The organism is Castellaniella defragrans 65Phen, assembly GCF_000612685.1.
GTDB classification, from domain to species: domain Bacteria; phylum Pseudomonadota; class Gammaproteobacteria; order Burkholderiales; family Burkholderiaceae_B; genus Castellaniella; species Castellaniella defragrans.
Genome location: NZ_HG916765.1, coordinates 1,242,784 through 1,466,674 on the forward strand (window position 1 = coordinate 1,242,784; position 223,891 = coordinate 1,466,674).

The following is a 223,891-nucleotide window of genomic DNA, read 5'->3' on the forward strand; positions in this document are numbered from 1 at the left end:
CGAATTCCACTACGACCTGTCGGACGACTTCTACGCCCTGTGGCTGGACCCGCGCCGGGTGTATTCCTGCGCCTACTACCGCGAGCCCGGCTTCACCGTCGCCCAGGCCCAGGAAGCCAAGCTCGACCACATCTGCCGCAAGCTCGCCCTCAAGCCGGGCGAGCGCTTCCTGGACGTGGGCGGCGGCTGGGGCGGCCTGATGCTGTGGGCGGCGGAAAACTACGACGTCGATGTCACCGGCATCACCCTGTCGAACAACCAGCATGCCTACGTCAACCGCCTGATCCAGGAAAAAGGCCTGGCCGGGCGCGTGCGCATGGAACTGCTGGACTACCGCAAGCTCGACGAATCCCGGCCCTACGACAAGATCGCCTCGGTGGGCATGTTCGAGCACGTGGGGCGGGCCCAGCTGACCGGCTATTTTTCCAAGCTGCGCCGGCTGGTGCGCTCCGGCGGCCTGATCCTGAACCACGGCATCACGGCGGGCGGGCTGGACAACACCGAACTGGGCGCGGGCATGGGGGGATTCATCGAGAAGTTCATCTTCCCCGGCGGCGAGCTGTCCCACATCCATTACGTGCAGCAGACCCTGGCCGAGGCCGGCCTGGAGGACCTCGACGTCGAGAACCTGCGGCCGCACTACGCGCGCACGCTGTGGGCCTGGAGCGACGCCCTGGAAGCCCGCCTGGACGAGGCCCGCGCCATCCTGAACACCCCCCAGGGCGAGCGTTCGCTGCGGGCCTACCGGATGTACCTGGCGGGCTGCGCCATGGGCTTCGAGCACGGCTGGATCGCCCTGCACCAGATCCTCGCCCAGCCCCAGCCGACGGGCCGCTCCGACGAGCTGGACTACCCGCCGGGGCAGGCCTATCCCTGGCGGCGCGACTACATCTACCGCGACCGCTGAATCCATCCGCTCCATCCCCCGGCCGGCGCCGGGGGGCACGCGCAGTGAACGAGGCCGGACACGGAACAGTCCCTGCGGACCGTTCCGTGCCCGGCGGATCCGGGCGGCATGCAGGCCGCGCGGTGAAGGAAACCCGCCCGCATTCCCGGCGTTTTCATCCCCCGTCCCGCGCCCGGTTCCGGCCGGTTTTCGCCAACCGGGTTTATTTTCCGTCATCCGGTGTGTAAAATAGCGCTTCTTCTGTAGTTCTTTTTTTCAATCCTGACAGCGTCCGTGTCCGCCCGACCCGGCCCTGTCTGTCCAAGGCGCTTGCGCGTCTGTAGTGCTGGTATGTATTGGCGGCCCGCGGCCGTCTTCCGCACACCCTCCCCTAAGCTATGGCGTCGGCCCCGCATCGCGTATCCGGCGTCTCCGTAACCCAAAGGAGGCATTCATGTCCATCTCCGCTTTTTCGTCGCCCCGTGCGATCCGTTCCCCCCGCCTGTCCCGTGCCGCGCTGGGCTTCGCCCTGTCGGCCGCGCTCGCGGGCCTGTCGCTGGCCCCGTCCGTGTCCCGGGCGGCCGACGCGCCGCAATGCGAGCTCGACCGCGCCGTGCGCTTCGGCGGCATGAACTGGGAATCCAACCTGGTCCTGGTGGAAGTCGAACGCTTCATCGCCAAGCACGGCTACGGCTGCGACTCCGAGGTCCTGCCGACGGAAACCCTGCCGGCCCTGGCGGCGCTCGAACGCGGCGACCTGGACATCAACAGCGAGATCTGGCTGAACAGCACCCTGGAGCCCTGGACCAAGGCCGAGGCCACCGGCCGCGTCAAGCGCATCGGCGACATCTACATGGGCGGCGAAGCCTGGTTCATCCCCAAGTACACGGCCGAGCGCCTGCCCGAGCTGAAAAAGGCCGCCGACCTGCCGAAGTTCAAGGACGCCTTCAAGGACCCCGAGGAACCTTCCAAGGGCCGCTTCTACGGCTGCCCGGCCGGCTGGGGCTGCGAGGTCGTCAGCACCAACCTGTTCAAGGCCCTGGGCCTGGGCGACACCTTCACGCTGTTTTCGCCGGGCACCGGCGCGACCCAGAAGGCGGCCCTGACGGCGGCCTACCAGCGCAAGGAAAACGTCGTCTTCTACTACTGGTTCCCGACCCCGCTGGTGGGCTCCATGGACCTGGTCAAGCTGGAGCTGCCGCCCTACGACGCCGCCAGGCAGAAATGCCTGACCGATCCGAACTGCGAGAATCCCCAGGCCTCGGACTATCCGGAAAACCCGGTGTTCACGGCGGTCACCGCCAAATTCACCCAGGACGCGCCCAAGCTGACCGGGTTCCTGTCCAAGGTCAAGGTGCCCCTGGACGTGATGAACCAGACCATGGCCTACATGGAAAAGAACGAGGCCGAGCCCCAGCCCACGGCGATGTGGTTCCTGAAGAACCAGCAGGCCGTCTGGTCCGCATGGCTGCCCGCCGACGTGACGGAGCGTGTCAAGGCCGCCCTGTAAGGAGGCCCGCATGTTTCCCGAACTGATTGCGGCGCGGGATCTGCAGCGGCCCATCGACGACTTCGTCAATGGGCTGGTGACGCAGTATTCCGACGTGCTGCGCGCCCTGACCCAGCCCCTGCTCGATCTGCTGGTCTGGTCCGACGGCCTGTTGCGGCATTCGCCGTGGTGGGCGGTCGTGGCCGTCATCATGGGCCTGGCCTGGCTGGGCAGCCGCGCCTGGCGCTTCAGCCTGGCCATGGGGGCGCTGCTGTGCCTGGTGGGGGCCATCGGCCTGTGGGAGGCCGCCATGCAGACGCTGTCGCTGATGATCGTGGCGGTGGCGTTCTCGGTGATCATCGGCATCCCCCTGGGGATCGCCATGGCCAGCTTCCGCTGGGTGCGCGCCGTGATGCTGCCGGTCCTGGACGTCATGCAGACCATGCCCAGCTTCGTCTACCTGATCCCGGTGGTCATGCTGTTCAACCTGGGCAAGCTGGCGGCGCTGTTCGCCACGGTGATCTACGCCGTGCCGCCCGTCATCCGCCTCACCGACCTGGGCATCCGCCTGGTGGACGCGGAGGTGCTGGAGGCCTCGCGCGCCTTCGGCGCCAGCCGCAGCCGCCAGCTCTTCGGCGTGCAGCTGCCGCTGGCGCTGCCCAACATCATGGCGGGCATCAACCAGACCACCATGATGGCGCTGGCCATGGTGGTGATCGCCTCCATGATCGGCGTGCGCGGCCTGGGCTACGAGGTCCTGCAGGGCATCAACCGCCTGCAGGTCGGGCGCGGCCTGCTGGCCGGACTGGGGATCGTGATCCTGGCCATCATCTTCGACCGCATCACCCAGCGGTTCGGCCGGCGCTGGCAGGTGCGGGGGAACTGACATGAGCAAGATCGAAGTCCGCAACATCTACAAGATCTTCGGCCCGCACCCGGAGCGCTGGCTGCCCGCCGCCCGCGAGGGCCTGTCCAAGGAGGCCCTGCTGGAGCGCAGCGGCCACACCCTGGGCCTGCGCGACATCAGCCTGTCCATCGAGGAAGGCCACATCCACGTCATCATGGGGCTGTCGGGCTCGGGCAAGTCCACGCTGATCCGGCACTTCAACCGCCTGATCGAGCCCAGTGCCGGGCAGATCCTGGTCGACGGGGTGGACGTGGTCAGCCTCAAGCCGCGCGAACTGGAACGCTTCCGCCAGAGCAAGATGAGCATGGTGTTCCAGCGCTTCGGCCTGCTGCCGCACCGCACGGTGCTGGACAACGCCGCCTACGGGTTGGCGGTGCAGGGCGTGCGCCGGGACGCGCGCAACGAGCGTGCGCGCCACTGGCTGGAGCAGGTCGGTCTGTCCGGCTTCGAGGCCCAGTATCCCCACCAGCTCTCCGGCGGCATGCAGCAGCGCGTGGGCCTGGCCCGGGCGCTGGCCACGGATGCCGAGATCCTGCTGATGGACGAGGCGTTCTCCGCCCTGGATCCGCTCATCCGCCATGAGATGCAGGACCAGCTGCTGGCCCTGCAGGCGAGGCTGAACAAGACCATCGTCTTCATCACCCACGACCTGGACGAGGCCCTGCGCCTGGGCAACCGGATCGCCATCCTGAAGGACGGCGAACTGATCCAGGAAGGCACGCCCGAGGACATCCTGCTGTCGCCGGCCAACGACTACATCGAGTCCTTCCTGCAGGACGTGAACCGGGGCAAGGTCCTGAACGCGTCCCACGCCTGCAACGAGCGCCCCCTGACGCTGACCATGCGCACGCACCCGGCGCATGCGCTGGAGCGCCTGGCCGCCCGGGACTACGACTACGCCGCCGTGCTGGACGGCAAGCGCCTGGCGGGCGTGCTGATGCGCGCCGATGCGCAGCGCGCCGCGCAGGCGGGCGCGCGCGACATTTCCCGGCATCTGAGCGACATGGCGTCCGTGCCGGCTTCGGCCGGGCTGGACGAAGTCCTGGCGCGGCTGCTGCGCACGCCCGAGCCGCTGGCGGTGACGGGCGAGCAGGGCGAGTTCATCGGCGTGCTGTCGCGCAGCAAGGTGGTGGAACTGGTGACCGCCGCCACCACCAACGGTTCGGGCGAAGCGGGGCCGGACCCGGAACCGGCCGAGCAGGCCGCCGGATCCGGGCAGGCCGCCTGATCGCCCGCGGAGCCGCGCGCTCCGGGGCCGCCGGCGCCCCCGGGCCGGCCCCGGCTCAGGCGCCGCGCGCCTGCCGGCGCAGCACGTGGCCGTACCAGGTGAACAGCAGCAGGGCCGACAGCAGCAGCCCGAGCATCGCCATGATCCACATGGTGGCGGCGCCCACGGGCGCGCCCGGCATCAGCCGGCTCGCCAGCGGGGCGAGGGCCCCCGCCGCCGGCCCGTAGCCCAGCCACCAGCCGCCCACCAGGCCCAGCCCGGTCAGCGCGGTGACCTGCAGGATCAGCGGCACCAGCGCGATCTTGTAGGCGCGCAGGATGTAGGCGCTGATGCAGTGCATGGCGTCCCAGAAATGGAACCACGGCGCGATCTGCAGCAGCGTCAGGGCGATCGCGGCCACCCGGACCTCGTCCGTGTAGGCGCGCACGATGGCGTCCTGGCCCACGATCAGGACCACGCCGGTGAGCAGGGCGCCCAGGGCCACCAGGCCGATCCCGCTCAGCCCCGTGCGCCGCGCCAGCGCCGGGTCGAGCGCGCCCACGGCCTGGGCCGTGAGCGAGGCGGTGGCCAGGCTGAGCGACATCGGCAGCATGTAGGCCAGGGCGATCAGGTTGGCCAGGATCTGCTGCGCGCCGCTGACGTACAGGCCGTCGCGGGCGATCAGCAGCGCCATGAAGCTGAAGGCGCAGACTTCGATCAGGTAGGACCCGCCCATGGGCAGCCCCAGGCGCAGCAGTTCCTTCTGGTCGGCCCAGCGCGGGCGTTCCAGCCGCGGGGCCAGGGCGCGGAAGGCGCGCCGGTGGCGGATCATCCACAGGCCGGCGGCCAGCATCATCCAGTTCACCGCCAGGGTGGCGATGCCCGCGCCGACGACGCCCAGCGCGGGCAGGCCCAGGCCGCCGAAGATGAACCAGACGTTGAACAGCAGCTTGAAGACGATGCTGCCGAGATTGATCGCCATGACCTCGCGGGTCTGGGAGATGGCCGTCGAGGTGGCGTAGATCGTGCGAAACAGCAGGGCCGGGGGCAGGGCCAGGGCGAGGGCGATCAGGTAGCCCGCCACCCGCCGGCGCACTTCGGGCTCGACGTCGCCGGACAGGCTGAGCCAGACGTCGGGAAACAGCATGCTGGCGCCGCCCAGGGCCGACAGGAGCAGGGCCAGCCAGACGCCCTGGCCCCAGGCCCGGCCGGCCTCGCGCAGCCGGCCGGCGCCGAAGTGCTGGGCGATGATCGGGATCAGGGCGTGCACCACCCCCATCAGCCCGACGAAGACCGTGATGTAGACCGAGGCGCCCAGCGACATCGCCTGGAGGTCGGCGGCGCTGGCGTGGCCCACCATGGCGGTGTCGAGGACGGCGAAGACGATCCCGGCCCAGGAGCTGACCAGGATCGGCCAGGCCTGCCGCAGGATGGTGCGCCAGGGGGCGGCGGGCCGGCCGGCGAGGGAGGCGTCGGTCATGGAAGGCACGGATTCATCGGACGGCAATTCATTGGATCGCAATGAAAGGAAGGGGGAAGGGGCGCGGAGCGCGGGCGCCCCGGGGATCCTAGGGTTTCAGGCGCAGCAGGCGGAACATCTCGTGGCGGTCGGGCTCGCGGCGGCCTTCCCAGAGCGCGGGATGGTCGGCCAGCCAGGCTTCGCCCGTCTCCAGGCTGCGGGGGCTGAGCTGCTGCAGCAGCAGCGGGCAGTCGTCGTCGAAGCTGAATTCGATGCCGTCGAAGACCAGGAACGACGCCCGCTGGCCGCTGCCCAGCCCCTGGGTGCGGACGCATTCGCCGGGCTGGCGGTGCTGCGCCAGGGCCGCGGCCAGCGAGGCCGAGACGGCGCGGTAGCTGCGCACGTAGTCGAGCGCCGGCATCCAGAGCGTGGCCAGCAGCAGCCAGGTGGTGATCAGGCCGCCGGCCGACAGCGCCGTGCCGCGCCACAGGCCGGCCGGGTGGCTGCGCAGGCGCCAGCGCACCAGGGCGATCCAGGCGAGGGTGCCCAGCGCGGCGAAGGCCGCGGCGGGCCAGGCGACGTGGGGCTCGAAGCCGCGCGTCTGGCGGGTGATGTTGGCGGCGATCTGGGCCGGCCAGCCGGCCTGCAGCGCCACCCAGCCCAGCCACACCGTGGCGGCCGTCAGCGAAAAGCACATCACCGCGAACCAGTCCAGGGTGTTGACCACGCCGCGCCGCAGGGTCGGCAGGGCGAAGGCGGCGAGGACGGCGCAGGGCACGGCGAGCGTGCTGTATTCGGGCTCGAAGGGGTCGGCGCTGGCCAGCAGCGTCAGCAGCGCCCCCGCGGCGAAGCCCAGCGGGATGCCGATGTGCGGCGCGCCGAACCAGCCGCGCCAGCGCCACAGCGCCAGCAGGGCCAGCGGCCAGGTCGGCCAGAGGAACCAGGGCAGGTCGCGCAGGATGCTGCCCCAGGATCGCGCGTCGGGCCAGTCGAAGGCGTTGCGCGTCCAGCGCAGCCAGCTGTCGGCCCAGTAGGGACCGAACGTCCGGGCGGGTATCCACCACAGCAGGATCAGCGCGGTGGCGATCAGGGCGCTGGCCGCCAGCCATTTGCGTTCGGCCGCCAGGGCGCCGCCCGGCAGGAAGGCGACGGGCACGGCCAGGATCAGCGGCAGGCAGCCCAGCCAGCCGCGCGCCAGGAAGGACAGGCCCACGGCGAGTCCCAGGGTGACGGCGCCCGACACCGGATGGTCCAGCATGCGGGCCACGGCGTAGAAGGCCAGCGCCTGGCAGGCGATCAGCGCCGGGATCTCGGCGGTCTCGTGCATGCGCCAGACGATGCCGACCGTGGCCACGATCAGCAGCAGGGCGGCGTCGGCCAGCATGCGGCCGTAGTCGCGCGGATTGGGCTCGCCGCCGAAGGGCAGGGCCAGCGGCTGGGCCTCCGGGCGCCGGCCCAGCAGGTAGGTGCCGTACCAGATCGAGCCCGTGAGCAGCGCGAACCACAGCAGATTGGGCACGCGCGAAGCGATGATGGCCGCGTCCAGGGGGCTGGCGAACAGTTCCAGCAGGGGGCGCAGCGCCCAGATGGAGAAGGCGCCCACCCAGGTGACGAGCGGCCCGTCCTGCGCCTGGGCTAGGTGGCCCACCTGGGGCAGCAGCCAGGCGTGGTCCCGGCCCGACAGGGCCGTGAGCATGGTCGCCAGGCCGGTGACGTCGTCGGTCTTCCAGGGGTCGCGGTAGAACAGGCCGGCCAGGATGTAGACCAGCCCGAAGCCCAGCAGGAACAGCCGGGGCAGTTTGGCGGCGGCCGTGGCCGTCAGCCGGGCGGGCGTCGATCGCAGGTCTTGGGACAGCACCGGGGAAGCACCAGGGAAAAGGGGGCGGATGGCGCCCATGTTAAATGAAAAAGGCAGCCTGACGGCTGCCTTTTGGAACCCTTGCTTGCTGCTGGAACTTGCGCAGCGTGGGGGCACTTACTTCTTGACGGTGCCGGCGGTGCGGGCGAAACGGGCGCGGAACTTTTCCACGCGGCCGGTCTCGACGATGCGGGTCTGGGCGCCGGTGTAGAAGGGATGCGATTCCGAGGTCACGTCGCACTTGAAGAGCGGGTAGGTCTTGCCGTCGATCTCGGTCGTTTCGCGCGTATTCAGCGAGGAGCGCGAGATGAACTTGTTGCCGGTCTGCAGGTCGAGGAACACGACCTCGCGGTATTCGGGATGAATGCCTTCTTTCATGATGAAATCCGTGGGTGGATGATGGGGGACCGCCAGCCGGATGGACGCGGGGACTCCCTGCAAAAGGGATGCGATCCGCATCAGAACCCTGGCAACGTATCCAAGATAAGCCCGCCATTCTACTACGTGGGCGAGGGAAGGTCCAGAGACGCGGGTCTGCCGGCGGCCCCGGCTGGCCGCGCATCACGAGACGGCCCCGCCGTGCAAGCGGCTTTTCGGTCAAGGCGTAGCGCGACGGAGAATCCGTTCACACCTGCCCCCGCTCCGCCAGCGACGTGACCTCGGTGGCGCCGACGATCAGGTGGTCCAGCAGCCGCACGTCCACCAGGGCCAGGGCCTGCTTCAGCTGGCGCGTCAGGGCGACGTCGGCCGGGCTGGGCTCGGCCAGGCCGGAAGGGTGGTTGTGGGCCAGGATCAGGGCGGCGGCGTGGTGCCCCAGGGCGGCCTTCACGACCTCGCGGGGGTAGATCGAGGCGTGCGACAGCGTGCCGCGCGCGACCTCCGCGCATTCGATGAGCTGCAGCTGGCTGTCCAGGAACAGGGCGATGCAGTGCTCCACCCGCAGGTGCGCCAGGCGCAGCGCGCAGAACCGCTTCACCTGCTCGGGCTGGCTCAGGGCACGGCCGTTGCGCAGCGGCTCCTCGACCGCGCGCCGGCTGAGTTCCTGGACCGCGAGCAGTTCGCAGGTCTTGGCCGCGCCCATGCCGGGAAAGGCCAGCAGCGCCGACGATTCCGCCGCCAGCAGGCGGCGCAGCCCGCCGAAATGCTCGATCATCCGGCGCCCCATGTCCACGGCGTCGCTGCCGCGCGTGCCGGTGCGCAGCAGCACCGCCAGCAGCTCGGCGGACGTCAGCGCCTGGGCGCCGTGGCGCAGCAGGCGCTCCCGGGGACGTTCGGAACAGGGAGATCGGGTGTCTTGTGGCATGATAGGCCCTAAAATGATCAGGTTTGCATTGAATCCCTTTACGGTGGCATTTTGACTTCAACCCAAGCCGCGCAGCACGTCCGACCGGACTCTTATGTCACGCTGCACTACCGCATCGAACTGCTGACGGGCCCCGGCGCCGGCACCGTCTTCGTCGATACCTTCCTGGATCGGCCCGCCACGCTGCAGATGGGCATCGGCCAGTGGGCGCCGGGCATCGAATCCCTGCTGCTCGACCGCCCGGAGGGCGAGCACTTCACCGCGGACGTGCCGGCCGCCCAGGCCTACGGCGAACGCAACCCCGAATTGCTGCGCTGGGTCGCGCGCGACGAAATGACGCGCAACGCCCCGCCGGACACCGAATTCGAGGCGGGCGACATGGTCGAGTTCGTGGCGCCCAACGGCGGCCGCTATTCCGGCGTGCTCAAGACCCTGCGGAACGACGCCGCCCTGTTCGACTTCAACCATCCCCTGGCCGGCATCGACCTGCAGGTCGAGATCAAGATCCTGGGGGTGCTGTGAGCGGCGCGGCCCCTCTGAGCACGGACGCGGTGGGCGCGGCCGCGGCCGGCGAGGCCGCCGCCCCGGGCGCCGAGATCGTCCTGGCCCAGCCGCGCGGCTTCTGTGCGGGGGTGGACCGGGCCATCGAGATCGTCGAGCGCGCCCTCGAAATCCACGGGGCGCCGATCTACGTGCGCCACGAGATCGTGCACAACCGCTACGTGGTCGAGGACCTGCGCGCCAAGGGCGCCGTCTTCATCGACGAACTCGAGGACGCGCCTTCGGACGCGATCGTCATCTTCTCGGCGCACGGCGTTTCGCGCGCCGTGCGCGACGAGGCCGCCCGGCGCGGCCAGCGCATCTTCGACGCCACCTGCCCGCTGGTGACCAAGGTCCACGTCGAAGTCGCCCGCATGCGCAAGGAAGGCCGCGAGGTCATCATGATCGGCCACCGCGGCCACCCCGAAGTCGAGGGCACCCTGGGCCAGGCCGACGATGGCATGTACCTGGTCGAATCGGTGGAAGACGTCCAGGCCCTCCAGGTGCGCCATCCGGACCGTCTCGCCTTCGTCACCCAGACCACGCTGTCCATCGACGACGCCGCCCAGGTGGCCGACGCCCTGCGCCGGCGCTTCCCCGGCATCGCCGAGCCCAAGAAAAGCGACATCTGCTACGCCACGCAGAACCGCCAGGACGCGGTGCGCGTCATGGCGCCGCAATGCGACCTGGTGCTGGTGGTGGGCAGCCCCAACAGCTCCAACTCCAACCGCCTGCGCGAAGTCGCCGAGCGCAAGGGCGTGACCGCCTACCTGCTGGACCATCCCGACATGATCGATCCCGAGTGGCTGCGCAATGCCCGGCGGGTCGGCGTGACCGCCGGGGCCTCCGCGCCCGAAGTCCTGGTGCAGCAGGTGATCGGCCGGCTGAAGGAACTGGGCGCGCGCTCCGTGCGCCCCCTGGACGGCGTGCGCGAGCAGGTCGCCTTCCCCCTGCCGCGCGAACTGTCCCGCAAGCGGCCCGAATGATTCCCGGCCGGACCCCTGAACGGATCCCCGGATCGGACCCTCAAACGGACCCTCAAACGGACCCTCGAACGGACCCTCGAACGGACTCTCGACAGACCCCAAAACGGACCCGACGGCCATGAAGATCGGATTCTGCGGACTGGGCCGCATGGGCGTGCCCATGGTGCATCGCCTGCTGCAGGCCGGGCACGAGGTCCACGTCTGGAACCGCTCCCCCGGCCCGCTGCGCGGCGTCCAGGCGGCCGGCGCCCGCGCCTGCGCGAGCCCGCGCGAGCTGGGCGAACGATGCGCCTGGGTCGCCCTGTGCCTGTTCGATGCGGACGCGGTGCGCGACGTGGTGTTCGGCGCGGACGGGCTGGCGCGGGCCGGCGCGCTGGAACTGCTGATCGACCATTCCTCCATTCCGCCGGCCGAGACGCGCGAATTCGCCGGACGGCTGGCGCAGGCCAACGGCGCCGTCTGGCTGGACGCGCCCGTGTCCGGCGGCACGGGCGGCGCGGCGGCCGGCACCCTGGCCATCATGGCGGGCGGCCCGGCCGACGCCTGCGCCCGCGCGACCCCGCTGCTGATGGCCTACGCCAGCCGGGTGACCCACATGGGCCCGGTGGGCAGCGGCCAGGTGGCCAAGCTCTGCAACCAGACCATCGTGACCGCCACGATCGCCGCCATCGCCGAATCCGTCGCCCTGGCGCGGGACGCCGGGGTGGATGCGGCGCGCCTGGACGAGGCCCTGGCGGGCGGCTGGGCCGATTCCACCCTGCTGCGCATTTTCGTGCCGCGCATGACCCAGGCGCCCGGGCCCGCCCAGGCCACCCTGGACACCATGCTGAAGGACCTGGACACCGTGGCGGCGCTGGCGCGCGCCCAGGGCACCGCCATGCCGGTGGCCGCGGCCGCCGGGCAAAGCTACCGCCTGGCCAGCCGCCAGGGCCTGGGGGCGCAGGACGCCTCGCAACTGATCCGGCTGTACGACCGCGCCCCCGGGCGCCCCGATGGAGAAGATCCCCGATGAGCCACCGCTCCCTGAAGACCGCCGCCGCCGTCGCGGCCGCCCTGGCCCTCGCCTACACGGGCGCCTCCTGGTATGCCGGCCGCCTGGCCCAGGAGCGCGTGGAGGCCTGGGTCGATCAGGCCAACCAGGAAATCGCCGCGCAGTGGGCGTCCGCCGATCCGCGCCCCGTCCTGACGATCCAGGCATACCGGCGCGGCGTGTTTTCCTCGGACGTGCGCTACGGCTTCCAGTTCCGCGACGACGAGGGCCGCGACCAGACCCTGGGCCTGCATGACGCCCTGGCGCACGGCCCCTGGCCCTGGGCGGCCGTGCGCCAGGGCGAATGGCGGCCCGCGGCGGCCCTGAGCCTGATCGAGCCTCTGCCGGGCGGCCTGTGGCAGCCCTGGTTCGACGCACAGCCGGCCGGCACGGCGCCCTGGACGCTGCGGTCCCGGATCGGATTCGACGGCCGGGTGGCCTCGCAATGGCGCCTGGAGCCCACCCGGCTGGCCGACAACCGGCTGGACTTCAGCGGCGGCCTGGTGCGCATCGACTACGATCCGGGCACGCGCGAGGCGGCCGTGTCCGGGCGCATCGACCGGCTGGCCGCGGTGGACGCGGATTCCGGCGTCCGGGTGCGGTTCGAGGGCCTGGATCTCGACGGCCGCACGACGCGCAGCGGCGAGGCCGACCTGCAGTCGCGGCAGCACGCCCGGTTCGGAGAGGTCCACGTCGACGTCCCCGATGCGCCTGCCCTGGCGTTCATCGGGCCGTCGCTGAGCTCGGACACCGTCCGCACCGGCGGCCTGCTGGACAGCCGCCTGGCCTACGACCTGGGCCAGCTGCAGCTCGATCGCCGGGACCTGGGCCGGATCACGCTGGCGCTGTCCGCCGAGCACCTGGACGTGGCCGGACTGCAGGCCCTGGCCGACGCGCTGGGGCAGCTCAATCGCCGCGAGGATCCGGATGCGGAACTGTCGGAGCAGGACCGCCAGCGCCTGCGCGCGCTGGCCGTGCCCGTACTCGCCGCCGGCCCGCGCCTGACGCTCGACGCGCTGCGCTGGGAAACCCCCCAGGGAACGAGCGAGCTCAAGGCCCAGGCCGAATTCCGGCCGGCGCCGGAGGACGCCCCGCCGGACCTGGGCGGGCTGATCGAAAGCGCCATCCGCCAGCTCTCCGCGCACCTGAGCCTGTCCAAGCCCATGCTGCTGCAGGTGGTGCGCCAGACGCAGCACGGCGAGGGCGCCGACATGGCCGTGGCGCTGACGAGCATGCTGTTCGACCAGTACGTCGGCCGGCTGGAGCGCCAGGGCCTGGTGCAGCGCCAGGGCGACGCCATCGAGGCCGACTACCGCTATGCCGACGGCCAGGTCACGGCCAACGGCCGCGCGATGTCGCCGGCCGAGTTCGCCGCGCAGTTCGGCGACCTGGCGGGCCTGGGCCAGTAAGCCCGCTTTGCTGCCCGGGCCGCGCCGGGACGGACGGGGCTCCTCCGGGCGGCTTGCGGGCCGTGCGGCGGATGGCGGACGGCCGCGGGCCACGCGGCGCGGAAGACATTTCACAAAATTGCGCGAATCGACACTCGGGTAATCCTTGATGCCCGAGTGCTGGAGTGTGCGTGGCGTTCTGTGCTATGTTTCAAAAAATTTACGGCAGGGACGCAATCCGACCCCTGCCGTCGAGTCTTTCCGCCACTCGTGGTCACACTCAAAGAGGTAACGATGAACAAGATCTTCAAGCGGACCCTGGGCCTGGCCCTCGTGTCCATGGCCATGGCGACCGCGCAGGCCGCCGACACGAGCTACGTCTACTGTTCCGAAGGCTCCCCCGAAGGCTTCAACGCCGCGTTCTTCACCTCGGGCACGACCAACGACGCGACCCATCCCATCTTCGACCGCCTGGTCGAATTCAAGGCCGGCACCACCGAGATCGTGCCGGGCCTGGCCGAATCCTGGGACGTCAGCGAAGACGGCAAGGTCTACACCTTCCACCTGCGCAAGGGCGTGAAGTTCCATTCCAGCAAGCTCTTCAAGCCCAGCCGCGATTTCAACGCCGACGACGTGCTGTTCTCGTTCCTGCGCCAGAAGGACGCCGACCATCCCTTCCACAAGGTCTCGAACGGCTCCTACCAGTACTTCGACGGCATGGGCATGGGCAAGCTCATCGACCGCATCGAAAAGGTGGACGACCACACCGTCCGCTTCGTCCTGAACCGTCCCGAAGCCCCGTTCATCGCCAACCTCGGCATGGACTTCGCCTCCATCCAGTCGGCCGAATACGCCGACGCCATGATGAAGGCCGGCACGCCCTCGAAGGTCGATACCGATCCCATCGGCACCGGCCCCTTTGAATTCGTCACCTACCAGAAGGACGCGCGCATCCTGTACAAGGCGTTCAAGTCCTACTGGGGCGACCAGCCCAAGATCGGTCGCCTGGTGTTCGCCATCACGCCCGACGCTTCCGTGCGCTACGCCAAGCTGCAGAAGAACGAATGCCAGTCCATGCCGTACCCCAACCCGGCCGACCTGGACGCGATGCGCAAGAACAAGGACATCCAGCTGCTGGAGCAGGCCGGCCTGAACGTCGGCTACCTGTCCTTCAACACCGAAAAGAAGCCCTACACCGACGTGCGCGTGCGCCAGGCCCTGTCCATGGCCATCGACAAGCCCGCCATCATCGCCGCCGTCTTCCAGGGCGCCGGCCTGCCGGCCAAGAACCTGCTGCCGCCGACGATGTGGGGCTACAACGACGCGGTCCAGGACTGGCCGCACGACGTGGCCAAGGCCAAGGCCCTGCTGGCCGAGGCGGGCTATCCGGACGGCTTCGAGACCGACCTGTGGGCCATGCCGGTGCAGCGCCCCTACAACCCCAATGCGCGCCGCATGGCCGAGATGATCCAGTCCGACTGGGCCAAGATCGGCGTCAAGGCCAAGATCGTCACCTACGAATGGGGCGAATACCTGAAACGCTCCAAGGCCGGCGAGCACCAGACCATGCTGATCGGCTGGACGGGCGACAACGGCGACCCGGACAACTTCCTGGCGACGCTGTTCAGCTGCGCGGCGGCCAAGGACGGCTCCAATTACTCCCGCTGGTGCTACCAGCCCTTCGAGGAGCTGATCCAGCCGGCCCGCACCACGTCCGACCACGCCAAGCGCGTCGAGCTCTACAAGCAGGCCCAGGTCATGATGCATGAGCAGGCCCCGGCCGTCATGATCGCGCACTCCACGGTGTTCGAGCCGCTGCGCAAGGACGTCCAGGGCTATACCGTGTCGCCGGTGGGCCGCCACATCTTCGACCACGTCAGCCTCGGCAAGTAAGCCTCTTCGCCGACCCGCGATCCGCGCCCCTGCGCCTGCCTGACAGGTCCCGCAGGGGCGCGGATCGCCATTCCTCAACCGGGTCCCTCCCGCGGGGACACTTGCGCGCCATGCTTTCCTTCATCCTCAAACGCGTCGGCCTGGCCATCCCGACGTTCATCGGCATCACGCTGCTGACCTTTGCGTTCATCCACCTGATCCCCGGCGACCCGGTGATGATCATGGCGGGCGAACGCGGCCTGTCTCCCGAACGCCACGCGGCCATGATGGCCCAGCTGGGCCTGGACCAGCCGCTGTGGGCGCAGTACGGCCATTACGTCTGGAACGTGCTGCACGGCGACCTGGGCACCTCGCTGACCACCCGCGAGCCGATCTGGTCCGAGTTCGTGCCGCGCTTCCAGGCGACGCTGGAACTGAGCGCCGTCGCCATGGCGATCGCGCTGCTGATCGGCATCCCGGTGGGGGTGCTGGCCGCCGTCAAGCGCGGCTCCTTCTTCGACCACGCCGCCATCACCGCCGCCCTGACCGGCTATTCCATGCCGGTGTTCTGGTGGGGCCTGATGCTGATCATGCTGGTGTCCGTGCAGCTGGATCTGATGCCGGTGTCCGGCCGCATCGGCGCCGCGGTGTTCCTGGACCCCGACCAGCCGCTGACCGGTTTCATGCTGATCGACACGCTGCTGTTCGGCGAAGAGGGCAATTTCCTCGACGCCCTGCACCACATCCTGCTGCCGGCCTTCGTGCTGGCGACGATCCCGCTGGCGGTGATCGTGCGCATGACGCGCTCCTCGATGCTGGAGGTGCTGAACGAGGACTACATCCGCACCGCGCGGGCCAAGGGCCTGTCGCGCCTGCGGGTGGTCGTGGTGCACGCCCTGCGCAACGCGCTGCTGCCGGTGCTGACGGTGATCGGGCTGCAGGTCGGCGTGCTGATGGTCGGGGCGATCCTGACCGAAACCATCTTTTCCTGGCCGGGCGTCGGGCGCTGGCTGATCCACGGCCTGGAGCAGCGCGACTATCCGATCGTCCAGGGCGGCGTGCTGATGGTCGCCACCCTCATCATCATCGTCAACATGTGCGTGGACATCCTGTACGGGCTGGCCGATCCGCGCATCCGCCACCGCCGGGGGAGGAACTGACATGTCCGCGACCGCAAGCTCCAACGCGACGCCGGCGCCAAATCCGGCGGCAACCTCGGCCGCAGATTCGGCCGCAACTCCGGCGGCGGCGCCGGCCGCCACGGCCGCAACTTCGGCCGCCGCCACGGCCGTCCCGGCGCCGCCGGGGCCGTTCAAGTCATTCTGGCAGGACTTCAGCCGCAACCGCGGAGCGCTGACCGGCCTGTACTACATCGTCGCCATGCTGCTCATCGCGGTCTTCGCGGGGCTGATCGCGCCGCACGACCCGTCCATGCAATACCGCGACGCCCTGCTGCAGCCGCCCGCCTGGCTCGACGGCGGCTCCTGGCGCTTCGTGCTGGGCACCGACGACGTGGGCCGCGACATCCTCTCGCGCCTGATGCACGGCGCGCGCCTGTCGCTGCTGGTCGGCTTCCTGGTGGTCAGCGTGTCGCTGGTGCTGGGGATCTTCTTCGGCGTCATCGCCGGCTACGCGGGCGGGATCGTGGACATCGCCATCATGCGCGTGGTGGACATCATGCTGGCCCTGCCCAGCCTGCTGATGGCGCTGGTGCTGGTGGCCATCTTCGGGCCGTCCATCGTCAACGCCTCGCTCGCGCTCAGCTTCGTGGCGCTGCCGCACTACGTGCGCCTGACGCGCGCGGCGGTGCTGCGCGAGATGACCTGCGACTACGTGACCGCCTCGCGCGTGGTGGGGGCGGGCCCCTGGCGGCAGATGTTCGTCAACATCCTGCCCAACTGCCTGGCGCCGCTCATCGTGCAGGCGTCGCTGGGCTTTTCCAACGCCATCCTGGACATGGCCGCGCTGGGCTTCCTGGGCATGGGCGCGCAGCCGCCCACCCCCGAATGGGGCACCATGCTGGCCAACGTGCTGCAGTTCGCGCAGAGCGCCTGGTGGGTCGTGACCTTCCCGGGCCTGGCCATCCTGCTGGCCGTGCTGGCCTTCAACCTGATGGGCGACGGCCTGCGCGACGCCCTCGACCCGCGCCTGAAAGTGTAGGAAGACGGACCATGCTCGAAATCCAGAACCTGTCCGTCCATTTCGGCGACGAAGCCGCGCCCTTCAAGGCCGTGGACCGCATCAGCTACCGCGTCGAGGCGGGCGAGGTGGTCGGCCTGGTGGGGGAATCCGGCTCGGGGAAATCCGTCAGCTCGCTGGCCCTGATGGGGCTGATCGACTTCCCCGGCCGGGTGCACGCCGACGCCCTGCGCTTCGACGGCCGCGACCTGCTGCGCATGCCGGAAAAGCAGCGCCGCTCGCTGATCGGCTCCGAGGTCTCGATGATCTTCCAGGATCCGATGACCAGCCTGAACCCCTGTTACACGGTCGAATACCAGATCGCCGAGGCCCTGCGCGCCCACGGCGGCGGTTCGCGGCGCGCGCTGCGGTCGCGGGTGATCGAGCTGCTGGAGCAGGTCGGCATCCCCGATCCCGCATCGCGCCTGCGGGCCTATCCGCACCAGCTCTCGGGCGGCATGAGCCAGCGCGTCATGATCGCCATGGCGATCGCCTGCAAGCCGCGCCTGCTGATCGCCGACGAGCCGACCACGGCCCTGGACGTGACCATCCAGGCCCAGATCATGGACCTGCTGCTGTCGCTGCAGCGCAGCGAGGGCCTGGGGCTGGTGCTGATCACCCACGACCTGGCCCTGGTGGCCGAGGCCGCCGACCGCATCCTGGTCATGTACGCCGGCCAGCTGGTGGAAGCCGGCCCGGCCTCGGACATCTTCCGCCATCCGCGCCATCCCTACACCCAGGCGCTGCTGCGGGCGCTGCCGGAATTCTCCCGCGGCGCCGAGCGCCTGGTGTCGCTGCCGGGCGTGGTCCCGGGGCGCTACGACCGGCCCCAGGGCTGCCTGCTCAGCCCGCGCTGCCCCTATGCCACCGACCTGTGCCGCACGCGCGAGCCGGAACTGTCCGGGCCGGAGGGCCGGCAGGTCAAATGCCACACCCCGCTGGACGACGCCGGCCTGCCAACACCTAATGGAGATCCCAGTGCTGCCTACTGACACCAGCGGAGCTTCCGTCCTCCAGGCCATCGACCTCAAGCGCCACTACGCCGTGGACGGCGGCTTCCTCAAACCGGGAAAATCCGTCAAGGCCCTGGACGGCGTGTCCTTCACGCTGCAGGCCGGCCGCACCCTGGCGGTGGTCGGCGAGTCGGGCTGCGGCAAGTCCACGCTCGCCCGGGTGCTGACCATGATCGAGCCGCCCACCGCCGGGCAGCTGCTGTACCGCGGCCAGGACGTGTCGCGCGCCGACCCGGCCCTGGCGAAACTGCGCCGCCGCAAGATCCAGATCATCTTCCAGAATCCCTACGCCTCGCTCAATCCGCGCAAGCGCATCGGCGACATCCTGGAAGAGCCCCTGCTCATCAACACCGACCTGGACGCGCGCGCGCGCCGGGCGCGCGGGCAGGCCATGATGGAGCGGGTCGGCCTGCGGCCCGAGCACTACAGCCGCTATCCGCACATGTTCTCCGGCGGCCAGCGCCAGCGCATCGCCATCGCCCGCGGCCTGATGCTGGACCCCGAGATCCTCGTCGCCGACGAGGCCGTCTCCGCGCTTGACGTGTCGGTGCGCGCCCAGGTGCTGAACCTGATGCAGGACCTGCAGCGCGACCTGGGCCTGTCCTACGTGTTCATCTCCCACGACCTGTCGGTGATCGAGCACCTGGCCGACGAAGTCATGGTCATGTACCTGGGCCGGGTGGTGGAGCAGGGCAGCAAGGAAGCGATCTTCGGCCAGCCGCTGCATCCCTACACCCAGGCGCTGCTGTCGGCCACGCCGCGCCTGAACGACGCGGCCCGGCGCGAACGCATCAAGCTGTCGGGCGAACTGCCCAGCCCGCTCGATCCGCCGCCGGGCTGTCCGTTCAGTTCGCGCTGCCACCGGGTCATGCCGGTGTGCCGCGAGCGCCTGCCGGTCCTGCGGCAGCAGGGCGGGCGGCAGGTGGCCTGCTTCGCCGTCGAACAGGACCTCGGCACCCCGCCCGCATAGGCCGGGGCGGGGCCGGATGTGCTACCGTGGCCGGACCCGACACCCGGCCCGGACACGGGCCTTTCCGGAGCGCGCATCCCCATGGAAACCGTCTTCACCCGCATCCTGGCCGGCGAGATCCCGGCCGCCATCGTCCATCGCGGCGCCCGCGTCTTCGCCTTCATGGACGCCGGTCAGCTGAACCCGGGCCACGTGCTGGTGGCTCCCTGCGAGCCCTACGCCACCCTGCTCGACATGGACGAGGACCTGGCGGCCGAGCTGATGCGCCTGGCCCATCGCGTGGCGCGCGCCGTGCAGGACGCCTTCCGGCCGGAAGGCCTGACGCTGCTGCAGGCCAACCGCCCGGCCGGCTGGCAGACCGTGCCGCACGCCCACATCCACGTGCTGCCGCGCTACGAGAACGACGGCGTGGGCCTGGTCTGGCCGCGCAAGGACCCGGGCATCGAGGTGCTGCGGGAATATGCCGCGCGCATCCGGCTGCCTTGAATCCGGCACGCTCGACGGCATGCCCGATCCGATATTTTCGGCTTGAATGAACGGGGCCTCCGGGCCCCGTTTTTCATTGTGCGCTGCAATATTAAGGGTAAGCCATAACTGCGGTTTTCCCTTAAGCAATAACCCTTATTTTATTGCATCGCATCATTCAACGTTAAAGCATATTTTCCCGTCGAATCAACGGGATGCGCATCCCTGCCCGCAAGGCCGGGCGGGGCCGGATTTTGCCCGCGTGAGGCCCGGGGTGCGCATCTCCCGCCTGCGTAAGTTCTGCGTAAGTTTCAAATTTTACTAATAGCATCACGCAGAAATCCGGCCCTCGGAAAATCCAGTCCGCGATTTCCTGCAAGGATAAAAACAAAGCTGTTCCGCCTAAAAAGAAATCGCGGGGTTTTGCTGGAATGACTGTGTTTCAGCCGGGCGCATCCGGTGCCCGGGGCCACTCGACAGGAGACAAACCAATGAAGGACAAAAAGACTTTGGGCCAAGCCATGCAGACGCAAGTCAAGCGCCGTTCCGTGCTGAAGGCCGGCGCGGCGGGCGTGGCCGGCGGCATGCTGCTGCCCGGCACCGCCCGGGTTGCGCTGGCCGACGACAAGAAGCCTCTGGGCGCATGGCCCGCCGGCGCCGAAGGCGACTCCGTGTTCGTCGGCCTGACCGTCGACCTGACCGGCCCCTATTCGGCCCAGGGCGCGGAGCAGAAGAACGGCTACGAGCTGGCCGCCGAGCAGATCAACGCCGGGGCGCCCCAGGTCCAGAAGATCTCTCCGCTCATCAAGAAGGGCGTGCTGGGCAAGAAGCTGGTGCTGGGATCGGCCGACGCCGAAACCAAGCCCAACACCGGCGTGCAGGCGGCCACCCGCTTCATCCACGACAACAAGGCCATGATGATCGCCGGCAGCACCAGCAGCGCGGTGGCCATCGCCCTGCAGAAGGTCTGCAACCGCGAGCACACGCCGTACTTCACGGCCATCTCCGGCTCCAACGAAACGACCGGCGTGGACTGCCAGCGCTACGGCTTCCGCCTGTGCTATTTCGCCTACATGGCCTGCAAGGCCATCGCGCCCGTGGTCGCCAAGGAACTCGGCAAGGACCGCAAGGCCGCCTACCTGACGCCGGACTACACCTACGGCCACACCACCACCCAGTCGATGAAGGAATTCACCGAGAAGGAGGGCTGGAAGACGGTCACCAACCAGGTCCACCCGCTGGGCGCCAAGGACTACAGCTCCTACCTCATCAACATCGCCAACACGGACGCCAACGTCCTGGTGGTGGTGGCCTACGGCGCGGACGCCGCCAACGCCATCAAGCAGGCCAAGCAGTTCGGCCTGCTCGACAAGATGAAGATCGTCATCCCCTACATGTCCGCCTACCTGGAAAAGGAAGTCGGCGCCGACGTCATGCAGGGCGTCTACGCCGCCCAGGGCTTCTGGTGGACCCTGGAGGACCACAACCCGGTCGCCAAGGACTTCGTCGAGGCCTACGAGAAGAAGTTCGGCAGCAAGCCGCGGGATTCGGCCATGTACGCCTATCTGGCCCTGGTCCTGTGGGCGGACGCCGTGGAACGCGCCAAGAGCCTCTATCCGATCGACGTGGTCAAGGCCCTGGAGGCCGGCGAACTGCGCGACAGTCCGGTGGGCAAGGTCACGTTCCGCCCCGAGGACCACCAGGGCATCGTCGACTTCCCGATCCTGCGCGGCAAGAAGCCTGCCGACATGAAGAATCCGGAGGACTTCTTCGAGGTCGTCCAGGTCGTCAGCGGCAAGGACGTCCTGCCTCCGCTGGGTCTGCTGGGCTGCAAGATGGGCGATTACGCCTAAGCGGGGGTTTCCGGCCGTTTCCCCGCTTCCGGGGAATGGCCGGAAACGCGTTCCGGGACTCTCACAGGAGGCAACTCGATGCCGAGCATGTCTTTGTTTCTCTCGCAGCTGTTCAACGGGCTGGCCACCGGCCTGTTGCTGGCGCTCATCAGTACCGGCCTGACCATCATCTACGGCACGCTCGGTGTCATCAATTTCGCCCACGGCGCCCTGTTCGTCGTGGGGGGCTACGCGGGGTACACGGTCTATGGCCTGACGGACTCCTTCGTGCTGGCGGTCGCCGGGGGCGCGGCCGTCGCGCTGGCCTGCGGGCTGATCATGGAACGCGGCCTGATGCGCAAGTACTACAGCCGGCCGCCCGAGGACCAGATCCTGGTCACCTTCGGCATCAGCATCATCCTGGTGGAAATCGTGCGCGGCCTCTACGGCGGCGTCAGCCTGTCGGTCACGCCGCCCGAATGGGGCCAGGGGATCGCCCACCTGGGCTCCCTGATCTATCCGCTGTACCGCCTGGAAACCCTGGGCATCGCGGCGGCCACGCTGCTGCTGCTGTATTTCGTGCTGTACCGCACCAGCCTGGGGCTGATCGTGCGCGCCGGCATCGAGGACGCGCAGATGGTCAACGCGCTGGGCATCAACGTCAAGCGCACCTTCCTGCTGGTGTTCGGCATCGGCGCCATGGCCGCCGGCTTCGCCGGGGTGATCAATTCGCCCATCGTCGCCCTGACGCCGGACATGGGATTCCGCTATCTGGTCGAATCCTTCGTGGTGGTGGTGATCGGCGGGGTGGGCTCGTTCCCCGGGGCGATCATCGGCGGCATCATCGCGGGTGAAATCCTCAGCCTGACCGCCATGATCAATCCGCAGTATTCCGACGTGATGCTGTTCATCGCCATGGCGCTGGTGCTGATCTTCCGCCCGCAGGGCCTCATGGGACAGGAGGGACGTGAATGAACTCGGCTCAATCGACAACGGCGACCGCCGACAACGCCGGGACCGCGACGCGGCGGCCGGTCGCGCACAACACGGGAGGCGCCATGCGCAGACAACTTCCGGAAATGCTGGTGGGGGCGGGCCTGCTGGTGGCTCCTTTCGTCCTGCCGGCCCTGGGCATGAGCCCGGACCTGCTCACCCGCATCCTGATCTGGGGCCTGTTCGGGCTGGGCTTCGACCTGCTGTTCGGCTACACCGGCCTGCTGTCCTTCGGCCAGGCGGCCTTCTACGGCACGGGCGGCTTCGTCACGGCGTATCTGCTGACCGACGGGGTGGTGCCCAACATGCTGCTGGCGCTGGTCATCGGCACGGTGGCGGCCGCCGTCATGGGCCTGATCATCGGCTATCTCACCCTGCGGCGCACCGGCATCTACTTCGCCATGAGCACGCTGGCCTTCGGCGAGATGTTCTACTTCATGGAGAACTCGGTCTTCAAGGACTACACCGGGGGCGAGAACGGCATCGCCGGCGTGCCGCCGCCGGAACTGTCCCTGGGCTTCATCAACATCCACATCTCCAGCGGCTGGTCCATGTACTGGTTCGTGGCGGTGATCTTCTTCCTGGGATACCTGATCGCCCGCCGCATCGTGCGCTCGCCGTTCGGCGCCGTGCTCAAGGCCATCCAGGGCAATCCCAAGCGCGCCACGGCGCTGGGGCACTCGATCCAGACCTACAAGCTGATCGTCTTCGTGGTCGCCGCCGCGTACGGCGGGCTGGCCGGCGGCCTGCTGGGCCTGTTCCAGTCCTACATGCCGCCCGACGCCTTCGCGCTGGACACCTCGGCCCAGCTGGTCATCCAGACCGTGATGGGCGGGGCCGGTACGCTGCTGGGTCCGCTGCTGGGCGCCACCATCTGGCTCTACCTGTATGAAGGCCTGCAGCAGGTCGGCAGCCTGGGGCCCTACTGGAAACTGATCCTGGGCATCGTCTTCGTCGTGCTGGTGACGGTGTTCCGCCACGGGGTGGCGGGCGCGCTGATCAGCCTGTTCCGCCGCCGCAGCAGCCTGCCGTCGGACATCGACGACGCGGCCGGCACGCGGGTGGCCGGCGCCCTGGACATCGTGCCGCCCCTGGCCACCACCCGCCCCGGCGCGCCGGTGCTGGAGGCGCGCGGCGTCAGCAAGCACTACGGCGGCCTGAAGGCCAACTCCGACATCGACTTCACCCTGCGCGAGGGCGAGCTGCACGGCGTGATCGGCCCCAACGGCGCCGGCAAGTCCACCTTCTTCGCCATGCTGGCGGGCGAGCTGCCGACGACCACGGGCAAGGTCTTCTTCCGCGGCCAGGAAATCACCGGCATCGGCGTGACCTCGGTCTGCCAGCTGGGCATGAGCAAGAGCTACCAGATCAACCAGCTCTTCGAGCACCTGACCGTGCGCCAGAACGTCATGATCCCGGTCCTGGCGCGGCTGCGCGGGCGCTTCCGCGGCGACCTGCTGAGCGGCCTGCATTCCGACCAGCTGGATTCCCAGGTCAATGCGGCCATCGCCCTGGTGGACCTCACCCACCATGCCGACACGCAGGTCTCCGAAATGTCCTACGGCGAGAAGCGCCGCCTGGAAATCGGCCTGGCGCTGGCCACGGGCGCCAACGTGCTGCTGTTCGACGAACCCCTGGCCGGCCTCGGACCCGAGGAGCGGGTGCTGGTGGTGTCGCTGCTCAAGTCGATCCGCCAGGGCCGCAGCATGGTGATCGTCGAGCACGACATGGACGCGATGTTCGAGCTGGCCGAACGCATCACGGTACTGTACGAAGGCCGCAAACTGACCGAGGGCACGCCGGACGAGATCCGCAGGGATCCTTCGGTCCAGGCGGCCTACCTTGGAGGGATGGACGATGAGTCTGCTTGAAGTCGACAAGATCAACAGCTATTACGGTGATTCGCACATCCTCTTCGACGTCTCGATGCGGATCGAGGAGCACGAGGTCGTGGCCCTGCTGGGGCGCAACGGGGCCGGCAAGAGCACCACGATGAAATCCCTGATGGGCATGGTGGACGTGAAGTCCGGGGCGATCCGCCACCGCGGCGTGGAGATCCAGCACCTGCCGCCCTACAGCCGCGCGGCGCTGGGCATTCAGCTGGTGCCCGAGGAACGCCGCGTGTTCGGCTCGATCTCGGTGCAGGAAAACCTGCAGCTCGCGGCCATGACGGCGCCCAAGCCGCGCACCCTGGACGAGATCTACGCGACCTTCCCGCGCCTGGCCGAACGCAAGCGCAACCGCGGCAAGCAGCTCTCCGGAGGCGAGCAGCAGATGCTGGCGATCGCGCGGGCCATGATCCGCAACGCCGACATCATCCTGCTGGACGAGCCCTTCGAGGGCCTCGCCCCGCTGATCGTGCGCGATCTGATCTCCGTGTGCCGCCAACTGGCGGACGCCGGCCAGACCATCGTGATCGTGGAACAGAACGTACGTGCCGCGCTGTCGCTCGCCGACCGCGCCTACATCGTCAACAACGGCCATGTGGTGTACGAGGGTACGCCCAAGGACCTGCACGAAAACGGTGAGATCATCGAACGCTATCTCGGCGTCAAGGCCTGACCGTATCATCCGTGCCCGGTCCAGCGGGCGATTGCCGGGTTCCGCGCTTTGCGCGGACCCGGATTTTTTTCTTTTTGGGGTGTGCCGGCCGGGCGGCTGGCCACCAGCGGGCCCGACCGCATCAGGACGGCAGGCGGATGGGGCGGATCCGGAACGCCCTGGGGGTCATCGCGGTGGCGTCCTTGAAGACCCGCGCGAAATGGCTCTGGTCGCTGAAACCGAGCGCGCCCGCGATGTCCGCGAGGCCGAGGTCGGTTTCGCGCAGCAGGAGCTTGGCGGAATCGACCTTGGCCCGCAGCGCGAAGGCATGGGGCGTGCAGCCGAACCGGTCGAGGAACGCTCGGCGCAGGCCCTGTTCCGCGAACGCATCGTCGTAGACGAACCTGCCGTTGACGTAGAGGTTGGGCAGATTGCGGGTGATGTCCCGCGCGATCTGTTCGGCCCGCCGGATGCAGTCCGATTCCTTGGCCTTCCGGCTTTCGACTTCGCGCAGCACCCGGTGCAGCAGGTAGCCGAGCGCGCTTTGCATGCCTGACCCCGGGTCGTGCGCGATGTCCGTCGCGACGGCGCAGGCGACGGGGTCGAAGAAAAGGGTGGATCGGGGGATCGAGTCCAGTGAAAACCGCCGGCCGCAGAATTCGAGGGTTTCGGTGTCAAAGGTCACGGTCATTGCATCGATCGTGTCGTTCCAGTGGGAAGCGGCCCGGGTGCCTTTGCGGATGAAGTGCACCAGCCCGAACTGGCCGGTGAGTTCAGTGGGTTGAGCGCCATCGAGGTGAATATGGGTGCTGGCCCGTGTTTTTCCGAGGATGAAAGACAAGGTCGGCGCGGTCACTTGCCGTTGCGCCATCCGGGATGCGGGGTATCTCCCTTTGGCAACGCGCAGCGGTCCGAGCCGCATGACCGATGTTTCAAAAACATAGGGGTCAAACATGTCGAGAGACTGCCTTGTTTCGATTTTCTCCATCGAGAAGGTCCCCGCTGAGTGTGTGATGGCCCTTGACTTGTTTCTCAATGTCAGATTGCCGGAAGAAAGTGAATCATGCCATTTTCATCATGATATTTCTTCACGAGCCTGATTCTGATCCAGGCCGCCGCCCGAAGGCGAATCGCGCCACGATCCAGGTTTGCGGCCTGGATCGTGGCGCGGGGTGAAGCGCGGAGCCCTAGCCCGGAAATTTCGTCAGGCGGGTAAAAAGGAATAGGCGATTCTTGCCCGAGGGCTTATGGTTATTGGTTCTCACGCCAAACAACCAAAAAGAATCGCCTATGCCGAATCGTACCACTGAAGAACTGAACTTTGGACGCCTTGGACGCCGCCATTTGCAGGCGAATTTCCAAGGCGGTGACCTCAGTTCCGACGGCGGGCTGATGCTGCTGCGAAGAATTGATGCGCGCACGGGCCTGTCGCGTATGGCGGCCAAGGCGCTGACGGATCGTCGAGCCGCGGGCCGGGTCCACCACCGCCTGCGCGATCTGCTGGCCCAGCGCCTGTACGGCCTGTGCTGCGGCTACGAAGATCTGAACGATCACGATACGCTGCGTGAGGACCTGCTGATGCAAACAGCCGTCGGACGGGATCGTCCCCTGGCCAGCTCACCCACGCTCAGCCGTCTGGAAACGGGTGCTACCCGCGCCGACGCCTGGGCGCTGCATGGGGTGCTCATCGAACACTTCATCGCCAGCTTCGCCACGCCGCCTGAGGAGCTGATTCTGGATGTGGATGCCTCGGATATCCCGTTGCACGGTGAGCAGGAGCTCAAGCAGTTCCATGCTTATTACGACCATCACTGCTACCTGCCGCTGTACGTGTTCTGCGGCCAGTCGATGCTGGCCTGCCTGCTGCGCCCCAGCCGCATTGACGGGGCCAGGCACGCGGCGGCGGTGCTGCGCTTGTTGGTGAACCGGCTGCGTCAGGCATGGCCCGAGGTCAGGATCATCATCCGTGGGGACTCGGGGTTCTGCCGCCAGCCGCTGATCCGCTGGTGTGAGCGCAGCGGCGTGCAGTACGTCATCGGCCTGGCACGCAATAAACGGCTTCAGGCGCGTGTCGGGCAGGCTGAGGAAATCCTCAAAGGCGATTACGCGCGCACTGGGAAAAAGCAACGTCTGGTCAGCGAGTTTACCTACGCGGCCGGGTCGTGGGATCGGCCCCGGCGCGTGCTGACCCGGCTCGAATACGGCGCCCAGGGCGTGAACCCGCGCTTCGTGGTCACCAACATCCGGGACGGCGATGCCATGCAACTGTACGATCAGCTGTACTGCGCTCGGGGCGAAGCCGAGAACCGCATCAAGGAGGCGCAGCTCGATCTGTTCGGCACACGTGCCAGTTGCCACCGGTTCGCCGCCAACCAGTTCCGGTTGTTGCTGGCGGCCCTGGCCTATACGCTCATGCAGCGCCTGCGCGAGACGGCCCTGCGAGGGACTGAACTGGAGCGTGCCAGCGCCGCCACGATCCGGGTACGCCTGCTGAAGATCGGTGCGGCCATCGTGCGCAATACCCGGCGGGTCCGCATCCTGCTGGCCTCACATCATCCGCTGCGCCATGTCTACGCGCACGCCGCGCGCGCCATGGCCCCGTAGCGCCGAGAAAGTGCTGCCCCGGCACGCTATAAAACAACGGGGGTAGGGGGAATTGCGCCTGCGGCACTGAAAAAACGCTTCCCATGCCGCCGATCCCCGCCGCCGCGTCGCCGGAGCAGCCTGACCACCCGAAAATCACTTCACCAGGCTTGCTGACGAAATGTCCAGGCTAGGGAGGAGGGGGAGAAAAGTATTGAATGGCCCGGGCGGATTTTTGAACACCGGGCCGCCGCACGGGAGTGTTACTCTATAGCCCGTTCCATTCCTTCCCCGATGTGTTCCCCATGTCCTCCCCTTCCGGTTCCGCGCCTGTCGCGGACGGCGGCATCCTCGAATATGTCGCTTCCAGCCAGCTGCCCACGCCTTGGGCCGTCTTCCGGATCCACGCCTTCGCCGAGCCCGCCACGGGCAAGGAGCACGTGGCCCTGACGCTGGGCGAGCCGTTCGGGGACGCGCCGGTGCTCGCGCGCATCCATTCCGAATGCCTGACGGGCGACGCCCTGTTCAGCCAGCGCTGCGATTGCGGCGCCCAGCTGGAAGCCGCCCTGCAGCGCATCGCGGAAGAGGGCCGCGGCATCCTCCTGTACCTGCGCCAGGAAGGCCGCGGCATCGGGCTGCTGAACAAGATCCGCGCCTACCAGCTGCAGGACGAGGGCGCCGACACGGTCGAGGCCAACGAGCGCCTGGGATTCCCGGCCGACATGCGCCGCTACGACCTGTGCCGGCCCATGCTGGACCATTTCGGCATCCGCAGCGTGCGCCTGATGACCAACAACCCGCGCAAGGAGCGCGTGCTGGGGGACCTGGGCATCGCGGTCGCCGAGCACATCCCGCTGCAGGTCAACCGCAATCCCTACAACGAGCAGTACCTGCGCACCAAGGCGCGCAAGCTGGGCCACCGGTTCAAGGAATACTTCGGCGAAGCCCCCTGAACGCCGGCGCCGCCTTCAGTTCAGGGATGCCCGGGCGAGCTCTGCCCGAACAATGATGTTGCCGTCAGGGGCATGGACCGGCCCGGGGACGGGCGTCATGGATAATACCGATGGTGGCCGGAATCGCCGCCATGTTAAAAACCGATAAGTTGCAGGTTCTTTTCAGCGGACTCCATCGTGACGACTGATCTACATCCACCCGCGCTCGTGTGATGTTTCCCCTGCTCAAGCCCCCAGTCCCTCTTTATGCACAGGCCCCCGGTCCTGACGTCGCCGCATTGTTTCCGCCCGAACACGCCGACCGTTCCCACATCCTGGCATTGATCCGGCTGGGGGACTATTCCCAGGATGCCTATCTGGCCACCGACACGCATGGCGCCATCGTCTACATGAACCGCAGCGCCGAGCGCCTGTTCGGCTACCGCAAGGGCGCGGCCATCGGGCTGCCCGTCGAAGACCTGCTGCCCGACGTGGGCGAAATCAATCTGCGGCTGCGCCAGCCCGGCATGCGCAACACCCTGCCGTGGCGCGGCCAGGGCCTGGACCGCCAGCGCCAGCCCCTGATGCTCACGGGCGCCGCCACGCACATCCCGTCGCCCACCGGCCACAGCCACCTGTACGTCATGCGTCCGCGCCGGGCGGGGCTGTCCGACGCCGACCGCCAGGCCGAGCTGGCCTCCCTGGTCTACCGCAGCACCAGCGAGGGCATGCTGGTGCTGGACCCCAAAGGCTTCATCCTGGACGTCAACCCCGCCTTCGTGAAACTGCGCGGGCGCCCCGAATCCGAAGTCATCGGCCGGCACGTCCGCTGCCTGAATTCCCCCTGCCACGACCGGGAGTTCTACCGGGCCATGTGGCGCGCGGTGATGGAGACCGGCAGCTGGCAGGGCGAACACTGGGGCCAGCACGCCAACGGCGAGCTCTACCCCGAATGGCTCAGCATCAACACGTCCTACGGGGCGGACGACGAAGTCCACCGCCGGGTGATGATCTTCTCCAACATCGCCGAGATCAAGCAGGCCGAGGCCATCATCTGGAAGCAGGCCAATTTCGACCGCCTGACCGACCTGCCCAACCGGCAGATGTTCCACGACCGCCTGGAGCAGAGCATCCGCAAGTCCCGGCGCACCGGCAGCCGCACCGGCCTGCTGTTCCTGGACCTGGACCGCTTCAAGGAAATCAACGACACCCTGGGCCACGCCATGGGCGACGAACTGCTGAAGGAAGCCGCCCGGCGGCTCAGCGGCTGCGTGCGCCAGAGCGATACCGTGGCCCGGCTGGGCGGCGACGAGTTCACCGTCCTGCTGGACGACATCCGCGAGCCGCGCGACGTCGAGCGCCTGACCCGCAACATCCTGCGCCGGCTGGCCGAGCCCTTCCGCCTGGGCGTCGAGACCGTCTTCATCTCCACCAGCATCGGCATCACCTTCTACCCGGACGACGCCGCCGACGCCGAATCGCTGCTGAACAACGCCGACCAGGCCATGTACGCCGCCAAGGCCGAAGGCCGCAACCGCAGCTGCTATTTCACGCTGTCGATGCAGGAGCAGGCCCAGACCCGCATGCGGCTGGTCAACGACCTGCACCTGGCGCTGGGCCAGAACCAGTTCTCGCTGGACTTCCAGCCCATCGTCGATCTCGCCAGCGGCCGCATCACCAAGGCCGAGACCCTGCTGCGCTGGCATCATCCGGTGCGCGGGCTGGTGTCGCCCAACGAATTCATCCCCCTGGCCGAGGAAACCGGCATCATCCGCTCCATCGGCGACTGGGTCTTCTGCGAGGCCACCCGCCAGGTCGCCGAATGGCGCCGCGTGTACGGGCTGGACATGCAGGTCAGCGTCAACATCTCCCCCGCGCAACTGCGCCACGAGGGGCTGGACCACGTGTTCTGGCGCAACCACCTCGACACCCTGGGCCTGTCGGCACGCCAGGTCATCATCGAAATCACCGAGGGCCTGCTGATCGATTCCGGCGACGAACGCATCCAGCGCCAGCTGGACGCCTTCCGCGACGCCGGCATGCAGGTCGCGCTCGACGACTTCGGCACCGGCTATTCCTCGCTGTCCTACCTGCGCAAGTTCAACATCGATTTCCTCAAGATCGACCAGTCCTTCGTGGCCAACCTCACCCCCGACGGCCCCGACCTCGCCCTGTGCGAGGCCGTCATCCTGCTGGCGCACAAGCTGGGCCTGCGGGTGGTGGCCGAAGGCATCGAATCGCGCGAGCAATACGAGCTGCTGGCCGCCGCCGGCTGCGACTACGGCCAGGGCTACCTGTTCGCGCGGCCGCTGGCGCCCATCGACTTCGAGCCGCTGCTGGCCAACGGCACCGACCTGCGGCCGGGCGTGCATTCCGCGTTCTGACGTTCTGACGTTCTGAATTCCGGCCGTCCGGCGTTCCTCGGCTCCGCTGCGTTCGGCGGCCGGGCGCGTCTGGCGGACCGTCGCTTTTGCCGGCCGGCTCCCGGCCTCAATCGCCCTGCATGCCGGCCGCCTGGTTGCGCGGTCCGCCGGCGGCCGGGCCGTTCCGCGCATTTTGCAGGCACTCGGGCGTGGCGGGCAGCACGGCCCAGTGCAGGTCGATCACCGGTCCCTTGGGGCCGGACCAGGGCACCTCGTCCACGCCTTTCCACGGCGCCGCGTCCACCAGCGCCCGCACGGCGGGGACCGGCACGGCGCGCCCGCGTTCGCTGTAGGCGACCAGCGCGCCGCAGCGCAGGGCCGTCCCCGGAGCGAACCAGGGGGATTGTTCGTCGCTGGCGTCGATCCAGACCCGGGTCTCGGGGCCGACGTGCACGGCGATGTTGCCGCCCAGCCAGGTGTTCGAGACCACCACGCGCAGCGGCCGCCCGGGCTGGTGCTCGCGCCAGTGCCGCAGCGCGTGCGCCGCCAGTTCCGGCCCGGGGTAGGTGGAGCGGGCGGCGTAGCCCGTCATCTGCGCGATCGGCCCCCGGGCGGCGGCGTAGCCGACGGCCATCAGCACGTGCAGCGCGGCCGCCAGGATGAGGATGCGGCGCAGCTGCACCGCCTCGGGCCCGCGCAGCCAGCCCAGCCCGTAGAAGCCGAACAGCACGAAGAAGGTGCTGGCCCAGGACGCCTCCAGCCGCGAGCCCAGCGCCACCGAGACCAGCACCGTGCTGAGAAAGGGCGCCAGGCCGACCCACAGCAGGAACTGCCGGTCCCCGGCGGCCAGCTCGCGCCAGTAGCGCGGGGCGGTGACCGCCGCCGCGAAACGTTCGTCGTTGGCCGCGTGGCCCGGCGCCCGGTCGCCGTGGCGCCTGCGCCAGAAGGTCCAGGCGATCAGGATCAGCGCCATGGGCGTCAGGCGCCCGGCCTGATCCAGGGTGAAGTCCAGCAGGTCCTTCAGGGCGGCCAGCCGCCCTCCCGCCCGCAGCGAGGCGTCGGCGTAGCGCAGCGGCTCGAAGTGGTGCTGTTCCAGCCACCACAGGTGCGGGCCGAGCACGGCGAGGAAGGCCAGCGCGGCGACGCCGATGCCGCCCCAGGTGGCCGGGCGGCGCAGCGCGCCGCTGCGCAGCGCGTAGAGGAAGAAGGCGGCGAACTGGATCAGGGCGCTGTACTTGGTCAGCATGGCCAGGCCGCCGACGGCGCCCAGCAGCGCCCAGTCGCGCAGCCGGCCGCCGCGCAGCGCCCGGTGGCACAGCCAGATCGAGGCGGTGATCGACCAGAGCTGCGCCGTGTTGTGGTTGTAGATCGTGCCGCGCAGCGAGAAGTAGGCGGTCGCCGAGACCAGCAGGGTGGCGATCAGCGCCCGATGGGGCGTGGTGATCTCGCGGCCCAGCAGCCACACGAACCACAGCCCCAGCGCCGAGAACACCTGCCCCATCAGGAAGGGCAGCCACACGGGCCGGCCCAGGAGTTCCGTGGCCAGGTGCATGAACCAGGAGGGCAGGGGCGGGTGCTTGGTGTAGCCCAGTTCCAGGCTGGCGGCCCAGACGAGTTCTTCCATGCCGTCCAGGTCGGGCGCCGAATGGCTGAGGGCGCACAGCACCGTCCACAGCGCCACCATGCAGAGCAGGCACAGCAGCACCAGCGCGGCGCCGGGCGGACGGGCGAGCAGGGGGATCTTCGGGGGGGCGGCCGGCAGCATGGCGGGGAGTATACCGGGCGGAACGGCGGGGCGAAACAGTCCGCAATGGCTCGAAATGGTCCGGAATAATGCATGCCGGTACGGAATAATGCGTATGGCCGCACCGCCGGGTCGGACAGCGCGGCGCGCGCGGGGCCGCATGGTACTATCCGCAGAGACGTCCGCCGGGGGTGACGGGCGTCCGATCCGATCCTTTCCCGCAGGTTTTCCATGACGACCGAAGTCCCCATCATCCGCGCCCGTTCGGGGTCCAAATTCATCAGCCCGCAAGGCACCAAGGCCGTCAAGGACGGCATGCGTCCCAGCGAGCTCACCGAGATTCCCGATTCCGCGCCCAAGCCCGCGTGGCTGCGGGTGCGCATTCCTTCGGGCCAGCGCTACCAGGAAGTCCGCGAGATCGTCGAGACGCACAAGCTGAACACGGTCTGCGCCGAATCCAAATGCCCCAACATCGCCGAATGCTGGGGACGGGGCACGGCCACCCTGATGCTGATGGGCTCGGTCTGTACGCGCGCCTGCAAGTTCTGCGCCGTCAGCACCGGCAATCCCCACGGCTGGCTGGATCACGGCGAGCCCGCCAGCGTGGCCGACGCGGTGGCGCTGATGCAGCTCAAGTACGTGGTGCTCACCTCCGTCGACCGGGACGATCTTCTGGATGGCGGGGCGGGCCACTATGCCGCCTGTATCCGCGCCATCCACGAGCGCTCGCCCAAGACCGCGGTCGAGGCCCTGACGCCCGACTTCCGCGGCGACCACGGCTGCGTGGAAAAGATCCTGGACGCCGGCCTCACCACCTTCGCCCAGAACGTGGAAACCGTCGAGCGCCTCACCCACGAGGTGCGCGACGCGCGCGCCGGCTACCGCCAGACGCTGGACGTGCTGGCCCACGCCAAGGCCTACGCCCCCCAGACCCTGACCAAGACCAGCATCATGCTGGGCCTGGGCGAGACCGACGAGGAAATCGAGCAGGCGATGGACGACATCCGCGCCGCCAACGTCGACATCCTGACCTTCGGCCAGTACATGCGCCCCACGGCCAACCACCTGCCGGTACGCCGCTTCGTCACGCCCGAGCAGTTCCGCGCCTACCGCGACCTGGGCCTGTCCAAGGGCTTCCGCGAAGTCGTGTCCGGCGCGCTGGTGCGCTCCAGCTACCGCGCCGAACAGGTCCTGGAAAGGGACAACGTCGGCCTCTGAGCGGCGCGCCGGGGGTCCTCCAGCCGATGGAGGGCCTTCGGTCCGGGACCTTCCGGCCGGGATTCCCGGTCCGGGGTCTTCATTTCCGAATCTTCATTCGGGGATCTTCATTCGGGGATCTTCATTCGGGGATTCCCGTTCCGGGGTCTTCATTCCGGGATCGCCGCGTCTCCGGCCTGTTCCCGGGTCAGGCGTTCCAGGATGTCGGCCAGCTCGCGGCAGGCGGGGCCGGGGAATTCCGGCCGTGCGAACACCCGGTACAGCGTGGCGTAGCGGTGGCGTCCCTCGGCCAGCGGCAGGGGCCGCAGCCGGCCGTCGGCCAGCTCGTCGCGGATGCGCAGTTCGGGATACCAGGCGAAGCCCAGGCCGGCGCAGGCGGCGCGGATGGAGCCGGACAGATGGCTGAAGGTCCAGCGCTGCTCGGCGTCCAGCCAGCCGGCGTCCTGGCGCCGCGTCCCCGAATCCCGCACCACCAGCTGCCGGTGCCGGCGCAGGTCGGCCCATGCCACCGGCCTGCCCAGGGCGTGCAGCGGATGATCGGGCGCGGCGGCCGCCACGAAGCGGACCCGCAGCAGCGGCTCGCCGCTGAAGCCCTGCGGGATGCGGGGCGTGACGGCCAGGTCGGCCTCGCGGCGCACCAGGGCTTCGTCGGTGCCGCTGAGGACGGTTTCCAGCACCTCGATCCGGGTCGAGCCGCAGTCCGCACTGAATGCGGCCAAGGCCCGCAGCAGCAGCCATTCGGGAAACAGCGCATCCACCGCCAGGCGCAGCAGCGATTCGCGGCCGGCGGCCAGCTCCCGCGCCGACGATTCCAGACTGCGGGCATGGTCCACCAGCAGGCGGGCGCGCTGCAGGAGGACCTGTCCGGCGGGGGTGGGCACGGCGCGCCGGCCTTCCGTGCGGAACACCCGCAGGCCCAGCTGGTCTTCGAGCCGCTGGATGGAATAGCTGACGGCGGACTGGCTCTTGCCGAGGAATTCGGCCGCCTGCGCATAGCCGCCCTGGTCCACCACGGCCAGCAGGGCCTGCCACCAGGCGAGCGGGATGATCTCGTTCATATCTAATTTATAGATAAAAACACGCTGGATTATACGGTTGTTGATCTAATTATACGATCCCATAATGACGGCATCCCTTCATTGGAGCCGATTCATGTCCCATCGAGCCATCACCCGGATTCTCCCCGCCCAGCCCACCCAGGACGGCGCCGGCGTGCGCCTGCTGCGCGCGCTGGGGCAGCAGCGGCAATGCCGCATGGACCCCTTCCTGATGCTGGACGCCTTTTCCTCCGACGACCCGGACGACTACATCGCCGGCTTTCCGCCCCATCCGCATCGCGGCTTCGAGACCGTGACCTACATCGTCGACGGCCACATGCGCCACCGCGATCACCTGGGCAACGAAGGCGACCTGAAAGCCGGCGGCGTGCAGTGGATGACCGCCGGGCGCGGCATCATCCACGAGGAAATGCCGCAGCAGGAAAACGGCCTGCTGCGCGGCTTCCAGATCTGGCTGAACCTGCCCGCGGCCGACAAGATGCGGCCCGCCCACTACCGCGACATCCCGGCCGGGTCCATCGCCACGGCGGGGCTGCCCGAAGGCGGCTTCATCAAGCTGATCGCCGGCACGATTCCCTGGGCCACCTGCCCCTTGCAGGGACCGGGCGAGGGGCATCCCGCGACCCAGCCGCTGATCGCCGACATCCGCGTCATGCCCGGGCAGTTCGTGGACATTCCCGTCCCGGCGACCCATCAGGCGCTGCTGTACGTGTTCGAGGGCCGGCTGGCGGCGGGCGACCGCGCGGTCGAAGCCGGCCATACCGTCTGGTACGACAACCGGGGCGAGACTCTGCACGTCGCGGCCGCGCCCGGCTCGGACGAGGGCGTGCGCGTGCTGCTGCTGGCCGGCAAGCCGCTGAACGAGCCCATCGCCCAGTACGGCCCCTTCGTCATGAACACCGCCGAGGAAATCGAGCAGGCCCTGCGCGACTATCGGGACGGCGTGCTGGCGCAGTAATCCGGGTCCGGGCGGCAGCCGGGGTCCGGCTCCGGGTTTGCGGGGCCGGCTCTGGGGTTCAGGCCCGGGGCTCAGGCTCGGGCTCGGACTCAGGCCCGGGGCTCAGGCGCGGACTCGGGCCCGGGACTCGGGCTCGCGGCTCGGGTCCGGAAGCCGGGGCTGGGATTCAGCCCCCGGATTCAGGGCTGCGGGATTCAGCTCCCGGATTCAGTCGTCCCAGCCGCGGCCGCGATGGCCGCGGTCGCGCTTCCAGCTTTCCTTGCGGTACTGGTACTGCTGCGCGTGGCGGTCGTAGTGGCCGCGGTCCACCCAGCCCTGGCGGTAGCCGGGGCCGGGCACGTACACGGGCTGGGGCACCACGACCACGCGCGGCCGGTGATGGTAGTAGCGCGGCGGCGGAGGCGGCGGATAGTAGGCCGGGCCGCCCCAGATGAAGCCGGGGATGCCAATGGAGATGCCGACGTCCACGTCGCCTGCATGGGCGGCCGGTCCCGCCATCAGCGCGCCGGCGAGCAGGGCCGCCGCAACGATGCCTTTCTTCATGTGATTGTCCTGCGGATCGAGTTGCCTCATTGTGGCGCGCCGGGGCCTCCGGAATGTGGAGGCCCGGCGCACAGTCGCTTCAAAAAGCTACCGGCGTCCGGCTTTTGCGGCCGCGCTGGAACAACTCCACACGTTTGTTGCGCGCCGGATGCCCGGCCCGCAGGCGGCGCATCGCGGCGCGGCCGCCGTGGCCCGGTTCACGCCGCGTACTGGGCGAAAAACGCCAGCGTCCGTTCCCAGGCCAGCGCCGCCGAGGCCGGATGGTGGGCCTTCGTGCCTTCGCGCCCGAAGGCATGGCCGGCTTCCGGATAGACGTGGATCGGCAGGCCGGGCTGCGCCGCCCGGATCGTCTCCACGTCCGAAGCTGGAATCGAGCCGTCCTTGCCGCCGAAGTGCATCTGCACCGGGATGCGGGGCGTGTCGTGGGCGTGGCGCGCGATGCCCCCGCCATACCAGCAGGAGGCGGCGGCGAAGGTGTCGCTCAGGCAGGCGGTGCGCCAGGACAGGTAGCCGCCCCAGCAATAGCCCGTCACCAGGCGCGCCGCCTGGCCGTTCAGCGCGGCGGCGGCCGCCTCGATGTCCAGCAGGGCGTCCTCGTCGCGGATCGTCCGGCGCAGGGCCATGCCGCGGTCCCGGCCGGCATCGTCGTAGTCCAGCTGCAGGCCGGTGCCGACGCCCGGCGCCCGGTCGAACAGGGACGGGCAGATCGCCCGGTAGCCCTGGGCCGCGAAACGGTCCGCCATCTGGCGGATGTGTCCATTGATGCCGAAGATTTCCGGCAGCACGACGACGCCCGTGCGGGCGTCTTCCGGGCCGCACAGGTAGGCGGCGAACGAGTGGCCGTCGGCGGCCGTGAGCGTGATGTCCATGTTCGGGTTCCTTTCGGTGGAGGTGGGTTCTGCCGTCCGGGCCCTGACGCCCCGGACCTGCCGTCCTTATCCGCCCGCCGGCCCGGCGTCCGGGCGGGCGCGGCTGGATCGGGCCGGGCCGCCTCGGCGTGCGGGCCGGTCGCCCGGATGGTGCCGGGCGGGTTGCCGGCGGCCGTGTCAGGGACGGACGGGGCGCGGCACGCCGGCGTCTTCCAGACGCCGCAGGGGATCCTGCCGATAATACCGCACCAGCAGCGCATACCAGTCCGGCCAGGCCGCCGCCATGGCCCAGGGCTCGATGAAGAAACTTTCCGAGCTGACCGCGAAGAATTCCGCCGGGTCCTGCGCCGCGTAAGGGTCCAGCGGCAGTTCCGCGTACCAGCCGGCGGCCTCGTCGGATTCCGGATCCACGTCGGGCGGGATGAGGGCTTCGATCTCGTCCACCCAGTCGTTGAAATCGTCGAAGGTGCGCTCCAGCACCTCGCGCCAGTGGCGCGGGTCCAGGTCCCGGTGCGCGCGCAGCCCCGGCATGCCGTCCGCGCCCCCGTCGCGCTGGTCGAGCTTGTGGGCGAATTCGTGGATCACCACGTTCGCCTGCGCCTGCGTCCCGGCGCGCGCGTCTTCCCAGGAGAGGATCACCGGGCCGCCCTCCCAGGATTCGCCGGAGGTTTCCTGCACGTACTCGTGGACCACGCCGGCCTCGTCGGTTTCCGCGCGCGACACCAGGAAGCCGCCCGGATAGACCACGATCTGCGTCCAGCCCCGGTACAGCGAGGTGTCCAGCCCGAGGATCGGCAGGGCGGCCTGGACCGCGATCGAACGGCGCATGTCCGGCGTCACCCGCAGGCCGTGGGCGCCGTGGAAGGCCTTGTTCGCCAGGAGCCAGGCCGTGTGGCGGCGCAGGGTCTCGGTTTCCTGCTCGTTCAGGCCGCGCAGGAAGCCATGCCGCGCCAGCAGCGGCGGCCAGACGCGCGCGTTCAGGGACGCCAGGGCCTGCTCCAGTTCGCGTTCGCGGGCGTCGCGCCCCATCAGCCAGCGCAGCATGGCGGGGTCCTGGATGATGGGGCCGGCAGGGCGGGGGCAGTGTGGCGGAACGTCCTCATGGCCCCCGATTGTAATTTCATTATCCGAAAAATGCCTGTACAATAAGGAGTCCTGGGGCCGATTTGGCTTCGACGTGGGTCGCAAAACAGGATAGTGCATACCGAGCACCAGTACGCTCGTAAATCCACTGGAAAACTACAAACGCCAACGACGAGCGTTTCGCTCTGGCCGCTTAAGCGGTGAGCCGCTGCACCGACTTGTCCCTGGGTCGGGTGGGGTCAAACCCACAGCAGCGTCATTCACAGGGAATCGGGCTCGACCAGGTCGCTGGGTCGGGTCTTAAATCAGTGCGAATCGCCGAGGAAGGGCCTGTCGTCCGGCATGATCCAAGGTTAAAACTCAAAATAGGCCGACTAAGTATGTAGAGCTACTTGCGGAGGGCTTGCGGACGGGGGTTCAATTCCCCCCGGCTCCACCAAGTTACTGAATCCCAACCGGAAACCGGTTGGGATTTTTTTTGGCTGAAACGCCAATGTTGGCGCGGTTTCCGGGCATGGCCTCGCGAGCGGTGGGTATGCTCACCGCCCCGTTTTCGCCCCTTCTCGCCTCTCTGCCCTCGGTTTTTCTCTACTGGGCTCGCGAGCGTTCGCGAGGTCACGTCCAGGGTTCATGCGGGATTGCGTGGGGTGGGTTGTGGTTGAGTACTGGTAAGCAGGGACAGGTCAAACCCACACTGCGGCTGGCCACTTTGCCGACATGGCCTGAAACGGCCAAAAGCAGGCGATCATCCTAAGCGCCGCAGGACGCATACATAAATTCAGGGGCGATGCTTGGCATTAAATAGATTCTCCGACTCAAGGAGCATGCGTTCACCGAACCTCACGTGTTCACGGAATCTTCCAAGCGCAGCGATGCTGCGTTCGTTGGCGGTTAGCATCTGGCCACTCAATTGGGGCCTGCACTTCGCCAATTGAGCTATGAAATTTCCCATCTCCCCGTATACTGGATGAAGCTCTCTGCGAAGCCTGACGAGCATTTGACTCAGTGATTTGGTTTGGACGGCAGGAAAAGCGATAGAGATGGCGGCGGCTCCCAGGACGCCTTCGACGAATATGGAAAACTCAGAAATGAAACTGGTTTCAAACCTTTCAGCCGCATCCGCATAGCGATTCATCGCATTTGCCATTTCGATGAGGGACAGCATTTGGAATTCTGCAGTTAGCTGTTCGTCGGACATGGCCCGAACCTTAGCCGCTCGTCGGCTGTTTTCGATGATGAATGCGCGATGGATTTTGGCGAATTGAAGGATGATGGCGGAAAGGACACCGCTCTGTTTCTTGGAGTTGTTGAGATAGCCGTTGAACCGATTCGCCAAGTCACTTTGCGCTGCTGGCGCTATTTCGGGACGTTGCCGGTAGCGCTTAGACCAGTTCTGAATATGGCGTGTAAGATGCACTCGAACCAGTTGGCCAAACTGGTCAGGGCTTACGAAATCCCAGTAGAGGACACCATCTTTCTTCGCGAGCCGGTCTCGAAACTGTTGGACGGCTTGCAGTTGTGCTGCGTTGTCGCCAGCGTCCGAGTCCACCTTTTTGAAGTAGAACATCAGCTGCGGGTTCCCGCTTGCCCGATATCGCGCTAGGGCGCGTTCGAATTCTTCGACGGTGCCTGATGCAGCCCTACCCGTGGGCGTCCCGAACCGCTTCCACATGATCCCAAGGAATAAATCATATTCCTCGCCAATCTGGGTGTTGATAACATCCTGCCCATCAGCGCCCACTGCGGGATAGGCATGCGTTTCCCATTTAACTAACCGCAGGTGGACTCCAAGGTCCTCACTCCACAGGTTGTTCCATTCATCTACGAATGCGTCAACGCGGCCGCGCTCATCGCTGACATCACCTGGGCTCGCCAGAAAAATGCTGAGAACTTGTTCGGTTTTAGGCATCTGACAGGTAGAAGATCGATATGTGTGTTGCCTAACAAAATCACCTCGCCCAGCAGGTTCTGGAGCAGTTGTTTGTTGAGCGGGCCGGCGATGAAACGCATTGCAGCAGATCCTTTTTTTTATTGCATCGTCATCTGGCATGACCGTTCGGTTTGCGAGAGAGCCGCTGAACGGATGCGCCATCTGCATCACCTATCTGGCGTTGCTCGATGGTTCGCCAACCCGGGACATGTGCACTCATCAGCGCCTTGAACATCCTCCCGTGGTTCGCGTAACGAAGGTGAAGCAGTTCATGAACGATGACGTAATCCTGGAAAGGCTCATCCTGGTCGAGCAAGTCCGTAGCCAAGGTGACGGTTCCCGCCGATGAACAGGAACCCCACTTCCTGCGCATCTCCTGCACCCGAACCACTCGAGGATTCACCTTCAGCTTGACCGCCCAGGCCAGTGCGCGGCGTCGCAAGTCTTGCGCCGGGTACTGGGACGACTTCATTCGCCGCCCTCCGTGAGCAGCAGCCGCACCACCAGATCAACGACCCGCGCCCGCTCGTCCTGCGCCAGCGCGAGGAGGGGCTTGTAGAGCGATGCACGTAGCCGTCGCTGCTCGTCGGCGTTGACCGAGGCATTCGGGAAGCGCCCGAGCAACTCTTCGGCGTCCTTGGCCAGCGTCATGGGGTCGATGCCCGCCGCTTTGACAGCCGCATCCTCACGCAGCACCCAGGCGACGGCAAACGCTCTGGCGGACAGGCCGCTGTCGCGCGCCGCCTTCATGGCCGCTTCCTTCTCGGCAGCCAGCGCCGCCAGCTGGTCCATCGCAGCCAGACCGGTCGTCTTGCGCTCTTCCAGATCCTTCAGGATGCGTTCGGCACGATCCTTCAGCGGTTGCAACACCGGGGCAGCGGCAGGGTCCTCGTCGATCTCGTGCTGCAGACCACGCACGAGGTTGAACACCTTACCCTCATCTGACCCATCCTCACCGCGCAGCGACTTCAGGGTTGCCACGTCAAAGGTCACGGTCTTGGTCAATCGCCCAAGACCATGTTGCTCGGCGCTTTCCTCGATCAGACGCCGCGTCTTGTAGGCCAGGTCAGCAACGAACCCGACTTTTTCGGCGTAGGCGTTGCGCACGGCCGCATACAGCTGACTGAGCTGCTTGTAGGTCGCGATGTGGTCACGCAGCGCCGGGTCGGGCGAGAGGATTTCCCACAGCGCCTCGATCTCCTTGTAGCTCTCGAAGAAGGTCTTGCGCGCCTCGGGCGTGAGGAAGCGGCCAAACACCAGGCGTTCGAGTCGCTCGTCGGGCGTACCGCTGGCGTCCGACTCAAGGTAGTCCTTCTTGGCCTGCTCGATGCGCTGCAGGAAGTCCTGCAACAGCACATCGAGATCCTCGATCACGCCGCTGACATCGCTGGAGTCGAACTGCAGCGCCTTCTTCAGCTCGCGCAGCACGCCGACGAAGTCGACCACCAGGCCGACACGCTTCTGCACACCGTTGGCGTCCACATAGGGCCGGTTCACCCGCGCAATCGACTGCAGCAGCACGTGGTCGCGCATCGGCTTGTCGAGGTACAGGCAGTACAGCGGCGGCGCGTCGTAGCCGGTGAGCAGCTTGTCAGTGACGATCAGGATCTTCGGGTTCTCGGCGGGCTTCTTGAACAGCAGGCGCACCTGCTCCTCAGCCTCGTCGGAAAGCTGCAGTTCGGCCACCAGCGGCCGATCCACGACGTCGGCGGAGTTCTCGGTGTAGACCGGTGCCGTCCACTCGGGTGGCAGCAGCTTGTCCAGCGCCTTCTTGTACTTGGCGCAGGCCTCCCGGTTCACAGCCACCACAAAGGCCTTGTAGCCCAGCGGCAGCACGTTCTCCATGAAGTGCTCCGCGATGAAGGCCGACACCTTCTCGATGCGGTCGTCCGCCGTCAGGAAGGTGCGCAGCCCTACCGCGCGGTCGAGCACCTTGTTCAGCTCCTCGACATCGGTCACACCTTCACTTTCAGCCAGCGCGAAAAACTCCTTGTCCAGCCGTTCGGCGGGCACCGTCATCTCGCTCGGCGCCATCACGTGCTTGATCGGCAGCGTGGTCTCGTCGGCGATGCTCTCGGCGATGGAGTACTTGTCCAGATAGCCCAACTCATCCTGCGTGCCGAAGATCTTGAACGTGCCTTCGCCCTGCGACGTGCGCGCTATCGGCGTGCCAGTGAAGCCGATGATCGTGGCCTTGGGCACTGCCGCCATCAGGTAGGTGCCGAGGTCCTTGGCCACCGACCGGTGCGCCTCGTCGATGAACACATAGACGTTGTCGCGCAGGCAGCTGTCTTTGCGGATGGCCTCGAACTTGTGGATCATCGAGATGATCAGGCCCCGGAAGTCAGCATCCAGCAGGGATTGCAGCTTGGCCTTGTTGTTGGCCCGTTCAACCGCGATGTCCTGCTGCTGCATCTCACCCAGCAGGCGCTCCACCCATCCCTTCAACTGGCCTTCCAGCTCCGTGCGGTCGACCACCAGGATCACCGTCGCGTTGGCAAAGCGCGCCTTGTCCTCCAGGATCTGGCGCGCCGCCGTCAGCAGCGTGAAGGTCTTGCCCGAACCCTGCGTGTGCCACACCAGCCCACGCGTCTTGCCTGGGTCGGCGCAGCGGTCAAGGATGGCGTCGATGGCGCGCCGCTGGTGCTGGCGCAGCACCGACTTGCGCGTCTCGCCGTCCTGCACATAGAACAAGATCCAGTGCTGCAGTGTGCGCAGGAAGTCGGTCGGCTCGAAAAAGGCCTGCACAGCGAAGCGGTAGGTTTCCTCCGGCGCCTGCTTCCAGCGCGCCATGTCGCGCCGGTTCGCGTTCCAGGTCACGCCGTACCAGTAATCGAGCAGGTGCGTTACGTTGAACAGTTGAGTCGTCGCCAACAGCTCCGGCGTTTCCAGCTCGTAGCGGCGCAGTTGCTTGATGGCACGCTCGATGGCGTCGCCATCCTTCGGGTTCTTGTGCTCGACGATCACCACCGGCACACCGTTGACGACGAACATCACGTCGGCCCGGTTGCCCTTGCGCGCGGGCGGCTTGATCTTCCACTCCCACGTCACATGGAAGGCGTTGTCTGCCACGTGCTCGAAGTCGATCACCGTCACTGGCCGGTGGCGCTTTTCGGCTTCGTCATACCACTGCCGTTCCCCACGCAGCCAGGCCAGTAATTCGCGGTTGCCCTCGATGGTGGCCGGCAGCGCGTCCAAGGTTTCCACCACCGAACGCACGGCGTCAGCGGACATCCATGGGTTGAACGCGGCGAGCTTGGCTTCCAGCACGTCGCGGAAGAAGGTGCCCGCCTCGCCGCCGCGCTTGGTGCGTGCGTCCTCCGGCGTAATCGACGCCCAGCCGATCTCCACCGCGTGCTTCACCATCGGGAACTGCACTGTGCCGGCTTCGCTGATCTTGAGTGTGCTCATGCCGTGGCCTCCTCATGTTGCGTCGAGGCCATGGACAGCGCCGACAGATCCAGATCCGACACAGCGATCTCGCCGGTCATCAGCTTGTGCATTAGCGCCTTGAACAATTCTTCCAGCACACCGCGCTTTTGCTGATGCAGACCAATCTTGCGGTCGAGAGCGTCCAGGACGGTGACGATCTCGCGCTGTTCATCAAGTGTCGGGGGCAGCGGGACCGGCAGGCCCTTTAAGAAAGCACACGTCAACGCTCCTTTCGTGCTACCACCGCCTGACGCCACCTGCCTAAGGTACTCGTACTGTGTTTCGAGATAGCCTCGAATGAAACCGGGCTCGGCTCGCTCAGTGTTTGTTTGCAAGTAGGCGATGTGCTGATTGATGCTCGCCTCAATCCTGAGAACTGCACAGTGCCCCAGTGTCTTGCCTTGTCCAGTGATTGCCATGAGTACTGCTCCAGGCTGGACACGAGGTAAGTGGCATTCGGCGAGTGCAACGTCGGTCACGAACTGGTCTGCAACCTCAATTTCCCGGTCATAAACCTTTGCGCTGGTAAGCCATGGAAACGTTCCGTCGTTCCAGTAGGCCGGCACAGTCTTCTTTGGCGTTGAGCCATTTCCAATCTTTCCGAGCGATCCCAGCGGCACGACCTCCCAACTCTCCGGAACCGGCCCGATCTCAGTCTCTTTCAGAGGTTCGCCACGCAGACCACGTCTGAACAGTTCGTGCATGCAAGCACGCTTGAGTTCCTCGGCTGTTTTCTCCGCTGCACGTTCCGTATTGATGCCAAGCCGACACTTGTCGAGAACATCTGCAATGCGGGACTGCTCATTGGATGGAGGAAGGACGACCTGAATCTGGTCAATCTTGGATTGGTTGAGCGTGTTGCCCTTGATCTGACGGTCTTGATGATCGGTGTAATCAACCTGCGAGAGGAAATAGCCCAAGTAACGCTGATCTACACCTTCCCGTGGAAAAATCGAGATGATGGCTTCGTTGTGACATGCCGGAATGCCGAGCGTCGCCACTCGCCCAATGGTTAGTTTGAAGCTCATGATGAGAGTGCCCGCAGGCACGATGCGTTCACGGAACACACTCTCAAACGCAAGTGCGGAGACAGATTCAGCTGTCTCGACGATGGTGCCGTATTGCTCCATGTCGGAAATTGCCACCCACGGCACCTGACGCTCCCCTTTTGCCCAATACGCAGGGTTTGCCCGCGCTGGCGTGCGGCCAGTCGTATAGCTGGCTATCTGACTGAATGGTTCCACAGTCCAGCCTTTCGGGAGTTCATTCATTTGCCCACCCCGGAAAGCAGTTGATAGAGCACCTTGTTCACTTCGGATGCTTTCGCATCTAGCTCAGCCAATTCGGCAATCAGATGCGACATGTCCCGATGCGAAGCATCGTCGCTTTGCCCTGCCCAGCGGCTCGGACTCAGGTTGTAATCCGCCTCCTGAGCTTGCTGTTTTGTGATGACAGCCACCTCACCCTCGACCGGCTCGCATTTGAGGTACATCGCGGCGAGCGGCCGGATGTCTTCCTCGGGCAGGTAGTTCTTCGGCTTGCCCTTTTGGAAGTGACGGCTGGCGTTGAGCAGGACGATCTTGCCTTTGCGCGCAGCAGGCTTTCGCTTGTTCAGCACCACGATGACGCCTGCCGCCGTGGTGTTGTAGAAGAGGTTTTCGGGCAGCAGGATCACGCCGTCGATCAGGTCCTGATCGACGAACCACTTGCGGATGTTGCGCTCCTTGTCCTCGTTCTTGGAGCCGGAGCCGCGCGTCACCGCGCCGGTGTCGAGTACCACGGCGGCGCGGCCATGGTCATCCAGGCAGGCCAGCGTGTGCTGCAGCCATGCCCAGTCACCTTTGCCGCTGGTGATGCCGCCCGCCGTGCGGAAGCGGTCGAACGGATCGTTGGCAAACAGGTCTGCCGAGAACGGCTGGTTCCACATCGGGTTGGCCACCACAATGTCGTGGCCACGGATCTTGCCGCTGGCCTCGCGGAACTTGGGGTTGATCATGGTGTCGCCCCGGGCCAGCTCCACCTCCATGTCGTGGATGATGGCGTTCATCTGCGCCACGGCGTAACTTTCTGCCTGCAACTCCTGGCCGGAGAGTTTGAGCGGCACGCGGCTGGTTGGGTCGAGTTCGCGGGCGACGAGCTGAAGCTTGATCAGCAGCCCCGCCGAACCGCAGGCGTAGTCGTGGCAGGTTTCACCGGGCTTGGGCCGCAGGATGTGCACCATCAGGAAGCCGACCTCGGTCGGGGTGAAGAACTCGCCCGCACTCTGGCCCGAGCCTTCGGCGAACTTGCGCAGCAGGTACTCGTAAGCGCGCCCAAGAAAATCGGGCTGCACGTCGGCAAGGCCGAGGCGGTAGCGCGGGTCGGAGAACGTCTCGACCACGCCGCGCAGCTTGGCCGGGTTAATGTCGCGCTCGCCATTGCGCTCGGCGGCGAAGTCCACCACGTCGATCACGCCGGAGAGCGTCGGGTTCTGCTTGACCACGGCGCGCACGGCTTTGGTCAGGTGCTCGCCGATGTCCCGGGGCGCGGTCGGGCGGCCACGGTCGTCCAGCGGCCAGTCGAAAGACTCACGCCCGCTGATCACCGCCCAACGCGCCTCCGGGGGCAGGTAGAAACGCAAGAGCGAGTGGTCGGACTCGGCAATTTCCAGGGCGGTGGCGCGGTCGCCATACTCCTCGGCCAGCCGCTCGATCTCGTCGTCGAAGACGTCGGACAGCCGCTTCAGGAAGAGCAGCGGCAGCAGGTAGTCCTTGAACTTGGCCGCATCCTTCTCGCCCCGGATCGAGCAGGCGGCATCCCACAGCATCCGCTCCATCGGCTTGGTGGTGGGCGTGGCAGCAGCCGCCCGTCCGGCGCGACGCCGCGTTACTTGCGCGGCGGCCTCGGCAGGCGGGGGACTATCTGCGCCCTCGACCCCGGCCTCTTGCGCCAGCGCGAGGATGGTCTCCTGCGCGGCACGCTGGGGCTTATTGCCGCCACCTTCCCATCGGTTGACCGTAGCAAATGAGACGCCCAGGCGCTCAGCAAGCTGCTCCTGGGTCAGGTTGAGGGCTGCGCGAGTGGCACGGAGTATCGCTGGAAAATCGTTTTGTTTTGTCATGTCTGCTATGTTTGTTATATTCTACTCGCTTGTCAAGCAGAATTTGGCGATGGAGTGCACCACCGCCTCCGGGAATAGGAGAGCAGGCATGAGCGGGAACCGATGGGACGCGGCTGGCGTGCCGCGCAAGGGGTGGACGTGTGTTGATGTCATCGACTTGAGGGCCGACGGCGAACCGGCAGACGAAACCGACTACGCCACCTGCCAGATGTGCGGCAACGAGAAGATCCGCTACGTCCACGTCATGGAGCACCCGGATCTGCACGAGCACCTCGAAGTTGGCTGCGTCTGCGCGGAGAAGATGACCGACGACTACGAGGGACCGAAACGGCGTGAGGCCAGGCTGCGCAATCGGGCAGCACGACGGACCCGCTGGCTGCAACGTACCTGGCGCAGGTCAGCCAAGGGCAACAGCTTCCTCAACCTCGAAGGCCACAACCTGGTGGTGTATCCGACGAAGACGGGGCGCTGGGGTTACAAGATCGGGGACCGATTCGGTCTGAGGACATACCCGACGGCCAATGAAGCCAAGCTGGCGCTGTTCGATGACTTCTGGATGGCGACTCACGACGACGAAAGGCTGTGGTCGTCTGACTGATAAGCGGACGCGGGTTCAATTCCGCAAATGGGAATCGAACCGGCGTCCCGTCTGATGCGCTTCGCTGATGACCTCGCCCAGGCGGAACTGGCAGGATTGACGGCAACAAGGGCTGGATTCCCCACCTTTCCGCAGGAGTTCGCAGCGGTTCTAAGGAGCTGAGTTACATAGGTTTGGCGCAGGGTTCCACCCCACCACCAGCTATTTCAAACCCGCCATCCGGTCAAGCCGGGTGGCGGGTTTTTTCATGCGCGGCCGTTTAAAGCCCCGGGGCGCTCCGCGCATCACGCCGGCGACACCGCCGTCCGCGCGCGCTGCGCCACGTTGTAGATGGTCGTGCGGGACACCTGGTAGCGCGCGGCGATCTGGGCCACCGGCATGCTGCGCGCCTTGATCATGGCGACGATTTCTTCCGTCTGGCGGCGGCTCAGCTTGGGGCGCCTGCCGCCGTGCCGCCCCCGGGCGCGGGCGGCGACGAGGCCGGCTTGCGTGCGCTCCCGGATCAGGTTGCGCTCGAATTCGGCGAGGGCCGCGAAGACGTGGAAGATCAGCCGGCCGGATGCGCTGCCGGTTTCGATCCGTTCGGTCAGGCTTTCAAAACAGACGCCCTTCGTCTCCAGGTCGCTCACGATGCGCACCAGGTCCGGCAGGCTGCGGCCCAGCCGGTCCAGCCGCCAGACCACCAGCGTGTCTCCCTGGCGCAGCGCCTGGAAGCAGGCGTCGAGCTGCGCGCGCTCCGCGTTCTTGCCGCTCGCCACGTCGGTGTAGATGTCGCTTTTCCGCACCTCTGTGCGAAGGAGCGCGTCGAGTTGCAGATCCAGGTGCTGTTCGTCCGTCGAGACCCGGGCGTATCCGAGACGCCGTCCGGTGGCTGCTTCTGTTTTCATCGTGGGGCGAAATGTACAACAAACGGTGGTTTTCCATACACCAGCCGAGGTCCCAGAAATCTAACATGGTGAATCAGTTGTTGCATAGGAAAACAATCCAATTCACATGGGCTGTGCGCTGCCGACACGGATCCTGGGGACGAATGCATCAAACCACCGTTTCCTGTACTGCGGCCGGGTTTCGCCGGAACGTTGAACCACCGAGCCGCTCGTAATGCCCGGAGAGGGTGGGAGGCGGGCTCGCCTAGGAGAAGCAGATGCGCAACATCAAGATAAGCACCCGGCTGGCGCTGGGTTTTGGCCTTTTCACGCTGTTGCTGCTGCTGATAGCGAGCTACGGCGCCTGGGGGCTGCATGCGAACCAGGAACGTTCGGCGGAGATGGAAACGCGCAGCAAGGTGGGTTTCCTGGTCGAGCAGTGGGCCAAGGCGGAGGTCGAGTCCGCCGGGATGCTGCGGGTCGCGGCGGCGCATGTCCGGTCCGGCGATGCCGGGGCGGTTGCCGCCGACCGACAGGCGTTCGATGAGGCGTCCCGGCGCACGGCGGAAATCCGGCAGCGGGTGGAGGCCGCCATCCGCAGGCCCGAGGTGCTCGCCCTGTACCGCCAGGCGCTCGCCGCGCGGGACGGCTATGCCAGTGGGTGGAGCCAGGCCTTCAAGGACCTGGACGCGGGGAACCCGGCCCGAGCCCAGGCGTATTTCGAGCAGGAATTTCCCGGCGCCGTGGCCCGGTATCACCAGGCCGTCGAGCAGGTTTCCCGATTCCAGCAGGACCACATCGACGAATTGAACGCGGAGAACCAGCAGGCCTCCCGCGAGAGCTTTTTCCTGCTGGCCGCCGGCGCGATCCTGGCCTTGATTCTCGGTCCCCTGTTCGCCTGGCGGGTGGCCCGGTCCATCACCCGGCCGCTGCGTGCGGCGGTCGAGCTCGGGGCGAGCGTCGCGCGGCGCGACCTGACGCGGGATATCGAGCCGCGAGGCAGGGACGAGGTCGCGCGCCTTGAGCAGGCCCTGCGCGAGATGGTCGAAGGGCTGCGGCATACGGTCGGCGAGGTCCAGACCGGGGCGGACACCATCGCCTCGGCGGCGGGGCAGATCGCCGCGGGCAACGTGGATCTTTCTTCGCGCACCGAAGAGCAGGCGAGCTCCCTCGCCGAGACCGCGGCCACCATGGAGGAAATCACCGCGGCGGTGCGCCAGAGCGCGGACAATGCCCAGCAGGCGGACACCCTGGCGAACAACGCCGCCCGGACCGCCACCGAAGGGGGCGCCATCGTCGGAGAACTCGTGGGCATCATGAGCGAAATCCACGACAAGTCCCGGCAGGTCGCCGAGATCATCGGCGTCATCGACTCGATCGCCTTCCAGACCAACATCCTGGCGCTCAACGCCGCCGTGGAAGCGGCGCGGGCGGGCGAGCAGGGCCGTGGCTTCGCCGTGGTGGCGAGCGAGGTGCGGGCGCTCGCGCAGCGCAGCGCCGCCTCGGCCAAGGAAATCAAGCTCCTCATCGACGGCTCCGCGCAGGCCACGGCCAAGGGCGACGAACAGGCATCCCTCGCGGGCGCTTCCATGCGGAAGATCGTCGAGGCCATCGGCCACGTCACCGGGGTCATCAGCGAAATCAGCGCGGCCAGCCGCGAGCAGACGACGGGCATCGAGGAGATCAACACGGCCGTCACCCAGATGGACGACGTCACCCGGCAGAACGCCAGCCTGGTCGAGGAATCGGCCGCCGCGGCGGCCAGCCTGCGGGAGCAGGCCGACGCGCTGGCGCAACTGGTCTCCACCTTCCGGCTGGACGCTTCCCGGGGTGAGCCGGACGGAGGCGCCGCCTGGCGCCCGGACGGGCGGGGCGCGGATGCCGCCGATGGCGCGGTCCGCCCCGCGCTGGCCGATGCGCGGCCGATCCGCTTACCCGCCATCGCCGGGCGCGGCGGGCAGCCGTCTCCGGTCCTGCGCCCGGAAGACGGGCGTGCGCGAGGCGCTGTCCGGCCGGCCGCAGCGGCGCTGCCCGCACCGCGGCCGGGACGGGCCGGCGCAGCGGCCGGCGAGTGGGCCGAGTTCTGAAGGCGCCGCCATCATGCAGGGAGCGGCGTTCCTTCACCGGGCTCATTCCGCGGCGTTCTACGATTCCTTGACGGGCTTGCCGCAGCGCCAGATGCTCATCGGGCACATGGAACAGGCCCTGGCGGATCTCGCCCGGAACCGGACCGGGCTGGGGGCCGTCCTGATGCTGGATATCGACGACTTCCGCAAGATCAACGAGACGTATGGCCTGGACGTGGGGGACCGCATCCTGCGCGAGATCGGACAGCGCCTGAATGCGGTTCTGCGGCCGCACGACAAGGTGTCGCGCGCCAATGGCGACGAGTTCATGGTCCTGCTGACCCTGCTGGGCGCCGACCCGGCCGTCGCGGCGCGGAACGCCCTGGACATGGCCGAGGCCCTGCGCGCCGTCCTGATCGGCAAGCCGTTCCAGGCGGGAGACGCCTCGATCTCGATCCAGGTGAGCATCGGACTGACGATGCTCGATGGGCGCAACGCGAAAATCAGCCAGGTGCTGCAGGAGGCGGGCATGGCCCTGCACCGGGCGGAGGAAAAGGGAGGCGATTGCGTCGTCCTGTTCGATGCCTGCATCCGGGCGCGCTTCAAGGAACGGCGGTCCCTGGAGCGGGATCTGGCCGCCGCGCTGGACGCCTCGGAATTGCGCATGCACCTGCAGCCGCAATTCGACGGGGACGACCGGGTCGTGGGCGCGGAACTCCTGGCGCGCTGGACGCATCCGGCGCGCGGCGGCATTTCTCCCGCCCTGTTCATTCCCGTCGCCACGGAGGCGGGCCTGATGCCGCAACTGCTGCGCTGGTCGCTCGAAGTCGCCTGCGACACCCTGGTGCTGCTGCAGGGGCACGGGCTGCACCACCCGGTCTCCGTCAACGTCAGCCCGCGCAGCCTGCTCAGGCCCGATTTCATCGCTTCGGTCAGGGAGGTCCTGGCGCGCAGCGGGGCCGCGGCCGACCGCCTGATATTCGAGATCACCGAGGAAGCCTGGCTGGGCGACCTGGAGATCGCGGCCCGGCGCATGAAGGAACTGAATGGGCTGGGGATCCGCTTTTCCATCGACGATTTCGGTTCCGGCTTCACCAACCTGACCTATCTCAGGCGGCTGCCCATCGACGAGCTGAAGATCGACAAGAGCCAGATCCAGGGCCTGCCCGAGGATGCCGACAGCCAGGCGATCATCCGGATGATCCTGGGCATGGCGCGGCAGCTCGGCCTGCGCGCCGTCGCCGAGGGCATCGAAAGGAAGGAGCAGGCCGATTTCCTGTTCGAGCATGGCTGCGACGCCGTGCAGGGCTTCTGGAAGGCCCGCCCCATGCCCATCGCGGCCTGGGTGGCGGCGCGGGGCGGCTTGCGCGGGCCTCGTTCGGACCTCGGGCGCGATGACGAAGCACCCAGGTAGGCCTCCGGAAATGTGTGGGCCATCGAAAATCCGCACGGGCCAGAAGATTCCCGTGCGGGCGGGCCGCTCCGCCCGATGGCACCCGCCGCCGCCCGGATGGCGCCCGTCTCCGCCGCTGTCGGGATCGCCGATGGGCTAGCGGACCGGCGCGCAGATTTCCACCAGATGGCCGTCGGGGTCGGCGACGTAAAGAATCGTGTATCCGAGGATCATGCTGCTGCTCCGAACCCTATATCCGCGGCCGTCGTGAACGTGTGAACGCGCGGCCATTGCGACCGCGCGGCCCCTGCGCGTATTGGAGAATCGCGGCACGGGTGCCCGCCCGGGCCGCGCGGCTTTGCCGCCGCGCGGCCCCGGCTTTCATTTTCCGGCGTCGAAGAACTTCCGTATGTCCGGACTCGATTTGGAAGGAATGAATTCCTCCACCTGGTAGGTGGCGAGCCCCTTCCGGGAGAACGGGTCTTCGGCCAGGAGGGCGGAGAGCGCCTCCCGGCTGGCCGCCGCGGCCAGGATGACGCCGCCCGTTCTGGGGACTTTTCTCCCCGAGGCGATGAAGACGCCGGCTGCGTAGTGGCGGTCCAGGAATGCGACGTGATCCGGCAAGGCGGCGTCGATTGCTTCCAGCGGGGCGGTGTAGGTGATCGAAACGATGAACATCGGGATGCTCGACGAGTGGGGTGGTTGGGGGTGTCGGCGGAGGGCTGGGTGAGCTGGGCGGGCCAGACGACTCAGGTAGACCAAACGATCCATGCGGACCAGACCCGGGTCGGAGAGGGGGCCGGCTTCGTTCCTCTGGGACCGGATTGTTCCCGTCCGCCACGCGCCGCAAATGTAGCAGGTTTGGCTGCTCCGGCAGGATCTGAATCAGCGGGTCCGGGATGCCGGCATGTCCCGATCGGACGCCCTCCGGTCCGTCACCTTCCGGATCCAGGCCGGCGTGCCGGATGCGCGCGACCCCGACTTGATGCGAGAATTGGAAACCTTTTCTCTCATCGCCCCATGGCGCCGCCCATCATGCCGATCTTCGATTTCAAGCAAGTGGATGTCTTTGCCAGCGAGCCCCTGAAGGGCAATCCCCTGGCGGTGGTGATCGGCGCCGACGGGCTGGACGAGGCCCGGATGGCGGCGTTCGCCCGCTGGACGAACCTGAGCGAGACGATCTTCCTGCTGCGGCCGACGGCGCCGCAGGCGGACTACCGCGTGCGGATCTTCACGCCGGGCGGCGAGTTGCCGTTCGCCGGGCATCCCACGCTGGGCGCCTGCGCGGTGTGGCTGGCCGGCGGGGGCCGGCCGCGTGGCGACACGATCGTCCAGGAATGCCCGGTGGGCCTGATCACGCTGCGCCGCGATGGGTCGCGGGTGGCGTTCGCGGCGCCGCCGCTGGCGCGTTCCGGTCCGGTCGAGGCCGAGCTCTGGCCGTGCATCGCCGCGGGGCTGGGCCTGGCCATCGGCGAGATCCGCGCGGCGCAGTGGGTGGACAACGGCCCGGGCTGGCTGGCGGTGCTGCTGGACACGCGCCGGCGGGTGCTGGAACTGCGCCCCGATGCGGCCATTCTGAGCGATCTCAAGGTGGGCGTGGTCGCGCCCTGGGATCCGGCCGTGGACGGTACGCAGGCGCAGTTCGAGGTGCGCGCGTTCGTGCCCGGGCTGGGGATTCCGGAAGACCCGGTCACGGGCAGCCTGAACGCCGGCGTGGCCCAGTGGCTGATGGGCTGCGGCCGCGCGCCGGAGTCCTACGTGGCGGCGCAGGGAACGGCGCTGGGCCGGGCGGGCCGCGTGCACGTCCGGAAATCGGGGGAAGACATCTGGGTGGGGGGCGAGGTCGTCACCTGCATCGAGGGCCGGGTGACGCTGTAGGCCGTAGCGGCCCCGCCGTCCTCAGTCCAGGACCAGGTTGACCCGGTCCACCGATTTCTCGAACAGGTGGTAGCCCGACGCGCCTTCGGCCAGCAGGTCGAGCAGCGGTCCGGCCTGGCGCGCCCGCGTGCCGCCCACCACCTGGATTCCGCGCGCCCGGTAGGGGTCGGGCAGCAGCGGCGCGGTGGGGCCGACGATGGCGATGCGCGTGCCGGGGCGGGCATGGCTCAGCAGCGCGTCCAGGGAGTCGTTGGTCAGCGTGGTGGCGGTGCTGATGAGCACGTCCGCCCAAGGGATGATCTGCGGCGCGGCGGAAGCGGGGGCGTAATGCGGCAGTTCGTCGGCCCGCAGCGTGGCCGGGTCCATTTCCAGTACGCGGTAGTGGCGCCCTTCCTTGCGGAAGGCGCGCATGTAGGGGGCGAACGCACCCACCAGCACGACGCGTTCGCCGGGGCGGAGCGCCAGCGCCTGGGCGGCATCCCCGCCGGAGACCTGGGCATCCCGGGGCGCGCCGTCCCGCTGCCAGAGGGTCTCGATGAGCGCGTTCAGCGTGGCGATCGCCATGGCGCGCCGCATGGGGCCCGTCCCGGGAGCCAGGTCTTCCAGCACGTCGGCGGCGGGGCGCCCCCGCAGTTTGCCCGGCGAGGGCAGCGCGCCCAGCGAGCTGGAGCAGCACACGGCGGCGGGAATTTCCTTGATGGGCGTGGCGGCGAGCCCGCAGCAGCCGTTGCTCAGTTCGACCCCGGTGAAGAAGATGCCGGCGACGGCGCGCTCCAGCGTCAGCGCATCCAGGCCGGCGCCCAGCCGGTGGCGGGTTTCCTGGAGGAGGTCTTCGAGCAGCGAGGTCGTCATGGCGATCGTCCTTCGGTGGTGGTTTTGCAGGGCGGGTCACGTTCGATCCGCACGCCGATGTCCGCCGGCGGACCGAAGTAGAGGCTGCTGGTGACCAGCGCATCCACCCCGGTGGCGGCGTAGGCGGCCGCGTTGTCGGCGCGGATGCCCCCGGCGGCGAGCAGGCCCAGGTGCGGCCATTCGGCACGCAGGCGCGGACACCATTGTGCCAGCCGTTCGGGCTCGACCTTGTCGAACTGCACGACGTCGGCGCCGCAGCGGGCGGCTTCGCGGGCGTCTTCGTAGGAATTCGCCTCGATCACGATCTTCTTTTCGACCAGATGCCTGCGGCGCCGGGCGAGGATCTGGCGCAGGTCCTTCCAGCCGCCCGGCAGCAGCGCGCGGTGCTGGGGGAAGACCAGCACGGTCTCGGACAGGCCCAGCCGGTGCGGGAACGCGCCCCCGGCCAGCGCCGCCTTCTGCGCCACGCGGCGCAGCCCGGGCGGGTGCTTGCGGGTGGTCAGGATGCATACGTCGGGGTTGACCCGGGCCGCGGCGTCCGCCATGGCGCGCGTGCGCGTCGCCACGCCGCAGGCGTATTCGAGCAGGTTCTGGCCGACCTTCCAGCAGTCCAGCAGGGCCTGGGCCGCGCCCTGCGCCGCCACGATTTCCGTGCCGGCTTCCACGCACCGGCCGCTGGGCAGGCAATCCGTCGCGCAGCCGCCCCGTAGGGCGACCATGCGCGCGACTTCCTCGGTACAGGCGAGGGTCATGGCCTGGCGCGCCACCCACGCGATCCGGGCCGGTTTCGTGCCGATCTCCAGCAGCGTGCTGGTCAGGTCGAAGAGGCCGATGTCTTCCGCCAGCCAGGCGTCCAGCATCGAGGTTTCAAAAAAGGGCCCCCACGCTGCGCAGCCTGCGGCCGCTTGCTGCCCCCCAAAGGGGGCCTTTTTGCCTTGGGACGGCCCGGCGGCAAAAAAGGGCCCCCACGCTGCGCAGCCTGCGGCCGCTTGCTGCCCCCCAAAGAGGGCCTTTTTGCCTTGGGACGGCCCGGCGGCAAAAAAGGGCCCCCACGCTGCGCAGCCTGCGGCCGCTTGCTGCCCCCCAAAGGGGGCCTTTTTGCCTTGGGACGGCCCGGCGGCAAAAAAGGGCCCCCACGCTGCGCAGCCTGCGGCCGCTTGCTGCCCCCCAAAGAGGGCCTTTTTGCCTTGGGACGGGCCGGCGGCAAAAAAGACGGGAGTCTCGTCCATGGTTTCGGTTCCGGTGGGTGGGCGATCGGGGCGCATCGCGGCGGCCGGGCATCCGTCTGGTGGCGTCCGACGGCGCTCGATGGCTATCGGAATATACATCACTTTATAACGTCATCGGCGGCTTCGCTTTCGACGAGCGGGAGGGGGCCGCGTCGGACGGAGGGCGGACGTGCGTGGAGAGGCGCCGTTCCGAGCGTGGAGGGACGGCCGCTTCAGCCGCGGAGAGGCATCGCTTCAGCCGTGGAGGGACGCCGCTTCAGCCGGCCCGCCGCGCCAGCCATTCCCGGTGCCCCTGCGCGCGCAGCAGGCAGGCGGGGCATTCGCCGCAGCCGTAGCCCCAGGCGTGCAGGGTGTCGCGGCGGTTGAGGTAGCAGGTGTGGGTGTCGGTGCGCACCAGTTCGGCCAGCGCGTCGCCGCCCAGCCGATGCGCCAGTTCCCAGGTGTCGGCCTTGTCCAGCCACATCAACGGGGTTTCCAGCGTCAGGGGGCGGTCGATGCCCAGGCTCAGCGCCACCTGCAGCGCCTTGAGCGTGTTGTCGCGGCAGTCGGGGTAGCCGGAATAGTCCGTCTGCGACATGCCGCCCACCAGCACGTCCAGCCCGCGCCGGTAGGCCAGCGCGGCGGCCAGGGTGAAGAACAGCAGGTTGCGGCCCGGCACGAAGGTGTTGGGCAGGCCGTCGGCCTGCAGGGCGATGGCGATGTCGTCGGTCATGGCCGAGGCGCCCAGCTGCCCCAGCACGTCCACGTTCAGCAGGTGGTCCTCGCCCAGGCGCGGCGCCCATTCGGGCCGCAGTTGCACCAGGCGGTGGCGCAGCGCGATGCGGCAGTCCAGTTCGGCGCGGTGGCGCTGGCCGTAGTCGAAGCCGAGAGTCTCGACGTGGCCGTGGCGCGCCAGCGCCCAGGCCAGGCAGGTGGTGGAGTCCTGGCCGCCGGAAAACAGCACCAGGGCGCGGCGGGACTTGCGGGCCGCATTCATGATGCCTCCCTGGCGCCGCGCGCCGTCCCCCCCGAGGGGGCATGCGTGCCAGGGGCGGTTCGGAGCGCTCATGCCGCGGCCGGCAGGGCGTCGCGCCGCTTCATGAGGCGCACGATCGCGTTCAGGGCGACGCCGTACATCGGCACGAACAGCAGCAGGCTGACGGCCAGCTTGATGGCGTAGTCCACGGCGGCGATCTCGCCCCAGTGCGCGGCCATGAAGGGATTGCTGCTGCGCCAGAAGGCGATGCCGAAGAAGGCCAGGGTGTCCAGCGCCTGCCCGAGCACGGCGGAGGCGGCCGGCGCCACCCACCATTGCACGTAGCCGCGCCGCATGCGGTCGAACACGCGCACGTCCAGCAGCTGGCCCAGGACGTAGGCCGCGAAGCTGGCGAAGGCGATGCGGAACACGAAGGTGTTGAATTCGGCCAGCGCGGCGAGGCCGTTGAAGCGGCCTTCGTGGAACAGCACCGACACGACGTAGGAGACGATCAGCGCCGGGATCATGGCGCGCAGGATCACCCGGCGCGCCTCGGCCTTGCCGATCAGGCGCACGGTCAGGTCGGTGGCCAGGAAGATGAAGGGAAAGCTGAAGGCGCCCCAGGTGCTGTGGAAGCCGAACAGCTCGATGGGCAGCTGCACCAGGTAGTTGCTGGCGATGATGACGAGGATGTGGAACGCGACCAGCAGGGCGAGATAGAACGAGGCCCGCGGCTGCGGAACGGAGGCGGAGATCATGTGAGCCTTTTTGGTGGATGGGGTGAGGGAACCCATGGGGACTGCGGGGGGCATTATACGACGGGCCGCGCCCGAAGGCGCGGCCCGCCATGACCAGGGCCGTCGCGCGCGGCGGGCGGAGGCCCGCCGGGCGTCCGGCGCGAAGCGGCCGGCCGGATCAGAAGTCCATGCCGCCCGCGGCGGCCGGGACTTTGTCCTTCCTGGGCAGTTCGCCCACGCAGGCCTCGGTGGTCAGGATGAGGCTGGCGATCGAGGCGGCGTTCTGCAGGGCGGTGCGGGTCACCTTGGTGGGATCCACGACGCCGAGCTCGACCAGGTCGCCGTACTGGCCGCTGGCCGCGTCGTAGCCGAAGTTTCCTTCCGCGGCCGCCACCTTGGCGATCACGACCGAGGGCTCGTCGCCCGCATTGGCCGCGATGGCGCGCAGGGGCTCTTCGATCGCCCGGGCCACGAGCTGGATGCCCGCGTCCTGGTCGCTGTTGGCCCCCTTGAGCCGGGCGAGCGCCTTGCCGGCGCGCAGCAGCGCCACGCCGCCGCCGGGCACGATGCCTTCCTCGACGGCCGCGCGGGTCGCGTGCAGCGCATCGTCGACGCGGTCCTTCTTTTCCTTCATCTCGACCTCGGTCGCGGCGCCGACCTTGATCACCGCCACGCCGCCCGACAGCTTGGCCACGCGCTCCTGCAGCTTCTCGCGGTCATAGTCGCTGGTGGCCTGCTCGATCTGCGCCTGGATGGCCTTGATGCGGCCGTCGATGCGGTCCTGCTTGCCGGCGCCGCCCACGATGATCGTGTTTTCCTTGTGCACCTCGATGCGCTTGGCGCCGCCCAGGTCGGCCAGCCCGGCTTTGTCGAGCTGCTTGCCGGTTTCCTCGGAAATCAGCGTCGCGCCGGTGAGGATGGCGATGTCCTCCAGCATGGCCTTGCGGCGGTCGCCGAAGCCCGGCGCCTTGACGGCGGCCACCTTCAGCACGCCGCGCATCGTGTTGACCACCAGGGTGGCGAGCGCGTCGCCCTCGACGTCCTCGGCCACGATCAGCAGCGGCTTGCCGGCCTTGGCGGCGGCTTCCAGCACCGGCAGCAGGTCGCGGATGCTGGAGATCTTCTTGTCGTGCAGCAGCACCAGCGGGTCTTCCAGGACCGCCACCTGCTTCTCGGGGTCGGTGATGAAATAGGGACTGAGGTAGCCGCGGTCGAACTGCATGCCCTCGACCACTTCGAGCTCGTTGTCCAGCGACTTGCCGTCCTCGACCGTGATCACGCCTTCCTTGCCGACCTTGTCCATGGCGTCGGCGATGATCTTGCCGACGGACGGGTCGGAATTGGCCGACAGGGCCGCCACCTGCGAGATCTCCTTGCTGGTGGAGATCGGCTTGGACAGGGACTTGAGCTCGCCGACCACGGTGCCCACGGCCTGGTCGATGCCGCGCTTCAGGTCCATCGGGTTGATGCCCGCCGCCACGTACTTCAGGCCGCCCTGCACGATGGCCTGGGCGAGGACCGTCGCGGTGGTGGTGCCGTCCCCCGCCACGTCGGCGGTCTTGGAGGCGACCTGCTTGACGACCTGCGCGCCGATGTTCTCGAACTTGTCCTCCAGTTCGATTTCCTTGGCGACCGACACGCCGTCCTTGGTGATGACCGGGGCGCCGAAGCTGCGTTCGAGCAGCACATTGCGTCCCTTGGGGCCCAGCGTCACGCGCACGGCGTTGGCCAGAATGTTCACGCCCTTGACCACGCGCTCGCGGGCGCTGTCATGGAAAAGCACTTCTTTCGCGCTCATCTCGATACTCCTGGAATCCGTGAAAAAAGTTCAGGCGGCTTTCTTGGCGGCCCGGGGCTCGGCCTCGACGACCGCCAGCACCTCGTCCTCGCGCAGGACCAGGTATTCCTGTCCATCGACCTTGACGGCCTGGCCGGCGTACTTGCCGAACAGGACGCGGTCGCCGACTTCGAGGTCCAGGGCGCGGAGGGTGCCGTCCTCCAGCCGCTTGCCGTTGCCCACGGCCATGACTTCGCCCTGCTCGGGCTTTTCCTTGGCGGAGTCGGGAATCACGATGCCGGATGCCGTCGTGCGTTCCTGTTCGATTCGCTTGACGACGATCCGGTCGTGAAGGGGACGAATCTTCATGATCAATCTCCTTGTTGCAGATCACCAGAAAGGAATCAGGAAGGGACGCGGGGCCTGCGCAGAGCGGTCCGCGGGCCGCGCCGTTCCAGGCAGCCGGAATGCTGCGTTGCTTCAGATAGTGGCCGGGCAAGGGGGATTCAAGAGCGATATTGCAACAAAGTGCGACAACGCCCCGGCGGGCCGGTCTAGGCGTGGAGCAGGCGGCCGCCCCGGCCCAGGCGGTAGACGTCGCGGCCGCTGCGATGGCGGTCGTAGGGCATGGGCGCGACCGGACAGGAATCCTCGCGCGAGCGGCCGTCGCGCAGGGTGGCGTCGTCCTCGTCCAGCTCGCCCCAGACGCCGCCCGCGCGCGGCCGGAAGAGCCAGCGCACGTATCCCTTCATGGCGGCGAGTTCGAGCAGGGTGTCCAGGTCGGGCGCGTCCACGATGGCGACGCGCCCGTCGGGCTCGCCCGGATAGGACCCGAAGGCGCGGTGGCAGGCCATGGTTTCGCTGACCGGGGCGTTCAGCCGCCACCAGGGGCGGTGGTTGCTGCGTTCCAGGTCCCAGGCGCCCAGGCGCCAGGCGGCCTCCAGCATGGCTTCGTCCAGCACCTCGACCCGGCCCCAGCGCACGTCGATCTGCATCGCCGAACCCGGCACCGGCCGCGACGGGATCTCGATCCCCGGCACCTGGACGGCTGTGCGGCGCCTGAATCCGTGCCAGTGCAGGATCAGGACCGGCGGCGCGTCCGGCTTGGCGACCGCGCTGAGGGTCACCGCGTAGAGCGGCAGGCCCATCGCATCCACCTGTGATTGAATCGTTTCCAGGATCCTCATGCTGAACCCCATGGCGACAACCCATTGAGATCCATTTTATGCGGGCGGACGGGGATTGCAAGACGGGCGCGGGGGTGCCATGAAGCGCGGATTGTGGCGTGTGCGGGGCATGCCGGATGCGTGGGGGGGCCACTCCTGGATCCGCCCGCTCAAAGCAGGGGATGGGCGGGCGTGCGCAGGCCTTGCTGCAGCAGTCCGACCCCCATGAGGAAGATGCACAGCCCACCCAGCAGGCCCAGGACCTCGAAAGCGGCGCGCATGCGGCGACTCGCGCCGCGGCCCCGGCCCAGCAGGCCCATCAGTCCGCCGCGCAGCGACACCGCGCCGATCGCCAGGGCGCCGACCGTGGCCGCGGTGCCGGCGGACATGGCCATGACGGCCGCGATGCCCGCCCAGCGCAGGTCGATGGAATAGGCCACCAGCAGCACGAGGATGGCGCCGGAGCAGGGCCTGATCCCGATGGCCGCGACGACCGGCAGGCTGGCGCGCCAGCCGCGCGTCCCGTCGAGGTGGGCGCCGGCCAGGTCGTGCAGCGCGCCGCAGTCCGCGCAATAGGCCCGCATCCCGGCGCCTTGCGTGAACACGCCCCGCGGCGGGGCGTCCGGACGCGGCCCGCGCCACCGCCGGTACAGGGCCGCCGCGCCCTGGAGGGCGAGCATCGCCCCCAGCAGGGCCACCAGCGCGAAACTGAGGTTTTCCAGATGCGTGCCCGCGCGCTGGGTGTGGCGCATCGAGTAGCCCAGCAGGTCCGCGACGACTTCCACCAGCAGCACGGCGACCGCGCCCTGCATCAGGGCGGCCGCCGTGGCCAGCAGCAGGCCGCGCGCCGGCCGCACGCGATGGGTGCCCAGGTAGGCCGTCATCACGGCCTTGCCGTGCCCCGGGCCCGCCGCATGGAAGACGCCGTACAGGAAGCTCAGGCCGATCAGCGGCAGGGCGGCGATCCAGCCTTCCTCGCCGACCAGGCGCATCGCCTGCGCCAGCCGCCGGTGCAGCCCGGCCTGCGTGTCCATGATCCAGGCCAGCGTCCGGCCCCACCAGGCCTGCTCGCCGAGCAGCGTCCAGAGGAGGAAGGCCAGCCCGAACGCCAGGCCCGCGGCCGCCAGGGCGCCGGGCAGCCGGGCGCCCTTCATTCGCATTGAATGTGGACCCGCTCGGCGAACAGGTCTCCCAGGTCTTCTTCGGCCTGTGCGCCGCGGTCCAGCGCATAGGCGCGGGCGACGTCTTCCGGCGACGGATCCGGCGGGACGACGCGCAGGCGGCACGCCCGCCCGGCTGCGCCTTCGATCGCGGGCGGCTGCTCGGGGCGGTGCATCATCCGGATGAAGTAGCTCGGGTCGTAGATGGCATAGGATACCGGCCGGGCCGCCGGATCCACGGGCTCGGCCAGCGGCGCCGTGAAGGAGAGCAGCAGCTTCCCGCCCTGCATCGCGCCGGTGAATTCGGTCGCCTGCCCGAGACGGACCGCGTGCCCGCCGGCCGAGATTTTCGTGAAATAGTCGTAGGGCCCGAGGTTCTCGATGGCCATGGCGGCGAAGTCCTGCGCCGAGGCCTTGCCCGAGGGGCTGTCGCCGGCCATGCCGTCCATGACGGCCGCGCTGTACAGCTCGTCGAAGAGCCATTGTTCCCGGATCGCGGTGAACGCGCCGCCGGGCGAGAGCACGACCGTGCTGCGCACGTCGATCCACGCATGCGGATGGGCCTGCGCCGGGGCGGGGCGCAGCGCGAGGCAGAGGCAGGCGGCGCCGAACAGGCCGGCGAGGGACGGCCGCCGGCGTCCGGCGAGGAATCGGGTCGGCATGGTCCTCCGGGGCTCATCCTTTCACACTCGGCAATGATACCCGGGCGGGGGGCCGATGCCGGCGGCTTGCCGGACCGGCTGCGCGCACAGGAGCAGCGGTGCGTGCAAGGCCGCGGCGTCCGGGAAAGGAGAGGCCGCGGCCTTGCGCATCGCCTGCGCGGCCGTGCCCATCGCCCGCTATCGGGAGGCGAGGACGGCGTCGCGGATCGTCCGGACGTTGTGGCGCATCATGTCGATGTACGTGGCCGCCGGACCGTCAGGCCCCGAGAGCGCGTCGGAATACAGCTTGCCGCCGACCTTGACGCCGGTTTCCTTCGAGATCTGCTCGACCAGGCGCGGATTGCTGATGTTTTCCAGGAACAGCGCCGCCGCCTTTTCCTCCCTGACCTGCCGGACCAGCGCGGCCACGCCGGAGGCGGACGCTTCCGAATCGGTGCTCATGCCCTGGGGCGCCTCGAACTTGAAGCCGTAGGCCTGGCCGAAATAGGCGAATGCGTCGTGCGGGGTGATGATCGTGCGCCGGTCGGCCGGGATCCCGGCGATGGCGGCCTCGAGTTCGGCCTGCAGGGCGGCGAGCTTCCCGTCGTACGCGCGGGCATTGGCCTCGTAGGCCGGGCATCCCTGCCGGTCGGCCGCGCAGAACGCCCTGGCGATGTTGCTCACGTAGATCCGGGCGTTGGGCACGGTTTGCCAGGTATGGGGATCGTACTTGCCGTGGTGATGGTGCCCGTGCTCGTGCGCCTGCTCGTGTTCGTGCTCGTGGGCCTGTTCATGCCCCTGTCCGCCGCCATGGACATCGCCATGGTCATGGTCCTCGTCCTGGCCCTCGTGGTCGTGATCGTGGTCTTCTTCTTCGTTGAGCCGCGGCGTGATCCCGTCGGTCAGCGCCGCCACGGGGGCCCGGGCGCCGCTGGCCTGCATCAGGCCGGGCAGGAATCCTTCGAGCTGCAGGCCGTTGGCCAGGATCACGTCGGCCGCGCCGAGGGCCTTCAGGTCGGCCGGCCTGGGCTCGTAGGTGTGCGCGTCGCCATTCGGGCCCACGAGCGTGGTCAGGGCGATCCTGTCGCCGCCGACGTTCTTCGCGAGATCGCTGAGGATCGAGAACGTCGAGACGACCCGGAGTTCCGCGGCGCCGGCCCGGGCGGGGCCGAGGCATGCAAGCATTGCGATGCCCGCCAGAGCGGCCAGCTTTTTCCGTGTGGACAGGGGTGTGGAGATGAGGGCGGACATGGGGTTTTCTCGCGGATTGATCGGAAGAGAGATGTTATAACATAACAATAGGGATGTTATAACATTCCGAATCCGGAAATTCACCGGCTTGCATGGCTGACCGCGCAGGCCCGCGCCCCCGGACTCAGGCCTTGTCCATTTCCCGCACCTTGTCGCCGCCCGCGACCGAGTACGTCATCGGCACCTTGCGCGTCGCCAGGAACTGCTCCAGCGATTCGCCGCGGAAGGCCGCGTAGACCTCGGGGTTGGAGACGCCCAGCACCGCGGCCATCTTCTCCAGCACGAAGAAGCTCACGCCCCGCCGCACCATCTCGATCCATTTCCGGTTGCGGATCAGGTCCTTTTCCTCGACGGTCAGGCCGTGTTCGTTCGCCAGGGCCTCGAAGTCGGTGACGAAGCGCGCGCGGTGCGCGGGCTTGACGAGGTCGTGCAGGAAGCTGTTGATGCGCAGGTTGGCCTGGCTGCGCGCGTGGGTGAAGGGGTAGGAGCCGGGGATCTCGCCGGCGCCTTCGAGCTCGTGGACGATGTGCGTGCGGTAGGCCTCGACGGCGGCCGGATCGGGCGCGCCGCCCAGGTCCTCCAGGATCAGCGTGGCGATGTTGGTGACCGACGGGGCGTAGGTCTGGCGGTGCACCAGCCGCACCTGGTCGGACAGCGCCCCGCGCATGATCAGCCACATGACGACCTCGGCGCCTTCCATGCCGCCCTTGGCCGCGAATTCCGCGATGCGCATCCGGACCAGATTTTCCGGCGTCTTTTCCAGCAGGTCGAGGAATTCGTTGTCCCAGGCCTCGTCGATGAAGCCGGCGCGCTCGCCGTGCACCTGGTGGGACAGGCCGCCGGTGGCCATGATGGCGACGTTGAGGTCCTCGGGATAGCTTTCGATGGCCTTGCGCAGGGTCTTGCCGAGCTTCCACATGCGCTTCGCGCTGGGGATGGGGAACTGCAGCACCCCCACCTGCAGCGGCACCACCTGGCCGGTCCAGGGGCCGCGCTCGTCGCCGAGCATGGACAGCGGCGACAGCACGCCATGGTCCACCGGCTTGCCCTGGAAGATCGACATGTCGAACTCGTCGGCCATCAGCGACAGGGCGATGTGCTGCGACAGGCCCAGGTGGCCGCGCGCGGGCGCCACTTCGCGGGGGCCGCCGCCTTCGTCCGCGGCGACGTAGAGGTCGTCGATGCCCAGGGCGAAGGCCGAGTAGTGGTCGAAGAAGAAGGAGGTGACGTGGTCGTTGTAGATCATGAACAGCACGTCGATCTCCTTGTCCTTGATCCAGCCGCGGATGCGGTCGAAGCCCTCGAAGATGGGCTTCCAGGCCGGGCTGTCCTGCTTGCCGGTGTCCTTGGCGTAGCCGATGGTGGGGGAATGCGAGGCGCCGATGCCGCCGACGATGCGAGCCATGTCTGTCTCCTGAGGAAAGGCCGTTGAAAGTGAATATGTTAGGAATGTGATGTTTTTTGAACAATCCCGTCTGACCGTACGATTCGTTCCGATTCATGGACGATAATGGGACTCATGAAATGGAATCTGGACGATCTGCCGGTGTTCGTGGCCATCGTCGGCCAGGACGGGATCTCGGCCGCCGCGCGCGAGCTCGGCATGCCGAAATCCACGGTGAGCGCCACCCTGACGCGGCTGGAGCGGGCGCTCGGCCTGCGCCTGATCGACCGCTCGTCGCGCAGCCTGCGCGTGACCGCCGAAGGCGCGGCCTTCCACCGCCAGGCGCTGCTGATCCTCGAACAGGCGCGGGAGGCCGACGACCTGATGGCGGGCCTGGCCTCGGCGCCCACGGGGCGGGTCTCGGTGGCGCTGCCGCCGGCGTTCAGCCTGGAGGTGCTGGCGCCGCGCCTGCCCGAGTTCCGCGCCCGCCATCCCGGCCTGGAGCTGGAGATCGTGGTCACCAGCCAGGGTTCGGCCCTGGTGCGCGAGCGCGTCGATCTGGCCGTGGTGGTGGGGCCGCTGGAGGACAGCGAGCTCGTTTCCCGCACGCTGATCGAGGGGGACCTGATCTGGGTGGCCAGCCCCGCATGGCTGGCCGGGCACCGGCCCGGCGAGACGCTGGACGCCGTGCGCGCGCAGATCCAGATCTGCGAGGCGCGCTATGCCGTGCGGCGCGTGCCGGTCGAGGTGCGTGGCGAGCCGGCGCACCTGGACCTGTCCAGGGGCATCACGCGGGTCAACGATCCCCTGGCGGTGCGGCGCGTGGTCATGGCCGGCGGCGGCCTGTCGATGCTGCCCCGTCAGTACTGCATCGAGCCGCTCGCCGAGGGCCGGCTCGTCGAGGTGCTGCCGCACGTCCGCCTGAGCCAGGCGAGCGCGCGGCTGACCGCCATCTATCCGGGCCGGCGCCTGCTGTCGCCCCGGGTGCGGGCGCTGCTGGATTTTCTCGTGGAAACGTGCGCCGCGCTGGCGCCGCAGGCCCGCCGCCGCTAGGCGTCCAGCAGGCCGTGCAGCAGGCGGCGCAGTTCGGCGACCTCCGCCGCCGTCAGGGACCGGGTCATCGCCTGCTCGACGAGGTCGGCGCGCGGCCGCAGCCGTTGCAATTCGTCCAGGCCGGCCGAGGTGAGCGCCAGCACGTAGCGGCGCCGGTCCGCCTTGTCCTGCGCGCGCGCGACCAGGCCGTGGCGCTCCAGCCGGGCGGCGAGGTCGGCGATCGTCGAGCGGTCCACTTCCAGCGCGTCGCCCAGTTCGCGCTGGCTGGCGCCCGGCCTGTCGGCCAGGATCGCCAGCGCCGCGTACTGCACGCTGGTGATCGTGGGCGACACGAGCCGCGCCCATTCGGCCGCGTGACGCTGCTGGGCGCGCCGGATCAGCGAGCCGGTGTGCGGCAGGACGGCGTCGAGGCCGGTCACTGGCCGGGTTCCAGCATGAAGCGGGCGAAGAAGGCGGCGAGCGCATCGTGGCCGTCCAGCGGCAGCACGTGGCTGACATACTGGTCCGGCCGCACGACGACGAGGGCGCCCCGGGTGCGGTCGATACCGCGCAGGTCGAAGATGTCCACGTCCCTGTCGAGATCGGGGCTGAACGCCTTCTCGTAGTCGATCAGGCCGAAGCGGCCCTTGCGCGGCAGCAGCACCGGCGGCAGCGCATCGACCTCGGCCGCGCGGTGCCCCTGCTGGTAGATCGCGCGCACGTCGATCACGCTGTCCGGATCGGCCTGGGCGGGCGTGAAGCGCCGGATGGGCGAGGCGGGCGATTCCGCCAGCCAGCCGAGCAGGGCGTGCAGGCGCTCGGCCGTGGTGTCGGCGAAAGCATAAAGCCGCCATGCGCCGTCGGCGCGGTGCACGTGGCCCAGGTGCAGCGGCCTGCCATCGGCGATCCGGACCACCGGCGCCGAATGGAAGCGCGTGCCGATCGTGAAGCCCCGGGCCAGGGCCTGGTGCTCCGCCGTGCCGATCAGCGGTCCGGCGGGGTAGTGCGTCGCCAGGCCCGCCGTGTAGCGGCCCGACCGGACGAAGTAGTCCTGCAGCTCGGCCGGGTCCACGCCGCCGCGCTCGGGGTGCAGCGGGTCCTTCGGCGGCGAGCCCATGATCGCCGACCATTCCTTGTCGAAGTCGATCAGTTCCTTGGCGACCGGCTGGCGCTCGGCCGAATAGGTGTGCAGCAGCGTGGGCGCGGACCGGCCCTCCAGCACCGCGGCCAGTTTCCAGCCCAGGTTGAAGGTGTCCTGCATGGAGACGTTCATGCCCTGGCCGGCCTTGGCGCTGTGCGTGTGGCAGGCGTCGCCGGCGATGAAGACGCGCGGCGTGCGGGCGGCGGCCTGGTCCTCGGGCACGTCGTCGAATTTGTCTGTCACGCGCTGGCCGACCTCGTATACCGAGGCCCAGGCGATGTCTTTGACGTCCAGCGTATACGGATGCAGCACCTTTTGCGCGACGGCGATGAGCTGCTCGGGCGGCGTGCGGCGGATCTCGTCGCGGCGGGCGGGATCGACCACGCCCAGGTCCACGTACAGGCGCACCAGGTAGCCGCCTTCGCGCGGGATCAGCAGGATGTTGCCTTCGCGGGCGGACTGGATCGCCGCCTTGATGCGGATGTCGGGAAAGTCCGTGACAGCGAGGATGTCCATCACGCCCCAGGCGTGGTTGGCGACGTCCCCGCGCAGTTCGCGGCCGATCGAGGCGCGCACGGCGCTGCGCGCGCCATCGGTGCCGACGACGTATTTCGCGTGGACCGTGCGCTCGGCGCCCCCGCCGGCGGGCCGCAGCGTCACGGCGACCGGATGGTCGCCCGAATCCGCCACCTGGACGCCGACGACTTCCAGGCCGTAGTCGGGCGTCAGCCGGGTCGGCGATTTTTCCATGTATCCCAGCAGATGCTGCTGCAGGCGCGCCTGGTTGACGATGACGTGCGGCATTTCCGACAGCTCGCCGGCGGCGTCGTCCACGCGGCCGGTGCGCGTGATGCGCGTGCGGTCCGTTTCGTCGGGGCGCCAGAAGACCGTCTCGTTGATCCAGCAGGCTTCGCGGGTCAGGCGCGAGGACAGCCCGAACGCCTCGAACATTTCCACCGTGCGGCAGGCGACGCCGTCCGCGTGGCCCAGTTCGAGCGGGCCGGCGCGCCGTTCGACGATGCGCGTGGTGAAGCCGGCATGGGTGGAGAGCTGCGCCGCCAGCACCAGGCCGGCCGGGCCGGTGCCGACGATCAGCACGTCCACGGTGTCGGGCAGGCCGGCGGGCGGGTGCTCGAAGCCGGGGGCGGGGGGCTGGGCTTCCGGATCGCCGAAGCGGTATCCGTTCAGGTAATACTGCATGGATCGGATCTCCATGAATGGGAATGAGGGGGAAGGGGAAGAATGACGGAAACGAGGAAGCACGGGAAAATACTCAGTACGCCAACTATTTTACTCAGTACCCCAACGAATCGGGATCGGGACTAACCCGTAGACCCGTAGACCCGTAGACCCGTGGACTCGTAGACCCGCGGGTCCGTGGGCCCTGAGGGCGGATGGCTGCCAGGGAGCGGGGCGGCCGGACGCGCGGGCCGGCGCGTCCCTGCCGCGGCCGCGCGGCGGCTACGGCCGGGCCCAGGCGCGTACGCGCTGAATCAGGAAGTCGATCAGGGTGCGGGCGGCCAGCGTCTGGTAGCGGCCGGGCATGCGCAGCAGGAACATGCGCGAGCCGAACACGCTCAGGCGCCATGCGTCGAAGGCGAGGACCGCCCGCCCGTCGGCCACGGCCTCGTTCACCAGATAGTCGGGCACCAGACCGATGCCCAGCCCGGAGAGGATGGCTTCCCGCAGGAACTGGAAATTTTCGGAGGCCAGCGTGGGCTTGAGCAGGATTTCCTGCCGTTCGCCGTCCCGGTAGGCCGCCAGGCGCAGCTCGCGCCCCTCGACGGTGGAGGTGATCAGGGGAACCCCGGGCAGGTCCTCCAGGCGCTCGGGCATGCCGTGTTCCTGGGCGTATCGGGCCGATGCGCAGAGGACATAGCGCACCTGGCAGAGTTCGTGCGCGACCATCTGCGGCGGCGGTTCGGACATGACCCGGACGGAGATGTCGATTTCCTCGCCCAGCAGGTCGCGGATGCTGTTGTCGAAGACGACGTCCAGGGCGATGTCCGGGTAGCTGCGCTTGAATTCGATCATCCAGTCCGATACGACCAGGTGCCCGAAGCCGGTGGGCAGGCTCAGGCGCACCGAGCCGTGCAGGCCCCGGCCCAGCGAATCGACCGATTCGCGCGCGGCCAGCAGTTCGTCGCGGATCACGCGCCCGTGGCGGTACAGGCTGAGGCCGACTTCCGTGGGCTCGATGCGGCGCGTCGTGCGCCGCAGCAGCTGCAGGCCCAGCGCCTGCTCGAACTGGTTGAGGTGGTAGCTGATGTTGGCGCGGCTCATCTTGAGCTTGCGCGCGGCCTTGCTCAGGTTGCCGGCGTCCACGATGTCCACCAGCAGGATCAGGGATTGCGCGTTGATGGATTCCATTGAACAAATATCCTTGACAGAATGTTCACATTATTTCCGATTGTCCAGTGACATGGAATACTTCACAATCGATCCACCCATCGGTCCAGCCGATGGGAGAGGCGTGGGGGCGCGGCGCCCGCCCGGGATCCGTGCGCGACCGGACCCGCGCGGACCTCGCCTCCTTCCACTGGCGGATTCCCGGGAGTTTCCTGATGGCTACGAACGAGCAGGCCCTGATCTGCGACGCCGTGCGCACCCCCTTCGGGCGCTATGGCGGCGCGCTGTCCACCGTGCGCACCGACGATCTCGCGGCGGTGCCGCTGCGCGCCCTGGTGGCGCGCAACCCGGGAGTGGACTGGGAGGCGCTGTCCGACGTGCTGCTCGGCTGCGCCAATCAGGCGGGCGAGGACAACCGCAACGTCGCGCGCATGGCCGCGCTGCTGGCGGACCTGCCGGTTTCCGTGCCCGGGGCCACCCTCAACCGCCTGTGCGGCTCCGGCATGGACGCGGTGGGCACCGCCGCCCGCGCCATCAAGGCCGGCGAGGCGGGGGTGATGATCGCCGGCGGCGTCGAGAGCATGAGCCGCGCGCCGTTCGTGATGCCCAAGGCCGCCGGCGCCTTCTCGCGCGACAACGCCGTCCACGACACGACGATCGGCTGGCGCTTCGTCAATCCGCTGATGCGGGCGCGGTACGGGGTCGATTCCATGCCCGAGACGGCGGAGAACGTGGCCGCCGAATACGGGATCGGACGCGAGGCCCAGGACCGCATGGCCCTGGCCAGCCAGGAACGGGCGCAGGCCGCCCAGGCGGCCGGGCATCTCGGCCGGGAAATCACGCCGGTCCTGGTGCCGCAGAAAAAGGGCGAGCCGCTCGCCGTGGACAGGGACGAGCATCCCCGCTCCACCAGCCTGGAGGCGCTCGCCCGGCTCAAGGGCGTGGTGCGCCCCGATGGCACCGTCACGGCCGGCAACGCCAGCGGCGTGAACGACGGCGCCTGCGCGCTGCTGCTGGCGAACGAGGCCTGCGCGGCGCGTTTCGGACTGCGGCCGCGGGCGCGCGTCGTGGGCATGGCGGTGGCCGGGGTGGCGCCGCGGGTGATGGGGATCGGCCCGGCGCCGGCCACCCGGAAGGTGCTCGCCCAGACGGGCCTGAGCCTGGACCGGCTCGACGTGATCGAACTCAACGAAGCCTTCGCCGCGCAGGGCCTGGCGGTGCTGCGGCTGCTGGGCCTGGCCGACGACGATGCGCGCGTGAACGCCTGGGGCGGCGCCATCGCCCTGGGTCATCCCCTGGGCGCGAGCGGCGCGCGCCTGGTGGCGACGGCGGTCAATCGCCTGCATGCGACCGGCGGCCGCTACGCGCTCGCCACCATGTGCATCGGCGTGGGCCAGGGGATCGCCGTGGTGCTCGAACGGATCTGAATCCACGGGCCTGCGCCCCGGGGCCCGGGCCGGGGCCGGAAGAAGGCGTCGTCCCATAAGAATAATATATGGGAAGCCTAAATCAAAACGTATTGGCCCCTTGTTTGATTGCCATGATATAAAACCTGGACCGGCATGCGGGTTATTTAATCCGGTATTGCCAGGTCCTGTGAAAAATAAATATCGGGATCGTCTTGGGCGGATTTTCATTGATCCGTCACGATGCGATTCCACGATACATGAATCAGGCATTCAAAATCAGGCATTCGATGCCGGAGGAGGCTTTGATATGGAACGGAACTGGAGGCGTGCGCTATATGCGGGTGCCGGCGTGTTCGCATGGGCGTTTGCGATGATCTCGCCGTCCGTGAGCGTCGCCAAGGACCTCGCGCACATCACGGTATCGGTGGCGCAGGCGACCGACATCAACGGAATGCCCTGGAAGGTGGCGCAGACCAGGGGTTTTTTTGAACGCGAAGGGATCGTGCTCGACAAGGTGCTGCCGGCGGAAGGCGGCGGCGCCACGCTGCATAACGTGATTGCGGGGAACCTGCCTTTCGGGCAGGTGGCCACGTCCTCCCTGGTCAACGCGCACATGAAGGGCGCTCCGATCAAGATCATCGCCGGTGCCACGCAGGTGCCGTTCGAGATCGGCTGGGGCGTGCTGAAGGATTCCCCGATCAAGAGCGTCAAGGACCTCGAAGGCAAGACCTGGGGATTCACGAACGCGGGCTCCGTCACCGAGGCGATGAGCTTCCTGGTGCCGAAGTATGCCGGCCTCGACATGAAAACCACGAAGCGGGTCGCCACCGGCGGCGTGGGGGCGGGGATCGCGCTGCTGCAAAGCGGGGACGTCGATATCACGTTCTTTCCGCCACTCACGGAAAAGGAGCACGCGAAGGACCTGCGGGTCGTCGTCCGCGCCAACGAGTTCGTGCCGTATTATGAATTGACGATGATCGTCAGCAGCCGCAATTATGCGGAAAAGAATCCCGAAGTGGCCCGGGGCCTGCTGCGCGCGCTTCAGTCCGCAATAGACTGGATCAAGGCCAATCCGGCGGAGGCGGGCGAGATGTATGCGGCCAGCGTCAATGTGGACCCGGAAATCGGCAAGGAACTGATTCAGAAATTCATCGATCTCGACGTGCTTTCGCTGGCGTTCAATCCGAAGTCGCTGGCCGTGGTCGAGGAGGGCCTGCGCTATACGGACAACATCGAACGGGTGAACTGGAAAGACCTGCTGACGGACGCCTATCTGCCGGAGGGGCACAAGGGCCGGATGCCCGACTGAATGCATTCAGGTTCGATTGCATATTCACTTCATATCAAGGCGGGCCATATATGGGTGTCCTGGTTGAATTGCAAGAGGTCGGGCAGGTTTATGGGGAGGTGGTGGCGCTGGATGGGACCTCCACCCGATTCATGCCCGGCAGTTTCACCACGCTGGTGGGGCCCAGCGGCTGCGGCAAATCCACTCTGCTGGATATCGTGGCGGGCCTGAACAGGGCGCACGACGGCAAGGTGCTGGTCGAACGGCAGCTTCTGACCGCGCCGCGCAAGGATACGGGCATCATTTTCCAGGAGGCCGCCCTGCTGCCATGGCGCACGGTGCTCGAAAATGCCGCTTTCGCCCTCGAAGTCCGGAAGGTGCCGAAGGCCGAACGGCTGGCGGTCGCCGCCGACGTCCTGCGACGTGTCGGCCTTGCGGAATTCGGCGGGCACTATCCCCATCAGTTGTCCGGCGGCATGCGCCAGCGTACCGCCATCGCCCGTGTCCTGAGCACCGCTCCCGACCTCGTCCTGGCGGACGAGCCCTTCGGGGCGCTGGACGAGCAGACCCGCGTGGTGCTGGGGCTCGAACTCTTGAAAATGGTGCGCCAGGTCGGGGCCACCGTCATTTTCGTGACGCACAGCATCCAGGAGGCGGTCCTGCTGTCCGACCGCATTCTGGTCATGAGCGCGCGGCCCGGCCGCATCATCCTCGATGCGGCGGTCGATCTGCCGCAGGAAAGGAATCCATCGGTCCTGGGCATGAAAGAGGCTGCCCGCCTGATCGAGGAGGTCTGGAGCCTGTTGCGTTCGGAGGCCGAGGAGGCCCTGTCCAGGCAGGGGGCCGTGCTGTGATGCGCGCGTCCGTCTTGCAGCGGCATCCAGAACGGCGCCTGGGGCTTGCTCCGGGAGGGTGGACGTGTGCCGGCGTGGCGATCATCCTGGTGTTTCTCGAAGCCGGACCGCGGTCCGGCCTGGTCGATTCGTTCACCCTGCCGCCGCTGAGCGCGATCCTGGCGCGGGCCTCGCAGCTGCTCGTGGAGCCGACGTTCTGGTATCGCTATCTGGGGCCCAGTCTCCTGGCCATCCTGCTCGCATTCGCGCTCGCAGCCGTGGGGGGAATCATCATCGGCCTGATCCTGTGGCGCTTCGCGCCCATACGCCGGATATTCGATCCCTGGCTGTCGATCTATTACGCCATACCGACCTTCGCCCTGTATCCGCTGCTCGTGGTGGTCGCCGGCATAGGCCTGGTCCCGGTGATTCTGCTGGGCGCGTTGCTGGGCATCGTGTCGGTCATCACGTCGACGCTCGACGGGCTCGATTCCATCCCGCGGATCACGATCAAGCTGGCCCGGTCCCTCCAGCTCTCGACCCTGGATCACGTGCTGAAGATACTCATGCCGTCGATCGTCAACCAGGTCGTCGTGGGGCTCAGGCTGGCGCTGTCGTTCAGCATCATCGGGGTCATGGCGAGCGAATTCATCCTGTCCACGTACGGCCTGGGCTATTTCATTTCCTATGCCTACGACCATTTCTCGGTGAATGACATGTACGCGGGAATCGTCATCGTGCTGTTCTTCGCCCTGGGCGTGAATTTCCTGTTCGGTCTGCTCTTGCGCAGACGCGGCAAGAGGGTCTGACCGTGAAGAAAATGCCTTTTGCGGGGGTTGGAAAGGAGCCGGGGACGGTGGCATGTGCCGGCAGCGCCGCATGCGCTCCCCTGGCGCGGGTGGTCGACGAGACGATCGTGGTGCTTGCATTGCCGGCCGTCGTGCTCCTGATCTGGGCCGTCATTGCCGCGCTCGTCGACAACGTGGTGTTTCCCGGTCCGCTGGAGGCGATTCGCGGCCTGATACTGGACCTGGGGCGCGAGGCCTACCGCGAAAGCATCCTCACGACGGTCAGGCTGCTGCTGTTGAGCTGGATCATCTCGGTGGTGGCGGGCGCGCTGATCGGTTTTGGCCTGGGCCTGTCCGCCTTCTGGTCGCGCGTCTTCGCCGCGCCGATGTTCGCCTGCTATTGCGTGCCGCTCGTGACGCTGTATCCGGTCTTCATCCTCTTCCTGGGAATCGGCGAACAGGTCCGTGTGGTTTTTGCCATTGCCCATGCCTTGCCGCCGATGGCGCTGCTGGTCATGGGCGCGACTGCCGGCATCGACAGGAATCTGCTCAGGCTCGCGGATGCGCTGACCTTGCCGTGGCATACGAAGCTGACGAAGATCATCATCCCGGCCCTGATCCCGACGCTGGCCAGCGGTGCGCGCATCGCACTGGGCTTGACGATGATCGGCCTGATCCTGGCGGGCATGGTGTCGGCGGCGAGCGGGCTGGGCCATGAACTGGTGAGCAATATCGCCAATGCGCGTGTCGCCCGGATCACCGGGCAGATCATGTTCATCGTGATTCTCGCCGTCGTTCCCGGCCTGTTTCTGAGATGGCTGGAACGGCGGGTGTCGCGCTATCGCTGATGCCGGGCCGGCTGTGCGGGGCGGGAGAGTGCATTTTGAGGATGGAGCGTCTTTTCGGCTTCCGCTCTGTCGGACAAGGAGCAAGAAAATGAATGAAATGGTTCATGCTGACGAAAAGTTTTTTCGTGAGCGCGGCTTCGGGTTGAAAATCGGATTCGGCCAGCGGCCGGGCCTGGTCATCGTGGACATCATCCAGGCCTTCACCGACCCCGACATGCCGCTGGGGTCGAACATGGACGCCGAAATAGAGGCCGCGAACCGCCTGATCGATGCCTGCCGGGAGGCCGGCGTGCCGGTCTTCTTCACCACGACCGCATATGACGACGCGTCCTTGAGGGATGGAGGCATATGGGTGCTGAAGCAGAAGGGCGCCGCCACGCTGCGCAGCGGCACGGCGGCCGTCGAACTGGATCCGCGCCTGCATCACCAGCCGCAGGATTCGATCCTGGTGAAGAAGTACGCATCGTGCTTCTTTGGCACCGACCTGCTGTCCCGTCTGGTCTCCAATGGCTGCGATACCGTGCTGATCGCGGGCTGCACCACCAGCGGCTGCGTGCGTGGCACGGCGGTCGATGCGGTCCAGAACGGGTTCAGGCCGATCATCGTCGCCGAAGCGGTGGGAGACCGGTCGGAAGCCGCGCACAGGCAGAGTCTGTTCGACCTGCAGGCGAAATACTGCGACGTGGTGGCCTTGGAGGAAGCGCTGGATTATCTGAGGACCATTCGGCCCCGGGCCGCCTGACCGGCCAATCGGCCAATCAGCCAGTCAGCCCATGAGGCGGGACGGGATTTTCATCGATGCATGACAGGGTGGATTTTCAGCGATGGATGAGTTGAAGCAGGACCTGGCCATTGCCAACCACATTTTGTTCGATCGGCAGGTGCTGGACGCGTTCGGCCACGTCACGGTCCGATCGGCGGGGGGCGATTCGTTCCTGATGGCACGGAATATGGCGCCCGCGCTGGTGACGCCCGATGACCTCGTGGAGATCGGCCTGGACGGGGAGCCCTTGCGGCCGTCCGGCTATCGCCTGTACCTCGAACGGTTCATACACAGCGAAATCTACCGGGCCAGGCCGGAGGTGCAGGCCATCGTCCACAGCCATTCGCAGTCCGTCGTGCCTTTCAGCGTCGTGAAAGGCACGCCCTTCCGGGCGGTGTGCCATATGGCGGGTTTCATCGGCTGCGGAGTCCCCGTGTTCGACATCCGGGACAGGGGCGGGGACGGCACCGACATGCTGGTCACCACTCCCGCACTGGGCAGGCATCTGGCCGATATGCTCGCCGGCCATGCCATGGTGCTGATGCGCGGGCATGGCAGCACGGTGACCGGCGGGTCCCTGAAGCAGGCCGTCTTCCGCGCGGTGTATTCCGAGATCAATGCCAGGATCCAGCTTCAGGCCAGCGGGCTGGGGGCCGTGACTTTCCTGTCGGAGGCCGAGGCGCATGCGTCGGCGGTGTCGACCGAAGGCCAGGCGGACCGCGCATGGCAGCTGTGGGCCCGGTCCGCCGAGCAGGCGCACCGGTCGCTGCTCCAGGCATGACGGCATGCCGCCTGGCGCGGGCACTGCGAGGGGTCTATGAATCTGCATAATCTGACGCTGCGCAAGCTGCAATGCTTCGTGAAGACGGTCGAATTGGGCAGCATCACCCATGCGGCGGAATCCTTATGCATTGCCCAGCCCGCCCTGAGCCTCAACATCAAGCAGCTGGAGGACGCCCTGGGCGTGGCCCTGCTGATACGCCATGCGCGTGGCGTGGACGTCACCCCGGCCGGCGAGCTGCTCTATTCCAGGGTCAGCTCCCTGTTTGAACTGCTCGAGGTCACCGTCAAGGACGTCTCCAGCCTGGGCCGCAGCGCCGAAAGGTTCTTTTCGCTCGGCATGCCTTCCAGCCTGGTATTGCTCGTGGGCACCGATGCCGTCCTCTCGGCGAAGAAACTGCTTCCGCGCCTTGCGTTCTCCCTGAGGGAAGATCCCAGCTTTGCGCTGGTCGATGCCGTCGAGAACCGCGAACTCGATGTCGCCCTGGCCTACGACGCAAGCGAGCGGCCCGGCGTGTGGCTGACCTCGATGGTGCAGGAGGACGTCCTGTTCGTCACCCATCCCGACATGCATGACGGGCGGGATGCCATTTCCCTCGACGAGGTCCTGGGTTTCAATTTCGTATTCGGAGGGCGCCGGGACGTGGGCCGCTGCCTGATGGAGCGCGTGGCCCACGAACGGGGGCGCACCCTGAATATCGTCTACCAGATGAGGTCCATCGCCGGAATCCGCGAAATCGTCCTGCGCGGAATGGCGGCGACGGTCATGCCCTACGGCGCGGTTGCCAGCGAACTCGGGAGCGGCAGGCTGACCGCCCGCAGGATCGTGGACCCCCGCCTGATCCAGACCATGAGCGTCGTGCGTTCGACCAAGAGCATGGAGGTATTCGCGGAATTCGAGCCCGCCATCATGGATTACCTGTCGGCGCTGGCGGCCCTGATCGTCGAGCGGCAGAACGGGCTGGCCCGGCTCATCCCATAGCGCGGGCTCATCCCATAGCGTCTCCGCCAGGGGCAGGGCCGCCGGGGATCCATTCACGGGCAGCGGTCAATCCACTTCCTCGATCCGCCGGACCTCGGACTTGTTGATCTTGACCTCGCGGCCGCCCTTCTCGTAGGTGACGAAGCCGTCGTCCGTGTCGGTGTTCGGCGCGTCGGCGCTGTAGTCCGTCCGCCCGTCGCGCGTGGTGACGGTGGAGGGGGACGAGCAGGCGGCCAGGATGCTGCCGCTGGCGAGAATGGCGAGGAATGCGAGTAGGGTCTTGGACATGAGCGCCTCCTGTGAGAATGGACTCATGGGTACCTTATCAAGGCATTCCGGGGCCCGATGTAAGCGGGTTCGACAGCGAAATCCCGGACGTCGCGGGTGCGCCCGGCCCCGCGCGGCCGGCCTGCGCCCCCGGTATGCTTCCGATATGCCTGCGCTGTACACGCCGGCCGCCGGCCCGGCGGACGCGGCGCGGCGGTAGGTTCTGCTGACAAAATCGCACAGAAGCGCCCGCGCCTGTTTCCTGATGTCTCGCGGGGAGACTGGCCGTGCGCGCCGTTCGTGCGTACACTTCCGCCATGCTCCGCATCGACAATCTCGGCAAGCGCTACGGCGACCATCCCGTCTTCCAGGGCCTGACCCGGACCTTCCAGCCCGGCTGCGTGGCGCTCTGCGAGGAAGACAGCACCGGCAAGTCCAGCCTGCTGGGCATCATCGCGGGCGCGATCGCGCCGGACGCGGGGGATGTCTGGATCGACGGGCATTCGGTGACCCACGCGCCGCAGCGGGCCCTGGCCCGGCTGGCCTATGTGCCCGACGATTGCCTGGCGTTTCCCGCACAGACCGGGCGTGGGCTGCTCGAACAGGTCGCCGCGGAAAAGCACGCGGCCCTGGACGACGCCGTGCTCGACCTGGCGTGCCGCCTGGGGCTGGAGCCGCATCTGGACAAGCGCTTCGAGCAGATGTCCACGGGAACGCGCCGCAAGGTCTTCCTGACGGCCGCCGCCTTGGGCGATCCGGCCGTCGTCGTCGCCGACGGCCCCAGCAACGGGCTGGACGCGCAGGCGCGCGCCGTGCTGGCCGGGCAGTTCAAGGCCTGGTCACGGGACCGCGTCGTGCTGTTCGCCAGCCACGACGCCGAACTGATCCGGGCCTGCGGGGCCTGCCGGGTCGAGGTGGCCGCCCTGCGCTGAGGGGCGCCCCGCACCCGGCCTTGCGTCAGGCCGCGCCCCGCATCCACTGCAGGTAGGCCGAGCGGGTCGCGTCGGACGCCGCATCCAGCGCCTGCCGATGCGTGACCTGATGCCGCAGCGTCAGCCGCGCATCGGCCACGGCGCGCGACTTGCAATACCAGTGGCAGCTGTGCTGCAGCAGATACAGCTCCGCCGAGAGATGGTAGGCGCGGTCCTTCGGGCTCCAGCGGCCCCCGTTGTCCACCACGTGGCGCAGGCCGGCCGCATGGATGCGCAGCAGCGCGCGGAAGTCCCGCGTCGGCAGCGGCAGGATCCGTTCGGCATAGGGCAGGCAGACCGGCAGCATGCTCATGCAGGTGGCCTGCGCGCCTTCCTGCTGCATGGCCTCGGCCAGCGTCCGTACCTGTGCCGCCACGCTGCGCTCGGCCGCGGCGAAGGTTTCCAGCACCTGGATCTGGCGCGCCTCGGAGGCCTCGTGGATGGCGCGGGTGTAGCCCTGGGTCAGGGTTTCCATGTGGCGTTCGAGCTGCAGGCCGGCCAGGTGGCGCCCCAGCAGCGCGATGCGCGTGCGCTGGTAGTGCGCACGCAGTCCCAGCCATGCCACGGCGGCGATCAGCAGGGTCGATGCAAAGTCCATGGCCCGCGGTTCCTTCTCGTCCAGTCGAAATATCGGCATTATCATCCAGGGCGGGCCGGCCGGTTTGCCGGCCGCGGCGGATTCGGGACGAAAGGAGAAGCGCCATGAGAATTCTGATTGTGGGCGCGGGCGCGGTCGGCGGCTATTTCGGCGCCCGCCTGGCCGCGGCCGGCCGCGAAGTGACCTTCCTGCTGCGCGCGCGCCGGGCCGGGCAGCTGCAGCGCGACGGCTTGCGGCTCGTCAGCCCTCACGGGGACCTGACCGTCCGGCCGCGGTGGATCGAGGCGTCCCGGATCGCGCAACCCTACGACCTGATCCTGCTGGGCGTCAAGGCCTATGCGCTGGACGGCGCCATGGAGGACTTCGCCGCCGCGGTGGGGCCCGATACGATGATCCTGCCGCTGCTCAACGGCATGCGCCACATCGAGCGCCTGGTGGCGCGCTTCGGCGAAAAACCGGTGCTGGGCGGCGTCTGCCGCGTGGTGGCCGAACTGCGCGACGATGGCCGGATCGTGCAGATGGCCCCGATGCAGAGCCTCGCCTACGGCGAGCGCGGCGGCGGGATCAGCGATCGCATCCGGGCGGTGGACGCCGCCTTGCGGGGGGCGGGCTTTGCCACGGTGCTCTCGGACGACATCGAGCAGGCCATGTGGGACAAATGGGCTTTCCTGGCGTCGCTGGCCGGGATCTGCTGCCTGTTCGGCGGCTCGGTCGGCCAGGTCGTGTCGGTGCCCGACGGCGCGCGCGCCGCCCGGGCGCTGTGCGACGAGGCCCTGTCCGTCGCGGCGGCCCATGGCTTCCCCCTGGCGCCGGCCGTGGCCGAGCAGGCGATCGCCGGGCTGACGGACGCCGGCTCGACGATCACCGCCTCCATGTACCGGGACAGGCAGGCCGGCGGTCCGGTCGAGGTCGAGCAGATCCTGGGCGATCTGGTCGAGCGGGCGGACGCGCAACGGATCGACGTGCCCCTGCTGCGGGCCGCGGCGGTGTCGCTGCGCGTCTACGAGGTGCAGCGCATCCGCCAGGAAGGGCGGTAGGGGGGGGGCGTGGAGCGGTGGCGCGGCAGCCGCCCGTCCCAGCGGGCGTCCGCTCTGCCTAATAGGACTTGGAGTTCAGCCGCCTCTCCGCATCGCGCAGTTCCTGGCGCGCCTGGTACAGGCGGCGGTCCAGGCTCCTGAGTTCCTCGCGCAGTTCCCGGCGCTTGTCTTCCTTCTTTTCCTGGTCCAGGTTCCGCTGCGTCTGTTCCATCTGGCGATTCAGGGAATCGAGGCGCTGCTGGGCCTGGTAGGCCTGGTAGCCCAGCCGGTGATACGTGAGGAAGGTGCCTTCGAGCCGCGCCGGACACGCATTGCGGTAGCTCCTGCCCGCGCGCCCCTCGCGCGCCGCGTTCTCGGGGGTGCAATATTCCAGCACCCCTTGGTCGCGGCCCTTCCGATACTGTTCGGTATCGGGCACCACCCCGACGCCGGCACAGGCTTCGCGATGATCCTCCACCCGGGACGCCGGATGGCCGTTGCGGCCGTCGCGGTAGCCTTGTTCCTGCCAGTTCGCGCTCAGGCATTCCTTCTCGGACATGCTGGCGCAGCCGCCCATCGTCAGCGCGACGGCGCCCATGCACAAGAGCCGGGCCCAGGCCGCGCCGGGGCTTCTCGCGGCGGGACTCGCGGCGGGACTCATGGAGGGGTTTGTGAAGGGACTCGTGAAGGAACGTGTGGCGGGGCTTATGGCGGGCCCGCCCGTGGCGCCGGGATGCGGCAGGGAAATGTGCCTCGCGGCGCAGCGGCGTGCTTGAAGATTTCGTGCCATTTTTTCTCGGTCTTTTCGGGAAAAACGTTCTGGTTGTCCGATGGGAAATCTGCAAGGCGTCCCGTCCTGGCGGCATTGTAAGAGAAAAAGACAGAAAAGCCGGGTCCGCAATCCGGTTTTTCGGGTGCGGCTCGAAGCGGAGCCTGGTCGTGGCTGCCGCATTGCTGCGGCTGCCGGAAGCTCCTGCTGCGCTTGCGGACGACGAACATGCCCATCGGCAGGATGCGGGCGTTCGCAAAACGGCGTGGCGCTGGGGACACGACGGTGCCGGAGCATCGCCGGATGCCGGAAGAGCATTTGACGGAGTTTCTTTCGGAGATCGGGGCGATGCGCCGGTCCGTGAATGCGTTGCAGGCAAAGATCGAGTACTTGACCATGTTCACGATCACCCGGACATGATAATATCAATAATAATTCTCATTATCATTTGAAGGATGAGCCATCATGTGCTGGATGAAGAAAGAGCGGCGCAGCCCGGTCGTATCGGGATCGATGATGGGCCGCCTGCCGGTCGGGCGGCCCATCATCGCTCTGGCGGCGGCGGCGTGCGCGATCCTGGCCGTCCCGGCGGCTGCGCAGGAACTCGTCCTGTATGGACCGCAAGAAGTGGCCGGGTTTGCATCGGCGCCCAGCGACACGGGTACGCGTGGCCTGACCCTGCTCTCCCATGACCAGGGCCCGGTGCGCGTGATGCGGGCCTGGTTCCCGCCGGATGCGAAGCTGGAGCCGCACGGCAAGATGGATGCGGGCATGGCTGCCATCGTGACGGTGCTGGCGGGCGACATGAAGCTGGCCATGGGCGACAAGTACGACGAGAGCAAGCTCAGGGACTTGCCCGTGGGCAGCGCCTTCGTGCTGACACATGGCAATGCGGTGCATTTCGCCAGGACGGGGCCGGCCGGAGCGCAGTTGCTGCTGGTGGTCGGTCCGGAAAAGGATCTGAATGCGGATCTGATGACCCGGAAGTAACGGTCCGGATCACACTGTCTGGATCACATCGGCCGGATGCGGGCATCCATCCGGGTCGAAGGCCAGGGCGGGAGACACATCATGCAACTCATCGGTCAGGGCGATATCGTGGTCAGGATGCTGTTCGTCTTCCTGGTGATGATGCTGTTCGCGGCGTCATATCTGTTTCTGGTCAAGGCCGCCGGCCTGACGTGCCGGATTCTCGACGCCAGGAAGTTCCTCTCCGGCCTTGCCCTGGCCGGCTCGTTGCGGCAGATGCGGGAACTCGTCGATCGGCAGACGACGATCCGGTCGTTCTCGCGGCTGGCCCATCGGATCATGGCAGAGAAAAGGATGCTCGATGCGCAGGCCGCGGAATGCGGTGAAGCAGGCGGCACGCATGGTGCAATGGTGCAAGGCCTGATCGCGCAGGAAGCCGCCGAGCAGGCGGCGGATCTGCGCCGGGGGTTGAATGTATTGGCCGCCATGGTGTGGGTGGCGCCCCTCATGGGGCTGGCGGCGGCCGTCTGGCGCGCGGGCGGGATATGGCTTGAATCGTCCCGCGTGAGCTGGACGTCCGCCGGCCTGTGGGCGGACGGGCTCGCCATGATGCAACTGGGGCTGGCCCTCGCGGTCGTCTGCCTGATGGCCTACCTGTGCCTGCTCGTGGCAAATCGCATGTACCTGTCGCAATTCGCTCTGTTCAGGGAGATGGTGGTGCGGATTCTGGCACAGGAGGGCGATGGACGCGCGCAGAAGGTGGGGTTTCGGTCGGGCGGTTCGAGCGTGCCGCGAAGCGTGTTGGGTTTCAAGGCAGCCAGCACCGGATTTGACAGCCCCTGATTTCGTGCTTTATAGTTCTGCCTCTTGCTTGATTGCGTATCGGCAACAGCGCCCCCCCAGGGGACTGAAGCCGGCCTGAAAGATCTACGATTTGACAGGTTGAAAAATACACAATAAAATGCATGGCTTAGCTGGATGGCTAAGCAACGCGGGAATAGCTCAGTTGGTAGAGCGCAACCTTGCCAAGGTTGAGGTCGCGAGTTCGAGACTCGTTTCCCGCTCCAAGTTATGATCTACAGACTTCTACTGACGTCTGTAAGTCGTTGAAAAGAGGGGCTTCGGCCCCTTTTTTCATTCCAGCGAGCGCCACGGAAATCCACCCACAGCCAGCCTTTTTTAGGCGCCAATCTAGGCACAGGAATACGGGTGAGACGGCTTCCGGATAGTTGCTGGGGCTGAGCGGGAACCATGACGAGCATAGGGCCTAAGTCATCACTTAGGAGCCTCGAAATGGCACTCTCTGATCTGATCGTCCGGCAGGCCAAGACCGCCGGCAAACGCTACACCCTCTACGACAACGACTGCCTGAGCCTGATGGTCTCTGCCGCAGGCGGCAAGTCGTGGATCTTCCGTTATTGCTGGCTGGGCAAGCAAAAGCGCATGTCCCTGGGCAGCTATCCCGCCCTGAGCCTGCGCGAGGCCCGCGCGGAGCGGGACAAGGCCCAGGTCCTGCTCGCCAGGGGGATCGATCCTCAAATCGAACGCGATCAGCGCCGGCACGCAGCCAGGCTGGCGGGCGAATACACCTTCAAGAACGTCTTCGATGCCTGGGTCGAGCATCGCCGCAAGGAACTCAAGGAAGGTCGTCAGAGCACGCTTTCGCAGATCCTGCGCATCTTCAACAAGGACGTGCTGCCTACCCTGGGGAAGATGTCGATCTACGACATTCGTCGGCCCCAGCTCGTGGGCGTCGTGGCGGCGATCGAGAAACGCAAGGCGTTCACCACCGCCGAGAAGGTCCGCACCTGGTTCAACCAGATGTTCCGCTATGCCCTGGTCATCGCCGAGGGGCTGGAAGTCAACCCAGCCGCGGACCTGGACGTGGTGGCCGAGCCCAAGCCCCCGGTGGCCCACAACCCCTATCTGCACCTGCCCGAGCTGCCCGAGTTCCTTCAGAAGCTCCGGCGCTACAACCCCCGGGGCTGGCAGACCCAGCTTGGCGTCCGGCTGCTGTTCCTGACGGGGGTGCGCACGGGCGAGTTGCGCCTGGCTGAGCCTGAGCAATTCGACCTCGACCGCGGCTTGTGGATCATCCCGCCGCAGGTCGTCAAGCAACTCCAGGACGAAATGCGCAAGGCCGGCAAGCGGCCGCAGGACGTGCCGCCCTACATCGTGCCCCTGTCCCTGCAGGCCATCGAGATCGTGCGCTATCTACTGGGCGTGATGCGGCCGGCGCAGAAGTACCTGCTGTCGCATCGCAGCGAACTCAAGAAGCGCATCAGCGAGAACACCCTCAACAAGGCCGTGCAGCTCATGGGCTACGAGGGGCGCCTGACCGGCCACGGCATCCGCGGCACCATCTCGACCGCGCTCAACGAGATCGGCTACCCGAAGATTTGGGTGGACGCGCAGCTTTCGCACTCCGACCCGAACAAGGTCAGCTCGGCCTACAACCATGCCAAGTACGTGGAGCCTCGGCGCCGCATGATGCAGGACTGGGCCGACCGTCTCGACCTGCTCGAACAGGGCGAAGTCGAAGCCGCGAGCGCGCACCTGACCATCCGCATCGACGGGGTGCCGGCGATGGCGGAAGTGGAGGAAGTGGTGGGCGTGGCCCCCACGGCGGCCGAGCCCGCTGTCCCCGGCGTGCCGCCCGTGGTGGCCACGCCCATCGTCGTGACCCCCAACAGCGGCGGAATCACGTTCCAGCGGCTGTCGCAGGTGCCGCCGCCTCCGGTGCATGCCCCGGAGCCGGAAGTGTCCGCCATCCAGCGCGAGCGCGAGGAAATGCTGGCCATCTACGAGTCGCCGAACAATCTGCCGGTCCCGCTGTTCGGCAAGCTGGCCGGGAAGTCCAAGGACCAGATCAACCGCGAGCTGAAAGCCGGCAAGCTGCTGTCCATCAGCCTGGGCAACCGGGGGCAGCGGGTTCCCGACTGGCAACTGGTGCCGCTCAAGCACAAGCTGGCCCAGATGCTCATGAACCAGTGCCCGCACGCGGATTCGTGGGACCTGTACCGCATGCTGACCCAGCCTCATCCCGACCTGGGTGATCGTGCGGCTATCGATGCGGTCAAGCCGACCAACGTGCCCGCGATCATCCGGGTCATCATGGGCGACTACCAGCGTCATGAGGATGTGCCCGGAGCCATTGCCATGCGGCCCATCCCCGAGGATGTGCGGCTGAGCGTCCGGCGGCTGGTGGATAGCGCAGCGGTGTTAGAGGGGGCCTAACTTCGCGCTGGAACCTATGGTCGGGGTTGTTACCCCGGCCATAGGGGACGTCAACTATGCAGCCCCCGTCCTGGCAACTTGCAGCGCTCTACGCTCGAACCGGTCCACAACTGAACTGGTTTCTTCCTGGGGACGCTGCAAATACGTCACGATCTCGTAGGGGCCATCGATGAGCGGCCGCATCGTGATCCCCCATCTATGGGCATGCGCGATGCGCGATTGCGCGGACACTCCCACGCCATAGCCGGCCGCGACCCACGTGGCCAAAAGGCCAAATGAAGTCACGTACTGGATGTTCTGCCGACCGGTCGGCAGGAGGTTGGAAAGCTGCTCATCCAACTTGGAGCAGATTTCCGCCTGCCAGCGATACAGCGAGTAGTCCAACAGATCGGCGATCGTGAGTGTCGCCTGGTCAAGCAAAGGGAACCGTGGAGGCACGGCAACGGCCATGTCTTCGATCCACAACGGCTGGATTTTCAAGGCTGCGTCGTTCGATGCCTGAACCGATAGCCCTGCGTCGTAGCGGCTCTCATGGAGTCCCTCACGCAGATCTTCATCTGAAACCTCGAAGAATGCGAGGGTGACATCCGGCTCTTCCGCGCGTTGCAGCGCCAGCAGTGCCGAGAGCTTTGACGACGGTACGCCTGGCGCTATGGCAAGCCTGAGACGGGAGAACTGGCCGGTGGCGTTGAACATGATGGCGCCGCAAAGGCGGCTAAGCAGGTCGAGAACAAGCCGACATGATAGTTAAGAGAGAACTTTAACGTCTATAACTTTAACGTGGTTAATTTCGGAAGATTGTTCGACGCTTCTGCTAATGCAGAAGCCCACTATTCAGCCAGGCCGCCCCTCTGGCACATCGACATATGAATCCGAGCCAGCGTTAGCCTTTGGGCAGGCCGTGCGCGCTGCGCGCGTCGCTCAAAGCATCGCTCAAGACGAGTTTGCATCTAGAGCAGGCATCTCGCGCTCGCACATGGGCAAGATTGAGCGCGGGGAGCACGTGCCCACGCTTCCTCTCATATTGAAAATTGCCATGGCGCTCGGAATAAGCGCTGCTGAATTGATGGCTGCAACGGAGCGCTACCTTGGCACCGGCGGCAACACCAATTCTTGAGGGTGACCGTCGATGATGGCGCTGTCAGCTACCCAGACTGTCACGTAGGCGGACGAGATCGCGCAGACGAACGATGAATCGCTCCAGCGAAGCCGGTGCGTCGCCGCCGCCGAGCCGGAGCAGATAGGTTGTGATTACTGCGGAATCCACCGCCAGAGGGCGGGTAAGCACATCTGGTCGTGAACTGATGGCAACCCTGGTCGCTGTCGTGAAACCGACACCAAAACCCGCGCTGACCAGGGTAAGCATCATCTCCAGCGAGGAGACGTGTTCGACCACATTCGGTTCGCGTTCCAGAAGCCGTAGAAGCCGAGCCAGTTCACGACAGTAACCTTCGCATACCTGTGGATCGCACAGTACGAGTGGGTGGCCGCCGAGTTCATGGAGCGGGACTGCCTTGTGGACGAGCAGCTCATGCCTGACTGGTACGGCGATCACCAGCGGGTCTTGCCAGATCGGCTCGGCAACGATGTCGTCGCCGACTTCGGCCGTGTGCGCGAACCCGATGGTGAAGTCGCCGGCACGCAGGCCGCGCAACTGCTCGGCCAACGGCACCTCGGACAAGCGGATCTCGATGTCTGGCTCTTCAGCGCGGCAACTGGCGAGAAAATCCGATAGCCAAGGATCGATCGCGCCATCGGACACTGCGATGCGCAGGCTGCCTCGCGAACCCGCTGCGACGGCCTTGGCATTCTCTCGTGCTTGTTCCAGGACGGCGAATAGTCGGCGAGTGTCTTGCAGGAACGCGGTACCTGCTGCGGTCAGCCGGGTTCCTCTACGGTCCCGGTCGAAGAGCAAGACGCCCAGCTCATCCTCCAGTTCCTTGATGGCCCGGGATAAAGGTGGCTGCTCGATATGCAGGCGCTCGGCGGCTCGGGTGAAATGCAGTTCTTCGGCGAGGGCGACAAAGCAGCGAAGGTGACGTAGCTCCATGAAGTGCCCCCGATTTCCGTTTCACGGCCGTGGTTCTGTGACAGACAACGGTTTGCAATCGAGGGCGAGATGAAGGGCGTCCTGGTTGCACAGTTCCGGCAAGCGCAACAAGCCATGTATTTCGCTTTGTTTGAACGCCTCCATCAGTTGCGAGAGCGCGGAGTGCCAATGCGATTTCAATTCACGTATTGCATTGTTTCCACGCTCAGTCAGAACAATTTCGATAACTCTTCGGTCATGCGTGCGATCCACACGCTCCTGCGCCGCTCTCTGGATCATGCCCTTCTTCTCAAGGCGGTCTAACAGCCTCGTCACCGAGGCTGAATCGACTTCCAGACTACGAGCCAAAGTGCTAGGCGTAGATGCCGGAGTGGCCGACACATGGTGTAGTGCCATGACCTGCACAGCGGTCAAACCAAACGGAGCAGCTACGCGATTCAGCACTTGATTTCTGGCTGTGGAAAGCCGCGTGATGGCTGTAGAAAGCTCCATCACCCGAAGGGCATCGCTTGCTTTTCCCGTTTCGGTTGACCCATTCGGCATCATGATCGGGAACGTTTACTGGTCGCTTCCTCACCGCGGCCGTAGGCACGCATGAATGTCACCACGGCTGCGTTTGCCCACTGGTCGATCTGCGCCGAGGAAGGCGCGGCATCCGGATGAGTCAGGCACTGAAGCTGAGGCTCACCCCGAACTAGATTGATGAACAGATTGGCGGCCGTCTCGCGGCCGATCTCGCCAAGATCAACCTCGCCGGATGCTGCCGCCTTGGAGAGTTGCTCGGCAACCAACGTCGTCATGACCTGCGGGCCGGCCAAGTAGAACGTCCGTGCGAGCTTGGGAAAACGCGGTGCTTCGCCAATCACGACGCGGAAGACAGCCAGTCCACTAGGTGAGAGCACGATGTCCAGGTAGGCCTTGGCCAACAGGGTCAACGTCTCTCGCAGCTTTCCCGGGTGGAATTCGATGCCATGCACCGTTTTCGTGAATGCCGCACATTCGGCCTCGATCACCGCAGTGAAGAGGGCTTCTTTGTTCGCGTAGTGCGCATACACCGTGGATTTGGACACGCCAGCCTCGCGCTGGATCATGTCGGTGGTTGCCGCGCTGAACCCATGGGTCAGGAAGATGTTGCGCGCTGCACGCAGGACGGTGAGCGCCTTGGCGTTCAGCTCGCCGTTGCTGGGCGGCGGGGCGGTCATGACTTGGTTGGTGCGTGGCATCTGCTTGGTCTGCTTGGTTTGGAAGTTTTGACACGGTGGCTTGATTTCGGTATAGTACCAAACCGCTCGGTACGAATCAACTTAGCCAACCATCTCACGGGTAGCTGCACTTAAGTAGTTGCTGAAATCCCCTATGAGCTGGTGGCCTAATTTTTGTCTCTATAGTAAACCGAGCGGTTCGGTACTAATCGCATATTGGATGAGCCTTCATGACGTCACAACCGCTGCTCTCACAACTGCTGCGACAAGCAGGCTCGGCGCTCTTCACGATCTCACTGGTCGGCTGCGCGGTTGGTCCTGACTTCGTGAAACCCGACGACAGGCTCGCAGCCGTCCAACTGTCGCCCAGGGCGGACTACACGCAGACTCAGGAAACATCCGCCGCGAACTTCCCATCTTCATGGTGGACGTTGTTCAACGATGGCGTGCTGACGGATCTGCAAGCCCGTGCGCAGGCGGGCAACCTGAACCTGCAGATAGCTTCCGAGCGCATCGAGCAAAGCCGGGCGCAGTTGGGGATTGCCTCCTCGCTGCTGCTGCCCAGCGTGGGCGCTTCGGCGGGCTATTCCCGCGAGGCCATCAGTGAGCACGGCAAGTTTGCCGCGTTGGGCGCACCGACGAGCGCGAGCGACTTCTGGCAGTTGGGATTCGACGCCAGTTGGGAACTTGACCTATGGGGCCGTGCGCGGCGATCGCGCGAAGGCGCCGCAGCCGCTTTCGAGGCCACGGTATATGAACGCGAAGCGGCACGGGTGGCCTTGTCCGCCGAGGTGGCCCGCACCTATCTCCAGTTACGCGGTACGCAAGCGCAACTGGATATCACCCGGCAGAACTTGGAGGTCGCCGATCGCACCCTCCGCCTTGCCGAGAGCCGTGAGCGCAATGGTGTCGCCACACGTTTTGAAACCGCTTCGGCGCGCGCGCAACTGGCAACGGTCGAGGCGCTGGTGCCCGAACTGGTCCAGCGCCGCAACACGCTGATGAACGCCTTGGCACTGCTGCTGGGGGAGCAGCCGCGCGCCCTCGATACGCAGTTGCTTGAAGCGATGCCCTTGCCGTCGCTTCCTTCCAATGTGCCGGTGGGCCTGCCCTCCGAATTGGCGCACAGGCGGCCGGACATACAGCGCGCCGAAGCTCAACTCCATGCTGCGACGGCAGCCATCGGCGTTGCCAAAGCCGATTTCTACCCGCGAATCGGCCTGAAAGGCAGGGTCGGCGTCGAAGCCTTCGAGTTCAACGACCTCGACAGTTGGGATTCCCGGTTCTTCTCCGTCGGCCCGACGGTCTATCTTCCCATCTTTCAGGGCGGGCGTCTGAAGCAGCGCCTGGCGCTGAACGAGGCACGGCAAAGAGCTGCCGCCATTGCCTACCGGCAGACGGTGCTGCAAGCCTGGCATGAAGTGGACAACGCTCTCGATGCCTGGGCAGCTCAGCAGAACCGCCATACCGAACTGCTGGTGTCGTATGAACAGAACAAGCAGGCGCTGCATGCTGCCGAGCGCGGCTATCAGGAAGGCGCTGCCGACTACCTGAATGTTCTGGCCGCGCAGCGTGGCGTTCTTGCCAGCCAGACCAGCCTCAATGCCAGCGCCACCAACGCTGCGCTCACCCTGGTCAATCTCTACAAGTCGCTGGGCGGCGGCTGGGACCCCGACGCACTCACATCCGAACGGCAGGCCGGCGGCGATGCGCCCCTGACGACCATCGCGTCGTCGGCTACCTCGCAACCCAAGGTTGAGCAATGAGTGCCGCAGCGTTGCAACCGACAGCGGCGCCGCCCGCACCCGCCGCTGCGGCAGCCCCTCCGAAGCGGGCGATTGCGGGGCTGGTCGGCATCCTCATCGCGGCCATGATGGCCGGCCTGAACAACCGCGTGGGCGCATTGGCCCTGGCGGACGTGCGCGGCGCGCTGGGCTTCGGCTTGGACGATGCCTCCTGGCTCACCACCGTCTATAGCGCGGGCGAAGTGATCGCCATGCCGTTTTCGGCATGGTTCGCCATCACCCTCTCGGTGCGCCGATTCGAGCTGTGGATGATCGGTGCATGCACTTTGTTGGCGGTGTGCATCCCCTTCATCCATGACCTCGATCTGCTGCTGGTCATGCGCTTCCTGCAAGGCATCGCCAGCGGCACGATGATCCCCGTGCTGATGATGGCGGCATTGAAGTTCCTGCCGCCCCACATCCGGCTGCACGGATTGGCGCTGTATGCACTGACGGCCACCTTCGCGCCCAACCTTTCGATCTGGCTGGCGGGGCAATGGACGGATGGCCTGTTCGATTGGCGCTGGGTGTACTGGCAGATTCTTCCGCTCGCGGCGATTGCCGCCTTGCTGATCGGATGGGGTCTGCCCAAAGACCCCATCCAGACAGACCGTTTCCCGCAGGCCAACTGGCCCGGTATGGCTTTCGGCGTGCCCGCATTCGCCCTGATTACCGTCGCCTTGGATCAGGGCGTGCGGCTGGACTGGTTCAATTCACCCCTCATCGTCGTCTCGCTGGTGGCTGGGCTGACGCTGCTGGGGGCCTATCTGCTGACGGAGTGGTATCACCCGACGCCGTTCATCAAGTTGCAGATGCTCAGCCGCCGCAACCTGGCGCTGGGCTTCACCTTGTTCATCTGCCTTCTAGTCGTGCTGACCTCCGGCGTGATGTTGCCGATGACCTTTCTCGGGCCGCTCCAGAGCTACCGACCGCTTCAGATGGCACCGATCGGTCTGATCGTCGCGCTGCCTCAACTGGTCCTGGGTTCCGTGGTGGCGCTGTTTCTGTACCGGAAATGGGTCGATGCTCGATTTGTGTTCGCGGGCGGCTTGCTGCTGATCGCCCTGGCGTGCTTCCTTGGCGCGCAACTGACTTCTGACTGGAACCGCGACCAGTTTGTGCTGACGCAGACGCTGCAAGCCTTTGGCCAGCCCATGGCTGTCGTCTCGCTGCTGTTCCTGTGTACCAGTGTCGTGCACCCAAGCGAAGGCCCGTATGTGTCGGGGAACATCAACACGCTGCGCGCCCTGGGGTCGCTGATCGGGGGCGCGGTAGTCGGGCAGCTCGTGACCGTGAGACAGCGGTTCCACGCGGAAATGCTGCTGGATCACGCCGCGTCCGTAGGCAACTCCGTTCCGCTTGTCCCGGAGCCCGCTCAACTGATGGGAATCATCGGCCAGCAGGCACTGGTGCTATCGGTCGCGGATGCCTATCGCGCGCTGGGCGTTCTGGCGTTGGTGATGGTCCCCTTCGTATTGCGGCTGACCTACATTCCCGCCCCCGATTTGCAGCCCGCTGCCCCTCAATCCATATCGTCGTCCCAAGGATAGTTCCACCATGGCCATGCCGAAGAAAGCCAAGATCACCAGTGCCCTGCTACTGCTCGCAGTGGCAGTGGGCTGTGTCATTTATCTGAATCGCCCCGAATCCAGCGCATCGACCCAATCCACGGACGACGCCTATGTACAGGCCGACTTCACCCTCGTCGCCCCCCAGGTGTCGGGAGTGATCGGCAAAGTGCTGGTCGAGGAAAACCAGCCAGTGAAGGCCGGCGATCTTCTCGCCGCGATCGACGATAGGGATTTCATCGTTGCGGTGGACGCGGCCAAGGCACAAGTCGCCGCTGCCGAGGCCAGCGTCGCGGGGCTTGCCGCGCGCGTGGCACAGCAGGAAACCGCGATACGTCAGGCGCAGGCGGCCGTCGCGGTGGACGATGCAGAACTCAAATTGGCCGAGGCCAACCAAAGACGTTATCGGAATCTGGCCTCCGACGGATCAGGCTCGATCCAAGCCCAGCAACAGGCCGAGGCGCAGTTGGCCATTCGGCTGGCCAGCCGGGACAAGAATCGCGCGGGCCTGCAAGCGGCGCGGCAGCAGACGGACATCCTGAAAGCCGATCTTGAAAAGGCCAAGGCTGCACTTTCCCAGGCGCAGGCGGCGCAGGCCGCAGCGGAGTTGAAGCTCTCCTATACCCAAATCACGGCGCCCATCGACGGCGTGATTGGCCAGAAATCGGTGCGCGTCGGCGCATTCGTGAATGCCGGCAAGCCGTTGGTGGCGGTGATTCCGCTCGACGCGGTCTACATCACGGCCAATTTCCGCGAAACGCAATTAGCGCGTGTGCAGCCAGGGCAATCTGTGGACATCAAGGTGGACGCCTTGCCCGGTGCCGTACTGAAGGGAACCGTGGAGAGCCTGGGGCCGGCCAGTGGCGTCAGCTACTCGGCCGTCGCGCCGCACAACGCCACGGGTAACTTCACCAAGATCGTCCAGCGCCTGCCCGTGCGCATTCGCATCGACCCCGACCAGCCTGATGCCGCGAATTTGCGCGTCGGTATGTCCGTGACGCCGAAGATCCGCATCGGTGAATAGCGCCATTCGTCCAGCATGAGGAGCCATATAAATGAGGCAATACCGTTATCGCGTAACTGTGGAGCAGTTGACTGATTCGCATGGCATCCCCAGCGATCGCAAGCCTCTGCAATTTGAGGCCGGAAATCATGACGACATCATTTCCGTCGTGACGTGGCTTCGCAGCCGAGGTGACTTCAGTAGCCAGGATGACGCGGCGGCATTTGCGGTCGGGTTGAAGCTGTTGGCCGGGGCAATCCTGGCAAACAAGGAAAACCCGCTTCTGTCTTCATTCCTGCCGCATCTTTATCAGTTCGTGAAGGACCTGAAGGCTGGTTCCAAGACCGACCAATGATTCGGCGGCCCACGCAACCAAGGAGAAGAAAGGACGCTTGTCCAGATGACGCCTTGTCCATACACGGCAGGAAAGTCGGCCACATTGAGGGCATGCAACGGTGAGGTGGATCCCGGCATAGCCGCCGGACGCGGTATGCGCATTCTCTTGGCCTTGGCTATAGGTGCTCTGCCGGCTGTTTCTGCGGCCCAGGGCCGCTTTGCCGACGCGAAGCTGTATGTCCAGGCCGGAGCCACATCTTTGCAAGGCGACGCAACGCACGCAATGAACGTGGGCGTGATGGTGCCTTCTGGCCTCTTCAAGGGCATCAGTCGTGATGCGGGTCCGCTGACCCTGCATTGGGATCTATGGGGTGGCCATTGGAGGTCGCACCATGCTGATGGCACAACAGGGGGCTATTCCCAGCTCGGAGCCCTGATGGCTTGGCGCTACCAGCCTGCAGGGCCGCAATCTCCTTGGTTCTTGGAGGCAGGCCTGGGAGGGAGCGTCTCGGACGGCCTCTACAACTCAGGGCAGCGTCGATTCAGCACGGCCTTCCAATTCACGGAAGTGCTGGCAGTGGGCTACCGCTTTGGGCCGGCAAAGGCCTATGAGGTTTCCTTGCGTGTACAGCATTTCTCGAATGCCGGCATCAAGAAGCCAAACCCAGGTGAGAACTTCATGTTCTTGCGTCTCTCTCTTCCATGGTGAACGCGATGGTTCCCATCCGTTCAGGCTGATGTCCCTGAATTTGCTCCAACGCCGAGTTGCTTGGGCCATCGTCGTTATTCCGGCGGCGGTTCTGTGTTCCCTGTCAGCGCGCCTCCAATGCGGCGCGCTACTTCGGCTTTATAGGCGTCGATGTCAGATATTGGCCTCGAACGAAGTGATCGACGGGCGGCTACGCCGAGGCGCTTCCCACGTCGGTTCCAAGCATCTGGTTGGCGAGTTGCGCCCAGGCTTCAGTTACGGGATGGGCCGATGGACGGTCACATATCTGATGGCATGGCGCGGTGCCGAGTTTTCCACGCCTGACATGCCGAACCCGCCGTCGGTCAACTACGCCAGCATCATGCTCGTCTATGAGTGAGTCAGCGTCCACGGGGGCCTGCGATGGCACACATTAAGCCAGTCACTAGCGTTGAAAAGACGGCGCTGGTCCTGTCCGGAGGCGGCGCGCGCGCTGCCTACCAAGTTGGCGTGTTGCAGGGCCTGGTGAAGTTGCGCCGCGAACGTCTGGGCGACGGGGCGCCCAACCCATTTGGTATTCTCTGCGGCACTTCGGCAGGTGCAATCAATGCCGCCGCTTTGGCCTGCCGAGCAGACTCCTTTGATGCGGGCGTGGAGACAATCGCCGCAGTTTGGCGAAACTTTCGCGCTGATCAGGTGTATCGCACCGATGCGCTTGGTATTGCCCGCAGCGGCGCACAGTGGCTGAGCGCGATTTCGGTAGGCTGGATGTTGGCGCGCTGGCGTAAAGAAGGGCCACGTTCGCTGCTGGACAATGAACCTTTGGCCGAGCTGCTGCGACATTGGGCGCCGCTGGAACTGCTACCGCGCATGCTGGCCGAGCGTCATCTGCACGCGCTTGCGCTAGGCGCGTCCAGCTACACCAGCGGCGAACACCTCACTTTCTTTGAGGCCACCGGCGACATGACGGGCTACGAGCGATCGCAGCGGCTGGCCGTACCCATGCGACTGGGGCTGGAACACCTGCTCGCTTCGGCGGCTATCCCCTTCGTATTTCCAGCACAGCGTATCGAGCATGCGGAGCACGCCGGCTGGTACGGCGACGGCTCGATGCGGCAAACCTCACCGATCTCGCCGGCCATCCATCTCGGTGCGCAGCGTATGCTCATCGTTGGTGTCGGTCGGCTGCATGAACCGCGTGGGCGAATCGTGCGTGATGGCGGTTATCCGACACTGGCTCAAGTTGGTGGGCACGTGCTGTCGAATGTCTTTCTCGATTCGCTCGCGGTGGACATCGAGCGTATGGAGCGCGTCAACCGTACCCTGGAAATGATGACGCTGGGGCAGCGCCTGGCCACCTCACTGCGGTCGGTGAAGGCGCTGGTGATAGCGCCAAGCGAGCGCATTGACGACATCGCGGCTCGGCACCAAAAGCACCTGCCGCGAACAGTGCGCGCGCTGTTGCGCGGCGTGGGTTCGTCCAGCGCGAGCAGTGACCTGAGCGGTTCCGCTCTGGCGAGCTACCTGTTGTTCGAGGCTCCTTTCACTCAGGAGGTAATGGCGCTGGGTGAGCGCGACACGTTGGCACAACGGCAGGCAGTCTGTGATTTCTTCGGGTGGCTTTGAGGCGTGCGCTTCACTCCTGGGCGAGATGCCTTCAGGAACAGCGCTGGCAGACCATTTTCAATGGTGGAGGGACAAGTAGGGATTGTTAGGAGGGACGTCATGTAGCAGCCGAGACGGCTCTTCGAGCAAATAGCCATGCAAGCGCCGCGTTTTCCTCGGGCCGGTGACTTCGCAGGTCCAAATGTTCAGCCCATTGGAGTGCTTTCGGTGCAAACCCAGCTTCTCGAAGCGCTTCTGAACCCACTGCCAATCCTGCTGGCTCTCCTGCCTGGCCAGCGTACCTACCTGCGGGTGCTCCTGCGCATACCGCTGGAACACGCCTGGGCTGACCAGGTAAGCGGTGTCGCTGACGGTATGTACAAGGGCCTTTGCGTCGTTGATGATCAGACGCCGCGAGGTTATGCCATTTTGCAGCCACGCCATGAAGTGCTCGCCAGACGGCTGCGCAGCCGTCGGCGCAGGCGCTGGTGACGGAGGCAAAGGCTTGGCCAGGGGCGGCGCAGGTGTTTCAGGATCTGTGGCAGGCACCTCGCCCGAGACGGCTTCTGCATCCAGTCGACCGACAGGCAAATCATCATCCATTCCCACCATCGCCAGCATGTCTTCCATGACATCGGGCGCGGCTCGGGCGTCGGGTGGGTGAGCCGGGGTAGCGCCGCCGGCGTCCTCCCAGGGAGGGGGCTGCTGATCTTCGGAGGGGGGCATCGCCGCGATCGCTGGCGTTGGCACCGAGGCATCGGCATCTTTGTCTGCCGGCGTCGTGTCGATCGCCACCGTTCCGGCGAACGACGTTGGCCGCTCGCCAGGCTCCCAAATGAGCGCCGGCGCAAGTCGCAACAGGGTGAACGAGTGGGACCAGCCGGTGGCACTGGTTACGGTGGCGCGCCAGATCGCCTTGCCATCGGGCGTCGGCTGCAACATGCCGTGGTCTTGGAGCGCGTTGAACACTGCGGTGTTGTTCGCAGGGATGCCATCGACGCCCTGGGACAGCAGGTGCGCGCGGAGCTTGTCGGAAACGGTCTTGCTCACCAGCCATAGCGCATCGTCCGTGAGCCAGCCATCGGAGGCTTCGGGCTGGTTCAGTTTCAGCTCTTCTTTGAGCAGGTAGCGCAGCCCGTTGACCAGCTTGCGTTGGAGCGAGTGCTTGGGTGCAGCCATGGCGCGCGCGGGATCGCCGCCCAATTCCTGAGCGACGGAGGCGCGGTCAGCTTGCACGACCAGTTCGCCCAGCACCCCGGCGTGCTTGTACTGTCCGGCCAAGACGTAGAGCAGCGGCGCCCACAGGGACGGATAGCCGCTGAGCCAGTCCAGCAGATCGCGGTCGAGCAGTTGCCGGTAGAGCAAGCCTGTCGCGGCGCTATGGAGCCGGTACTCGCGATCCTCGCGGTAGCGGAAGCGGTACGGCTGACACAGGGGGCCGTGCCACGGGTGCCAGGCGCTGCCGTCGGCCAGTTCGACATGCAGATCGACCGCCACCTTGCCGATGTCATGGAGCAAGGCGGCATAGGCGACGGCCGCAGTCCAGGCTTCGGCCTGCGCCGCCTGGTCTTCGGGGCTGGCCCCGATGGGCAGCAGATGGGACTGCCGCAGCTTCAGGCTGTAGGCGACGATTTCCAGGCCATGGTCGAGCATGCCGCCGAGGTATGCGTGGTGGTGCGCTTCGGAGGCCGGGAAAGCCTGGACCAGCTCGGCGTAGCGCTCCAGTGGCGTGCGGTACAGGGTGGCGAACTGCTGGCGCGAAAGCGAGGTGCGCTGCCAGATGTGCTCCATCAGCTTCTGCCGGCGCGGGGTGGCCAGCAGCGATGCGGCCGACTCCGGCCGCATCAGCCCTTTCGGGAGATCGACGGCGGGGGCTGGCGACGGCGCGGCAGCGACCGGGGGCCGTTTTCGCTGGAACAGGGAGAGCATGTCGATGTCCTGATGGTGGGCCGGGCGGGAGGCCTTTTGGCCTTTTCGAGGTAGGGCCTTTCCCCTTGCACCCCATTCCCTTGCCGTTTCGACCCTTTGGCCTTTAACCGTTTCGGTATAGCGGGGCCTGGGCTGCGGCTCCAGCGTCAATGTGGAACCCGCACGAATGGATTGGACGGCGACCTGGTGCTGGCCCCCGGCCTATGCTGCCGGGACGCTACACCACACAGGTAGGCTCCCACTCAGGCGACTAAGTTGACAAAAGCGACAAAGGCGACTATAGTGAACCCTGTCTCAAACCTACCTGGGAGCTGACCATGCCCACTGCGATCGAATTCATTGCCGACCGGCTGCCGCGCGTCACGGTGGAGGATGTGCGCCGCTTCGCCGATACCGTCGAAATCCGGGATGCCCCGGCTTTCGCGGCCGAGTTGCAGGCGTTCATCCACGAGCGCGTGGAGGCGGTGACGCTGCCCGCCAACCTGGAAGGTGAAACGGTAGCGCAGGCCTTGCAGCGCAAGGCGGCCACGTTGCGCGCCGACACGCGTTGGGCACCGACTGAAACCGACGTCCAGCGAGGCCGCGCCGTGCTGCTGGAAGCCTTCAACCAGCCGCACAACCTGCCGCCCGCCGAGTTCGCCAAGCTGGCGGACAAGTCGCGCCAGCAAATCTACAAGGACATCCTCGCCCGTCGTCTGCTGGCGCTGAACGTGGGGCCGCGCGGCCAGAAGCTGCCCGACTGGCAGCTCGACCCGGTGAAGCAGCAGTTGACCCAAACCGTGCTTCAGGAGGTCGAGGGCATCGACCACTGGACGATCTACCGCGCGCTGTCCGAACCGCTCGAAGGCCTGGGCGGTCGCTCGCCGGTGGATGCGGTGACGCATGGCACGATCGATGACGTGGCCGAGGCCGTGTTCAACGTGCTGGGCGTCCAGGTGCATTGAATCGAGACCGCCATGAGCCACGAGCTGCCTTCGTTCCTGATCGATGCCGGTGAACTGCTCCAGCATGTGAGCCGCGTCGTCTATCGGGGCAGCCCGCTGTACTATGGCCGCAGCAGCACGAATCGATACGATGACCCGGCGGGAACCTACGGCGTGCTCTACCTGGGGCGCGACCTGCCCACGGCGCTGATGGAGTCGGTCTTTCACAAGCACCAGTGGCTTGAAGACACGAAGCGCTCCATTGCCCTGAAGGAAGTCCAGGCCCGGATGGTGCGCGCAGTAGGCGTGCTGGACGACGTGCTGCTGGCCGACCTCACGGCGCCGGGCGTCATGGCGGGCCACTTCGGCCTGAACCTGGAGCAGTTGGCCAGCCGCGACTACACGCACACGCAGCAGGTGTCCGCACAGGTGCATGCGATGCTCGGAGACGACAGTGAGCCGCTGTTCGACGGGGTGCTCTACCCGTCGCGCAACAACTATCCCGCCAAGAGCATCGCCCTGTTCGAGCGTGCGGGAGCCAAGATCAGCGTTGTCGAGGACATCGACCTGGTTGACCATGTGGACTGGCCGCGGTTCGTTGCCACTTACCGCATCGGCGTGGAACCCGATCCGGGCCCGGTAGAGCCGGAGGACGAAGCGTCCTGAAGCGGCAAGAAAGCGCATTGAAGCCTCAAACCGAATGAATTGGAGCAAACTGGAATAGGCATTCCTCAGCAGCAGGAGACGACCATGAGCACGACGACCCGCACCAGCACCGCAGAACGCCTCGGCCGCGCCTTCGGCCGCGGATGGCGTGCCTATGCGCGCGGCGAACGGCGGGCGTCGAACTGGTTGGTGTCCAAGGGCATGCCGCGAGCTGGCGCTACCGCGCTCGTGTGGGTAGTCAAGCTGGCTGTACTGGGGGTGCTGCTCTACGTTGCGTTTTGGTTCGCACTCGTGCTGCTGGGCGTTGCGGCGGCGGGATGGGCCGCTGCTGCCAATACTTCGGATGAAGACGAGTGGCCTTTCACCGACCTCACCGAGCTGCGCAAGACGCCGGGCTACGATCCCAACCTGTACAACGACACGTCGCACGAGTTGTACACCGACGACTGACCGGCCTCGTGCTATTTCAGCTTTCCTCCGGTGAGCGCCCCGGCACCCTTGCCGCCAGCTTGGCCGGCGCTCTTACTGCCATCGGAAAGCCCCTGGATGACGTGCCCGGCCCGAATCCCAACCCAGGTAAGGCTCGCCAGCCAGAATCCCGGCAGAACCAGGAACATCGTGCCGGTGACGAACATCAGCAGCATGTCGCCGAAGGCGTTGTTCAGCCCCACCAGCGGGTCGAAGTTGCTGTGCGGCCGGTTCCAGCCGAAGCCCCAGCCATAAAGCGCGTCCAGAATCGTCGAGTCGATCCAGCGTGCGAGCTGGAACCAGAAGTCCGTGAAGAACAGCGCGAACTGCACGACGCTGACGGTGACGACCGTCTTCAGGTCGTAGGTGCCCACAACCAGCACGAGCGGGATGCAGATGACCAGCGCCATCTTCAGTAAGGCGAGGATCATGGGCAGGGATTGGCGCACGACATCCATGGCAGGAAACGCGGCAATCGCGCCGACTGCCATCCCGACGTCGCCCGTGGCGCGCGTCACGATGTTCGGCAGGGTCTTGTCGATCTGGCCGCCGTAGTCCGTATAGACGCTGCCCTGGTTCAGCTTCTGCTGCCGGGGTGACGCGATGGCGCGGATCACCGAATCGTCCACCTCGGCCCGGCTGAGGAACCCGGCCCAGCCCGCTAGGCGATTCAGCAGGCTCGGGTCCACCTGACCCAGCAGGCGTGCCCGCAGGCCGTTGCTGCCGTCTGACCACCACTGCCTGCAAGTCGGGTAGCCGCCACCATTGGCAACCTGCGCGAGGCCAGCATCGCGGGTGTCGTCGTAGGGCCATGCCTCGCGCGCCGTGCTGGAGCGGTAGCTGTCGTAGTAGCCACCCGTGTCCGTGAAAAAGCGCGAACCGATCCAGGTTACATCGTGCATCTGCTGCTCATCGAGATCCGGGCGCTGCATGAACAATTTGGCCCGCGCAGGCCCATAGCAATCCCGCGAGAAGTCCGCGACCTCCTGGGCCAGTACCGGGTCGTCAATGCGCGTCGCGTCGATCTCCATCCTCATCTGCCGCAGATCCGTACCGCACGGGATCGCCGCTACCGAGGCGCTCGTGACGGCGCGCGAGAGCGCGTGCATGAAGGCCCACCAGACCGGCACCTTCGCCGACTGGTTGTTGACGGTGCTGAAGGACTGCGACCACCCGGTTTCCGTGGGCTGCGGCACGCTGACTTGGCATTGTGCCGAGCGCGAACTGTCGTACTGGATGGTGCTGAGGTCCACGTCGATGAACGGAATGCCGGCGAACATCACCACCACGATGGCGACGAAGACCCGGTTCTCGATGCGCGCAGCCGAGAGCACCCCCTTGTTGCCTTCGTCGGCGCCTTCCGCACGGGCCTTCAGCCACTCCTGCACGACGATGGCGACGAAAGGCAGCGCGAACACCCCGCTGGACACCAGCACGGCCCAGATGCCGTTGTTGACGATCCAGGACACGAGGGTGAGGTAGTACTCCAGGTAGTCCGTCGTAAAAAGCGTCATGGCCCCGATCTCCCCTCAAGCGGCCTGCATCAACAGGCTGGCTTCCAGCGCGACGATGGCGACAACGCCGGCGACCTCGGTGCGGATCAGCCGGCGCCGCGCCTGCCCATCTGTCCCGCTTTGGTCTTCGCGGGCCAGCACCCGGCGGCGCATCCAGAACCATCCATAGGCCGTTGCCGCGTACACGCACAGCCGCCAGATGAAGAAATACCCTGCGGAGGCCGCCAGCCACCGTTCCCAGCCTGCAACGCTGCCGACCAGGTAGATGCCCGCGACGTTCGCCCCCACGGCGGCGGCAACGATCAGCACCAGCCACAGCAGCGTCTTCGCCGCGCGCCGGCTGAACAACCAGCGCAGCGGCCGCCAGGCCATGCGCGCCGGGCTCATGGCCGACTCCCCGGATTGCCCTTCTGGAGCTGGTCGAGACGGTCCGGCACAGGATCGCCCTCGTAGATGCCGCGCGAGCCGGCCGCGCGCGCGCCGTGGCGCTGGATGATCGCCATGGGCGAGTTGTTCGCCAGCTCGCGCCGCAGCTCCAGTTCGGTCTTGAGGTTGCGAATCTCACGGTCGAGCGTGTCGCTCTCGTGGTTCACCGCCTCAACGGCAAGCTCGTTGGCCGCGACGTTGGGCTCCTTCTTGCCCGTGAGCAGCGTGCGCTGCAGCAGCAGCGCTTTCTCCAGCACGGACGCCAGCGCGACCTCGGACGCCAGGCGCTGCGACAGCAGGTGCTGGTCGGGCTCGTCGCGCAGCGCCTCGATCACGCCGCGCGTGATGGGCAGCGACGCACTGCCGGCCTCGCGCAGGTTCTCGGGCGTCGTGTTCTTGGCCTTGGTCACCAGGTCCTGGAGCGCCTGCAGCTTGGCGTCGTACTCTTCCTGGATCAGCGGCGTGAGCCCGACGCCTGGCGTCGTCTCGGTCTTGGTGCAGGCATCGCACGTGCGCTGCTCCTTCTCGCCGAGCACGCGCGTAGCCCACTCGACGGCGGCCTGCGGCGAGGCCCAGGTCTGGCACGAGAGGCTGCCGCAACTGGCCGGCGCGATGGACGAGGTGTCGGTCACGCCGCGGCCGTTGACCAGGTTGTAGCCGGCGCGGGTGACATCGCCGACGACCTTGATCGCGGGCTGGCCGGAGCCGCCCGCGTTGCTGCCCCCGACCCACGGCACGCCGTCATTGCCGCGTCGCGTCTCGGCTTGCTCGATGGCCGAGACCGCATCCGTGCTCGACACGGCATCGCGCAGCGCCAGCCCTTCGGCCATCTGGCTCCAGCCGAGCTGGCCGCCCGCCGTTTCGGCCATCTTCTCGGCCATGGCACGGCACGTCAGCTTGCTGCGGTCGAAATCCAGCCGCGCCTGCAGCACGCCATTGGTGAGCAGGTTGTACAGACCGGGATCGGCCCGCTGGATGATCAGCGCGGGCAACGATGCCACCGCACTGGTGGCACTCTGGATCACCGACGACATGATTTGCTGGAAGCCGTTGGTGATGCCGTTAAGTTGGTTCTTCAACGTGGTCTGGATGCTCATGTCGCCGCAGATCAAGTTGCTGTTCCAACCCACGCCGACACCGAGAGAGCGCATGCCGGCCGCACGGCCCATCGACACGGCGTTGCCGCCACCGATCGAGTACATGACGTCATCGCCGATGACACTGCCGCTGGTCTGGTAGCCCAGTTGACCCCAGGCCACGCCGCTGCCCAGCGCGAGTGCGCCGGCCAGCGCCAGGACGATCTCCGTGCGACGTGCCCGGCGGGAGAACGGATTGAGTGCAGGACGGAACTTCATGGCACCACCTCAGAGGAAATCGACGCTGCCCAGGAACACCTGGCCCCGGCGTTCGCAGCAGGCATACGGCCGCCACAGCGCCCATGCGTAGTCGCCTTGCTGCGCCTGGGTCAGAAAGCCGCTGCGCGGGAAGACCGTGCAGGACGAGGACAGGACGGGTGTGAGTTCTTGCCACTTGCCGGTGGAGGCATCGCCCTCCATCAGCGCGCCGGCCGGCCAGTAGCCGTCGCGGGAGTTGGCAAGCAACGGCTGATAGACGTGGATCTGCCCCCGGCGAGTGACCACATCGCCCGCACGCTGGGCCACCACTGCGCCGGCCTTAAAGTCGTCGGTCTGGTGCAGGAAGCCGCCGCGGGGGTACACGTTGCCCCAAAGGTTCATCGTGGTGCGTGCGCCAACCTCGCGCCGGCCCGGAATCAGCGCTTCCGGGTAGGCCATCTCGGGCACGTTGTAGCGCCAGGCCAGCGTATCCAAGGTGCTGAGCAGATATGGCATGAATGCCGTGCCCGCGCCTTCGCAGATGTAGCCGGACGATGAGGCGAACTCGCTGAAGACCAGAGTACCGGGGTGGCCGATCACGTCGGCGTTCTTGAACTTGGCGAGATTGTTCTCGTGGTCCTCGTTGGTGGTCCCATCGCCGCCGGCTTCAGCGGATGCGTTGGGCGGGCTCATCGACTGCACCTCGACCCAGGGGGTCTCGCCGGTGTTGCTGTAGCTGGAAACCACCGCGTCGGGAACGTAGTGGCGCACTTTGGTGGATGTGCGCACGGTGCAGCCCGTCCATGTGCAATAGAGCCAGTAGCAGATGCCGACGACGCGGTATTCGAGGCAATCGGGCGATGCCACCGAGCCGACGATGGTTGCTGTATTGAGGGCGTAGCTGCCCGTGGTGCTGAGCAGCAGCAACGAAGCCACGCCAGCGCGCAGGCGGCGCATCAGGTCGAATGGTCGGGTCACGGCTGGTTCCTCCGGTGCTGCTCGATGCGCGCTACAGCGCGAGCCACGTCCGGCTCGCCATAGACCACATAGCGCCTGTCCACCACCACGGCCGGGAGGCTGGTGACGCCGAGGCTCCATGCGTCGGTGACGCCTTGGTATGCGGAAGCGATGCGTCGCTGTAGATCGGCACCACCGCCATTCAGCCGGCGCTTGACGATGGCCGTCGCCTGTTCGGGGTCGGTGGGCAGTTCCGCAGAAAGCTCCGCTTCAATGCGGTGGGATTCGTCCAGCTCGATCAGCCGCTCGCCACCCATGGTCTTGACCGGGTGGCGGCTGTCGGTGACGACCACCACGTCGGCGGCGAAGGTGGCCGGGCTGAAAGCGGCCAGGGCAGCCGGCAGTGCAACAGCCAGGCCGAGGGTTCGCCAGCCTGGCGCGAACCGGGGAAGAGATGCTGGCATGTCGCGTGTCCTGAAGTTGATCAGGGCTATAGTCAAACGCGAACCCGAGGCAGCCCCAACAAACAATGCGCATCACGGACTGCCCGCATACCTGCTTGTTTCGCGCCGACGAAAAAGCGGAGGCCGAAGCCTCCGCAGTGATTGATGGAGTGGTAGCGGTACGGCCTCTAGGGCCATGGACTACCGGGGTACATGCACGTCGTCGGCGGGCTTCTCGGTAGTGGACGCGGCGCTGGTGTCGTCAGCCGCCAGCATGTCCATGGCCGACAGCAAGGCATCGCCCTCGATCGGCCCCTGCAGCAGGATGGCCTGGCCCGTCTGGCGATCGAGCAGGCGCAGAGACGGCGTGGCGGTTACGCCGCTATTTGTGGCTTCCGCGGCCTGGGCGCGGATGGCCGCGTCGGGGCGCTCGCTCGCCATGCACTGTTCGATGGCTGAGTTTGTTTCGGGGTAACGCAAGCCATCGGGCAAGCCCTGGCCGTCGCTGCGCGTGTGGGCATAGACCCATTCGACCGCCTGCCAGAACGCTGCATGCCCGCCCGCTTCGGCGGCGCACTCGGCCAGACGTGCCTCGGCCGACGCGGCAGGTTCATGCGCGGCCAGCGGCTGGTGATGCCATATCAGTGCGACGTCGGTGTTGTTGCCGACCCACCGCTTGAGCTGCGGGAAGTACTCCCGGCAGAACGGGCATTCCAGGTCGGCATAGAGCGTCAGCGTGAAGCGGCCTTCCGGGTTGCCCATCTGCCAGGGTGGCCCAGCGACCTGCGCCGTGCTGGCCGGCGCGGGCGACGGCGCTGAGGATTCTCCGGGCGTCCGGGACACCAGCCAGATCAGCAGCAGCGCGACCAGCGCAGCAGCCAATACCCAGGGCCAGCGAGGCCGCCAGCGGCGACGGCGGAACGCCTGGACCTGCATCGGAATGGAAGGACGTTTCTGTTCCATGGCGTTCTCCGGTTTACGACAGTTCCAGGGCCGGCGACTCGATGCCGCGGGCCTGGTCGATCTTCTCGGCCACCTTGAAAGCCGCTTCCAGTTCGGTGCAGCCGTACTGTTGCATGAGCTGGTAGCGTTCGGCCTTCTCCTCGGGTTCTGTCTGCGCGAGGGCGAGGTACAGGCTCGGCGGCACGGCGCGGAACAGCACTTCCATGCTCTTGGAGAGGATGACGCCTTCGGTGAATTTCCCCGCCTCTTTGCGCGCCGAAAGCATCAGCGCCTTCTGCGCGGGCGAGAGTTCGCGGAACCGCGCGATCTTCTCGACTTCATCGGGTGGCATGCTGAGACAGATCCACCACTCGATCATGTTGAGCATGGGCTCCGCGGCGCGCGGCAAGTCGTCGATGTTCTGCGTCGCGAGCCAGAACCAGGCCCCCAATTTCCTCCACATCTTTGTAATTTTCACGACGTAGGGCGCGAGCAGCGGGTTCTTCGTGATGATGTGGCCTTCGTCGGTGACGTTGATGATCGGGCGGCCCAGGTACTGGTCGCGCTCGGCGATGTTGTTCACCGTGCTGATCAGGCTGATGTAGGCGATGGAGAGCTGGGCGTTGTAGCCCTCCCGTGCATAGGTCGCCAGATCGACCAGGGTGATGTCGGCTTCGGGCCACGGCGTGCCGTCGCGGTCGAACATCTCGCCGTCCGTGCCTTGGCAGAACATATCCATCGCGTCCGCCATCTCCAGCAGCCGCACGCGCCGCATTTCGGGCAGCGTCGGGTCCTGGCCGCGGGTGCGCAGCGCGTTGCGCACGTCGCGCGTGAGCACCGTGCGCTTCTCGGCCACGCAGTGCTCGGCGGCGTCGAGGATGCACTGGCGGATCAGCGAGCGGTCGGCCCGCGTCATCCGGGCTTCTTCCTTGTCCTCGCCGCCCGTGATCATCAGCCGCGCCGTGATCTCCAGTTCGCCGAGCACGTCGCGCTGCTCGTCCGCCTCCATGGCCGAGGCGTCCGGGGGCAGGTCCTCGTCCAGCGCATCAGCATCGAGGGTCTGCACGTCGCTCGGCGTTTCGATCAGCCGGCGCGCATCCGCGAACGGCGCGAGGCTGATGCCGGAGCCTGGGGCCAGCTTGACCCGGTTCACCGTTAGCCCGAGCCTGCGTGCGAAATCGCTGAACAGCCCGAAGCTGTTGCCGGCCTCCACGATGAACAGCCGCGGGCGGTATATCGCCGTGACCTGGTTCAAGAGGTTGTTGAGCGTCGCTGACTTGCCCGAGCCGGTGGGACCGAACAGGAAGAGATGGGCGTTCATCTGCCGGTCCAACCTGTTCAAGGGGTCAAACGTAATCGGGCCGCCACCACGGTTGAACATCGTGATGCCGGGGTGCCCCGTGCCTTGGGCGCGGCCCCACACCGGCGACACGTTCGCGATGTGCTGCGCGAACATCAGTTGGGTGTACCACCTGCGCCGATCCTGGCCGGGGTTGTAGCAGCACGGCAGCCAGCGCAAGTAGCTGTTGAGCGGTGCCACCTCGTCGTCCTCGCGCACCGGCTGCAAGCCGGCATTGAGCATCACGTTCGCCAGGTCCAGGCCGCGCCGGTCCAGTTCCGCTTCGTCGCGTCCGCGCAGGTAGAACGCCAACGTCCCCCGGTAGAGCTTGTGCGCGCTGCCGATGAGGGAGCGGGCTTCCTGCACGTCCTTCAACGTCTGCTCCGACGCCAGTGTCTCGCCCACCGCCTTCTTCGCCAGGTGGTTGAGATCCGCTTCCAGGACATCCTGCGGCGTGGCGACCATCGTGAGACAAAGCAAGGTGTCTTCCGGCATCTGGTCGAACAGCGTGTTGATGGCATCCCCTTTGCGGGTCTCGCCGGTCAGGTGTCCGGTGCCGGGCGGCATGCGCAGGCGGTCGGTGATCAGCACGCGGTGCGGCATGCCATCGAAGTACCAGGTGCCATGCTCCACGTCGGAGCGTGGCTGGCCGAAGAACAGCCGCTGGCTGAAATCCCGCCCGCTCGCCAGCTCGATTTCGCCGTCCTCGGCCTCGTCGGGGTAGCGCGCCATCGCGTAGAAGCGCTCCCGGTCCTCTGCACTCGGCCCAAGCATCGCGGGGCGCGGATTGAACCACCGCAGCAGCCAGTCGTGGACGTCGGCTGCGACCATGCGCCGTGCCTGGATGCCGGCGTTCGCCAAGCCGCCGCACAGGCGGTCGCAGACGATGTTCAGCATCTGCTCGGGCGTCTGGCCGCGGCGGCTTGCCTGCCCGGTGGCACGGCGATAGATCACCATGCGCACCCGCCGCGTCTGGCCGCGCCAGCGCAGCCGCGTGACCACCGTGTCCTCGAACAGGCCGCCCGGCTTGGCGACCGCGCGCAGGTGGTGGCCGAAGAAGCGCAGGTAGAACTCGGTGAATGCGGTATCGCGGGCGCGCGGCTGCACGTAGTCGCGCAGGGTCTGCATGTACTGGTCGAAGCTGGGCTCGTCCTGGGCGTAGAGCTGGAGCACCCAGGGGTTTTCGTCCAGCTCATCGAACGAGTCCTGGAGCGCGTTCTCCAAGGCATCGCGGGCATGCGCGAGCCAACCGGGTTCCCGGCCCTCGGTGCCCAGCGGCACCAGCTCGTAGAAGGCAGCGACCGACTGCCCATCCTCCAGCAGCATGGACTTCGACTGCGGCAGGAACTCCACCCAAGGCAGCAGTTCCGCGAACGACGGCGCGACGTCGTACAGCGCCTGCTCGTCGGCTACCGTCGCCGGCCTGCGGCCCTGTACCGCTGCACCAGGTTCGGGGATGCCGGCCTGGCGCAAGGCATCGACGTGGCGCTGCCAACCGTCCGGCTGCTCGTCGTCGCTGGTGCTGGATGCGGTCAGCTTCGGCCAGGGAAGTTTCCAGCGCATCAGTAGTCCTCCACGCGCTCGCCCGGCATGGCGTACTGCACGCGCTGGTACAGGGGGAAGACCGTCGTGTAGCCCGGCACAGGTACAGGGTCCGAGCCCGCCAGGTGCGGATACACATACATGACGAGATCGGGATTCGGCAGCCGGTGGAACTGGCGATAGACCTCGTTGCGCGCGGTGCGCGTGTAGCGCATCTGCTCGGCGGGCGCGGCCTGCACGTCGGCCTCGGTCAGCGGCCGGCGCAGGCTCTGGCGGGCATCGAGCAACTGCCGGCGTGCCGCCTGGCCGGCGCTCCCGCCGCCGTCGCCGGCGTTCTGCTGCCAGATGTCCATCATCGTGCTGTCGCCGTGGGGCAGCAGCTTTTCCTTGCTGGTGGCGCAGCCGCCGAGCACCGCGACGGCGAGGGCCAGCGCCAGGCCCCTATTCAAGTTCGAGAGCATGGCTTTCTCCTGCGCGGTGATCGACCTTGCGGCCTTCGGGATCGAAGTCGATGGCGAGCGGCTTTTCGAGGTGGACGGCGACCTTCGCGCCGGGCTGGACATAGACGGCCGCGAACGCCTGCCCGTACAGCTTGTTCACCCAGTCCGCCATGTCGCGCACGCCACCGGCCAGGATGCGGCCCACGGCCTCGTTGCCCGAGATGCCGACGCTGCCGATGGAACCGTCGGCGCCCACGTAGGACATCTGGCCGCTGTCGCTGTCGATCAGCGAGGCCACCCCGGCACCGGCCGCGGTGATCAGGGCCTGCGAGCCGAGGTACTGCTGGGCGTTGCTGCGCCGCTCGCCGCTGACGCAAGGGATGCCATACGGGTCGCTGATCCAGCCCAGGCCGTCGCGCTGCTGGTTGTTCTGCTGGTTGCCGTCGCGGTCTTCGGGAATGGTGCGGATCGTGCCGTCGTGGAACACGAAGGTGATGCTGCGCACCTGACCGCGCACGCACGAAAGCGTCCAGTCGCCCGACGCGGTTCCGCTGAACACAGCGCCGGCCACGTCGGGAATGTCGATGCCATTGGCGGTCAGGTTGTCCGGCCCGACCAGTACCTTGAAGGGGTACGGATCGTTCACCGTCCCGTCGATCGGCACACGACCGATCAGCGCCGTCATCGCGACCGACCCCATCAGCGTCGAGTTGGTTGGCACGGTATAGACCGGCTTGGCGCTCTTGACGCCTGCCGCACGTGCGCCGGCGTTCGCCACGGTTTCCGCTGTCGTTTCCAGCGTGCTTTGCGCCGGGCCGAAGCTCGTCGGGAAGCTCATGCCGCTGCCCGCGCCACGACTGCCGTTGCGTCCCTCGGTCTTCTTCGCGTCGTCCGGCTCGACCCAGCGCATGCCGCCTTCCATGCCGGCCTCGTCGCCATCGCGCAGCCCCAGGCCCACGGGCAGATCGGCATGGCCGCCGCCGCGCCCGCCGATGCTGTCCAGACGCCGCTGCAGGTCGGCGAGCAGCCCTTCGGTCTGCTGGCGCGCACTGGCCGCCTGTTCCTGGTCGCGGCGCAGGTTCGAGCGCTCGGATTCGAGGGCCGAATTGATGCGCTGATCGATGGAGTTCTCGCGCTGGCGCAGCCGCTGGTTTTCCTCGCGCTGCGACTTGTTGTCGGTCAGCGCGGTCTGAAGCTCGGTGCGCAACTGCTTCACTTGGGCGACGAGCGTTGCCACGGTATCGCGCGGGGTATCGCCTTCGATGCCCAACGCCTTCATTTCCTCGGGCGTGAGCTTGGAACCGGCATCCGCGGCGGGCGGTGCCGACGTGCTTCCGCCGGAGAACAGCCGGATGGCAACGAACAGCACCAGCAAGGCGACCGGGATCATCAGCCACTTGAGCAAGCCGTTACTGCGCATGGCGGGCCTCCTTGCCTTCGTCGGCTTCCGCTTCCGGCTGTGGCAGGTGCGCAGCCGGGTCGAAGCGGTGGATCGCCGGCAGCAGCGATTGCGCGAGGCTGTGCCCGCGCGTCACCAGGTACAGGACGGTCGTGTCCTCGGGCGTCCCGCGCGGGCCGAGCGCTTCGTGCTGGAAGGTGGCGGTGAGGAAATCGCCTTGCAGCACGCGCGGGTCGAGCGTGACCCAGCCGCGGCTGCTGTTGGTCAGACGCACGGCGGTGACCCACTGGTCTTCCAGACGCCACGACGCGAGAGCGACCGCGCGCACGGGCAGCGTCGGCATCAGCGTGCTGAGGTCGAGGCCACGGCGCAGGTTCACCCGCATGACGCCCGGCAGCGGCTCCACGGTGCGCAGCGGCGCGTAGAGGTTCTGCGCAGCAAAGCGCGTCAGGACGACCGGAACCGGCGTCTCGCGCCGCGCTGCCCGCGTACCTGCCTGATCCTGGGCGCGTGCCGGGGCCTCATCGGCACCGCCTGGCTGATCACCATAGCGCGCCGGGGTGCTGCTGCCCTCGACGATGCGCACCGGCTCCAGCTCGGCTTCGCCGTCCTTGGGCGGCTCGGCCGCGATGTCGAGCAGGATCAGCGCGCCCGTGTCGGCGTCCTGCAGTTGCAGCCGGGTGGGCTCGATCGGCTCGCTTGCGCGCAGGTACACCGCGCCACCCGCGCTCTGCACGCGCAGGCGTTCGCCCACGCCTGCGGGCACGCCCACGCGGACGTTCCGGTCGATGAACACGATGCGCTCCTGGCCCACCTTCAGCGGCACCGCGAGCGGCATGCGTTCCCAGCGCAGAATCTCCACAGCATGGGAGACGGGTGCCGCGGCCACGGCCAGCAGCCCCAGCAGCACGAGTACAGGATGCTTCATGGGGTGTTTCCTCCTTGGGGCGCTTGCGGAGACAGGCCGCCCGGCGCCGGGCGCGTCGGCTCCGGGGCGCTGATGCGCTGGGGCGCACCGTCGTAGCAATCCAGCGCCAGGCCGAACGGGTTGCGGGCGGGATCGACGTCCACCCGCGTGACTTTCACCGGGTAGCGCACGAGCGCGCGCTTGACCTGCTCGGCGCCGTAGTACTCGTCGGCGGTGATGTCGAGCGTCACCACCCAGTCGCGGTCGGAGACCACGCGCACGCGCGCCGTGGGGTCGTCACCGTACCCGCGGCCGGGGATTTCGTAGATGCCGCGCACGCGCTGGCGCAGCTCGCCCGTGCTGCGGCGGTAGTCGTAGTCCGCGCGCAGGAAGGCCTGGCAGGACGGGGTGAGGTACGGCGAGAGCGTGTGGAGGTTGCGCGCGTAGTCCTCTTCGCCGTTCGTCGGCCAGCGGTTCAGGGTCTGGAACACGTAGAACGTGAACGCATAGACCGATTCGGGCGGCACTTCCCACCACTTTCGGGTACTGCCGGAGCGCAGGTCGGGCGGGACGTGGATGGTCAGGTCGCGCGGCGCGCTCCACCAGCCGCCGCCCATAACCAGGGCGACGATCACCAGCGCGCCAGCCCCCAGGCGAAGCGTCTTGATGTGCGCCTGCAGGTGGGTGATCTCGTTCTTGAAGCGGCTCATCGTGCCCCCTTGCAACAGACCTTCGGGTGGACCAGAAGCCGGAGCGCGAGATCAGCACGTGCCCGCCTACCCAGCCCGCCATCAGCGGATGGCGCGTGGCGATGCGCCATTGCAGTTGCCGGTACAGCCAGGTATCGGGACGCCCGCGCTTGAGCCGGCGCAGGATGCCGCCGCCGATGAAGACGCCCAGGGCCACGCCCAGGACGACGAACGTCGGCGCGATGGCGATCGTGCGGAACACCCAGGACAGCGGCGAGCCGACCAGCAGGCCGGCGGCGCCGGACAGGCCGCAGCAGATCCACAGTTCGTCGGCGGTGAGGCCGCGCACGACAACGGGATGGCGGTTGAGCCGGTGCGGAAGGAACGTGACCGTCCCGTCCGCACGGACGTGCTGCTGCTCGGACATACCGGCCTCGCCTTACAGGATGCCGGTGGCTTCGGTGAGCAGCCAGATGCCGATCACCAGCAGCACGGCACCGATCGCGACGGTGAGGCCGAACTGGCCCCAGGTCTTGCGGCCGGTGTGGATTTCGGCGTAGGTGCCGTAGGCGTGGTAGCAGACGCCGATAAACATCGACGCCACGACCAGGAGGGCCACGAGCATGATGATGTCGTAGCCGTAGTTCCTGATCGTTTCCATGATGCCGTTGCCGGTGCCGCGGGTCGGGTTCTCCAACTGCGGCAAGCCTTGCGCGAACGACAGCGCGGGCAGCGCAGCGGCGCCCAGCGCCACGGCGGCGCGCTGGGCAAGACGGGAATGGAGGATGCGGTTTTGCATGGTCGTGCCTTTCAGGTCAGGAGAGGAGGAAGAAGCTCAGGACGAGGTACATCGCGACGAAGCGGATGCAGACGCCGAGGAACTGGCGCTGGTTGAGGCGGCTCTCGGACCACCCCACGTAGGCCGTTCGGATGGCCCAGACGCCCCACACGAGCAGGACCGCGAACACGACGCCGACCAGGACGGTCGCCATCGCCGAAGGCGCGATGCCGCTGTTGGCTTGAAATGCCGAGACCTGGGCGCCGTTCATTGCTTGGCTTCCGTAGCCGTCGGTGATGGCGAGGCGGGCCGCTCGGTGCGGTAGTCGCCGGCCAGTTCGGAGGGGTCGCGCGGCCGGGCACGCGACGGTGTGAGATGGGCCTGGATGCCGGCGCGCACGCGCGCCAGGTCAGCCAGCAGCCGCGGGTAATCGAAGTGGTAGCGCTCGCCCGGCTGGATGGGGGCACGCGCGGCGCTGTCGGCGACGGTGCGCTCCAGGGCGTCGAGCTGGCGCAGCGCCGCGACCAGCTCCTGGCGCTGTGCGGGGGACTCGGCCAACGCCATCGGGGACTGACCCAGCAGCAGGGCCGTCACGAGAAAAATGGGCACGCCGCGATGCGCGGCGCGCTGCCAGATCGGAGCCAACATCGCGCCATTCCTGTGTGATCAGCAATGGCTTGATCGTGGGCAGCGAGGGGCTTTTAGGCCGCAAACAATAGGAATCCGCGGATGACCGGATTGATGACCTAGAGGTACTTCTTGAAGCTGCCTGCGGTCAGGCTCACGGCCAGTCCCAGCAAGGCGGCGCTGGGCAGCAGGATCAGCAGTGGATGCACAGAGATCGGCAAGGCCAGGTACGTGACCCACGGCAGTACGGCCAGCGGCATCAGGCTCGCCTTCGCGCGGTGGTAGATGAAGCCGGATTCCCGGCCTGCGCCGAACCGGCGCACGTCCCGCCGCACAAGACCGTCGATCAGGCCGACGAATGCCGCGGTGAAGATCAGCGGCAGCGTGAGCACCAGGACCAGCAGGCGCACGAGGAACGTAAGCGTCGTGAACGCGGCGGCGATCAGGTAGCTTTCGGTCCAGACATAGACCCGGCTGACGTAGTAGCGGAAGTTGCGTGTCTGTCCGTGGCTGGGCGTGCGCGCACGTTCGGCGGTCTGGCTCATGCGCTCCAGCAGCCCGGAGCGCACGAACACCCATTCGTAGCCGGTATCCACCAGCTCGTGCGCCGTGCGCCCCGGCTCCTGCACGACGACGCTGCGCGTGAAGTGGCTGGACAGGTGCCCCAGCTCGTACTGCAACATCTGCTGGGAATGGCGCCAGCCCTGGTCCTGCCAGAACAGGTGCATGCCGACGCACTCTACGACGATCGAGAACAGCAGCGAGCCGACCAGTACCCCGAGCAGCCGGAAGGGCAAGGTGATGGTGCCGACGATCAGGCCCTGGCGCTGGTTCTGCTCCCGTTGCGCAGTCGAGGCGGCGTCTTTCATGGCGAAGCCTCGTCGGCGGCGCTGTCGCCCGTGGTGGTGGTCACCACGTCTGGCCCGGGCGCAGCGGCATCGTCTAGCAGGTCGTCGGGCAAGGCTGCGTCCTGCAAGACCGGGGAACTGGTGAACTCCCACCACTGCGTCGCTTCGCTGTAGCTCTGGCGCATGTACCCGGCCAGTTGCTGCAAGTCTGCCGGCATCACCTCGTCCGGGTCCGGCGCCGGCAGCGGCATGCGCACTTTCCAAAGCTGGCCGCCCTGCAGCAGTGCGAAGCACTGGCCCTTGGGCAGGCCGACGACATGCGACGGCTCGATCATCGGCACGCTGGACATGCTGATGCGATCCTGGGTGTTGCTGGTGAAGTCCGTCGCCCCGCGGATGTCCGAGCTGTCCGTCGCGCCGCTCACGATGGTGGTCGTATAGACCTCGACCTTCGGTAGTTGCCGGGTCAGCAGTTCAGCGGTCGCGGTCTCGCGCACGCGCAGCACGAAAAGGTTGTTGAAATTCCCGATCACCTGACCGGCCTTGGCGCGGTTGCCGATGCGGGCCTCGATGTCCGAGAGGGTCTGCGTGTACGCGGTGACTTGCAGGCCGGCACCGCCGCCTTTGTTGATGAGCGGGATGAACTCGTCGCCCATCAACTCGTTGAACTCGTCGGCGTGGACATTGATCGGCACGCGCGCACCGGCCGATGCGCCCGGCAGGCCATCGTCAATCCCGTGCTTGTAGATGTGCCCGGCGACCGACACGAGATCGCTGAACATCGAGTTGCCGACCGCAGCGGCGACCTCGGCGTCGGACAGTGCATCCAGGCCGACATAGACGATGGCCCTCTTACGGATGACCTGCATCCAGTCGAAGATCGGCCTGGGGTCGTTGAGGTTTGAATAGTTGGGAGCCAGGAGCTGCGAAATCTTGCCGCTGGTGAGCTTCTCCAGCAGCGGCAGGAGGCTGGCGACGATCTTGTCGAAGTACGTCTTGTCGTAGCGGACGGCGGAGCGCAGGCCATCCAGCACCGGGTCATAGTTGCGCGCCTGCGAGAGGTACTGCTCCAGCGCCACCACGCGCTTCTCGCGCCCGATCATGTTGCGCGGGATGTTCTTCTCGTTGAGCTTGGCCTCGATCTGGACGATCACCTCCCAGGCCTTGGGCTCCGTCTTGGCGAAGTAGTGCTGGGCGTACTCGATGAACAGCGCGTCGATGTTGATGACGTGCCGCTGGATCAGCATGTAGTCCGGGCGCTGTCCCAGCTCCACCAAGGCCCGGGCGATGATGTTGACGAAGCGCCAGGCGAACTCGCGGAACGCCGCGCTGTTGCCTTCGCCGGAAAGCTGCCCCGCGACGCGGGTGGCCACCTCGCTGATGCGGCCGAAGCGCCCCACGGCGTTGTAGCGCGCGGAAATGTCCGGCCAGCCCAAATGAAAGACGTAGAACTCGCCTTCGCGGCCCGCGCGCTTTGCCTCGACGTACATCCGCTTCAGGAGATCGGCATCGCCCTTGGGGTCAATGACGATCACCACCTCGTGCTCGCCCGCGGCGTTCACGCGTCGGATGTCCTGGGTCACGAACAGTTCGGCCAGCCGGGTCTTGCCGACGCGCGTGGTGCCCAGCACCAGCGAATGCCCGACGCGCTCGCCCAACGGCAGGCTGACATCCACCTCCTCGGGCTCGATGCCGTGCAGGCGCGGCAGACCGCCCACAGGCGGCAGCGGCCGCACCGGGTTGAAAGGCACGTCCCAGCCGGTGAGCGCTGGCAGCCGGGACAGCGGGAACGGCGCGAACTCCAGCCGTTCTTCCAGACGCCGCGCCAGCCGGTACGCGGGCGTCGGCTCGACGTAGCGGCGGAACTCCGGCCGGTACGTCTGCATCAGCCTATGGGTGTGCTTCTGCTCCCACAGGAAACCGCGCCCGACGAACAGCCGCTGCTGGCTGACCGGCACGTCCTTGCTGGTCATCACGTATCGAGGCAGGCGGCGGATGTTGCGCCGGTAGCGCAGGATGACGCGGGCATCGCGGTAGCGGATGGCACCGTAGGCGCCGAACGCCAGCGCGCTGCCGACGCCCATGGACGGGCTCAGCGCGAGCGACCATGGGGCCACCAGGGACAGAAACGCGGCGCCCGCGCATGCGGCAACGGTGTATAGCTCCACCGCTGGGCGTAGCAGTACCTCGACCGGCTGTTTCCCCGACATGGCTTCATTGCTCGATGCCGGTGGCCGTGATCAGCGCCGGGTAGTGCCGCAGGCCCAGACGCTCGGCCAGGTCGTCGCCGGACACAGGCGCGAGCGGCACACCGGGCACCAGGGCGCGCAGCAGCGCCAGGCCCTGCACGGTCTCGACGTTGACCACCAGGCCGACCGCGCCGCGCTCGCGCAGCGCTGCCGCCTGGCTGCGCAGCCAGGCCCGGGATGCCTCGTCGTCGCCGACGACCACGAAAGGCCGCAGGCCCGGTGCCTCGATGACCCGCCGCGCGACGGTGCCGGGCGTGAGCTTGGCGCTGCGCACGGGTAGCATCGCGGCCTCGTCCGCCGGCGTGGCGAGAACCTGGGGTGTCGGGATCGGCGGCCGGGCCGGCGCGTTGGCGCGCGGCTGGAGGTTCAGGGCTTCGTAGTACGGCAGCGCCGACGCGCCGCCACGGTCTTCGACCACGATCAGCGGCTCGCCGGCAAGCGAGGCCAGCGGCAGGCCCGCCAGCAGTACGAGCAGGCCCCGCAAGGCCAGATGGGATGTCGTCATGGGGATGTCTCCTGGCGTGCGGCGAGAACCGCGGCGGTTGGGCGTGCGCCCTGCACCCGGGCGAGGTGGCGCGACACGCTGCGCCGGTAGCGGGCGGCAGGCTCGCCGCCCGCAGGACGGTGGTAGCGGCCGATCGCCAGCAACCAGTCCTCGCCGGGGGTGTGCTGCTCGCGCAGGATCTCGGCAGCGATGGCGAGGTTGCGGTACGGGTCCAGCAGGTCGCACGCGCTGGCGTAGCGCTGCTGGTGGTAGCCGAGGTTGATCTGGCCCAGGCCGGCGTCGATGCGCGTGTGCGGCGTGGAGCGCATCACCTGCTGCAAGCCCGCGCAGGCATCGGCGCGGGTTGCATAGCGGCGCGACTGGCCGGCGACATTGAGCGACCACGGCCACGGTACGATGCGCCCGTTGCGCCGGATGCCGCTCTCCTGCAAGGCCACGGCGTAGAGCACCGTCGAGGGGATGCCTGCGCGCTGTGCGGCGAGCTGGTAGGCCGGTGGCGGAACCTCCTGGGCCTGGGCGACGCAGGCGCACAGGCCAGCGGCGAGCATCAGTGCGCGCAGGAGTGCGGCTATGGCTGGCGCTGCCATTGGCCGTTCACCTCGCGCACGACCGCGGGCAAGTCGCCGGGCAGGCCCAGCGACAGCCAGCGGCCGCCGTCGTGGTTGAGCGTGATGGTGCCGCTGCGCACGCGCGCCGGATCGACGTTCGCGCGTTTGGCCCAGTCGCGGATGCGCGCATCGTCCTGGCGGCTGCCGACCATGTACAGGTCGAACTCAGTCCCCGAGGATTGCAGGCGCTGTACGAGCTGCCCGCAGGCTTCGCAGCCGTCCTTGACGAACACCGCCGTGCGGCCGGAGCCGCGCGTGGCTCCGGCGATCGGCTTGTCGTCGGGCAAGTTCACCCGCTGCATGCCGGGGTTCAGACGCTGCCAGGCCTCGTCGTAAGCCCTCTGGTAGGCGAGCAGCTTCTCCACGCGGCGCGCTTCGACCTGCACCTGCAGCTCGGCGTAGCGGCGCCGTTCTTCATCGGTGCGCGCCTCGATGCCCAGGGCCGACAGCGGGTCCAGGTTGGGCGAGTAGATGCCCAGTGGCCCGTCCATCAGTTCGCGGTAGCGCGCCCACTCCTGCGGTTGCAGGCCCCAGTCGCTCGCCACCCGGTCATCCAGAACGCGAGCGACCAGCGGGCGCTCCTGGCTCTGTGCATTGCGGGCGGGTGCCGCAGGCGGCTGCTGCGCCCAGACGGGCCACTGGGCGGACGCCAGCAGGAGCGCGGAAAGGAAGATCGACGGCTTCATGCGATCTGCTCCGGTCAGGGAATCGCCACGCGGCGGGTCTGGTCGCCGGCCTGGAACACCGCGGTGTTGCCCTCGACGACCTGCAAGCGCCACGGGCCGACGGCATCGCCGGGTAGCAGCACCTGAAGCTGGTCGGGCGTGAAGTCGCCACTGCTCGGCGCGACGGACACGCTGCGCTCGCCGGCGCGCAGTTCGGCACCGACGATGCGGAACGGGAGCGGCGGGGGTTCAGGCTTGGCGGCTGACTTGCTCGGTGCGCGCGGCTGGGCGGGTACTGCGGCGCGTGCGGCGGTCTGGCGCGCCTTGACCTGCTCGACTTCGGCGCGCAGTACCTGAAGGTCGTCGGCAGCGGCATAGGCGCTCAGCGATTTCTCGACCTGGGCCGCGCGTGCTTCCAGGATTTGGCGGGTGTCTTTGAGGTCTGCCGCCGTGGCGACGGCCGGACGCTGCTGGATGGCCTCGACGATCTCGGCCAGGCCCGTTGCCTGCGCTTCGAGGCGTTGCAGGCGGGAATCGAGGCGATCCTGGTCGGCCTGGTCGTTCATGGCCTGGTAGCCCAGGGCCATCAGAACACTGAGGCCGATCAGCCAGAGCCACATCAGGCTCTGCACCACCACGGTGGCCGTTGAACGATGGGTGGGCTGCGGGCTGTTCATGGCTGGCCTCCCGATGCCGCGGGTGCCAGCGGGAACGTCTGCACCGCCTCGGTGGCGGGCGGCGCGGGTGCGTTGTCGGCGGTCATGCTGTCGCCGGGCCGCTCGAAGCAGATTTGCCGCGCGCGGTCATCCGCGTGCAGTTCCCAGGCCGGACCAGCCAGCGTGAGCAGCGCATCGCGCAGGGCCATGGGGCCGAGGTGCAGGTGCGCCGCCGGCAGCGGCAGTGCGTACAGCTCGATCACCGCGTGCGCCGTCTGGCATAAGCCGTAACCGCTGCGCTTGAGCACATGCCGTAGCCCGTCGCCGACCGTGGCGCGTGCATCCTCGGGCATGGCGACATCGATGGTCTGCAACAGCAGGTCCCGCTGCGCTGCTGTCGGTGCCAATTCCACGAGGGTGTAGCGGCCGTAGCGCACGACGGGGATGTAATCGGGCGCCTCGGGTACGGGCGCGGCCGAGATTTCCTCGATGGTGTCGGGCGCGACCGGCGCGCTCGTCGTGGCGCAGCCGCCAGCCAGCACCGACCAAAGCAGGCCGAGAAAACCCGCCAGCAGGCGGCGTTCGGGATGGTGAAACCAAGGTGGAGAGGGGCACATGGCGCGTCGTCCTGAAACATCGAGCCCTCACCATCGCCGCTCGGGCCACGAGCGGCAGCAAACAATGCGAACCAGGCAGCGCCCGATTTCCCGGCAGCCTCCCTCCAAAGAAAAAGGCCCCCGAAGGGGCCAGTGAAGATGCAGCCACGTCCACGGAGACCGTGGGCGTGGCTGCAAGGTGGGAACAATGGAAAGCCGGCGGCGCGAGGCCGGCGTTGGCGTGGGGATCAGGCGGCGACAAGTTGCCGGGCCAGTGCGACCTCGACGGAATCACCGTCTTGGTTGAGCACATCGAGGCCCGATTCGGGCACGTCGCCCGAGGTGGACTGCGAGACCATGATCTTCTTGGCCATCAGCTCCAGGCAGGTCATCTGCGAGGAACCGGCGTAGCCCAGGTAGATCACGCGCACCGGCTGTTTCTGTCCGATGCGCCAGGAGCGGCGTGCCGCCTGCTGGAGCGAGTACACGTTGTAGCCCGACTGCATGAAAACGATCGTCGGGAAGTCCAACAGGTCCAAGCCCGTCTTGACCAGCTCGGGGTTGGTGATGAGCACGTCGATGCCACGGTCCAGTTGCTCGGCGATCCAGTCCTCGCGGCGGCTGGCGTCCACGCTTGCGCGCAGCACCGCCACCCGAAAGCCTTCTTGCTCCAGCAATACCTTCAAGCGCGACGTGGTGTCGCGCGTGCCGGTATAGACCGTGTAGGCCAGAACCTTGCGGCCCTGCGCCTTCTCTTCCTTGCAGATGTCGATCAGCTCGCGCTCTTTCGGCGTCACCTCGAACTCGTTGAACTGAGCCGGGACGAACGCCAAGGTGTTGCGCGTGCGCGGATGCACTACGGTTTCCGACCGGAAGCAGCAGTCCGGCCAGGCCAGCAGCACGTTGAGCACCACACCCAGCAGCGTCGTATCGCGTCGCGCCAGAGCCTGTTTCAGCTCTGCGGTCAGCCGACCCGCCAGGTCGCGGTAGGCCGCGGCTTGCGCCGTGTCCATTGCGACTTCGCGGAACTCCTCGTCATACGGCGGCAGGACGTTGCCGCCGATGTCCTTGAGCTTGAGGAAGATCGTGAACGGCAGGATGCACCGCAAGACCCCCTTTGGCCCGAAGCCGGGAGCCTTGACCGTGCGCACCGATACCTTGGTGCCCCTGGCCGTCTTGTGCGCCGTGCCGGTGCTTTCGGAGTAGATGTCCTTGAGGACCCCGTGGTCCCTCATGAACGCCATGGCCGCCGAGGTCATGCTGCCGCTCGTGGTCGGGCGGTAGCCGTCTTCGATCATCCGCCCAGGCAGGGCTCGGAACAGCAGGTAGAACAGGTCGTCCCCGTAGCCGCCCATCAGCGTGCCTGTCAGCAGCAAGGTCTTGCGAGCCTTCGCCGCCAGCACGCCCATAGCCTGACCCTGGGCACTGCCACCGTTCTTGTACTCGTGCGCCTCGTCCGCGATGCACAAGTCGAACGTGCCTTGCGGCAGATAGCGCTTGATGAACTCGGACGGCTGGTAGCCGCCTTCGCCAAAGCCGAACTCCATGTTCGCCATCGCTCTTTCCATGCGATGCGCCTGGCGGTCAGAGAAGACCAGTTCGCCGTTGCCATCCATCAAGTTGATGAACTCGTGGATGTTGTCGCCCAGCATCGACGCCAAGAACCCGTCGCCGAACTTCTGCATCAGCTTCTGCGCAGTGACTTCCCCGATCGTCGGGATGCGCTTCAAGGCTTTCAGCACGGCCGAGGACTGGTCGCTGCCGGACAGGCTGCGCGGGCGGATCAGTGTCCACAGGGGGGCGGCGCAATGGCTGCACTTCCTGCGGTATTCCTCGGCTTGGAGCGCGACCGGGTTGACCGGCTCGCCGTCGAGGTCGGTGATGACCGTGCCGCAGTCCGGGCACGCCGCCACGTTGCCGTGACGGGTACGCCGCTGGGTGAAGACGGGCTTCCAGTGGAACCCCATCCGCATCCTGACCCGGCCCAAGACAAAGAACTCCTGGCCCGTGGGCTGGACATTCAACTGCTCGCGCAGCTTGATGAGCTTGACGAGCGTGTCCGGCCCGTTGAGCACCCACACCTTGGCGCCTGCCACCGTCTCCTGGATCTCGCGCCGCCACTTGTAAACAAGGTGCGGCGGCGAAAGAACCAGGGTGCGGCGGTAGCCTTCGGCGTTGAGCACAGCGGCCGTGGCGATGCCGACGGTCGTCTTGCCGCAGCCCATTTCGCCATTGACGATCGCGGCGCGTTCGCCACGGTCGATCAGCAGCTCGGCGGCGGCGTGGACGACTTCGGCCTGGGCCGGGAACAGCTTGCGCTTGAGGCTGGCGACGACGAGTTGCCGGTGCGCCTGCGGCTGGCCGTTATAGACCGGCGGGTTGGCGCTATTGAGGGCGTCGAGCAGTTCGTCGCCGAACTCGCCGACGAAATCCTGAAGGCTCAGGGTCAGAGGGGAAGATTCCGCATCGAGCAGTTCGCCCTGTACGGGCGCGGCTTCAACGGCAGTGGTTTCGAGATCGAGGGACATGGTGATGCTCCAATGAAAAATGGGGCATGCACCACCCCCAGCGGGGCAATGGCATGCCCCGCAGTGGGAAGGAAATCGGCGCTTGGCCGAGGTGGTCGAAGTTGCCGGCCGTGGCGGCCTGCTGGTGAATCGTGCTCAGTCTTCGGACGGCAGCACGATGACGGTGGCGCTGCGCTGCGCATCGGTGACGATGCGGATGGCCAGCCCCGGATGGATCACGTAGCGGGATTCCAGCGATGCACCGGATTGCAGTGCAGTGCTGTTGGCCTGCCATTGCTGGATGTTGACGTCGCCCCAGTCGCCACGGGTGTGGCGCCTGAAGTACGGGATCGGGTCGAGGCGACCCGTTCGGACCAGGCGATCGATGCCCCTGCTGAAGATGAGCGCACCGATTGGAAACGCCAGCCTGTGGCAGTAGGTTTCAATGCGATGTGATGCCATGGGCTCCTCCTTGATGAGTCATTGAGCCACGACACCCCTGGCGGAGTGAAGTGGCTCCGGCAGGTGGATGAAGACGACAATGGTGCTGTCAGATCATGTCCCGTTCTTCGGGAAGCTGGATCACCGTGGTCTGGTGGTCCTCGCTGGTTTTGACGATCAACACCAGTTCGGGCGTGATCCTGAAGTGGGAGATCATCGGATCGTCCCCACGGATTGCGACATCGTTGGCTTGACGGGTGGCCTCATCGGTCTCGCCCCAGTCACCGCGCACATGGCGCTGGACAAGAGCCAAGGGGTCGATCAGGCCTTTGCGGGCCAGCCAATGCACCTTTTCGCTCAACTGCAACGTACCTGGTGCGAACAACGGTTGCTTCTGCGGCGCGGGCCGCTTGAACAGGCTTGAGAACATGGGTGTTTCTCCTTCGAGGTGGTACAGCAGGACGGCAGCGCGTCCGGTGGACTAACGGATGGTCAGGACCTCGCCCCGTGTCGCGGAGCCAGGCGTCATGTCCCACGCGCGGATGACGGGTACGAACTTGTCGGTGAGGATGCGGGTCTCGGCGATCGAGCCGTCTTCGCGTTCGGTGAATTCCCGCTGGAGCGTCTTGTCCTTGTGGGTGTCACCTTTGACGACGAGCACGCGGCCGGTCTTGGAGCGCACAACCCCCGAGATCGCGCCCGCGGCCAGAGCCAGGGCGAGATGCCAGTGGGACAAGGCACGCGCCGGCGGACGCAGCGACTGCTGCGCGGCCCCCAGGTGCGTGTCCAACGACGGCCAGAGGCCTTGCAGCCGGCCGACTTCATCGGCGAACTGCTCCGGCTCCATCGTCACGCGGAAGAAATGCTCCGGCTCGGCCGGACTGGCGGGGACGATGTACGGCAGGAACGGCCATTCGATCGGCAGCTCCTCGGCTTCGACTTCGCCAAGCCCAACCTGCAGCAGCAGATTGCGCACGGCCTTGAGACCATCGGGTGCCAGTTCACGCTGACGCACCCTGCGGCCGAAGATCACCACCTGCTTGAACTGCGTCTCCACCGCTCGGTAGATCCGCAGGTCCGTGTAGTGGCGCGTCAGCCAGCCGACCAGCTCCGCGTCGAGCACGTAGCCGGGGACGATGAAGACCAGCACGCCGCCGTACTGCAACAGCGACAGGCTGCGCTGGTAGAACAGCTTTTCGAGGCGGGCACGGCCCTGGCCCTGATAGCCGATGTTGCCGTTGACGTCCTTGGACAAGTCGCCATACGGCGGGTTGAGCCAGAGCAGCCCGAACGACTGCTTGGAGATCATCGTGTCCATCAGGTCCGCGTGCAGGCAGTGATCGATCAGGCCGCGGGCATGGCGTGCCCGCTCCGCGTCGAACTCGACGGCGAACGCCTTGGCCTGCTCGCGCCCAAGGGCATGAGCGGCTTCGGCGATCGCCACGCCTTCGCCGGCGCAGGGATCGAGGACGCACATCGGGCCATCGCTGGGCATCAGTGCGGTGAGGGCTCTTTCGAGGGTGGGTTCATCCGTGGGGAAGTACCCGTTCTTCACGAAATTGCGGGCGAGCCGCGGGAACATGAGGGCCATGGAAGTCTCCTGGTTGGCGGGGATGAAGTGCGAAAGCACGCCTTGGCGTGCTCTCGCGGGTGGGTCAAGCCGCTACCGCTTCCGGCGTCCAAATCTTGGCCGGATACGGATAGGCGGTGAGCACGTCACTGCGGATCAGGGAGCCCAGCGCCAGGGTCAGCGCCGGCACGTCGATGGCGAGCCGATGGCCTTCCAGCGGCCCGAGGGCGAACGGAAGGCGGGCCAGCATCTCGCGGGTCTGTAACAGCTCCAGCACGGTTTCGCGCCAGTGGTCGAGCAGCGGCAGTGGGCAGGTGTCCCGTACCAGTATCCACAGGCGGTCAAGCCGGTGGGCGCTGCCCTTGGGCAGCAATGCCAGTGCGCTGGCGTTGGCCTTGTCGGGTTTGACGCAGCGGCGGTCGAACAGCCACACGTTGGACAGCGAACCGAACAGCGTTCGCCGGTAGGCGCGGGTCATGCGCTTTTCCAGGCGATCGACGTTGCCGACGAATACCGGGACGCTGCCGCCCTGGTCGGTGATGACGTGGAACTGGTCCAGGCCCTGCTCGTCGCGCCCGAGGGTCAGACGAGCGAGGAACTGCTGGATGGCGGTGTCGCGCGCCCAGATCGACAGGAAGATCAGATTGCCCTGGTCATCGCCGACGCAAGCGTCGGCCATCACGTCGGAGCATTCGTCGATCCGATACAGCGTGGTGGAAGAAGTGTTTGCGGGCATGGTGGTGTCCTCGGATGAACGGGAACAGCACCGCCCGCTGGGGCAAGTACTGCCCCAGGGGGTGGAAGAAAACCGCTCAGTCCGGCTCGAACTGCCGGGTGTGCGGGTTGAAGTGAAGCGCCTCATCTACCGAAGTGATTGGCGTGAAGCCCTCCAGGTAGATGTTGTTGAGGTACTGGTCGCGGTAGGCCAGTGCCTGCCGCCCCTGTTCGTCGGTGAGGCCGTTGCTGATGAAGTACTCCAGCATTTCCTCGTCGGAAGAAACTTCGTCGTTGGACAAACTCCCTTCAACGAGCTTCAGCAGCAAGGGCGGGAGCGCAGCCAGGATCGGGTCCATGTCGGTTCCTCCTGGCTCAGGCCATCAGCGCTGCGGTGGGTGCCGCAGGTGCCATGGGTGTGCGCCGCCGCGCGTGGTAGGCGCGAACGCCTGCACGCCAGTCGGCGGACTGTTCTGGTGCGAGGTCCAGATAGGACAGCGGGCACGAGTAGTAGTACGGGTGCATGGACTCGTCCAGCGGCTTGTAGCCCCACTGACCGCCGCTGCGTTCGAGAAGATCGCAGCGGATGTAGCGCAGGGATTGGCCCGGCGCCAGATGACGATGCACGCCTTCGACCTTGGCCGTCACTTCCGTGACGGACCAGAGGACGTTGCCGCGCAGCGCGTGGGCAATGACCTTGACGCTGGCGCGCTCGGTCTCTTGCGGTGCGATCAGTTCCGCGATCAGTTCAGATCGCGATTGGGGGGAAAAATACCAGCCCATGAGAGGCCTCCTGAAGAATGGAGCCGGAGGCCTCCCCGTGGGGGAGAACCCCCAGCGGGTGATGGAATGCCGCGCGTGCGGCGAAGGAACCTATGCTTTGCCCTTAGTCCCAGTCGTCATCGTCGCGATCACAACCGGCCGGGCAGTAGCCGAACTCGATCCCGTGAGAGCAATAGCCATGCTCCGCATTCCAGTCCTGGGTTTCCTGCCTTTCGGCAGGCGTTGCGTAGTCCCATTCCCGGGCTGCGATTTCCAGCGCTTGAGTGCGCTGGTCCTGCGGCAATCGACTGGCTTGCGCGTCGATTTCCGAACTGAAAAGCGTGACCCAATGATCCCAGGACAGGCCGCAACCACGCTGGGCGTGCTCGGCGGCCGTCTTGCAGACAGCGCGCCAGGCGGTTTCGTCCAGCGTGGAATGAGGTGCATCGCAAGCGATGGTGGACATGATGGAGACCTCCAGAAGAAAGCCGGAGCCTCCCCCGCATGGGGAAGGAACCCCGGCGGGTGGATGAAGAACACCGCAGGTGCGGCGTCTGCGATCACGCAGGTTGCAGTTCGGCCTGGCGGCTCCACTCCTGCGTCTTGAAGTCCAGCGTGTAGCCCAGTTTGCCCAGGCGGGCGATCTGCGCGCGCAAGGTGCGGCGGTCGATGGTCGAATCCAGTTTCACGGACTCACCCAGCGGCCAGAGCAGCCCGAACAGTGCGGCGTCGCCATCTTCGGTGCTGCCGGGGGCAGCAGCCGCAGCGGGCGTCGGCGCATCCACGCCGAAAGGCGTGGTATCGACCATCGGGTCCGCGGACGCCTGCACGGATGCGGGCTTGGCGGGTCTGGATGCCTTGGCGGGCTTGGCCGGCGTTGCCGCAGGCTGCGCCCCCAGTTCTTCATCGAGCGGATCGATGTCCTGGGTGGAAAAGCTGCGAATATCGTCGCGGCTCAGTTTGTCAACGCCGAAGAGCGTCATTCCATCCAAGTTGCAACGAATCTCGAACTTGATACCGCCCCGCATGGGGATCGGATTCGGAAAGATGTAGCGGATCACGAACTCCCCGTCGTACTTGCCTTCGGGGTATTGCTCCAGCTCCGCGTCCTTCACCGCGAAGTTTCCGATAGGAGTGACGAGGTAGCCGACGCAGAACGGACCATTGCGGCCGTGGATTGTGCGAATCGAAAGCTGACCCGATACGACGATGGGCGGGACTGACCTTGCGGATGCCGATGTGACTGCCATGATGGTTCTCCTTGGGGAATAGGAAAAAGGCAAGGCCCCGTGAGGGGCCATGCCGGATCAGAACGAAGCAGCCAATGCCGGCTCCTGCTCCTCGACTTCACCTGCGGGCTCGCGCTCGGCGGGCTCGACAGGCTGGTCGGCAGCGGTGTCGGCGGCAACCTCGGCTTCGGGCGCGGGTGCGTCCTCGGCTTGCGGCGCCTCGGCTTGCGCCTGGCTCGTCGGATAGACCTGGGTGCCGTCGATCTTGATGAGACCGATGTGGACCAGCGTCGATTCCAGGCTCGCTCCCGGTTCCCCGGCGCGCTCGCCCTTGGTGCGGATGTACGGATCGATCTTCATGTCGTTCAGACGGAAGGCGATCAGCACCTTGCGGTCCCCTTCGATGGCCTGCACGCACCGGCGAACCAGGTGCTCGGCTTCAGGGGTGGCGACGATGGTGTCGAAGTACCGATATTCCGGTTCACCGACAGGCCCGGCCAGTGCCGCGACGCAGCACGACAGGAACGGATCGCCATCCTTGGGGGAGACGTCCTTCGGACGGCTGAGGTAGCCGATGCCGCGGGTGATCAGCTCGTGCTGCTTGATCGAAGCCAGTTCGGCCCGGTCAAGCGGCTCGGCCTTCAGCAGTCGCGCCTTCAGAGACGCGGCGGCCTGGCCCTTGTGCTCACCCTTGTCGCGGATGTACGCATCGCCCCAGAGGTCGCCGAGGCGGAAGCGCACCAGCGGCCGCTGCTTGGGATCGTCAACGCCGATGTAGCGCTCGACCAGTTTCTTGGCCTCGGCACCCGAGACCTTGACGTCGAAGTAGCGGTAGCTGGGGTCCTTGGCGGAACCGACCAGTGCGGCGATGGTGCATGCCAGAAAGGGCTGCGCGCGGCGGCCGCCCCGGACGGGAACCTCGCGGGCTCGCTGGATGTAGCCGATGCCCGAGGTGTGGAGGTCGAAATACGATTTCTCGTTGGACGTGGTGCTCATGGTGAATCTCCATTGGGATGAAGCGGAGACACACCGGCCCCACGCATGCGGGGAAAGGTGCGTAACCCCGCGGTGGGTTGATAAGGCGAAAGCATCCGCCACCAGAGACTGGTGGCCGCTCGCGGACGGATGCGGTGCGAGCTGGCTCGGTCACGCAGTGGGAACTGCGTCGCAACCTCGAAGACCGATGGTTGCCTGGCATGTCGCTGACAACGTCAGCAGGCATGGGGGCAGCATGTCCGGGCCTCGCGCGCGCGGCAGCAATCAATCGGCATCCGGGCGTTTCCCTTTGTCCGCACCGCCCGGTGCTTGCCACAAGCACTTAGGGCCGCGCAGGTGGTCGGGGGTGTCAGCGCGAGGACGGCTGGGGCGACTCCAGGCACCGCCGCCGCGCGTTCCGAGCAAATGCCAGCCGGCGGCGCGCAGGCTGGCACCACCTTCATCGAGCAAGGTGTAGGTGATCAGCCGCGTGTAGCCCAAGGCCTTGGCCGCCTTCCAGGCCGCGCCGTAGAGCTTGCTGCAGGCGTTCGGTGCGCCATCGGTGCAGAGCCGGGTGACTTCGAGCGTCCAGCCGTCATCCAGGTGGCGGGCGACCGGGCGGCCGACGATGGCCACGCCGCAGATGCCATCGGTGGCGGACAGCGTGACCGCCAGGGCGAACTTCGCTCCCTGAACCGGACGGTGGTGGCGGTGGTGCTTCTGCACGAAGGCATTGGCACAGCGCAGGGATACCGGCAGCAGTCGCAGCGATGGCGAGGTCGATGGCCCGGCCATGGCCGTCAATCACCGCAGAAGCAGGCGATCGGTTCCTCGGCGTCGTCGAACAGGTCGCCCTGGTCGGCGGCGAAGCGTGCCAGGTCGGCGTAGCTCGGGCCATCGGCGCGAAACCGGGCGCCGCTGGGCTTGCTCGCCAGGTTCAGCGATTCCATGCGAATCCACCACACCGCGGCCTCGGGTCGAGCCTTGATGAGGGCCAGGCGCTGCCCGCGCGGCTTCAGGAAACACAGGTCGCAGTTGCCTTCGAGCGTGCGCCCGTTCACCGTCAGCAGGTCGAGGTCGAACGCTTGCGCCTGCCAGAACGCGCCCACGTCGCGCACGGTGACGCCTGCGTCCGCCAGGGGCATGCACATGGTCTCGTGGATCGATTCGGTGGAATGGCCGCGCGCGCGAATCTTGGCGACGCGACGCTGCTCGTCGGCGCGGATGCCGATCATCTGGTCCCAGTCCGTCCAGCCCAGATGCCGCAGGTAGCGGTGCATCGGTCGAATCTTCAGGCTGGTCGTGCAGCCGCGCGCGACGGGATTGGGCAGGTACTGACGCTTGCGGATCAGCGCCTCGAACGGCTCGCCCTGACGGCTGGCCCGATCGAAGTCCACCAGCGTGAAGCCTGGCTCCGTGGGCAGATATTCCAGCCAGCGTATCGGCACCTGCCAGTGCCCGGCGCAGTCGCGCACAAAGCGCAGGGTCGCTTCCACCTCCTTGCCGGTGTTGGCGAAGCAGACCACGGTGTCGGCAGGCAGGCCGCCATTGGCCTGCAATACGCGCCAGAGCATGTAGGCGCTGGTGCGCCCGCCCGAGAAGCTGATGCAGGTCGGTTGGGTGATCTTGAACGGGTCGTGCATGCGGTCGTCTCCGTGGGTAGGTCGGCGGGCGAGCCGACGCGGCGGGCCATGGCGGCCGGAGACGAGCACGCACGCGGCGAAGGCCGCAGTGCGGAAAAAAGGAAGCCCCCAAGAAGGGGGCCGTGAGGGGATGGTGGTAGTCGTTGCGCTACACCGATGGCACCACCTCCAGCGACAGGTGCGTCGTGGTGGCAGACAGCATCAGATCGTCCGTGCCGTGCAGGATGCGTGCGAAGACGTCTTCCTTCGGGTCGAAGAACTCGCCGAAGTCGTCGCCACCCAGCTCGGCGCGCGCCAGTTCCCACCAGTCGTCAAACGGGTCGGTATCCGGGTTGCAGCCGACGGCATAGGCCAGCAGCTTCACGCGGCCATCGGGACGGCGCTCTCCCTGCTCGGCGAGGAAGTACACGCCCTGGTCCTTGGCGAGGACGACGCGGCATTGGTTGGCAACGGCCTCGGCCAGCACGGGGCGCAGGTCGGAGCCTTTGAATCGCAGTGACATGGTTGATCTCCTGAAGAAAAAGGCCCTCCACCCGAATAGATGGAAGGCCCATGGCGGCAAGTCGCCGGTAGGCTGCGATCAGCCGTAGCGCCGCTTGGTTGCCTTGGCGTCGATGACGCTCACGTCGATCAGACGCCAGCGTCCGTCGTCGATAAGCCGCTCCAACACTTCACCGAGCATGTCGAAATACACCTCGTCGTGCCGATCGACCAGTTCACCGTCGCGGCGCATCTCCACCACGTAGGTGTCGCCGCCGCGGTCGTAGAGGATCGTCACCTGGCCCTCGAACTTCGCGGTCGAAACCGTGAAGCTGATTGCCGGGGGCGTCTCGATGATCTTGGACGGCTTCGGATCGACCCAGGTGAAGTCGCGGGCGCCCGCATCGACCAGCATGTGGGTGATGCGCCGGAACCCGTCGGGAGCCGGCATTTCCTCCAACTGCTGGATGAGCTGCCCCAGTTCCATGCACTGCGGCTCGGGGATGGGCAGCTTGGCAGGCGCGGAGCCGAGGATGTGCCTGGTGATGGTGTAGGGAACACCGTCCGCGGTCTTCTCGGTGATCACTTCCGGGGTGTCCGCGCGCAGGCCGTCGAAGCGGCGGCGGGCATACGGTTGGACATGCACCTTGGCGCCTTCGCTGGGAACGGTAGTCACCAGGTTGGGATCGAGCACCGCGAACTCGCTGGGCTTGAGCTTGACGACGATGGCGTCGTCGTTGGCCGCGACCACCTTGCCGTCGAAGGGCTTGGGATCGATGGCAAAGCCCAGCGTCGAGGATTGCGGCTGATCATCGAAAAAGCGGTACTTGATCGACCGCACGTTGCGGGGCACATGGCCTGCGACAAGCGAAGGCATCATGGTTTTGATGAGGGAACGGTCCATGGGAATCTCCTTGAGGAAGAACAAGGGATTCCCCGCCCGCAAGGGAGAGGTCCCTTGTGGGTAGATGGACGCGGTGCGTCCGTAGGAAGAAACGACCAGCACGGCTTCCCGTGCTTGCAGCCTCGAAGGTCTCGGCTGCCTGGGCATGTGTCGGCAACACCGACGAACATGGGGTAAGGATGGCCCTAGAGTGCTCGGCCGGCCTGCATGAAACGGCACCACACCGCACCCGGTTTCTTCCTATGGTCTATGCCATTTGCTTCCTCAGGATTTCATGATGCTGTCTTCTGGAACAGGCAGAAAACGAACTGCTGCACTGTCCCGAAGGGCGTGTGATGCGCCTGGCGCTCCTGCCGCAGCATCGTGAAGGCATCGCCGAACTGCGCATGCAGCTCGTCCGGGCTGTAGCGCGTCACCGGCAAGCCGCTGCACTGCTGCGGCCCGTCGTCCGCGAAGGTGGCGATGATGGCGAAGCCGCCCGGCCGCAGGGCATGCAGCATCGTCCGCACATAGGCTTGGCGCTCCTGCGGCGCCGTCAGGAAGTGGAATACCGCCCGGTCGTGCCACAGGTCGTAGGCCAGCGCGGGCAACTCGACCTTTGTAATGTCCCCGACCATCCAGGCCACCGCCTGGGCGCGCTCGCCCAACCGCGCCTGGGATGCCGCCAGCGCGGCACCCGACAGATCCAGCACGGTGAGGCTGGTATGGCCCTTGTCCAGCAGGTCGTCCACCAGCGTCGAGGCACCGCCGCCCACGTCGATGATCGGCACATCGAGCGGCACGCCGGTTTCCCGGATCAGCACCAGTGAGTGGCTGGCGTGCGGCTGGAACCAGCTCACGCCGGTCGGCTCCTTGGTCCGATAGACGTGATCCCAATGCTCTCTGGATGGCATTTCCTGTTCTCCCGCGCCGCAGGCGCTACGCGGCCGGTGGCGAAGTGTCGAAGTCCACCACCAGCGGCTCGCGCCCGCACGAGCGCACGAAGGCCACCAGTTCCTGCGGCGCCAGCCCGACGCTCTCGGTCTGCCGCAGCGGATGGAAGTTCAATTGCGCATCGCCCATCAGCGAGGCATCGATCACCACCGTCACCAAGCCTTCCTCGTCCTGCATCAGGCCCAGTGGCGTCAGCGCGCCCGGCTGCACGCCCAGCAGCGCCTGCATGCGCTCGCCGGCCACGAAACTCAGGTGCCCCTTGCCGCCCACCAGCGCGGAAACCGCCTTCAGATCCAGCGTCCGGTCCTCATGGATCGCCAGCAGGAAGTGCCGGCCCTTCTTGTCCTTGAGCAGCAGGTTCTTGGTGAATGTCCCGGCCATGGCGCCGCGCAGCGCCTTGCCTTCCTCGACGGTCGCGTGCTCGGGATAAGGCACCACCTTCGCGTCGATGCCCAAAGATGCGAAGCGCTCGAACAGGCAGCGGTAGGCGGTTTCATCGGTCGTTTCCCGGTTCATGCGCCCACCTTCGCGGCTTTCGACCGCTGACGCATCCCCAGCCACAGCAGCGACAGCGCCGCCAGCGCCAGCCACGGGATCAGTGCCAGGTTCATGGTCTGCCAGCCCAGGGCTTGCAGCAGCCCGCCCGCGCTGAAAGAGCAGGTCAGGCCGACAACGAAGATCGTCATGTCATTGATGGCCTGCGCACGCCCCTTCTCGGCAGCGTTGTAGGTGTCGGTCAACAGCGTCGTGCCGCCGATGTACATGAAGTTCCAGCCCACACCCAGCAGCACGAGCGCGCTGGCGAAGGAGCCAAAGCCCGTGCCGGTGAGCGTCGTCAGGATGTGCGCGATGAACAGCACCACGCCCGTGAGCATGATGCGCAGCACGCCGAAGCGCGCGATCAGCGAGCCGGTGAAGAACGACGGCAGGAACATGCCCAGCACGTGCAACTGGATCACCGTGGCCGCCGCACCCAGTTCGTGGTGATGTAGCCGCATGGCGATGGGCGTCGCCGTCATCGCCAGGATCATGATGCCGTAGCCCGTGGCGGCGCCGAACAGCGCCACGAGATAGGCGGGCTGCGCGACGATCTGCTGCCAGGGTCGGCCCTTGTCCACCGGGCCGGTAGACGCGGCAGGCGCAGGGATGTGCAGGTTCAGCAGCACGCCCGCCGCCACCATCGACACCACGGCCAGGATCAGGAAGGAACCCAGGTACTCGGGCGAGAGCAGCGGCCCGCCCAGCCTTGCCAGCAACGGCCCGGCCAGCGCTGCGACCACGCCGCCGGCCATCACCAGCGAGATCGCGCGTGGGCGGAAAGCCGCGTCCGCCACTTCGCTGGCCGCGAAACGGTAGAACTGCGCGAACGCCTGGTAGCAGCCCACCAGGAAGGTGCCGAAGGACAGCAGCGGCAGCGAAGCCTGATGGATGCCCCAGGCACCCACCAGGCCCCCCGCCACGCCCAGCGTCGTGCCGATCAGGAACCCGGCCCGGCGGCCGGCGCGGGCCATCCACATCGAGGCCGGAAACATCATCGTGGCCGTGCCGAGGAACATGGTGGCGATGGGCAGCGTGGCCCAGCGCGGCGATGCGGCGATCTGCCCGCCGGCCAGGCCGCCGACGGTCATCACCATCACCGACACGATCTGGAACAGGGCCTGCGCGCAGGCCAGGATCAGCACCTGGCGGTGCATGGGGTTCTTGAGCATGAGTTTCTTCGCGTTGTTGTTCGATTCATCGACTCGCGATGGCGCGCAGGCGCTCGGCCACGGCGTCGATCTCGGCTTGCGTGGTGCCGCGTCCCAGGCTGAAGCGCACTGCGCCCATGCCGACCGGCTCGGGCACGCCCATGGCGGCCAGCACGGGCGAGAGTTCCACACGGCCCGCATGGCAGGCCGAGCCGGTGGATGCGGCCACGCCGTCCAGATGAGCCAGTACCTCGGCGCCGATGCGGCCGGCGAAGTTCACGTTCAGCGTGTTGGGCAGCCGGTGCTCGGCGTGGCCGTTGAGCACCACGCGCTCACCGAAGATCGCTTGCAGCGCTTGCCAGAAGTGATCGCGCAAGGCGCGCAAGCGCTCCGGCTCACCAACATCGAGATTCGTTCTCGCCAGTTCGCAGGCCGCGCCCAGCGCCGCAGCCATCAGCACGCTCTCGGTGCCGGCGCGGCGGCCCGCCTCGTGGCCGGCGCCGTGGATCAGCGGCTCCAGCGCCGTGCCGCGCCGCACGTACAGCGCGCCTATACCCTTAGGCGCGTAGAGCTTGTGCCCGGCGATGCTCAGCAGGTCCACGCCGAGGTCGTCCACCTTCGTCGGCAGCTTGCCGACGGACTGCGCCGCATCGGTGTGGAAGCGGATGCCGTGTTCGCGAGCGATGGTGCCGATGACCTTGATGGGTTGCAGCGTGCCCGTCTCGTTGTTCGCGTGCATGACGCTGACGAGCACAGTGCGCGGTGTGATGGCGCGGCGCACCGCCTCGGGATCGACCCGGCCCGTGCCATCCACCGGCAGCCGCGTGACGCTCGCCCCCAGTCGCTCCAGAAAGGCCAGTGGCTGCAACACCGCCGGATGCTCCGTGGCCTCGGTGATGATGTGCTCGCCGCGCTCGCGCAGCGCGAAGAAGCTGCCCTTGAGCGCGAGGTTGTTGGCCTCGCTGCCGCCGCTGGTGAAGACGATCTCATCCGGCGACGCGCCCAGCAGCCCCGCCACCTGGGCGCGAGCATGTTCCAGGGCCGCCTTGGCTGGGGTGCTGGCCCAATGGCCGCTGGATGGGTTCCCGTAGGCCGTCTCCAGCAGCGGCAGCATGGCCGCCTGCACTTCCGGCGCGATGGGCGTGCTGGCGTTGTAGTCGAGGTAGATGCCGGCCATCAGAACACCAGCACCTTGTCGGCGGCCACGGTGGCGGCGGCCAGTTCATCCATCGTGCTGCGGCGTGCGCCGGGCATCACTTCCTCGTCCTTGATGCCGCGCGCATCCAGGCAGGTGCCGCACAGGAGCACCTCGCCCTGGGCATTGTTCGTCACGCGGCGCAGCATGCGTTCAACGTTGTAGTAGCCGTCGGGGGTCTTCTGACCGGCCTTGCAGCCGGAGACGGCATCGGCCATCAGGAACACGCTGACGTGGTTGGCCGCGTCCTTGAGCAGCGTGGAAGCCAAGCGCAAGGCGTTGTACATGCGCTCGGTGCCGTAGGGCGGGTCGTTGATGATGAGGAGGGTTTTCATGGAGGCCCCAGCGGAGAAAATGGCTTTTGTCCGGGATGGCTTGATGCTGGGCAGCAATCATGCCATCATTCAATCAATGTGTTGATTGTGTAATTGTGAAATCCATGTTGTCAACCTCATCCGAAAGCCCCAAGCACGTGGTGTTCGAGAACCTGGCCGCCGTGGCGCAAGCGCTGGGCCATGCGCATCGGCTCGAACTGCTCGAAGGCATGGCGCAGGGGCCGCGCAGCGTCGAAGACCTGGCCGGACTGGTCGGCCTGTCGATGGCCAACGCCTCACGCCACCTGCAACTGCTGCGGCGCGCGCGGCTGGTGGAGGCCGAACGCCAGGGCAAGCGGGTCTTCTATCGCCTGGCGGGCGATGTGGAGGTGGTGGCGCTGCTCAAGGCGCTGGGCCGCGTGGGCGAGCGCAACATCGCAGAGGTACGCGGCGTGATGCGCGACTTCTTCCATGACCGTGACGCGCTGGAAGCCGTTTCGCGCGAAGAACTGGCCGAGCGCCTGAATGCCGGCCAGGTGACGGTGCTGGACGTGCGCCCGGAAGCGGAATACGCGCTGGGCCACGTGGCGGGTGCCATCAACATCCCGGCCGACGAGCTGGAGCGTCGCCTGGCGGACTTGCCCAAGGGCCACGAAATCATTGCCTACTGCCGTGGGCCGTACTGCGTGATGTCCTTCGAGGCCGTGGCGGCGCTGCGCGCCAAGGGCTTCAAGGTGCGACGGCTCGAAGACGGCTTCCCGGAGTGGAAGGCGGCCGGGCTGGCCGTGGAGGCTTGAGCCTCGCCGTTGTGCAATCAAGGATCGACATGCAAGCCATCCAAGATCATTACCCGGCCGAATTCGCGCACTGCTACGGCTGCGGGCCAGCCAACCCCCAGGGGCTCCATCTCAAGAGCTTCATCGAGGGCGAGCGCACCCATGCGCGCTTCTCGCCGGCGACGATGTACAGCGGCGGCTATCCGGGCAACGTCTATGGCGGCATGCTGGCCTCGCTGCTGGACTGCCACGGCACCGCCAGCGCGGCGGCCTTCGCATACCGGGTGCAAGGTCGCGTCATGGGGGATGGTGGCCCGCCGATCCGCTTTGTCACCGGCTCGCTGAAAGTGGACTACCGGCGGCCCACGCCGCTGGGCGTCGAATTGCTCATCGAGGGCACGCTACGTTCGCTGGAGGGGCGCAAGGCCATCATCGATTTGACACTCAGCGCCGGCGGCGAGGTGTGCGTCACAGGCGAGATGGTGGCCGTGCAATTCGCGGCGAAAGCCTGAAAACAAGCAGCCCCTCGGATGAGGGGCTGGCAGGTCAGGCTTCGTACACGAAGTAGTGCTCGCGCTGACGAGGGAAGAAGACATGCTTCCATGTGTCGCCGCTGGTGTTGCCACCGTCGAAGACGACCATTTCGTAGTCATCAATGTCGGTGTCCATCAGGTCGGCGCTGACGATATGGCGCATGTGCAGCGCGCCGTGCGTGCGCTCGAATACCAGGATCTGGCCGATGGCGTCGTCCTGGCTCATGGCGTTGACGCAGGCTCCAAGCTGATGCTCGAAGTCGGCTGCGGGCGAGATGAGGTCGGGGAACATGAGGTTGCGCCTATGAAAATGGACCAGCCCGGCTCCTGGGGGAAACGGGCTGGCATGGGGGGACAATGAGGAAGGCCGGCGTGTCGCGCGGCTGCTAGGACTCGGCCAGCGGCAGGCCCAGCAGCGCGGGTGCGTCGGCGTCGAGGATCAGAATGCGCACATCGGCCTGGCCGGCCAGTTCAAGGATGTTTGCCAGGTCCTCCGGCATGCCCTTGTTCCGGTGCTCCTGCCGAAGCTGCTCGGCGGTGATGCCCTCGGCGTGCTCCAGGTTCTGGTCCGTCCAGGGCGTGGAGATCAGCTTGACGCCGATCGCCGGGCTGTACGGCACACGGAAGGCGATGAACAGCATGGCCTCCGGCGTGGCGATGTCCGCCAGGTCGGCGAGGTAGTGCCAGGTATCGACCGTGATGTGCTCGCGGCTGATCTCCCAGCACCGGCTGTAGTAGCCGGTCTCGAAAGTCAGGCGCTGCACCACTTCCCGCGCAGCCTCGGCCGAATAGGCATCGCCGACGTGGACTGGGCGACCGTCGAAGTCCTCGCCATGGATGGCATAGACCACGGCACCAATCACGCCTTCGCCGCTGACGCCTTCACCGGCGTCGCATTCGGCCAGCACGTCGTCGCTCAAGGGTTCAGGGCCATTGCTGACCACGGCGAAATCGTTGGTGACGATGCAGGACGATGAAACCAGTTCTTCGTCGGAAAGGAATTGCTGGCTCGCGTGGATGTTGCGCCAGACATGCGGGCTTCCATCGTCGTAGCTGATGCACAGCGTGCGGACGATTTTCAGATTCCAGTAGCCGCGAAGGAAGGGATTAGGATTCTGGGACATGGGATCTCTCCAGATTGAATAATGGAGCCAATCCCCGCCACCGGGAATTGGACCCGGTGGGTTGAAAAATGGAAAAAGCGTCAGGCAGCGCCGACCATGGCGTTGTCAGCACTGCGCTGGACTACGGGAAACAAAATGAGGGGCACGGCCTCGTGGGCGCGTGCCCCTCGTGGGGAGTGAACGAAGACGTGGTGGTGTGCCGGAGACCGGCTCACCAGCCGTTGTAGTTCACGAGCAGGTCGGCGAGGACCTTACGGCGTTGCAGGTCGAGACCGTCGAAGTCCGACAGTCCGTTGAAGTGGCAGCGCTTGAGCATGGCACCGCCCTCGCGCGCGTTGTAGAAGCTGACCATGGCGGACAGGAACATGCGTTCGCCGCTGCTCAGGACGCCGAGGGCATCGTTGAGCCGCAGCATGTTGGGACGCAGATCCCACTTGCTCTTGGCCTGGTTCAGACCTTCACGGGTGCCGTCACCGAACCATTCGGGGCCAGCGATCTCGACACCGCGCTTCCAGGCCTCGAAGAAGGCTTGGGGCGCGGCCGCGAAATGCTGTTCTTCCCGCATGATCTGATCGACGACTTCCCGTGGCAGTAGCTGGTTCATGACGTGATTCCTCCAGTTGGATCAGGGAATGGCGAGCTGGGACCAGCCGCCTCTTTCGAGGGCACGTTGAGCCGCGGCATGGCTGCGGAAGTACTCGCGGGATTCCCGCGAAACGGGCCCTTCGGTATCGCGCGTGCCGATGTAGTGACCGGCGGCGCTTTGCAGGACTTCGAGCGGCAGGAACTTGCCGCAGTAGGTCGAGGCCAATTGGCCGAAAGAGGCTTGCTGGGACATGGACGGGCTCCTTGGAAAAGCGGGGCCTCGTCCCTCACGGGATGGCAGCTCCCGCACGCGGTTGAAAAAATGCATCAGCGTCATGGGGACGCGCGTCCGCAGACTTGATGCGATGCGGACTGGTGGGCAACGCGGGAGAGACCCGCGGCAGCTTGAAACCCTGGCTGCTGGCATGTGCTGACGAATCAGCGAACATGCGGGCAGCTTCGTGCGCGGGCCGCGTCGCGTCAGTTGGAAAACGGCATCCGGCCCACCCCCGATTGATGCGCGCAGAGAAAAAGAAACCCCGCATCGAGTGCGGGGCTGCCAGGAGAGTGCGTCGGTGCTGGGTCAGTCGGGCTTGTCGCCCAGGACATGCTGCTTCCACAGGTCGAATGCCTGCTCGGGCGCAAGCTCGGCGAGGATGACGATGGGCTGGGCCTGCCGAGCGCGCAGCGAAGCGAAGTACGCCTTGCGGTCAGCAATGGCCTTGAGCTTGATGCCCTTGATGAACAGCAATTTGCCGTCCTTGATGAACAGCACCTTGTTGCCGATGTCGCGGTTGAACGCGGCTCGCACCTTGCGTTCCGCGTGCATGGCGTCGGCAAGTTCATCGACCAGGAAGTCGAGCGTCATGTCGATGTAGTGAGGGTCTTCGCCCTCCTGGCCGAGGTTGAGCGGCGCAGGCGGCAGGCCCTTGGCGAAGGCTTCGGCCTGAGCCAGCAACGCCGCCTTGCCGCTGAGCGCGTGCAGGAACGTCGAGCCGCCGTGGCCGTCGTTGCGGGCCTCGGCGATGGGAGTGCCGTCGAACACGACGGTGGCGCTGAAGCACATCGTTTCTTCGCTGGCGAAATCTGCCACCTTGAGGCTCTTCAGCGTGATGCGGTTTTGCTTGGTGATGTTGTCCATGGGAAGTCCTGAAATCGACCGGGTGGCGACATGCCCCTGACGGGACGTGGCGGCCATCCCGTGGGTTGGAGAAAGAGGCATCGGTGCCCCGGTGGGCAGCGTTCGCCGGTGAGATGCCGAGGCGAACTGGCGGGTGGCGCGGGTGGAACCCGCGGCAGCCTTGACACCCTGGCTGCGGGCTGCTGCCAATACATCGGCAATGCAGGAGGGAGAATGGCGCGGCCCGCAGGCTGCGTCGCCGATCAATCCGAAGCGGTCGAGCCCGTCTTGTGCAGGTACTGCACCAGGCGCTGGCCCAGCCATGCCATGCACGGTACAGCCATGGAGTTGCCGATCGCCTTGTAGCGTGGAGCGTCGGCGGCGGGCTTGCCGCGGTAGGTGATCAGCGTGTAGTCGTCGGGCATGCCTTGCAGCCGCTCGCACTCCACGGGCATCAGCCGCCGCACCCGCCAGTGCGACCAGTCGCCGGGGCCAGGGCCGTTCCAGTCGTAGCGGAAATGCGCCTCGAAGTCGGGAGCCAGCACATGGGGCTTGTCCGCGCCGCCGCCGCTGGTGCGAAGTGCGCCCGCTACGGTGCCGCCCAACTCGGCGGCAAGGCCGTTCTCGCGGCCACGCAGAGATACGCAGGCCACCATCGGCACGCCGTAGCCCGGCTTGCCGTTGGACAGCACGGTGCAAGCCACCTGTCCATGGCCGGATTCGTAGCGCACTTCACCGCGGTTGTTCTGCGCGAAAGCGATGGCGGGCACGACACCGGCGTTCGCATGGCTGTTGCGATGGCCGCCAGCGCGCAGCGTCGGCGTCAGGTCGAACGTGGCATCGGCGCCGCTGCCCTGGGCAGTGAAGGCGATGATCGGAACACCCTTGCCGGTGCCATCCTCGCTGCTGCCCCTGCCGTTGTTGGCGGTGTCGAGGGTGTGGGCGATGCTGCCGACGACCGACTGCACCATGAACGTCTCGGTGCGAATGTCGTGCTTGGGGCCAGCGGCCATCAGGCACGCCGCCACATCGACGGGGCCAATGCCGCCGCTGAATCCGAACGTCGTCGTGACCCTGCCGTAGGGCTGCTTCAGCCCTGCGAATCCTGCAAGTCCTGCGCATGCGCCTGCTGCTTCAGCACCCGGTCCAGCATCGTGGGCAGCTTCTTGCCACGGCGCGCGGCCCGCACAAGAATCCCCGAGCAGGCCTGCGCGCTCAAAAAGTACTTCTGCGGGATCGAGGTCATCTCCACCACTTGCCACAAGAAACACGCGCTTGCGGCGTTGGGCGACACCGAAATATTGAGCGTCGAGCACGCGCCACGCGATGCGGCGGCGGGGTCCAGACACACAACCAGCGTGCGCCCACCGATCCCCTGGCGGCTGGAGCGCACGGCTTTCCCCGACCAGTGCCCCCAGGAAATGCCCGAAGGCATTGCTGCGGTCGTTGAGGACGCCGGGGACGTTTTCCCAGACGAGCGTGGCCGCCGGGCGGCGGTCTTGTTGGCGGGTTTGGTCGATGGCATTGGCAAGCTCCACATAGGCAAGGGAAAGGGCTCCGCGCGGGTCATCCAGCCCGCGCCGGCTACCTGCAACGCTGAACGACTGGCACGGCGTGCCGCCGACCAGGATGTCGGGCGCCGGCACGGTGCCGGCGCGCACCTGGCGGGCGATCGCGGTCATGTCGCCCAGGTTGGGCACGTGGGGGTAACGGTGGGCGAGCACGGCGCTCGGGAACGGCTCGATTTCGGCGAACCACACGGCTTCGAGGCCGAGGGGTTGCCAGGCGAGGCTCGCGGCCTCGATGCCGCTGCACACGCTGCCGTACAGCAGTGGCGCGGCCTGGGGCGCACCGCGTGAGGTGCGAGGTTGCGGGTTCATGTCGGGTCTCCTGTTCGTGTGGCCCTGGACCGTGTGGCCGGGCCGGGACGTTGATCGGCAGGAGAAAGGCGCCGAAGGCCGTGTGGCCTTCGGCTCGGGAGGACGGAACCACCCGTGGGCTGTTGCAGGCCCGGTCGTCGCTAGAACCGTCTGCTGTCAGCAATCGCACCCGGCGCATGTCGTGGTTGGCGCCGGCATCTTCTGGCGCACATCCGCGCACAAAAGGAGCCCAGTTTTTCGCCGTTGGGCACGGCATCGAATACCGCTGACCACGAAGGGTCTCCGGGTGGCTCGCAGGCCGGCAAGCCACCGGGGGACCCTTCGCAGAGGCGGAAAATGCTGATCAGCAGAACGCGCCGGGAAACCCCGGACATGGTTCGTGGAGAAGCTACCTTCAGGTCCCGCGGCTGGGGGACGGCTGGGCGGGACGCGCACACGGACAAGAGAAGGCGTTGCGCGCTGGGCGTCCCGCAGGGCGTGCGGGACATGGGCCACGCCGCCGATGGCGGGCACGGCTCTCGGGGAGCGGGGTCGGTCAGGAGCCCTTGCGGCCGCTACTGCGCGGGCGCGACGCACCGCGCTTGGACGTGCCGGAATCGACCGGCAGCGTGCCTTTGCAGTCGGGGTAGCGACTGCACGACCAGAAGGGGCCGGTCTTGCCGGTGCGCTGGCGCGTCGGTGCGCCGCACTGCGGACAAGCAGGCCCCTGGGGAACCTTGATGGACAGCGAGGTGCTGCCGTACTGCACGATCAGTTGCGAAATCCATGCGGCCTGCTTGCCGATGAACACATCCAGTGTGAGTTGTCCGGCCTCGATCATGTCGAGCGCCTGCTCCCACACGGCGGTGGTTCCGGGGTCGGCAATCGCCGCGGGTACGGCATCGATCAAGGTGAACGCCGCATCCGATGCGCGAATGGAGCGCCCCTTCTTCACGATGTAGCCGCGGGTGATCAGCCCGCTGATGATGTTGGCCCGTGTCGCCTCGGTGCCGATGCCGACCGTATCCTTGAGCTTCTGCTTCAGGCGCGGGTCCGTCACCAGCTTGGCGACCCCCTTCATGGACTTGACCAGTTCGCCCTGCGTGTACGGCTTGGGCGGCATCGTCTTGAGCGCCTTGATCTCGGCCTCGGCCACCTGGCACGCCATGCCCTCGCGCAGCGGGGGGAGTACCTGGCTGCGCGCCGTGGCTTCACCGTCCTCATCCGCTTGCGGTTCGGCCAGCACCAGGCGCCAACCCTGGGCGACCATCTGCTTTCCGGTGGCCGCCAACTTCTGTTGGCCGCAGGACAGCTCGGCGACAGTGCGGTCGAACTCGTGGTGAGGGAGGAACTGCGCCAGGTAGTGCGCCCGGATGAGCCGGTACACGGCCAGCTCCTTCTCGCTCATCGCAGAGAGGTTCGCGGGTTCGAGCGTCGGGATGATGCCGTGGTGGGCTGTCACTTTGCCGTCGTTCCAGGCGCGCGAGCGCTGGTAGCGGTCGAGTTGGCCCATGATCGGGCGCAGCGAGGGATCGGTCTTGAGCAGGCTGTCAAGGACAGTCGGCACTTCCGCGAACATGCTTTCGGGCAGGTAGCCGGAATCCGAACGCGGGTACGTTGTGGCCTTGTGTGTCTCGTACAAGGCCTGCGCGATTTCGAGGGTCTCTTGAACATCCAGCCCAAGCTGCTTGGAACAAACCTCCTGAAGCGTTCCCAGGTCGAACAGCAGCGGCGGACCTTCGCGCACGCGCTCGGTCTCGACTAATAGGACCTGGGCGCTGCCCGCAGCGCGGATCTGCTGCGCGGCCTGCTGGGCGATCGGCTGCTGCAGGCAGCGACCGGCGTCGTCGGTGCAGCCATCGGGCGGAACCCACTGCGCGCTGAAAGCCTGTCCACCTGCGGACAGGGACACGTCGATGGCCCAGAACGGCACCGACTTGAAGGCCGCGATCTCGCGGTCGCGGTCCACGACGAGCTTCAAGGTCGGCGTCTGGACGCGACCGACGGACAGCACGCCGTCGTAGCCGGCCTGACGCCCGAGCACCGTGAACAACCGGCTGAGGTTCATGCCCACGAGCCAGTCTGCGCGTGAGCGCGCAAGCGCCGAGTAGTACATCGGCAGCGTGTCGGATGAGGGCCGCAACTTGCCGAGCGCGGTGCGGATCGACGCATCGTTGAGCGCCGACAGCCATAGCCGCTCGATGGGGCCGCGGTAGCCGCACAGGTCGATGATCTCGCGGGCGATCAGCTCGCCCTCGCGGTCGGCATCGGTGGCGATGACCAGATGAGTCGCCTTCGCCAGAAGCGCTTTGACGACCTTGAATTGCGTGGCGGTCTTCGGTTTGACCTCGACCCGCCACTGCTGGGGAATGATGGGCAACTGCTCCAGCGACCAGCGCTTGAGCGCCGCGTCATAGACCTCGGGAGCTGCCGCTTCTACGAGATGGCCGATGCACCAGGTGACGGTGACGCCGGAGCCGCTGAGACAGCCTTCACCGCGCTGCGTCGCGCCGAGGATTCGACCAATGTCTTTGCCTTGCGATGGCTTCTCGCACAAGAACAGCCGCATGTCCGTCCATCCGAATTCCGTGGTTCATTGAGTTGCTGGAATCGAGGATGCCGAGCATCACCAGGGGCAGCAGCAAACAAGCCGCATGCGGTGGCGACCACTTTCATGGGATGGAATGGCCGGGACGGAAGTGGCGTGCGGCCGGGGGTGTGCGGGCCGGGAGCCACGATTTTTTGGAGCGCGCGGACGCCGGTAGACGTTGATGGAGCTATCCCCTGGGGATAGCTCGCGAGGGCGTGGGGCGACGGACGACTGCCGCCGCCCCATGCTGCATCACTTCCTGCGCTTCGGCTCCTTCGGCGCGGTCGGTTCCTGGGCGGCCTGGGAATTCGGCTGCGTGTCCTGCGCGGTCTCCTGCTGCCTGGGGCTGAGGGTCACCGACTCGATGCGGAACGGCAGGATGCCGACGCTGCGCGCGTTGATCTGCCAGGTCTCGCGCGGCTGATCCTCGTTGTCCGTCCAGGGTTCGCGCTCCATGCGGCCGACGACCAGCACGCGCATGCCTTTCTGGTACAGGTCCTTCCAGTGCGCGGCGTCGCGGTGCCAGATTTCCACCGGCGCCCAGAAGCCGCCGCGATCCTCGAAGTCGCCGCCCTTGGTGGGGACGGGGTTGTCGAAATACACGTTCAGCCGCAGCAAGCGCCGCGGTTCGTCGTTGCCGTTGGGAAACTCCCGGTACTCGGGGGGCGAACCGATGTTGCCTTCGCCAGAAAAATGCGTGCTCATGTTGCAATCTCCGTGGTGGTTGAAATACCCGCACCTGGTCGGCGGCGGGCGCGTGCTGGGGTGCCTGGCGCGATCACCGATCACGCATGGCGGATGGCATGGACTTGAGCCGGCGCAGGTAGGCGTCTTCCGCGTCGGCGGCCTTGCTGGCGCACTCCTGGGCCTGCCTGCCCAAGGTGTGCAACAGGCTGATCTGCATGTTCAGCGTGATGCGCTGAAGCTCGATCGCGTGCAGGTCGGCCAGGAGGTTGACCGGCGTGCTGGTGCTCGCCATCAGCTCCTGCCACAAGGCGACGCCCATGGCCGAGCGGTCGTGCTTGCGCCAGCGAAGAAACGCCGTGCCTGCGCCAGTGGTCTGCTGGGCCAGCTCGATTGAGAGCAGGTGGAAGGGATGCCCGACGGCCTGTGGCAGCACCTGTCGCTGCGCCAAGCCAATCAACTCGTCGCGCATGGCGAAGCACTGGCTGGCCCAGGCCTCCAAGTCCCCTTTACCTTTAAAGGGCTTTAAAAGGCCTTTTAGAGAGCCTGCGTGTTCCAGCCGCATGAAGGCGGTCTGTTGCAGCGGGCGGAAGTAGCGGGTGTCGCGGTTCGGGTCGCTCATGGCTGCGCGTCCTCGTCGGCGGCGGCCTCGGGTGCCTCGGTGGTGGCAACCTCGTCGGTGGGCGATGCGGCTGCGGCAGGACCGTCACCGCGCTGCTGCAGGCCACGGCGCACGATGGGCGGCGCGAACTTCGAGCGGCGCGTGCCTTCCAGCACGTCCTGCGGCAACTCGCCGAACTTCTCCAGCGCCGCCCGGGCTGCGGCGTTCTTCGCGGCGAAGTCGTCGCGGGTGCAGCCCGAGTAGCGGTACTGCTGGGCCAGCGAGAACAGGCTGCGCAGTGCATGGGCGCCTTCGTTGAGCCAGCGTTCGAGCGTCGAGCGATCGATCAGCGCGGTGTGGTGCGCGAGGATCAGCTTGCGGGCGATGTCGTCGTAGTCGGCCAGCAGATACACCGCGGCAAAGCCCAACTGCGCATTGACGAACAGCGGCAGCTTGACGGGCTGCACGTTGAGGTTCTCGCCCAGGGTGAGTGCCGGCGGCACGCTCGCCAGGGCCTGGTCCACCTGCTCGCGCAGCGATTGCAGCGTGGCCTTCGTCTGGTCGAGCTTGTCCTCGATGCGCAGCATCCAGAAGTCGCTGTACGGGTCGTCCTGCTCCGAGCCGCGCCGCATCTTGTTCATCTGGGCGATGTAGCCGTTCAGGCCGACGATGCCGGGTCGCCCCTCGCCGGCGGCGCGACCGTGCCAGATGCGCGAGGCGTGGTGAGTGTGCAGCGTCAGCGACATCGCGCTGCGCAAGGAGCCGAGATTCAGTTGCAGAGGTTCGTTGGTCGTTGCCATGGTGTCCGCTCGTTGTTGGAAAAGAGCGGCCAGCTTCGGCAGGAAGCGGAAGGCAGTCAGTCAACAAACCGAAACCCGCCCGTCCCCGGTTCAGGGCGCGGCGGGTGCATGAGACGCGAGCTATCCCCAGGGGATAGCTCCATGGAGCGCCAAGGAACGCTGCACGCCCGGATCAGCGCGGACAAGGACGATCTCGCGGCAAGCGATCGGGGCTTGGCGTGCAGCGGTTCGACGTCGTAGCCGTCAGTGGAACTATCCCCAGGGGATAGTTCCATGGAGAGCCAAGGAACGCTGCGCGCCCGGCTCAGCCCGGACAAGGCCGATCCCGCCGCAGGCGATCGGGGCCTGACGTGCAGCGGTTCGACGTGTAGCCGTCAGTAGAACTATCCCCTGGGGATAGCTCTGCTGGAAGCCACTGGCATCCACTTCACCGCCTTGCAGGCCCGCTCACTTGCTGGCGAGCAGGTTGCGCAGCCGCTCGATGTGCTGTTTGGCGACTTCTGGCGGCACCGGCTTGCCCTGCGGCTGGGATGGTGGCGGTGCTGGTGGTGGCCGCTCATTCGGCGGAGCGTATGCAGATGGCGCGTCTTTCTTGGCCCAGGCGTTGAACTCGCCATGGATGGCCCGTTGGATGATGCCGAACAGATACCCCGCAGGATTGCGGATGCCGTGGCTGCTGCATCGCGTGGCCCATTCGTCCAGCACAGCCTGCCTCAGCGAGGCATCGACCTGCTGCAACGCCACCCGCGCACCTGTCTGCTGCTCTGCCTTCAGTTCCGCGAAGCGTTTGGGCCATTGGAGGTCGCCCAGCGCGCGCGCCTGCGCTTGTGCGTGCGCGGTAGTACGTACTTCATTAATACGAGTACTACGTACTGTACGGGCCTGCTTCGGATTCCGAAGAGAGGCGTCTGGCGCGGGTTTCGACCCTGCTTCGGATTCCGAAGTGGGGTCGTCAGGATTCCGAAGAAGGCTCGTCGCCCCTTCTTCGGATTCGTGCGTGGCGTCCTCCTGTGGATAACCTTCGTGCGCCCCAGCGCCCTGGCTGGCGAGGCGCTCGGCCAGGACTTGCAGCCTCGACGGCAGGGTGCGCCCGGCCAGCATCGGGTCTTCGCCGATTTCCTTGAGGGTGTGCAGGCCCACGATCTGAACGGTTTTGGCCGAGTGGCCGAGCGCCTGGCTGACCAGTTGCAGGTAGTCCGGGTCGAGCTGCATGGCCTCGAACGGCGTCAGGGGTTCGTCGTGCAGCACGTACAGATTGCCGAGGATGCGGCCGGTCCTGGCGTCGCGCCGTCGCCGCACCAGGCTCAGCCACCGGGTCAGTCGCAGCAGCGTCAGGGCTCGCGCCACGGTTTCATGCGAGGCCTGGCCGGCGCAGGGCATCGAGGCCAGCCAGGGCCGCAACTGCTCATAGGTGGGGAATGCGGTCACGCCGTCGTCGTTGAGCATCAGCCGGAACACCTGCCAGGCGTTGCGCTCCAGCGGCGTCAGGCGGCGGTCGAGGAACAGCCGCCGCGGTACGGTCTCGTGCCGATTGCCGCTGAAGAGGAGCGCATCGCCGGTCGCGGCCGGTGTCGCAGGTGACGGCACGGGTATGCGCTCGGGAGCGGGTGTTGGCGGGTTGGGGTTGGGCTTGGGCGCAAAGTTCTTCAGCGCCGCATCGAACAGGTCAGCGAGTGCGACGGGGCCATGGCGTGGCGCGGTATCGTCCACGGCCATGGCTCAACCCAGTCCCTGATCGACCCACGACTTGATCGCGGCCCAGACCACCGACAACGGCAAATCCATGCCTTCGGCGAGGTCCATGGCCGCGTCGAGAATCGAGGTCTCGTCCTCCAGGTCCACATTCCTGCTGCTGGTGATGGCTTTCCAGCGCCGCCACAGTTCGACGTCCTGCTTCTCGTCCAGGACAGGGTGACGACCCTTGCGCTTGGGCAGGCCCAGCACCTCACGGCGCAGGGCGACTTCCTGATGGGTCAGGCCATAGAAGCGGCTGACCATCTCCGTGCTGGCCCCCAGGCGCAACATGCGATCGACGGTCGCGATTTCCTTCTCCACGTCCTGCGCCTGCGAGAGCAGACGCCGGAGCACCTCGCGGTTCACGGACACGGAACACCACGAGACATTGGCGTTGGCGAGCACGCTCACCATGGCGGGATGCTTGAGCGCATCCAGCTCGGCCTCGCTGAAGCCCATCGCCTTGCAGCGGCGCAGTTGGCCGTTGCGCAGGTCGTAGAGCGCCTGGGCGATGACGGCCTGATTGAGCGGGTGCGGGGCGGCCATGCGGGTCTCCTTCCTTCATGCCCCAGGGCCTGCGGCACCGGACTCCAGGTCCAGCAGGCGCCGGGCCAGGCGCAGCAATCGGAACAGCTTGACCAGCGCGGTGTCGCTCAAGCGGCGGGTCGCATCGCCTTGGCCATGCAGCAGCGCCGGCAGTTCGGCGGCAAGCTGCCCGCCGTCCAGATCGGCATCGGTGAAGCTCTGGCCTGCCAGGCTCGCCAGCAATGCCAGCACGACGCGGCCCTGCGGTGATGGGGGCTGTGCGTTGGGATGGCATGCGAAGCCCACACCGTCCGCGCGGTCCTCGATGCACTGATCGAGGCCTGCCTCGCCCGCGATCTCGCGTGCGAACTGCGCGATGTGGATGCGCAGGCGATCGGGCGTGTCCAGGCCCGCGTCGATGTGCCAGACGTCGGAAATCGGGTAGAGACCGCCCGCCTGGACGGGAATGGACTGCAAGACGTTGGCCGAAAAATCGGGCAGCGCATCCCCCAGCTCGTCGGCGACCATCCGCTGAATGGATTGCAGCCGCTCCGTCGTCGGTGCAGGCGAAACGATGTGCCCCTGCAGCAGATCACCAGGAGCAGCCACGGGGCTTCCTGCGGGCGAGCCGTCCGTCCCCGAGCCGCCCTCGCGCTCGCGCGACCCAGGTGTGGTCGCCGGCGTCGGGGCCGATGGGGCCGGCGCGGCGGGCGGGCGTGCCACGGTGCCGGGCTCAGGCAGCGCGGGCGGTGCCGATGGTGGGGTCGGGTCGCTGATCAGGGCGCGATGGCGGCTTTCGGATTCGGTGAGGTCGAGCGCCAGTACGTCGTAGTCGATGCCGAGCAGTTCGGACATCTGGCCGATCAACTCGTCCTGCACGCGCTGGGGGGCGAACTCGTCGGCCTGCGTGTCGAACTGCGACAGCACCTCCTGAAAGAAGTCGTCGAAGTCCTGCACCAGCGTGCGGCCCTTGGCGTAGCGCTCCCACGCGAGCATGCAGGCCTTGCGCGTGACCGACAGGCGTTCGACTTGGTGGCGGCCGAGCCCGCCATAGAGCACGGTCGGGATCGCCGGCAGGAGGTAGCGCACCGCGTCGTTCATGCGGCTGATGTGCGACTGCTGGACTGGGAAGCCGTCGGCAGCGAGCCGGCGCGCCAGCTCCGACTGGCTGAGGGCGGCGCCGCTTTCCTGCTCGTAGAACTCGCGGACTTTCTCGACGCCGAGGGCGCGCTCGATGAACGTCAGGCCCCCGCGCAATTCGTTCTCGGCCAGGTGGCCGGTCAGCATCACGACTTCGCCGCGGCTGGGCCACGGGCGGAACAGGCACGATATGCGGAAGAACCGCTCGTCCTTGGTCTCCGACCACAGTTCGCGCAGGATCGCCAGGCGCGTGTTGCCGCCGTTGCGGATGATGTAGTGGTCCTCGCCCGGGCGCCGGGTGATCGCCGGCGCTGCGTCCAGGCCGCGCTCACGGATGGACGCCTTGATGTCCTCGTAGGCTGGGTTGCGCTTCTTCCTGGGATCGTGGTCGTAGGGGCGCAACTGGTCCAGGGTCACGACCATGGGCGTGTCGGCGATCGGGTCGCTCAAGGCCGAGGTGGACGGGCCGCTGCGCTCGAACCCGGCCGCGAGCAGCTTGCCGGCCATCTGCTGGGAGGTCATTTCAGCCATGGCGGCCTCCCTGCGCTGGGGACCGGGACTCGCGCTCGGCGCGGCGGATCTGCGCGCGGGCGTTGAGGGCCGCCCGGTGGTCGCTGGCCGTCGAACTGGTGTAGATCGCGGCGCAGCCTGCCTTCGTGAATTTGAGGTGGCCGCCTGGCGTGCGCTTGACGTGCCAGCCCTCGCCGACGGCGAACTCGATCAGGGCGCGCAGCCGCTTGTGGCCTCGGGCCAGTTCATGTGCGTTCGCCATGGGGCCTCCCGGTATCAAGAGGAAATGGCGGGCGGCCGGACACGCGAGCCAGTCGGTGCTGCCATTGCGGGAACAGTTCGCCGGCGAGGCCGCGCATGGTGTCGAGCGCGGCGGGGGCGACTCTGCCCGGTGGCTGGCGGTACTCGACGCGATGCACGGGCAGGCCGCGCGTCGCGGCGCGTGGATAGGCTTCGATGGCCGGCACGTCGGCGGCCAGCACGCGGATGCCGGTGTGGTCCTGGAACAGGTCACGCAGGGCTTGCTGGATCAGCCGGGCGTTCGCCGACACCGGGTGGACCCGGTTGATGAGCAGATGCAGCGGCGGCGGCTCGATGCCCAGGTGCCGGTACGGCGCGATGTCTTCCAGCAACTGCATGGTGCCGCGCCGCAGCTCGCGGGCGGCGAGGATTTCCGGGGTGACAGGCGACAGCGCCAAGTCGGAGGCCAGTACTGCCATCTCCAAGGTCACGCTGCGCGCGCCCTGGGTGTCGATCAGCACCAGGTCATAAAGGGGAGCCAGCATCGGCAGCAGGTGCCGCAACCGCAGGCGCCCATCCGGCGCGTGCAGCAGCAAGGTGTTCAGCTCGCCCCGATGGTCGTTGGACAGCACCAGGTCCAGGCCTGTGATGATCGTGCGGGACACGAGCTGGCCGAGGTCGCGCTCGTTGAAGGCCAGCAATTCATAGATGCCGCCGGGCGCGCGGTGGGCCAGCTCGTAGTAAGAGGACAAGGTGGGCTGCACGTCGAGATCGAGCAGCAGCACGCGCAGTCCCGCATCGGCGGCTAGCCCGCCCAGGTTGGCGGCCGTGGTCGTTTTACCGACGCCCCCTTTGGTCGAGACAATGGATACAACCTGCATGGCGTTCTCCGGGTGAGGATGGGAAGTCCGTGGGAGAACGGGTCAGGCCCGGTTGTTGACGCGCTCGGCGATCCACTGGTCGATTTCGATGGAATCCCAGCCGACGGCGCGCACGCCCAGGCGCAGCGCCTTGGGGAACTTGCCGGCGCGCATCAGGTTGTAGAGGTGGGCACGCTTGAAGCCGGACTTCGCTTCGACTTCTTCCAGGCGCAGGATGCGGCGCTCGTTGGGCGGCAGTGCAGGTGTTGGCGACATGGCGGTCACTCCTGAACGCTCAGTGGCGTTTGTTGGCGTGACCTCTATTCAATAGACGCGGCTGCGGAAAGACATTGCCAATGCAATCTCCGCGGCTGCCTAAACAAGCTGGAAAACCTTAGAGGATGGCGCTATGTAGCCGGCGCCTGGCTGTGGCGAACTTGCCGTTCAATGTCCGCTCCGCGATCCCCATGACGCCGTGGTGATGGGCGACCAATGCGCTGACCACGGCCTCCTGCGTCTTGAAGCTGGAGTACGGCGTGCCCGAGGGCGACTGGCCGAGTATCAACTCCAGCATGCCCCCGATGATGTTCAGGTAGGTGGTCTCGGCCCGATCGCTGATCGAGCATTGCGCGCATGCGGGGATCACCGAGGACTGCTTGAGCAGCGCGTCGTGCTTTTCCTGCAACTCGCGAAGCTGACGCTTGGACTGCTCCAAGGCGGATTTGAGGGCCAGCCTTTCGACCAGCATGGCTTGCCCGGTCTCCAGCGAGATGAAGGGATGGGCGATGCGCTCGCTGCGGGAGAAGAGAAAGGCGGGCCGCTGCTCGGGGTAGTGCTGGCGCATCCAGCGCTTCAGATCGACGTGGCGAACGGTGATATCAGGGGAGTCGATCAGTTCGATGTCGCGCATCGTGATGCCGTTCTGCCCGAAGGGCAGTTCCCCATTGAGGATGCCGTCGTAGATGCGGTCGGTATACAGCCGCAGTTCGCCCCAGCGCGGGCAGTCCAACGACTGTGGCAGGTCTCTCGGCGACGAGATCGAGGCCAGGATGACGTGCTCGAATCGCAGCAGCCCGGCCCAGCGTATGGAGGCTTCGATCGGGCGGTAGAACACCTTTGATGTTGGTGCATTGTTGTTCATGCTCCTATCTCCTTCCAGGAGAACTACATGGCCGACTCCTTTGGTGCCAACCTGAAGGTCGGCGTGTTGTCTGTGCATGAAGCGGGTCCCGAGGTCCGCTTCGTCATGGGGCCTGAGTACTTCTCACCGGCTTGTGTTGCAGGTAGCCGTCGTGTGCTCGATATGCAAGAATCCAGTGAGTCGCAAGATGGTCGAGCCTTCGCTGGCAGGCTCGAAAGCGACGCGCACAGTAGCAGCGTCATAAGTAGCGGCGATCTTCGCAAAACCGTTTGGGTATGGCCTGATATGCCAGCGGTTTCACGAGGCGCGAAGGGCTCGCAATCGCTACCCGACGTCCACAAGGACGCGGTGAAACCCCAGCCTGTCATGCTTGTCCAGCATCCTGATATAGCGACAAAGAATCGCGCGCTGACGCGCCACGGCTAGGGTGTGCGTTCTTCCCGCACGACTTGTGCGGACGAGCTACGCAATGCGCGGCGCATGCGGCTCGTAGCTGACATCCGAACTGAGCCAGCACCGAGAGAATCGGCCTGGACGTCATCGCGGTACTGGTGCGGGTGCCGAGAGCAGGGACAGGCGCCAGTTCGAGACCGTCGCTGACGACGTTGTGACGAGTGTGGGGCCGGTGTGCTGAGTGCGGGTCTATGGACGCCAGTGGAACTCTTTGGACGATCTTGTTGGCGGGGGTGAAAAACTAGGCTACAATCTAGGTCTTCGCTGGCCACCTCGGCGAAGAAAGTGTTCGGGAAACAACGACTTACGCGCCTAGTAAACGTCTCGTTTCCCGCTCCAGATTGTGGTCTACAGACTTCCACTGACGTCTGTAGGTCGTTGAAAAAAGGGGCTTCGGCCCCTTTTTTCATTCCAGCGAGCGCCACGGAAATCCACCCACAGCGACCGTTTTTGAGTGACCAATTGAGGCACAAGAATGCGGGTGGGTCGGCTACCGGATAGTTGCTGGGGTTGAGCGGGGATTATGACGAGCATAGGACCTAACCCGGACATTTCGTCAGCAAGCCTGTTTAAGTGATTTCCCGGTAGTCCGGCTGCCTCGGCGACGCGGCGGAGGGGATCGGCGGCGCGGGAAGCTGTTTTTCAGTACCGCAGGCGCAATGGTCCCTACCCCCGTTGCTTTATCGCGTGCCGGGGACAGCACTTTCTCGGCGCTACGGGGCCATGGCGCGCGCGGCGTGCGCGTAGACGTGGCGCAGCGGATGATGCGAGGCCAGCAGGATGCGGACCCGCCGGGTATTGCGCACGATGGCCGCACCGACCTTCAGCAGGCGCACCCGGATGGTGGCGGCGCTGGCGCGCTCCAGTTCGGTGCCTCGTAGCGCCGTCTCGCGCAGCCGCTGCATCAGCGTATAGGCCAGGGCCGCCAGCAGCAGCCGGAACTGGTTGGCGGCGAACCGGTGGCAACTGGCGCGCGTACCGAACAGATCGAGTTGCGCTTCCTTGATGCGGTTCTCGGCTTCGCCCCGGGCGCAGTACAGCTGATCGTACAGTTGCATGGCATCGCAGTCCCGGATGTTGGTGACCACGAAGCGCGGGTTCACGCCCTGGGCACCGTACTCCAGGCGGGTGAGCACGCGCCGGGGCCGATCCCACGACCCGGCCGCGTAGGTGAACTCACTGACCAGGCGCTGCTTGCGCCCGGTGCGCTCGTAGCCGTCCTTGAGGATTTCCTCGGCCTGCGCAACGCGCGCCTGAAGCCGTTTATTGCGTGCCAGGCCGATGATGTATTGCACGCCGCTGCGTTCGCACCAGCGGATCAGCGGCTGACGGCAGAACCCCGAGTCCCCACGGATGATGATCCTGACCTCGGGCCATGCCTGACGCAGCCGGTTCACCAGCAGGCGCAGCACCGCCGCCGCGTGCCTGGCCCCGTCAATGCGGCTGGGGCGCAGCAGGCAGGCCAGCATCGACTGGCCGCAGAACACGTACAGCGGCAGATAGCAGTGGTGGTCGTAGTAGGCGTGGAACTGCTTGAGCTCCTGCTCGCCGTGCAGCGGGATATCCGAGGCATCCACATCCAGAATCAGTTGCCTGGGCGCGGTGGCGAAGCTGGCGATGAAGTGTTCAACCAGCACCCCATGCAGCGCCCACGCATCGGCGCGGGTCGCCCCCGTCTCCAGGCGGCTGAGCGTGGGTGAACTGGCCAGGGCACGATCTCGCCCAACAGCCGTTTGCATCAGCAGATCCCCGCGCAGCGTATCGTGGTCGTTCAGGTCTTCGTAGCCGCAGCACAGGCCGTACAGGCGCTGGGCCAGCAGATCGCGCAGGCGGTGATGAATGCGGCCAGCGGCCCGGCGCTCGGTCAAGGCCTTGGCCGCCATGCGCGACAGGCCCGTGCGCGCATCAATTCTTCGCAGCAGCATCAGCCCGCCGTCGGAGCTGAGATCGCCGCCTTGGAAATTGGCCTGTAAATGGCGCCGTCCAAGGCGTCCAAAGTCCAGTTCTTCAGTGGTACGATTTGGCATAGGCGGTTCTTTTTGGTTGTATGGCGTGAGACCCAATAACCATAAGCCCTCGGGCAGGAATCGCCTATTCCTTTTTACCCGCCTGACGAAATTTCCGGGCTAAGTCGTCGTCCCTGAAAAATTCATTTGTCCTGTTTCAGGCCGAATTTCCGGCGATCCGAGGCCACGGATTTCGATAGGGCAGGCAGCCCACCGGATCAACCCAATCGCCTCTTGAGCCCATCATGGGCATCAGGCGTTGAATCTGACGACCAATCCACGCAATAAATCGGCACAAAAATAAAGGGCCGATGCCCTTGCGGGCAATCATGCGCAGCAGCCACTTGATATTGAAGCCTGCCGCGCACAACACCGCATGGATCGCATCACCCGTTTGGCCTTTCAAATGACAGCGATTCATTCCATGATCGCTTTTCAGATGCCCAATGACCGGCTCCACCGCCTGGCGCCGTTTAAGCATTCGGCGCTCCTGGTCGGTGAGACGTTTGAATTTGCCTCGGTGTTTAAGGCTATATTCCGGGATCTCGGCATCAACGCCTCGATAGCCCAGATCCGTGTAGACGGTCTGCGGAGCCACGTCCACCGCCTCCATCAGGATGCGGGACTGCTCCAACTGCTCGGCCAGTGTGTGGCCATCGTACGGATTGCCAGGGAAGCTGCGTGCTCCCACGATCAGATTCCCCTTCAAGGTGGTGACAATGCCCACCTTCACTCCAAACTCATAGGGCGTACGGGCCTTGCCCTTGCTGATGCACTCCACCTCATCGGCGTGCCAGCTGTAGACCTTGTCTTTTCCCTTCACCTTCGCGCCCCGACGGCTCTGAGCCGCGATCTTATGTGCGCGAGCCAATAACGGGTCCAAGGCGTCCTGGATGCTCTGCGCCAGCACTGTCTTGTTGCGCTCAATGTCACGCGCCAGACGGCCCAGAATCGTGCGCTGGCGCTTGATCGTCTTATGCATGCGCCGATACTGCTTGGCATGCGCATAGCGGCCCGCTTTCCTGGCCAGCTCCCGGCCTTCCTTGGCGTAGCTCTGCTTTAACGCAATGCCGTGCGCCTTGGCCGCGCAGGCGATCTTCTGGCGCGCCACCTCCAGCAAACGGCTGTCGGTGGGATGCGCCACCGCCTTGGCTTGCACGGTGCTGTCCACTATCACCGACTGCATCGCCGTGCGCTCGATCAGCCCCAGCTTGATGGCCACCACCAAAGTCTGCACCAGCAGCTCTTCGACGCCTTCCTCACCCAACAGCCCCCGGAATCGGCTGATGGCGCTGGGATCGCACGGCAGGCGATTCTCGAAATACTCCTGCCCCGAAAAATACTGCCAGGTGGGTGCATCGCTCCAGCGTTCGCAGACGCCTTCATCGCTCTCGTTGAAGGTGTGCTTCAGATACAGCAGCGAAATCATCAGCCGCATCGGCAGCCGGGGACGCCCCGCGTTTGAATGGCCGGCCCCTACCACGGCCATCGTCGGGCCAAACAGATCAATATCCTCAACCTGCCGGCCGGTGCGCACCTGACGCGCAAAACGGTGTGCGACAGCCGCCTCCAGTTCCTGCCAAGGAATATGCGTGGCAAGCACCGCCAGGGGTTTACGCAGATCAATCATCTGGTCCAGGCGGCTGCGGAAAAAATCGTCAATCTGGCTCATGCAGGCTGAACGCTTCGCCCGGATGCGGCAGCCGCTGTCAGGCGATCGGCGCCGTGCCCGCGGTTTCCGCGCCGGCTACCGTCTCGTGCAGGATCGCGCCGCGGTACTGATCGATGACGAGACAGCGCTGATCGGCGAAGCGCCCGGCGCACCCCCGCGCGGTATGCTTACGCCTTCCGCCCGATCCCCTCCAATCCGACCGCCATCATCCTCATGTCCGCCCAGCCCCCCGTCTTCTCCGAACAGGATCTGCAGGCCTGCAACACCCTGGGCCTGCCGGCGCGCGCGCCGGTGGCGGTGCTGGAGGACGAGTCGGCCATTCCTGCGCTGTGCGAGGCCCTGGCGGCGGGCGGGCGGGCGGAAGCGCCGCTGTTCGTGCTGGGCGGCGGCAGCAATCTGGTGATCGAGGCGCGGCCGCGCCATCGCGTCCTGCGGGTGGCGCTGCGCGGCATCCGCCTGTGGGAGGAAACCGCCGGCCACTGGATCGTCGAGGCCGCGGCGGGCGAGTCCTGGCACGGCTTCGTGGCGCACTGCCTGTCGCGGGGCTGGCCGGGGCTGGAGAACCTGGCCCTGATCCCGGGAACGGTGGGCGCGGCGCCGGTGCAGAACATCGGCGCCTACGGGCTGGAGCTGGACCAGCGCCTGCATTCGGTGGTGGCCTGGGACCTGCGGGCGGGCGGGGAACGCACGCTGCGCCCGGACGAGTGCGGCTTCGCGTACCGCGACAGCCTGTTCAGGCGCGACGGGGCGGGGCGCTGGCTGATCGTGCGGGTGCGTTTCGCGCTGCCCAAGGCCTGGACGCCGCGCCTGGACTATCCGGACCTGCGCGACCATCCCGGGCTGCGGGGGGCGGGCGGGGCATCGGGCGCCGGCGGCCCGGCGCATGAGGCGGCGGCAACGATGCCGACGCCGCGCCAGGTCTTCGACGCGGTGTGCGACATCCGCCGCCGCAAGCTGCCGGATCCGGCGGTGCTCGCCAATGCGGGCAGCTTCTTCAAGAATCCGGTGGTCGATGCGGACCAGGCGGATCGCCTCCAGCGGCAGTTTCCGGCGCTGCGGACCTATCCCCAGGCGGACGGCCGGGTCAAGTTGGCGGCGGGCTGGCTGATCGAACAGGCGGGCTGGAAGGGGCGGCGCCTGGGGCCGGTGGGCATGCACGAGCGCCAGGCGCTGGTGCTGGTGAACCATGGCGGCGCGCGGGCGGCGGACGTGCAGGCCCTGGCGCGGGCCGTGCGCGCCGACGTGCGAAAAAGATTCGGCGTGGGCCTGGAGCAGGAGCCCGTGGTCCTGGACTGAGTCCGGCCGGGCCGCCCGATCCGGCGCGGCATGAAAGACGAAGGGCCTGCGGATCGAACGCAGGCCCTTTGCCGTCCGGACGGCCCTGCGTTCAGGTCGCCAGCACGTCCTGCATGTCGAACAGGCCGAATTCGCGCCGGGCCAGGTAGCGGGCGGCGCGCAGGCTGCCCTGGGCGTAGGTGGCGCGGCTGCTGGAGCGGTGGCTGATCTCGATGCGTTCGCCGGTGCCGCAGAAATACACGGTGTGGTCGCCGACGATGTCGCCGCCACGCAGCACGGAAAAGCCGATGCGGCCGGTTTCGCGCGGGCCGGTGTCGCCGTGGCGCGCCCAGTCGGCGATCTCGTCCAGCGGCTTGCCCCAGGCGCGCGCCACGGCCTCGCCCATGGCCAGGGCGGTGCCGGAGGGCGCGTCGACCTTGTTGCGGTGGTGGGCCTCGAAGACTTCGACGTCGTAGCCGCTGTTCAGCAGCCGGGCGGCCATGTCCAGCAGCTTGAGGGTGGCGTTGACGCCCACGCTCATGTTGGGGGAGAAGACGATGGCGGTCTTCTGGGCGGCGGCGCGGATGGCCTGCTTGCCTTCGGCGTCGAAGCCGGTGGTGCCGATGACGCACTTGACGCCGTGCGCGACGCAGGCGTCCAGGTGGGCCAGGGTGCCTTCGGGCCGGGTGAAGTCGATCAGGCAGTCGGCGCCGGCCAGGGCGTCCAGGCTGCCGGTGATGCGCACGCCCGTATCGACGCCCAGGAAGGCGCCGGCGTCCTGGCTGATGGCATCGCTGCCGGAGCGGTCCAGCGCGACGGCCAGGGTGAGGTCCGGGGAATCCAGGACGGCCTGGATCAGCATGCGCCCCATGCGGCCCGAGGCGCCCGCGATGGCGATGCGCATTATTGCTGGCCCTCCTGGCGGTTCTTGCCGCCGGCGCCGGTTTCGATGGTGGCCTGCGGCGTGACGCCGGCCCCCTGGCCGCTGGGGGAGGCGGCGGGATCCACGCCCGGAGACGCGGCCTGCCGGGCGGCGCGTTCGGACTCGGCGGACTGGACGGCTTCCTTGCCGCTGTCGGCCCGCTGGAAGGGCTGGCGGTCGGGCTGCTCGTCGCCCGTCCAGCGCACCAGCTGGTCGTTCTCGAACCAGACGGTGAACTTGCGCAGTTCGTCCTTGCCGTAGCCGGGCTGGTTGTAATAGGGGTAGTCCCAGCGCTCGGCGTGGAAGATGTCCTGCAGCGTGGGGGTGCCCAGGATGAAGCGCACCTGGTCGCGGGTCATGCCGGTTTCGAGCTTGGCGACCTGCTCGGTGGTGATCCAGTTGCCCTGCTGGATGGTGGCCCGATAGGGAAAGCCCCAGTTGGTCGAGCCGCAGCCCGCAAGGCCCAGCGCCATGACGCTGGCGGCCAGGCATAAGGTCAGCCTGTGGGATTGAGCGCTGGATCGGATGTGCACGAAAGCCCCCGTGGTGGATGCGATGGCCGCGCATCCGCGGCCGCTAAAACCGCTATCATAAAGGGAATTCGGATTTGCGCATGCGCGCGGCTGGATGCGGGGGGTTCCGGCCCGCTTGCCTTTTGCCGCATTCCCCGGGATACTTGAACCATGAACGACCAGATCGAACTCAAGACCATGGGTCTGAAGGCGACGTTTCCGCGCCTGAAGATCCTCGATATATTCCGCAAGGCGGAAACCCGCCACCACAGCGCCGAGGACGTCTATCGCGCATTGATCGCGGAAGACGTGGACATCGGCCTGGCCACCGTCTACCGCGTGCTGACCCAGTTCGAGCAGGCGGGCATTCTGCTGCGCAGCCAGTTCGATGGCGGCAAGGCGGTGTTCGAGCTCAACGACGGCGATCACCACGATCACCTGATCTGCACCAACTGCGGCCGGGTGGTGGAATTCTCCGACGCGGAAATCGAAAAGCGCCAGCATCGGGTGGCCAAGGAAAACGGCTTCACCCTCGAAAGCCACAACATGATGCTCTACGGCATCTGCCCGAAGTGCTCGGCCGCCAAGAAGGCCTGATCTTCCCGGTCTCCTAGCCTTTCCGGTCCCCTAGCGCGCCGCCTGCCCCGACGCCAGCATCTCGCGGGCGTGGGTGCGCGTGGCGTCCGTCATCTTCAGTCCGCCCAGCATGCGGGCGATTTCCTCCGTGCGGGATTCCGCGTCCAGCGGCCGGATGGCCGACAGCGTGCGGCCGGCGCGGGTGGCCTTGCTGACGCGGAAATGCCGCGCTGCGCAGGCCGCGACCTGGGGCAGGTGGGTGACGCACAGGACCTGATGGCGCGCGCCCAGTTCGCGCAGCAGGCGGCCGACGACCTCGGCCACGGCGCCGCCGATGCCGGCGTCCACTTCGTCGAAGATCAGCGTGGGGACCCGCGCCGCCTGGCTGGCGATCACCGACAGGGCGAGGGAAATGCGCGCCAGTTCGCCGCCGGAGGCCACGCGCGCCAGCGGCCGGGGCGGGACGCCGGCGTGGCCAGCGACGAGGAATTCGACGGTTTCCAGGCCGTGCGCGGAAGGCTTGCAGTCCGCCAGGGCGACGTCGAAGGCGCCGCCGTCCATGGACAGGGTCTGCATGGCGGCCGTGACCTGCGCGGCGAGCTGGACGGCCGTGGCGCGCCGCGCGGCGCCCAGCGCGCGGGCCAGTTCCATGTAGTGCGATTCGGCCTGGCGGCAGGCGCGTTCCAGCGCCTCCAGGTCCTGGCCGGCCTCGGCCTGGCGCAGCTGGGCGCGCAGCGTTTCATGGTGTTCGGCCAGGGCGTCGGGCTCGACGTGGAAGCGCCGGGCGGCCTCGAACATGCGGCCCATGCGGGCGTCGGCCTGCGCCAGGGCGTCGGGATCGGGCTCCAGGCGGTCGGCGTAGGCGTTCAGGCCGGACACGGTTTCCGCGCACAGGATGCGCGCCGATTCCAGCGCCTGACAGTGTTCTTCCAGAGAGGGGTCGTGGCGCACCAGGGACTGCAGCGAATGGATCGCGGCGTGCAGGGCCTGGGCCGCCGAGCCCGATTCGCCGTCCAGCGCCTCGACGGCCTGGCCGGCGCCGGCCAGCAGGGCCTGGGCGTGCGCGAGGCGGGATTGGCGGGCGCAGAGTTCCGGCCACTCGCCCGGCTCGGGCGCCAGTTCGTCCAGCCAGGCCACGTCCGCGGCCAGGCGCTCCAGCCGGGCCGCCTGGCCGGCCGCGTCGCTGCGGGCGGCGTCCAGCGCCGCCTGCGCCTGGCGCCAGTCGGTCCAGGCCTGCTGCACGGCGCGCGCCTGCTCGGCGTGCCCGCCCTGGGTGTCCAGCAGCTCGCGCTGGCTGGCGGGCTGCAGCAGGCTCTGGTGGGCGTGCTGGCCGTGGATGTCCACCAGCAGGGCGCCCAGGTCGCGCAGCTGGCCCAGGGTGGCCGGCACGCCGTTGATCCAGGCCTTGCTGCGGCCCTGGGCGTCGATGACGCGGCGCAGGATGAGTTCCGGCCCTTCCAGGGCCTGCTCGGCCAGCCAGCCGGCGGCGGCCTCGGGCGCGTCGAAGACGGCGCTGATGTCGGCGCGCGGGGCGCCTTGGCGGATCAGCGCGGCGTCGCCCCGGCCGCCCAGGGCCAGCGCCAGGGCGTCGATCAGGATCGACTTGCCGGCCCCGGTCTCGCCGGAAAACACGGTGAAGCCGGCCTCGAAGGCGATGTCGGCCTGGTCGACGATGACGAAGTCGCGGATGTGCAGCGCGCGCAGCATGGCGAGGGGTGGCTGTGGCCGTCGGGTCTATTGGTCGGGTTCGTCCCAGGGATGCAGCATGCGGTTCCAGTTCAGCTTGCTGCGCAGGGTGGAGAAATAGCTGTAACCCTGGGGGTGCAGGAAACGGACGCGGTGGGGGCTGCGGCGCACGTCGATGCGGTCGCCTTCCTGGCAGTTGGACAGGGCCTGCATGTCGAAGTGCACGCTGGCGCCGGATTCCACCCGGCCCAGGGCGCTGATGGTGATGTTCAGCACGCTGTCGTCGGGCAGGGTGATGGGCCGGTTCGACAGGGTCTGCGGGGCGACGGGCACCAGCACCAGGGCGTTGACCTGGGGGTGCAGGATCGGCCCGCCGGCCGACAGGGCGTAGGCCGTCGAGCCCGTGGGCGTGGCGATGATCAGGCCGTCGGCGCGCTGGCTGTGCATGAAGGCGCCGTTGCATTCGACGCGCAGTTCGATCATGCCGCCGCGCCCGGCGCGGTTGATGATCACGTCGTTCAGCGCCAGGCCGGAGAAGATGGTCTCGCCGCCGCGCATCACGCGGCCTTCGAGGAGGATGCGCTCGTCCTGGACGAAGGCGCCGTTCAGGACGCGGGTGATGGCTTCGTCGGCGCTGCCCAGGGGGATGTCGGTGATGAAGCCCAGGCGGCCGTGGTTGATGCCGATCATGGCCACGCCCGAGGTGGCCAGCTGGCGCGCGGCCGCCAGCATGGTGCCGTCGCCGCCCATGATGATGGCCAGGTCGGCGCGCGCGCCGATGTCTTCGTAGGATGCCAGGGGGAAATCGGCCACGCCGGTGTTGCGGCCCGTGTCGGCCTCGATCAGGACGTCGCAGCCCGCCGAGGACAGGACCCGGCCCAGCCGGCGCAGGGGCGCGTCCATGCCGCTGTCCTGGTGGCGCCCGATCAGGGCGACGGTCTTGAAGTGCATGGGCGGGGGGCCTCCCGGAATTTAATGGAATAATAGGCGTATCCGATTATAGGGGAGGAGGGCGCGGCTGCCGATGCGGGCGGGCCGTTTCCATCCCGCATGCTGGATGAAATGGACATGGATGATCGAGCCAAGACGTTGCTGAAGGCGCTGGTCGAACGCTACATCGCGGACGGCCAGCCCGTGGGGTCGCGCACGCTGTCGAAGGTCTTTGATCTCTCTCCGGCCACGATCCGCAACGTCATGGCCGACCTCGAAGACCTGGGGCTGATCCACAGCCCGCACACCTCGGCGGGGCGCGTGCCCACGCCGCGCGGCTACCGCATGTTCGTCGACAGCCTGCTGACCGCCCGGCCCTACGAGCTCAGCCCCGACCTGCGGATCGAGGACTGCCTGCCGGCGGCCGAACCCGGCCGCGCCGTGACCGCCGCCGCCACGCTGCTGTCGAACCTGTCCCAGTTCGCCGGCGTGGTGCTCACGCCCAAGCGCACCCAGGTCTTCCGCCACATCGAATTCATCCGCCTGTCGGACCGCCGCGTGCTGCTCATCATCGTCACGCCCAACGGCGACGTGCAGAACCGCATCCTGTTCGTCTCGCGCGAATACTCCGAGGCCGAACTGCTGGAAGCCTCCAATTTCTTCAACCGGCAGTTCTCCGGCAAGTCCTTCCACGCGGTCCGCCAGGCCCTGGCCGACGAGCTCGCCTCGCTGCGCACCGACATCTCCCGCCTGATGCAGCAGGCCGTGGACGCCGGCCTGGATTCGCCGGACACGGACGACGAGGCCGTGGTGATCTCCGGCGAGGGCAAGCTGCTGGGCGTGTCCGAAATGACCGCCGACATGGACCGCCTGCGCCGCCTGTTCCAGCTGTTCGAGCAGAAGACCGATCTGCTGCACCTGCTGGACGTCTCCAGCCGCGCGCAGGGCGTGCAGATCTACATCGGCGGCGATTCCCGCCTGGTGCCGCTCGAGGACGTGTCGGTCATCACCGCCCCCTACGGGGTCGACGGCCAGGTGATCGGCACGCTGGGCGTCATCGGCCCCAGCCGCATGGCCTACGACCGCGTCATCCCCATCGTCGACATCACCGCCCGCATGCTGTCCAACGCCCTCGGCCAGGCGGCCTCCTGATGCCGCCTCTTCCTGTTTTCCGACCATGAGCCGTTTCCTCCCCGAAGCGCCCGATCCCCGGGCGCTCGACCCGGACGCGCCCGGCCCCGGCCGCGGGCCGCTGGGCGTGCTGCTGATCAACCTGGGCACGCCCGACGCGCCGACCCCGGCGGCGGTGCGCCGCTACCTGGGCGAGTTCCTGTCCGACCCCCGGGTGGTGGAACTGCCCGCCGCGCTGTGGCAGATCATCCTGCGCCTGTTCGTGCTGACGCGCCGGCCGGCCGCCATCGCGCCGAAATACGCCCAGATCTGGCTCGAACGGGGCTCGCCCCTGCTGGTGCACAGCCGGGACCTGGCCGACGCGGTGGCGGCGGCCCTGCGCGGCCGCGGCCTGGACGTGCGGGTCGAACTGGGCATGCGCTACGGCCGGCCGGCCCTGGCCGGCGCCCTGGAAGCCCTGCGCGCGGCCGGTTGCGGCCGCATCCTGGCGGTGCCGATGTATCCGCAGTACGCCGCCAGCACCACGGCCACGGCGGTGGACGCGGTGGCCGCGCACCTGGCGCGGCTGCGCCACCAGCCCACGCTGCGCTTCCTGGACCGTTTCCACACGTCCGACGCCTATGTGGACGCGCTGCACCGCTCGGTGCGCGCGCACTGGGACCGGGCCGGCAGGCCCGACCGGCTGCTGCTCAGCTTCCACGGCCTGCCCCAGCAGTCGGTGCGCCAGGGCGACCCCTATTTCCGCGACTGCCAGGCAACCGCGCGGGCCCTGCGCGAACGCCTGGGCGCCGACGGTGCGCGCCTGCACGTGACCTTCCAGAGCCGCTTCGGGGCGGCGCCCTGGCTGCAGCCCTATACCCAGCCCACGCTGGAGGCCTGGGGCAGGGAAGGCGTCGGCACGGTGGACCTGATGTGCCCGGGGTTCCTGGCCGACTGCCTGGAGACCCTGGAAGAAATCGACATGGGCTGCCGCGAGGCCTTCCTGGCGGCGGGCGGGCGGGCCTTCCGCTACATTCCCTGCCTGAACGCCGAGCCGGACTGGGCGCGCGATTTCGCCGGGCTGATCGCCGACAACCTGGCCGGCTGGACGTGAGGCCCGCCCGCGCGCTGCCGCCCGCGCCGCCCCGGACCGCCGCGTCCGGTGCGTCCGCCGCGTCCGGTGCGCGGCGCCGCGCCGGGGGCCGGCCCGCCCATCGCCATGCCGGGGCTTGAAGAACGCGCCCGCGCCCTCATCTATCCTTTTGTTACCCCTTTCAGCATTGGAGATTTCACCATGTCGGCTCCCCAGGAAGACTTGGACCCGCAAGCCGCGCCGAGCGCCGAACCCCAGTCCACCGGCCAGCATCCGGCCGATGCCGCCGAACCCGCCCCCGCGCAGCCGGGCGAGGACCTCGCCGCGCTGCTCGACGAGGCCCAGAAGCAGGTCGCCGATTACCACGACCAGCTGCTGCGCGCGCATGCGGAGGTCGAGAACGTCCGCCGCCGCGCCCAGGACGAGGTGTCCAAGGCCCGCAAGTTCGGCACGGAATCGTTCGCCGAGAGCCTGATTCCCGTGCGCGACAGCCTGGAGGCCGCGCTGGCCCAGGAAAACCAGACCGCCGAGGACTGGCGCCAGGGCGTCGAGGCCACCCTGCGGCAGCTGAACGCCGCCTTCGAGCGCAACCAGATGCGCGAGATCGCGCCGGCGCCGGGCGACACCTTCGATCCGCACCGCCACCAGGCGATCTCCAACGTGCCCTCCGAGCACCCCCAGGGCGCCGTCGCCCAGACGCTGCAGAAGGGCTACCTGATCGCCGACCGCGTGCTGCGCCCGGCGCTGGTCATGGTGTCGGCAGGCCCCGCCTGAGCCCCGCAGCCGGCCTTGAAACGGGGATTTACAACCCCATATTCGATTCATCGGCGGGCATGAAACCCGCCCAGCCATTCAAACATCGACAGGATCCAACATGAGCAAGATCATCGGCATCGACCTGGGCACGACCAACAGCTGCGTCGCAGTGCTGGACGGCTCCAAGGTCAAGATCATCGAGAATTCCGAGGGCGCGCGCACCACGCCGTCCATCGTCGCCTACATGCAGGACGGCGAAATCCTGGTGGGCGCCCCCGCCAAGCGCCAGGCCGTCACCAACCCCAAGAACACCATCTTCGCGGTCAAGCGCCTGATCGGCCGCAAGTTCGACGAAAAGGCCGTGCAGAAGGACATCGACCTGATGCCCTACAGGATCCTCAAGGCCGACAACGGCGACGCCTGGGTCGAGGCGCAGGACAAGAAGCTCGCCCCCCCGCAGGTGTCGGCCGACATCCTGCGCAAGATGAAGAAGACCGCCGAGGACTACCTGGGCGAGGAAGTCACCGAGGCCGTGATCACGGTGCCGGCCTACTTCAACGACAGCCAGCGCCAGGCGACCAAGGACGCGGGGCGCATCGCCGGCCTGGAAGTCAAGCGCATCATCAACGAGCCGACCGCGGCGGCCCTGGCCTTCGGCCTGGACAAGTCCGAGCGCGGCGACCGCAAGATCGCCGTCTATGACCTGGGCGGCGGGACCTTCGACGTGTCCATCATCGAGATCGCGGACGTGGACGGCGAAAAGCAGTTCGAGGTGCTGTCGACCAACGGCGACACCTTCCTGGGCGGCGAGGACTTCGACCAGCGCATCATCGAGTACATCATCGCCGAATTCAAGAAGGAATCCGGCGTCGATCTGTCCAGGGACGTGCTCGCCCTGCAGCGTCTCAAGGAAGCCGCCGAAAAGGCCAAGATCGAGCTGTCCTCCACGCAGCAGACCGAGATCAACCTGCCGTACATCACGGCCGACGCCTCCGGTCCCAAGCACCTGAACCTGAAGATCACCCGCTCCAAGCTGGAAGCGCTGGTCGAGGAACTGATCGAGCGCACGATCGAGCCCTGCCGCGTGGCGATCAAGGACGCCGGCGTCAAGGTCTCCGACATCGACGACGTGATCCTGGTCGGCGGCATGACCCGCATGCCCAAGGTGCAGGAAAAGGTCAAGGAATTCTTCGGCCGCGAGCCGCGCAAGGACGTGAACCCCGACGAGGCCGTCGCCGCCGGCGCCGCCATCCAGGGCTCCGTGCTGTCGGGCGACCGCAAGGACGTGCTGCTGCTGGACGTGACGCCGCTGTCGCTGGGGATCGAGACCCTGGGCGGCGTCATGACCAAGATGATCAAGAAGAACACCACCATCCCGACGCGCTTCTCGCAGGTGTTCTCCACGGCCGACGACAACCAGCCGGCCGTGACCATCAAGGTCTACCAGGGCGAGCGCGAAGTCGCCGCGGGCAACAAGGCCCTGGGCGAGTTCAACCTGGAAGGCATCCCGCCGGCCCCGCGCGGCCTGCCGCAGATCGAGGTCACCTTCGACATCGACGCCAACGGCATCCTGCACGTGTCGGCCAAGGACAAGGGCACCGGCAAGGAAAACAAGATCACGATCAAGGCCAGTTCCGGCCTGACCGAGGAAGAGATCGAGCGCATGGTGAAGGACGCCGAGGCCAACGCCGAGGAAGACCACCGCATCGCCGAACTGGCGCAGGCGCGCAACCAGGCCGACGGCCTGGTCCACGCCACGCGCAAGTCCCTGACGGAATACGGCGACAAGCTCGAAGCCGCCGAGAAGGAAGCCATCGAGTCGGCCATCAAGGACCTCGAAGAAGCCATCAAGGGCGACGACAAGGCCGCCATCGATGCCAAGACCGAGGCCCTGGCCACCGCTTCGCAGAAGCTCGGCGAGAAGATGTACGCCGACATGCAGGCCAAGCAGGCGGCCGAGGGCGCGGCCGCGGCCGATGGCGCCAAGCCGGCGGCGGAAGACGACGTGGTCGATGCCGACTTCAAGGAAGTGAAGCGCGACTGACCGCCGGCCATCGCGCCCTTGCGGCCCGCCCCCCCGGCGGTCGCCGGAAGAACGCGGCGATCCGCCCGCACCTGCCCGGTCCCGGTTTCTGCCGGTCCGGGCAGGTGTCCTTCAAATAGCAGCGCATCAAGCAAAGTAATCGACCAATGGCAAAACGAGATTTCTACGAAGTCCTTGGGGTCGCCAAGAACGCCTCGGATGACGACATCCGCAAGGCCTACCGCAAGCTGGCCATGAAGTACCACCCGGACCGCAATCCGGACAGCAAGGAAGCCGAGGACAAGTTCAAGGAGGCCAAGGAAGCCTACGAGATGCTGTCCGACGCGGAAAAGCGCTCGGCCTACGACCGCTTCGGCCACGCCGGCGTGGACCCGAACGCGGCGGCCGGCGCGGGCATGGGCGGCGGCGCGGGCGGCTTCGCCGACGCCTTCGGCGACATCTTCGGCGAAATCTTCGGTGGCGCCGCGGGCCGCCGGGGCGGCGGCGGACCGCAGGTCTATCGCGGCGCCGACCTGAAATATTCCCTGGAAATCAGCCTGGAGCAGGCGGCCAACGGCTTCGACACCGAGATCCGCATCCCCAGCTGGGAACCCTGCGAGACCTGCCACGGCTCGGGCGCCCGGCCCGGCACCTCGCCGCGCACCTGCCACACCTGCGGCGGCAGCGGCGCCGTGCGCATGCAGCAGGGCTTCTTCAGCGTCCAGCAGACCTGCCCGACCTGCCACGGCACCGGCAAGGAAATCCCCGATCCCTGCGGCGATTGCGACGGCGTGGGCCGCATCCGCAAGAACAAGACCCTGCAGGTCAAGATCCCGGCCGGGATCGACGACGGCATGCGCATCCGCTCCACCGGCAACGGCGAGCCGGGCCTGAACGGCGGCCCCCGGGCGACCTGTACGTGGAAATCCGCATCAAGCCGCACGGCATCTTCGAGCGCCAGGGCGAGGACCTGCACTGCGAGCTGACCATCCCCTTCACCAAGGCGGCGCTGGGCGGCGTGCAGGAAGTCCCGACGCTGTCGGGACGCGGGGAAATCACCATCCCCGAGGGCACCCAGACCGGCAAGACCTTCCGCCTGCGCGGCAAGGGCATCAAGGGCGTGCGCTCCAGCTATCCGGGCGACCTGTACTGCCACGTCGTGGTGGAGACCCCGGTGCGCCTGAACGAAGAACAAAAAGCGCTGCTGCGCCAGTTCGAGGCGTCCCTGAACAGCGGCGGCGACCGCCATTCGCCCAAGAGCGAATCCTGGACCGACAAGGTGAAGAACTTCTTCTCCTGACGCGGGTCCGGCATGTGCATCCGCATGCGTAAGCACCCCGCACGCCGGCTTTCGCCGGGTGCGGGGTTTTTCTGATCCGGAACGAGGAACCCGGAGCCGGGAAACCGGCACCGGGAACCCTAAGCTCAGAACGGCAGGCCGACGTAGTTCTCGGCCAGCGAGCCCAGCGCCTTCTCGGACGAGAACAGGTAGTCCAGGTCGGTCTGCTGCAGCTTCTGGTCGTAGCCCGGGCTGTCCGGGAAGGTGTGCAGCAGCATCGTCATCCACCACGAGAAGCGCTGCGCCTTCCACACCCGCGCCAGGGCCTTGGCCGAGTAGTTGTCCAGCCCGCTGCTGTCGCCCTGCAGATAATGGGCCGTCATGGCGTGGTAGAGGTAGTAGATGTCCGAGGCGGCGCTGTTGAGCCCGCGCGCGCCGGTGGGCGGCACGATGTGGGCGGCGTCGCCGGCCAGGAACAGGTGGCCGTAGCGCATGGGTTCGGCCACGAAGGAGCGCAGCGGCGCGATGGACTTCTCGATCGACGGGCCGGTGACCAGGCGCGTGGCCACTGCCTCGGGCAGGCGCCGCTTCAGCTCTTCCCAGAAGGCCTCGTCGGACCAGTCCTCCACCGTCTCGCTCAGCGGCACCTGGATGTAGTAGCGGCTCAGCACCTGGGAACGCAGCGAGCACAGTGCGAAGCCGCGCTCGTGCTTGGCGTAGATGAGTTCGGGCGACACCGGCGGCGTGCGCGACAGCACGCCCAGCCAGCCGAAGGGATAGACCTTCTCGTATTCCTTGAGCACGGTCTTGGGGATGGACTTGCGGCTCACGCCGTGGAAACCGTCGGCGCCGATGATGAAGTCGCAGTCGATGCGCACGATCTCGTCGCCCTGGCGGTAGGTCACGTGGGGCTTGGCGCCGGTCAGCTCGTGCAGCTGCACGTCCTCGACGTTGTGGATGACCACGCCGTTCATGCGGTCGCGCGCCTCGTAGAGGTCGCGCGTCAGTTCGGTCTGGCCGTAGACCACCACCGAGCTGCCGCCGCTGTACTTGTGCAGGTCCACGCGGCTTTGCCGGCCGTCGTGCGCGATGATGAAGCCGTCATGGATCTCGCCTTCACGGTCCATGCGTTCGCCGCACTGGGCTTCGCGCATCAACTTGGCGAAACCATGCTCGAGCACGCCGGCCCGGATGCGGCCCAGCACGTACTCGCGGCTTTGCCGCTCCAGCACGATGGTGTCGATGCCCTTGAGGTGCAAGAGCTGGGAAAGCATGAGGCCGGACGGGCCTCCGCCGATGATGCAGACGCTGGTTTTCATGGGATGTCTCCTGTGGTTCGGAACGCCGGGGAGATTTGATAATATGTGAGCGAAGAGCGGGCATCAATGTCTCGATTTCCGAAAAACTTGCACGATTCAAACATGCCTTCCTCCCAGCCTTCCCCTCATCCTTCCTCCCAGCCTTTCGCCCGGCAGGTCCTCCAGTCCCAGGGCCTGTTCGGCGAATCCCGCCAGCTGCCCGACGTGGTGCATTGCGAGACGATCGCCGCGCGTTCCGCGCTGCACGACTGGGAACTGGCGCCGCACCGCCACGGCCGCCTGCACCAGGTGCTGATGCTGCAGTCGGGCGCCGGCCAGGCGCAGATCGAGGGGCAGTCCCTGCCGCTGGGACCCGGGTCGCTGATCAACGTGGCGCCCGGCGACGTGCATGCCTTCCGCTTCGAGCCCGACACCCAGGGCCACGTGGTGACGCTGGCCGACGAGATGATGGACCTGCTGCTGGCCGAGGCCGGCGAAGTGCGTCTGGTGCTGGGCCGATCCTTCGTGGGCCTGGACGACGGGCCGGTGGCCGCCCTGATGCCGCAGATCTGGGCGGAGTTCAATGGCCTGCGGGCCGCGCGCGCCCTGGTGCTGCGCGGCCTGTGCGCCACCCTGCTGGGCCTGGTGGCGCGGGCGGCGGCGCGTGCGGTGCCGTCCCCCGGCGAGGCGGCCCGGCCAGCCCTGCTGACGCGCTTCGAGGCTCTGCTGGAGCGGCATTTCCGCGAGCACTGGGGCGTGGCCGACTATGCGCGGGCGCTGTCGGTGACGCCCACCCACCTCAGCCGCGTCGTGCGCGCGGCCACCGGCGAGCCCGCCTCGGCCCTGATCGAGGCCCGGCTGATGCGCGAGGCCCGGCGCAACCTCGCCTACACCCATCTGCACGTGGCCACCATCGCCTACGGCCTGGGCTTCGCCGATCCGGCGCATTTCAGCCGGGTCTTCACGCGCGCGGCCGGCGTCTCGCCGCGGGCCTTCCGCCGCGGTCTGGCCGCCCCGGCCTGAGGCGCCGTCCGCGGCGTTTGCCGACGCGCGGCCCGGCGCAGGGCCCGAAGCGCGGCCCGACGCGCGGTCCGCCGCACGGCCCGCTGCACGGCCGGCCCGGGCAGTCCGGCCTCAGGGCTTGGGATCGGGGTCCGCGGCCACGGCGATGCTGAGCGCGTCCGGCTGCAGCAGCTCGCGCATCGCGGCGTTGACCTCCGCGGCCTTCAGGCCGCGCAGCCGGTCGATGATGTGCTGCTGCCAGGCGAAGCTGCGGTCCGTCTCCAGGTAGCCGATCCAGTGGCTGACCAGATAGCCGTCGTCGGAGCGCCCCAGTTCCATGTAGTTCAGCAGGGACTGCACCCCCTGGTCCACCTCGGCCTGGGTGAAGCCGGTCTTCAGGGTCTCGTCCAGGACGGTGCGGATCGCGTCCTGCAGCGCCCCGGCGTTGCGCGCCGCCGTGCTGGCGTACAGCGTCCAGGCGCCGGAGTCCTCGAAGGACGAGGCGTTCACGGCGCTGCCCACGCCGTAGGACAGGCCGCCGCGCACGCGGATGCCCTGCCACAGCCGGGAATCCTCGGAACCGCCGAGCAGATAGTTGGCCAGCATCAGCGCGGGCCAGCGCGGATCGGTGTCGCGCAGCTTGAGGGGCACGGCGGCGCGGTATTCGGCATTGGCCTTGCCCGGGGCGGGGATGCGGAAGGTCTCGGGCTTCATCGCGTACCACGGCTCCGCCAGGCGTTCGTAGGCCGGCGCCGCGCGCCAGCCGTCCAGGCCGGCGCGCAGGCGCCGCTCGACGGCGGCGGGATCGAAGTCGCCCACCACGGCCAGCGCCAGGTGGCCCGCGCCGTAGAACCGCGCGTGGAACCGCTGCAGCCGTTCGCGGCTGAGTTCGCCGAGCTGGGCCAGGATCTCGCCGGTCGTGGGGGTGTAGCGGACATCCGCCGGGTCCCAGGGCTGGTCGTGGCGCTGCAGCGTGTTGCGCGCCAGGAAGGCCGGGCTGGAGGCGTCGTCCTCCACCTGCGTGCGCAGGCTGCGCTTCAGCCGCTCCAGCTCGTCCTCGGGAAACGCGGGCGCGCGCAGCAGGTGGAAGACCAGGTCCAGCACGTCGGGCAGGTGCTCGCGGGAACTGCGCATGGACACGCTCAGGACGTTGCCGTCGGTGCCGAAGGACAGGTCGGAATCCAGCTCGTTCAGACGGTCCTCGATCTGCTGGCGGCTCATGTCGGCGGTGCCGCGCAGCAGCATCGCGCCGGTGACGAAGGGCACCAGGCCCTGGCCGCGCAAGGCGTCGGCATCGGCGAAACCCATGCGCAGCACGGCATGGACGCGTCCGCCGGCGGTTTCCTTGGGCAGCAGGGCCAGTTCGACCGGCCCGTTGGGCAGGGCCAGCACGCTGCGCCGGGTGGCGGCGTCGATGGCCGGGGGGCGGGTGTCGAAGGCGGCCACGGCGGGCCGCCCGGTGCCGGTCTCGATCTGCCGGATCCAGGGTTCGAGGTCGGCCGGGGCGGGCGCGGGCGCGTCCTTGGGCTGCGGCGTGGGCAGGTACAGCCCGCTGGTGCGGTTGCTCGGCAGCAGCCAGGCGCCCAGCTGCGCGCGGATCCCGTCCAGCGTCAGCGCGCGCACGCGCAGGCGCTCGACGAAGAACAGGCGCCAGTCTCCCCGGGCGATCGCGTCGGACAGGGCCTGGGCCAGCGCGCCGGGCTGGTCGAAGGTCTGCTTCCAGTCGTTCAGCCAGGCGGTGCGGATGCGCTCCAGGCCGGCCTGGTCCAGCTGGCCGACGCCGTCGGCTTCCAGGCCGCGTTCCAGGGCCGCCAGCGCCGCCTGCGGGTCGGCGCCGGGCTGCACCTGGGCGCCGAACACGGCGTAGCCGGGCTGCTTCATGGCGCGGGCGAAGCCGAACACGCTGCTGGCCAGGTCCTTGGCCACCAGGGCCTGGTAGAGCGGCCCGGCCGGGGTGTCGGCCAGCATGGCGGCGCCGATCGCCAGGGCCGTGTAGGCGTCGCTGGCGGCCTCGGGCAGATGGTACTGCGCCAGGGCGATGGGGCTGCCGCCGATGCGCCGCAGGGTGACGCTGCGCGCGCCCTGCTGGACGGGCTCGACCGTGTATTCGGGCGGCAGCGTGCGCGCCGGCCGGGCGACCGGGCCGAAGTCCTGCGCGATCCATTGCAGCACCTGGCCGGCGTCGAAGCGCCCGGCGACGATCAGCGTGGCGTTGTCCGGCTGGTAGTAGCGGTGGTAGAACGCGCGCAGCGCCTCGATGCCGACGTGTTCCACGTCGGAGCGCGCGCCGATGACGCTGCGGCCGTAGGGGTGCCAGACGTAGGCGGCCGCGGCGACCTGCTGCATCAGCATGCTGAACGGGCTGTTCTCGCCGCGTTCCATTTCGTTGCGCACCACCGGCATTTCCGCGTCCAGGTCTGCGCGGGCGATGCGCGCGTTCAGCATCGCGTCGGCCTGCCAGGACAGGTACCAGCGCAGCGTCTCCGGGTCGCTGGCGAAGGTCGCGTAGTAGTTGGTCAGGTCGGCGGTGGTCGAGCCGTTGGCCGCCAGCCCCCGGCGCGCGAATTCCGCCAGGGCGTCCGGATGCTTCGGGCTGCCGCGAAACAGCAGGTGCTCCAGCAGGTGCGCCATGCCGGTCTCGCCCGGGCCCTCGTTGCGCGAGCCGACGCGGTAGCTCATGTTCACCGTGGTCTGGGCGCGCGAATCGTCCGGGGCCAGCAGCACCTGCAGGCCGTTGTCCAGGCGGTATTCGGTCACGCCCTCGATCATGACCACCTGGCGCACGCCCGCGGGCAGGGCGGGGGAGGGGGCGGTTGCGGGAGCGGGGGCGCGGGCGGGGCCGGAGGCGGTTGCGGCCGGGGAGGCGGCCGCCGGTTCGGCGAGGGCGGGGCGGGGCAGGCCGGCCGGAGCCAGCAGGCAGAGCGCCAGCAGCGCGGAGAGCAGGGATTTCAGCGGAAGCACCGGGGACGATCCATGGACGAGTGGGTGTGAGTCGTAACATTACCGCATGAAGGCCCGCCGATGCACGGATCCGGCCGGCGCATGCCTCCCGGCGTCCGTCCTCCCAGGCGTGCGCCCCTCTGGCGTGCGCCGCGGGGCGGGCGCGGCGCTTTCCAGCGGGCCCGCCGCTTTCCGGCAGGCGCGAAACGGAGTATGGTCTTCCGGCATGGGCCGGCCCGGCATGGAGATCGCCGTCCGGGTCTCCGGCCCCCTGGATCGAGAGGCCGCCATGCACACCCAAGCACCCCATTCCGCCGATTTGTCCAATCTGTGGATGCCCTTCACCGCGAACCGCCGGTTCAAGGCCCATCCGCGCATGCTCGCCGCGGCCCGGGGCATGTACTACACCGCCGCGGACGGCCACCAGGTGCTGGACGGCACCTCGGGGCTGTGGTGCGTGAACGCCGGGCATGGCCGCCAGCCCATCATCGACGCGATCAGCCGGCAGGCCGCCCACCTGGACTACGCGCCCAGCTTCCAGATCGGCCACGAGGATTCCTTTCTGGCGGCTTCCGAGGTCGCGGCCCTGATGCCCGACGGCCTGGACCGGGTGTTCTTCACCAATTCGGGCTCCGAGTCGGTGGACACGGCCCTCAAGATCGCGCTGGCCTACCACCGGGCGCGCGGCGAGGGCCAGCGCACCCGCCTGATCGGGCGCGAGCGCGGCTATCACGGCGTGGGCTTCGGCGGCATCTCGGTGGGGGGCATCGCGCCCAACCGCAAGGCGTTTTCCGCAGTGCTGCTGCCCGGGGTGGACCACCTGCCGCACACCCACGACCTGGCGCGCAACGCCTTTTCGCGCGGCCAGCCCGCCTGGGGCGGCGAGCCGTTCGCCGATGCCCTCGAAAGCCTCGTCGCGCTGCACGACGCCTCGACCATCGCGGCCGTCATCGTCGAGCCGCTGGCCGGCTCCACCGGCGTGCTGGTGCCGCCCCGGGGCTACCTGGAGAGGCTGCGGGCCATCACGCAGAAGCACGGCATCCTGCTGATCTTCGACGAGGTCATCACCGGCTTCGGCCGCCTGGGCGCGGCCACCGGCAGCGCGTTCTTCGGCGTCACCCCCGACCTGATCACCCTGGCCAAGGGGATCAGCAACGCGGCCGTGCCGGCCGGGGCGGTCGCGGTGAGCCGCGGCGTGCACGACGCCATCCTGGATGCGGGCGCGGGCGGCATCGAGTTCTTCCACGGCTATACCTATTCCGCCCACCCGCTGGCGACCGCGGCCATCCGCGCCACCCTGGGTGTCTACCGGGACGAGGACCTGTTCGCCCGCGCCCGCGCGCTGTCGGCGCCCTTCGAGGAGGCCGCGCACGCGCTGAAGGGCCGCCGCCACGTCATCGACATCCGCAACCTGGGGCTGGTGGCCGGCATCGAGCTGGCCCCCCGCGAGGGCGCGCCCGGCGCCCGCGCCGCCGAAGCATTCGGCAAATGCTTCGACCGCGGGGTGCTGGTCCGCTATACCGGCGACACCCTCGCCATCTCGCCGCCGCTCATCATCGGCGAGGACGAGATCGGGCGGATCTTCGAGACGCTGGCCGACGTGCTGGCCACCGTGGACTGACCGTTCAGCGGCCGGCGCGGCGCCGGCGCGCGGCGGCCAGGGTGCCCAGGCTGCCGCCCTCGATCAGCGTGGCCTGCATGGGCTGCTGCGCCTCGACCGGCTTGCCCGCGATCAGATCGACGATGATCCGCGCCGCGCGCGAGCCGATGTCGCTGTCCGGGATGCGGATCGTCGTCACGGCCGGCTGCATCATGGCCGCCTCTTCGAGGCCGTCGAAGCCGACCAGGGAGATGTCGCCCGGGACCTCGATGCCCAGGCGCCGGCATTCGTGCAGCGCGCCCATGGCCTGCAGGTCCGTGCCGAACAGGATCACGGTGGGGCGGGGCGACATGCCCCAGAACTGCCGGATGGCCCGCCGGCCCCCTTCGTAGGAAAACTCGTGCTCGATGATCCATTCGTCGGGGATGGAGAGGCCGGCTTCGCTCACCGCGGCCAGGATGCCGGCGCGCCGGTAGCGCGCCCGTTCGTTGCGCGCGATCGAGCCGCCGCAGATGCCGATGCGCACGTGGCCGCGGGACAGCGCCAGCTGCGCCAGCTGGTAGGCCGCGTCGAAGTTCGAGATGCCGACGCAGTACGGATAGCTGCTGCCGTCCACCGACCAGGTGAGCACGTAGGGCAGCTTGCACTGGTGCAGCAGGCCGAAGACGCCGGCGTCGTGGTCGGTGCCGACCATGATGATGCCGTCCACGCCCTTTTCGACGATGGTGCGGATCAGGGCCACTTCGTTCTCGATGTGGTATTCGTGGCTGATGATCAGCAGCTGGTAGCCCAGCGCCCACAGGGTCTGCTGGATCGAATGGGTGGAGTGGGCGAAGATGGGGTTGTTCAGGGTGGGGTAGACGGCGGCGATGGTCTGGGTGCGCCGCGAGGCCAGTGCGCGCGCCGCGCCGTCGCGGATGTAGCCGAGCTGGGCGACGGCATGGCGCACGGCCTCCAGGGTGGCGGGCTTGACCTGATCGGGCACGGACAGGGCCCTGGATGCGCTGCCCAGGGACACGCCCGCCAGCCGGGCCACGTCCGCCAGCGTGGGCCGGCTGAAGGGCGCCGCACCCTGTGACTCGGGGTGTTTACTCATTGACAATCCTTGAGGCGGCTATGTACTCTTTCCAGGCACGAAAATGAAACGCTTCAACTGTGTCCGCTCGCCAGTTTCATTCTAACTGGTGTTTTTATGTCCCTAAACTTGAAGCGCTTCAAAAAGTGTCCCTTTCCAAGGAGACTCATCCAGCATCGAGCCAGCCGTTCAACATCGTTTGATTTCCGGTATGGGACGCGTCCCGCCCGCCGGGAGATCGAGGAGCGCAGACATGAGATTCAAGCAGGCAGTGTTGTCCCTTGCCGTCAGTGCCATGGCGGTCGCCGCCTCCGGCGCCACGGCGGCCACCGTGAAGATCGGGGCCCTGTATCCATTCAGCGGCGGCCTGGCCCTGCTGGGGCAGGAAAGCTACCGCGGCCTGGAGCTGGCCGTCAACGAGCGCAACGCGGCGGGCGGCCTCAACGGCGACACGATCGAGATCGTCAAGGCCGACGCGGTCGATCCCAACCAGGCGGTTTCGGGGGCCAAGGCCCTGGTGTCCGACAAGGTGGCCGCCATCTTCGGCAGCTACGCGTCGGGCCTGTCCTATGCGGCCTCGCCGGTGGCCGAGCTGGCCGCCGTGCCGTATTTCGAGCTGGGCGCCACGGCGCACAAGATCACCACGCGGGACTACAAGTACCTGTTCCGCAGCAATCCGAACACCGCCAAGTACGGCGTGGCGGTGGTCGATGCCCTGCATCAGCTCATCGCGCCGGGCATGGGGCTGAGCGCGAAGGACATCCGCATCGGCATCATCCACGAGGACGGCCCCTATGGCACGGACGTGGCGGCCACGGAAAAGAAGCGCGCCGCCGAACTGGGCTACACGGTGGTGGAGGATCTGCCGTATTCCGCCAAGACGGTGGACCTGTCCTCCCTGATCCTGCGCCTGAAGGGCGCCAAGGCCAACGTGGTGCTGCAGACCTCGTACCAGAACGACACGATCCTGTATTTCCGCCAGGCCCGCGAAGCCAATTTCCATCCCGACGTGGTGATCGGCGCCGGGGGCGGCTATTCCCTGATGGACACGGCCAAGGCCGTGGGGGCCGACATGAACGGCGTGTTCGACCTGGATTTCCCGCAGGCGTCGATCAATCCGCAGGGCGCGCCGGGGCTGGACAAGTTCCTCGCGGCGTACAAGGCCGCGTACGGCGGCGCCCCGCAATCGGGCCACAGCCTGGCCAATTACGTCGGCGCCAAGGCTTTCCTCGACATCATGGCCGAAGCCAAGTCCTTCGACGCGGACAAGATCCGCGCGGCGGTGCTGGCCTACAAGAAGCCGGCCGGCGAGACCGCCAACGGCTGGGGCTTCGAGTTCGCCGAGGACGGGCAGAACGAGGCCTCGGACTTCTACGTGATGCAGTGGCAGAACGGCGAGCTGGTGACGATCGAGCCCGCCAACCTCGCCCAGGGCAAGCCCGTATTCAAGAAGTAGCCCGGCGCGGCCCGGGCCGCGCCGCCGCGGCGGGCGCGCCGGCCGGGGCCGCGGGTCGGGGTCCGGAGCCCCGGGGCCCGAGCCTTCCCGCCCGCCGCGGCGGCGCCACTCACGAGAGGATTGGCCATGGATATTTTTTTCCAGTTGATCATCAATGGTCTCCTCCTGGGAGGCGCCTACATGATTCTCAGCCTGGGCCTGACGCTGATCTTCGGCGTGGTCCGCGTGGTGAACTTCGCGCATGGCGAGTTCCTGATGATCGGCATGTACCTGGTGTACCTGCTGGCCGCGCAGCTGGGCATCCATCCCTACGTCGGGCTGGTGCCCGCCGCCCTCGTGCTGTTCGCCCTGGGCGCCGTCACGCAGAAGGTCGTCATCGAGCCTCTGCTGAACGCGGGCGAGGAAATCCAGATCTTCGCCACGGTCGGCGTCTCCACGATCCTGCTGAACCTGGCGCTGGTGATCTTCGGCGCCGACGTGTTCCGCGTCCATACCTCGGTGGGCACCGGCTCCGTGGCGGTGGGGCCGTTTTCGCTGGTGACCGGCCAGATCGCCACCTTCGCCGTGGCGATCGTGCTGGCGGCCGGCCTGCACCTGTTCATGCACCGGACCTATCTGGGCCGCGCCCTGCGGGCCGTCGCGCAGCAGCGCTACGCGGCCATGCTGATGGGGGTGGACGTCAAGTTCGTGTACGTCATCGCCTTCGGCCTGGGCTCGGCCTTCGTGGGCGTGGCCGCCGGCCTGCTGGCGCCGCAGTATCCGGTCTTCCCGACGGTGGGCACCTATTTCGTGCTGACCGCCTTCGTGATCGTGGTGCTGGGCGGCATGGGCAGCCTGTACGGCGCGGTCGCGGGATCCCTCATCATCGGCGTGGTCGACACCCTGGCCGGCTTCTACATCGCGCCGGACCTGAAAGAGGTCGTCTACTTCGGCATTTTCCTGCTGATCCTGATCCTGCGTCCCAGCGGGCTGTTCGGCCTGGGCACTGAATAACCCGGAGGCGCGCGTGTTTCCCGATCTCAGACATCCAAAATCGTACGTCGGCCTGGGCGTGCTGGCGCTGGCGTTCCTCGCGCCCCTGGCATTGAACACCCCCTTCTGGACCAATCTGTTCGTCCTGCTGTTCGTCTTCTCGGCCCTGTCGATCGCCTGGAACATCGTGGGCGGCTTCGCCGGCCAGCTGTCCCTGGGCCACGCGGTGTTCTACGGCATCGGCGGCTACACCTCGACCCTGCTGACGCAGAATTTCGGCATCTCCCCCTGGATCGGCCTGTTCGCCGGCGCGGCGATCTCGGGCGCCGTGGCCGTCGTCATCAGCTATCCCACCCTGCGCCTGAAAGGACCCTTCTTCGCCCTGGCGACCATCGCCATCCTGGAGGTCGTGCGCCTGCTCGTCATCCACGAGGAAAGCTGGACGGGGGGCTCCAGCGGCATCAGCCTGCCGCTGAGCATCGGCTGGAAGTGGATGATCTTCCGCGACAAGACCAACTACCTGGTGATCGCGTTCGGGCTGTTCCTGTTCGTCTTCTGGGTGTCCTGGATGATCCGGAAGTCGCGGCTGGGGCATTATCTGCTGGCCATCCGCGAGCGCGAGAGCGCGGCGCAGGCGGTGGGGGTGAACACCGCCGGCAAGAAGACCCAGGCGGCCGTGATCTCGGCCATGCTGACCAGCATCGTCGGCACCTTCCACATCACCTACCTGATGTTCGTCGATCCGGCCTCGGCCTTCTCGCTGGAGCTGTCCATCCAGATCGCCATGTTCTCCCTCATCGGCGGGATGGGGACCCTGGCCGGACCGGTCGCCGGCACCTTCCTGGTCCTGCCGATCGCCGAGCTGGCGCGCGCCTGGCTCAGCGGCGTCGGCAACGGCGTGCACGGCCTGATCTACGGGATCATCCTGGTCATCGTCGTGCTGACCATCCCGCAGGGGCTGGTGGGCTCGCTGGGCGGCCGCGTCAACCGCCTGATGGACCGGCTGCCCTACCTGGGCCGCCGGCCCGCGGCGCGCCCCCGCGCGGCGCAAGCGAAGACGGGCCGGGTCCGGCAGGAAAATCCGGTGCTGGAGGCGCGCCACCTGTTCAAGAACTTCGGCGGGCTGCGGGCCACGAACGACGTGTCGCTGACGCTCCACGAGAACGAGATCCTCGGCATCATCGGCCCCAACGGCGCGGGCAAGACGACCGTGTTCAACCTGCTGTCGGGCTTCATCCGGCCCGACAAGGGCACGATCCGCCTGAAGTCGCGAGCCGGGCACTGGGTGAGCTGCGGCGCGCCCTACCACTACGCGCGCCAGGGCCTGAGCCGCACCTTCCAGACGGCCCTGCCGTTCACCAGCCTGACGGTGCTGGAGAACATCATGCTGGGCGCCTTCATGAACACGGCCGACCGCGCCGAGGCCGAGGCGGTGGCGCTGGAGATCGCGGAGCTGACCGACCTGCGCGAACTGCTGGACGTGGAGGCGCGCAACCTGACGGTGGGCGGCGTGAAGCGGCTGGAGGTCGCGCGCGCCCTGGCCTCCCGGCCGACGATCCTGCTGCTCGACGAGGTGATGGCGGGCCTGAACCCGACCGACATCGAACGGGCCATCGCCATGATCCGCCGGGTGCGCGAATCGGGGGTATCCGTCGTGATGATCGAGCACATGATGCAGGCGGTCATGGCCCTGTCCGACCGCATCGTCGTGATCAGCGAGGGCGCGGTCCTGACCAGCGGCTCGCCGCGCGAGGTCGTTGAAAATCCCCAGGTCATCGAAGCCTACCTGGGCCGGGAGCAACGCCATGCTTAAGGTATCCAATCTGTGCGCCGGCTACGGGAAGACGCAGGTGCTCGACCGCATCAGCTTCCACGTGGACGCGGGCGAGGTCGTCACCCTGATCGGGGCCAACGGGGCGGGCAAGACCACGACGCTGAAGGCGATCTGCGGCGTCATCCCCGTGACCGGGGGCCAGGTCGAGTTCGAGGGCGAGCAGCTGGCCAACCGGCCCGCGTCCCACATCGTCTCGGCCGGCATCACCATGATTCCCGAGGGGCGCCAGCTCTTTCCCGGCTTCACCGTGCGCGACAACCTGCTGATGGGCGCCTACAAGCCGGCGGCCCGCGCCGAGGCCGCCCGGCGCATGGACGAGGTCCTGGAGATCTTTCCCCGCGTGAAGGAGCGCCTGGCCCAGCTGGCGGGCTCGCTGTCCGGCGGGGAGCAGCAGATGGTCGCCATCGCGCGCGGCATGATGGCCGGCCCGCGCCTGCTGATCTTCGACGAGCCCTCGGTCGGCCTGTCGCCGCTGCTGGTGCAGCAGATGTTCGACATCGTCGAGCGCATCACCGCCGGCGGCATGACGGTGCTGCTGGTGGAGCAGAACGTCTTCCAGACGCTGAAGCTGGCCGACCGCGGCTACGTGCTGGAAAACGGCACCATCGTCCTGGAGGGCAGCGGCGCGGAGCTGCTGAACAATCCCCACATCAAGCGGGCCTACCTGGGCGGCTGAGGCCGGCCGCCCTGCCGGCCGCCGGTGCTCGCGGCCGTCATTCCTTCAGGTAGATGTCCAGGCGCCGGGCGGCGTTGCGCAGGTGCGTCTCGGCGGCCTGGGCGGCGCCGGCGCCGTCGCGCGCCTGGATGGCCTTGAGGATGGCCTGGTGCTCGGTCTGCACGGACATCATCAGGTCCGGATGGCGGGTGACCGTGTTGGTGCGCGCCCGCCGGATCAGGCGCCTGACGTGCTGCTCCAGGTATTCGTTCAGGGCGATGAAGTGGGGGTTGTGGGTCGCGTCGCAGATCGCCTGGTGAAAGGCGTAGTCCTCGCTGTCGCCGGGCTGGTCGTTGATGATGGCGTATTCCATCCCGATCAGGGCGCGCCGGATCGATTTCAGGTCCTTGGCCGTGTGCCGCATCGCCGCATGGCGCGCGGCGGCCGACTCGAACGCCACCAGCAGCTCGATGATGTGTTCGAGGGCGTCGCGGTCGTCCAGCGCGGTGGCCGACAGGCGGAAGGACTGGCGCGCGCTGCGCGCGTTGACGAACACCCCCCGGCCCTGGTGCGAGCTGACCAGCCCTTCGGACTTGAGCTGCGAGATGGCCTCGCGCACGACGGACCGGCTGACGCCGAACTGTTCGCACAGCTGCTTTTCGCTGGGCAGCTTGCCGCCTTCGACGAGGCGGTTCTGCTCGATTTCGTCCTTCAGCCATTCGACGATGCGGGTCGTCAGCGGCGGAGTGGCGTTGTCCATGGTCCTGCGTGCCTATGCCGGGAGTGCCGTTGAGCCGCTCAGTATGACATGGGCCGCGGTCATACGATGTACAGGCCGCCGTTGACGTGCACGGTCTCGCCGGTCACGAAGGCCGCCAGGTCGGAGCACAGGAACGCGATGACGCCGGCCACCTCGGCCGCGGTCCCGAACCGCTTCATCGGCGTGGCGTCCAGCAGCGTCTGGCCCTTCTGGCGCACCAGCGGCTCGCTCATCGCCGTGGCGATGATGCCGGGCGCCACGATGTTGACCCGGGTGCGGGGCGCGAGTTCCAGCGCCAGGCTCTTGCTGAAGCTGCTGACGGCGCCCTTCGAGGCCGAGTAGTGCGCGTGGCCGAAGCTGCCGCGGTGGCCGGCCAGGGACGCCAGGGTGACGATGGCGCTGCCGTCGGCGAGGTGGGGGATGACGGCGCGGCACATGTAGAAGGTGCCGTCCAGATTGATGCTCATGAGCTTGCGCCACTGGGCGTCGCTCATGTCCTGGACGCGCTGCTCCGGGTAGATGCCGGCCGAATGCACCAGGCAGTCGATGCCGCCGTGGCGCGCGGCGACCTCCCGGGCCAGCGCCTGGCAGGCCTGCGCGTCCGACACGTCGGCGGCGTGCGTGGAGACGCCGCCGGCCACGGGCGCGAGCTCGGCGGCCAGCGCGTCGAGCGGCCCGGCGGCCAGGTCGCACAGGGCCACGCGGGCGCCGGCCCGCGCCATCAGGCGCGCCGCTTCGCGGCCGATGCCGCCGCCGGCGCCGGTGATCAGGACGGTCTTGCCAGAGAATGAAATCATCGATGTCTCCTTCTAGGGTAATCCCTAGTATCAGATAAGCTATTGATAATGAAGATGAAAAATCCGGAATCCGGAATTTTTCCGGCAACTCGCCCGCGCCGCATTGACAAGCGATTTTCCACTTGCCTAGAATTCTACAACTTGTCTGATAAGTAGATCAAATATGTCTGACAAGTTGACGGAAATCAGATCAACGAAGGCGATCCGGCCGGGCGCCGCAGAACGCCCGGCGCTTTCCGAGAGCCGGGGCCGGATGCCGATCACAGAACAGGAGTGGCTGGAGTGAAATACACGAAAATTGCGACGATGCTGTCCGTTTGCGGCCTGCTGACGATGGGGGCGGCCCAGGCCGCGCCGCTGAAGATCGCGCTGGTCGAGACCCTGTCCGGTCCGCAGGCCTCGACGGGGCTGCTGTACCGGACCGCCGTCAAGTACGGGCTGGACGGGATCAACCAGGGCGGCGGCTGGAACGGCGCGCCGGTCGAGCTGGCCGAATACGACAACCAGGGCGGTCCGGCGGGCGCCTCGGACAAGGTCAAGGCCGCCATCGCCGGCGGCGCCCGCGTCATCATCCAGGGCTCGTCCTCGGCCGTGTCCGGGCAGATCACCGAGGACGTGCGCAAATACAATCTGCGCAATCCGGGCAAGGAAGTGCTGTACCTGAACATGGGCGGCGAGGCCCTGGAACTCACCGGGGACAAGTGCCACTTCTATCACTTCCGCTTCACGACCAACGCGCCGATCCGCGTCAAGACGCTCGTGCACGCGATGAAGGAAGCCGGCGACCTGGGCACCAAGGTCTTCTCCATGAACCAGAACTATTCCTGGGGCGCGGACATGCAGAAGGCGATCCAGGATTTCGCCCAGGAAGGCGGCTACACGGTGGTGGAATCCGTGCTGCACGACGTCAACAAGATCCAGGATTTCGCCCCCTATACCGCCAAGATCCGCGCCAGCGGCGCGCAGACGGTGCTCACGGGCAACTGGTCCAACGACCTGCTCCTGCTGATGAAGAGCGCGCGCAACGCCGGCCTGAACGTGCGTTTCGGCACGGTCTTCCTGGACCAGCCGGGCAACATCGCCAACGCGGGGGACACCGCGCTGGGGCATTACATCGCCACCGCCTTCAATCTGGGGCTCAATCCGCAGACCGAACAGTTCGGCGAGGCGTACAAGGCCAAGACTGGCCACTACCCGACCTTCATCGAGCCGCAGACGGTGTTCGGCATGGAAATGCTGGGCGAAGCGCTGAAGCGGACCGCCGCCAAGGACGGCGACATGAACGTCACGGACCTGGCCCTGAACCTGGAAAAGGTGCACCTCAAGACGCCCATGGGCGAGCAGAGCATCCGCCAGGCGGACCACCAGGTCGTGCTGCCCATCGTCGTCGCCAAGGTCGGCAAGGACGCCAAGTACAAGGCGGACGGGACCGACATGGGTTTCGTGGCGGTGAAGACGTTCACGGGCGAGGAGGCCGTCAACCCCGTCGAAGCCACGTGCAAGATGAAGCGCCCGGCCTGAGCCGGCGGCCCGTCGCCGATCCGGCCCTGCGGAGCGATCCGGCTCTGCGGAGCGATCCGGCTCCGGCGGGCCCGGCCCCGGCCGGCAGGGTTCCGGTCCTTCCGGTGCCGGGTGGCCCGGTCCCGGCCGGTTCGGCCCTGGTTTGAGGACGCGGGGCGCCGGCCGGCAGGCCGGGGCCCTTCACGAAGCGTTCGTCGCGCACGATCCCGCCGCCCGCGGCGGGTGCGCATTCTGGAATTGCCATGGAATTTTTCACCGTTTCCTTGCTGAACGGGGTGATCTACGGATTGCTGCTGTTCATGGTGTCGGCGGGGCTGACACTGATCTTCGGCATGATGGGCGTGCTGAACTTCGCCCATGCCGCCTTCTACATGCTGGGCGCCTACCTGGCCTACAGCCTGGAAAAGGCCGTCGGCTTCTGGCCGGCGATCGTGCTGTCCCCGATCCTCGTCGGCGTGACCGGCGGACTGGTCGAGCGCTACATGCTGCGCCGCGTCCACCGCTACGGGCACGGGCACCAGCTGCTGCTGACCTTCGGGGTGTCCTTCATCATCACCGAGCTGGTCAAGCTGTTCTACGGCAACTACCCGGTGGACTACCGGGTGCCGGCTTCCCTGGATTTCTCCGCCTTCCGGATCTTCGACGCCAGCTACCCCTTCTATCGCCTGCTGATCGGCGGCACGTCCGTGCTGATGTTCGCCCTGATCTACCTGCTGCTGACGCGCACGCGGGTCGGCATCGTGGTGCGCTCGGCCGTCTTCAAGCCGCGCATGGCCGAGGCGCTGGGCCACAACGTGCCCATGGTGTTCATGGGCGTCTTCGCCGTGGGCTCGGCGCTCGCCGGCCTGGCCGGCGCGGTGGCGGGCGCCTTCTACACGACCAATCCCAACATGGCGCTGGAGCTGGGCGTGATGGTCTTCGTGGTGGTCGTGGTGGGCGGGCTGGGCTCCCTGGAAGGGGCCATGGTGGCCTCGCTGCTGATCGGCCTGATCACCTCGTTCGCGGTGGGCGTGGACTACAGCTTGGCCGATGCGCTGGGCGTCGTGGGGCTGGGCGCCTGGGCGCACCAGGTGGGCGGGCTGCTGACGCTGAAGGTGTCCTCGCTGGCGGGCACGATTCCCTTCGCCCTGATGCTGCTGGTCCTGATGGTCCGGCCGTCCGGGCTGATGGGCAACCGGGAGTAGGACCATGAAATCGATCCACGCAACGACGCTGCTGGCGCTGCTCGCCCTGCTGCTCTTCGTGCCGCCGTACCTGCCGACGACCCTGGTGAACGCCGGCATCCAGATGCTGATCGCGGCCCTGTTCGCAACGGCGTTCAACGTGCTGGCCGGGCAGGGCGGGATGCTGTCCTTCGGCCATTCCGCCTATTTCGCCATCGGCACCTTCGCCACCATCCACGCCATGAACGCGGTCGAGGCGATCGCGGGATTTCCCACGCCGCTGCTGCCGCTGGCCGGCTTCGTGGGCGGCGGCCTGCTGGGCGTGGCGGCGGGCTGGTTCTCCACCCAGCGCAGCGGGGTGTATTTCGCCATGGTGACCCTGGCGCTGGCCGAACTGCTGCACGCCCTGGCGCCGCACCTGAGCGGGATATTCGGCGGGGAAGGCGGCGTGTCCGCCATGCGGATGCCGGCCTGGGGGCTCACCTTCGGCTCCTCGATCGAAGTCTATTACCTGACGCTGTTCTGGGCCGCGCTGGGCATCGCCCTGCTGTATTACTTCACGCGCACGCCGCTCGGGCGCCTGTGCGAGGGGCTGCGGGAAAATACGCACCGGCTGGGCTTCCTGGGCTACGACGTCCACAGGCTGCGCCTCATGGTGTTCACGATATCGGCCGCGTTCTCGGGGCTGGCGGGCGCGCTGCTGGCCATGAGCAACGAGGCGGCGAACTACGTGCTGTTCGACATGAACCTGTCGGCCCAGGTCGTGCTCAACGCCTACATCGGCGGCATCGGCGCCTTTTTCGGGCCGGCGCTGGGGGCGGCCGTCATGACCTTCTTCGGCTACGCGGTCTCGGACCTGACCCGGACCTGGCTGCTGTACCAGGGCGTGATTTTCGTGCTGGTGATGATGTTCATGCCGGCGGGCCTGTTCAGCATCGGCCGGTGGTGGCGCACGCACCGCGACCGCCATTCCCCGGGCCGCCTGGGCGCGGTGTTCGCGGGCTGGGCGTGCGGCTGCCTGCTGGCCGCGGCGGGCCTGGTGTTTCTCGTGGAAATGCTCGCCGTCGTGCTGGCGCAGGATTATCAGTCCCTGCTGGTGGCGGGCCAGCCCTGGCCGGCGGTGGCGCTGTTCGGCCTGAACCTGCGGCCCGGCCAGTTCCTGGTCTGGCTCGCGCCGCTGCTGCTGATCGCCCTGGGCGTGGTCTGGGTGCTGTGGGTCGGCCGCCGCTGGGCGGCCCTGCGCGAGGAGTACGCATCATGAATGTCCCCATCGTCGAAAACGCCGCGGAGAGCGTCGCCGGAAACGCGGCCGGGAATGCCGCCGGAAGCACGGCCGGGCACGCGGCCCGAAACGGCGCGGCGGCCCGCAACCCCGCCGCCGGGGCCCGCACGGTCCTGGAGCTGGCGGGCGTCCACAAATCGTTCGGCGAGACCGAGATCATCCGCGGGGTGGACCTGGCGCTGATCGAGGGAGAGCGGCACGCCATCATCGGCCCCAACGGCGCCGGCAAATCCACGCTGTTCCACCTGATCTCCGGGCAGCTGCAGCCCACCCGGGGCACCATCACCCTGGACGGCCGGCAGATCCAGGGGCTCGAACCGCGCGTCATCAACCGGATGGGGCTGGCGCGGTCGTTCCAGATCACCAACATCTTCCCGGGCCACAGCGTGTTCGAGAACCTGCGCTTCGGCATCCTGCGCCGCTACGGCCTGCAATACAACTTCTGGCGCCGGGTGGCCCAGGTGCGGCGGATCACCGAGGAAACCGAGCAGCTGCTGGAGGAACTGCGCCTGCTGAAGTCGCGCGACGTCCTGGCGGGCGAGCTGTCCTATTCCGAGCAGCGGTCGCTGGAGATCGGCATGGCGCTGGCGTCCGATCCGCGCGTCGTGCTGCTGGACGAACCGATGGCGGGCATGTCGCGCGAGGAAACCGACTACACCGTCGGCCTGATCCGCCAGCTGACGGCCCGGCGCACCCTGATGATCGTGGAGCATGACATGGATGTGGTGTTTTCCCTGAGCGACCGCGTCAGCGTGCTGGTCTACGGCCAGATCATCGCCACGGGCACGCCCGACGAGATCCGCGCCAACCGGCAGGTGCAGGAAGCGTATCTGGGCACGGAGGTCTCGGTATGAAGGACGAACGGGGCATGAAGGACGAGCGCCACGCCGCGCGAAGCGAAGGGCAGGCGCGGATGCAGTCGGAGGCGCGGATGCAGTCGGAGGCGCGGATGCAGTCGCAGTCGCAGGCGCAGGCGCTGCTGAGCGTGCGCGGCCTGCATGCGCACTACGGCAAGAGCCACATCCTGCGGGGCGTGGATTTCGAGGTCGGACATGGCCAGGTGCTCAGCCTGCTGGGCCGCAACGGCTCGGGGCGGTCCACCACCCTGAAGGCGCTGATGGGTCTGGTGCCGCCCAGCGCCGGCCAGGTGCTGTTCGACGGCGCGGAGCTGGCGGGCCTGCCGCCCTACGCCATCGCGCGCCGGGGCATGGCCTACGTGCCCGAGGAACGCGAGGTCTTCGCCAACCTGAGCGTCGAGGAAAACCTGATCATGGGCATGCAGGCGGCCCGCGAGGGCATCGCACGCTGGTCCGTCGAGCGCATGTTCGACTATTTCCCGCGCCTGAAGGAGCGCCGCAACACGCTCGCCGGCAACCTCTCGGGCGGCGAGCAGCAGATGCTCACGATCTGCCGGTCGCTGCTGGGCAATCCGCGGCTCATCATGATCGACGAACCCACGGAAGGCCTGGCGCCCAAGATCGTCGAGGTCGTGGGCGAGGCCATCCAGGACATCCACCGCCATGGGGTCTCGGTGATCCTGGTGGAACAGAAACTCACCATCGCCATGAGGATTTCCACCGACGTGTGCCTGCTGGGCCACGGCCACGTCGTCTTCAGCGGCACCCCGGCGGAATTGACCGAACGCCCGCAATTGCTCAAGGACTGGCTGGCCGTATGAACGCTTCCCACACGAATGCTTCCTCCCGGGATGCGTCCTTCCCCGATGCGCCCTACTCGATCGAGGCCCTGCAGGCCCTGGCCCGCGGCCAGGGCTTCGCGGGACTGCGGGACAAGGTGGTCCTGATCACGGGGGCGGCCAGCGGCATCGGCCTGGCCATGGCGCACGCGTTTTCCGCCTGCGGCGCGCGTCTGGCGCTGCTGGACGTCGACGGCGCGGCGCTGGAAGCCGCCGCCGGCCGGCTGCGGGCCGCGGCGCCGCAGGTGCCGATCCTGGCGCAGGTCGCCGCCGTCGACGAGCAGCCGGCGGTCGAGCGGGCGTTCGAGGCCGTCGAACAGGCCTGGGGGCGGGTGGACGTCCTGCTCAACAATGCCGGGATCTCGATGAACTGCCCGACGCTGGAGCTGTCGGGCGAGGCCTGGCGCAAGGCGGTGGACGTCAATCTGAACGGCGTCTTCTATTGCGCCCAGGCGGCCGCCCGGCGCATGGTCGCCCGCGGCGGGGGCGTGATCCTGAACATGGCTTCCATGTACGGCGTGGTGGCCGCCCCCGAACGCGCGGCCTATTGCGCCACCAAGGCGGCGGTCGCCATGCTGAGCAAGTCGCTGGCCATCGAATGGGGCCCCCTGGGCGTGCGGGTCAACGCCATCGCGCCCGGCTACGTCCGCACCGCCCTGGTCGACGACCTGGTGGCGCGCGGGCGCATGGACCTGGACGCGCTGGCGCGGCGCACGCCCAGCGGCCGGCTGGGCACGCCGGAGGAAATCGCCGCGCTGGGCCTGTTCCTGGCGAGCGACCACGCCGCCTTCATCAATGGCCACGTGGCGCTGGCCGATGGCGGCTGGTCCGCCTACAGCTACATCTGATCCTGTTGTGGAGAGTATTCATGCCTGAACTGATTTCACTGGCCCCGGCCTCGCCCTGGGTGGAACTGCGCGTCACGCAGGCCGACTGGAAGGCCGCCGATCCCGCCGTGCTGGGGACGCTGCTGTCGCACATGCACCTGATCCGGGCGTTCGAGGAAACCGTGGTGGGGCTGGCGCTCGACGGCCTGGTCCACGGCCCGGCGCACTCCAGCATCGGCCAGGAAGGCGGCGCGGCCGGCGCCCTGGCCCTGCTGACTTCCGCCGACCAGGTCAACGGCTCGCATCGCGGCCACCATCATTTCCTGTCCAAGGCCCTGGCGCACCTCATGCCCGCGGGCGTGGACCCGCGCGCCGAGCTGCCGCCCGCCGTGCGGGCCCTGCTGCAGCGCACGCTGGCCGAGATCCTGGGGCTGTCGCAGGGCTTCTGCCATGGGCGCGGGGGCTCGATGCACCTGCGCTGGGACGAGGCCGGCGTCACGGGCACCAATGCCATCGTCGGCGGCGGCGTGCCGCTGGCCGCGGGCTCGGCCTGGGCGCACCGGCATGCGGGCACCGATGCGGTGGCGGTCACCTTCTTCGGCGACGGCGCCGTCAACATCGGCTCGGTGCTCGAGACGATGAACCTGGCCGCCGCCTGGAAGCTGCCCCTGTGCTTCTTCATCGAGAACAACCGCTACGCGGTGTCCACCCACGTCGAGGAGGCGACCGCCGAGCCCCGCCTGTCGGCGCGCGGCGCGGCGTTCAACATCCCCAGCTGGAAGGTGGACGGGATGGACGCGTACGCCGTCCACCTGGCCATGCAGCAGGCGCTGGCGCACATGCGCGCCGGCAGGGGGCCGACCGTGATCGAGGCGGACGTCTACCGCTTCCTGCACCAGAATGGCGGCTTCCCGGGCAGCGCCTTCGGCTATCGCAGCAAGGAGGAGGAGGCGGCCTGGCGCAAGCGGGACCCGCTGGACCAGCTGGCCGCGCGCATGCAGAAGCTGCGCCTGATCGAGGCGGCGGAGGTCGACGCCCTGCGCGCGCGCATGCAGGCCGCCATGCAGGACGCGGTCGAGGCCCTGACCGAGCCCGATCCGGCCGGCAAGGCGGGCAAGAAGCGCATCCGCCCCGAACTCTGGCCCGATCCGGGCTTCCGCGACGTGGGCCTGCGCGGCGACCTGCGCGAATTGCAGGGCGCGCGCTGCGAGGAGGAATCCACCTTCCGGGGCGAGCTGCGGGAGCGCAAGTTCATCGACGTCGTGGCCGAGACGATGGACCGCCGCATGGCGGCCGACGCGCGCATCGTCGTGCTGGGCGAGGACGTGCACCGCCTGAAGGGCGGCACCAACGGCGCGACGCGGGGCCTGAAGGACAAGTACCCCAGCCGCGTGCTGGGCACGCCCATCAGCGAGAACGCCTTCGCCGGCCTGGGCGGCGGCATGGCGATGGATGGCCGCTTCCGGCCGGTGGTGGAATTCATGTATCCCGATTTCCTCTGGGTCGCGGCCGACCAGGTGTTCAACCAGATCGGCAAGGCGCGGCACATGTTCGGCGGCGACATCGACGTCCCGCTGGTGCTGCGCTCCAAGGTCGCGATGGGCACCGGCTACGGCTCGCAGCACTCGATGGATCCCGCCGGCATCTTCGTCACCAGCCCGGGCTGGCGCATCGTCGCGCCGTCCACGCCGTTCGACTACGTCGGCCTCATGAATGCCGCGCTGCAGCTGGAGGACCCGGTGCTGGTCATCGAGCACGTGGACCTCTACGCCGCCAGCGGCCCGGCGCCCGTGGACGACTTCGACTACCAGACCGCGTTCGGCAAGGCGGCCGTGCGCCGCGCGGGCGCCGAGGTCACGGTGCTCACCTACCTGTCGATGGTCTGGCACGCCCTGGAGGCGGTCGAACGCACGGGCGTCGATGCCGAGGTCGTCGATCTGCGCTGGCTGGATCGCGCCAGCCTGGATTGGGAGACGATCGGCGCCAGCATCCGCAAGACGAACAACGTGCTGATCGTCGAGCAGGGCGCGCAGGGCACGTCCTACGGCGGCTGGCTGGCCGACGAGATCCAGCGGCGCTTCTTCGACTGGCTGGACCAGCCCGTCCAGCGCGTCACCGGGGGCGAGGCCTCGCCCAGCATCTCCAAGGTGCTGGAGCGCGCCGCCTGCGCGCGCACCGAGGAAGTCGTGGAAGGCCTGGAGCGCGTCATGCGCGGCCAGGGCGCCCCCGTGCGCGGCCAGGGCTGAGGAGATGGGAATGAATCGGAAGCAGGGGAGGAATTGAGATGGCCATTCTGTTGCACATGCCGGAAGTCGCCGCCAACATGGAGTCCGCCACCATCGTGTCCTGGGCCAAGGCGGAGGGCGACCCGGTCGCCGTCGGCGACGCGCTGGCGGACATCGAGACCGACAAGGCGGTCATCGAGTTCACCGCGGAGGCCGCGGGCGTCCTGGGCCGGATCCTGGTGCCGGCCGGACAGGCGGCCGCCGTGGCCGCCCCCATCGGGGTGCTGCTGGCGCCGGGCGAGCAGGCCGCGGATATCGACGCCTTGCTGAGCCAGGCGGCCGGCGCGGGGCCCGCCGACCCGGCCACGGCCCAGGCCGCCGCTTCGGCTGCCGTACCGGCCGGGGCTCCGGCCTCCGCCGCCGTCCCGGACGAAGCATCGGCGCCCGCCGGCATCGCTTCGGCCGCCGCGGCTCCCGCGTCCGCGCCCGCCGCTTCTGCGCCCGCCGGTCCGGCCGGCGGCCGCCTCTTCGCCAGCCCGCTGGCCCGCCGGCTGGCGGCCGAAGCGGGGCTGGACCTGCGGGGACTGCCGGGCAGCGGGCCCCATGGCCGCATCGTCAAGCGCGACGTGCGGGCGGCGCTGGCGCGCCCGCCCGCCGCGGCGCCCGCGGCGGCCGCGTCCGTCCCCGCGCAGCCGGCCGCGGCGCCCGCCGTTGCGCCACAGGCCGCGGCGCCGGCGCCCGCCGTTCCCGCGGCGGAGGCCGGGGCGACCCGCATCCCGCATTCGGCGATGCGCCGCACCATCGCCCGGCGCCTGCTCGAAAGCAAGACGTCGGTGCCGCACTTCTACCTGCGCGCCGATTGCCGGATGGACGAGCTGCTGGCCTTGCGCGAGACCATCAACGCGGGCGCGCCGCGGCGCATCTCCGTGAACGACATGATCGTCAAGGCGGCCGCCGTGGCGCTGGCGGAGCTGCCCGACATGAACGTGAGCTGGACCGACGAGGCCCTGCTGCGGCATGCCGCCGTGGACATCTCGGTGGCGGTGGCCACCGAGAACGGCCTGATCACGCCCATCGTGCGGCAGGCCGAGGGCCGGTCCCTGTCGGCCATCAGCGCGGACATCGCCCGCCTGGCGCAGCGCGCCCGCGAGGGCCGCCTGCAGCCGCAGGAATACCAGGGCGGCAGCTTCACCGTCAGCAACCTGGGGATGCACGGCGTGCGGGAATTCGCCGCCATCATCAATCCGCCGCAGGCCGCCATCCTGGCGGTGGGCGCGACCGAGCGGCGGGCCGTGGTGGATGCGCAGGGCCAGCTCGCGGCGGCCTCGATGATGTCGGTGACGCTGTCCGTGGACCATCGCGCCATCGACGGCGCACTGGCCGCCCGCTGGCTGAAAATCTTCCGGCGCCTGATCGAGGCGCCCCTGGGCATCCTGATCTGAGGCCGCCATGAAACATGAACGTCACGATTACGACGTCGCCGTCGTCGGCGCGGGCCCCGGCGGCTATGTCGCCGCGATCCGCGCGGCGCAGCTCGGCCTGCGCACCGCGCTGGTCGAGAAGGCCGAGCCGGGCGGCGTCTGCCTGAACTGGGGCTGCATTCCCACCAAGGCGCTGCTGCGCTCGGCCGACGTGCTGCGCCTGACGCGCGACGCGGCGCGCTACGGCATCCGGGTCGAGGCGGCGCAGCCCGATCTCGCCGCCATGGTGGCCCGTTCGCGCCAGGTCGCCGGGCAGCTGCGGCGCGGCGTCGCCCATTTGCTGAAGAAGAACGGGGTGGCAGTCATCCCGGCCGCCGCCCGGCTGGCCGGCCGGGGCCGGGTCGAGCTGCGGCCGGTCGCGGCCGGCCAGGCGCCCGCCGCCCTGCAGGCGCGGTCCGTCATCCTGGCGACCGGCGCGCGCGCCCGCCTCCTGCCCGGGCTGGAGCCCGATCCGGCATCGGTCTGGTATTACCGGGAAGCGCTGACCCCCGCCTTCCTGCCCCGCCGCATGCTGGTGGTCGGGGCCGGGGCGATCGGCATCGAGTTCGCCAGCTTCTACCATGCGCTGGGGGTGCGGGTGCGGGTGGTGGAAATGGCCGACCGCGTGCTGCCGTCCGAGGATGCCGACATCTCCGCCCACATGGAGAAGTCCCTGTCCGGACAGGGCATCGAACTGTCCCTGGGATGCCGCATCCTGGAGGCGAAGCGGGCCGGCGGCGCCTGGCGGGTGAGCGTGCAGGGGCCGGCGCGGGCCGAGACCCACGAAGCCGACGTCATCCTGGTGGCGGCGGGCATCCAGGGCAACGTGGAGGACCTGGGCCTGGAGCGCACCGCGGTCCGGGTCGAGAAATCGCACATCGTGACCGGTCCGCACGGCGCGACCGACGAGCCCGGCGTGTACGCCATCGGCGACGTCGCCGGCGCGCCCTGGCTCGCCCACAAGGCCTCGCACGAGGCGGTCGCGTGCGTGGAGCACATCGCCGGCCTCGCGCCCCATGCCCTGGAAGCCGGCCGCATCCCCGCCTGCACCTACAGCCACCCCCAGGTGGCCCATGTGGGGATGACCGAGGCGCAGGCGCGCGCCGCCGGCCGCGAGGTCCGCGTCGGAAAATTCCCCTTCCTCGCCAACGGCAAGGCGATCGCCATGGGCGATACCGAAGGCTTCGTCAAGGTCGTCCTGTGCGCGCGCAGCGGCGAGCTGCTGGGGGCCCACATGGTGGGCGCCGAGGTCACCGAAATGATCCAGGGCTTCGGCATCGCCATGGGGCTGGAGACCACCGAAGCCGAATTGATGCAGACGGTCTTCGCCCATCCGACGCAATCCGAGGCCATGTACGAAGCGGTATTGGCGGCGTATGATAGGGCTCTGCATATTTGAAGCGCTTCATAATCGATCGTGAATTTGAAGCGCTTCAATTTCCAGGGCGGTTTTCAGGACAATGTCCAGGGCATTTTTCAGGGCGGATTTCCGGCAAGGGATGGAGGGAACGATGGCGGAAAAGAGCGTGGGGGAGAGACGATGAAACTGATCGATCATGGCAAGGGCGGCGATGCTTCCTCGCTGCGCGTGGTCGAGGCCCCGGTGCCCGAGCCGGCGCCCGGCCAGGTCTCGATCGCGGTCCAGTATGCCGGCGTCAACCGGCCCGACATCCTGCAGCGTTCGGGCTCCTATCCGCCGCCGGCCGATGCCTCGCCCTACCTGGGACTGGAAGTCTCCGGGCGCGTCGCGGCGGTGGGCGAGGGGGTGACGCGGTGGAAGGCCGGGGATCCGGTCTGCGCCCTGACGCCCGGCGGCGGCTATGCCGAATACTGCGTGGTCGACGCGGGGCACTGCCTGCCCGTGCCCCGCGGGCTGGACATGATCCAGGCGAGCGCCCTGCCGGAAAACTATTTCACGGTCTGGACCAATGTCTTCCAGCGCGGCCGGCTGCGGGACAACGAGACGATCCTGGTCCATGGCGGCTCCAGCGGCATCGGCCTGACGGCCATCCAGCTTGCCCGGGCGTTCGGCGCGCGCGTGTTCACCACCGTGGGCAACGCGGACAAGGCCGCCGCCTGCCGCCGCTTCGGCGCCGAGGCGGCCATCGACTACCGCACGCAGGACTTCGTCGCGGAAATCGAGGCGCTGACGGACGGCCGCGGCGTGGACATGATCCTGGACATGGTGGGGGGCGGCTACATCGCGCGCAACATCCGGTGCCTGGCCCTGGAAGGGCGGCTGGTGCAGATCGCCTTCCTGCAGGGCAGCAGGACGGAATTCGACTTCATGCCGGTGATGCTGCGGCGCCTGACGATCACCGGCTCCACCCTGCGGGCCCGCTCGGTGGCGCAGAAGACGGCGCTCGCCGCCGACGTCGAGGCGCACGTCTGGCCCCTGCTGGCGCAGGGCCGCTGCCTGCCCGTCATCCATCGCGTCTTTCCGCTGGACGAGGTGCAGGAAGCGCATCGCCTGATGGAAAGCAGCCGGCATATCGGCAAGATCATCCTGGAAGTCGGAGGAGACCGCCATGCGGCATGAGGGACGAGTCGTGATCGTGACGGGGGCCCTGGGTGGGATCGGCAGCGCCCTAGTCGAGCGCTATCTGCTCGAAGGGGCCCGCGTCGGCCTGATCGACCTGGACGAGGCGCGCGGCCAGGCCGCGGCGCAGGCCTGGCGCCGGCAGGGGCATGCGGTGGCCTTCGCCGCCGCCGACGTCGGCCGGTATGCCGCCTGCGCCCAGGCCGTGGACCGGATCCGCGCCGAACTGGGCGAGGTCGATACCCTGGTCAACAACGCGGGGATTTCCCCCAAGCACGACGGCGCGCCGTCGGCCGTGCAGGCGATGGACCCCGCCGAATGGGACCGGGTGGTGGGCGTCAACCTCAGCAGCGCCTTCTATCTCACGAAACTGCTGGCGCCCGGGATGATCGGGCGCGGGTTCGGCCGCATCGTGTCCATGTCCTCGGTGGCCGGCAAGGCCGCGATCAGCCGCATCGTCGGGGTGCACTACAGCGCCACCAAGGCGGCGCTCATCGGTTTCACGCGGCACGTCGCCGAGGAACTGGGGCCGCATGGCATCACCGTCAACGCGCTGGCGCCGGGGCGGATCAGCACCCCCTTGCTGGCGACCGTCGCCGATGACGCCAACCAGGCGGTCATCCGCGAGACCGCCCTGCGCCGGCTGGGCACGCCCGGCGAGGTCGCCGACGTGTGCGCCTTCCTGACCTCCCACGAGGCCGCCTTCGTGACCGGCCAGGTCGTCGACGTGGCGGGCGGCTGGCTGATGACCTGAAACCTGTCGGCGTCCCGCGGGACGCAGCGGCCGGAGCGGCCGCCCGATCAACAGGGGAGACACATGATTACCGGAAACACCAGACTGTTCGCCATCATCGCCGATCCGATCGCGCAGGTGCGCACGCCGCAGGTGCTCAACGCCTATTTCCAGAGCCAGGACCTGGACGCCGTCCTGGTGCCGGTGCACGTGCCGGCCGAAGGCCTGGCGGAGGTGATCGCCGGCTTTCGCCGCATGAAGAACCTGGGCGGCTTCATCGTGACGGTGCCGCACAAGATCCAGGTGGCGGCGCTGTGCGACGAACTGGGCCCGGCGGCGCGCGCCACGGGCTCCGTCAACACCGTGCGCCGCGAGGCCGACGGCCGCCTGGCCGGCGACATGTTCGACGGGGCCGGCTTCGTCCAGGGCCTGCGTACGCAGGGACACGATCCGGCGGGCAAGCGGCTGCTGCTGCTGGGGGCGGGCGGCGCGGCGGGCGCCATCGCCTTTTCCCTGGTCGAGGCCGGCGCCGCCCGGCTCGTCATCGCCAACCGGACGCTCGCCAAGGCGCAGGCCATCGTCCAGCGCCTGCGGCAGGCCTTTCCGCACGCCGACGTCCGGGCGGGCACGGCCGACCCCCGGGAATGCGACATGGTCGTCAATGCGACCACCCTGGGCATGCGGGCGGAAGATCCCCTGCCGCTGGATGCGGAGCTGCTGCGGCCGGAGACGGTCGTGGCCGAGATCATCATGAAGCCCGAGCTGACCCCGCTCCTGGCCGAGGCGCACAAGCGGGGCTGCCCCATCCATTACGGCCGCCACATGCTCGACGAGCAGGTGCGGCTGATGGCCCGTTTCATGCTTTGACGACCGGAGACGGGCCGCCATGCAGGAGGAGTTCGACTACGTCATCGTCGGGGCGGGCGCCGCGGGCTGCATCCTGGCCGACCGCCTGACGGCCTGCGGCCGGCACTCGGTGCTGCTGCTGGAGGCCGGCGGCGAGGGCCGCGACTTCTGGATCCCGATCCCGGCCGGCTTCAGCCGGCTGCTGGTCGATCCCCGCTTCAACTGGCGCTTCGAGACCACGCCCGAGCCCAATACGCTGGACCGGGTCATCGCCGTGCCGCGCGGCAAGGGCCTGGGCGGCTCGACGCTCATCAACGGCATGATCTACGTCCGCGGCCAGCCGGCCGACTACGACCGCTGGCAGTCGCTGGGCGCCGACGGCTGGGGCTGGCGCGACGTCGAGCCCTATTTCCGCAAGCTGGAACGGTATGCCGGCGGCGGCGAGGCGCGCGGCCACGAAGGACCGATGCACCTCACCCAGGTGGCGGAGCGGCATGCGCTCGCCGACGCGCTGCTGGCCGCGGCCGCGCAGGCCGGCCAGCCCTTCAATCCGGACTACAACGGCCCCAGCCAGGAAGGCTTCGGCTACTACCAGGTCCTGCAGCACCGCGGCCGGCGCTGGAGCGTCGTGGACGGCTACCTGAACCGGGCCCGGCGCCGCCCGAACCTGAGCGTGCGCACCGGCGCCCACGTGCTGCGCGTCGATCTCGACGAAAACGGCCGGCGCTGCGTCGGCGTGACGTACCGGCGGGGCGCCGCCGACGTGCGGGTGCGGGCCCGGGCCGAGGTCGTCCTGGCGGCCGGCGCGGTCCAGTCGCCCCAGCTCCTGGAGCTGTCGGGCATCGGCGACCCGCGCGTGCTGGCATCGATCGGCGTGCCGCCGCGCCATGCGCTGCCGGCCGTGGGCGAGAACTACATCGACCATTTCTGCACGCGCATGAACTGGCGCGTGAAGGACGCGCGCACGCTCAACGAGCTGACCCGGGGATGGCGCCTCGGCCTGGCGGTGTCCGAATACTTCGCGCGCCGCACCGGGATCCTGACCCTCGGCACCGGCCTGGTGTTCGGCTTCGCCAGGAGCCGGCCCGAACTGCCCGCCCCCGACGTGCAGTACTTCTTCATGCATGCCAGCTATGCCAATGCGGCCGAGCGCAGGCTCGACCGCCTGCCGGGCATGACCCTGGGCGTGGCCCAGCTGCGGCCGCGCTCGGCCGGCAGCATCCATGCGCGCAGCGCGGACCCGTTCTCGGGCCCGGACATCCGGCCCAACTTCCTGGATGCCGAGGAAGACCAGGAAAGCCTGATCGGCGGCATGCGCCTGGCGCGCCGCATCATGGGCCAGCCGGCCATGGCGCGCTACGTGGAGCGGGAAATCAGCCCGGGCACGGCGACGCGGACGCGCGCGCAGTGGCTGCGGTTCGCCCGGGAGAACGGCCAGACGATCTATCACCCGATCGGCACCTGCCGCATGGGCGCGGACGCATCGGCGGTCGTCGATCCGCGCCTGCGCGTCCATGGGATCGCGGGCCTGCGGGTGGTGGACGCCTCCGTGATCCCGGCCATGGTGTCGGGCAACACGCAGGCCGCCGTCATGATGGTGGCCGAGAAGGGCGCCGACCTGATCCTGGCGGACGGCGCCGGGTGACGCTTCCCCGTCCGCCGGGCGCCCCAGCGGGGTTCGTCCGGCGGGCGGACATCCACTCTTTTTCAAGGAATGCCATGTTCGAGAACATCAGCATGAAGGACAAAAAGGTCCTGATCACCGCGGGCGCCAGCGGCCTGGGGCTGGAAATGGCGCGGGTCTTCGCCGCGGAGGGCGCGCGGGTCTTCCTCTGCGACGTGGACGAGGCCGCGCTGGCGGCCGTGCGCCGGGAACTGCCGGCGGCGGGCACGGTCGTGGCCGACGTGTCCGACGAGGACAGCGTGGCCGCGCTGTTCGACGCCGGCCGGGCGTTCCTGGGCGGGCTCGACGTGCTCGTCAACAATGCCGGCATCGCCGGCCCCACCGGCGCGGTCGAGACGATCAGCCGCGCCGACTGGGACCGGACGCTCGCGGTGAACATCACCGGGCAGTTCCTGTGCGCGCGGCAGGCCATCCCCCTGCTGCGCCAGTCCCCGGCCGGCGTCATCCTCAATCTGTCGTCGGCGGCCGGCCACCTGGGCTTCGCCGGCCGGTCGGCCTACGCGGCCTCCAAATGGGCCGTGGTGGGCTTCACCAAGACGCTGGCGATCGAACTGGGCAAGGACGGCATCCGCGTCAACGCCATCCTGCCCGGGGCGGTCGAAGGCCCCCGCATCCGGGCGGTGATCGAAGCCAAGGCGAAGATCCTGGGCCGGCCGGTGGAGGAGATCGCCGCCCGGTATGAGAACCAGGCTTCCCTGGGCCGCATGGTCACGGCGCGCGACATCGCCAACATGGCGCTGTTCGCCGCCAGCGGGGCGGCGGCGGGCGTCAGCGGCCAGACGCTGGTGGTGGACGGCCATACCCAGCAGCTCGTCTGAGCCGGGACGGCCGCGCGCGCCGGGCGGGCCTTCGCGCCGCCGGCGCCCGGCCGGGCGGGCCGCCGCGGATGCGGGGCGGCCGGATGAATCGAGGAGACAGCATGATGAAAGTGGCGGTGGTGGGTGCGGGGCTCATCGGGCAGGCCTGGGCGATCGTCTTTGCGCGGGGCGGCTGCGAGGTCGGCCTCTGGGATGGCGATCCGCAGGCCTCGGCGCGCGCCCTGCGCCTGATCGCCGAGCTGGCGGAGCTGCTGCAGGACAAGGGCCTGCTGGACGATGCCGCCGGGGCGATGGCCCGCATCCGTCGGGAAACGGCGCTGGAGCAGGCGCTGGCGGATGCGGCGTACGTGCAGGAAAACCTGCCCGAGCGCCTGGAGGTCAAGCAGGAGATCTTCGCCCGGATGGACGCGCTGGCCGCCCCCGGCACCGTGCTGGCCAGTTCCAGCTCCAGCATCGCCGCCTCGCGGTTCACTGATGAACTGGCGGGGCGCGCCCGCTGCCTGGTGGCGCATCCGGTCAATCCTCCCTATCTGGTGCCGGTGGTGGAACTGTGCGGCGCGCCCTGGACCAGCCCGCAGGCGCTGGACGACGCGCAGCGGCTGATGGCCGGCATCGGCCAGAAGCCCGTGCGGGTGCGGCGGGAAATCGAGGGCTTCATCCTCAACCGCCTGCAGGGCGCCTTGCTGCGCGAAGCCTTCCGGCTGGTGGAGGGCGGCTACGTCGATGCCGAGGACCTGGATGCGACCGTCAAGGACGGCCTGGGCCTGCGCTGGTCCTTCATGGGCCCGTTCGAGACCATCGACCTGAACGCGCCCGCCGGCATCCGGGACTACTGCCGGCGCTACGGCGGCCTGTTCGAGTCCATCGCACGCGAGCAGACGGACACCGGGCCGTGGTCCGAAGCCCTGATCGACACCCTGGAAGCGCAGCGCCGCCGGCTGCTGCCGGCCGATGGGCTGGAGGCGCGGCGCCTCTGGCGCGACGCGCGCCTGATGGAGCTCGCGCTGCACAAGCGGCGGACGGCGCGGGACGCCTGAACGGCTTTCCGCCGATTCCCATCGATTTCCACCGGTTTCCACCGATTTCCACGCCGCCGCGAGACGATCCGGCGGCCCATCCCCTGGAGGCACATCACCATGGCCAGCAAGAAGAAAGTGATCATCACCTGCGCCGTCACCGGCGCCATCCATACGCCCAGCATGTCGCCGCACCTGCCGGTCACGGCCGACGAGATCGCGCAGGCGGGCATCGCCGCCGCCGAGGCGGGCGCCGCCATCCTGCACCTGCATGCGCGCGACCCGAAGGACGGCCGCCCGACCCAGGATCCGGCGTACTTCCGCCCCTTCCTGGAGCGGATCAAGGCGGCCACCGATGCCGTCATCAACATCACCACCGGCGGCAGCCCGACCATGACGGTCGAGGACCGCATGCGTCCGGCGATGGCCTTCAAGCCGGAAGTCGCGTCGCTGAACATGGGCTCGATGAACTTCGGGCTGTTTCCGATGCTGAACCGGTTCAAGGAATTCCAGCACGACTGGGAGCGCGAATACCTGGAAAACAGCCGCGACCTGATCTTCAAGAACACCTACCAGGACATCGAGACGATCCTGCGCAGGGGCGGCGAGAACGGCACGCGCTTCGAGTTCGAGTGCTACGACATCAGCCATCTGTACAACCTGGCGCACTTCATGGACCGCGGGCTGGTGCAGAGCCCCCCGTTCATCCAGTCGGTGTTCGGCATCCTGGGCGGCATCGGCCCGAACCCCGAGGACCTGATGCACATGCGCCGCACGGCCGACCGCCTGTTCGGCGAGGACTACCAGTGGTCCATCCTGGGCGCGGGGCGCAACCAGATTCCGCTCGCCACCATGGGGGCGGCGATGGGCGCGAACGTGCGCGTCGGCCTGGAGGATTCCCTGTGGATCGAGCCGGGGCGGCTGGCCTCGTCCAATGCCGAGCAGGTCCGCCGGATCCGCATCATCCTGGAGGCGCTGAACCTGGAAGTGGCCACGCCCGACGAGGCCCGCGCCATCCTGCACCTCAAGGGCGGCGACCAAGTCGGTTTCTGACCGGGGTTTTCGATCGGGGCGGGCGCGCGCCGCGGGCGGGGCTGCGCCCGCCCCGGTTCACTTCGACAGCAGCCGCATGGCCTGCTCCAGGCCGTCCATCGTCATGCCGAACATGCGCTCGTGCATCAGTTCCTTGACCAGGGCGATGGACTGGCGGTACTGCCAGGACCCGGACGGCTCCGGGTTCAGCCAGACGGCGTGCGGCCAGTGCGCCAGGATGCGCTGCAGCCAGGCGGCGCCGGCCTCCTCGTTGTGGTGCTCGATCGAGCCGCCGGGGTACAGCAGCTCGTAGGGGCTCATGGACGCGTCGCCCACCAGGATCAGGCGCCAGTCCTCGCCGTAGGTGCGCAGCAGGTCCCAGGTCTCGATGCGCTCGCCGTGGCGCCGGCTGTTGTGGCGCCAGACGGATTCGTAGGGGCAGTTGTGGAAGTAATAGACTTCCAGGTGGCGGAATTCGCTGCGCGCGGCGGAGAACAGCGATTCGATGCGGGCGACGTGGTCGTCCATGCTGCCGCCCACGTCCAGCAGCATCAGGACCTTGACCGCGTTGTGGCGCTCGGGCACCCAGTGCAGGTCCAGCATCCCGGCCTGCTCGGCGGTGCCGCGGATGGTGCCGGGCATGTCCAGCTCCAGCGCCGCGCCCTGGCGGGCGAAGCGCCGCAGGCGCCGCAGCGCCATCTTGAAGTTGCGCGTGCCCAGGGTCTGCTGGTCGTCGTAGTCGCGGTAGTCGCGCCGTTCCCAGACCTTGACGGCGGTGCGGTTGCCGGCCGAGGGGCCGCCGATGCGGATGCCTTCGGGGTGATAGCCGCCGTGGCCGAAGGGCGACGAGCCCCCGGTGCCGATCCATTTGCTGCCGCCCGCGTGGCGTTCCTTCTGTTCGGCCAGGCGTTCGCGGAACATCTCCATCAGCCGGTCCCAGCCGTGCCTTTCCAGGGCCGCCTTTTCCTCGTCGCTGAGCTGCTTGCGGAAGGTCTGCACGAGCCAGTCCGGCGGCACGCCGGGGCCGCCGGCGCGCGCCTGGAGGCGGCCGATGAAGGCGGCGAAGACCCGGTCGTAGCGGTCGTAGCGGGTCTCGTCCTTGACCAGCGCCAGGCGCGCCAGGTGGTAGAACTCCTCCGTGCTGGCGGGCGCGGCGGGGCTGCACAGCAGCTCCAGCAGGCTCAGGTATTCCCGGATGGAGACCGGGATGCCGGCGGCGCGCAACTGGGTGAAGAAATCGGTCAGCATGGCCAGGAAGAGGGGAATGGACGTTCGGCGGGAAGGGGATTCAGGCGTGCGGGCGTGGGTTCAGGCGCGCGGGCGGCGCAGCTGGTAGAGCAGGTGGGCGCGGACCTCGGGCCATTCGCCCGCCAGCAGGCTGTACATGACGGTGTCGCGCACGGTGCCGTCGCGGCGCGGCGCGTGGTGGCGGATCACGCCGTCGCGGTGCGCGCCCAGGCGCTCGATGGCGCGCTGGGAGGCGTGGTTGTAGTTGTCGGTGCGCCAGCCCACCACGGCGGCGCCCAGGGACTCGAAGGCGTGTTCGAGCAGCAGCAGCTTGCAGGCGGTGTTGACGTGGGTGCGCTGATGCGAGCGGCCGTACCAGGTGTAGCCGATCTCCAGCCGCGCGACCGCCGGCACGATGTCGTGATAGCGCGTGGTGCCCAGCAGGGCGCCGCCGGCGGCGTCGGTGACGGCGAAGGGCAGCATGTGACCGTCGTCCCGGCCCCGCAGGGCCTGGGCGATGTAGGCCTCGGTCTGGTCGGGCTCGGGGACCGAGGTGACGCGCAGGTTCCAGAGCGCGCCGTCGGCGGCGGCGGCGCGCAGGCCGGCGGCGTGTTCCGGGGCCAGCGGGACCAGGCGCACGCCGTGGCCTTCCAGGGTGACGGGACGGGGTGTTTGCTTGAAGCCGGAGGTGCTCATGGGTCGGTCCGGTGGAGTGGGGGTCGGGAAGGGCGCCGCGGCGTGCGGCCGGCGCGGCGGACGGGCGGCCGCGCCGGCGGCGGCCGTCAGCGGACGCCGCGCTGCGTCAGGGTGGCCAGGCGCCGCAGCAGGTTCAGGTCCTGTTCGTTTTTCAGCAGGGCGCCGGCCAGCGGCGGCACGTCGCCCCGCGCCAGGCTGTCAGGCGCCACGGATTCGGCCAGCAGCAGGTGCAGCCAGTCGAGGAATTCCGAGGTCGAGGGGCGCTTCTTCAGCCCCGGAACTTCGCGCAGGCGGAAGAACGCGTCCAGGGCCGCGCCCAGCACGTCGGCGCGCAGGTCCGGAAAATGGACGGCCACGATGTCGCTCAGGGTCTGGCGGTCGGGAAATTCGATGTAGTGGAAGAAACAGCGCCGCAGAAACGCGTCGGGCAGGTCCTTCTCGTTGTTCGAGGTGATGATGATCAGGGGCTTGTGGCGCGCGTGGACGGTCTGGCGCGTCTCGTAGACGTGGAATTCCATCCGGTCCAGCTCGCGCAGCAGGTCGTTGGGGAATTCGATGTCGGCCTTGTCGATCTCGTCGATCAGCACCACGCAGGGCTGCTCCGACTCGAAGGCCTGCCACAGCACGCCCTGCACGATGTAGTTGCGGATGTCGTGCACGGCGGCCTCGCCCAGCTGGGAATCGCGCAGGCGCGAGACCGCGTCGTATTCGTACAGGCCCTGCTGCGCCTTGGTCGTGGACTTGATGTGCCATTGCAGCAGGGGCCGGCCCAGGGCGCGGGCGACTTCCTCGGCCAGCAGGGTCTTGCCGGTGCCGGGTTCGCCCTTGACCAGCAGCGGGCGCTGCAGCGCCAGGGCGGCATTGACGGCGGTCTTCAGGGAGTCTGTGGCGACGTAGCGGTCGGTGCCGTCGAAACGGCCGTTCGGAGCGGAGGCGGGCGTGCGGTTCATGGAAGCGGAAAAGGAGGCGCGGGAAGGATGGGAGACGTGGGGGATGATCGGGAAGACGGGTTGAACGTGGGTCGAACGGAGTGGTGGATCGGCCGGGATGGCAGGTTGAACGGGAGGGTGGGCTGACCGGGATATTATGGGCTTGAAAGTTTCATGCCTGACCGTATCGGAGCAATTATCGTACAATCGACTTGCCTCATCGGCCCGGCAGGAGGCTGGCCGATGCCGACACAATATGAATCAGAGAGACAAGAGGCCATATGAAGTCGCGAGCAATGCTTGATCGTGGGTTGGGGGCCGCCGTGGTGGCGGCGTCCTGTCTGCTGGCCGGCCCGGCCCTGGCGGCCGACCCGCCCGCCGTTCAGGGCAATGTGCAGGCTGGCGCCCAGAAGGTGTCCATGTGCATCGGCTGCCATGGAATCCCGGGCTACAAGGCGGCCTATCCGGAGTTGTACCACGTCCCCATGATCGCCGGTCAGAACGCGCCCTACATCGTGGCGGCGCTGAAGGAATACGCCAGCGGCGCGCGTTCCTTCCCGACCATGGACGCCATCGCGCGGTCCCTGTCCGAGCAGGACATGGCCGACGTCGCGGCCTACTATTCCAGTCTCAAGTGATCCGGGGGGACACCATCATGCGTACATTGTGGATTGCCCTGCTGGGTCTCGGCCTGACGGCCACCGGCGCGCACGCGGCCGACCTGCAGGCCGGCAAGGCCGCCTTCGAGAAATACACCTGCGTCTCCTGCCACGGGGCCGACGCCAAGACCCCGCTGCAGCCCGACTATCCGATCCTGGCCGGTCAGCACCCGGACTACCTGGCCCATGCCCTGACTTCCTACCAGCGCGGCCAGGCGGGGGCGCCGGCCTCGGCCAACGTGCGCAAGAACGCCATCATGGGCGCCATGGCCACGCAACTGTCGGCCACCGACATCGAGAACATCTCCGCCTGGCTGTCGGTCCAGCCCTCGCCGCTGGCCGTGCGCAAGTAGCGCGCGGCGGCCTTTCGCCGAACGCCCGCCCGGCCCGCGCGCCCGGCGGGCGTTTCTTTGTTGGGAGCGGCGCTTTGCCGGGACGTTTGTATCTTCGCCCCGCGCGCTTTTTCGTCCGGGTTTCGGCCGGGTTTCGTCCGGGGCGGTGCGGGGTGGTGCGGGGCGGGTAGGGCGGTGCGGGGCGGGCAGGGCGGGTGGCGCGCCGCCGGGGCGGATGCGGGCCGTTCTTCCCGTCAGCGGTCGTGCGTGGCGTGGCGCCGGATCAGGTCCAGGTAGCGTTCGTTGTCCAGCGGCTTGCCCAGCCGCTGGGCTTCCCAGACGACCTCGCCCAGGGCTTCCATGATGACGTGGGCCGCCTCGTGTTCGTCGTGGCTGCGCAACAGGGCATTCCAGGCGGCCCGGATGCCGGGCGGGTGGTCGATCGACAGCTGCTCCTGGATCGCCAGGTGCATCGACAGGTGCAGGAAGGGGTTGGTGCGGCCGGCCTCGACCGTATAGTCGCGTTCGGCGGCGTCGGGGTCCTGCAGGTCGGCGTGGTATTCGGGGTGGCGTTCGATCAGGTCGGCGGCCATGGTCTCCAGCGGCGTCAGCACCCCGCCTTCGCGGCGCTTGCGCCAGGCGTCGGTGAAGAACGCGCGGACCTGTTCCTTGGAGGGATTGAACATGAGGGTGTGGAAAAGACGGGCCGGACCGTCCATTTTAACCCGCCGATTCGGGTATTTCCGGGGTGCCGGCCGGTAGAATAGGAGGGAAAGGCCGCCTGCCGGCAGCCAGTTTACGCTAAACTCTTATATAAGACTGATTCCCTTTCTCTTGCACAACAAACCCAGCAACACTGGAGCACCCATGTCCTATCAGCACATCAAGGTCCCGGCCGGCGGACAGAAGATCACGGTCAACGCCGATTTCTCCCTGAACATCCCCGATGAGCCCATCGTTCCCTACATCGAGGGCGACGGCACGGGCCAGGACATCACCCCGGTGATGCTGAAGGTCGTGGACGCCGCGGTCGCCAAGGCCTACGGCGGCAAGCGCAAGATCCACTGGATGGAAGTCTACGCCGGCGAGAAATCCACCCGGATCTACGGCCCGGACGTCTGGCTGCCCGAGGAAACCCTGGAAGCCGTGCGCGAGTACGTCGTCTCCATCAAGGGCCCGCTGACCACCCCGGTGGGCGGCGGCATCCGTTCGCTGAACGTGGCCCTGCGCCAGGAACTGGACCTGTACGTCTGCCTGCGCCCGGTGCGCTACTTCAAGGGCGTGCCCTCGCCCGTGCGCGAGCCGGAAAAGACCGACATGGTCATCTTCCGCGAAAACTCCGAGGACATCTACGCCGGCATCGAATTCGAGGCCGAATCCGACAAGGCCCGCCAGCTCATCGAATTCCTGCAGGACAAGCTGGGCGTCAAGAAGATCCGCTTCCCCGGCACCTCCGGCATCGGCGTCAAGCCCGTGTCGCGCGAAGGCACGGAACGCCTGGTGCGCAAGGCCATCCAGTACGCCATCGACAACGACCGCCCGAGCGTCACCCTGGTGCACAAGGGCAACATCATGAAGTTTACCGAAGGCGGCTTCCGCGACTGGGGCTACGCCCTGGCCCAGAAGGAATTCGGCGCCCAGCTGATCGACGGCGGCCCGTGGTGCAAGTTCAAGAACCCCAAGACCGGCCGCGACATCACGGTCAAGGACGTCATCGCCGACGCCTTCCTGCAGCAGATCCTGCTGCGCCCGGCCGAATACGACGTCATCGCCACGCTGAACCTGAACGGCGACTACATCTCCGACGCCCTGGCCGCCCAGGTCGGCGGGATCGGCATCGCCCCGGGCGCCAACCTGTCGGATTCCGTGGCCATGTTTGAAGCCACCCACGGCACCGCGCCGAAGTACGCCGGCAAGGACTACGTCAACCCGGGTTCGGAGATCCTGTCCGCCGAAATGATGCTGCGCCACATGGGCTGGACCGAGGCCGCCGACCTGATCATCAGCAGCATGGAAAAATCCATCCTGTCGAAGAAGGTCACCTACGACTTCGCCCGCCTGATGGAAGGCGCGACCCAGGTGTCGTGCTCCGGCTTCGGCCAGGTGATGATCGACAATATGTGATCGATTCCAGCCTTCCAGGCTGGTCGGGATCGGCCCCAGGCCGATCCCTTGAAGTCCAGGAAAGCCCGGCATTCCCTAGGGAACCGGGCTTTTTTGCGTATCCGGCCCTTCTCGGGAAGTGATTCTTTTCTTGGGATTCGTCCCGACAGCACCCGCGCGCCGGATGGCGACGTCCGGTTCGCTTCCGGGCCTGGGTCCGCCGCGCCGGCAGCGGTTGCTCGGCCCGAAGAAGCGGGATGCCGGCGCGGAGCGGGCGGCCTACCGCTCGGCCCGCACCTCGAACCACGCCTCCGTCTCCCCCAGGTTCTGGAACGCATCGCCGCGCGCCCGTCCGGCCGCGGCGATCCAGCGCTTGGCCAGTTCGATGTCCGCCGATGCCATCTCGTTTTCCGGGGTGTCCTCGGCCGTGGTCCAGGCCCGGAAGGCCGCGAGCACGTGCTCCGGCCCGCCCAGGGCGCGTTCCAGTGTCCGGCGGAAGCGCTGTTCGGCGTCCTGCCGGGCGCGTTCGGGAAGATCGGCGGGGGCGTCTTGAAGAGTGATGGTGTACATGGGGGCTCCGTGGCTGATACTGTGAATTTATACAGCCAACACGGCCGGATGAGCAAGGCGGGATGGAGGCCCGTGGACGAGGCGATGGAGCGCCTGTCCCGCCGTGCCAGGGAAGGCGCCGCACGCGGCCTGCGCCGGCAGGCGCCCACCCGCCGGCTTACCCGGCCGGCTCCGGCCCGGCGGAAGCTGGCCCGCCGGGCGGGGGCCGTCCGGGCGCCCCTCAGGGCCGGCTGATCAGCCGCTTGTAGCGCGGTCCGTACTCGTGCACGCTCTCGCGCATGTCCGCGACGGTGTCCGCATCGACGGCCGGAGCCCGGTTGCCCCAGCTGTTGCGCACGTAGGTGAGCACGTCGGCGATCTCCTGGTCGCCGAGCTTCCAGTCGAAGGCGGGCATGGCCAGGCCCGTGGGCAGGGACGGCGGGTCCGCCATGTAGTCGCCGCTCAGGACCACCTGGATCAGGGTCTGCGCATTGGGCGCCTGCACCGAGGACGCGCCGGCCAGGGGCGGGAAGGCGTGAGCCTGGCCCTTGCCGTCGGCCATGTGGCAGCCCATGCACTGGTCGGCGTACAGCGCCTTGCCGCGCTTCATGGCCTGTTCGTCGAGGGTGGCGGCGTCCTTGTCCCCGTCCCCCTTCTCCGCCCGATGGGCCGGGATGTCCTTCAGATAGGCGGCGACGGCCTGCAGGTCGGAATCGCTGAGGTGGCGCGTGGAATTCATCACCACCTCGGTCATCGGGCCGGTGCTGGCGGTGTGGGGATTGGCGCCGGTCTTCAGGTATTCGATGATGTCGCGCTCGGACCAGCCGCCCAGGCCGTCGCGGTGGTTGCCCGTCAGGCCGGGCGCGAACCACCCTTCGCCGGCGTCGCCGCCCTGCAATGCCCGGTCGGAGTCCGTCCCGCCCAGGAAATTCTTCGGCGTGTGACAGGCGGCGCAGTGGCCCGGGCCCTGCACCAGGTAGGCGCCGCGGTTCCAGAGCGTGGACTTGTCCGGATCCGCGGCGTAGGTGCCCGGCTCGAAGAACAGCAGGTTCCAGCCCGCCACCATCTCCCGCCAGCCCAGTGGCCAGATCAGGTCGTTTTCCGGCGGGATGGCGCGCACCGGCTGCAGGGTGTCCAGGTAGGACTTGAGGTCGTCGACGTCCTCCCGGGTCATCTTGGTGAACCAGGGGTAGGGACAGGCCGGATACAGGTACTGCCCGTCCTTGCGCCTGCCCTCGTGCATGGCGCGGTAGAAGTCGTCGCGGCTCCAGTTGCCGATGCCCGTCACGACGTCCGGCGTGATGTTGCTGGAGTAGAGGGTGCCGAAGGGCGTTTCCACCGGGTAGCCGCCGGCGTAGGGCTTACCGCCCTTGGCGGTGTGGCAGGAAATGCAGTCTCCGGCGTTGGCCAGGTACCGTCCGCGCTGGATGTTGGTGAAGTCCGCGCTGTGCAGGTCGGCCGCGCCGGCGGCCGGGACGGCGCAGAGCAGGGCGAGACAGCCCAGGATGGCGTGGTTCTTGCGCATGATGCCTCCCGCGTCAGGCCTGGACCAGGGGTCCGGGCCGTTTCAGGTAGCGCGTGCGTATCGCGTCCGCCGCCCAGAAGGCGAGCGCGCCGACCGTGCCGGTAGGGTTGTAGCCGGGGTTCTGCGGAAAGTTGCAGGCGCCGACGACGAAGACGTTGGGCACGTCCCAGCTCTGCAGGTAGCGGTTGACGACGCTGGTGCGCGGGTCGTCGCCCATGACGGCGCCCCCGGTGTTGTGGGTGGTCTGGTACGGGATGATGCTGTAGGGCGGCTTGCGCTTCTTGACGTTGATCGAGCGCGGCTTCATCGTCCGGGCGATGCCTTCGGCCTTGCCGGTCAGGTAGTCGGACATCCGGTAGTCGTTGGCGTGGAAATCGAAGGTCAGCCGCAGCATGGGGTTGCCGTAGAGGTCCTTGTAGGTCGGATCCAGGTCCAGGTAGGCGTTGCGGTGGCTCACGACGCTGCCGTGGGTCGAGACCGAGGTGCTGTGCAGGTAGTTCTCCGCCATCGCCTTCTTCCATCCGGCGCCCCAGGTGGGCGTGTCCTTGGGCAGGTGGTGCTGCAGGATGGGACGTCCGCCGGTGGTCCACAGCGCGATGTAGCCGCCGCCGATGAAGCCTTCCGGGCCGTGGTCGAAATTGTCGCCGTTGAAGTCGTCGATGGCCTGGCCCAGGGCGCCGGCGCCCATGTACGGGTTCATCAGCTCGTCGACGAAGACCTCCACGGCGGAGGTGATCTGGTAGGCGTAGTTGCGGCCGACCACGCCGGCGCTGCGCGCGGGATCGTAGGGCTTGCCGATGCCCGAGAGCAGCAGCAGGTGAACGTTGTGGTGCGCGAAGGCGCACAGGACGACCAGCTCCGCGGGCTGCTCGAATTCGCGGCCTTCCAGGTCGCGGTACAGTACGCCCTTGGCCTTGGTGCCCGAGCCGTCCAGCACCACGCGCGTGACGTCGCAGCCGGTGCGGTAGGAGAAATTGTCCTTTTTCAGCAGCACCGGCAGGATCGTCGATTGCGGCGAAGCCTTGGAATTGTTGCCGCAGCCGAACCATTCACAGAAGCCGCAGTACGTGCATTGGCCCATCTGCACGCCCAGCGGGTTCAGGTAGGGCCGGGAGGCGTTGGCGGCCGGCCCGGGAAAGGGGTGGTAGCCGAGTTCGCGCGCCGCCTTGTCGAACATCAGCGAGCCGGCGCTGGGCTCCAGCGGAGGCAGCGGGTAGTCGCGCGACCGGTTGCCTTCAAAGGGATTGCCTTCCGGACGGCGCTCGCCCGCCACGTTGGCCGCCTTGCCGGAGACGCCGCACAGGTATTCAAAGCGGTCGTAACAGGACTCCAGCTCGTCGTAGGTGATGCCCCAGTCCTGGATGGTGAGGTCTTCGGGGATGAAGCCGGGGCCGTAGCGCTCCTCGGTATGGGAGCGGATGACGAAATCGTCCGGCAGGAAGCGCCAGGTCTGCCCGTTCCAGTGCACGCCCGCGCCCCCCACGCCGGCGCCGGGCCGGAAGGATCCGAGCTGGCGCATGGGCAGGGCCTTCTGGTCGGGGGTGTTGCGAAAGCTCAGGGTCTCCCGGATGGGGGCCTGGAACATGTGGTTGCGGACCGCGTACTTCAGTTCGTCCTGGATGTGGGTGGTGGCGAAGTCCGGCACCGTGGCGCGGTCCTCGCCGCGCTCCAGGGCCAGCACCTGCAGGCCTTCGTCCGTCAGTTCCTGGGCGATGATGGAGGCGGTCCAGCCGAATCCCACCAGCACCACGTCCACCGGCTTCAGTCGTTTTGCCATCCTGCCTCCTTTACGCGCCGGTGCGCATGCGTGTGCCGTCCCGGCCCAGGATGCCGACGGGCGGCAGCGGGTAGGGTTTGCCGTATTGGGTGATTTCCTCGACGTAGTTGTAGCGGGGGCCGGGGAATCCGATCAGCTTCCAGCCGGCGAAGCCGCGGTTGCCGCCGTACATGGGGTCGGACAGGAATCCTTCCTGCGTGTTCTGCCACAGCACGGAAAAGAAGCCCTTGCCGGGAACGCCGTCGAGCTCGATCTTGCCGGCTTCCAGATCGCGCAGCACCTCGTCCTGCTGTTCGGCGCTCAGGTCCGCGAACACGCGGCCGCCGTAGCGCCCGCGGCAGTATTCCTCGATGCCGGCGATGGCGATGCGGTACAGTTCCGCGGGCGTCTGCCTGAGCTGGTAGCCCTGCTGCTCGGTGCCCGCCGCCCAGGGGCCTTCCATGTACCAGCGGTCGGCGCGGCCGTAGGGGCCCGCCAGCTGCAGGTCGATGAACAGCGGGATGGCGGCCTCGATGGCGCCGGGATCGTTCTCGTCGCCCGGAATCAGGCGGGCGGTCGCGGCTTCGATGAAGCGGTATTCGGCGGGCGAGAAGAAGGTCCCGGCGATTCGGGCCGACCTGGTTTCTTCCCGTCCGCAGGCGGGCAGGGCCAGGACCGCGGGCAGCGCCAGCGCGGCCTGGACGAATCTGCGTTTCGTCTCGTCCATGGGTGTCTCCTGAACGTCGATGGCGCGCCGCGCCTCACTGGGCGTCCTGCTTGGCATCCAGCGCGCGGGCCATCCGCAGGTGTTCCTGCAGCTTGGGCAGCGCCTTGCGGATCATGGCCTTGATGTCGGGATCCTGGACTTCCTGGTCCGCCTGCTGGAACTGCTGGACCGTCGATTCGTGGGCCGCCACGCCGATGCGGTTGACGTAGGCGGCGTCGAAGGCGCCGCCGCTCAGGGTCTTCAGCGCCGTCGCCTCGCCCTTCTGCAGGACGGAGGGGCCGTCGGGCGGCGTGTAGCCTTTCTGCTGGGCCAGCGTCCTGGCTTCTTCCACCATTTTTCCGTGGTCGCTGATCATGGTGTTGGCGAAGGCCCTGACGTCCGGACTGCTGTCCTTCTTCAGCGCGAGCTGGCTGGCTTCGATCTCGGCGTAGCTGCCCTGGATCGCGTTTTCCATGAAGGCGCGATCCTGCTGCGCGAGCCCGCCGGGCTGCTGGCCCGCCGCCAGCATGGAGAATGCGGCGGCGGCCGCACCCAGGATGAAGGAGGCCGTTCGGGTGTGGTTCATGATGACTCCTGTGATGACGAAAGGTCGTGTCCGGCGCCGCCGCAGCAAGCGGCGTGCCGCTCTTCAGGCCGATGCCTTGGCCGACATCGCCTCGCGCCTGGTGTCTTCCATGGGCTTTTCCAGCCCGCGCAGGTCGATTGCCTTGTCGATCACCTTCGGGAACAGTTCGTCCTCCTCCTCCTTGATGTGGTGATTGGTGTATTCCCCCAGCACGGTGAAATGGGCCTCGTACAGGTCGTCGGCGGGCTTCATCGCCTCCAGCTGGGCGATCAGGTCCTTGGCGCTGGCGTGCTCGACCGTGGCCTCGTCCAGCAGGCTGCCGAACGCATCGGCGTCGGCGTCGCGCAGGAAGGGATAGAAATGCTCCTCCTCGATCTTCGTGTGGGCGGTCAGCGCGGTACAGGCGTGCCGCACGATTTCTTCCTGCCGGGCGGGATCCTTGGCGGACTTGAACTCCTTGAAAAGCCGCTGCGCCTCCCGGTGGTCGTCGATCAGCATGCCGAGCACGCCTTTCTGGGCGGCGGGCGCGTGCGATTTGTTCATGGCCATCCGTATTCTCCTGGTGTGGTGACGCCGTCAGTGGCGTCGCCACGCCGCAGCAAGCGGCGTGCCGCGATGGGGGCGCCGCGCGGCGCGCCCCGGGCCGCCGCCGCGGCGGCCCGCGCCCGCGGCGCTCAGGCGGACGTGCCGGACGCCGTGGACTGGCTCAGGGCCTGCGGCCGCGAGGAGGCGCGGGCGGTCCGCGCGGCGGCGCCCGTGTGGTTGAAGACCAGGTTCATGAGGATCGCCACGACGGCGGCGGAGCTGATGCCGGACTGGAAGATGGTCGAGAACCAGGTGGGGAAGGCGTCGTAGAAGCGGGGCGCGATGATGGGGATGATGCCCGCGCCGATCCCGGTGGCCACGATGACCAGGTTGGCGTTGCCCTCGTACTCGACCCGCGCCAGCGTGCGGATGCCGCTGGCGGCCACGGTGCCGAACAGGACGATGCCGGCGCCGCCCAGCACCGGCGGCGGGATGCAGGCGACCACGCGGCCCATGACCGGCGCCAGGCCCAGCGCGATCAGGATCAGGCCGCCGAATGCGACCACGTAGCGGCTCTTGACGCCCGTGACGGCGACCAGGCCCACGTTCTGGGCGAAGGCGCTTTGCGTGAACGAGCCGAACACCGGCGCGATCAGGCTCGAGAGCATGTCCGCCCTCAGGCCGTTGCCCAGGCGGCGGGAATCGATGCGGGTGTCGATGATGTCGCCCACGGCGAGGATGTCGGCGGAGGTCTCGACCAGGGTGACGATGATGACGATGAACATCGAGACGATGGCGGCCGCCTGGAAGGTGGGCCAGCCGAAGTGAAACAGCGAGGGCAGGCCGAAATAGCCGCCCTGGGCCACGTGGGAGAAGTCCGCCTGCCCGCTGGCCGCGGCGGCCAGGGTGCCGATCAGGATGGCGATCAGGATCGAGAGGCGCGAGACGGCCGCGTTGCCCAGCCGGGTCAGGACGAGCACGATGGCCAGCGTGCCGGCGGCCAGGCCGATGTGGCCCATGCTGCCGAAGTCCGGCGCGGCGCTGTTGCCGCCCATCGCCCACAGGGCGGCCACGGGCATGAGGGTCAGGCCGATGGTGGTGATGACGATGCCGGTGACCAGGGGCGGGAAGAAGCGGATGATGCGGGAGAACACCGGCGTGACGATCAGGCCGATGAGCGAGGCGGCCATGACGGCGCCGAAGATGGCGGGCAGCCCGCCGCCGGTGTTCAGGATGGCGATCATGGTGGCGACGCCGGAAAACGAGACGCCCTGCACCAGCGGCAGCTGGGAGCCGAACAGCGGCAGGCCCAGGGTCTGCAGCAGCGTGGCCAGGCCGCCCATGAACAGGCAGGCGGTGATGAGCAGCCCCAGTTCGTCGGGCGGCAGGCCGGCGGCCTCGCCGATGATCAGGGGCACGGCGATGATGCCGCCGTACATGGTCAGGACGTGCTGCAAGCCGTAGGCCAGGTTGGCGGCCAGCCCGGGGTTTTCATCCTCCGGCCGGGGGAGGGGGGCGGGTGCGGGGGCGTGCATCGAGGTGTCTCCTGTTGATTTTATGGGGTGACCGGCCGGCCCGGGCAAGCCGGCTGCGGAACGGCCGTCCCATCCTATCGGAGGATCCCGGCCCAGCCCATTGGGATGGACTGATATCGGCCATTCGCCGGTCATGATGACCCTGCCGCCGACCGGTATACTGCAGGCACGGGCAGACAGGGATCAACGCATCGCGCGGAGCCACTGGGGATCGTATGAGTCGACAGCGCCGGACGAGTCCGTCGGAACCGACGGAAATGATCGAGGCGGGGGCAATCGAGCGCCTGCAGGCGTCGGTGCGGCGCCTCGAACACTCCGACCGCCTGCAGCGGGCATTGTTCGCCATCGCCGACATGGCGGCGTCGGGGCTGGACATGCAAAGCCTGCTGGAAGGCCTGCACCGCATCATCTCCCGCCTGATGTACGCGGAAAACTTCTACATCGCCCTGCACGATCCGCGCCGCGAGACGGTCCGGTTCATCTATTTTTCCGACGTCATGGACGGGCAGGTCTATCGGCCCGACCAGGAATTCACCGCCGAACAGCTGCGCGACACCCTCACCCTGCGGCTGATCCGGGAGGCCCGCCCCATGCGCGGACCCTCGAACGAGATCGTCCGCGCCCTGGGGCTGCGGCAGGGGCACGGCGTGGGCACGCCCTCGGTGGATTTCATGGCGGTGCCGATGTGCCGGGACGGCCGGGTCTTCGGCATCCTGGCCGTGCAAAGCTACGAGGAAGGCCGGGGATACACCCAGTCCGACGAGCACGTGCTGGCGTTCGTGGCCGAGCACGTGCTGAACGCCGTCGAGCGCAAGCTCGGCCAGGAGGCCCTGGAGCGCCGGGTGGCCGAACGCACGCGCGAGCTGGCCCGCGCCAATGCCCGGCTGCAGGAACAGGTGCGCGAGAGCGAGCGCGCGGTCCACCTGCAGGCCACGCTGTACCGGATCGCCGCGCTCGGCCACGGGCAGGATAGCAACGAGGCTTTCTACCGCAGCATCCACCAGGCCGTGGGCGAACTGCTCGACGCCGAGAGCTTCTGCATCGCGCTGGTGTCCGAGGACGGCCAGTGGCTGGATTTTCCCTATTACGTGGACAGTTCGGGAGCGGAGCTGTTGCGCCGGCCCATGGGCCGTGGCATGAGCGAATATGCGATCCGCCATGCGCGCACCCTGCGGCTCGAAGCGGAGGCGATCAGCGCGCTGATCGCGCAGGGCGAGGTGGACGCGGCCACCTACGGGACGCCGGCCATCTCCTGGCTGGGGGCGCCGCTGATGGGCGCTCGCGGCGTGATGGGCGTGGTCGTGGTGCAAAGCTACCGGCCCGACCTGCACTACACGCAGCAGGACGCCGAACTGCTGACCTTCGTGTCCTACCAGATCGCCAACACCCTGCAGCGGCGCCAGCAGGCCGAGGCCTTGCAGACCCTGAACGCCGAGCTGGAGCGGCGGGTGCAGGAACGCACGCGGGAATTGCGCCGGCAGGTCGTGGTGCGGGAACGGGCGCAAAAGCAGCTCAAGCACCAGGTCATGCACGACTCGCTCACCGGCCTGCCCAACCGCCTGTACCTGCGCGAGCGGCTGGATCGCGCGCTGGGCGCCCTGAAGCGCGATCCGGCGCGCAGTTTCGCCCTGCTGTACCTGGACGTGGACCGCTTCAAGCTGTTCAACGACGGCCTGGGACACGGGGTGGGCGACGAGGTCCTGCGCATCGTCTCGGCGCGGATGGCCGAGTGCGTGCGGTCGCCCGACATCGTCGGCCGGCTCTCGGGCGACGAGTTCGCCGTCCTTCTCGAAGACTGCCCGCAGCCCTTCTCGGCCTGCCTGGTGGCCGAGCGCATCCAGGCTCGCATGACCGAAGCCATCCAGGTGGGCGGCCGCCAGCTGCACGTCTCGGTCAGCATCGGCATCGCCATGAGCCGCCGGGCCTACCGCACGGTCGATCAACTGCTGCACGACGCCGACACCGCGCTGTACCGCGCCAAGGCGGCGGGCCGCCAGCGCTTCGTGCTGTTCGACGAAAGCCTGCACGCCTCGGCCATGAACGTGCTCGACCTGGAACAGCAGATGCGCGCCGCGCTGGAAAAAGAGCAGTTCGTGGCCTATTTCCAGCCCATCGTGCGCCTGGCCGACGGCGGCGTCACCGGCTACGAGGCCCTGATCCGCTGGCGGCATCCGGAACACGGCATGCTGGGGCCCGACCGCTTCCTGCCGGCGGCCGAGGAGACCGGCCTGATCGAGACCATCGACTGGCACATGTACGGCCTGGCCTGCCAGGCCGCGCCGGAGCTGCTGGGCCGGGACAGGATCCTCAACATCAACATCTCGCCATGCCATTTCCACAGCCGGAATTTCCCCCGGCGCCTGCTGGACCTGGCGGCCCGGTCCGGCGTGGCGGCGCATCGGCTGTGCGTCGAAGTGACCGAAAGCTCCCTGCTGTCGGACCCGGATGCCGCGGCCGAGATCCTGGGCCATCTGCACGAGGCGGGCGTGCGCATCGCGCTGGATGATTTCGGCACCGGCTATTCCTCGCTCAGCCACGTGCACCGCTTTCCGCTGCGCACGCTGAAGATCGACCGCTCCTTCATCGAGCCGCTGGGGCTGGGGCCGCAGCAGCAGCGCAGCACGGCCATCGTGTCGGCCGTGCTCAGCCTGGCCTGTTCGCTGGACCTGGACGTGGTCGCCGAGGGCGTGGAAAACACCGCCCAGCGCGACGTGCTGCTGTCCATGGGCTGCGTCCATGCGCAGGGCTTCCTGTTCGGCCGTCCGGCGCCGGCCGGCGAACTGATGGCAAGCTGATGACGGGGTGGTCACGAGGGGGCCTGGGCGCCGCACGCTAGGGACTTCCCTAGGTGTGACAGAGTGAAAGATTCGGCATAATGCCGTCCATGCAGGTGAGGAGACAGCCCTGCTGGGCACTGGCGCCACGGAGATGGCGCTTTCATTTGTGGCAGTACCCATAAAAAACAGAAATCTGGCGGGGCCGATGACACAATCGTCGGCCCCGTTCCATTTCCGGGCCCGGGAATCTTCCGGGGTCCAGGGATCTTCTCGGGGTCCGGGAATCTTCCGAGGTCCGGGAATCTTCCGGGGTCGGGGAATCTTCCGGGGTCGGGGAATCTTCCGGGGTCGGGGAATCTTCCGGGGTCCGGGTATCGGCCGCGGGGCCGGATCGGCGGACCGCCCACGGATCCGCGCACGGACCCCGCACGGGTCGCCGAAGCGCAGGGGCAACGGGCAGAGGGCAGCCGACCCCCCGGCGGTTTTTTGATGCATCTTTTTACTTCTTCTTTTTGCTACTTCTTTTTGCTTCTTTTGGCTTCTTGATTCAAAAGCTGTCTTCGTCTATCATCTTTCGATTTCCCCTTTAAAAAACGGATGAGGCGGACCCCGATTGCCGGGATGTCCGCAGGGCCGTTTCATCCGCGCACGGCGCGCGATCCCTTGATCCGGAGGATGCCATCATGCAAGGCCTGCACCTGACCGCAGATCTCTATCGCTGCCAGTCCGACGCCACCCTGCTCACCGACGAAGCGGCGCTGGCCGCCCTGTGCCGCCAGGCGACGCTCGATGCCGGCCTGACCATCGTCGGGGAAAAATGGCATCGCTTTCCCGACTACCAGGGCCAGCCCGGCGGCGTCACCGGCATGCTGCTGCTGGCCGAATCCCACCTGGCGATCCATACCTGGCCGGAACGCGGCGGGGTGACGCTGGACGTCTACGTCTGCAATTTCGAGACGGACAATTCCGCCCGCGCGGAGCACCTGATGGCCGCGCTCGAATCCGCCTTCGCGCCGGGGGACTGCCAGCGCCAGCGCCTGATGCGCGGCGAGCGCGACGGCCCGGCGCAGCCCGGCGAGCCCCTGCTGGAAGCCCTCGACGAGCACAGCGTGTACGGCTTCCGCTTCGACCGGCGGGTGCTGGCGTGCGACACCGGCCTGCAATGGCTGGAAGTGCTCGAATCGCGCGAGCTGGGCCTGACCCTGCGCCTGGACGGCCGCCTGATGACCTCGGAGGCCGACGAGGCGTTCTACCACGAGGCCCTCATCCATCCGGCGGCGCTGGCGCATCCCGCGCCGCGCCGGGCGCTCATCGTGGGCGGCGGCGACGGCGGCGCGCTGGAAGAACTGCTGAAGTACCGCAGCATCGAATCCGCGACCCTGGTGGAGCTCGACGGCGGCGTGGTGGCGGCGGCGCGGGACCACCTGGGGTCCATCCACCGGGGCAGCCTGGACGATCCCCGGGCGGACGTCCGCATCCAGGACGGCGCCGCCTACGTGCGCGAGTGCGGCCAGACCTTCGACCTGGTCTATCTGGACCTGACGGATCCCGAAACGCCGGCCGGGCCGCTGTACACGCAGGCGTTCTTCGAGGACTGCCGGGCCGTCCTGGCGCCGGGCGGCGCCCTGGTCCTGCACCTGGGGGCCCCGTTCCACGAGCCCGGGCAGGTGTCCGGCCTGGCGGCCGCGCTGGGCGAGGTCTTCCCGCAGGTGCACGCCTACGGCCTGCACATCCCCCTGTACGGCTCGTACTGGGCCCTGGCGGTGGCCTCGGATACGCTCGATCCCGCCGGCCTGTCCGCCGCGGAAATCGGGGCGCGCCTGGACGCCCGGGGGATCGGCGACCTGCAGGTCTACAGCGCCGAATTCCACGGCGCCCTGTTCGCCTTGCCGGCGCGTTACCGGCGCCTGCTGCCGCGGCCGGCCTCAGTGTCCGCCTGAGCCCGAAAACACGTTCAGCACCAGCACCCCGGCCAGGATCAGGCCGATGCCGAACAGCGCGGCGGCGTCCAGCGCCTGGCCGAAGACGAAGTAGCCGATGATGGCGATGGCCACGATGCCCGCGCCGGACCAGACGGCGTAGGCGATGCCCACGGGGATGGTCTTCAGCGCCAGGGCGAGCAGGTAGAACGCCAGCCCGTAGCCGATGGCGGTGACCGCCGCGGGCAGGGGGCGCGTGAAGCCGTCCGAGGCCTTCAGGGCGGAGGTGGCGACGACTTCGGCCAGGATGGCGATGCCGAGGTAGATCCAGCTGGGGTTCATCGGAGGCTCCTGAAGGGAAAGGGGGCGGGTGGCGTAAAGGACGGTGGATGCGGACCGGGGCCGCCCCGGCTCAGTCCCGCGGCGGGCCGGCCAGCCGCAGCAGGGCGTGCAGCGCGCCTTCGCCGCCCTCGTGCTCGCCGCACTGGACCCAGGCCTGGACGGCTTCCAGGCGGCACAGGTGCTGGCGGATCGCATCCTTCAGGACGGGTTCGCCCTGGCGCGAGCCGATGCCCTTGCCGTGGATGACGCGCACGCAGCGCACGTCGTGCTCCAGGCACGAGGCCAGGAACCGGTCCAGGCGTTCGCGGGCCTGCTCCAGGGTGCTGCCGTGCAGGTCCAGGGAGGCCTGGGGAATCCATTTGCCGCGCCGCAGGCCGCGCAGCAGGTCCGGGCCGCAGCCCGCCTGCAGGAAGGCGCCGGCTTCGGGATCGTAGGCCGGCGCCTTGCGCCGCTGCCGCTGGGCGGGCGGCGCCGCGCGCGATTCGGCGGAGGCACCCTGGGCGTGCTGGCGCCGCGCCTGCAGCAGGGATTCGGGGTCGCGCCGCGCGCCGCCCGCCCGGGCGCGGGGCCGCGCTCCGGCAGCGGCCGCACGAAGCGCATGGCCTGGCGGAACAGGGCGCGGTCGGCGGGGTCCAGCGGCGGCGCTTCGGCCGGCGCCGGGGCGCCGGTTTCCGCTGCGTCGTCCGGGCGCGTCGCGCCGGCGCCGCCTTCGCCTCGTTCGCCGCCTCGTGGGTGCGTCGCCGCGCCCCGGCCGCCGCGCTGTGCGCCGGATTGCGCGCGGCGCGGCGCGGCGGGCGGTTCGGGCGGCGAGGCCTCGGCGCGCAGGCGGCGCAGGTCGGCCAGCGACGACGACTTGGACGCCTTCACCCGGAAGCCCTCGACCCGGAAGCCCTCATTCAGAGGCCTTCGCTCTCCAGCCAGCGCTGGGCGTCCAGGGCGGCCATGCAGCCGGTCCCGGCGCTGGTGATGGCCTGGCGGTAGACGTGGTCCTGCACGTCGCCGGCGGCGAAGACGCCGGGCACCGAGGTCATGGTGGCCAGGCCCTGCAGGCCGCTGCGAGTGACGATGTAGCCGTTTTCCATGGCGAGCTGGCCGTCGAAGATCGCCGTGTTGGGCTTGTGGCCGATGGCGATGAAGACGCCGGTGACGGCGAGGTCCTCGGTCTGGCCGCTGCGATTGTCGCGCAGGCGCGCGCCGGTGACCCCGGAATCGTCGCCCAGGACTTCGTCCAGTTCGCGGAACAGCGCCAGGCGCATGTTGCCGTGCTCGACCTTGTCCATCAGCTTGTCGACCAGGATGGGTTCGGCGCGGAACTTGTCGCGGCGGTGCACCAGGGTGACGGTGCGGCAGATGTTGGACAGGTACAGGGCTTCCTCGACGGCGGTGTTGCCGCCGCCGACCACGATCACGTCCTGGTTCTTGTAGAAGAAGCCGTCGCAGGTGGCGCAGGCCGACACGCCGCGCCCCATGAAGGACTGCTCGGACGGCAGGCCCAGGTACTGGGCCGAGGCGCCGGTGGCGATGATCAGGGCGTCGCAGGTGTAGGCCGTGCCCGTGTCGCCGGTCAGCGCGAAGGGGCGCCGGGACAGGTCCACGCCGGCGATGTGGTCGAACACCATTTCCGTGTTGAAGCGCTGGGCGTGTTCCATGAAGCGCTGCATCAGGTCGGGCCCCTGGACGCCGGCGACGTCGGCCGGCCAGTTGTCCACCTCGGTGGTGGTCATCAGCTGGCCGCCCTGCTCCAGGCCGGTGATCAGGACCGGGGCCAGGTTGGCGCGCGCGGCGTAGACGGCGGCGGTGTAGCCCGCGGGGCCGGACCCCAGAATCATGAGTTTGGCGTGTTTTGCGCTGGACATCGCTGAAAATCCGTTCGACATTGACCCCGCAATTATAATGATGCGATGGCAAGAATTCCGGCGACCCCCACACGCTCCTCCCGCAACGTGCGCAATGGCCCTTCGCCCCTGCAGACCCGCCTGACCGGCCTGTTCCGCGAGGCCCGCTGGGTGCTGCTGGCGGCGGTGGCCTGCTGGCTGGTCCTGGTGCTGGCCACCTGGGACCGCACCGATCCGGGCTGGTCGCATTCCGTCCATGGCGGCGCGATCCACAACTGGGGCGGCACCTTCGGCGCCTACGTCGCCGACCTGCTGCTGTACCTGTGCGGCGCCTCCGCCTGGCTGTGGGTGCTGCTGCTGCTGCGCCGGGTGGCGGCCGGCTTCTACCGCCTGTCGCGCGTGGTGCTGCCCAGCCGGGTCCCGGAACTGCTGCCGCGCGTGCGCTGGGAAGTCGGCATCGGCTATACCCTGCTGTTCCTGGGCTGCATGGGCGTCGAGGCCCTGCGCCTGCGCGGCTGGGGCGCCGCGCTGCCCGCCGGCGCGGGCGGCCAGCTCGGCCAGCTGCTGGCCGGCGCCCTGGCCCGGCTGATGGGGGGGGCGGGCAGCACCCTGCTGCTGCTGGCCTTCATCGTGATGGGATCCAGCCTGTTCTTCGGCTTTTCCTGGCTCAACGTCTCCGAACGCGTCGGCCACGCCATCGAACTCGGCTGGCGGCGCCTGTGGGACCTGAAAAACGCCTGGCAGGACCGCCGCGCGGGCGTCACGGCCCAGGCCGAGCGCCAGGAAATCGTCGAGACCCGCCAGACGCAGCTGGTGCACGAGCAGCCGGTGCGCATCGAGCCCACCGTCACCACCGTGCCGAAATCCCCGCGCGTCCAGCAGGAAAAGCAGCAGGCCCTGTTCACCGCGCGCGACGATCCGGCCATGGCGGGCAGCCTGCCGGCCCTGTCGCTGCTGGATCCGGTGGAGCCGTCCCAGGAAACCGTCTCGCCGGAAACCATCGAATACACCTCGCGCCTGATCGAGAAGAAGCTGTCCGATTTCGGCGTCAGCGTCACCGTCGTGGCCGCCCAGGCGGGGCCGGTCATCACGCGCTACGAGATCGAGCCGGCCACCGGCGTCAAGGGCAGCCAGATCGTCAACCTGGCCAAGGACCTCGCCCGCGCGCTCAGCCTGGTGCGCATCCGGGTGGTGGAAACCATCCCGGGCAAGAACCTGATGGGGCTGGAACTGCCCAACCCCCGGCGCCAGACGGTGCGCCTGTCGGAAATCCTGGGCTCGCAGGTCTACCACACCAGCGCTTCCATGCTGACGATGGCGCTGGGCAAGGACATCGCCGGCAACCCGGTGGTGGCCGACCTGGCGAAGATGCCGCACCTGCTGGTGGCCGGCACCACCGGCTCGGGCAAGTCGGTGGGGATCAACGCCATGATCCTGTCGCTGCTCTACAAGGCCGACGCCAGCCAGGTGCGGCTGATCCTGATCGACCCCAAAATGCTGGAAATGTCCGTCTACGAGGGCATTCCCCACCTGCTCGCGCCCGTGGTCACCGACATGCGCCACGCGGCCAACGCCCTGAACTGGTGCGTGGCCGAAATGGAAAAGCGCTACAAGCTCATGAGCAAGCTGGGGGTGCGCAACCTGGCGGGCTACAACACCAAGATCCGCGAGGCGCAGAAGCGCGAGGAACCCATCCCCAACCCCTTCTCGCTCACGCCCGACGCGCCCGAGCCGCTGGGCACGCTGCCCATGATCGTGGTGGTGATCGACGAGTTGGCCGACCTGATGATGGTGGTGGGCAAGAAGGTCGAGGAACTCATCGCCCGGCTGGCGCAGAAGGCCCGCGCCGCCGGCATCCACCTGATCCTGGCCACCCAGCGCCCCAGCGTGGACGTCATCACCGGCCTCATCAAGGCCAACATCCCCACGCGCATCGCCTTCCAGGTCTCGTCCAAGATCGATTCGCGCACCATCCTGGACCAGATGGGCGCGGAAACCCTGCTGGGGCAGGGCGACATGCTCTACCAGCCGCCGGGCACCAGCGTGCCCACGCGGGTCCACGGCGCCTTCGTGCACGACGACGAGGTCCACCGCGTGGTCGAGGCCCTCAAGGCCGAAGGCGAGCCCGACTACGTCGAGGGCCTGCTGGAAGGCACCGGCGAGGGCGAGACCGGCGACGGCGTCAGCTCCGTCACGGGCTTTGCCGATGCGGAAAGCGACCCGCTGTACGACCAGGCCGTCGAGGTCGTGATGCGCAGCCGCCGGGCCTCGATCTCCTTCGTGCAGCGCAACCTGCGGATCGGCTACAACCGCTCCGCCCGCATCCTCGAACAGATGGAGCGGGCCGGCCTGGTGTCCCCCCAGCAGCCCAACGGCAACCGCGACATCCTGGTGCCGGCCAAGTCCGGCGAGGACGAGGATTGAATGCCCGGCCGATGCGAATGCCCGGCCGATGCGGGCCGGCGGCCTGAACTCCCGAATCGGATGGAGATGAAGATGTCTGCCATGCAAAACATGTCTGCCGTGCAAAGCGATCCGGCCCGGCGCGGCCTCCGGTCCGTCCGCGGCGCGTCGCGGCCCGGCCGCCCCGCGCGGCGGGCCCGGGGCTGGCGGGCGGCCTGCGCCGCCGCGCTGCTGGCCTGCCTGCCGGGCCTGGCCCTGGCGGCGGCCGACGCGCGCGAGCAGCTGCAGTCCTTCGTGGACCGCGTGCAGTCGGCCACCGGCCAGTTCAGCCAGGAGCGCACCGACGCCAAGGGCGCCGCGCAGAAGCCGCAAAGCGGCGCCTTCGCCTTCCAGCGGCCCGGCAAGTTCCGCTGGGAAGTGCGCGCGCCCTACGAACAGCTGATCGTGTCCGACGGCCGGCACGTCTACCAGTACGACCCGGACCTGGCGCAGGTCACCGAGCGCAACGCCAGCCAGGCCGTGGGGGCCTCGCCGGCCGCGCTGCTGTTCGGCTCGGGTTCGCTGGAGGATGTCTTCGACCTCCAGACCCGGCCCGACCGCGACGGCCTGCAGTGGCTGCGCGCCGTGCCCAGGACGCCGGACGCGGGCTTCGTCCATGCCGACATCGCCTTCTCCGGCGGCCTGCCCCGGCGCCTGGAACTGCTGGACGCCTTCGGCCAGGTCTCGCGCATCGTCTTCACCGGCCTGAAGGCCAATCCCGACATCCCCGCCGGGCAGTTCCGCTTTGCGGTGCCCCAGGGCGCCGACCTGGTGAAGATGGATTAGCGTGAACAGGACCTCGTGATGGCGAACCAGGGCGATCTGCTGGGCGACGATCCCGGTTTCGGGGGCGCGGCGCCGCCCGCGAAACCCGGCGCCAAGGGCCGGCGGGGCAGTCCCGCCGAGGACCGCGCCGCCGGCGCGCCCCTGGCCGAATCCCTGCGCCCCCGCACCCTGGACGAGGTCGTCGGCCAGACCCACCTGCTGGGGCCGGGCCGCCCGCTGCGCCTGGCCTTCGAGTCCGGCACGCCGCATTCCATGATCCTGTGGGGCCCGCCCGGCGTCGGCAAGACGACCCTGGCGCGCCTGATGGCCGATGCCTTCGACTGCGAGTTCATCGCCCTGTCGGCGGTCTTCTCCGGGGTCAAGGACATCCGCGCGGCCATCGACCTGGCCCGCCAGCACCGCGCGGCGGGGCGGCGCACCATCCTGTTCGTGGACGAGATCCACCGCTTCAACAAGTCCCAGCAGGACGCCCTGCTGCCCTATGCCGAATCGGGCCTGGTGACCTTCATCGGGGCGACCACGGAAAACCCCTCCTTCGAGGTCAATTCCGCC

At 67.7% G+C, this 223,891-nt stretch carries 213 protein-coding genes, 1 tRNA gene, 1 other RNA gene and 2 pseudogenes (2 of these 217 running past the window's edge); 94 read left to right on the plus strand and 123 right to left on the minus strand.

Annotated features, from left to right (window positions below; genetic code table 11):
• From BN940_RS05545 to BN940_RS05560, 4 genes are all read left to right on the plus strand, one after another.
• Window positions 1-907 carry the 3' portion of a class I SAM-dependent methyltransferase gene (locus BN940_RS05545; protein WP_409360360.1) on the plus strand. 305 nt of this gene lie to the left of the window's left edge, so 907 of the gene's 1,212 nt are visible here — the last part of the coding sequence; the start codon falls outside the window, past its left edge; the stop codon is at window positions 905-907.
• Between the two features lie 433 nt (window positions 908-1,340).
• On the plus strand, window positions 1,341-2,396 hold the full coding sequence (locus tag BN940_RS05550) for an ABC transporter substrate-binding protein (protein WP_084330531.1): 1,056 nt from the start codon (window positions 1,341-1,343) through the stop codon (window positions 2,394-2,396).
• Window positions 2,397-2,406: 10 nt separating this feature from the next.
• On the plus strand, window positions 2,407-3,261 hold the full coding sequence (locus tag BN940_RS05555) for an ABC transporter permease (protein WP_043681027.1): 855 nt from the start codon (window positions 2,407-2,409) through the stop codon (window positions 3,259-3,261).
• A gap of 1 nt (window position 3,262) precedes the next feature.
• On the plus strand, window positions 3,263-4,510 hold the full coding sequence (locus BN940_RS05560) for a quaternary amine ABC transporter ATP-binding protein (protein ID WP_043681029.1): 1,248 nt from the start codon (window positions 3,263-3,265) through the stop codon (window positions 4,508-4,510).
• Between the two features lie 55 nt (window positions 4,511-4,565).
• Here BN940_RS05560 and BN940_RS05565 read toward each other — a convergent pair whose 3' ends face one another.
• The 4 genes from BN940_RS05565 to radC all read right to left on the minus strand — a co-directional run bounded on the left by BN940_RS05565 (window position 4,566) and on the right by radC (window position 9,109).
• A complete protein-coding gene (locus BN940_RS05565; protein ID WP_043681032.1) occupies window positions 4,566-5,969 on the minus strand; it encodes an MATE family efflux transporter in 1,404 nt (467 codons plus the stop codon).
• Between the two features lie 88 nt (window positions 5,970-6,057).
• The gene (locus tag BN940_RS05570; RefSeq protein ID WP_043686000.1) at window positions 6,058-7,803 is read right to left on the minus strand and encodes an ArnT family glycosyltransferase; all 1,746 of its coding nucleotides are present in this window, start codon (window positions 7,801-7,803) and stop codon (window positions 6,058-6,060) included.
• A 120-nt stretch (window positions 7,804-7,923) separates the two neighbouring features.
• Window positions 7,924-8,184, minus strand: a complete 261-nt coding sequence (locus BN940_RS05575; protein ID WP_043681035.1) for a type B 50S ribosomal protein L31 — start codon at window positions 8,182-8,184, stop codon at window positions 7,924-7,926.
• 247 nt (window positions 8,185-8,431) lie between these two features.
• A complete protein-coding gene (radC, locus tag BN940_RS05580; protein ID WP_043681037.1) occupies window positions 8,432-9,109 on the minus strand; it encodes a RadC family protein in 678 nt (225 codons plus the stop codon).
• Window positions 9,110-9,160: 51 nt separating this feature from the next.
• On the opposite strand from radC, the gene BN940_RS05585 reads away from it, so the two are divergent.
• From BN940_RS05585 to BN940_RS05650, 14 genes are all read left to right on the plus strand, one after another.
• Window positions 9,161-9,631, plus strand: coding sequence for an FKBP-type peptidyl-prolyl cis-trans isomerase (locus BN940_RS05585; protein WP_043681040.1), 471 nt, complete (start codon window positions 9,161-9,163; stop codon window positions 9,629-9,631).
• Window positions 9,632-9,660: 29 nt separating this feature from the next.
• Window positions 9,661-10,635, plus strand: coding sequence for a 4-hydroxy-3-methylbut-2-enyl diphosphate reductase (ispH, locus tag BN940_RS05590; RefSeq protein ID WP_052356043.1), 975 nt, complete (start codon window positions 9,661-9,663; stop codon window positions 10,633-10,635).
• 118 nt (window positions 10,636-10,753) lie between these two features.
• Window positions 10,754-11,647, plus strand: a complete 894-nt coding sequence (locus tag BN940_RS05595) for an NAD(P)-dependent oxidoreductase (RefSeq protein WP_043681043.1) — start codon at window positions 10,754-10,756, stop codon at window positions 11,645-11,647.
• A complete protein-coding gene (locus tag BN940_RS05600) occupies window positions 11,644-13,074 on the plus strand; it encodes a YdgA family protein (RefSeq protein WP_043681046.1) in 1,431 nt (476 codons plus the stop codon). Before BN940_RS05595 ends, BN940_RS05600 begins: the two co-directional genes overlap by 4 nt.
• A gap of 273 nt (window positions 13,075-13,347) precedes the next feature.
• Window positions 13,348-14,946, plus strand: a complete 1,599-nt coding sequence (locus BN940_RS05605; protein ID WP_043681048.1) for an ABC transporter substrate-binding protein — start codon at window positions 13,348-13,350, stop codon at window positions 14,944-14,946.
• A gap of 110 nt (window positions 14,947-15,056) precedes the next feature.
• Window positions 15,057-16,085 (plus strand): dipeptide ABC transporter permease DppB, encoded by a 1,029-nt coding sequence (gene dppB, locus BN940_RS05610; protein WP_043681051.1) that lies wholly within the window; start codon window positions 15,057-15,059, stop codon window positions 16,083-16,085.
• A gap of 1 nt (window position 16,086) precedes the next feature.
• A complete protein-coding gene (gene dppC, locus BN940_RS19430) occupies window positions 16,087-17,085 on the plus strand; it encodes a dipeptide ABC transporter permease DppC (RefSeq protein ID WP_084330532.1) in 999 nt (332 codons plus the stop codon).
• A gap of 11 nt (window positions 17,086-17,096) precedes the next feature.
• On the plus strand, window positions 17,097-18,095 hold the full coding sequence (gene dppD, locus BN940_RS05620; protein WP_043681054.1) for a dipeptide ABC transporter ATP-binding protein: 999 nt from the start codon (window positions 17,097-17,099) through the stop codon (window positions 18,093-18,095).
• The gene (locus BN940_RS05625) at window positions 18,070-19,086 is read left to right on the plus strand and encodes a peptide ABC transporter ATP-binding protein (RefSeq protein ID WP_052355634.1); all 1,017 of its coding nucleotides are present in this window, start codon (window positions 18,070-18,072) and stop codon (window positions 19,084-19,086) included. Before dppD ends, BN940_RS05625 begins: the two co-directional genes overlap by 26 nt.
• A gap of 81 nt (window positions 19,087-19,167) precedes the next feature.
• Window positions 19,168-19,572 carry an HIT family protein gene (locus BN940_RS05630; protein ID WP_043681057.1) on the plus strand — a complete coding sequence of 135 codons (405 nt, stop codon included), beginning with the start codon at window positions 19,168-19,170 and terminating at the stop codon, window positions 19,570-19,572.
• Between the two features lie 470 nt (window positions 19,573-20,042).
• Window positions 20,043-21,404: a substrate-binding protein gene (locus BN940_RS05635; RefSeq protein ID WP_242404277.1), complete on the plus strand. Its 1,362-nt coding sequence runs from the start codon at window positions 20,043-20,045 to the stop codon at window positions 21,402-21,404.
• A gap of 87 nt (window positions 21,405-21,491) precedes the next feature.
• Window positions 21,492-22,358: a branched-chain amino acid ABC transporter permease gene (locus BN940_RS05640; RefSeq protein WP_242404278.1), complete on the plus strand. Its 867-nt coding sequence runs from the start codon at window positions 21,492-21,494 to the stop codon at window positions 22,356-22,358.
• Between the two features lie 83 nt (window positions 22,359-22,441).
• Complete coding sequence (locus tag BN940_RS05645; RefSeq protein WP_043686015.1) at window positions 22,442-24,247, plus strand: branched-chain amino acid ABC transporter ATP-binding protein/permease; 1,806 nt, start codon at window positions 22,442-22,444, stop codon at window positions 24,245-24,247.
• Entirely contained in the window at window positions 24,234-24,938 is a 705-nt protein-coding gene (locus tag BN940_RS05650) for an ABC transporter ATP-binding protein (RefSeq protein WP_043681063.1), read from the plus strand. Before BN940_RS05645 ends, BN940_RS05650 begins: the two co-directional genes overlap by 14 nt.
• Window positions 24,939-25,059: 121 nt before the next feature.
• Here BN940_RS05650 and BN940_RS05655 read toward each other — a convergent pair whose 3' ends face one another.
• Window positions 25,060-25,905, minus strand: a complete 846-nt coding sequence (locus tag BN940_RS05655; protein ID WP_084330533.1) for a helix-turn-helix transcriptional regulator — start codon at window positions 25,903-25,905, stop codon at window positions 25,060-25,062.
• A 302-nt stretch (window positions 25,906-26,207) separates the two neighbouring features.
• Here BN940_RS05655 and BN940_RS05660 point away from each other — a divergent pair, with 302 nt between their 5' ends.
• The 3 genes from BN940_RS05660 (at window position 26,208) to BN940_RS05670 (ending at window position 30,816) form a co-directional block, all read left to right on the plus strand.
• A complete protein-coding gene (locus BN940_RS05660; protein ID WP_043680954.1) occupies window positions 26,208-27,521 on the plus strand; it encodes an IS1380 family transposase in 1,314 nt (437 codons plus the stop codon).
• A 284-nt stretch (window positions 27,522-27,805) separates the two neighbouring features.
• Window positions 27,806-28,453 carry a GTP cyclohydrolase II gene (ribA, locus tag BN940_RS05665; protein ID WP_043681069.1) on the plus strand — a complete coding sequence of 216 codons (648 nt, stop codon included), beginning with the start codon at window positions 27,806-27,808 and terminating at the stop codon, window positions 28,451-28,453.
• Between the two features lie 278 nt (window positions 28,454-28,731).
• Window positions 28,732-30,816 (plus strand): putative bifunctional diguanylate cyclase/phosphodiesterase, encoded by a 2,085-nt coding sequence (locus BN940_RS05670; RefSeq protein ID WP_052355635.1) that lies wholly within the window; start codon window positions 28,732-28,734, stop codon window positions 30,814-30,816.
• Window positions 30,817-30,922: 106 nt separating this feature from the next.
• Here the strand turns inward: BN940_RS05670 and BN940_RS05675 are convergent, their stop codons facing one another.
• Window positions 30,923-32,560: a glycosyltransferase family 39 protein gene (locus tag BN940_RS05675; RefSeq protein WP_084330535.1), complete on the minus strand. Its 1,638-nt coding sequence runs from the start codon at window positions 32,558-32,560 to the stop codon at window positions 30,923-30,925.
• 210 nt (window positions 32,561-32,770) lie between these two features.
• On the opposite strand from BN940_RS05675, the gene lipA reads away from it, so the two are divergent.
• Complete coding sequence (gene lipA / locus BN940_RS05680) at window positions 32,771-33,757, plus strand: lipoyl synthase (RefSeq protein ID WP_043681075.1); 987 nt, start codon at window positions 32,771-32,773, stop codon at window positions 33,755-33,757.
• A 149-nt stretch (window positions 33,758-33,906) separates the two neighbouring features.
• Here the strand turns inward: lipA and BN940_RS05685 are convergent, their stop codons facing one another.
• Entirely contained in the window at window positions 33,907-34,815 is a 909-nt protein-coding gene (locus tag BN940_RS05685; protein WP_052355636.1) for a LysR family transcriptional regulator, read from the minus strand.
• Between the two features lie 94 nt (window positions 34,816-34,909).
• Between BN940_RS05685 and BN940_RS05690 the strand changes: the two genes are divergently transcribed.
• Window positions 34,910-35,773, plus strand: coding sequence for a pirin family protein (locus tag BN940_RS05690; RefSeq protein ID WP_043681078.1), 864 nt, complete (start codon window positions 34,910-34,912; stop codon window positions 35,771-35,773).
• A 207-nt stretch (window positions 35,774-35,980) separates the two neighbouring features.
• On the opposite strand, the gene BN940_RS05695 is transcribed toward BN940_RS05690, so the two are convergent.
• From BN940_RS05695 to BN940_RS05705, 3 genes are all read right to left on the minus strand, one after another.
• Window positions 35,981-36,316: a hypothetical protein gene (locus BN940_RS05695; RefSeq protein ID WP_043681082.1), complete on the minus strand. Its 336-nt coding sequence runs from the start codon at window positions 36,314-36,316 to the stop codon at window positions 35,981-35,983.
• Window positions 36,317-36,513: 197 nt separating this feature from the next.
• The gene (locus BN940_RS05700) at window positions 36,514-37,185 is read right to left on the minus strand and encodes a dienelactone hydrolase family protein (RefSeq protein WP_043681085.1); all 672 of its coding nucleotides are present in this window, start codon (window positions 37,183-37,185) and stop codon (window positions 36,514-36,516) included.
• Between the two features lie 177 nt (window positions 37,186-37,362).
• Entirely contained in the window at window positions 37,363-38,229 is an 867-nt protein-coding gene (locus BN940_RS05705) for a M90 family metallopeptidase (protein WP_052355637.1), read from the minus strand.
• 113 nt (window positions 38,230-38,342) lie between these two features.
• On the opposite strand from BN940_RS05705, the gene ssrA reads away from it, so the two are divergent.
• Window positions 38,343-38,707: a transfer-messenger RNA gene (gene ssrA, locus BN940_RS18345) on the plus strand.
• A gap of 339 nt (window positions 38,708-39,046) precedes the next feature.
• Here ssrA and BN940_RS18835 read toward each other — a convergent pair.
• From BN940_RS18835 to BN940_RS05730, 5 genes are read right to left on the minus strand one after another with little or no spacing between them, the layout of a single operon-like run.
• The gene (locus BN940_RS18835) at window positions 39,047-40,318 is read right to left on the minus strand and encodes a hypothetical protein (protein ID WP_148304895.1); all 1,272 of its coding nucleotides are present in this window, start codon (window positions 40,316-40,318) and stop codon (window positions 39,047-39,049) included.
• A complete protein-coding gene (locus BN940_RS18350) occupies window positions 40,308-40,670 on the minus strand; it encodes a M48 metallopeptidase family protein (protein WP_084330536.1) in 363 nt (120 codons plus the stop codon). Before BN940_RS18350 ends, BN940_RS18835 begins: the two co-directional genes overlap by 11 nt.
• Window positions 40,667-43,609: a type I restriction endonuclease subunit R gene (locus BN940_RS05720; RefSeq protein ID WP_043681101.1), complete on the minus strand. Its 2,943-nt coding sequence runs from the start codon at window positions 43,607-43,609 to the stop codon at window positions 40,667-40,669. The genes BN940_RS18350 and BN940_RS05720 overlap by 4 nt, the downstream gene beginning before the upstream one ends.
• Window positions 43,606-44,901, minus strand: a complete 1,296-nt coding sequence (locus BN940_RS05725; RefSeq protein ID WP_043681103.1) for a restriction endonuclease subunit S — start codon at window positions 44,899-44,901, stop codon at window positions 43,606-43,608. The genes BN940_RS05720 and BN940_RS05725 overlap by 4 nt, the downstream gene beginning before the upstream one ends.
• Complete coding sequence (locus BN940_RS05730) at window positions 44,898-46,730, minus strand: N-6 DNA methylase (protein WP_043681106.1); 1,833 nt, start codon at window positions 46,728-46,730, stop codon at window positions 44,898-44,900. The genes BN940_RS05725 and BN940_RS05730 overlap by 4 nt, the downstream gene beginning before the upstream one ends.
• An 88-nt stretch (window positions 46,731-46,818) precedes the next feature.
• Here BN940_RS05730 and BN940_RS05735 point away from each other — a divergent pair, with 88 nt between their 5' ends.
• The gene (locus tag BN940_RS05735) at window positions 46,819-47,328 is read left to right on the plus strand and encodes a hypothetical protein (RefSeq protein WP_043686030.1); all 510 of its coding nucleotides are present in this window, start codon (window positions 46,819-46,821) and stop codon (window positions 47,326-47,328) included.
• A 284-nt stretch (window positions 47,329-47,612) separates the two neighbouring features.
• On the opposite strand, the gene BN940_RS05740 is transcribed toward BN940_RS05735, so the two are convergent.
• On the minus strand, window positions 47,613-48,215 hold the full coding sequence (locus BN940_RS05740; protein ID WP_043681109.1) for a recombinase family protein: 603 nt from the start codon (window positions 48,213-48,215) through the stop codon (window positions 47,613-47,615).
• Window positions 48,216-48,472: 257 nt separating this feature from the next.
• Here BN940_RS05740 and BN940_RS05745 point away from each other — a divergent pair, with 257 nt between their 5' ends.
• Entirely contained in the window at window positions 48,473-50,281 is a 1,809-nt protein-coding gene (locus BN940_RS05745; RefSeq protein ID WP_052355638.1) for a methyl-accepting chemotaxis protein, read from the plus strand.
• Between the two features lie 13 nt (window positions 50,282-50,294).
• Entirely contained in the window at window positions 50,295-51,674 is a 1,380-nt protein-coding gene (locus BN940_RS05750; protein WP_277355903.1) for a putative bifunctional diguanylate cyclase/phosphodiesterase, read from the plus strand.
• A 360-nt stretch (window positions 51,675-52,034) separates the two neighbouring features.
• Here the strand turns inward: BN940_RS05750 and BN940_RS05755 are convergent, their stop codons facing one another.
• Entirely contained in the window at window positions 52,035-52,424 is a 390-nt protein-coding gene (locus tag BN940_RS05755) for a YciI family protein (protein WP_420864847.1), read from the minus strand.
• Between the two features lie 264 nt (window positions 52,425-52,688).
• On the opposite strand from BN940_RS05755, the gene BN940_RS05760 reads away from it, so the two are divergent.
• Window positions 52,689-53,531, plus strand: coding sequence for a PhzF family phenazine biosynthesis protein (locus tag BN940_RS05760; RefSeq protein ID WP_043686039.1), 843 nt, complete (start codon window positions 52,689-52,691; stop codon window positions 53,529-53,531).
• Between the two features lie 21 nt (window positions 53,532-53,552).
• On the opposite strand, the gene BN940_RS05765 is transcribed toward BN940_RS05760, so the two are convergent.
• The 11 genes from BN940_RS05765 to BN940_RS05815 all read right to left on the minus strand — a co-directional run bounded on the left by BN940_RS05765 (window position 53,553) and on the right by BN940_RS05815 (window position 64,704).
• Entirely contained in the window at window positions 53,553-54,383 is an 831-nt protein-coding gene (locus BN940_RS05765) for a DUF364 domain-containing protein (protein ID WP_043681116.1), read from the minus strand.
• The gene (gene modD / locus BN940_RS05770) at window positions 54,380-55,711 is read right to left on the minus strand and encodes a ModD protein (RefSeq protein ID WP_338075611.1); all 1,332 of its coding nucleotides are present in this window, start codon (window positions 55,709-55,711) and stop codon (window positions 54,380-54,382) included. Before modD ends, BN940_RS05765 begins: the two co-directional genes overlap by 4 nt.
• 157 nt (window positions 55,712-55,868) lie before the next feature.
• Window positions 55,869-56,588: a 7-cyano-7-deazaguanine synthase QueC gene (gene queC / locus BN940_RS05775; RefSeq protein ID WP_043681117.1), complete on the minus strand. Its 720-nt coding sequence runs from the start codon at window positions 56,586-56,588 to the stop codon at window positions 55,869-55,871.
• A 68-nt stretch (window positions 56,589-56,656) separates the two neighbouring features.
• Complete coding sequence (locus BN940_RS05780) at window positions 56,657-57,325, minus strand: 7-cyano-7-deazaguanine/7-aminomethyl-7-deazaguanine transporter (protein WP_043681123.1); 669 nt, start codon at window positions 57,323-57,325, stop codon at window positions 56,657-56,659.
• A gap of 157 nt (window positions 57,326-57,482) precedes the next feature.
• Window positions 57,483-59,102: a chaperonin GroEL gene (gene groL / locus BN940_RS05785; protein ID WP_043681130.1), complete on the minus strand. Its 1,620-nt coding sequence runs from the start codon at window positions 59,100-59,102 to the stop codon at window positions 57,483-57,485.
• 30 nt (window positions 59,103-59,132) lie between these two features.
• On the minus strand, window positions 59,133-59,450 hold the full coding sequence (groES, locus tag BN940_RS05790) for a co-chaperone GroES (RefSeq protein WP_043681137.1): 318 nt from the start codon (window positions 59,448-59,450) through the stop codon (window positions 59,133-59,135).
• A gap of 185 nt (window positions 59,451-59,635) precedes the next feature.
• Entirely contained in the window at window positions 59,636-60,268 is a 633-nt protein-coding gene (locus BN940_RS05795) for a hypothetical protein (protein ID WP_043686046.1), read from the minus strand.
• Between the two features lie 149 nt (window positions 60,269-60,417).
• Window positions 60,418-61,407: a nickel/cobalt transporter gene (locus BN940_RS05800; protein WP_084330538.1), complete on the minus strand. Its 990-nt coding sequence runs from the start codon at window positions 61,405-61,407 to the stop codon at window positions 60,418-60,420.
• Window positions 61,398-62,069, minus strand: coding sequence for a DUF1007 family protein (locus BN940_RS05805; protein ID WP_052355641.1), 672 nt, complete (start codon window positions 62,067-62,069; stop codon window positions 61,398-61,400). Before BN940_RS05805 ends, BN940_RS05800 begins: the two co-directional genes overlap by 10 nt.
• A 177-nt stretch (window positions 62,070-62,246) precedes the next feature.
• Window positions 62,247-63,299: a metal ABC transporter solute-binding protein, Zn/Mn family gene (locus BN940_RS05810; protein ID WP_052355642.1), complete on the minus strand. Its 1,053-nt coding sequence runs from the start codon at window positions 63,297-63,299 to the stop codon at window positions 62,247-62,249.
• Window positions 63,300-63,423: 124 nt separating this feature from the next.
• The gene (locus BN940_RS05815; RefSeq protein ID WP_043681147.1) at window positions 63,424-64,704 is read right to left on the minus strand and encodes a gallate dioxygenase; all 1,281 of its coding nucleotides are present in this window, start codon (window positions 64,702-64,704) and stop codon (window positions 63,424-63,426) included.
• 114 nt (window positions 64,705-64,818) lie between these two features.
• On the opposite strand from BN940_RS05815, the gene BN940_RS05820 reads away from it, so the two are divergent.
• On the plus strand, window positions 64,819-65,736 hold the full coding sequence (locus tag BN940_RS05820) for a LysR family transcriptional regulator (RefSeq protein WP_043681150.1): 918 nt from the start codon (window positions 64,819-64,821) through the stop codon (window positions 65,734-65,736).
• On the opposite strand, the gene BN940_RS05825 is transcribed toward BN940_RS05820, so the two are convergent.
• The 3 genes from BN940_RS05825 to BN940_RS05835 all read right to left on the minus strand — a co-directional run bounded on the left by BN940_RS05825 (window position 65,733) and on the right by BN940_RS05835 (window position 69,217).
• Window positions 65,733-66,155, minus strand: coding sequence for a MarR family winged helix-turn-helix transcriptional regulator (locus tag BN940_RS05825; RefSeq protein ID WP_043681154.1), 423 nt, complete (start codon window positions 66,153-66,155; stop codon window positions 65,733-65,735). The two genes, BN940_RS05820 and BN940_RS05825, sit on opposite strands and share 4 nt — an antisense overlap.
• Complete coding sequence (locus BN940_RS05830; protein ID WP_043681158.1) at window positions 66,152-68,056, minus strand: FAD-binding monooxygenase; 1,905 nt, start codon at window positions 68,054-68,056, stop codon at window positions 66,152-66,154. The genes BN940_RS05825 and BN940_RS05830 overlap by 4 nt, the downstream gene beginning before the upstream one ends.
• A 261-nt stretch (window positions 68,057-68,317) precedes the next feature.
• Window positions 68,318-69,217, minus strand: a complete 900-nt coding sequence (locus BN940_RS05835) for a LysR family transcriptional regulator (RefSeq protein WP_043686056.1) — start codon at window positions 69,215-69,217, stop codon at window positions 68,318-68,320.
• A 203-nt stretch (window positions 69,218-69,420) separates the two neighbouring features.
• On the opposite strand from BN940_RS05835, the gene pcaF reads away from it, so the two are divergent.
• The 8 genes from pcaF to BN940_RS05875 all read left to right on the plus strand — a co-directional run bounded on the left by pcaF (window position 69,421) and on the right by BN940_RS05875 (window position 76,896).
• The gene (gene pcaF, locus BN940_RS05840) at window positions 69,421-70,632 is read left to right on the plus strand and encodes a 3-oxoadipyl-CoA thiolase (RefSeq protein WP_043686058.1); all 1,212 of its coding nucleotides are present in this window, start codon (window positions 69,421-69,423) and stop codon (window positions 70,630-70,632) included.
• Window positions 70,633-70,921: 289 nt separating this feature from the next.
• Window positions 70,922-71,923, plus strand: coding sequence for an ABC transporter substrate-binding protein (locus tag BN940_RS05845; RefSeq protein ID WP_158386235.1), 1,002 nt, complete (start codon window positions 70,922-70,924; stop codon window positions 71,921-71,923).
• Between the two features lie 50 nt (window positions 71,924-71,973).
• Window positions 71,974-72,756: an ABC transporter ATP-binding protein gene (locus BN940_RS05850; RefSeq protein ID WP_043681163.1), complete on the plus strand. Its 783-nt coding sequence runs from the start codon at window positions 71,974-71,976 to the stop codon at window positions 72,754-72,756.
• 74 nt (window positions 72,757-72,830) lie between these two features.
• Entirely contained in the window at window positions 72,831-73,544 is a 714-nt protein-coding gene (locus BN940_RS05855) for an ABC transporter permease (RefSeq protein ID WP_052355643.1), read from the plus strand.
• Between the two features lie 11 nt (window positions 73,545-73,555).
• Window positions 73,556-74,371 carry an ABC transporter permease gene (locus tag BN940_RS05860; RefSeq protein WP_242404299.1) on the plus strand — a complete coding sequence of 272 codons (816 nt, stop codon included), beginning with the start codon at window positions 73,556-73,558 and terminating at the stop codon, window positions 74,369-74,371.
• Window positions 74,372-74,459: 88 nt separating this feature from the next.
• A complete protein-coding gene (locus BN940_RS05865) occupies window positions 74,460-75,113 on the plus strand; it encodes an isochorismatase family protein (protein ID WP_043681166.1) in 654 nt (217 codons plus the stop codon).
• A gap of 82 nt (window positions 75,114-75,195) precedes the next feature.
• Entirely contained in the window at window positions 75,196-75,915 is a 720-nt protein-coding gene (locus BN940_RS05870; protein WP_043681169.1) for a class II aldolase/adducin family protein, read from the plus strand.
• A 36-nt stretch (window positions 75,916-75,951) separates the two neighbouring features.
• On the plus strand, window positions 75,952-76,896 hold the full coding sequence (locus BN940_RS05875) for a LysR family transcriptional regulator (protein ID WP_043681173.1): 945 nt from the start codon (window positions 75,952-75,954) through the stop codon (window positions 76,894-76,896).
• Window positions 76,897-76,962: 66 nt separating this feature from the next.
• Here BN940_RS05875 and BN940_RS05880 read toward each other — a convergent pair whose 3' ends face one another.
• Window positions 76,963-77,184 carry a YgdI/YgdR family lipoprotein gene (locus BN940_RS05880; RefSeq protein WP_043681176.1) on the minus strand — a complete coding sequence of 74 codons (222 nt, stop codon included), beginning with the start codon at window positions 77,182-77,184 and terminating at the stop codon, window positions 76,963-76,965.
• Window positions 77,185-77,480: 296 nt separating this feature from the next.
• On the opposite strand from BN940_RS05880, the gene BN940_RS05885 reads away from it, so the two are divergent.
• A complete protein-coding gene (locus BN940_RS05885; protein WP_043681179.1) occupies window positions 77,481-78,095 on the plus strand; it encodes an ABC transporter ATP-binding protein in 615 nt (204 codons plus the stop codon).
• A 25-nt stretch (window positions 78,096-78,120) separates the two neighbouring features.
• On the opposite strand, the gene BN940_RS05890 is transcribed toward BN940_RS05885, so the two are convergent.
• Entirely contained in the window at window positions 78,121-78,732 is a 612-nt protein-coding gene (locus tag BN940_RS05890; RefSeq protein ID WP_043681182.1) for a hypothetical protein, read from the minus strand.
• Between the two features lie 104 nt (window positions 78,733-78,836).
• On the opposite strand from BN940_RS05890, the gene BN940_RS05895 reads away from it, so the two are divergent.
• Window positions 78,837-79,769 (plus strand): ketopantoate reductase family protein, encoded by a 933-nt coding sequence (locus tag BN940_RS05895; protein WP_043681185.1) that lies wholly within the window; start codon window positions 78,837-78,839, stop codon window positions 79,767-79,769.
• Between the two features lie 58 nt (window positions 79,770-79,827).
• On the opposite strand, the gene BN940_RS18840 is transcribed toward BN940_RS05895, so the two are convergent.
• Together BN940_RS18840 and BN940_RS19205 are read right to left on the minus strand one after the other, a co-directional pair.
• Complete coding sequence (locus BN940_RS18840) at window positions 79,828-80,346, minus strand: DUF2799 domain-containing protein (RefSeq protein ID WP_158386237.1); 519 nt, start codon at window positions 80,344-80,346, stop codon at window positions 79,828-79,830.
• A gap of 107 nt (window positions 80,347-80,453) precedes the next feature.
• Window positions 80,454-80,921, minus strand: coding sequence for a hypothetical protein (locus BN940_RS19205; RefSeq protein WP_158386239.1), 468 nt, complete (start codon window positions 80,919-80,921; stop codon window positions 80,454-80,456).
• A gap of 61 nt (window positions 80,922-80,982) precedes the next feature.
• Between BN940_RS19205 and BN940_RS05915 the strand changes: the two genes are divergently transcribed.
• The 4 genes from BN940_RS05915 to BN940_RS05930 all read left to right on the plus strand — a co-directional run bounded on the left by BN940_RS05915 (window position 80,983) and on the right by BN940_RS05930 (window position 84,723).
• Window positions 80,983-81,507, plus strand: coding sequence for a cupin domain-containing protein (locus BN940_RS05915; RefSeq protein ID WP_148304897.1), 525 nt, complete (start codon window positions 80,983-80,985; stop codon window positions 81,505-81,507).
• Window positions 81,508-81,588: 81 nt separating this feature from the next.
• On the plus strand, window positions 81,589-82,329 hold the full coding sequence (locus tag BN940_RS05920; RefSeq protein WP_148304898.1) for a MotA/TolQ/ExbB proton channel family protein: 741 nt from the start codon (window positions 81,589-81,591) through the stop codon (window positions 82,327-82,329).
• Window positions 82,330-82,477: 148 nt separating this feature from the next.
• Window positions 82,478-82,553 (plus strand) — tRNA-Gly (locus tag BN940_RS05925).
• Between the two features lie 226 nt (window positions 82,554-82,779).
• Window positions 82,780-84,723 (plus strand): tyrosine-type recombinase/integrase, encoded by a 1,944-nt coding sequence (locus tag BN940_RS05930; RefSeq protein ID WP_033448740.1) that lies wholly within the window; start codon window positions 82,780-82,782, stop codon window positions 84,721-84,723.
• Between the two features lie 54 nt (window positions 84,724-84,777).
• Here BN940_RS05930 and BN940_RS05935 read toward each other — a convergent pair whose 3' ends face one another.
• Window positions 84,778-85,419: a substrate-binding domain-containing protein gene (locus tag BN940_RS05935; RefSeq protein ID WP_033448741.1), complete on the minus strand. Its 642-nt coding sequence runs from the start codon at window positions 85,417-85,419 to the stop codon at window positions 84,778-84,780.
• Window positions 85,420-85,540: 121 nt separating this feature from the next.
• Here BN940_RS05935 and BN940_RS18360 point away from each other — a divergent pair, with 121 nt between their 5' ends.
• Entirely contained in the window at window positions 85,541-85,840 is a 300-nt protein-coding gene (locus BN940_RS18360) for a helix-turn-helix domain-containing protein (RefSeq protein ID WP_060433536.1), read from the plus strand.
• A 24-nt stretch (window positions 85,841-85,864) separates the two neighbouring features.
• Here the strand turns inward: BN940_RS18360 and BN940_RS05940 are convergent, their stop codons facing one another.
• Genes BN940_RS05940 through BN940_RS05950 form a run of 3 tightly spaced genes read right to left on the minus strand, consistent with a single transcriptional unit; the run spans window position 85,865 to window position 87,996 of the window.
• Window positions 85,865-86,773 (minus strand): LysR family transcriptional regulator, encoded by a 909-nt coding sequence (locus BN940_RS05940; RefSeq protein WP_033448743.1) that lies wholly within the window; start codon window positions 86,771-86,773, stop codon window positions 85,865-85,867.
• Window positions 86,774-86,794: 21 nt separating this feature from the next.
• A complete protein-coding gene (locus BN940_RS18365) occupies window positions 86,795-87,319 on the minus strand; it encodes a MarR family winged helix-turn-helix transcriptional regulator (protein ID WP_060433537.1) in 525 nt (174 codons plus the stop codon).
• Window positions 87,316-87,996 carry a TetR/AcrR family transcriptional regulator gene (locus BN940_RS05950; protein WP_225546708.1) on the minus strand — a complete coding sequence of 227 codons (681 nt, stop codon included), beginning with the start codon at window positions 87,994-87,996 and terminating at the stop codon, window positions 87,316-87,318. The genes BN940_RS18365 and BN940_RS05950 overlap by 4 nt, the downstream gene beginning before the upstream one ends.
• A 209-nt stretch (window positions 87,997-88,205) precedes the next feature.
• Between BN940_RS05950 and BN940_RS05955 the strand changes: the two genes are divergently transcribed.
• The 7 genes from BN940_RS05955 to BN940_RS05975 all read left to right on the plus strand — a co-directional run bounded on the left by BN940_RS05955 (window position 88,206) and on the right by BN940_RS05975 (window position 94,980).
• Window positions 88,206-89,741: an efflux transporter outer membrane subunit gene (locus BN940_RS05955; RefSeq protein WP_033448747.1), complete on the plus strand. Its 1,536-nt coding sequence runs from the start codon at window positions 88,206-88,208 to the stop codon at window positions 89,739-89,741.
• Window positions 89,738-91,309 (plus strand): MFS transporter, encoded by a 1,572-nt coding sequence (locus BN940_RS05960; protein WP_033448748.1) that lies wholly within the window; start codon window positions 89,738-89,740, stop codon window positions 91,307-91,309. Before BN940_RS05955 ends, BN940_RS05960 begins: the two co-directional genes overlap by 4 nt.
• A gap of 7 nt (window positions 91,310-91,316) precedes the next feature.
• A complete protein-coding gene (locus BN940_RS05965) occupies window positions 91,317-92,351 on the plus strand; it encodes an HlyD family secretion protein (protein ID WP_033448750.1) in 1,035 nt (344 codons plus the stop codon).
• 31 nt (window positions 92,352-92,382) lie between these two features.
• Window positions 92,383-92,685, plus strand: coding sequence for a DUF3861 domain-containing protein (locus BN940_RS05970; protein ID WP_033448753.1), 303 nt, complete (start codon window positions 92,383-92,385; stop codon window positions 92,683-92,685).
• A 135-nt stretch (window positions 92,686-92,820) separates the two neighbouring features.
• Window positions 92,821-93,375, plus strand: a complete 555-nt coding sequence (locus BN940_RS18370; protein WP_158386241.1) for an acyloxyacyl hydrolase — start codon at window positions 92,821-92,823, stop codon at window positions 93,373-93,375.
• Between the two features lie 160 nt (window positions 93,376-93,535).
• Complete coding sequence (locus BN940_RS19210; RefSeq protein WP_158386243.1) at window positions 93,536-93,754, plus strand: lipid A-modifier LpxR family protein; 219 nt, start codon at window positions 93,536-93,538, stop codon at window positions 93,752-93,754.
• Window positions 93,755-93,777: 23 nt separating this feature from the next.
• Window positions 93,778-94,980 carry a patatin-like phospholipase family protein gene (locus tag BN940_RS05975; RefSeq protein ID WP_033448754.1) on the plus strand — a complete coding sequence of 401 codons (1,203 nt, stop codon included), beginning with the start codon at window positions 93,778-93,780 and terminating at the stop codon, window positions 94,978-94,980.
• A 57-nt stretch (window positions 94,981-95,037) separates the two neighbouring features.
• Here the strand turns inward: BN940_RS05975 and mobH are convergent, their stop codons facing one another.
• The gene (gene mobH, locus BN940_RS05980; RefSeq protein WP_033448757.1) at window positions 95,038-96,888 is read right to left on the minus strand and encodes a MobH family relaxase; all 1,851 of its coding nucleotides are present in this window, start codon (window positions 96,886-96,888) and stop codon (window positions 95,038-95,040) included.
• Between the two features lie 317 nt (window positions 96,889-97,205).
• Here mobH and BN940_RS05985 point away from each other — a divergent pair, with 317 nt between their 5' ends.
• The 3 genes from BN940_RS05985 (at window position 97,206) to BN940_RS05995 (ending at window position 98,927) form a co-directional block, all read left to right on the plus strand.
• On the plus strand, window positions 97,206-97,832 hold the full coding sequence (locus BN940_RS05985; protein ID WP_033448759.1) for a hypothetical protein: 627 nt from the start codon (window positions 97,206-97,208) through the stop codon (window positions 97,830-97,832).
• Between the two features lie 12 nt (window positions 97,833-97,844).
• The gene (locus tag BN940_RS05990) at window positions 97,845-98,477 is read left to right on the plus strand and encodes an RES family NAD+ phosphorylase (RefSeq protein ID WP_033448761.1); all 633 of its coding nucleotides are present in this window, start codon (window positions 97,845-97,847) and stop codon (window positions 98,475-98,477) included.
• Between the two features lie 84 nt (window positions 98,478-98,561).
• Entirely contained in the window at window positions 98,562-98,927 is a 366-nt protein-coding gene (locus BN940_RS05995) for a DUF3742 family protein (protein ID WP_033448763.1), read from the plus strand.
• Between the two features lie 11 nt (window positions 98,928-98,938).
• Here the strand turns inward: BN940_RS05995 and BN940_RS06000 are convergent, their stop codons facing one another.
• From BN940_RS06000 to BN940_RS06195, 41 genes and pseudogenes are all read right to left on the minus strand, one after another.
• A complete protein-coding gene (locus BN940_RS06000) occupies window positions 98,939-100,459 on the minus strand; it encodes a conjugal transfer protein TraG N-terminal domain-containing protein (protein ID WP_033448765.1) in 1,521 nt (506 codons plus the stop codon).
• A 15-nt stretch (window positions 100,460-100,474) separates the two neighbouring features.
• The gene (locus tag BN940_RS06005) at window positions 100,475-100,846 is read right to left on the minus strand and encodes a hypothetical protein (protein WP_033448768.1); all 372 of its coding nucleotides are present in this window, start codon (window positions 100,844-100,846) and stop codon (window positions 100,475-100,477) included.
• The gene (locus BN940_RS06010; RefSeq protein WP_033448770.1) at window positions 100,843-102,240 is read right to left on the minus strand and encodes an integrating conjugative element protein; all 1,398 of its coding nucleotides are present in this window, start codon (window positions 102,238-102,240) and stop codon (window positions 100,843-100,845) included. The genes BN940_RS06005 and BN940_RS06010 overlap by 4 nt, the downstream gene beginning before the upstream one ends.
• Window positions 102,241-102,249: 9 nt before the next feature.
• Complete coding sequence (locus BN940_RS06015) at window positions 102,250-103,197, minus strand: TIGR03756 family integrating conjugative element protein (RefSeq protein ID WP_043681206.1); 948 nt, start codon at window positions 103,195-103,197, stop codon at window positions 102,250-102,252.
• Entirely contained in the window at window positions 103,194-103,640 is a 447-nt protein-coding gene (locus tag BN940_RS06020) for a TIGR03757 family integrating conjugative element protein (protein WP_033449051.1), read from the minus strand. The genes BN940_RS06015 and BN940_RS06020 overlap by 4 nt, the downstream gene beginning before the upstream one ends.
• A gap of 180 nt (window positions 103,641-103,820) precedes the next feature.
• Window positions 103,821-104,582: a DsbA family protein gene (locus tag BN940_RS06025; RefSeq protein ID WP_033448774.1), complete on the minus strand. Its 762-nt coding sequence runs from the start codon at window positions 104,580-104,582 to the stop codon at window positions 103,821-103,823.
• Between the two features lie 13 nt (window positions 104,583-104,595).
• Entirely contained in the window at window positions 104,596-107,463 is a 2,868-nt protein-coding gene (locus BN940_RS06030) for a conjugative transfer ATPase (protein WP_033448777.1), read from the minus strand.
• Window positions 107,463-107,903: a TIGR03751 family conjugal transfer lipoprotein gene (locus BN940_RS06035; RefSeq protein ID WP_033448780.1), complete on the minus strand. Its 441-nt coding sequence runs from the start codon at window positions 107,901-107,903 to the stop codon at window positions 107,463-107,465. Before BN940_RS06035 ends, BN940_RS06030 begins: the two co-directional genes overlap by 1 nt.
• Window positions 107,884-109,302: a TIGR03752 family integrating conjugative element protein gene (locus BN940_RS06040; RefSeq protein WP_033448782.1), complete on the minus strand. Its 1,419-nt coding sequence runs from the start codon at window positions 109,300-109,302 to the stop codon at window positions 107,884-107,886. Before BN940_RS06040 ends, BN940_RS06035 begins: the two co-directional genes overlap by 20 nt.
• Window positions 109,292-110,209: a TIGR03749 family integrating conjugative element protein gene (locus BN940_RS06045; RefSeq protein WP_033448784.1), complete on the minus strand. Its 918-nt coding sequence runs from the start codon at window positions 110,207-110,209 to the stop codon at window positions 109,292-109,294. The genes BN940_RS06040 and BN940_RS06045 overlap by 11 nt, the downstream gene beginning before the upstream one ends.
• Window positions 110,206-110,898 carry a PFL_4703 family integrating conjugative element protein gene (locus BN940_RS06050; RefSeq protein WP_033448786.1) on the minus strand — a complete coding sequence of 231 codons (693 nt, stop codon included), beginning with the start codon at window positions 110,896-110,898 and terminating at the stop codon, window positions 110,206-110,208. The genes BN940_RS06045 and BN940_RS06050 overlap by 4 nt, the downstream gene beginning before the upstream one ends.
• 4 nt (window positions 110,899-110,902) lie before the next feature.
• Window positions 110,903-111,304 (minus strand): annotated as a pseudogene (locus BN940_RS18380) (TIGR03750 family conjugal transfer protein); the annotation flags it as partial.
• Between the two features lie 12 nt (window positions 111,305-111,316).
• Entirely contained in the window at window positions 111,317-111,676 is a 360-nt protein-coding gene (locus BN940_RS06055; RefSeq protein ID WP_023095489.1) for a TIGR03745 family integrating conjugative element membrane protein, read from the minus strand.
• A gap of 16 nt (window positions 111,677-111,692) precedes the next feature.
• Window positions 111,693-111,926 carry a TIGR03758 family integrating conjugative element protein gene (locus BN940_RS06060; RefSeq protein WP_003050225.1) on the minus strand — a complete coding sequence of 78 codons (234 nt, stop codon included), beginning with the start codon at window positions 111,924-111,926 and terminating at the stop codon, window positions 111,693-111,695.
• Window positions 111,923-112,303, minus strand: coding sequence for an integrative conjugative element protein, RAQPRD family (locus BN940_RS06065; RefSeq protein ID WP_033448795.1), 381 nt, complete (start codon window positions 112,301-112,303; stop codon window positions 111,923-111,925). The genes BN940_RS06060 and BN940_RS06065 overlap by 4 nt, the downstream gene beginning before the upstream one ends.
• Window positions 112,304-112,401: 98 nt before the next feature.
• Complete coding sequence (locus BN940_RS06070) at window positions 112,402-113,151, minus strand: TIGR03747 family integrating conjugative element membrane protein (protein ID WP_033448798.1); 750 nt, start codon at window positions 113,149-113,151, stop codon at window positions 112,402-112,404.
• Window positions 113,148-115,340, minus strand: a complete 2,193-nt coding sequence (gene traD / locus BN940_RS06075; RefSeq protein WP_033448801.1) for a type IV conjugative transfer system coupling protein TraD — start codon at window positions 115,338-115,340, stop codon at window positions 113,148-113,150. Before traD ends, BN940_RS06070 begins: the two co-directional genes overlap by 4 nt.
• A 4-nt stretch (window positions 115,341-115,344) precedes the next feature.
• Window positions 115,345-115,884, minus strand: coding sequence for an integrating conjugative element protein (locus tag BN940_RS06080; RefSeq protein WP_033448804.1), 540 nt, complete (start codon window positions 115,882-115,884; stop codon window positions 115,345-115,347).
• Window positions 115,881-116,471 carry a transglycosylase SLT domain-containing protein gene (locus BN940_RS06085; protein WP_033448807.1) on the minus strand — a complete coding sequence of 197 codons (591 nt, stop codon included), beginning with the start codon at window positions 116,469-116,471 and terminating at the stop codon, window positions 115,881-115,883. Before BN940_RS06085 ends, BN940_RS06080 begins: the two co-directional genes overlap by 4 nt.
• Complete coding sequence (locus tag BN940_RS06090) at window positions 116,453-117,178, minus strand: TIGR03759 family integrating conjugative element protein (protein ID WP_033448810.1); 726 nt, start codon at window positions 117,176-117,178, stop codon at window positions 116,453-116,455. Before BN940_RS06090 ends, BN940_RS06085 begins: the two co-directional genes overlap by 19 nt.
• Before the next feature lie 14 nt (window positions 117,179-117,192).
• Window positions 117,193-117,834, minus strand: a complete 642-nt coding sequence (locus tag BN940_RS06095; RefSeq protein WP_033448812.1) for a hypothetical protein — start codon at window positions 117,832-117,834, stop codon at window positions 117,193-117,195.
• The gene (gene pilL2 / locus BN940_RS06100; protein ID WP_033448814.1) at window positions 117,831-118,430 is read right to left on the minus strand and encodes a PFGI-1 class ICE element type IV pilus protein PilL2; all 600 of its coding nucleotides are present in this window, start codon (window positions 118,428-118,430) and stop codon (window positions 117,831-117,833) included. Before pilL2 ends, BN940_RS06095 begins: the two co-directional genes overlap by 4 nt.
• A gap of 227 nt (window positions 118,431-118,657) precedes the next feature.
• Window positions 118,658-120,937, minus strand: a complete 2,280-nt coding sequence (locus BN940_RS06105) for a helicase-related protein (protein ID WP_033448816.1) — start codon at window positions 120,935-120,937, stop codon at window positions 118,658-118,660.
• Between the two features lie 135 nt (window positions 120,938-121,072).
• Complete coding sequence (locus tag BN940_RS06110; protein WP_033448819.1) at window positions 121,073-121,378, minus strand: hypothetical protein; 306 nt, start codon at window positions 121,376-121,378, stop codon at window positions 121,073-121,075.
• 88 nt (window positions 121,379-121,466) lie between these two features.
• A complete protein-coding gene (locus BN940_RS06115) occupies window positions 121,467-121,787 on the minus strand; it encodes a hypothetical protein (RefSeq protein WP_033448821.1) in 321 nt (106 codons plus the stop codon).
• A gap of 51 nt (window positions 121,788-121,838) precedes the next feature.
• Window positions 121,839-122,972, minus strand: a complete 1,134-nt coding sequence (locus BN940_RS06120; RefSeq protein ID WP_268258440.1) for a DUF6094 domain-containing protein — start codon at window positions 122,970-122,972, stop codon at window positions 121,839-121,841.
• 40 nt (window positions 122,973-123,012) lie between these two features.
• Window positions 123,013-123,663 (minus strand): hypothetical protein, encoded by a 651-nt coding sequence (locus tag BN940_RS06125; protein ID WP_033448824.1) that lies wholly within the window; start codon window positions 123,661-123,663, stop codon window positions 123,013-123,015.
• A 76-nt stretch (window positions 123,664-123,739) separates the two neighbouring features.
• Window positions 123,740-124,000, minus strand: a complete 261-nt coding sequence (locus BN940_RS06130) for a hypothetical protein (protein WP_033448827.1) — start codon at window positions 123,998-124,000, stop codon at window positions 123,740-123,742.
• A gap of 16 nt (window positions 124,001-124,016) precedes the next feature.
• Window positions 124,017-124,424, minus strand: coding sequence for a hypothetical protein (locus tag BN940_RS06135; protein ID WP_033448828.1), 408 nt, complete (start codon window positions 124,422-124,424; stop codon window positions 124,017-124,019).
• Between the two features lie 103 nt (window positions 124,425-124,527).
• Window positions 124,528-124,869, minus strand: a complete 342-nt coding sequence (locus tag BN940_RS06140; protein WP_033448831.1) for a hypothetical protein — start codon at window positions 124,867-124,869, stop codon at window positions 124,528-124,530.
• 94 nt (window positions 124,870-124,963) lie between these two features.
• Window positions 124,964-125,653 (minus strand): DUF3275 family protein, encoded by a 690-nt coding sequence (locus tag BN940_RS06145; RefSeq protein ID WP_033448834.1) that lies wholly within the window; start codon window positions 125,651-125,653, stop codon window positions 124,964-124,966.
• A 57-nt stretch (window positions 125,654-125,710) separates the two neighbouring features.
• Complete coding sequence (locus BN940_RS06150; RefSeq protein WP_033448836.1) at window positions 125,711-126,628, minus strand: DUF3577 domain-containing protein; 918 nt, start codon at window positions 126,626-126,628, stop codon at window positions 125,711-125,713.
• 264 nt (window positions 126,629-126,892) lie between these two features.
• A complete protein-coding gene (locus BN940_RS06155; protein ID WP_033448839.1) occupies window positions 126,893-127,402 on the minus strand; it encodes an XF1762 family protein in 510 nt (169 codons plus the stop codon).
• 5 nt (window positions 127,403-127,407) lie between these two features.
• The gene (locus BN940_RS06160) at window positions 127,408-128,250 is read right to left on the minus strand and encodes a phosphoadenosine phosphosulfate reductase domain-containing protein (protein WP_033448841.1); all 843 of its coding nucleotides are present in this window, start codon (window positions 128,248-128,250) and stop codon (window positions 127,408-127,410) included.
• A gap of 148 nt (window positions 128,251-128,398) precedes the next feature.
• The gene (locus tag BN940_RS06165) at window positions 128,399-128,752 is read right to left on the minus strand and encodes a DUF3085 domain-containing protein (protein WP_033448843.1); all 354 of its coding nucleotides are present in this window, start codon (window positions 128,750-128,752) and stop codon (window positions 128,399-128,401) included.
• Window positions 128,753-128,830: 78 nt separating this feature from the next.
• Window positions 128,831-129,634 carry a hypothetical protein gene (locus BN940_RS06170; protein ID WP_033449053.1) on the minus strand — a complete coding sequence of 268 codons (804 nt, stop codon included), beginning with the start codon at window positions 129,632-129,634 and terminating at the stop codon, window positions 128,831-128,833.
• 272 nt (window positions 129,635-129,906) lie between these two features.
• Window positions 129,907-130,527 (minus strand): class I SAM-dependent methyltransferase, encoded by a 621-nt coding sequence (locus tag BN940_RS06175; protein ID WP_033448846.1) that lies wholly within the window; start codon window positions 130,525-130,527, stop codon window positions 129,907-129,909.
• Between the two features lie 25 nt (window positions 130,528-130,552).
• Window positions 130,553-131,083: a prolyl-tRNA synthetase associated domain-containing protein gene (locus BN940_RS06180; RefSeq protein WP_050450500.1), complete on the minus strand. Its 531-nt coding sequence runs from the start codon at window positions 131,081-131,083 to the stop codon at window positions 130,553-130,555.
• Complete coding sequence (locus BN940_RS06185) at window positions 131,080-132,276, minus strand: MFS transporter (protein ID WP_033448849.1); 1,197 nt, start codon at window positions 132,274-132,276, stop codon at window positions 131,080-131,082. Before BN940_RS06185 ends, BN940_RS06180 begins: the two co-directional genes overlap by 4 nt.
• Window positions 132,277-132,301: 25 nt before the next feature.
• Entirely contained in the window at window positions 132,302-133,432 is a 1,131-nt protein-coding gene (locus BN940_RS06190; RefSeq protein ID WP_033448851.1) for a cysteine desulfurase family protein, read from the minus strand.
• A complete protein-coding gene (locus BN940_RS06195; protein WP_033448854.1) occupies window positions 133,432-133,785 on the minus strand; it encodes a DsrE/DsrF/TusD sulfur relay family protein in 354 nt (117 codons plus the stop codon). Before BN940_RS06195 ends, BN940_RS06190 begins: the two co-directional genes overlap by 1 nt.
• A gap of 104 nt (window positions 133,786-133,889) precedes the next feature.
• On the opposite strand from BN940_RS06195, the gene BN940_RS06200 reads away from it, so the two are divergent.
• The gene (locus BN940_RS06200; protein ID WP_033448856.1) at window positions 133,890-134,561 is read left to right on the plus strand and encodes an ArsR/SmtB family transcription factor; all 672 of its coding nucleotides are present in this window, start codon (window positions 133,890-133,892) and stop codon (window positions 134,559-134,561) included.
• Between the two features lie 29 nt (window positions 134,562-134,590).
• Window positions 134,591-135,052, plus strand: coding sequence for a PaaI family thioesterase (locus tag BN940_RS06205; RefSeq protein WP_033448859.1), 462 nt, complete (start codon window positions 134,591-134,593; stop codon window positions 135,050-135,052).
• A gap of 34 nt (window positions 135,053-135,086) precedes the next feature.
• Here BN940_RS06205 and BN940_RS06210 read toward each other — a convergent pair whose 3' ends face one another.
• From BN940_RS06210 to BN940_RS06290, 17 genes are all read right to left on the minus strand, one after another.
• The gene (locus BN940_RS06210; protein WP_033448862.1) at window positions 135,087-135,365 is read right to left on the minus strand and encodes a hypothetical protein; all 279 of its coding nucleotides are present in this window, start codon (window positions 135,363-135,365) and stop codon (window positions 135,087-135,089) included.
• A 94-nt stretch (window positions 135,366-135,459) separates the two neighbouring features.
• On the minus strand, window positions 135,460-136,197 hold the full coding sequence (locus BN940_RS06215; protein ID WP_033448864.1) for a DUF5983 family protein: 738 nt from the start codon (window positions 136,195-136,197) through the stop codon (window positions 135,460-135,462).
• A 211-nt stretch (window positions 136,198-136,408) separates the two neighbouring features.
• A complete protein-coding gene (locus tag BN940_RS06220) occupies window positions 136,409-136,801 on the minus strand; it encodes a hypothetical protein (RefSeq protein WP_033448867.1) in 393 nt (130 codons plus the stop codon).
• A gap of 21 nt (window positions 136,802-136,822) precedes the next feature.
• Entirely contained in the window at window positions 136,823-137,035 is a 213-nt protein-coding gene (locus BN940_RS06225) for a hypothetical protein (protein WP_033448869.1), read from the minus strand.
• Window positions 137,036-137,365: 330 nt separating this feature from the next.
• Window positions 137,366-137,923, minus strand: coding sequence for a hypothetical protein (locus tag BN940_RS06230; protein WP_033448871.1), 558 nt, complete (start codon window positions 137,921-137,923; stop codon window positions 137,366-137,368).
• Window positions 137,924-138,165: 242 nt separating this feature from the next.
• Entirely contained in the window at window positions 138,166-139,782 is a 1,617-nt protein-coding gene (locus tag BN940_RS06235; protein WP_033448873.1) for a DNA cytosine methyltransferase, read from the minus strand.
• Window positions 139,783-140,317: 535 nt separating this feature from the next.
• The gene (locus BN940_RS06240; RefSeq protein ID WP_033448876.1) at window positions 140,318-142,330 is read right to left on the minus strand and encodes a DNA topoisomerase III; all 2,013 of its coding nucleotides are present in this window, start codon (window positions 142,328-142,330) and stop codon (window positions 140,318-140,320) included.
• A gap of 273 nt (window positions 142,331-142,603) precedes the next feature.
• Window positions 142,604-143,056, minus strand: coding sequence for a single-stranded DNA-binding protein (locus tag BN940_RS06245; RefSeq protein WP_033448879.1), 453 nt, complete (start codon window positions 143,054-143,056; stop codon window positions 142,604-142,606).
• 73 nt (window positions 143,057-143,129) lie between these two features.
• Window positions 143,130-143,657, minus strand: a complete 528-nt coding sequence (locus BN940_RS06250; RefSeq protein ID WP_033448882.1) for a DUF3158 family protein — start codon at window positions 143,655-143,657, stop codon at window positions 143,130-143,132.
• Entirely contained in the window at window positions 143,654-144,436 is a 783-nt protein-coding gene (locus BN940_RS06255; protein WP_033448885.1) for a PFL_4669 family integrating conjugative element protein, read from the minus strand. Before BN940_RS06255 ends, BN940_RS06250 begins: the two co-directional genes overlap by 4 nt.
• A gap of 447 nt (window positions 144,437-144,883) precedes the next feature.
• The gene (locus BN940_RS06260) at window positions 144,884-146,152 is read right to left on the minus strand and encodes an STY4528 family pathogenicity island replication protein (protein WP_033448887.1); all 1,269 of its coding nucleotides are present in this window, start codon (window positions 146,150-146,152) and stop codon (window positions 144,884-144,886) included.
• A gap of 3 nt (window positions 146,153-146,155) precedes the next feature.
• Window positions 146,156-146,716, minus strand: a complete 561-nt coding sequence (locus tag BN940_RS06265; RefSeq protein ID WP_033448890.1) for a DUF2857 domain-containing protein — start codon at window positions 146,714-146,716, stop codon at window positions 146,156-146,158.
• Window positions 146,717-146,731: 15 nt separating this feature from the next.
• Window positions 146,732-148,366: a ParB family protein gene (locus BN940_RS06270; protein ID WP_033448893.1), complete on the minus strand. Its 1,635-nt coding sequence runs from the start codon at window positions 148,364-148,366 to the stop codon at window positions 146,732-146,734.
• A complete protein-coding gene (locus BN940_RS06275; protein WP_033448898.1) occupies window positions 148,359-148,607 on the minus strand; it encodes a hypothetical protein in 249 nt (82 codons plus the stop codon). The genes BN940_RS06270 and BN940_RS06275 overlap by 8 nt, the downstream gene beginning before the upstream one ends.
• Complete coding sequence (locus BN940_RS06280) at window positions 148,591-149,466, minus strand: ParA family protein (RefSeq protein ID WP_033448900.1); 876 nt, start codon at window positions 149,464-149,466, stop codon at window positions 148,591-148,593. The genes BN940_RS06275 and BN940_RS06280 overlap by 17 nt, the downstream gene beginning before the upstream one ends.
• A gap of 42 nt (window positions 149,467-149,508) precedes the next feature.
• Window positions 149,509-149,721, minus strand: a complete 213-nt coding sequence (locus BN940_RS06285) for an AlpA family transcriptional regulator (protein WP_033448903.1) — start codon at window positions 149,719-149,721, stop codon at window positions 149,509-149,511.
• A 118-nt stretch (window positions 149,722-149,839) separates the two neighbouring features.
• Window positions 149,840-150,586, minus strand: coding sequence for a hypothetical protein (locus BN940_RS06290; RefSeq protein ID WP_033448905.1), 747 nt, complete (start codon window positions 150,584-150,586; stop codon window positions 149,840-149,842).
• Window positions 150,587-150,613: 27 nt separating this feature from the next.
• Here BN940_RS06290 and BN940_RS18850 point away from each other — a divergent pair, with 27 nt between their 5' ends.
• Window positions 150,614-151,012, plus strand: coding sequence for a hypothetical protein (locus BN940_RS18850; RefSeq protein WP_060433553.1), 399 nt, complete (start codon window positions 150,614-150,616; stop codon window positions 151,010-151,012).
• Between the two features lie 740 nt (window positions 151,013-151,752).
• On the opposite strand, the gene BN940_RS06295 is transcribed toward BN940_RS18850, so the two are convergent.
• Together BN940_RS06295 and BN940_RS06300 are read right to left on the minus strand one after the other, a co-directional pair.
• Window positions 151,753-153,066 carry an IS1380 family transposase gene (locus BN940_RS06295; RefSeq protein ID WP_043680420.1) on the minus strand — a complete coding sequence of 438 codons (1,314 nt, stop codon included), beginning with the start codon at window positions 153,064-153,066 and terminating at the stop codon, window positions 151,753-151,755.
• A gap of 136 nt (window positions 153,067-153,202) precedes the next feature.
• Window positions 153,203-154,717, minus strand: a complete 1,515-nt coding sequence (locus BN940_RS06300; RefSeq protein ID WP_148304855.1) for an IS5 family transposase — start codon at window positions 154,715-154,717, stop codon at window positions 153,203-153,205.
• A 213-nt stretch (window positions 154,718-154,930) separates the two neighbouring features.
• On the opposite strand from BN940_RS06300, the gene murB reads away from it, so the two are divergent.
• A complete protein-coding gene (gene murB / locus BN940_RS06305; protein ID WP_043681221.1) occupies window positions 154,931-156,013 on the plus strand; it encodes a UDP-N-acetylmuramate dehydrogenase in 1,083 nt (360 codons plus the stop codon).
• A gap of 91 nt (window positions 156,014-156,104) precedes the next feature.
• Here murB and dapB read toward each other — a convergent pair whose 3' ends face one another.
• Together dapB and BN940_RS06315 are read right to left on the minus strand one after the other, a co-directional pair.
• A complete protein-coding gene (dapB, locus tag BN940_RS06310) occupies window positions 156,105-156,896 on the minus strand; it encodes a 4-hydroxy-tetrahydrodipicolinate reductase (RefSeq protein WP_043681224.1) in 792 nt (263 codons plus the stop codon).
• Complete coding sequence (locus BN940_RS06315) at window positions 156,896-157,387, minus strand: outer membrane protein assembly factor BamE (protein WP_052355646.1); 492 nt, start codon at window positions 157,385-157,387, stop codon at window positions 156,896-156,898. The genes dapB and BN940_RS06315 overlap by 1 nt, the downstream gene beginning before the upstream one ends.
• 210 nt (window positions 157,388-157,597) lie before the next feature.
• On the opposite strand from BN940_RS06315, the gene fur reads away from it, so the two are divergent.
• Window positions 157,598-158,023 (plus strand): ferric iron uptake transcriptional regulator, encoded by a 426-nt coding sequence (gene fur / locus BN940_RS06320; protein ID WP_043681227.1) that lies wholly within the window; start codon window positions 157,598-157,600, stop codon window positions 158,021-158,023.
• Window positions 158,024-158,053: 30 nt separating this feature from the next.
• On the opposite strand, the gene recN is transcribed toward fur, so the two are convergent.
• Together recN and BN940_RS06330 are read right to left on the minus strand one after the other, a co-directional pair.
• Entirely contained in the window at window positions 158,054-159,709 is a 1,656-nt protein-coding gene (recN, locus tag BN940_RS06325; RefSeq protein ID WP_043681230.1) for a DNA repair protein RecN, read from the minus strand.
• Window positions 159,710-159,736: 27 nt separating this feature from the next.
• Window positions 159,737-160,639 carry an NAD kinase gene (locus BN940_RS06330; protein ID WP_043681233.1) on the minus strand — a complete coding sequence of 301 codons (903 nt, stop codon included), beginning with the start codon at window positions 160,637-160,639 and terminating at the stop codon, window positions 159,737-159,739.
• 117 nt (window positions 160,640-160,756) lie between these two features.
• On the opposite strand from BN940_RS06330, the gene hrcA reads away from it, so the two are divergent.
• From hrcA to dnaJ, 5 genes and pseudogenes are all read left to right on the plus strand, one after another.
• A complete protein-coding gene (hrcA, locus tag BN940_RS06335; protein ID WP_043681235.1) occupies window positions 160,757-161,770 on the plus strand; it encodes a heat-inducible transcriptional repressor HrcA in 1,014 nt (337 codons plus the stop codon).
• Window positions 161,771-161,795: 25 nt separating this feature from the next.
• Window positions 161,796-162,842, plus strand: coding sequence for a ferrochelatase (gene hemH, locus BN940_RS06340; protein ID WP_043681238.1), 1,047 nt, complete (start codon window positions 161,796-161,798; stop codon window positions 162,840-162,842).
• Between the two features lie 180 nt (window positions 162,843-163,022).
• Window positions 163,023-163,595, plus strand: coding sequence for a nucleotide exchange factor GrpE (grpE, locus tag BN940_RS06345; protein ID WP_043681241.1), 573 nt, complete (start codon window positions 163,023-163,025; stop codon window positions 163,593-163,595).
• Between the two features lie 100 nt (window positions 163,596-163,695).
• On the plus strand, window positions 163,696-165,621 hold the full coding sequence (gene dnaK, locus BN940_RS06350) for a molecular chaperone DnaK (RefSeq protein WP_043681245.1): 1,926 nt from the start codon (window positions 163,696-163,698) through the stop codon (window positions 165,619-165,621).
• A 146-nt stretch (window positions 165,622-165,767) separates the two neighbouring features.
• Window positions 165,768-166,900, plus strand: a pseudogene (gene dnaJ / locus BN940_RS06355) (molecular chaperone DnaJ).
• Between the two features lie 125 nt (window positions 166,901-167,025).
• On the opposite strand, the gene pobA reads toward dnaJ, so the two are convergent.
• Complete coding sequence (pobA, locus tag BN940_RS06360; protein WP_043681248.1) at window positions 167,026-168,198, minus strand: 4-hydroxybenzoate 3-monooxygenase; 1,173 nt, start codon at window positions 168,196-168,198, stop codon at window positions 167,026-167,028.
• Between the two features lie 102 nt (window positions 168,199-168,300).
• Between pobA and BN940_RS06365 the strand changes: the two genes are divergently transcribed.
• Window positions 168,301-169,200, plus strand: coding sequence for a helix-turn-helix domain-containing protein (locus BN940_RS06365; RefSeq protein WP_148304899.1), 900 nt, complete (start codon window positions 168,301-168,303; stop codon window positions 169,198-169,200).
• Between the two features lie 111 nt (window positions 169,201-169,311).
• Here the strand turns inward: BN940_RS06365 and BN940_RS06370 are convergent, their stop codons facing one another.
• Complete coding sequence (locus BN940_RS06370) at window positions 169,312-172,140, minus strand: M16 family metallopeptidase (RefSeq protein ID WP_052355647.1); 2,829 nt, start codon at window positions 172,138-172,140, stop codon at window positions 169,312-169,314.
• A gap of 268 nt (window positions 172,141-172,408) precedes the next feature.
• On the opposite strand from BN940_RS06370, the gene aptA reads away from it, so the two are divergent.
• A complete protein-coding gene (gene aptA, locus BN940_RS06375; RefSeq protein WP_043686083.1) occupies window positions 172,409-173,740 on the plus strand; it encodes an omega-aminotransferase AptA in 1,332 nt (443 codons plus the stop codon).
• A 4-nt stretch (window positions 173,741-173,744) separates the two neighbouring features.
• On the opposite strand, the gene BN940_RS06380 is transcribed toward aptA, so the two are convergent.
• Window positions 173,745-174,815: a LacI family DNA-binding transcriptional regulator gene (locus BN940_RS06380; RefSeq protein ID WP_052355648.1), complete on the minus strand. Its 1,071-nt coding sequence runs from the start codon at window positions 174,813-174,815 to the stop codon at window positions 173,745-173,747.
• A 232-nt stretch (window positions 174,816-175,047) separates the two neighbouring features.
• Here BN940_RS06380 and BN940_RS06385 point away from each other — a divergent pair, with 232 nt between their 5' ends.
• The 4 genes from BN940_RS06385 to BN940_RS06400 all read left to right on the plus strand — a co-directional run bounded on the left by BN940_RS06385 (window position 175,048) and on the right by BN940_RS06400 (window position 179,732).
• On the plus strand, window positions 175,048-176,250 hold the full coding sequence (locus BN940_RS06385) for an ABC transporter substrate-binding protein (protein WP_052355649.1): 1,203 nt from the start codon (window positions 175,048-175,050) through the stop codon (window positions 176,248-176,250).
• Between the two features lie 126 nt (window positions 176,251-176,376).
• Window positions 176,377-177,243 carry a branched-chain amino acid ABC transporter permease gene (locus BN940_RS06390; protein ID WP_043681254.1) on the plus strand — a complete coding sequence of 289 codons (867 nt, stop codon included), beginning with the start codon at window positions 176,377-176,379 and terminating at the stop codon, window positions 177,241-177,243.
• 13 nt (window positions 177,244-177,256) lie between these two features.
• Complete coding sequence (locus BN940_RS06395; protein ID WP_043681256.1) at window positions 177,257-179,035, plus strand: branched-chain amino acid ABC transporter ATP-binding protein/permease; 1,779 nt, start codon at window positions 177,257-177,259, stop codon at window positions 179,033-179,035.
• Window positions 179,028-179,732, plus strand: a complete 705-nt coding sequence (locus tag BN940_RS06400; RefSeq protein WP_043681258.1) for an ABC transporter ATP-binding protein — start codon at window positions 179,028-179,030, stop codon at window positions 179,730-179,732. The genes BN940_RS06395 and BN940_RS06400 overlap by 8 nt, the downstream gene beginning before the upstream one ends.
• 37 nt (window positions 179,733-179,769) lie before the next feature.
• Here the strand turns inward: BN940_RS06400 and BN940_RS06405 are convergent, their stop codons facing one another.
• Window positions 179,770-180,471, minus strand: a complete 702-nt coding sequence (locus BN940_RS06405) for a FadR/GntR family transcriptional regulator (protein WP_043681260.1) — start codon at window positions 180,469-180,471, stop codon at window positions 179,770-179,772.
• A 59-nt stretch (window positions 180,472-180,530) separates the two neighbouring features.
• Window positions 180,531-181,268, minus strand: a complete 738-nt coding sequence (locus tag BN940_RS06410; protein WP_043681263.1) for an SDR family NAD(P)-dependent oxidoreductase — start codon at window positions 181,266-181,268, stop codon at window positions 180,531-180,533.
• A 282-nt stretch (window positions 181,269-181,550) separates the two neighbouring features.
• On the opposite strand from BN940_RS06410, the gene BN940_RS06415 reads away from it, so the two are divergent.
• The 16 genes from BN940_RS06415 to kce all read left to right on the plus strand — a co-directional run bounded on the left by BN940_RS06415 (window position 181,551) and on the right by kce (window position 200,131).
• Window positions 181,551-182,789: a branched-chain amino acid ABC transporter substrate-binding protein gene (locus BN940_RS06415; protein WP_409360364.1), complete on the plus strand. Its 1,239-nt coding sequence runs from the start codon at window positions 181,551-181,553 to the stop codon at window positions 182,787-182,789.
• Window positions 182,790-183,031: 242 nt separating this feature from the next.
• Entirely contained in the window at window positions 183,032-183,973 is a 942-nt protein-coding gene (locus BN940_RS06420) for a branched-chain amino acid ABC transporter permease (RefSeq protein ID WP_043681275.1), read from the plus strand.
• A gap of 4 nt (window positions 183,974-183,977) precedes the next feature.
• Window positions 183,978-185,213, plus strand: coding sequence for a branched-chain amino acid ABC transporter permease (locus BN940_RS06425; RefSeq protein ID WP_043681278.1), 1,236 nt, complete (start codon window positions 183,978-183,980; stop codon window positions 185,211-185,213).
• Complete coding sequence (locus BN940_RS06430) at window positions 185,210-186,088, plus strand: ABC transporter ATP-binding protein (protein WP_084330543.1); 879 nt, start codon at window positions 185,210-185,212, stop codon at window positions 186,086-186,088. The genes BN940_RS06425 and BN940_RS06430 overlap by 4 nt, the downstream gene beginning before the upstream one ends.
• A gap of 95 nt (window positions 186,089-186,183) precedes the next feature.
• The gene (locus BN940_RS06435) at window positions 186,184-186,912 is read left to right on the plus strand and encodes an ABC transporter ATP-binding protein (protein ID WP_043686099.1); all 729 of its coding nucleotides are present in this window, start codon (window positions 186,184-186,186) and stop codon (window positions 186,910-186,912) included.
• Window positions 186,909-187,778 (plus strand): SDR family NAD(P)-dependent oxidoreductase, encoded by an 870-nt coding sequence (locus BN940_RS06440; protein ID WP_084330544.1) that lies wholly within the window; start codon window positions 186,909-186,911, stop codon window positions 187,776-187,778. The genes BN940_RS06435 and BN940_RS06440 overlap by 4 nt, the downstream gene beginning before the upstream one ends.
• Before the next feature lie 20 nt (window positions 187,779-187,798).
• Entirely contained in the window at window positions 187,799-190,003 is a 2,205-nt protein-coding gene (locus tag BN940_RS06445) for an alpha-ketoacid dehydrogenase subunit alpha/beta (protein ID WP_043681281.1), read from the plus strand.
• Between the two features lie 38 nt (window positions 190,004-190,041).
• Window positions 190,042-191,424, plus strand: a complete 1,383-nt coding sequence (locus BN940_RS06450) for a pyruvate dehydrogenase complex dihydrolipoamide acetyltransferase (RefSeq protein ID WP_043681285.1) — start codon at window positions 190,042-190,044, stop codon at window positions 191,422-191,424.
• Between the two features lie 7 nt (window positions 191,425-191,431).
• A complete protein-coding gene (lpdA, locus tag BN940_RS06455; RefSeq protein WP_043681288.1) occupies window positions 191,432-192,841 on the plus strand; it encodes a dihydrolipoyl dehydrogenase in 1,410 nt (469 codons plus the stop codon).
• A gap of 141 nt (window positions 192,842-192,982) precedes the next feature.
• Window positions 192,983-193,981, plus strand: a complete 999-nt coding sequence (locus BN940_RS06460; RefSeq protein WP_043681290.1) for an NAD(P)H-quinone oxidoreductase — start codon at window positions 192,983-192,985, stop codon at window positions 193,979-193,981.
• A complete protein-coding gene (locus tag BN940_RS06465; protein ID WP_043681293.1) occupies window positions 193,971-194,735 on the plus strand; it encodes an SDR family oxidoreductase in 765 nt (254 codons plus the stop codon). Before BN940_RS06460 ends, BN940_RS06465 begins: the two co-directional genes overlap by 11 nt.
• A 63-nt stretch (window positions 194,736-194,798) precedes the next feature.
• Window positions 194,799-195,581, plus strand: a complete 783-nt coding sequence (locus BN940_RS06470) for a shikimate dehydrogenase family protein (protein WP_043681296.1) — start codon at window positions 194,799-194,801, stop codon at window positions 195,579-195,581.
• 19 nt (window positions 195,582-195,600) lie between these two features.
• Entirely contained in the window at window positions 195,601-197,205 is a 1,605-nt protein-coding gene (locus BN940_RS06475; RefSeq protein WP_043681298.1) for a GMC family oxidoreductase, read from the plus strand.
• A gap of 74 nt (window positions 197,206-197,279) precedes the next feature.
• Window positions 197,280-198,062, plus strand: coding sequence for an SDR family oxidoreductase (locus tag BN940_RS06480; RefSeq protein WP_043681301.1), 783 nt, complete (start codon window positions 197,280-197,282; stop codon window positions 198,060-198,062).
• A gap of 101 nt (window positions 198,063-198,163) precedes the next feature.
• Window positions 198,164-199,099, plus strand: coding sequence for a 3-hydroxyacyl-CoA dehydrogenase (locus BN940_RS06485; RefSeq protein ID WP_043681304.1), 936 nt, complete (start codon window positions 198,164-198,166; stop codon window positions 199,097-199,099).
• Between the two features lie 99 nt (window positions 199,100-199,198).
• Window positions 199,199-200,131 (plus strand): 3,5-dioxohexanoate:acetyl-CoA acetone transferase, encoded by a 933-nt coding sequence (kce, locus tag BN940_RS06490; protein WP_043681307.1) that lies wholly within the window; start codon window positions 199,199-199,201, stop codon window positions 200,129-200,131.
• Window positions 200,132-200,188: 57 nt separating this feature from the next.
• Here the strand turns inward: kce and BN940_RS06495 are convergent, their stop codons facing one another.
• From BN940_RS06495 to BN940_RS06505, 3 genes are all read right to left on the minus strand, one after another.
• Window positions 200,189-201,358 (minus strand): vWA domain-containing protein, encoded by a 1,170-nt coding sequence (locus BN940_RS06495; RefSeq protein WP_043681312.1) that lies wholly within the window; start codon window positions 201,356-201,358, stop codon window positions 200,189-200,191.
• A gap of 60 nt (window positions 201,359-201,418) precedes the next feature.
• Window positions 201,419-202,033: a GNAT family N-acetyltransferase gene (locus BN940_RS06500; RefSeq protein ID WP_043681315.1), complete on the minus strand. Its 615-nt coding sequence runs from the start codon at window positions 202,031-202,033 to the stop codon at window positions 201,419-201,421.
• 86 nt (window positions 202,034-202,119) lie between these two features.
• Complete coding sequence (locus BN940_RS06505; RefSeq protein WP_043681318.1) at window positions 202,120-202,983, minus strand: AAA family ATPase; 864 nt, start codon at window positions 202,981-202,983, stop codon at window positions 202,120-202,122.
• Window positions 202,984-203,243: 260 nt separating this feature from the next.
• On the opposite strand from BN940_RS06505, the gene BN940_RS06510 reads away from it, so the two are divergent.
• Entirely contained in the window at window positions 203,244-203,600 is a 357-nt protein-coding gene (locus BN940_RS06510; RefSeq protein WP_052355651.1) for a c-type cytochrome, read from the plus strand.
• A gap of 17 nt (window positions 203,601-203,617) precedes the next feature.
• Complete coding sequence (locus tag BN940_RS06515) at window positions 203,618-203,974, plus strand: c-type cytochrome (RefSeq protein ID WP_043686101.1); 357 nt, start codon at window positions 203,618-203,620, stop codon at window positions 203,972-203,974.
• Window positions 203,975-204,207: 233 nt separating this feature from the next.
• Here the strand turns inward: BN940_RS06515 and BN940_RS06520 are convergent, their stop codons facing one another.
• Entirely contained in the window at window positions 204,208-204,639 is a 432-nt protein-coding gene (locus tag BN940_RS06520; RefSeq protein ID WP_043686103.1) for a DUF1841 family protein, read from the minus strand.
• 181 nt (window positions 204,640-204,820) lie between these two features.
• Here BN940_RS06520 and icd point away from each other — a divergent pair, with 181 nt between their 5' ends.
• Window positions 204,821-206,077: an NADP-dependent isocitrate dehydrogenase gene (gene icd / locus BN940_RS06525; RefSeq protein WP_043681324.1), complete on the plus strand. Its 1,257-nt coding sequence runs from the start codon at window positions 204,821-204,823 to the stop codon at window positions 206,075-206,077.
• A 258-nt stretch (window positions 206,078-206,335) separates the two neighbouring features.
• On the opposite strand, the gene BN940_RS06530 is transcribed toward icd, so the two are convergent.
• The 7 genes from BN940_RS06530 to BN940_RS06565 all read right to left on the minus strand — a co-directional run bounded on the left by BN940_RS06530 (window position 206,336) and on the right by BN940_RS06565 (window position 213,238).
• A complete protein-coding gene (locus tag BN940_RS06530) occupies window positions 206,336-206,626 on the minus strand; it encodes a hypothetical protein (RefSeq protein WP_043681327.1) in 291 nt (96 codons plus the stop codon).
• A gap of 220 nt (window positions 206,627-206,846) precedes the next feature.
• Entirely contained in the window at window positions 206,847-208,130 is a 1,284-nt protein-coding gene (locus BN940_RS06540) for a cytochrome c (RefSeq protein ID WP_043681333.1), read from the minus strand.
• A gap of 13 nt (window positions 208,131-208,143) precedes the next feature.
• Window positions 208,144-209,907: a GMC family oxidoreductase gene (locus BN940_RS06545; protein WP_043681336.1), complete on the minus strand. Its 1,764-nt coding sequence runs from the start codon at window positions 209,905-209,907 to the stop codon at window positions 208,144-208,146.
• A 10-nt stretch (window positions 209,908-209,917) separates the two neighbouring features.
• Complete coding sequence (locus BN940_RS06550) at window positions 209,918-210,613, minus strand: gluconate 2-dehydrogenase subunit 3 family protein (RefSeq protein ID WP_043681338.1); 696 nt, start codon at window positions 210,611-210,613, stop codon at window positions 209,918-209,920.
• A gap of 34 nt (window positions 210,614-210,647) precedes the next feature.
• Entirely contained in the window at window positions 210,648-211,178 is a 531-nt protein-coding gene (locus tag BN940_RS06555; protein WP_052355652.1) for a DUF4142 domain-containing protein, read from the minus strand.
• Between the two features lie 63 nt (window positions 211,179-211,241).
• Window positions 211,242-211,721, minus strand: coding sequence for a hemerythrin domain-containing protein (locus BN940_RS06560; RefSeq protein ID WP_043686108.1), 480 nt, complete (start codon window positions 211,719-211,721; stop codon window positions 211,242-211,244).
• Between the two features lie 131 nt (window positions 211,722-211,852).
• Window positions 211,853-213,238, minus strand: coding sequence for a nucleobase:cation symporter-2 family protein (locus BN940_RS06565; RefSeq protein ID WP_084330545.1), 1,386 nt, complete (start codon window positions 213,236-213,238; stop codon window positions 211,853-211,855).
• A 257-nt stretch (window positions 213,239-213,495) separates the two neighbouring features.
• Between BN940_RS06565 and BN940_RS06570 the strand changes: the two genes are divergently transcribed.
• Window positions 213,496-216,033: a bifunctional diguanylate cyclase/phosphodiesterase gene (locus tag BN940_RS06570; RefSeq protein WP_052355653.1), complete on the plus strand. Its 2,538-nt coding sequence runs from the start codon at window positions 213,496-213,498 to the stop codon at window positions 216,031-216,033.
• A 665-nt stretch (window positions 216,034-216,698) separates the two neighbouring features.
• Window positions 216,699-217,955, plus strand: a complete 1,257-nt coding sequence (gene speE / locus BN940_RS06575; protein ID WP_043681340.1) for a polyamine aminopropyltransferase — start codon at window positions 216,699-216,701, stop codon at window positions 217,953-217,955.
• Here the strand turns inward: speE and BN940_RS06580 are convergent.
• From BN940_RS06580 to trxB, 3 genes are all read right to left on the minus strand, one after another.
• Window positions 217,941-218,276 carry a DMT family transporter gene (locus BN940_RS06580; protein ID WP_043681341.1) on the minus strand — a complete coding sequence of 112 codons (336 nt, stop codon included), beginning with the start codon at window positions 218,274-218,276 and terminating at the stop codon, window positions 217,941-217,943. The two genes, speE and BN940_RS06580, sit on opposite strands and share 15 nt — an antisense overlap.
• 70 nt (window positions 218,277-218,346) lie before the next feature.
• The gene (locus tag BN940_RS20225) at window positions 218,347-219,048 is read right to left on the minus strand and encodes a Smr/MutS family protein (protein WP_084330547.1); all 702 of its coding nucleotides are present in this window, start codon (window positions 219,046-219,048) and stop codon (window positions 218,347-218,349) included.
• 124 nt (window positions 219,049-219,172) lie between these two features.
• The gene (gene trxB, locus BN940_RS06590) at window positions 219,173-220,132 is read right to left on the minus strand and encodes a thioredoxin-disulfide reductase (protein ID WP_043681343.1); all 960 of its coding nucleotides are present in this window, start codon (window positions 220,130-220,132) and stop codon (window positions 219,173-219,175) included.
• A gap of 45 nt (window positions 220,133-220,177) precedes the next feature.
• On the opposite strand from trxB, the gene BN940_RS06595 reads away from it, so the two are divergent.
• The 3 genes from BN940_RS06595 to BN940_RS06605 all read left to right on the plus strand — a co-directional run.
• A complete protein-coding gene (locus BN940_RS06595; RefSeq protein WP_043681346.1) occupies window positions 220,178-222,535 on the plus strand; it encodes a DNA translocase FtsK in 2,358 nt (785 codons plus the stop codon).
• 81 nt (window positions 222,536-222,616) lie between these two features.
• Window positions 222,617-223,339 carry an outer membrane lipoprotein chaperone LolA gene (gene lolA, locus BN940_RS06600; protein ID WP_242404279.1) on the plus strand — a complete coding sequence of 241 codons (723 nt, stop codon included), beginning with the start codon at window positions 222,617-222,619 and terminating at the stop codon, window positions 223,337-223,339.
• 18 nt (window positions 223,340-223,357) lie between these two features.
• A protein-coding gene (locus BN940_RS06605) for a replication-associated recombination protein A (RefSeq protein WP_084330548.1) crosses the window boundary here: on the plus strand, window positions 223,358-223,891 show its start. The gene runs 879 nt beyond the window's last position; only the first 534 of its 1,413 coding nucleotides appear in the window; its start codon is at window positions 223,358-223,360; the stop codon falls past the right edge of the window.

Coding starts and splice junctions, on each gene's coding strand:
- BN940_RS05735 (WP_043686030.1), top strand. CDS start 46,819: ATGAGCGGGAACCGATGGGACGCGGCTGGCGTGCCGCGCAAGGGGTGG.
- BN940_RS05935 (WP_033448741.1), bottom strand. CDS start 85,419: ATGTTCAACGCCACCGGCCAGTTCTCCCGTCTCAGGCTTGCCATAGCG.
- pcaF (WP_043686058.1), top strand. CDS start 69,421: ATGGCTACGAACGAGCAGGCCCTGATCTGCGACGCCGTGCGCACCCCC.
- BN940_RS06140 (WP_033448831.1), bottom strand. CDS start 124,869: ATGTCCACCATCGCTTGCGATGCACCTCATTCCACGCTGGACGAAACC.
- BN940_RS06315 (WP_052355646.1), bottom strand. CDS start 157,387: ATGGCGCTGGGCCTTGCGGGCTGCGGCTCGACCAACTGGGGCTTTCCC.
- kce (WP_043681307.1), top strand. CDS start 199,199: ATGGCCAGCAAGAAGAAAGTGATCATCACCTGCGCCGTCACCGGCGCC.
- BN940_RS06080 (WP_033448804.1), bottom strand. CDS start 115,884: ATGACGACATCCCATCTGGCCTTGCGGGGCCTGCTCGTACTGCTGGCG.
- BN940_RS06095 (WP_033448812.1), bottom strand. CDS start 117,834: ATGAACAGCCCGCAGCCCACCCATCGTTCAACGGCCACCGTGGTGGTG.
- BN940_RS06105 (WP_033448816.1), bottom strand. CDS start 120,937: ATGTCCCTCGATCTCGAAACCACTGCCGTTGAAGCCGCGCCCGTACAG.
- BN940_RS18850 (WP_060433553.1), top strand. CDS start 150,614: ATGGCCGACTCCTTTGGTGCCAACCTGAAGGTCGGCGTGTTGTCTGTG.
- traD (WP_033448801.1), bottom strand. CDS start 115,340: ATGTCGGGGAAACAGCCGGTCGAGGTACTGCTACGCCCAGCGGTGGAG.
- murB (WP_043681221.1), top strand. CDS start 154,931: ATGTCCGCCCAGCCCCCCGTCTTCTCCGAACAGGATCTGCAGGCCTGC.
- dppC (WP_084330532.1), top strand. CDS start 16,087: ATGTCCGCGACCGCAAGCTCCAACGCGACGCCGGCGCCAAATCCGGCG.
- BN940_RS06265 (WP_033448890.1), bottom strand. CDS start 146,716: ATGGCCGCCCCGCACCCGCTCAATCAGGCCGTCATCGCCCAGGCGCTC.
- BN940_RS06280 (WP_033448900.1), bottom strand. CDS start 149,466: ATGCAGGTTGTATCCATTGTCTCGACCAAAGGGGGCGTCGGTAAAACG.
- BN940_RS05890 (WP_043681182.1), bottom strand. CDS start 78,732: ATGGACTTTGCATCGACCCTGCTGATCGCCGCCGTGGCATGGCTGGGA.
- BN940_RS05865 (WP_043681166.1), top strand. CDS start 74,460: ATGAATGAAATGGTTCATGCTGACGAAAAGTTTTTTCGTGAGCGCGGC.
- BN940_RS06170 (WP_033449053.1), bottom strand. CDS start 129,634: ATGGACCGTTCCCTCATCAAAACCATGATGCCTTCGCTTGTCGCAGGC.
- BN940_RS06165 (WP_033448843.1), bottom strand. CDS start 128,752: ATGTCACTGCGATTCAAAGGCTCCGACCTGCGCCCCGTGCTGGCCGAG.
- BN940_RS06115 (WP_033448821.1), bottom strand. CDS start 121,787: ATGTTCTCAAGCCTGTTCAAGCGGCCCGCGCCGCAGAAGCAACCGTTG.
- BN940_RS06410 (WP_043681263.1), bottom strand. CDS start 181,268: ATGATTTCATTCTCTGGCAAGACCGTCCTGATCACCGGCGCCGGCGGC.
- BN940_RS05845 (WP_158386235.1), top strand. CDS start 70,922: ATGGAACGGAACTGGAGGCGTGCGCTATATGCGGGTGCCGGCGTGTTC.
- BN940_RS06425 (WP_043681278.1), top strand. CDS start 183,978: ATGAAATCGATCCACGCAACGACGCTGCTGGCGCTGCTCGCCCTGCTG.
- BN940_RS06215 (WP_033448864.1), bottom strand. CDS start 136,197: ATGTCCCAGAATCCTAATCCCTTCCTTCGCGGCTACTGGAATCTGAAA.
- BN940_RS06480 (WP_043681301.1), top strand. CDS start 197,280: ATGTTCGAGAACATCAGCATGAAGGACAAAAAGGTCCTGATCACCGCG.
- dnaK (WP_043681245.1), top strand. CDS start 163,696: ATGAGCAAGATCATCGGCATCGACCTGGGCACGACCAACAGCTGCGTC.
- BN940_RS06050 (WP_033448786.1), bottom strand. CDS start 110,898: ATGAGCCGCTTCAAGAACGAGATCACCCACCTGCAGGCGCACATCAAG.
- BN940_RS06470 (WP_043681296.1), top strand. CDS start 194,799: ATGATTACCGGAAACACCAGACTGTTCGCCATCATCGCCGATCCGATC.
- BN940_RS05695 (WP_043681082.1), bottom strand. CDS start 36,316: ATGAAGAAAGGCATCGTTGCGGCGGCCCTGCTCGCCGGCGCGCTGATG.
- pilL2 (WP_033448814.1), bottom strand. CDS start 118,430: ATGTGCCCCTCTCCACCTTGGTTTCACCATCCCGAACGCCGCCTGCTG.
- BN940_RS05660 (WP_043680954.1), top strand. CDS start 26,208: ATGCCGAATCGTACCACTGAAGAACTGAACTTTGGACGCCTTGGACGC.
- BN940_RS05745 (WP_052355638.1), top strand. CDS start 48,473: ATGCGCAACATCAAGATAAGCACCCGGCTGGCGCTGGGTTTTGGCCTT.
- mobH (WP_033448757.1), bottom strand. CDS start 96,888: ATGCTCTCCCTGTTCCAGCGAAAACGGCCCCCGGTCGCTGCCGCGCCG.
- BN940_RS06530 (WP_043681327.1), bottom strand. CDS start 206,626: ATGTACACCATCACTCTTCAAGACGCCCCCGCCGATCTTCCCGAACGC.
- BN940_RS06040 (WP_033448782.1), bottom strand. CDS start 109,302: ATGCGCAGTAACGGCTTGCTCAAGTGGCTGATGATCCCGGTCGCCTTG.
- BN940_RS05575 (WP_043681035.1), bottom strand. CDS start 8,184: ATGAAAGAAGGCATTCATCCCGAATACCGCGAGGTCGTGTTCCTCGAC.
- dppD (WP_043681054.1), top strand. CDS start 17,097: ATGCTCGAAATCCAGAACCTGTCCGTCCATTTCGGCGACGAAGCCGCG.
- BN940_RS06205 (WP_033448859.1), top strand. CDS start 134,591: ATGCAAGCCATCCAAGATCATTACCCGGCCGAATTCGCGCACTGCTAC.
- BN940_RS05560 (WP_043681029.1), top strand. CDS start 3,263: ATGAGCAAGATCGAAGTCCGCAACATCTACAAGATCTTCGGCCCGCAC.
- BN940_RS06595 (WP_043681346.1), top strand. CDS start 220,178: ATGGCAAGAATTCCGGCGACCCCCACACGCTCCTCCCGCAACGTGCGC.
- BN940_RS05815 (WP_043681147.1), bottom strand. CDS start 64,704: ATGGCTCGCATCGTCGGCGGCATCGGCGCCTCGCATTCCCCCACCATC.
- BN940_RS05985 (WP_033448759.1), top strand. CDS start 97,206: ATGCCCACTGCGATCGAATTCATTGCCGACCGGCTGCCGCGCGTCACG.
- BN940_RS05940 (WP_033448743.1), bottom strand. CDS start 86,773: ATGGAGCTACGTCACCTTCGCTGCTTTGTCGCCCTCGCCGAAGAACTG.
- BN940_RS06365 (WP_148304899.1), top strand. CDS start 168,301: ATGCCTTCCTCCCAGCCTTCCCCTCATCCTTCCTCCCAGCCTTTCGCC.
- BN940_RS05605 (WP_043681048.1), top strand. CDS start 13,348: ATGAACAAGATCTTCAAGCGGACCCTGGGCCTGGCCCTCGTGTCCATG.
- BN940_RS06270 (WP_033448893.1), bottom strand. CDS start 148,366: ATGGCTGAAATGACCTCCCAGCAGATGGCCGGCAAGCTGCTCGCGGCC.
- BN940_RS06505 (WP_043681318.1), bottom strand. CDS start 202,983: ATGAACCGCACGCCCGCCTCCGCTCCGAACGGCCGTTTCGACGGCACC.
- BN940_RS05635 (WP_242404277.1), top strand. CDS start 20,043: ATGAAGGACAAAAAGACTTTGGGCCAAGCCATGCAGACGCAAGTCAAG.
- BN940_RS05805 (WP_052355641.1), bottom strand. CDS start 62,069: ATGCCGACCCGATTCCTCGCCGGACGCCGGCGGCCGTCCCTCGCCGGC.
- BN940_RS05550 (WP_084330531.1), top strand. CDS start 1,341: ATGTCCATCTCCGCTTTTTCGTCGCCCCGTGCGATCCGTTCCCCCCGC.
- BN940_RS06450 (WP_043681285.1), top strand. CDS start 190,042: ATGGCCATTCTGTTGCACATGCCGGAAGTCGCCGCCAACATGGAGTCC.
- BN940_RS05690 (WP_043681078.1), top strand. CDS start 34,910: ATGTCCCATCGAGCCATCACCCGGATTCTCCCCGCCCAGCCCACCCAG.
- BN940_RS06435 (WP_043686099.1), top strand. CDS start 186,184: ATGCAGTCGCAGTCGCAGGCGCAGGCGCTGCTGAGCGTGCGCGGCCTG.
- queC (WP_043681117.1), bottom strand. CDS start 56,588: ATGAATGCGGCCCGCAAGTCCCGCCGCGCCCTGGTGCTGTTTTCCGGC.
- fur (WP_043681227.1), top strand. CDS start 157,598: ATGAACGACCAGATCGAACTCAAGACCATGGGTCTGAAGGCGACGTTT.
- BN940_RS06295 (WP_043680420.1), bottom strand. CDS start 153,066: ATGCCAAATCGTACCACTGAAGAACTGGACTTTGGACGCCTTGGACGG.
- BN940_RS06130 (WP_033448827.1), bottom strand. CDS start 124,000: ATGGACCCGATCCTGGCTGCGCTCCCGCCCTTGCTGCTGAAGCTCGTT.
- BN940_RS05630 (WP_043681057.1), top strand. CDS start 19,168: ATGGAAACCGTCTTCACCCGCATCCTGGCCGGCGAGATCCCGGCCGCC.
- BN940_RS05950 (WP_225546708.1), bottom strand. CDS start 87,996: ATGCCACGCACCAACCAAGTCATGACCGCCCCGCCGCCCAGCAACGGC.
- BN940_RS06420 (WP_043681275.1), top strand. CDS start 183,032: ATGGAATTTTTCACCGTTTCCTTGCTGAACGGGGTGATCTACGGATTG.
- BN940_RS06330 (WP_043681233.1), bottom strand. CDS start 160,639: ATGCACTTCAAGACCGTCGCCCTGATCGGGCGCCACCAGGACAGCGGC.
- hrcA (WP_043681235.1), top strand. CDS start 160,757: ATGGATGATCGAGCCAAGACGTTGCTGAAGGCGCTGGTCGAACGCTAC.
- BN940_RS06465 (WP_043681293.1), top strand. CDS start 193,971: ATGCGGCATGAGGGACGAGTCGTGATCGTGACGGGGGCCCTGGGTGGG.
- BN940_RS06225 (WP_033448869.1), bottom strand. CDS start 137,035: ATGTCCCAGCAAGCCTCTTTCGGCCAATTGGCCTCGACCTACTGCGGC.
- BN940_RS05880 (WP_043681176.1), bottom strand. CDS start 77,184: ATGTCCAAGACCCTACTCGCATTCCTCGCCATTCTCGCCAGCGGCAGC.
- ribA (WP_043681069.1), top strand. CDS start 27,806: ATGTCCTCCCCTTCCGGTTCCGCGCCTGTCGCGGACGGCGGCATCCTC.
- BN940_RS06545 (WP_043681336.1), bottom strand. CDS start 209,907: ATGGCAAAACGACTGAAGCCGGTGGACGTGGTGCTGGTGGGATTCGGC.
- BN940_RS05875 (WP_043681173.1), top strand. CDS start 75,952: ATGAATCTGCATAATCTGACGCTGCGCAAGCTGCAATGCTTCGTGAAG.
- BN940_RS06430 (WP_084330543.1), top strand. CDS start 185,210: ATGAATGTCCCCATCGTCGAAAACGCCGCGGAGAGCGTCGCCGGAAAC.
- BN940_RS06160 (WP_033448841.1), bottom strand. CDS start 128,250: ATGCACGACCCGTTCAAGATCACCCAACCGACCTGCATCAGCTTCTCG.
- BN940_RS05705 (WP_052355637.1), bottom strand. CDS start 38,229: ATGCTGCGCTGGCTGATGGGGCGCGACGCCCGCGAACGCGAACTGGAG.
- BN940_RS06560 (WP_043686108.1), bottom strand. CDS start 211,721: ATGAACAAATCGCACGCGCCCGCCGCCCAGAAAGGCGTGCTCGGCATG.
- BN940_RS06155 (WP_033448839.1), bottom strand. CDS start 127,402: ATGGCCGGGCCATCGACCTCGCCATCGCTGCGACTGCTGCCGGTATCC.
- dppB (WP_043681051.1), top strand. CDS start 15,057: ATGCTTTCCTTCATCCTCAAACGCGTCGGCCTGGCCATCCCGACGTTC.
- BN940_RS06300 (WP_148304855.1), bottom strand. CDS start 154,717: ATGAGCCAGATTGACGATTTTTTCCGCAGCCGCCTGGACCAGATGATT.
- trxB (WP_043681343.1), bottom strand. CDS start 220,132: ATGTCCAGCGCAAAACACGCCAAACTCATGATTCTGGGGTCCGGCCCC.
- BN940_RS06260 (WP_033448887.1), bottom strand. CDS start 146,152: ATGGCCGTGGACGATACCGCGCCACGCCATGGCCCCGTCGCACTCGCT.
- BN940_RS06210 (WP_033448862.1), bottom strand. CDS start 135,365: ATGTTCCCCGACCTCATCTCGCCCGCAGCCGACTTCGAGCATCAGCTT.
- BN940_RS05850 (WP_043681163.1), top strand. CDS start 71,974: ATGGGTGTCCTGGTTGAATTGCAAGAGGTCGGGCAGGTTTATGGGGAG.
- BN940_RS05565 (WP_043681032.1), bottom strand. CDS start 5,969: ATGACCGACGCCTCCCTCGCCGGCCGGCCCGCCGCCCCCTGGCGCACC.
- BN940_RS18840 (WP_158386237.1), bottom strand. CDS start 80,346: ATGGGCGCCGTCGCGCTGACGATGGGCGGCTGCGCCAGCATGTCCGAG.
- BN940_RS06045 (WP_033448784.1), bottom strand. CDS start 110,209: ATGAAGCATCCTGTACTCGTGCTGCTGGGGCTGCTGGCCGTGGCCGCG.
- BN940_RS06440 (WP_084330544.1), top strand. CDS start 186,909: ATGAACGCTTCCCACACGAATGCTTCCTCCCGGGATGCGTCCTTCCCC.
- BN940_RS05995 (WP_033448763.1), top strand. CDS start 98,562: ATGAGCACGACGACCCGCACCAGCACCGCAGAACGCCTCGGCCGCGCC.
- BN940_RS06460 (WP_043681290.1), top strand. CDS start 192,983: ATGAAACTGATCGATCATGGCAAGGGCGGCGATGCTTCCTCGCTGCGC.
- BN940_RS06565 (WP_084330545.1), bottom strand. CDS start 213,238: ATGCACGCCCCCGCACCCGCCCCCCTCCCCCGGCCGGAGGATGAAAAC.
- BN940_RS05965 (WP_033448750.1), top strand. CDS start 91,317: ATGGCCATGCCGAAGAAAGCCAAGATCACCAGTGCCCTGCTACTGCTC.
- BN940_RS05955 (WP_033448747.1), top strand. CDS start 88,206: ATGACGTCACAACCGCTGCTCTCACAACTGCTGCGACAAGCAGGCTCG.
- BN940_RS05650 (WP_043681063.1), top strand. CDS start 24,234: ATGAGTCTGCTTGAAGTCGACAAGATCAACAGCTATTACGGTGATTCG.
- pobA (WP_043681248.1), bottom strand. CDS start 168,198: ATGAAAACCAGCGTCTGCATCATCGGCGGAGGCCCGTCCGGCCTCATG.
- BN940_RS05625 (WP_052355634.1), top strand. CDS start 18,070: ATGGAGATCCCAGTGCTGCCTACTGACACCAGCGGAGCTTCCGTCCTC.
- BN940_RS05930 (WP_033448740.1), top strand. CDS start 82,780: ATGGCACTCTCTGATCTGATCGTCCGGCAGGCCAAGACCGCCGGCAAA.
- BN940_RS06020 (WP_033449051.1), bottom strand. CDS start 103,640: ATGCCAGCATCTCTTCCCCGGTTCGCGCCAGGCTGGCGAACCCTCGGC.
- lpdA (WP_043681288.1), top strand. CDS start 191,432: ATGAAACATGAACGTCACGATTACGACGTCGCCGTCGTCGGCGCGGGC.
- BN940_RS06515 (WP_043686101.1), top strand. CDS start 203,618: ATGCGTACATTGTGGATTGCCCTGCTGGGTCTCGGCCTGACGGCCACC.
- BN940_RS05860 (WP_242404299.1), top strand. CDS start 73,556: ATGCCTTTTGCGGGGGTTGGAAAGGAGCCGGGGACGGTGGCATGTGCC.
- BN940_RS06495 (WP_043681312.1), bottom strand. CDS start 201,358: ATGCTGACCGATTTCTTCACCCAGTTGCGCGCCGCCGGCATCCCGGTC.
- BN940_RS06230 (WP_033448871.1), bottom strand. CDS start 137,923: ATGGACAACATCACCAAGCAAAACCGCATCACGCTGAAGAGCCTCAAG.
- BN940_RS06385 (WP_052355649.1), top strand. CDS start 175,048: ATGAGATTCAAGCAGGCAGTGTTGTCCCTTGCCGTCAGTGCCATGGCG.
- BN940_RS05915 (WP_148304897.1), top strand. CDS start 80,983: ATGTGCTGGATGAAGAAAGAGCGGCGCAGCCCGGTCGTATCGGGATCG.
- hemH (WP_043681238.1), top strand. CDS start 161,796: ATGAGCCGTTTCCTCCCCGAAGCGCCCGATCCCCGGGCGCTCGACCCG.
- BN940_RS06175 (WP_033448846.1), bottom strand. CDS start 130,527: ATGCCATCCAGAGAGCATTGGGATCACGTCTATCGGACCAAGGAGCCG.
- icd (WP_043681324.1), top strand. CDS start 204,821: ATGTCCTATCAGCACATCAAGGTCCCGGCCGGCGGACAGAAGATCACG.
- lolA (WP_242404279.1), top strand. CDS start 222,617: ATGCAAAACATGTCTGCCGTGCAAAGCGATCCGGCCCGGCGCGGCCTC.
- BN940_RS05675 (WP_084330535.1), bottom strand. CDS start 32,560: ATGCTGCCGGCCGCCCCCCCGAAGATCCCCCTGCTCGCCCGTCCGCCC.
- BN940_RS05700 (WP_043681085.1), bottom strand. CDS start 37,185: ATGGACATCACGCTCACGGCCGCCGACGGCCACTCGTTCGCCGCCTAC.
- BN940_RS06390 (WP_043681254.1), top strand. CDS start 176,377: ATGGATATTTTTTTCCAGTTGATCATCAATGGTCTCCTCCTGGGAGGC.
- BN940_RS06180 (WP_050450500.1), bottom strand. CDS start 131,083: ATGAACCGGGAAACGACCGATGAAACCGCCTACCGCTGCCTGTTCGAG.
- BN940_RS06055 (WP_023095489.1), bottom strand. CDS start 111,676: ATGCAAAACCGCATCCTCCATTCCCGTCTTGCCCAGCGCGCCGCCGTG.
- BN940_RS05655 (WP_084330533.1), bottom strand. CDS start 25,905: ATGGAGAAAATCGAAACAAGGCAGTCTCTCGACATGTTTGACCCCTAT.
- BN940_RS06485 (WP_043681304.1), top strand. CDS start 198,164: ATGATGAAAGTGGCGGTGGTGGGTGCGGGGCTCATCGGGCAGGCCTGG.
- BN940_RS05720 (WP_043681101.1), bottom strand. CDS start 43,609: ATGAGCACACTCAAGATCAGCGAAGCCGGCACAGTGCAGTTCCCGATG.
- BN940_RS06405 (WP_043681260.1), bottom strand. CDS start 180,471: ATGGACAACGCCACTCCGCCGCTGACGACCCGCATCGTCGAATGGCTG.
- BN940_RS06065 (WP_033448795.1), bottom strand. CDS start 112,303: ATGTTGGCTCCGATCTGGCAGCGCGCCGCGCATCGCGGCGTGCCCATT.
- BN940_RS06290 (WP_033448905.1), bottom strand. CDS start 150,586: ATGAACAACAATGCACCAACATCAAAGGTGTTCTACCGCCCGATCGAA.
- BN940_RS06235 (WP_033448873.1), bottom strand. CDS start 139,782: ATGAACCCGCAACCTCGCACCTCACGCGGTGCGCCCCAGGCCGCGCCA.
- BN940_RS06025 (WP_033448774.1), bottom strand. CDS start 104,582: ATGGAACAGAAACGTCCTTCCATTCCGATGCAGGTCCAGGCGTTCCGC.
- BN940_RS05830 (WP_043681158.1), bottom strand. CDS start 68,056: ATGCAGTATTACCTGAACGGATACCGCTTCGGCGATCCGGAAGCCCAG.
- BN940_RS06125 (WP_033448824.1), bottom strand. CDS start 123,663: ATGCCCGCAAACACTTCTTCCACCACGCTGTATCGGATCGACGAATGC.
- BN940_RS05760 (WP_043686039.1), top strand. CDS start 52,689: ATGCCGATCTTCGATTTCAAGCAAGTGGATGTCTTTGCCAGCGAGCCC.
- BN940_RS05870 (WP_043681169.1), top strand. CDS start 75,196: ATGGATGAGTTGAAGCAGGACCTGGCCATTGCCAACCACATTTTGTTC.
- BN940_RS06475 (WP_043681298.1), top strand. CDS start 195,601: ATGCAGGAGGAGTTCGACTACGTCATCGTCGGGGCGGGCGCCGCGGGC.
- lipA (WP_043681075.1), top strand. CDS start 32,771: ATGACGACCGAAGTCCCCATCATCCGCGCCCGTTCGGGGTCCAAATTC.
- BN940_RS06185 (WP_033448849.1), bottom strand. CDS start 132,276: ATGCTCAAGAACCCCATGCACCGCCAGGTGCTGATCCTGGCCTGCGCG.
- BN940_RS05755 (WP_420864847.1), bottom strand. CDS start 52,424: ATGGATCGTTTGGTCTACCTGAGTCGTCTGGCCCGCCCAGCTCACCCA.
- radC (WP_043681037.1), bottom strand. CDS start 9,109: ATGCCACAAGACACCCGATCTCCCTGTTCCGAACGTCCCCGGGAGCGC.
- BN940_RS06240 (WP_033448876.1), bottom strand. CDS start 142,330: ATGCGGCTGTTCTTGTGCGAGAAGCCATCGCAAGGCAAAGACATTGGT.
- BN940_RS06500 (WP_043681315.1), bottom strand. CDS start 202,033: ATGAGCACCTCCGGCTTCAAGCAAACACCCCGTCCCGTCACCCTGGAA.
- BN940_RS06005 (WP_033448768.1), bottom strand. CDS start 100,846: ATGAGCCCGGCGCGCATGGCCTGGCGGCCGCTGCGCTGGTTGTTCAGC.
- BN940_RS05780 (WP_043681123.1), bottom strand. CDS start 57,325: ATGATCTCCGCCTCCGTTCCGCAGCCGCGGGCCTCGTTCTATCTCGCC.
- BN940_RS05960 (WP_033448748.1), top strand. CDS start 89,738: ATGAGTGCCGCAGCGTTGCAACCGACAGCGGCGCCGCCCGCACCCGCC.
- BN940_RS06380 (WP_052355648.1), bottom strand. CDS start 174,815: ATGAGTAAACACCCCGAGTCACAGGGTGCGGCGCCCTTCAGCCGGCCC.
- BN940_RS05800 (WP_084330538.1), bottom strand. CDS start 61,407: ATGCGAATGAAGGGCGCCCGGCTGCCCGGCGCCCTGGCGGCCGCGGGC.
- BN940_RS06255 (WP_033448885.1), bottom strand. CDS start 144,436: ATGGCAACGACCAACGAACCTCTGCAACTGAATCTCGGCTCCTTGCGC.
- BN940_RS05810 (WP_052355642.1), bottom strand. CDS start 63,299: ATGTCCGCCCTCATCTCCACACCCCTGTCCACACGGAAAAAGCTGGCC.
- BN940_RS05885 (WP_043681179.1), top strand. CDS start 77,481: ATGCTCCGCATCGACAATCTCGGCAAGCGCTACGGCGACCATCCCGTC.
- BN940_RS06035 (WP_033448780.1), bottom strand. CDS start 107,903: ATGCTCTCGAACTTGAATAGGGGCCTGGCGCTGGCCCTCGCCGTCGCG.
- BN940_RS05730 (WP_043681106.1), bottom strand. CDS start 46,730: ATGACAAAACAAAACGATTTTCCAGCGATACTCCGTGCCACTCGCGCA.
- BN940_RS06285 (WP_033448903.1), bottom strand. CDS start 149,721: ATGTCGCCAACACCTGCACTGCCGCCCAACGAGCGCCGCATCCTGCGC.
- BN940_RS06570 (WP_052355653.1), top strand. CDS start 213,496: ATGATCGAGGCGGGGGCAATCGAGCGCCTGCAGGCGTCGGTGCGGCGC.
- BN940_RS05600 (WP_043681046.1), top strand. CDS start 11,644: ATGAGCCACCGCTCCCTGAAGACCGCCGCCGCCGTCGCGGCCGCCCTG.
- BN940_RS06190 (WP_033448851.1), bottom strand. CDS start 133,432: ATGGCCGGCATCTACCTCGACTACAACGCCAGCACGCCCATCGCGCCG.
- BN940_RS05795 (WP_043686046.1), bottom strand. CDS start 60,268: ATGAGGATCCTGGAAACGATTCAATCACAGGTGGATGCGATGGGCCTG.
- BN940_RS06000 (WP_033448765.1), bottom strand. CDS start 100,459: ATGACGCTTTTTACGACGGACTACCTGGAGTACTACCTCACCCTCGTG.
- BN940_RS05920 (WP_148304898.1), top strand. CDS start 81,589: ATGCAACTCATCGGTCAGGGCGATATCGTGGTCAGGATGCTGTTCGTC.
- BN940_RS18370 (WP_158386241.1), top strand. CDS start 92,821: ATGCGCATTCTCTTGGCCTTGGCTATAGGTGCTCTGCCGGCTGTTTCT.
- BN940_RS05555 (WP_043681027.1), top strand. CDS start 2,407: ATGTTTCCCGAACTGATTGCGGCGCGGGATCTGCAGCGGCCCATCGAC.
- grpE (WP_043681241.1), top strand. CDS start 163,023: ATGTCGGCTCCCCAGGAAGACTTGGACCCGCAAGCCGCGCCGAGCGCC.
- BN940_RS06510 (WP_052355651.1), top strand. CDS start 203,244: ATGAAGTCGCGAGCAATGCTTGATCGTGGGTTGGGGGCCGCCGTGGTG.
- modD (WP_338075611.1), bottom strand. CDS start 55,711: ATGTATATTCCGATAGCCATCGAGCGCCGTCGGACGCCACCAGACGGA.
- BN940_RS05685 (WP_052355636.1), bottom strand. CDS start 34,815: ATGAACGAGATCATCCCGCTCGCCTGGTGGCAGGCCCTGCTGGCCGTG.
- groL (WP_043681130.1), bottom strand. CDS start 59,102: ATGAGCGCGAAAGAAGTGCTTTTCCATGACAGCGCCCGCGAGCGCGTG.
- aptA (WP_043686083.1), top strand. CDS start 172,409: ATGCACACCCAAGCACCCCATTCCGCCGATTTGTCCAATCTGTGGATG.
- BN940_RS05765 (WP_043681116.1), bottom strand. CDS start 54,383: ATGACGACCTCGCTGCTCGAAGACCTCCTCCAGGAAACCCGCCACCGG.
- BN940_RS06555 (WP_052355652.1), bottom strand. CDS start 211,178: ATGAACCACACCCGAACGGCCTCCTTCATCCTGGGTGCGGCCGCCGCC.
- BN940_RS06200 (WP_033448856.1), top strand. CDS start 133,890: ATGTTGTCAACCTCATCCGAAAGCCCCAAGCACGTGGTGTTCGAGAAC.
- BN940_RS05750 (WP_277355903.1), top strand. CDS start 50,295: ATGCAGGGAGCGGCGTTCCTTCACCGGGCTCATTCCGCGGCGTTCTAC.
- BN940_RS05740 (WP_043681109.1), bottom strand. CDS start 48,215: ATGAAAACAGAAGCAGCCACCGGACGGCGTCTCGGATACGCCCGGGTC.
- dapB (WP_043681224.1), bottom strand. CDS start 156,896: ATGCGCATCGCCATCGCGGGCGCCTCGGGCCGCATGGGGCGCATGCTG.
- BN940_RS05645 (WP_043686015.1), top strand. CDS start 22,442: ATGCGCAGACAACTTCCGGAAATGCTGGTGGGGGCGGGCCTGCTGGTG.
- groES (WP_043681137.1), bottom strand. CDS start 59,450: ATGAAGATTCGTCCCCTTCACGACCGGATCGTCGTCAAGCGAATCGAA.
- BN940_RS06275 (WP_033448898.1), bottom strand. CDS start 148,607: ATGGCGAACGCACATGAACTGGCCCGAGGCCACAAGCGGCTGCGCGCC.
- BN940_RS06090 (WP_033448810.1), bottom strand. CDS start 117,178: ATGAAGCCGTCGATCTTCCTTTCCGCGCTCCTGCTGGCGTCCGCCCAG.
- BN940_RS18835 (WP_148304895.1), bottom strand. CDS start 40,318: ATGCCAGATGACGATGCAATAAAAAAAAGGATCTGCTGCAATGCGTTT.
- BN940_RS06030 (WP_033448777.1), bottom strand. CDS start 107,463: ATGCGCTGGAAACTTCCCTGGCCGAAGCTGACCGCATCCAGCACCAGC.
- BN940_RS06010 (WP_033448770.1), bottom strand. CDS start 102,240: ATGAAGTTCCGTCCTGCACTCAATCCGTTCTCCCGCCGGGCACGTCGC.
- speE (WP_043681340.1), top strand. CDS start 216,699: ATGCAAGGCCTGCACCTGACCGCAGATCTCTATCGCTGCCAGTCCGAC.
- BN940_RS06150 (WP_033448836.1), bottom strand. CDS start 126,628: ATGAGCACCACGTCCAACGAGAAATCGTATTTCGACCTCCACACCTCG.
- BN940_RS06520 (WP_043686103.1), bottom strand. CDS start 204,639: ATGTTCAATCCCTCCAAGGAACAGGTCCGCGCGTTCTTCACCGACGCC.
- BN940_RS05640 (WP_242404278.1), top strand. CDS start 21,492: ATGTCTTTGTTTCTCTCGCAGCTGTTCAACGGGCTGGCCACCGGCCTG.
- BN940_RS05725 (WP_043681103.1), bottom strand. CDS start 44,901: ATGAATGAACTCCCGAAAGGCTGGACTGTGGAACCATTCAGTCAGATA.
- BN940_RS05595 (WP_043681043.1), top strand. CDS start 10,754: ATGAAGATCGGATTCTGCGGACTGGGCCGCATGGGCGTGCCCATGGTG.
- BN940_RS06145 (WP_033448834.1), bottom strand. CDS start 125,653: ATGGCAGTCACATCGGCATCCGCAAGGTCAGTCCCGCCCATCGTCGTA.
- BN940_RS06220 (WP_033448867.1), bottom strand. CDS start 136,801: ATGAACCAGCTACTGCCACGGGAAGTCGTCGATCAGATCATGCGGGAA.
- BN940_RS06580 (WP_043681341.1), bottom strand. CDS start 218,276: ATGAACCCCAGCTGGATCTACCTCGGCATCGCCATCCTGGCCGAAGTC.
- BN940_RS06445 (WP_043681281.1), top strand. CDS start 187,799: ATGCCTGAACTGATTTCACTGGCCCCGGCCTCGCCCTGGGTGGAACTG.
- BN940_RS18350 (WP_084330536.1), bottom strand. CDS start 40,670: ATGAAGTCGTCCCAGTACCCGGCGCAAGACTTGCGACGCCGCGCACTG.
- BN940_RS06245 (WP_033448879.1), bottom strand. CDS start 143,056: ATGAGCACGCATTTTTCTGGCGAAGGCAACATCGGTTCGCCCCCCGAG.
- BN940_RS06250 (WP_033448882.1), bottom strand. CDS start 143,657: ATGAGCGACCCGAACCGCGACACCCGCTACTTCCGCCCGCTGCAACAG.
- BN940_RS05990 (WP_033448761.1), top strand. CDS start 97,845: ATGAGCCACGAGCTGCCTTCGTTCCTGATCGATGCCGGTGAACTGCTC.
- BN940_RS05975 (WP_033448754.1), top strand. CDS start 93,778: ATGGCACACATTAAGCCAGTCACTAGCGTTGAAAAGACGGCGCTGGTC.
- BN940_RS06110 (WP_033448819.1), bottom strand. CDS start 121,378: ATGGCATCACATCGCATTGAAACCTACTGCCACAGGCTGGCGTTTCCA.
- BN940_RS06400 (WP_043681258.1), top strand. CDS start 179,028: ATGCTTAAGGTATCCAATCTGTGCGCCGGCTACGGGAAGACGCAGGTG.
- BN940_RS06195 (WP_033448854.1), bottom strand. CDS start 133,785: ATGAAAACCCTCCTCATCATCAACGACCCGCCCTACGGCACCGAGCGC.
- BN940_RS18360 (WP_060433536.1), top strand. CDS start 85,541: ATGCAGAAGCCCACTATTCAGCCAGGCCGCCCCTCTGGCACATCGACA.
- BN940_RS06135 (WP_033448828.1), bottom strand. CDS start 124,424: ATGGGCTGGTATTTTTCCCCCCAATCGCGATCTGAACTGATCGCGGAA.
- BN940_RS06070 (WP_033448798.1), bottom strand. CDS start 113,151: ATGAAAGACGCCGCCTCGACTGCGCAACGGGAGCAGAACCAGCGCCAG.
- BN940_RS05895 (WP_043681185.1), top strand. CDS start 78,837: ATGAGAATTCTGATTGTGGGCGCGGGCGCGGTCGGCGGCTATTTCGGC.
- BN940_RS06085 (WP_033448807.1), bottom strand. CDS start 116,471: ATGGCAGCGCCAGCCATAGCCGCACTCCTGCGCGCACTGATGCTCGCC.
- BN940_RS05970 (WP_033448753.1), top strand. CDS start 92,383: ATGAGGCAATACCGTTATCGCGTAACTGTGGAGCAGTTGACTGATTCG.
- BN940_RS06540 (WP_043681333.1), bottom strand. CDS start 208,130: ATGCGCAAGAACCACGCCATCCTGGGCTGTCTCGCCCTGCTCTGCGCC.
- BN940_RS06550 (WP_043681338.1), bottom strand. CDS start 210,613: ATGGACGAGACGAAACGCAGATTCGTCCAGGCCGCGCTGGCGCTGCCC.
- BN940_RS06060 (WP_003050225.1), bottom strand. CDS start 111,926: ATGAACGGCGCCCAGGTCTCGGCATTTCAAGCCAACAGCGGCATCGCG.
- recN (WP_043681230.1), bottom strand. CDS start 159,709: ATGCTGCGCGCGCTGCACATCCGCGACTTCGTCATCGTCGACCAGGCC.
- BN940_RS05820 (WP_043681150.1), top strand. CDS start 64,819: ATGAAATGGAATCTGGACGATCTGCCGGTGTTCGTGGCCATCGTCGGC.
- BN940_RS18365 (WP_060433537.1), bottom strand. CDS start 87,319: ATGATGCCGAATGGGTCAACCGAAACGGGAAAAGCAAGCGATGCCCTT.